220 protein-coding genes, 1 tRNA gene, 3 pseudogenes and 2 riboswitches (2 of these 226 only partly in view) are annotated in these 230,686 nt (G+C 42.0%); of the genes and pseudogenes, 96 read left to right on the top strand and 128 right to left on the bottom strand.

Features of this window, described 5'->3' with window-relative positions; translation table 11 throughout:
• The 5 genes from L4C54_RS02335 to L4C54_RS02315 all read left to right on the top strand — a co-directional run.
• Positions 1 to 477, top strand: partial view of a vWA domain-containing protein gene (locus tag L4C54_RS02335; protein WP_428806942.1) — the end only. Its footprint begins 507 nt before the window's first position; only the last 477 of its 984 coding nucleotides appear in the window; the start codon falls outside the window, past its left edge; it ends in the stop codon at positions 475 to 477.
• A 4-nt stretch (positions 478 to 481) separates the two neighbouring features.
• Positions 482 to 1,171, top strand: a complete 690-nt coding sequence (locus tag L4C54_RS02330; protein WP_428806941.1) for a hypothetical protein — start codon at positions 482 to 484, stop codon at positions 1,169 to 1,171.
• A gap of 84 nt (positions 1,172 to 1,255) precedes the next feature.
• The gene (locus L4C54_RS02325; RefSeq protein ID WP_428806940.1) at positions 1,256 to 2,269 is read left to right on the top strand and encodes an AAA family ATPase; all 1,014 of its coding nucleotides are present in this window, start codon (positions 1,256 to 1,258) and stop codon (positions 2,267 to 2,269) included.
• A gap of 14 nt (positions 2,270 to 2,283) precedes the next feature.
• On the top strand, positions 2,284 to 3,219 hold the full coding sequence (locus L4C54_RS02320) for a DUF58 domain-containing protein (protein WP_428806939.1): 936 nt from the start codon (positions 2,284 to 2,286) through the stop codon (positions 3,217 to 3,219).
• 91 nt (positions 3,220 to 3,310) lie between these two features.
• Positions 3,311 to 4,186: a LysR family transcriptional regulator gene (locus L4C54_RS02315; RefSeq protein WP_428806938.1), complete on the top strand. Its 876-nt coding sequence runs from the start codon at positions 3,311 to 3,313 to the stop codon at positions 4,184 to 4,186.
• Between the two features lie 7 nt (positions 4,187 to 4,193).
• Here L4C54_RS02315 and L4C54_RS02310 read toward each other — a convergent pair whose 3' ends face one another.
• Positions 4,194 to 5,639 (bottom strand): cytochrome ubiquinol oxidase subunit I, encoded by a 1,446-nt coding sequence (locus L4C54_RS02310; protein ID WP_428806937.1) that lies wholly within the window; start codon positions 5,637 to 5,639, stop codon positions 4,194 to 4,196.
• A 316-nt stretch (positions 5,640 to 5,955) separates the two neighbouring features.
• Here L4C54_RS02310 and L4C54_RS02305 point away from each other — a divergent pair, with 316 nt between their 5' ends.
• The 3 genes from L4C54_RS02305 (at position 5,956) to L4C54_RS02295 (ending at position 10,279) form a co-directional block, all read left to right on the top strand.
• Complete coding sequence (locus L4C54_RS02305; protein WP_428806936.1) at positions 5,956 to 7,386, top strand: sulfatase-like hydrolase/transferase; 1,431 nt, start codon at positions 5,956 to 5,958, stop codon at positions 7,384 to 7,386.
• 80 nt (positions 7,387 to 7,466) lie between these two features.
• Positions 7,467 to 9,551 (top strand): multiheme c-type cytochrome, encoded by a 2,085-nt coding sequence (locus tag L4C54_RS02300; RefSeq protein ID WP_428806935.1) that lies wholly within the window; start codon positions 7,467 to 7,469, stop codon positions 9,549 to 9,551.
• Positions 9,552 to 10,087: 536 nt separating this feature from the next.
• A complete protein-coding gene (locus tag L4C54_RS02295; RefSeq protein ID WP_428801702.1) occupies positions 10,088 to 10,279 on the top strand; it encodes a hypothetical protein in 192 nt (63 codons plus the stop codon).
• A gap of 131 nt (positions 10,280 to 10,410) precedes the next feature.
• Here the strand turns inward: L4C54_RS02295 and L4C54_RS02290 are convergent, their stop codons facing one another.
• The 35 genes and pseudogenes from L4C54_RS02290 to L4C54_RS02120 all read right to left on the bottom strand — a co-directional run bounded on the left by L4C54_RS02290 (position 10,411) and on the right by L4C54_RS02120 (position 33,367).
• On the bottom strand, positions 10,411 to 10,572 hold the full coding sequence (locus tag L4C54_RS02290; protein WP_428801703.1) for a hypothetical protein: 162 nt from the start codon (positions 10,570 to 10,572) through the stop codon (positions 10,411 to 10,413).
• A 58-nt stretch (positions 10,573 to 10,630) separates the two neighbouring features.
• Complete coding sequence (locus L4C54_RS02285) at positions 10,631 to 11,143, bottom strand: GNAT family N-acetyltransferase (RefSeq protein ID WP_428806934.1); 513 nt, start codon at positions 11,141 to 11,143, stop codon at positions 10,631 to 10,633.
• A gap of 73 nt (positions 11,144 to 11,216) precedes the next feature.
• Positions 11,217 to 11,624, bottom strand: a complete 408-nt coding sequence (locus L4C54_RS02280) for a GNAT family N-acetyltransferase (protein ID WP_428806933.1) — start codon at positions 11,622 to 11,624, stop codon at positions 11,217 to 11,219.
• An 8-nt stretch (positions 11,625 to 11,632) separates the two neighbouring features.
• Positions 11,633 to 11,983 carry a VOC family protein gene (locus L4C54_RS02275; RefSeq protein WP_428801706.1) on the bottom strand — a complete coding sequence of 117 codons (351 nt, stop codon included), beginning with the start codon at positions 11,981 to 11,983 and terminating at the stop codon, positions 11,633 to 11,635.
• Between the two features lie 54 nt (positions 11,984 to 12,037).
• Entirely contained in the window at positions 12,038 to 12,655 is a 618-nt protein-coding gene (locus L4C54_RS02270; protein ID WP_428801707.1) for a LysE family translocator, read from the bottom strand.
• Positions 12,656 to 12,816: 161 nt separating this feature from the next.
• Positions 12,817 to 13,101: an Rdx family protein gene (locus tag L4C54_RS02265; RefSeq protein ID WP_428801708.1), complete on the bottom strand. Its 285-nt coding sequence runs from the start codon at positions 13,099 to 13,101 to the stop codon at positions 12,817 to 12,819.
• Between the two features lie 193 nt (positions 13,102 to 13,294).
• On the bottom strand, positions 13,295 to 13,810 hold the full coding sequence (locus L4C54_RS02260; RefSeq protein ID WP_428801709.1) for a P-loop NTPase family protein: 516 nt from the start codon (positions 13,808 to 13,810) through the stop codon (positions 13,295 to 13,297).
• 443 nt (positions 13,811 to 14,253) lie between these two features.
• Positions 14,254 to 14,499 (bottom strand): Rho-binding antiterminator, encoded by a 246-nt coding sequence (locus L4C54_RS02255; protein ID WP_428806932.1) that lies wholly within the window; start codon positions 14,497 to 14,499, stop codon positions 14,254 to 14,256.
• Positions 14,500 to 14,567: 68 nt separating this feature from the next.
• The gene (locus L4C54_RS02250) at positions 14,568 to 14,690 is read right to left on the bottom strand and encodes a hypothetical protein (RefSeq protein WP_428806931.1); all 123 of its coding nucleotides are present in this window, start codon (positions 14,688 to 14,690) and stop codon (positions 14,568 to 14,570) included.
• 141 nt (positions 14,691 to 14,831) lie between these two features.
• Positions 14,832 to 15,460, bottom strand: a pseudogene (locus L4C54_RS02245) (GNAT family N-acetyltransferase).
• A 160-nt stretch (positions 15,461 to 15,620) separates the two neighbouring features.
• Positions 15,621 to 16,097 (bottom strand): DM13 domain-containing protein, encoded by a 477-nt coding sequence (locus tag L4C54_RS02240; protein ID WP_428806930.1) that lies wholly within the window; start codon positions 16,095 to 16,097, stop codon positions 15,621 to 15,623.
• A 300-nt stretch (positions 16,098 to 16,397) separates the two neighbouring features.
• Positions 16,398 to 17,207, bottom strand: coding sequence for a PhzF family phenazine biosynthesis protein (locus L4C54_RS02235; RefSeq protein ID WP_428806929.1), 810 nt, complete (start codon positions 17,205 to 17,207; stop codon positions 16,398 to 16,400).
• Positions 17,208 to 17,332: 125 nt separating this feature from the next.
• Entirely contained in the window at positions 17,333 to 17,803 is a 471-nt protein-coding gene (locus L4C54_RS02230) for a cupin domain-containing protein (RefSeq protein WP_428806928.1), read from the bottom strand.
• A 199-nt stretch (positions 17,804 to 18,002) separates the two neighbouring features.
• Complete coding sequence (locus tag L4C54_RS02225; protein ID WP_428806927.1) at positions 18,003 to 18,377, bottom strand: hypothetical protein; 375 nt, start codon at positions 18,375 to 18,377, stop codon at positions 18,003 to 18,005.
• Positions 18,378 to 18,476: 99 nt separating this feature from the next.
• The gene (locus tag L4C54_RS02220; RefSeq protein ID WP_428806926.1) at positions 18,477 to 18,908 is read right to left on the bottom strand and encodes a GNAT family N-acetyltransferase; all 432 of its coding nucleotides are present in this window, start codon (positions 18,906 to 18,908) and stop codon (positions 18,477 to 18,479) included.
• Positions 18,909 to 18,970: 62 nt separating this feature from the next.
• Positions 18,971 to 19,645, bottom strand: a complete 675-nt coding sequence (locus tag L4C54_RS02215; protein ID WP_428806925.1) for a peptidoglycan DD-metalloendopeptidase family protein — start codon at positions 19,643 to 19,645, stop codon at positions 18,971 to 18,973.
• Between the two features lie 134 nt (positions 19,646 to 19,779).
• Positions 19,780 to 20,145 carry a VOC family protein gene (locus L4C54_RS02210; RefSeq protein WP_428806924.1) on the bottom strand — a complete coding sequence of 122 codons (366 nt, stop codon included), beginning with the start codon at positions 20,143 to 20,145 and terminating at the stop codon, positions 19,780 to 19,782.
• 87 nt (positions 20,146 to 20,232) lie between these two features.
• Positions 20,233 to 20,748, bottom strand: coding sequence for a GNAT family N-acetyltransferase (locus L4C54_RS02205; RefSeq protein WP_428806923.1), 516 nt, complete (start codon positions 20,746 to 20,748; stop codon positions 20,233 to 20,235).
• Positions 20,749 to 20,891: 143 nt separating this feature from the next.
• Positions 20,892 to 21,509, bottom strand: a complete 618-nt coding sequence (locus tag L4C54_RS02200) for a LysE family translocator (RefSeq protein ID WP_428806922.1) — start codon at positions 21,507 to 21,509, stop codon at positions 20,892 to 20,894.
• A gap of 99 nt (positions 21,510 to 21,608) precedes the next feature.
• On the bottom strand, positions 21,609 to 21,983 hold the full coding sequence (locus tag L4C54_RS02195; RefSeq protein ID WP_428806921.1) for a DUF6713 family protein: 375 nt from the start codon (positions 21,981 to 21,983) through the stop codon (positions 21,609 to 21,611).
• Positions 21,984 to 22,031: 48 nt separating this feature from the next.
• The gene (locus L4C54_RS02190) at positions 22,032 to 22,715 is read right to left on the bottom strand and encodes an SDR family oxidoreductase (protein WP_428806920.1); all 684 of its coding nucleotides are present in this window, start codon (positions 22,713 to 22,715) and stop codon (positions 22,032 to 22,034) included.
• A gap of 148 nt (positions 22,716 to 22,863) precedes the next feature.
• Positions 22,864 to 23,280 (bottom strand): GFA family protein, encoded by a 417-nt coding sequence (locus L4C54_RS02185; RefSeq protein WP_428806919.1) that lies wholly within the window; start codon positions 23,278 to 23,280, stop codon positions 22,864 to 22,866.
• Positions 23,281 to 23,406: 126 nt separating this feature from the next.
• Positions 23,407 to 24,054 (bottom strand): GIY-YIG nuclease family protein, encoded by a 648-nt coding sequence (locus tag L4C54_RS02180; protein WP_428806918.1) that lies wholly within the window; start codon positions 24,052 to 24,054, stop codon positions 23,407 to 23,409.
• Positions 24,055 to 24,233: 179 nt separating this feature from the next.
• The gene (locus L4C54_RS02175) at positions 24,234 to 24,659 is read right to left on the bottom strand and encodes a GFA family protein (RefSeq protein WP_428806917.1); all 426 of its coding nucleotides are present in this window, start codon (positions 24,657 to 24,659) and stop codon (positions 24,234 to 24,236) included.
• A gap of 69 nt (positions 24,660 to 24,728) precedes the next feature.
• Entirely contained in the window at positions 24,729 to 25,229 is a 501-nt protein-coding gene (locus L4C54_RS02170) for a GNAT family N-acetyltransferase (protein ID WP_428806916.1), read from the bottom strand.
• A gap of 135 nt (positions 25,230 to 25,364) precedes the next feature.
• Positions 25,365 to 26,012: a glutathione S-transferase family protein gene (locus L4C54_RS02165; protein ID WP_428806915.1), complete on the bottom strand. Its 648-nt coding sequence runs from the start codon at positions 26,010 to 26,012 to the stop codon at positions 25,365 to 25,367.
• Between the two features lie 189 nt (positions 26,013 to 26,201).
• Complete coding sequence (locus L4C54_RS02160) at positions 26,202 to 26,528, bottom strand: hypothetical protein (RefSeq protein WP_428806914.1); 327 nt, start codon at positions 26,526 to 26,528, stop codon at positions 26,202 to 26,204.
• Positions 26,529 to 26,654: 126 nt separating this feature from the next.
• Positions 26,655 to 27,188 carry an NUDIX hydrolase gene (locus L4C54_RS02155; RefSeq protein WP_428806913.1) on the bottom strand — a complete coding sequence of 178 codons (534 nt, stop codon included), beginning with the start codon at positions 27,186 to 27,188 and terminating at the stop codon, positions 26,655 to 26,657.
• A gap of 753 nt (positions 27,189 to 27,941) precedes the next feature.
• Complete coding sequence (locus tag L4C54_RS02150) at positions 27,942 to 28,292, bottom strand: hypothetical protein (protein ID WP_428806912.1); 351 nt, start codon at positions 28,290 to 28,292, stop codon at positions 27,942 to 27,944.
• Between the two features lie 143 nt (positions 28,293 to 28,435).
• Positions 28,436 to 28,924, bottom strand: coding sequence for a GNAT family N-acetyltransferase (locus L4C54_RS02145; protein ID WP_428806911.1), 489 nt, complete (start codon positions 28,922 to 28,924; stop codon positions 28,436 to 28,438).
• Positions 28,925 to 29,033: 109 nt separating this feature from the next.
• Positions 29,034 to 29,495, bottom strand: coding sequence for a RidA family protein (locus tag L4C54_RS02140; RefSeq protein ID WP_428806910.1), 462 nt, complete (start codon positions 29,493 to 29,495; stop codon positions 29,034 to 29,036).
• 113 nt (positions 29,496 to 29,608) lie between these two features.
• Entirely contained in the window at positions 29,609 to 30,049 is a 441-nt protein-coding gene (locus L4C54_RS02135; protein WP_428806909.1) for a GNAT family N-acetyltransferase, read from the bottom strand.
• A gap of 143 nt (positions 30,050 to 30,192) precedes the next feature.
• Entirely contained in the window at positions 30,193 to 30,600 is a 408-nt protein-coding gene (locus L4C54_RS02130; protein WP_428806908.1) for a DUF1330 domain-containing protein, read from the bottom strand.
• A 131-nt stretch (positions 30,601 to 30,731) separates the two neighbouring features.
• Complete coding sequence (locus L4C54_RS02125; protein WP_428806907.1) at positions 30,732 to 31,457, bottom strand: hypothetical protein; 726 nt, start codon at positions 31,455 to 31,457, stop codon at positions 30,732 to 30,734.
• A 119-nt stretch (positions 31,458 to 31,576) separates the two neighbouring features.
• Entirely contained in the window at positions 31,577 to 33,367 is a 1,791-nt protein-coding gene (locus tag L4C54_RS02120; protein WP_428806906.1) for an ATP-dependent nuclease, read from the bottom strand.
• 458 nt (positions 33,368 to 33,825) lie between these two features.
• Here L4C54_RS02120 and L4C54_RS02115 point away from each other — a divergent pair, with 458 nt between their 5' ends.
• On the top strand, positions 33,826 to 34,854 hold the full coding sequence (locus L4C54_RS02115; protein ID WP_428806905.1) for an IS110 family RNA-guided transposase: 1,029 nt from the start codon (positions 33,826 to 33,828) through the stop codon (positions 34,852 to 34,854).
• 565 nt (positions 34,855 to 35,419) lie between these two features.
• Here the strand turns inward: L4C54_RS02115 and gnd are convergent.
• The 7 genes from gnd to L4C54_RS02080 form a co-directional block, all read right to left on the bottom strand.
• The gene (gene gnd / locus L4C54_RS02110; protein WP_428806904.1) at positions 35,420 to 36,868 is read right to left on the bottom strand and encodes a decarboxylating NADP(+)-dependent phosphogluconate dehydrogenase; all 1,449 of its coding nucleotides are present in this window, start codon (positions 36,866 to 36,868) and stop codon (positions 35,420 to 35,422) included.
• Positions 36,869 to 36,894: 26 nt separating this feature from the next.
• A complete protein-coding gene (gene pgl, locus L4C54_RS02105; protein ID WP_428806903.1) occupies positions 36,895 to 37,611 on the bottom strand; it encodes a 6-phosphogluconolactonase in 717 nt (238 codons plus the stop codon).
• Positions 37,608 to 39,110, bottom strand: coding sequence for a glucose-6-phosphate dehydrogenase (zwf, locus tag L4C54_RS02100; protein WP_428807386.1), 1,503 nt, complete (start codon positions 39,108 to 39,110; stop codon positions 37,608 to 37,610). Before zwf ends, pgl begins: the two co-directional genes overlap by 4 nt.
• A gap of 432 nt (positions 39,111 to 39,542) precedes the next feature.
• Positions 39,543 to 40,916, bottom strand: coding sequence for a sensor domain-containing diguanylate cyclase (locus tag L4C54_RS02095; protein ID WP_428806902.1), 1,374 nt, complete (start codon positions 40,914 to 40,916; stop codon positions 39,543 to 39,545).
• Positions 40,917 to 41,017: 101 nt separating this feature from the next.
• Positions 41,018 to 42,292, bottom strand: a complete 1,275-nt coding sequence (locus tag L4C54_RS02090; RefSeq protein ID WP_428806901.1) for an ABC transporter substrate-binding protein — start codon at positions 42,290 to 42,292, stop codon at positions 41,018 to 41,020.
• 14 nt (positions 42,293 to 42,306) lie between these two features.
• Positions 42,307 to 43,752, bottom strand: a complete 1,446-nt coding sequence (locus tag L4C54_RS02085; RefSeq protein ID WP_428806900.1) for an ATP-binding protein — start codon at positions 43,750 to 43,752, stop codon at positions 42,307 to 42,309.
• Complete coding sequence (locus L4C54_RS02080; protein WP_428806899.1) at positions 43,742 to 44,449, bottom strand: response regulator transcription factor; 708 nt, start codon at positions 44,447 to 44,449, stop codon at positions 43,742 to 43,744. Before L4C54_RS02080 ends, L4C54_RS02085 begins: the two co-directional genes overlap by 11 nt.
• 305 nt (positions 44,450 to 44,754) lie before the next feature.
• Between L4C54_RS02080 and ptsG the strand changes: the two genes are divergently transcribed.
• Together ptsG and L4C54_RS02070 are read left to right on the top strand one after the other, a co-directional pair.
• Positions 44,755 to 46,197, top strand: a complete 1,443-nt coding sequence (ptsG, locus tag L4C54_RS02075; protein WP_428806898.1) for a glucose-specific PTS transporter subunit IIBC — start codon at positions 44,755 to 44,757, stop codon at positions 46,195 to 46,197.
• Positions 46,198 to 46,564: 367 nt separating this feature from the next.
• Entirely contained in the window at positions 46,565 to 47,899 is a 1,335-nt protein-coding gene (locus tag L4C54_RS02070) for a glycerophosphodiester phosphodiesterase family protein (protein ID WP_428806897.1), read from the top strand.
• 100 nt (positions 47,900 to 47,999) lie between these two features.
• On the opposite strand, the gene L4C54_RS02065 is transcribed toward L4C54_RS02070, so the two are convergent.
• Complete coding sequence (locus tag L4C54_RS02065) at positions 48,000 to 48,473, bottom strand: hypothetical protein (RefSeq protein WP_428806896.1); 474 nt, start codon at positions 48,471 to 48,473, stop codon at positions 48,000 to 48,002.
• Between the two features lie 155 nt (positions 48,474 to 48,628).
• The gene (locus L4C54_RS02060; protein ID WP_428806895.1) at positions 48,629 to 49,588 is read right to left on the bottom strand and encodes a nitrilase family protein; all 960 of its coding nucleotides are present in this window, start codon (positions 49,586 to 49,588) and stop codon (positions 48,629 to 48,631) included.
• A 105-nt stretch (positions 49,589 to 49,693) separates the two neighbouring features.
• On the opposite strand from L4C54_RS02060, the gene L4C54_RS02055 reads away from it, so the two are divergent.
• From L4C54_RS02055 to L4C54_RS02045, 3 genes are all read left to right on the top strand, one after another.
• Positions 49,694 to 50,581: a LysR family transcriptional regulator gene (locus L4C54_RS02055; protein WP_428806894.1), complete on the top strand. Its 888-nt coding sequence runs from the start codon at positions 49,694 to 49,696 to the stop codon at positions 50,579 to 50,581.
• Between the two features lie 162 nt (positions 50,582 to 50,743).
• Entirely contained in the window at positions 50,744 to 51,919 is a 1,176-nt protein-coding gene (locus tag L4C54_RS02050) for a sensor histidine kinase (protein WP_428806893.1), read from the top strand.
• Between the two features lie 111 nt (positions 51,920 to 52,030).
• Positions 52,031 to 52,480 (top strand): hypothetical protein, encoded by a 450-nt coding sequence (locus tag L4C54_RS02045; protein WP_428806892.1) that lies wholly within the window; start codon positions 52,031 to 52,033, stop codon positions 52,478 to 52,480.
• Positions 52,481 to 52,583: 103 nt separating this feature from the next.
• Here L4C54_RS02045 and L4C54_RS02040 read toward each other — a convergent pair whose 3' ends face one another.
• Positions 52,584 to 54,032 carry a vanadium-dependent haloperoxidase gene (locus L4C54_RS02040; RefSeq protein ID WP_428806891.1) on the bottom strand — a complete coding sequence of 483 codons (1,449 nt, stop codon included), beginning with the start codon at positions 54,030 to 54,032 and terminating at the stop codon, positions 52,584 to 52,586.
• 323 nt (positions 54,033 to 54,355) lie between these two features.
• On the opposite strand from L4C54_RS02040, the gene L4C54_RS02035 reads away from it, so the two are divergent.
• Together L4C54_RS02035 and L4C54_RS02030 are read left to right on the top strand one after the other, a co-directional pair.
• Entirely contained in the window at positions 54,356 to 54,871 is a 516-nt protein-coding gene (locus L4C54_RS02035) for a GNAT family N-acetyltransferase (RefSeq protein ID WP_428806890.1), read from the top strand.
• A 33-nt stretch (positions 54,872 to 54,904) separates the two neighbouring features.
• Complete coding sequence (locus L4C54_RS02030) at positions 54,905 to 55,660, top strand: helix-turn-helix transcriptional regulator (RefSeq protein ID WP_428806889.1); 756 nt, start codon at positions 54,905 to 54,907, stop codon at positions 55,658 to 55,660.
• Between the two features lie 62 nt (positions 55,661 to 55,722).
• On the opposite strand, the gene L4C54_RS02025 is transcribed toward L4C54_RS02030, so the two are convergent.
• On the bottom strand, positions 55,723 to 56,460 hold the full coding sequence (locus L4C54_RS02025; protein ID WP_428806888.1) for a FadR/GntR family transcriptional regulator: 738 nt from the start codon (positions 56,458 to 56,460) through the stop codon (positions 55,723 to 55,725).
• A gap of 219 nt (positions 56,461 to 56,679) precedes the next feature.
• Between L4C54_RS02025 and L4C54_RS02020 the strand changes: the two genes are divergently transcribed.
• The 6 genes from L4C54_RS02020 (at position 56,680) to L4C54_RS01995 (ending at position 63,774) form a co-directional block, all read left to right on the top strand.
• The gene (locus tag L4C54_RS02020; RefSeq protein WP_428806887.1) at positions 56,680 to 57,927 is read left to right on the top strand and encodes a M20 family metallo-hydrolase; all 1,248 of its coding nucleotides are present in this window, start codon (positions 56,680 to 56,682) and stop codon (positions 57,925 to 57,927) included.
• Positions 57,928 to 58,068: 141 nt separating this feature from the next.
• On the top strand, positions 58,069 to 59,460 hold the full coding sequence (locus L4C54_RS02015) for a YfcC family protein (protein ID WP_428806886.1): 1,392 nt from the start codon (positions 58,069 to 58,071) through the stop codon (positions 59,458 to 59,460).
• Positions 59,461 to 59,479: 19 nt separating this feature from the next.
• Positions 59,480 to 60,181, top strand: a complete 702-nt coding sequence (locus L4C54_RS02010) for a DUF1028 domain-containing protein (protein WP_428806885.1) — start codon at positions 59,480 to 59,482, stop codon at positions 60,179 to 60,181.
• A 203-nt stretch (positions 60,182 to 60,384) separates the two neighbouring features.
• Positions 60,385 to 61,128, top strand: coding sequence for a transglutaminase-like domain-containing protein (locus L4C54_RS02005; RefSeq protein ID WP_428806884.1), 744 nt, complete (start codon positions 60,385 to 60,387; stop codon positions 61,126 to 61,128).
• A 228-nt stretch (positions 61,129 to 61,356) separates the two neighbouring features.
• Complete coding sequence (locus L4C54_RS02000) at positions 61,357 to 63,153, top strand: glycerophosphodiester phosphodiesterase (protein ID WP_428806883.1); 1,797 nt, start codon at positions 61,357 to 61,359, stop codon at positions 63,151 to 63,153.
• A gap of 192 nt (positions 63,154 to 63,345) precedes the next feature.
• A complete protein-coding gene (locus L4C54_RS01995) occupies positions 63,346 to 63,774 on the top strand; it encodes a DUF3319 domain-containing protein (protein WP_428801781.1) in 429 nt (142 codons plus the stop codon).
• An 83-nt stretch (positions 63,775 to 63,857) separates the two neighbouring features.
• On the opposite strand, the gene L4C54_RS01990 is transcribed toward L4C54_RS01995, so the two are convergent.
• Together L4C54_RS01990 and L4C54_RS01985 are read right to left on the bottom strand one after the other, a co-directional pair.
• The gene (locus L4C54_RS01990; protein ID WP_428806882.1) at positions 63,858 to 64,604 is read right to left on the bottom strand and encodes a substrate-binding periplasmic protein; all 747 of its coding nucleotides are present in this window, start codon (positions 64,602 to 64,604) and stop codon (positions 63,858 to 63,860) included.
• A gap of 227 nt (positions 64,605 to 64,831) precedes the next feature.
• On the bottom strand, positions 64,832 to 65,137 hold the full coding sequence (locus L4C54_RS01985) for an isoamylase early set domain-containing protein (RefSeq protein ID WP_428806881.1): 306 nt from the start codon (positions 65,135 to 65,137) through the stop codon (positions 64,832 to 64,834).
• A 423-nt stretch (positions 65,138 to 65,560) separates the two neighbouring features.
• Between L4C54_RS01985 and L4C54_RS01980 the strand changes: the two genes are divergently transcribed.
• Entirely contained in the window at positions 65,561 to 78,328 is a 12,768-nt protein-coding gene (locus tag L4C54_RS01980; RefSeq protein ID WP_428806880.1) for a retention module-containing protein, read from the top strand.
• Between the two features lie 233 nt (positions 78,329 to 78,561).
• The gene (locus tag L4C54_RS01975; protein WP_428801801.1) at positions 78,562 to 78,774 is read left to right on the top strand and encodes a hypothetical protein; all 213 of its coding nucleotides are present in this window, start codon (positions 78,562 to 78,564) and stop codon (positions 78,772 to 78,774) included.
• Positions 78,775 to 78,821: 47 nt separating this feature from the next.
• Here the strand turns inward: L4C54_RS01975 and L4C54_RS01970 are convergent, their stop codons facing one another.
• Both L4C54_RS01970 and L4C54_RS01965 read right to left on the bottom strand, forming a co-directional pair.
• Positions 78,822 to 79,478, bottom strand: coding sequence for an alpha-ketoglutarate-dependent dioxygenase AlkB family protein (locus tag L4C54_RS01970; protein WP_428806879.1), 657 nt, complete (start codon positions 79,476 to 79,478; stop codon positions 78,822 to 78,824).
• Positions 79,441 to 80,106, bottom strand: coding sequence for an SDR family NAD(P)-dependent oxidoreductase (locus tag L4C54_RS01965; RefSeq protein WP_428806878.1), 666 nt, complete (start codon positions 80,104 to 80,106; stop codon positions 79,441 to 79,443). Before L4C54_RS01965 ends, L4C54_RS01970 begins: the two co-directional genes overlap by 38 nt.
• Before the next feature lie 255 nt (positions 80,107 to 80,361).
• Here L4C54_RS01965 and L4C54_RS01960 point away from each other — a divergent pair, with 255 nt between their 5' ends.
• Positions 80,362 to 81,120: a RecX family transcriptional regulator gene (locus tag L4C54_RS01960; protein WP_428806877.1), complete on the top strand. Its 759-nt coding sequence runs from the start codon at positions 80,362 to 80,364 to the stop codon at positions 81,118 to 81,120.
• A gap of 25 nt (positions 81,121 to 81,145) precedes the next feature.
• On the opposite strand, the gene L4C54_RS01955 is transcribed toward L4C54_RS01960, so the two are convergent.
• The gene (locus tag L4C54_RS01955; protein WP_428806876.1) at positions 81,146 to 82,054 is read right to left on the bottom strand and encodes a helix-turn-helix domain-containing protein; all 909 of its coding nucleotides are present in this window, start codon (positions 82,052 to 82,054) and stop codon (positions 81,146 to 81,148) included.
• Between the two features lie 167 nt (positions 82,055 to 82,221).
• Between L4C54_RS01955 and L4C54_RS01950 the strand changes: the two genes are divergently transcribed.
• On the top strand, positions 82,222 to 83,130 hold the full coding sequence (locus tag L4C54_RS01950; protein ID WP_428806875.1) for a DMT family transporter: 909 nt from the start codon (positions 82,222 to 82,224) through the stop codon (positions 83,128 to 83,130).
• A 23-nt stretch (positions 83,131 to 83,153) separates the two neighbouring features.
• Here L4C54_RS01950 and L4C54_RS01945 read toward each other — a convergent pair whose 3' ends face one another.
• On the bottom strand, positions 83,154 to 83,465 hold the full coding sequence (locus tag L4C54_RS01945; RefSeq protein ID WP_428806874.1) for a hypothetical protein: 312 nt from the start codon (positions 83,463 to 83,465) through the stop codon (positions 83,154 to 83,156).
• 250 nt (positions 83,466 to 83,715) lie between these two features.
• On the opposite strand from L4C54_RS01945, the gene L4C54_RS01940 reads away from it, so the two are divergent.
• The 4 genes from L4C54_RS01940 to L4C54_RS01925 all read left to right on the top strand — a co-directional run bounded on the left by L4C54_RS01940 (position 83,716) and on the right by L4C54_RS01925 (position 85,309).
• Complete coding sequence (locus L4C54_RS01940; RefSeq protein ID WP_428806873.1) at positions 83,716 to 83,901, top strand: hypothetical protein; 186 nt, start codon at positions 83,716 to 83,718, stop codon at positions 83,899 to 83,901.
• Positions 83,902 to 83,976: 75 nt separating this feature from the next.
• Complete coding sequence (locus L4C54_RS01935; protein ID WP_428806872.1) at positions 83,977 to 84,228, top strand: PnuC protein; 252 nt, start codon at positions 83,977 to 83,979, stop codon at positions 84,226 to 84,228.
• Positions 84,229 to 84,388: 160 nt separating this feature from the next.
• The gene (locus L4C54_RS01930; RefSeq protein ID WP_428806871.1) at positions 84,389 to 84,613 is read left to right on the top strand and encodes a hypothetical protein; all 225 of its coding nucleotides are present in this window, start codon (positions 84,389 to 84,391) and stop codon (positions 84,611 to 84,613) included.
• Positions 84,614 to 84,697: 84 nt separating this feature from the next.
• Positions 84,698 to 85,309 carry a LysE family translocator gene (locus L4C54_RS01925; protein ID WP_428806870.1) on the top strand — a complete coding sequence of 204 codons (612 nt, stop codon included), beginning with the start codon at positions 84,698 to 84,700 and terminating at the stop codon, positions 85,307 to 85,309.
• Between the two features lie 80 nt (positions 85,310 to 85,389).
• Here the strand turns inward: L4C54_RS01925 and L4C54_RS01920 are convergent, their stop codons facing one another.
• The 3 genes from L4C54_RS01920 to L4C54_RS01910 form a co-directional block, all read right to left on the bottom strand.
• A complete protein-coding gene (locus tag L4C54_RS01920) occupies positions 85,390 to 86,874 on the bottom strand; it encodes a carboxypeptidase M32 (RefSeq protein WP_428806869.1) in 1,485 nt (494 codons plus the stop codon).
• A 78-nt stretch (positions 86,875 to 86,952) separates the two neighbouring features.
• Positions 86,953 to 87,390, bottom strand: coding sequence for a hypothetical protein (locus L4C54_RS01915; RefSeq protein ID WP_428806868.1), 438 nt, complete (start codon positions 87,388 to 87,390; stop codon positions 86,953 to 86,955).
• Positions 87,391 to 87,545: 155 nt separating this feature from the next.
• A complete protein-coding gene (locus tag L4C54_RS01910; protein ID WP_428801820.1) occupies positions 87,546 to 87,971 on the bottom strand; it encodes a glycine zipper family protein in 426 nt (141 codons plus the stop codon).
• A gap of 181 nt (positions 87,972 to 88,152) precedes the next feature.
• On the opposite strand from L4C54_RS01910, the gene L4C54_RS01905 reads away from it, so the two are divergent.
• Positions 88,153 to 88,797, top strand: a complete 645-nt coding sequence (locus L4C54_RS01905; RefSeq protein WP_428806867.1) for a LysE family translocator — start codon at positions 88,153 to 88,155, stop codon at positions 88,795 to 88,797.
• Between the two features lie 88 nt (positions 88,798 to 88,885).
• Here L4C54_RS01905 and L4C54_RS01900 read toward each other — a convergent pair whose 3' ends face one another.
• From L4C54_RS01900 to L4C54_RS01890, 3 genes are all read right to left on the bottom strand, one after another.
• Positions 88,886 to 90,409, bottom strand: coding sequence for an HD domain-containing phosphohydrolase (locus tag L4C54_RS01900; RefSeq protein ID WP_428801822.1), 1,524 nt, complete (start codon positions 90,407 to 90,409; stop codon positions 88,886 to 88,888).
• A 117-nt stretch (positions 90,410 to 90,526) separates the two neighbouring features.
• The gene (locus L4C54_RS01895; RefSeq protein WP_428806866.1) at positions 90,527 to 93,394 is read right to left on the bottom strand and encodes an ATP-binding protein; all 2,868 of its coding nucleotides are present in this window, start codon (positions 93,392 to 93,394) and stop codon (positions 90,527 to 90,529) included.
• Positions 93,395 to 93,743: 349 nt separating this feature from the next.
• Positions 93,744 to 95,132, bottom strand: coding sequence for an alanine/glycine:cation symporter family protein (locus L4C54_RS01890; protein ID WP_428806865.1), 1,389 nt, complete (start codon positions 95,130 to 95,132; stop codon positions 93,744 to 93,746).
• Positions 95,133 to 95,316: 184 nt separating this feature from the next.
• A riboswitch (glycine riboswitch) is annotated at positions 95,317 to 95,430 on the bottom strand.
• A gap of 20 nt (positions 95,431 to 95,450) precedes the next feature.
• Positions 95,451 to 95,553: riboswitch (glycine riboswitch) on the bottom strand.
• 251 nt (positions 95,554 to 95,804) lie between these two features.
• On the opposite strand from L4C54_RS01890, the gene L4C54_RS01885 reads away from it, so the two are divergent.
• From L4C54_RS01885 to L4C54_RS01875, 3 genes are all read left to right on the top strand, one after another.
• Entirely contained in the window at positions 95,805 to 95,963 is a 159-nt protein-coding gene (locus L4C54_RS01885) for a hypothetical protein (RefSeq protein ID WP_428801827.1), read from the top strand.
• A 174-nt stretch (positions 95,964 to 96,137) separates the two neighbouring features.
• The gene (locus tag L4C54_RS01880) at positions 96,138 to 96,878 is read left to right on the top strand and encodes a chromosome partitioning protein ParA (RefSeq protein WP_428806864.1); all 741 of its coding nucleotides are present in this window, start codon (positions 96,138 to 96,140) and stop codon (positions 96,876 to 96,878) included.
• Positions 96,879 to 97,143: 265 nt separating this feature from the next.
• The gene (locus L4C54_RS01875) at positions 97,144 to 98,910 is read left to right on the top strand and encodes a putative bifunctional diguanylate cyclase/phosphodiesterase (RefSeq protein WP_428806863.1); all 1,767 of its coding nucleotides are present in this window, start codon (positions 97,144 to 97,146) and stop codon (positions 98,908 to 98,910) included.
• 4 nt (positions 98,911 to 98,914) lie between these two features.
• On the opposite strand, the gene L4C54_RS01870 is transcribed toward L4C54_RS01875, so the two are convergent.
• On the bottom strand, positions 98,915 to 100,885 hold the full coding sequence (locus tag L4C54_RS01870; protein ID WP_428806862.1) for an ATP-binding protein: 1,971 nt from the start codon (positions 100,883 to 100,885) through the stop codon (positions 98,915 to 98,917).
• Positions 100,886 to 101,012: 127 nt separating this feature from the next.
• Between L4C54_RS01870 and L4C54_RS01865 the strand changes: the two genes are divergently transcribed.
• A complete protein-coding gene (locus tag L4C54_RS01865) occupies positions 101,013 to 101,768 on the top strand; it encodes a substrate-binding periplasmic protein (protein WP_428806861.1) in 756 nt (251 codons plus the stop codon).
• Between the two features lie 123 nt (positions 101,769 to 101,891).
• Here the strand turns inward: L4C54_RS01865 and ribA are convergent, their stop codons facing one another.
• Both ribA and L4C54_RS01855 read right to left on the bottom strand, forming a co-directional pair.
• Positions 101,892 to 102,944, bottom strand: a complete 1,053-nt coding sequence (gene ribA / locus L4C54_RS01860) for a GTP cyclohydrolase II (RefSeq protein WP_428806860.1) — start codon at positions 102,942 to 102,944, stop codon at positions 101,892 to 101,894.
• Positions 102,945 to 103,234: 290 nt separating this feature from the next.
• Positions 103,235 to 104,341, bottom strand: coding sequence for a M20/M25/M40 family metallo-hydrolase (locus tag L4C54_RS01855; RefSeq protein ID WP_428806859.1), 1,107 nt, complete (start codon positions 104,339 to 104,341; stop codon positions 103,235 to 103,237).
• A 469-nt stretch (positions 104,342 to 104,810) separates the two neighbouring features.
• Between L4C54_RS01855 and hppD the strand changes: the two genes are divergently transcribed.
• From hppD to trpS, 6 genes are all read left to right on the top strand, one after another.
• Positions 104,811 to 105,896 (top strand): 4-hydroxyphenylpyruvate dioxygenase, encoded by a 1,086-nt coding sequence (gene hppD, locus L4C54_RS01850; RefSeq protein ID WP_428806858.1) that lies wholly within the window; start codon positions 104,811 to 104,813, stop codon positions 105,894 to 105,896.
• Positions 105,897 to 105,906: 10 nt separating this feature from the next.
• The gene (locus L4C54_RS01845) at positions 105,907 to 107,043 is read left to right on the top strand and encodes a homogentisate 1,2-dioxygenase (RefSeq protein ID WP_428806857.1); all 1,137 of its coding nucleotides are present in this window, start codon (positions 105,907 to 105,909) and stop codon (positions 107,041 to 107,043) included.
• Between the two features lie 38 nt (positions 107,044 to 107,081).
• Positions 107,082 to 108,143, top strand: coding sequence for a fumarylacetoacetate hydrolase family protein (locus L4C54_RS01840; protein WP_428806856.1), 1,062 nt, complete (start codon positions 107,082 to 107,084; stop codon positions 108,141 to 108,143).
• 1 nt (position 108,144) lies between these two features.
• Complete coding sequence (gene maiA / locus L4C54_RS01835; protein ID WP_428806855.1) at positions 108,145 to 108,798, top strand: maleylacetoacetate isomerase; 654 nt, start codon at positions 108,145 to 108,147, stop codon at positions 108,796 to 108,798.
• Positions 108,799 to 109,004: 206 nt separating this feature from the next.
• Complete coding sequence (locus L4C54_RS01830) at positions 109,005 to 110,003, top strand: DUF1254 domain-containing protein (protein WP_428806854.1); 999 nt, start codon at positions 109,005 to 109,007, stop codon at positions 110,001 to 110,003.
• A 610-nt stretch (positions 110,004 to 110,613) separates the two neighbouring features.
• A complete protein-coding gene (gene trpS / locus L4C54_RS01825; protein ID WP_428806853.1) occupies positions 110,614 to 111,636 on the top strand; it encodes a tryptophan--tRNA ligase in 1,023 nt (340 codons plus the stop codon).
• A 315-nt stretch (positions 111,637 to 111,951) separates the two neighbouring features.
• On the opposite strand, the gene L4C54_RS01820 is transcribed toward trpS, so the two are convergent.
• A complete protein-coding gene (locus L4C54_RS01820; RefSeq protein ID WP_428806852.1) occupies positions 111,952 to 112,698 on the bottom strand; it encodes a DeoR/GlpR family DNA-binding transcription regulator in 747 nt (248 codons plus the stop codon).
• Positions 112,699 to 112,723: 25 nt separating this feature from the next.
• The gene (locus L4C54_RS01815; protein WP_428806851.1) at positions 112,724 to 113,428 is read right to left on the bottom strand and encodes a glycerophosphodiester phosphodiesterase family protein; all 705 of its coding nucleotides are present in this window, start codon (positions 113,426 to 113,428) and stop codon (positions 112,724 to 112,726) included.
• A gap of 298 nt (positions 113,429 to 113,726) precedes the next feature.
• Between L4C54_RS01815 and L4C54_RS01810 the strand changes: the two genes are divergently transcribed.
• The 6 genes from L4C54_RS01810 to L4C54_RS01785 all read left to right on the top strand — a co-directional run bounded on the left by L4C54_RS01810 (position 113,727) and on the right by L4C54_RS01785 (position 119,805).
• Positions 113,727 to 114,743 carry a C4-dicarboxylate TRAP transporter substrate-binding protein gene (locus L4C54_RS01810; RefSeq protein ID WP_428806850.1) on the top strand — a complete coding sequence of 339 codons (1,017 nt, stop codon included), beginning with the start codon at positions 113,727 to 113,729 and terminating at the stop codon, positions 114,741 to 114,743.
• Positions 114,744 to 114,850: 107 nt separating this feature from the next.
• Complete coding sequence (locus L4C54_RS01805; protein WP_428801843.1) at positions 114,851 to 115,315, top strand: TRAP transporter small permease; 465 nt, start codon at positions 114,851 to 114,853, stop codon at positions 115,313 to 115,315.
• A gap of 9 nt (positions 115,316 to 115,324) precedes the next feature.
• Complete coding sequence (locus L4C54_RS01800) at positions 115,325 to 116,608, top strand: TRAP transporter large permease (RefSeq protein WP_428801844.1); 1,284 nt, start codon at positions 115,325 to 115,327, stop codon at positions 116,606 to 116,608.
• A 27-nt stretch (positions 116,609 to 116,635) separates the two neighbouring features.
• The gene (locus tag L4C54_RS01795; protein ID WP_428806849.1) at positions 116,636 to 117,421 is read left to right on the top strand and encodes an HAD-IIB family hydrolase; all 786 of its coding nucleotides are present in this window, start codon (positions 116,636 to 116,638) and stop codon (positions 117,419 to 117,421) included.
• Positions 117,422 to 117,765: 344 nt separating this feature from the next.
• Positions 117,766 to 118,653, top strand: a complete 888-nt coding sequence (locus tag L4C54_RS01790) for a DMT family transporter (RefSeq protein ID WP_428807385.1) — start codon at positions 117,766 to 117,768, stop codon at positions 118,651 to 118,653.
• 198 nt (positions 118,654 to 118,851) lie between these two features.
• Positions 118,852 to 119,805, top strand: coding sequence for a lactate/malate family dehydrogenase (locus L4C54_RS01785; protein WP_428806848.1), 954 nt, complete (start codon positions 118,852 to 118,854; stop codon positions 119,803 to 119,805).
• 63 nt (positions 119,806 to 119,868) lie between these two features.
• Here L4C54_RS01785 and L4C54_RS01780 read toward each other — a convergent pair whose 3' ends face one another.
• Positions 119,869 to 121,275 (bottom strand): serine hydrolase domain-containing protein, encoded by a 1,407-nt coding sequence (locus L4C54_RS01780; protein ID WP_428806847.1) that lies wholly within the window; start codon positions 121,273 to 121,275, stop codon positions 119,869 to 119,871.
• A 259-nt stretch (positions 121,276 to 121,534) separates the two neighbouring features.
• Between L4C54_RS01780 and L4C54_RS01775 the strand changes: the two genes are divergently transcribed.
• From L4C54_RS01775 to L4C54_RS01765, 3 genes are all read left to right on the top strand, one after another.
• A complete protein-coding gene (locus L4C54_RS01775) occupies positions 121,535 to 122,302 on the top strand; it encodes an MBL fold metallo-hydrolase (RefSeq protein WP_428806846.1) in 768 nt (255 codons plus the stop codon).
• Between the two features lie 92 nt (positions 122,303 to 122,394).
• Positions 122,395 to 122,763 (top strand): hypothetical protein, encoded by a 369-nt coding sequence (locus tag L4C54_RS01770; protein WP_428806845.1) that lies wholly within the window; start codon positions 122,395 to 122,397, stop codon positions 122,761 to 122,763.
• A gap of 57 nt (positions 122,764 to 122,820) precedes the next feature.
• Positions 122,821 to 123,279 carry a hypothetical protein gene (locus L4C54_RS01765; RefSeq protein ID WP_428801850.1) on the top strand — a complete coding sequence of 153 codons (459 nt, stop codon included), beginning with the start codon at positions 122,821 to 122,823 and terminating at the stop codon, positions 123,277 to 123,279.
• 119 nt (positions 123,280 to 123,398) lie between these two features.
• Here L4C54_RS01765 and L4C54_RS01760 read toward each other — a convergent pair whose 3' ends face one another.
• The 7 genes from L4C54_RS01760 to L4C54_RS01730 form a co-directional block, all read right to left on the bottom strand.
• A complete protein-coding gene (locus L4C54_RS01760) occupies positions 123,399 to 124,028 on the bottom strand; it encodes an SGNH/GDSL hydrolase family protein (RefSeq protein ID WP_428806844.1) in 630 nt (209 codons plus the stop codon).
• A 217-nt stretch (positions 124,029 to 124,245) separates the two neighbouring features.
• The gene (locus L4C54_RS01755) at positions 124,246 to 125,487 is read right to left on the bottom strand and encodes a cysteine desulfurase-like protein (RefSeq protein ID WP_428806843.1); all 1,242 of its coding nucleotides are present in this window, start codon (positions 125,485 to 125,487) and stop codon (positions 124,246 to 124,248) included.
• On the bottom strand, positions 125,465 to 126,103 hold the full coding sequence (locus L4C54_RS01750) for a 2OG-Fe dioxygenase family protein (RefSeq protein WP_428806842.1): 639 nt from the start codon (positions 126,101 to 126,103) through the stop codon (positions 125,465 to 125,467). Before L4C54_RS01750 ends, L4C54_RS01755 begins: the two co-directional genes overlap by 23 nt.
• A 331-nt stretch (positions 126,104 to 126,434) precedes the next feature.
• Positions 126,435 to 127,766: a hypothetical protein gene (locus L4C54_RS01745; RefSeq protein WP_428806841.1), complete on the bottom strand. Its 1,332-nt coding sequence runs from the start codon at positions 127,764 to 127,766 to the stop codon at positions 126,435 to 126,437.
• Positions 127,763 to 128,059, bottom strand: a complete 297-nt coding sequence (locus L4C54_RS01740) for a DUF2249 domain-containing protein (protein ID WP_428806840.1) — start codon at positions 128,057 to 128,059, stop codon at positions 127,763 to 127,765. Before L4C54_RS01740 ends, L4C54_RS01745 begins: the two co-directional genes overlap by 4 nt.
• An 81-nt stretch (positions 128,060 to 128,140) precedes the next feature.
• Positions 128,141 to 128,572 carry a hemerythrin domain-containing protein gene (locus tag L4C54_RS01735; protein ID WP_428806839.1) on the bottom strand — a complete coding sequence of 144 codons (432 nt, stop codon included), beginning with the start codon at positions 128,570 to 128,572 and terminating at the stop codon, positions 128,141 to 128,143.
• 486 nt (positions 128,573 to 129,058) lie between these two features.
• Complete coding sequence (locus L4C54_RS01730) at positions 129,059 to 129,586, bottom strand: lipocalin family protein (protein ID WP_428806838.1); 528 nt, start codon at positions 129,584 to 129,586, stop codon at positions 129,059 to 129,061.
• Positions 129,587 to 129,971: 385 nt separating this feature from the next.
• On the opposite strand from L4C54_RS01730, the gene nirB reads away from it, so the two are divergent.
• From nirB to cobA, 4 genes are all read left to right on the top strand, one after another.
• Positions 129,972 to 132,545 carry a nitrite reductase large subunit NirB gene (gene nirB, locus L4C54_RS01725; RefSeq protein WP_428806837.1) on the top strand — a complete coding sequence of 858 codons (2,574 nt, stop codon included), beginning with the start codon at positions 129,972 to 129,974 and terminating at the stop codon, positions 132,543 to 132,545.
• A gap of 2 nt (positions 132,546 to 132,547) precedes the next feature.
• The gene (nirD, locus tag L4C54_RS01720; RefSeq protein WP_428806836.1) at positions 132,548 to 132,886 is read left to right on the top strand and encodes a nitrite reductase small subunit NirD; all 339 of its coding nucleotides are present in this window, start codon (positions 132,548 to 132,550) and stop codon (positions 132,884 to 132,886) included.
• 148 nt (positions 132,887 to 133,034) lie between these two features.
• Positions 133,035 to 133,886 (top strand): formate/nitrite transporter family protein, encoded by an 852-nt coding sequence (locus L4C54_RS01715; protein ID WP_428801863.1) that lies wholly within the window; start codon positions 133,035 to 133,037, stop codon positions 133,884 to 133,886.
• Positions 133,887 to 134,180: 294 nt separating this feature from the next.
• Positions 134,181 to 134,948 carry a uroporphyrinogen-III C-methyltransferase gene (gene cobA, locus L4C54_RS01710; protein ID WP_428801864.1) on the top strand — a complete coding sequence of 256 codons (768 nt, stop codon included), beginning with the start codon at positions 134,181 to 134,183 and terminating at the stop codon, positions 134,946 to 134,948.
• A 62-nt stretch (positions 134,949 to 135,010) separates the two neighbouring features.
• On the opposite strand, the gene L4C54_RS01705 is transcribed toward cobA, so the two are convergent.
• The 7 genes from L4C54_RS01705 to L4C54_RS01675 all read right to left on the bottom strand — a co-directional run bounded on the left by L4C54_RS01705 (position 135,011) and on the right by L4C54_RS01675 (position 138,561).
• Positions 135,011 to 135,544 carry an AAA family ATPase gene (locus L4C54_RS01705; RefSeq protein ID WP_428806835.1) on the bottom strand — a complete coding sequence of 178 codons (534 nt, stop codon included), beginning with the start codon at positions 135,542 to 135,544 and terminating at the stop codon, positions 135,011 to 135,013.
• Between the two features lie 96 nt (positions 135,545 to 135,640).
• Positions 135,641 to 135,976: a GNAT family N-acetyltransferase gene (locus L4C54_RS01700; protein ID WP_428806834.1), complete on the bottom strand. Its 336-nt coding sequence runs from the start codon at positions 135,974 to 135,976 to the stop codon at positions 135,641 to 135,643.
• Entirely contained in the window at positions 135,871 to 136,104 is a 234-nt protein-coding gene (locus L4C54_RS01695; RefSeq protein WP_428807408.1) for a hypothetical protein, read from the bottom strand. Before L4C54_RS01695 ends, L4C54_RS01700 begins: the two co-directional genes overlap by 106 nt.
• 50 nt (positions 136,105 to 136,154) lie before the next feature.
• Entirely contained in the window at positions 136,155 to 136,703 is a 549-nt protein-coding gene (locus tag L4C54_RS01690) for a hypothetical protein (protein ID WP_428806833.1), read from the bottom strand.
• Positions 136,704 to 136,739: 36 nt separating this feature from the next.
• On the bottom strand, positions 136,740 to 137,492 hold the full coding sequence (locus tag L4C54_RS01685; protein ID WP_428806832.1) for an SDR family oxidoreductase: 753 nt from the start codon (positions 137,490 to 137,492) through the stop codon (positions 136,740 to 136,742).
• Entirely contained in the window at positions 137,489 to 138,049 is a 561-nt protein-coding gene (locus tag L4C54_RS01680; protein WP_428806831.1) for a GNAT family N-acetyltransferase, read from the bottom strand. Before L4C54_RS01680 ends, L4C54_RS01685 begins: the two co-directional genes overlap by 4 nt.
• A 26-nt stretch (positions 138,050 to 138,075) precedes the next feature.
• A complete protein-coding gene (locus L4C54_RS01675; protein WP_428806830.1) occupies positions 138,076 to 138,561 on the bottom strand; it encodes a GNAT family N-acetyltransferase in 486 nt (161 codons plus the stop codon).
• A 285-nt stretch (positions 138,562 to 138,846) separates the two neighbouring features.
• Here L4C54_RS01675 and L4C54_RS01670 point away from each other — a divergent pair, with 285 nt between their 5' ends.
• Positions 138,847 to 139,641 (top strand): substrate-binding periplasmic protein, encoded by a 795-nt coding sequence (locus L4C54_RS01670; RefSeq protein WP_428806829.1) that lies wholly within the window; start codon positions 138,847 to 138,849, stop codon positions 139,639 to 139,641.
• Positions 139,642 to 139,705: 64 nt separating this feature from the next.
• Here L4C54_RS01670 and L4C54_RS01665 read toward each other — a convergent pair whose 3' ends face one another.
• From L4C54_RS01665 to L4C54_RS01595, 15 genes are all read right to left on the bottom strand, one after another.
• On the bottom strand, positions 139,706 to 140,332 hold the full coding sequence (locus tag L4C54_RS01665) for a LysE family translocator (protein ID WP_428801872.1): 627 nt from the start codon (positions 140,330 to 140,332) through the stop codon (positions 139,706 to 139,708).
• A gap of 97 nt (positions 140,333 to 140,429) precedes the next feature.
• Positions 140,430 to 140,882 (bottom strand): NUDIX hydrolase, encoded by a 453-nt coding sequence (locus L4C54_RS01660; RefSeq protein ID WP_428806828.1) that lies wholly within the window; start codon positions 140,880 to 140,882, stop codon positions 140,430 to 140,432.
• A gap of 9 nt (positions 140,883 to 140,891) precedes the next feature.
• Entirely contained in the window at positions 140,892 to 141,431 is a 540-nt protein-coding gene (locus tag L4C54_RS01655; RefSeq protein ID WP_428806827.1) for a hydrolase, read from the bottom strand.
• A gap of 11 nt (positions 141,432 to 141,442) precedes the next feature.
• Positions 141,443 to 141,856 (bottom strand): GFA family protein, encoded by a 414-nt coding sequence (locus tag L4C54_RS01650; RefSeq protein WP_428806826.1) that lies wholly within the window; start codon positions 141,854 to 141,856, stop codon positions 141,443 to 141,445.
• Between the two features lie 65 nt (positions 141,857 to 141,921).
• Positions 141,922 to 142,395 carry a GNAT family N-acetyltransferase gene (locus L4C54_RS01645; RefSeq protein WP_428806825.1) on the bottom strand — a complete coding sequence of 158 codons (474 nt, stop codon included), beginning with the start codon at positions 142,393 to 142,395 and terminating at the stop codon, positions 141,922 to 141,924.
• 162 nt (positions 142,396 to 142,557) lie between these two features.
• Positions 142,558 to 143,247 (bottom strand): polyphosphate polymerase domain-containing protein, encoded by a 690-nt coding sequence (locus L4C54_RS01640; RefSeq protein WP_428806824.1) that lies wholly within the window; start codon positions 143,245 to 143,247, stop codon positions 142,558 to 142,560.
• Positions 143,244 to 145,880 carry a CotH family protein gene (locus L4C54_RS01635; RefSeq protein WP_428806823.1) on the bottom strand — a complete coding sequence of 879 codons (2,637 nt, stop codon included), beginning with the start codon at positions 145,878 to 145,880 and terminating at the stop codon, positions 143,244 to 143,246. Before L4C54_RS01635 ends, L4C54_RS01640 begins: the two co-directional genes overlap by 4 nt.
• A gap of 3 nt (positions 145,881 to 145,883) precedes the next feature.
• On the bottom strand, positions 145,884 to 146,612 hold the full coding sequence (locus L4C54_RS01630; protein ID WP_428806822.1) for a DUF4956 domain-containing protein: 729 nt from the start codon (positions 146,610 to 146,612) through the stop codon (positions 145,884 to 145,886).
• A gap of 262 nt (positions 146,613 to 146,874) precedes the next feature.
• Entirely contained in the window at positions 146,875 to 147,213 is a 339-nt protein-coding gene (locus L4C54_RS01625) for a hypothetical protein (protein WP_428806821.1), read from the bottom strand.
• 29 nt (positions 147,214 to 147,242) lie between these two features.
• Complete coding sequence (locus tag L4C54_RS01620; RefSeq protein WP_428806820.1) at positions 147,243 to 147,443, bottom strand: CPXCG motif-containing cysteine-rich protein; 201 nt, start codon at positions 147,441 to 147,443, stop codon at positions 147,243 to 147,245.
• Between the two features lie 38 nt (positions 147,444 to 147,481).
• Complete coding sequence (locus L4C54_RS01615) at positions 147,482 to 147,841, bottom strand: nuclear transport factor 2 family protein (RefSeq protein ID WP_428806819.1); 360 nt, start codon at positions 147,839 to 147,841, stop codon at positions 147,482 to 147,484.
• Positions 147,842 to 147,942: 101 nt separating this feature from the next.
• A complete protein-coding gene (locus L4C54_RS01610) occupies positions 147,943 to 148,248 on the bottom strand; it encodes a DUF1330 domain-containing protein (protein WP_428806818.1) in 306 nt (101 codons plus the stop codon).
• Positions 148,249 to 148,274: 26 nt separating this feature from the next.
• A complete protein-coding gene (locus L4C54_RS01605; RefSeq protein ID WP_428801884.1) occupies positions 148,275 to 148,607 on the bottom strand; it encodes a YnfA family protein in 333 nt (110 codons plus the stop codon).
• A gap of 26 nt (positions 148,608 to 148,633) precedes the next feature.
• Positions 148,634 to 148,906 carry a hypothetical protein gene (locus tag L4C54_RS01600; RefSeq protein WP_428806817.1) on the bottom strand — a complete coding sequence of 91 codons (273 nt, stop codon included), beginning with the start codon at positions 148,904 to 148,906 and terminating at the stop codon, positions 148,634 to 148,636.
• Between the two features lie 138 nt (positions 148,907 to 149,044).
• Positions 149,045 to 149,467, bottom strand: a complete 423-nt coding sequence (locus L4C54_RS01595; RefSeq protein WP_428806816.1) for a GFA family protein — start codon at positions 149,465 to 149,467, stop codon at positions 149,045 to 149,047.
• A 325-nt stretch (positions 149,468 to 149,792) separates the two neighbouring features.
• On the opposite strand from L4C54_RS01595, the gene L4C54_RS01590 reads away from it, so the two are divergent.
• Positions 149,793 to 151,397, top strand: a complete 1,605-nt coding sequence (locus L4C54_RS01590; RefSeq protein ID WP_428806815.1) for an ABC-F family ATPase — start codon at positions 149,793 to 149,795, stop codon at positions 151,395 to 151,397.
• A gap of 137 nt (positions 151,398 to 151,534) precedes the next feature.
• Here the strand turns inward: L4C54_RS01590 and L4C54_RS01585 are convergent, their stop codons facing one another.
• Complete coding sequence (locus L4C54_RS01585) at positions 151,535 to 152,335, bottom strand: acyl-CoA thioesterase (protein WP_428806814.1); 801 nt, start codon at positions 152,333 to 152,335, stop codon at positions 151,535 to 151,537.
• A 253-nt stretch (positions 152,336 to 152,588) separates the two neighbouring features.
• Here L4C54_RS01585 and trhO point away from each other — a divergent pair, with 253 nt between their 5' ends.
• From trhO to L4C54_RS01495, 18 genes are all read left to right on the top strand, one after another.
• On the top strand, positions 152,589 to 153,578 hold the full coding sequence (gene trhO / locus L4C54_RS01580; RefSeq protein WP_428806813.1) for an oxygen-dependent tRNA uridine(34) hydroxylase TrhO: 990 nt from the start codon (positions 152,589 to 152,591) through the stop codon (positions 153,576 to 153,578).
• Between the two features lie 422 nt (positions 153,579 to 154,000).
• The gene (locus tag L4C54_RS01575) at positions 154,001 to 155,617 is read left to right on the top strand and encodes a BCCT family transporter (protein ID WP_428806812.1); all 1,617 of its coding nucleotides are present in this window, start codon (positions 154,001 to 154,003) and stop codon (positions 155,615 to 155,617) included.
• Positions 155,618 to 156,010: 393 nt separating this feature from the next.
• Entirely contained in the window at positions 156,011 to 157,945 is a 1,935-nt protein-coding gene (locus tag L4C54_RS01570) for a TonB-dependent receptor domain-containing protein (RefSeq protein ID WP_428806811.1), read from the top strand.
• Positions 157,946 to 157,958: 13 nt separating this feature from the next.
• A complete protein-coding gene (gene cobN, locus L4C54_RS01565; RefSeq protein ID WP_428806810.1) occupies positions 157,959 to 161,858 on the top strand; it encodes a cobaltochelatase subunit CobN in 3,900 nt (1,299 codons plus the stop codon).
• Positions 161,859 to 161,860: 2 nt separating this feature from the next.
• A complete protein-coding gene (locus L4C54_RS01560; protein WP_428806809.1) occupies positions 161,861 to 162,409 on the top strand; it encodes a MotA/TolQ/ExbB proton channel family protein in 549 nt (182 codons plus the stop codon).
• Positions 162,409 to 162,708, top strand: coding sequence for a DUF2149 domain-containing protein (locus L4C54_RS01555; RefSeq protein ID WP_428801894.1), 300 nt, complete (start codon positions 162,409 to 162,411; stop codon positions 162,706 to 162,708). Before L4C54_RS01560 ends, L4C54_RS01555 begins: the two co-directional genes overlap by 1 nt.
• Positions 162,709 to 162,924: 216 nt before the next feature.
• The gene (locus L4C54_RS01550; protein WP_428806808.1) at positions 162,925 to 163,821 is read left to right on the top strand and encodes an AraC family transcriptional regulator; all 897 of its coding nucleotides are present in this window, start codon (positions 162,925 to 162,927) and stop codon (positions 163,819 to 163,821) included.
• Positions 163,822 to 163,985: 164 nt separating this feature from the next.
• Positions 163,986 to 166,154 (top strand): TonB-dependent siderophore receptor, encoded by a 2,169-nt coding sequence (locus tag L4C54_RS01545; protein ID WP_428806807.1) that lies wholly within the window; start codon positions 163,986 to 163,988, stop codon positions 166,152 to 166,154.
• A 103-nt stretch (positions 166,155 to 166,257) separates the two neighbouring features.
• Complete coding sequence (locus L4C54_RS01540) at positions 166,258 to 166,980, top strand: siderophore ferric iron reductase (protein WP_428806806.1); 723 nt, start codon at positions 166,258 to 166,260, stop codon at positions 166,978 to 166,980.
• Positions 166,973 to 167,740 carry an ABC transporter ATP-binding protein gene (locus L4C54_RS01535; protein ID WP_428806805.1) on the top strand — a complete coding sequence of 256 codons (768 nt, stop codon included), beginning with the start codon at positions 166,973 to 166,975 and terminating at the stop codon, positions 167,738 to 167,740. The genes L4C54_RS01540 and L4C54_RS01535 overlap by 8 nt, the downstream gene beginning before the upstream one ends.
• A gap of 32 nt (positions 167,741 to 167,772) precedes the next feature.
• Entirely contained in the window at positions 167,773 to 168,732 is a 960-nt protein-coding gene (locus L4C54_RS01530) for an iron-siderophore ABC transporter substrate-binding protein (RefSeq protein WP_428806804.1), read from the top strand.
• Between the two features lie 12 nt (positions 168,733 to 168,744).
• Positions 168,745 to 170,742, top strand: coding sequence for a Fe(3+)-hydroxamate ABC transporter permease FhuB (gene fhuB / locus L4C54_RS01525; RefSeq protein WP_428806803.1), 1,998 nt, complete (start codon positions 168,745 to 168,747; stop codon positions 170,740 to 170,742).
• Between the two features lie 88 nt (positions 170,743 to 170,830).
• The gene (locus L4C54_RS01520; protein ID WP_428807384.1) at positions 170,831 to 171,634 is read left to right on the top strand and encodes a DUF3450 domain-containing protein; all 804 of its coding nucleotides are present in this window, start codon (positions 170,831 to 170,833) and stop codon (positions 171,632 to 171,634) included.
• Between the two features lie 27 nt (positions 171,635 to 171,661).
• On the top strand, positions 171,662 to 173,071 hold the full coding sequence (locus L4C54_RS01515) for a MotA/TolQ/ExbB proton channel family protein (protein WP_428807383.1): 1,410 nt from the start codon (positions 171,662 to 171,664) through the stop codon (positions 173,069 to 173,071).
• On the top strand, positions 173,071 to 173,604 hold the full coding sequence (locus tag L4C54_RS01510) for a MotA/TolQ/ExbB proton channel family protein (RefSeq protein ID WP_428806802.1): 534 nt from the start codon (positions 173,071 to 173,073) through the stop codon (positions 173,602 to 173,604). The genes L4C54_RS01515 and L4C54_RS01510 overlap by 1 nt, the downstream gene beginning before the upstream one ends.
• Positions 173,601 to 174,005: an ExbD/TolR family protein gene (locus L4C54_RS01505; RefSeq protein WP_428806801.1), complete on the top strand. Its 405-nt coding sequence runs from the start codon at positions 173,601 to 173,603 to the stop codon at positions 174,003 to 174,005. The genes L4C54_RS01510 and L4C54_RS01505 overlap by 4 nt, the downstream gene beginning before the upstream one ends.
• Complete coding sequence (locus L4C54_RS01500) at positions 174,005 to 174,628, top strand: energy transducer TonB (protein WP_428806800.1); 624 nt, start codon at positions 174,005 to 174,007, stop codon at positions 174,626 to 174,628. The genes L4C54_RS01505 and L4C54_RS01500 overlap by 1 nt, the downstream gene beginning before the upstream one ends.
• Positions 174,625 to 175,806, top strand: coding sequence for a tetratricopeptide repeat protein (locus L4C54_RS01495; protein WP_428806799.1), 1,182 nt, complete (start codon positions 174,625 to 174,627; stop codon positions 175,804 to 175,806). Before L4C54_RS01500 ends, L4C54_RS01495 begins: the two co-directional genes overlap by 4 nt.
• A 223-nt stretch (positions 175,807 to 176,029) precedes the next feature.
• Here the strand turns inward: L4C54_RS01495 and L4C54_RS01490 are convergent, their stop codons facing one another.
• From L4C54_RS01490 to L4C54_RS01480, 3 genes are all read right to left on the bottom strand, one after another.
• Positions 176,030 to 176,467, bottom strand: a complete 438-nt coding sequence (locus L4C54_RS01490) for a hypothetical protein (protein ID WP_428801906.1) — start codon at positions 176,465 to 176,467, stop codon at positions 176,030 to 176,032.
• Positions 176,468 to 176,634: 167 nt separating this feature from the next.
• Complete coding sequence (locus L4C54_RS01485) at positions 176,635 to 176,781, bottom strand: hypothetical protein (RefSeq protein ID WP_428806798.1); 147 nt, start codon at positions 176,779 to 176,781, stop codon at positions 176,635 to 176,637.
• A gap of 1 nt (position 176,782) precedes the next feature.
• On the bottom strand, positions 176,783 to 177,781 hold the full coding sequence (locus tag L4C54_RS01480; RefSeq protein ID WP_428806797.1) for a DUF1254 domain-containing protein: 999 nt from the start codon (positions 177,779 to 177,781) through the stop codon (positions 176,783 to 176,785).
• Positions 177,782 to 178,133: 352 nt separating this feature from the next.
• Here L4C54_RS01480 and L4C54_RS01475 point away from each other — a divergent pair, with 352 nt between their 5' ends.
• Positions 178,134 to 178,316 (top strand): hypothetical protein, encoded by a 183-nt coding sequence (locus L4C54_RS01475; protein ID WP_428806796.1) that lies wholly within the window; start codon positions 178,134 to 178,136, stop codon positions 178,314 to 178,316.
• A 50-nt stretch (positions 178,317 to 178,366) separates the two neighbouring features.
• Here the strand turns inward: L4C54_RS01475 and L4C54_RS01470 are convergent, their stop codons facing one another.
• The gene (locus tag L4C54_RS01470) at positions 178,367 to 179,776 is read right to left on the bottom strand and encodes an aminotransferase-like domain-containing protein (protein WP_489686478.1); all 1,410 of its coding nucleotides are present in this window, start codon (positions 179,774 to 179,776) and stop codon (positions 178,367 to 178,369) included.
• A gap of 148 nt (positions 179,777 to 179,924) precedes the next feature.
• Here L4C54_RS01470 and L4C54_RS01465 point away from each other — a divergent pair, with 148 nt between their 5' ends.
• Positions 179,925 to 180,125, top strand: coding sequence for a hypothetical protein (locus L4C54_RS01465; RefSeq protein WP_428801911.1), 201 nt, complete (start codon positions 179,925 to 179,927; stop codon positions 180,123 to 180,125).
• 103 nt (positions 180,126 to 180,228) lie between these two features.
• Here L4C54_RS01465 and L4C54_RS01460 read toward each other — a convergent pair whose 3' ends face one another.
• The 4 genes from L4C54_RS01460 to L4C54_RS01445 form a co-directional block, all read right to left on the bottom strand.
• Positions 180,229 to 181,830, bottom strand: coding sequence for a cation:proton antiporter domain-containing protein (locus tag L4C54_RS01460; protein WP_428806794.1), 1,602 nt, complete (start codon positions 181,828 to 181,830; stop codon positions 180,229 to 180,231).
• Positions 181,831 to 182,248: 418 nt separating this feature from the next.
• Positions 182,249 to 183,133, bottom strand: coding sequence for a radical SAM protein (locus L4C54_RS01455; RefSeq protein ID WP_428806793.1), 885 nt, complete (start codon positions 183,131 to 183,133; stop codon positions 182,249 to 182,251).
• A 171-nt stretch (positions 183,134 to 183,304) separates the two neighbouring features.
• Positions 183,305 to 183,556 carry a DUF2999 family protein gene (locus tag L4C54_RS01450; RefSeq protein ID WP_428801914.1) on the bottom strand — a complete coding sequence of 84 codons (252 nt, stop codon included), beginning with the start codon at positions 183,554 to 183,556 and terminating at the stop codon, positions 183,305 to 183,307.
• 135 nt (positions 183,557 to 183,691) lie between these two features.
• Entirely contained in the window at positions 183,692 to 184,585 is an 894-nt protein-coding gene (locus L4C54_RS01445) for a LysR family transcriptional regulator (protein WP_428806792.1), read from the bottom strand.
• A 135-nt stretch (positions 184,586 to 184,720) separates the two neighbouring features.
• Between L4C54_RS01445 and L4C54_RS01440 the strand changes: the two genes are divergently transcribed.
• Positions 184,721 to 185,611: a DMT family transporter gene (locus tag L4C54_RS01440; RefSeq protein WP_428806791.1), complete on the top strand. Its 891-nt coding sequence runs from the start codon at positions 184,721 to 184,723 to the stop codon at positions 185,609 to 185,611.
• Here L4C54_RS01440 and L4C54_RS01435 read toward each other — a convergent pair.
• Positions 185,608 to 186,069 (bottom strand): Lrp/AsnC family transcriptional regulator, encoded by a 462-nt coding sequence (locus L4C54_RS01435; protein WP_428806790.1) that lies wholly within the window; start codon positions 186,067 to 186,069, stop codon positions 185,608 to 185,610. The genes L4C54_RS01440 and L4C54_RS01435 overlap by 4 nt on opposite strands.
• A gap of 141 nt (positions 186,070 to 186,210) precedes the next feature.
• Between L4C54_RS01435 and L4C54_RS01430 the strand changes: the two genes are divergently transcribed.
• The gene (locus L4C54_RS01430) at positions 186,211 to 187,161 is read left to right on the top strand and encodes a hypothetical protein (protein WP_428806789.1); all 951 of its coding nucleotides are present in this window, start codon (positions 186,211 to 186,213) and stop codon (positions 187,159 to 187,161) included.
• A gap of 87 nt (positions 187,162 to 187,248) precedes the next feature.
• Here the strand turns inward: L4C54_RS01430 and L4C54_RS01425 are convergent, their stop codons facing one another.
• The 4 genes from L4C54_RS01425 to L4C54_RS01410 all read right to left on the bottom strand — a co-directional run bounded on the left by L4C54_RS01425 (position 187,249) and on the right by L4C54_RS01410 (position 193,442).
• Complete coding sequence (locus L4C54_RS01425) at positions 187,249 to 187,854, bottom strand: DUF899 family protein (RefSeq protein WP_428806788.1); 606 nt, start codon at positions 187,852 to 187,854, stop codon at positions 187,249 to 187,251.
• A 189-nt stretch (positions 187,855 to 188,043) separates the two neighbouring features.
• Positions 188,044 to 191,691, bottom strand: coding sequence for a response regulator (locus L4C54_RS01420; protein WP_428806787.1), 3,648 nt, complete (start codon positions 191,689 to 191,691; stop codon positions 188,044 to 188,046).
• A 99-nt stretch (positions 191,692 to 191,790) separates the two neighbouring features.
• A complete protein-coding gene (locus L4C54_RS01415) occupies positions 191,791 to 192,849 on the bottom strand; it encodes an HD domain-containing phosphohydrolase (RefSeq protein WP_428806786.1) in 1,059 nt (352 codons plus the stop codon).
• A 368-nt stretch (positions 192,850 to 193,217) separates the two neighbouring features.
• Positions 193,218 to 193,442, bottom strand: a complete 225-nt coding sequence (locus tag L4C54_RS01410) for a hypothetical protein (RefSeq protein ID WP_428801922.1) — start codon at positions 193,440 to 193,442, stop codon at positions 193,218 to 193,220.
• Between the two features lie 413 nt (positions 193,443 to 193,855).
• Here L4C54_RS01410 and L4C54_RS01405 point away from each other — a divergent pair, with 413 nt between their 5' ends.
• From L4C54_RS01405 to L4C54_RS01390, 4 genes are all read left to right on the top strand, one after another.
• Entirely contained in the window at positions 193,856 to 195,472 is a 1,617-nt protein-coding gene (locus L4C54_RS01405) for an ATP-binding protein (RefSeq protein WP_428806785.1), read from the top strand.
• Positions 195,469 to 196,155, top strand: coding sequence for a response regulator (locus tag L4C54_RS01400; RefSeq protein WP_428801924.1), 687 nt, complete (start codon positions 195,469 to 195,471; stop codon positions 196,153 to 196,155). The genes L4C54_RS01405 and L4C54_RS01400 overlap by 4 nt, the downstream gene beginning before the upstream one ends.
• Positions 196,156 to 196,328: 173 nt before the next feature.
• Positions 196,329 to 197,093 (top strand): substrate-binding periplasmic protein, encoded by a 765-nt coding sequence (locus L4C54_RS01395; RefSeq protein WP_428806784.1) that lies wholly within the window; start codon positions 196,329 to 196,331, stop codon positions 197,091 to 197,093.
• A gap of 27 nt (positions 197,094 to 197,120) precedes the next feature.
• Positions 197,121 to 198,095, top strand: a complete 975-nt coding sequence (locus L4C54_RS01390) for a chemotaxis protein (RefSeq protein ID WP_428801926.1) — start codon at positions 197,121 to 197,123, stop codon at positions 198,093 to 198,095.
• 127 nt (positions 198,096 to 198,222) lie between these two features.
• Here the strand turns inward: L4C54_RS01390 and L4C54_RS01385 are convergent, their stop codons facing one another.
• Complete coding sequence (locus L4C54_RS01385) at positions 198,223 to 198,408, bottom strand: hypothetical protein (RefSeq protein WP_428801927.1); 186 nt, start codon at positions 198,406 to 198,408, stop codon at positions 198,223 to 198,225.
• A gap of 213 nt (positions 198,409 to 198,621) precedes the next feature.
• Between L4C54_RS01385 and L4C54_RS01380 the strand changes: the two genes are divergently transcribed.
• The gene (locus L4C54_RS01380) at positions 198,622 to 199,281 is read left to right on the top strand and encodes a DUF2726 domain-containing protein (RefSeq protein WP_428806783.1); all 660 of its coding nucleotides are present in this window, start codon (positions 198,622 to 198,624) and stop codon (positions 199,279 to 199,281) included.
• A gap of 20 nt (positions 199,282 to 199,301) precedes the next feature.
• Here L4C54_RS01380 and L4C54_RS01375 read toward each other — a convergent pair whose 3' ends face one another.
• Together L4C54_RS01375 and L4C54_RS01370 are read right to left on the bottom strand one after the other, a co-directional pair.
• Positions 199,302 to 200,366: a GGDEF domain-containing protein gene (locus L4C54_RS01375; RefSeq protein ID WP_428806782.1), complete on the bottom strand. Its 1,065-nt coding sequence runs from the start codon at positions 200,364 to 200,366 to the stop codon at positions 199,302 to 199,304.
• Positions 200,367 to 200,674: 308 nt separating this feature from the next.
• A complete protein-coding gene (locus L4C54_RS01370; protein WP_428806781.1) occupies positions 200,675 to 202,963 on the bottom strand; it encodes a glycoside hydrolase family 9 protein in 2,289 nt (762 codons plus the stop codon).
• Positions 202,964 to 203,243: 280 nt separating this feature from the next.
• Between L4C54_RS01370 and L4C54_RS01365 the strand changes: the two genes are divergently transcribed.
• The 3 genes from L4C54_RS01365 to L4C54_RS01355 all read left to right on the top strand — a co-directional run bounded on the left by L4C54_RS01365 (position 203,244) and on the right by L4C54_RS01355 (position 205,554).
• Positions 203,244 to 204,263 (top strand): AbrB family transcriptional regulator, encoded by a 1,020-nt coding sequence (locus L4C54_RS01365; RefSeq protein WP_428806780.1) that lies wholly within the window; start codon positions 203,244 to 203,246, stop codon positions 204,261 to 204,263.
• Between the two features lie 248 nt (positions 204,264 to 204,511).
• A tRNA-Val gene (locus L4C54_RS01360) sits at positions 204,512 to 204,588 on the top strand.
• Positions 204,589 to 204,741: 153 nt separating this feature from the next.
• Positions 204,742 to 205,554 carry a crotonase/enoyl-CoA hydratase family protein gene (locus L4C54_RS01355; protein ID WP_428806779.1) on the top strand — a complete coding sequence of 271 codons (813 nt, stop codon included), beginning with the start codon at positions 204,742 to 204,744 and terminating at the stop codon, positions 205,552 to 205,554.
• 106 nt (positions 205,555 to 205,660) lie between these two features.
• Here the strand turns inward: L4C54_RS01355 and L4C54_RS01350 are convergent.
• Positions 205,661 to 206,323 (bottom strand): annotated as a pseudogene (locus tag L4C54_RS01350) (glutathione S-transferase).
• Positions 206,324 to 206,361: 38 nt separating this feature from the next.
• On the bottom strand, positions 206,362 to 207,321 hold the full coding sequence (locus tag L4C54_RS01345) for an ABC transporter substrate-binding protein (RefSeq protein WP_428806778.1): 960 nt from the start codon (positions 207,319 to 207,321) through the stop codon (positions 206,362 to 206,364).
• Between the two features lie 280 nt (positions 207,322 to 207,601).
• On the opposite strand from L4C54_RS01345, the gene lpdA reads away from it, so the two are divergent.
• The 3 genes from lpdA (at position 207,602) to L4C54_RS01330 (ending at position 211,890) form a co-directional block, all read left to right on the top strand.
• Positions 207,602 to 209,008 carry a dihydrolipoyl dehydrogenase gene (lpdA, locus tag L4C54_RS01340; RefSeq protein ID WP_428806777.1) on the top strand — a complete coding sequence of 469 codons (1,407 nt, stop codon included), beginning with the start codon at positions 207,602 to 207,604 and terminating at the stop codon, positions 209,006 to 209,008.
• A gap of 318 nt (positions 209,009 to 209,326) precedes the next feature.
• Positions 209,327 to 210,802 (top strand): putative basic amino acid antiporter YfcC, encoded by a 1,476-nt coding sequence (gene yfcC / locus L4C54_RS01335; protein WP_428807382.1) that lies wholly within the window; start codon positions 209,327 to 209,329, stop codon positions 210,800 to 210,802.
• Between the two features lie 80 nt (positions 210,803 to 210,882).
• Positions 210,883 to 211,890, top strand: a complete 1,008-nt coding sequence (locus tag L4C54_RS01330; protein ID WP_428806776.1) for a succinylglutamate desuccinylase/aspartoacylase family protein — start codon at positions 210,883 to 210,885, stop codon at positions 211,888 to 211,890.
• 71 nt (positions 211,891 to 211,961) lie between these two features.
• On the opposite strand, the gene L4C54_RS01325 is transcribed toward L4C54_RS01330, so the two are convergent.
• Positions 211,962 to 212,735, bottom strand: a complete 774-nt coding sequence (locus L4C54_RS01325; RefSeq protein ID WP_428806775.1) for a hypothetical protein — start codon at positions 212,733 to 212,735, stop codon at positions 211,962 to 211,964.
• A 201-nt stretch (positions 212,736 to 212,936) separates the two neighbouring features.
• Here L4C54_RS01325 and L4C54_RS01320 point away from each other — a divergent pair, with 201 nt between their 5' ends.
• Positions 212,937 to 214,094, top strand: coding sequence for a winged helix-turn-helix domain-containing protein (locus tag L4C54_RS01320; RefSeq protein WP_428806774.1), 1,158 nt, complete (start codon positions 212,937 to 212,939; stop codon positions 214,092 to 214,094).
• A gap of 63 nt (positions 214,095 to 214,157) precedes the next feature.
• On the opposite strand, the gene L4C54_RS01315 is transcribed toward L4C54_RS01320, so the two are convergent.
• The 5 genes and pseudogenes from L4C54_RS01315 to L4C54_RS01300 form a co-directional block, all read right to left on the bottom strand.
• Positions 214,158 to 215,822 carry a putative bifunctional diguanylate cyclase/phosphodiesterase gene (locus tag L4C54_RS01315; protein WP_428806773.1) on the bottom strand — a complete coding sequence of 555 codons (1,665 nt, stop codon included), beginning with the start codon at positions 215,820 to 215,822 and terminating at the stop codon, positions 214,158 to 214,160.
• Positions 215,823 to 215,916: 94 nt separating this feature from the next.
• Positions 215,917 to 216,822, bottom strand: coding sequence for an ATP-binding protein (locus L4C54_RS01310; protein ID WP_428806772.1), 906 nt, complete (start codon positions 216,820 to 216,822; stop codon positions 215,917 to 215,919).
• Complete coding sequence (locus L4C54_RS01305) at positions 216,822 to 217,250, bottom strand: STAS domain-containing protein (RefSeq protein WP_428806771.1); 429 nt, start codon at positions 217,248 to 217,250, stop codon at positions 216,822 to 216,824. Before L4C54_RS01305 ends, L4C54_RS01310 begins: the two co-directional genes overlap by 1 nt.
• Before the next feature lie 577 nt (positions 217,251 to 217,827).
• A complete protein-coding gene (locus L4C54_RS24140) occupies positions 217,828 to 218,097 on the bottom strand; it encodes a sunset domain-containing protein (protein WP_489686477.1) in 270 nt (89 codons plus the stop codon).
• A pseudogene (locus L4C54_RS01300) lies at positions 218,074 to 218,772 on the bottom strand (endonuclease); the annotation flags it as partial. The pseudogene L4C54_RS01300 and the gene L4C54_RS24140, both read right to left, overlap by 24 nt.
• Positions 218,773 to 219,102: 330 nt before the next feature.
• Here L4C54_RS01300 and L4C54_RS01295 point away from each other — a divergent pair.
• Positions 219,103 to 220,395, top strand: a complete 1,293-nt coding sequence (locus L4C54_RS01295) for an alpha/beta fold hydrolase (RefSeq protein WP_428806770.1) — start codon at positions 219,103 to 219,105, stop codon at positions 220,393 to 220,395.
• Positions 220,396 to 220,487: 92 nt separating this feature from the next.
• Positions 220,488 to 220,745, top strand: coding sequence for an HP1242/YdcH family protein (locus L4C54_RS01290; RefSeq protein ID WP_428801943.1), 258 nt, complete (start codon positions 220,488 to 220,490; stop codon positions 220,743 to 220,745).
• A 93-nt stretch (positions 220,746 to 220,838) separates the two neighbouring features.
• Here L4C54_RS01290 and L4C54_RS01285 read toward each other — a convergent pair whose 3' ends face one another.
• The 3 genes from L4C54_RS01285 to L4C54_RS01275 form a co-directional block, all read right to left on the bottom strand.
• Positions 220,839 to 221,738 (bottom strand): hypothetical protein, encoded by a 900-nt coding sequence (locus L4C54_RS01285; protein ID WP_428806769.1) that lies wholly within the window; start codon positions 221,736 to 221,738, stop codon positions 220,839 to 220,841.
• Positions 221,739 to 222,055: 317 nt separating this feature from the next.
• On the bottom strand, positions 222,056 to 222,484 hold the full coding sequence (locus tag L4C54_RS01280; RefSeq protein ID WP_428806768.1) for a VOC family protein: 429 nt from the start codon (positions 222,482 to 222,484) through the stop codon (positions 222,056 to 222,058).
• 239 nt (positions 222,485 to 222,723) lie between these two features.
• Positions 222,724 to 222,966, bottom strand: a complete 243-nt coding sequence (locus L4C54_RS01275) for an HP1242/YdcH family protein (protein ID WP_428806767.1) — start codon at positions 222,964 to 222,966, stop codon at positions 222,724 to 222,726.
• 225 nt (positions 222,967 to 223,191) lie between these two features.
• Here L4C54_RS01275 and L4C54_RS01270 point away from each other — a divergent pair, with 225 nt between their 5' ends.
• On the top strand, positions 223,192 to 223,851 hold the full coding sequence (locus tag L4C54_RS01270) for an NAD(P)H-dependent oxidoreductase (protein ID WP_428806766.1): 660 nt from the start codon (positions 223,192 to 223,194) through the stop codon (positions 223,849 to 223,851).
• Positions 223,852 to 223,972: 121 nt separating this feature from the next.
• Here the strand turns inward: L4C54_RS01270 and L4C54_RS01265 are convergent, their stop codons facing one another.
• Positions 223,973 to 224,902: a LysR family transcriptional regulator gene (locus tag L4C54_RS01265; RefSeq protein WP_428806765.1), complete on the bottom strand. Its 930-nt coding sequence runs from the start codon at positions 224,900 to 224,902 to the stop codon at positions 223,973 to 223,975.
• A gap of 425 nt (positions 224,903 to 225,327) precedes the next feature.
• Between L4C54_RS01265 and L4C54_RS01260 the strand changes: the two genes are divergently transcribed.
• Both L4C54_RS01260 and L4C54_RS01255 read left to right on the top strand, forming a co-directional pair.
• A complete protein-coding gene (locus L4C54_RS01260; protein WP_428801949.1) occupies positions 225,328 to 225,624 on the top strand; it encodes a c-type cytochrome in 297 nt (98 codons plus the stop codon).
• 202 nt (positions 225,625 to 225,826) lie between these two features.
• Positions 225,827 to 226,291 (top strand): GNAT family N-acetyltransferase, encoded by a 465-nt coding sequence (locus L4C54_RS01255; protein WP_428806764.1) that lies wholly within the window; start codon positions 225,827 to 225,829, stop codon positions 226,289 to 226,291.
• Positions 226,292 to 226,424: 133 nt separating this feature from the next.
• Here L4C54_RS01255 and L4C54_RS01250 read toward each other — a convergent pair whose 3' ends face one another.
• Positions 226,425 to 227,198 carry a siderophore-interacting protein gene (locus L4C54_RS01250; protein ID WP_428806763.1) on the bottom strand — a complete coding sequence of 258 codons (774 nt, stop codon included), beginning with the start codon at positions 227,196 to 227,198 and terminating at the stop codon, positions 226,425 to 226,427.
• Between the two features lie 240 nt (positions 227,199 to 227,438).
• On the bottom strand, positions 227,439 to 228,842 hold the full coding sequence (locus L4C54_RS01245) for a methyl-accepting chemotaxis protein (RefSeq protein ID WP_428806762.1): 1,404 nt from the start codon (positions 228,840 to 228,842) through the stop codon (positions 227,439 to 227,441).
• A gap of 104 nt (positions 228,843 to 228,946) precedes the next feature.
• Here L4C54_RS01245 and yccX point away from each other — a divergent pair, with 104 nt between their 5' ends.
• Entirely contained in the window at positions 228,947 to 229,219 is a 273-nt protein-coding gene (gene yccX, locus L4C54_RS01240) for an acylphosphatase (protein ID WP_428806761.1), read from the top strand.
• Between the two features lie 21 nt (positions 229,220 to 229,240).
• Here the strand turns inward: yccX and L4C54_RS01235 are convergent, their stop codons facing one another.
• The 3 genes from L4C54_RS01235 to L4C54_RS01225 form a co-directional block, all read right to left on the bottom strand.
• Entirely contained in the window at positions 229,241 to 229,570 is a 330-nt protein-coding gene (locus tag L4C54_RS01235; RefSeq protein ID WP_428806760.1) for a TusE/DsrC/DsvC family sulfur relay protein, read from the bottom strand.
• Positions 229,571 to 229,779: 209 nt separating this feature from the next.
• On the bottom strand, positions 229,780 to 230,442 hold the full coding sequence (locus L4C54_RS01230) for a Bax inhibitor-1/YccA family protein (protein WP_428806759.1): 663 nt from the start codon (positions 230,440 to 230,442) through the stop codon (positions 229,780 to 229,782).
• A 240-nt stretch (positions 230,443 to 230,682) separates the two neighbouring features.
• Positions 230,683 to 230,686 carry the end of an amino acid ABC transporter ATP-binding protein gene (locus tag L4C54_RS01225; protein ID WP_428801956.1) on the bottom strand. It continues 755 nt past the right edge of the window, so the window shows 4 of its 759 coding nt (coding positions 756-759); its start codon lies off the right edge, out of view — the gene reads right to left on this strand; its stop codon occupies positions 230,683 to 230,685.

Here is a 230,686-nt window from a genome sequence, read left to right as displayed (position 1 = left end):
AAAATGGCAACCCACTTTTTGGGCGCTTTAGACGCTAGCAGCATCGCCAATCCGGAAAAAAACCAAGCCGCAGTGCTTGAAAAAGTAGAGCGTGTTGTGGCGCATTCTACAAGCCCGACAACTTTGGTTCTACTGACTGACGATACGGACAATGAAAGCATAAAGCGGTATGAAGCGATCTCAAAAATGCACTCGCTGAAGCTCATCGTTTGGTCAATGAACGATGTTAAAATGATGGCCAATGAAGCAGCCAACAAGCGTTTAACATTGATGGCAGAAGCTTCGAAAGGCGATGTCGTCACTTACACCAAAAGTCACGATGACGTGGACCAAGTGCTTGAGCTTATTGAAACAAACATGGTGCTAACTGGTGATTCTGATATGCCGTGGCAAGATTCAGGGTACAACTTACTGATTGTATTAGCGCTGCTTCACCTGTTGTGGTTTAGAAAAGGCTGGACGATTCGATGGGAGTAATCTTATGCAAATGATGATGAACCAAATCAGTACAGTGACTCCCATTTGGCGCGCGCCCAAGATATCAGCGAAGTGGAAAAAGAGAGCGGTGATTTTGTTTTTTTTGATCAATATTATCGTGGCCGTTGCTGTACCAAGAGCCTATTTTTCGCTGTGGTTGACGAATGATCAGTATGCCGCAGTGATGTTTACCCAGTCTCGCTTTAACGAAGCAGCAGACTCGTTTGAAAACCCTCAATGGCGAGCGTTAAGCCTTTACGCTGCCCAAGATTTCAAGCAAGCGGCGCAAACATGGCGGGGCATTGAAGGGGAGTCAGCATTGTTTCATCAAGCGAACGCGCTAGCTCATTCCAATTATTACCATGGAGCGTTCCAGTTATATCAACAGATTTTACGTCGCAACCAGACTCATGTTGGAGCCAAAACCAATATCGCGATTGTTGAACCACTCATACGAACCGCTGCAAGTTCTGGTGATTCGAAGGGCTCAACCATGATTGAAAAAGAGAACAAGTCTCAGCAAGACGAGCTACTTGGTAACCAATACCAAGACGGAGAAATTACCGATAAAGAGTGGCTTGAAGAGGTGGTAAGTGATCCGAGCGTGTTCTTAAAAAAGAAATTTTTTATTGAGCAGTACGAAGAGGCAAAACGCAAAGCTCAAGCCAAAGAAAAATCCAAGGTAAAAACCTGAGTTAACAAGTAAACAGATATTTCGCTCTAAGAAGACAAAGTAAGCACAACAACCAATGTCATTCATTCAAATTTGGATACTTCTATGATGAACAATACTTCCCTAAAACAAATAATGGAATTAAAGCAACGCGTTATGGAGTCAGTCATCGACCAAGAAGAGATGGTCAACACCCTTATCATTGCTCTTCTTACCAACGGTAACGTACTGTTAGAAGGCTTGCCGGGTACAGCGAAAACGCGCTCAATTAAAGCGTTGTCTAAAGCACTGTCGGTTGATTTAGGCCGTGTACAGTTTACCCCTGATCTGCTTCCTTCCGATGTGACGGGAACAGAGGTGTATCAAGAGGTTGATGGCAAACCGACACTAGAATTTCAGCAAGGGCCAATTTTCAACAACCTATTACTGGCCGATGAGATCAATCGCTCTCCCGCAAAAGTTCAAGCAGCCCTTTTAGAAGCGATGGAAGAGAGACAAGTAACCGTCGCAGGGCGCACTTATCCCTTACCTGAATTGTTTATGGTATTGGCGACTCAAAACCCAGTAGAGCAAGAAGGGACATATCCTCTGCCTGAAGCTCAAATGGACCGATTCATCATGAAGATCAATTTGGACTACCCAAACGATGATACGGAAGCTCAGATCATCCGTATGGTACAAAAAGAAGATCAGCAAGCGTCAATGACTAAAAATGAAAATAACTCAAATAATGAAGGTAATTCAGAGAACATTGCCTTAGATCCAGAGGTGGTATTTGCTGCAAGAGATGGCGTTAAAGAAGTCCACAGTAGCGATGCGATTATCGAGTACATTGTTGGAATTATTATGGCTACACGTAAGCCCGAACGCTTTGCTGATTCGTCACTGTCACAATGGATTGCAACGGGTTCAAGCCCGCGTGCGAGTATTGCGCTTGATAAATGCGCTCGTTCAATGGCATGGTTAAATGGTCGAAATTATGTCGAGCCACAAGACGTTCGTCAGGTTGCACATGCAGTGCTGCGTCATCGCTTGATTTTAAGTTATGACGCACTGGCTGATGGCATTACAACGGATCAAGTGATTGATGAGATTTTAAATCAGGTCGCAGCCGCTTAAGGGGGAGGTACGTTATGGAACATTCAGATGATTCTGCTAGCCACCCTTATATCTACACCAGTTTGAAAGCATTGCAAAAGCTGAAGTATAGAACTCAAGGTATTAACCTACAGGCCAATCAACCGATCAACAGCGTTCTTAATGGTAGTCATGCCTCAAAGCTTCGAGGACGAGGGCTTAACTTTGAGGAGATGCGTCAGTACCACAAAGGCGACGATATTCGTACCATGGACTGGCGAGCAACCATTAGAACAGGTCGACCTCACGTTAGAGTGTATAACGAAGAGAAAGAGCGCAACGTTTACCTGTTGGTGGATCAGCGTCAGTCGATGTTCTTTGGCAGCCAGTATAAGCTGAAATCGGTGATAGCTGCTGAGGTAGCGTCACTGATTGCTTGGGGAGCGATCGCTTCCAGTGACAAAGTTGGCGCTATCGTGTTTAACGATCATCAGGTGAAAGTACTCAAGCCCAAGTGCAGTGAGCTCCAGATTATTCAAATCTTGAAAGAAATAACGGCTCAGAATAATGCGTTATCGGCTGGTGGAATAGGGTCGTGTTTTGAAGCGTCCATTAACCAAGTATTTGAAAGCCTTGCTCGATTAGCAGGGCATGATTCACTTGTAATTCTAATTAGCGACGGGAGAGGGTGGAATGATAAAACCACCGAGTATATTAAAGGGTTAAGGCAACATAATGAGTTCATGTTCTGTCAGGTACTCGACCCATTAGAACGAGAAATTCCTAATATTTCTCATACCGTGATTAGCGATGGTCAATGGCAGTTGGAAGTTAATCTACAAGAGTTAGCGACGAAATATCAACATAAGGTTGAAGAACGTTTGGGCTACCTTAATAGCGTTGCAAAAAAGTATCGGCTCCCCGTTCTTTCAGTGGATACATTGTCTCAGCCAGAACGGCAATTACGTACGTTGTTAGGGCGTCTAGGTTGACGTTTTGTATTAAACCTATAACGTGACTAATTACTTGTGGAAGAACGTTGTTTATAAAAGAAAGCTCTTTATCAAAAGAAAGGTGTGGTGCGTGGAAAGAAAACTCTCCGATCTCAATCAGATAAACCTACTAATAGACTTAGCCCACACTAAGAATATGAGCCGAACCGCTAGGCGACTAGGAAAGACGACCAGCGCAATCTCTAAATCGCTACAAAAGATTCGTGAAGAGTTAGACGATGAGCTGTTTGTTCGACAATCTTCAGGCCTTAAGCTTACGCCTTATACGGTCGATCTTGTGGCAAAGTTGGGCGTGATACAAAAGCAGATTGATCATGCCTTTGAACCCGAGGTCTTTAACCCGAGCAGTTACAAAGGAAAAATCACCATTGCTTCAAACTCAGCGTTACTAAAGCTTTACCAGCCAACGCTTTTCCTCGCAATATCGAAACAAGCGCCGCTCGCTCAAATTGAAATAGTCCAATGGCAAGAGGGGAGTTATCAAGGAATAGTAGATGGTGAAATCGACCTTGGCCTTCACTTTGAAAACCTCTCATGCTCACAATCTATAACGCAGCGAGTCTTGAGCCGATATCGCGTCTCATTGCTTGCAACTACGCACCATCAGGCAACTAGTTTAGATCAAGCCCTTAAATCTCCGTTAGCGATATTAAAAGTGAATGGATGGAATTCGGATTCAATCAATTTTGCTCAGTACCTAACAAGGCAAGGCGCTGAGTTTCATGTTGCCCATCAAAGTGAAGATCTACCCAGTTTGCTCAACTGTATTGCGGTTAGCGATATGGTGTCGCCATTGCCAGAGTTTCTACTTCGAGACGATTTAAAAAGTATCGAGATAGAGCAAGAAGGCAATGAACTGACCTCGGTGGTTTGCATTCCTACCACACACAGAAACGAACCATTTTATCAGTGGCTCGTCTCTGTCGTGAAATCAGTGAACGTTTAAATAGTCGCTATGTCGTACGTTGTTCCTTAATGATGGCATACCAGCGAAGTGCAGCCAATGGGATAGCAATGGCGTATATGGAAAGCAGTTCAATACTGGAAAAACCATGCGTGGTACCACTAACAAAATCACCCGCACCAATGAAGGTAGGTAATACTTCATAAATGACCCAAGGCTGACGACCCACTTCAGAAACAATCCAACCAGATAAGTAGCTTACGATGGCGACGGGATAAGCAACGATTGCTAACTTGGTGATAAGAACTGGAAGCGTTGTGTTGTTTAGTAATCGGTAGGCCCCAAATCCGTACAAACCGAGTAGGAAGATCCCGCCTCCGACCATGGCTCTAAATGCCCAAAATAGCAGTGGTACGTTATTCACAGTATCTTGAGCCGCAGCTTTAATATCGGTATTGGTCGCTTCTTCCAAACTGTCGGCATGTTTTAATACTAATCGTGCAAACGCTTTGTCTTCATTTCTTGCGTTGGCCTCTAGACCTTGTTTAATTCTAAGCTCTGCTTGGTGACGTAACTCTTTTATACCTAGAATGGGTTTATCTTCAGTGCCGTTTAGCATCCAGCCTAAAATTTTAGGTATGGCTATTTCGAAGTCATTCGATTCGGTTGTCATGTTAGGCAGTGCGGCGATCACTAAGTGGGCACTTGATTCTTGAGTTTCCCATAGCGCTTCAATTTGAGCCAATTTCATTGGTTGTGTTTGATGAACCGTGCGTCCGTGAATATCGCCACTGACTGCAGAAGATAACGCAAGTAAGAAGCCTGTAATGCTGGCGACCTGTAACCATTTTGAGGCGAAATTTCTCTTTTTCTTGAGGATATAGAATGCAGATAAGCTGGCTAATACGCTCGTTCCAACCAGTAACGCACCATTAAAGAAGTGAAACAGACGTTGGGTCGCCATGGGGTTGGTTAGGTATTCTAGGGCAGACGTCAGAGTAACGGTTAGAGAGTCGTTCACCACGCTACCGACTGGATTTTGCATCCAACCATTGACCATGATGGCAGGAGCTTCGCCGATAGTACAGGCGAAAGGCACGATCCATAGTGCGACAAGCATTACCTTGTCGTTGAACCAACGCCACCCCCATAGCGCTATCGCCGATGTACTAATAGTGATCAGGGCACAAGCTCCAAGCATGGTTTTTGATTGTTCATCCAGCATAGCGTGTGAGACTTTTTCAAATACTGCCCAATCTTCACCGATGGGGGGCGTCGCAATTCCGGTGATCATTAATAGAAAAAACACTGGCGACATCAGTTTAACCAGCAGCCGAGTACCTTTGCGGTAATCTTCATCCCCTTTCTTTAAATATAAGGTGTGCAGAATCGCTGCCATCAACATACAGCCAATGAAAGTGGGAACAAATAGCTGGTGGACAGACATGCTTAATGCGAATTCAAGCCTAGCGGTATCAATGAGATTGATATTCATAGTTTCAAGCCTTTACATAGTGGAATATACCCATACTAATTAAATGGTCTTTCCTGAAGGTTAATTCTGATTTTCCATTAGGTTGATTTGTGTTTGTTAGTTTGTGGGATAGCGACTCTGAGGTCAGTTCTTGGATATCGGTTATTGGCACGTTAAGTGATAGATAACGATAGTCTAAACAGTGTGTTGACCTACAAATAACGAATTGAAAGTGGTGAGATTATGAGATTGAGTGTATACCTAAATAAGGACGAACAACCCCAAAGAATGATTAAGCAAACTTTTGATTTAAATGGACTTAAATGGAGAGGTGAAGATGTTTAAACGAATACTGCTTACCAGTGCAATGACGGTGTCTTGTAACGTGATGGCGGCTGAGAAACCTAATATCGTTTATTTGTTGGTGGATAACTGGGGCTGGGGCGATCTTAGTATTCAAGGCAGCACAATACAGACGCCTAATATTGATGACTTTGCTCAGGAAGGGCTCAGGCTCACGAACTTCAACGTACAAAACCAATGTACTCCAACCCGCTCTGCGCTGCATACAGGCCGCTTACCAATAAGAACAGGCAACCAAAAAGTCCCCGCACCGGGAGAGCCTGATGGGTTAGCAAAATGGGAATATACTTTGCCAGAGCTTTTATCAGATGCAGGGTACAGTACGGCGCTGTTTGGAAAATGGCATGTTGGGGCCAGTATTGAAAAGTTACCGAACTATCAGGGATATGATTATTTCTGGGGAACTAACGAGGGCACCAATGCAGCATCCTATACGTCAACGCCTCAGTGGGATCCGAGTGTGGCTGAAACCCCTTATATTTGGGAGGGTGTGAAAGGCAAGCCTGCCGAGAAAGTAAAACTGTTTGATATTCCTGCCAAGGTCACTCTAGATAGAGAGATCACCGAGCGCACAATTGCTCATATTCAAGAACAAGCGAAGTCAGATAAACCGTTTTTCACCTATGTTGGATTCACTCACTTTCATCCACCCTTTACGGTTCATGATGACTTTAAGAACAAGTCAAAGTCGGGTATCTACGCCGATACGCAAATGGAAGTGGACTACAACATAGGACTCATATTAGAAGCGATTAAAAAAGCCGGCATCGAAGAGAATACTCTAGTGATTCTAAGCGGTGATAATGGTGCGGGTAACTTCCCTCAAGGCTCGGCACTCGCTGCAGGTGAGATCGGTGGTGGCGGTAACAATGGCCCATGGCGTGGCGGTTTGAGTACGGCTTATGAAGGTGGTTTGCGAACCCCTGCAATGATTCGTTTCCCAGGACAAATCGAAGCAGGCCGAGTGTCAGATGAAATCGTGGGTGATATTGATATGTACACCACCATCGCAAGTTTTGCAGGTGCCGAAAAGCTCGTGCCAAGTGATCGTCCTATTGATGGCGTTGATCAAAAAGCGTTCTTCCTTGGTAAAGAACAATCTAACCGTGACCACTTTATTGTATTCGTGGGCGATGAGCTCTTTGCGGTGAAGTGGCGTAATTTTAAAATGCACTTCATGGCGACAGAATCGACTCACTCTCCCGTGGCAACGAAATTCACCTTCCCTCAAGTGTTCGATATTAAGAACGATCCAAAAGAGGCGTATGAGCTGCTAGGTAACGAAGGCTACTCTCACACTTGGGTCTTTGACCCCATTATGAAGAAAATTGGCGACCTCAAAGGCAGCATGCATAAGTACCGTAACATTCAGCCCGGGGAAGAATTTAAGGGCTACGACAAGTAGGCTTTAGTTTTCATTCTAAGTAAGGGGAGCCTGTCTCCCTTTTTGTTATTTCGTTAAAGAGTGATGGCTTGAGAAAGTGAATGAATAGAGTTTGGTTGTTATTGATAGGTATTGGCATTGCTCTTTTCGTAGCAATGTCTGGTTTTGCCTATGCATCGTCAAAAAATATGAACGACTGTGTTTCGTGCCATGAAGCAGAGACAGACGCTTGGAAACAATCGGATCACGCCAAAGCGATGCTAGAACCATCTTCAACCTCAATCGTTGCTGATCTATCTCAATCTTATTCAGATCAATACGGTAATCAATTCTCCATTGAACAAAAGGAGGGCGATTTCTATGCCCTTGTGAAAGAGGGGAAGGAAAAACAGAGATATAAAATTGAGAAGACATTCGGACATTTCCCACTTCAACAATACCTAGTAGCAACTGAAGGAGGGCGCTTACAAGTTCTTCCTTACTCTTGGGACGCTAGAGCTGAATCTGAAGGTGGTCAGAAATGGTTTCATGTTTACGAGGACATTCTCGATACCATTGACATAAGCAGTCGCTATCATTGGAAACAGCCGCTACAAAACTGGAATGGGATGTGCGCAGATTGCCACTCTAGTGAGTTAAAGCGCGAGTTTAATACTGAAGCGAATCAATTTGATACTAGCTGGAGTGAAATCAATGTTGGCTGCTTGTCGTGTCACTCTGTCCATGACGAGAACATGAAGAGCGCAGTTAAACTAACAGGTTCATGGCAGCGCCTGCCTGAAGACAAAGTTGCAAAGTGGGTTGGTGATAAGCGAGACGAAGGTACAATCGAGACTTGCTTCTCTTGCCATAGTTTACGAGAGCCGCTAACTGATGGATTCTCAGCTCAAGGTGAATTTTTAGATAAACACTCACCCAACTTACTGGAACAACCCTTTTATTACCCAGACGGGCAGATAAAAGATGAAGTGTATGTTTACGGATCTTTTATGCAAAGCAAAATGGCGCAGGCAGACGTTACTTGTCTAGACTGCCATGATAGTCATACGATGAAGGTTAAAGTTGAAGGTGACGCTTTGTGCTTGTCTTGTCACTCTCCAGATGAGTATTTCAGCAAAGATCACAACAAACACAGTGGCGGATCTGATTCAACTCAATGTGTGGATTGCCACATGCCGGAAACTACTTATATGGGTGTTGATGCCCGTCGAGACCACAGTTTCTCTATCCCGAATCCGCCGTTGTCTCATTTGTATCAAAGCCCTGATACCTGCTTATCATGCCATAGTGACCAAGATACAAATTGGTCTATGCAACGCTTTACCGATCTCTATGGGGAGGTCCCACCACGTTCTGACAGTGATCATACATTTTCGCTTGCACGAAGTGGGCAGTTAGAGCAGCGCAATAAAATATGGAGCGTTGTTAACGACAAGCACTTCCCAGTGATTAAGCGTGCCTCTGCGTTAACACTACTGCCGAGTTATTACTCTCAGTTGTCTGGCGTACAATTAGCGGAGTATTTTGAATCCGAACATGATCTTATTCGTTTGGCTGCCGCTAAGGTTTCAATTCTGATAGAGGGAACGGAAAAGGAGCGATATGTAGCGCCGTTACTTAGTGACAAGAGAAAAGCGATACGCGTTGAAGCAGCGAAGCAATTACTCGGCATCCAACTTTCACCTCAGTGGAGTAGTGCTTTCTCAAGTGCTTATGAAGAATTATATTCAGTTAATCAACTATCCACATGGCGTGCTGAGGGGCTTTTGAACTTGGCCGAATTGACGCTAATGAATAGTGACGTGAAAAAGGCGGAGCAGCTCTATTTATTTGCAATAGAGCGAGCCCCATATTTTGATGCTTCATACATCAACTTGGCAGAGCTTTACCGTGCCCTTAGTAACCTAAAGCAAGAAAGAGACACATATGATCAAGCGATAAAAAATGGAGTATCGACGCATAATTTCCACTTCTCACTTGGCTTATATTACGTTAGACAAGGTGAGCTAGAAGAAAGCGTAGTAATGCTAGACAAAGCAATGAAAGGAGACAAAAACAATAGCCAATATGCATTTGTCCGTCTGCTAGCGCTTAAAAAACTGGGTAATGAAAATGAATTCCAGCGCTCATTAAGTGAAGCGAAAAAAAGGTTTCCCTCCAACCAATCAATCAGATCTTTGAGATAGCAAGATCTGTAGAGTCTTAGGGGATAAGTGAATCTAGTTATACTAGTGGGCTTAACCCATTAAGTCGAATAACAAGGTTGGATAAAAGAAAAGCGTAACCAAGTAAAATCATACTTGCAGGTAGGTAGCTCATAATAGACCTCACTTCGCTATTCGTTGCATATATATTATCAGAATGGAATTATGAACTTAAATGCATTCAGGGTGTTTTGTGAACTAAGATTATGGGGAAAAGTTTAGAGCCTCGACTTAGGTTGAGGCTTTGTTGTATTAAGCAAAAGAGTGCAATTGGATTTACTTGAGACTTCACCTCGTGGTCGCTCAAAAAAATGGCTAACTAATTTGTTCACATGAACGCACAGTATAACTTCCTAACTCGCTAGCAATCTATTCAGTCTTTAAGGTGAAGGAATTGAGTGCTCTATAGCATGTCACTGAGATCACGGAATCATATCTTTTGATAACGATTTAGCTTAATTTTTAATCAAAAATGAGATGATACCTGTGTTGAAGTTAGACGTCATTTAGGAGGAGTTATGAACACTAAACTCGGTCATGTAATGTCATCAAGTCGGCTTGTTTGCTTTGTCGCTTTTCTCGCAGCAACGTTCGCATGGATACTTACCATGCCAGCACTGTTCTTTGTCTCTGTATTGTTCCTCGCGGTCAGTGCCCTTATCTATGTAGTAGATTTATGGAAGAACAGTGAAAGGAAGAAAGAGGCTTAATCTAGGCATCAGCTCTTGCCTAATTAGGTAAAGGTACAAAAAAGGATGCGAAATAGCATCCTTTGAGTATCGCTGTAAGAGGTTAAACAGAGAGTTCCGTTTTTTACCTTGTTACATCTGTAATATAAAACCTATTCGTCATCACCACACTTGGAGCATGGTTCATAGGTACGTTCACCTTCACTGATCACCACATAGCCACTTACGCAATTGTCACACAGTACTAACTTAGGGTAGGCGAGCTTACTTTTTTTAGATGATATATCGCCTTCAGTCACGTATTTCTTTCTCATTTATAAACCTTAGTTAATACTTAATCCTATTCGTGCAGGGGTTAGAGTATACGGCTTTTCAACTCGTTACGCTGAATTCATAGACATTATTTAAAGTGTTGTATAAGTCCATTGTTCCGTTAAAAGTAAACCCAATATTTTTTAATAGTTTATTGGATTTAACATTATCGGGTAATGTGACGGCCAAAACTTGAACAAGAGAATGATCGTTCATTTCAGTTTTGAGAATGGAATCAGCGGCTTCGTTGGCATACCCTTTGCCACAAAATTCCGATAGAAAAGCGTAACCTAAGTCAGGGAATTCCAATTCGTCTCTTTTCAGTAAGCCGCACATACCAATGCGAGCACCGGTTTCCTTTAGTTGGACCAAACTTAAGCCAAACCCGTGAATTTGATAACAGGTCATCGGTCCATCCTCGAGATACTTGATGGCTTCATCAATGGTTTTAACATTCTTATCCGCGATATAGCGAATGAAAGACTCTTCGTTCAATAATTGAAGAATAAATTCTGCATCATTGAGATTGAACCGCCTAATAACCAGCCTTTCTGTTTCACACACTATTGGCATTAAAGTTTCTCTTGAATGTTCATAGATGAATTCCTTGGCACTCTACATTAATGTTGTATCAAGTTAGGGTAGTCTAGCTCCACTGGACCGCCATTTTATAGTATGAGATACCCGACTTGTTGAACTCACTACCCTCTACCGTCATCCCAAATTTCTGGTAAAAGCTCAGTGCAGTCGTGCGAGCATCGCACCAGAAGGATTTAATATTCTGTCGCTTCAAGTTGCTAATAGCGTGCTCAATGACTTTTGAACCAATTCCTTTCCCCTGAAACTCATGCAGTGTTGCAAACTTCCTAAGCCTTGCTTCGTCACCACTAATATAGATAGAAGCAACACAAACTAGCTGATTATTGATGAATGCTCCATAGTGAGTTGCGGATTCATCACCTGGTACTTTGCAAAATATTATAGGTTTGTTTGGCCATAAAACATGATGCCTCACTGGCAAAGCGTCTTCCCACGTTACCTGCTGTATATTCATGAAATTTATTATATTAGCCCTCTTAGCCCAATAAGGTTTCCAAAAGGGTCTTCGACTTGGCACATTGATAAACCATCTTCGATGTTCAGCGGGCCGCGATACAAGGTTGCGCCAAGTGACGTTAAATGATGTAGAGAGTCAGTCAGGCTATCAACTGACCAGTATAAAACTGTACCATTTTTACCCGCTCCTACTTTTTCATCAGCTTGAACTAATTCAAGTGAGAAACCGTTAATTTTTAGTACGGTAAATTCAAATTCAGGTAGATACGTTGCTACAGCCTCTGGAAAAGCGCTTTGATACCACTTCAACCCTAGAGTGACATCTGGAACGTAAATGAGTGCGGCTACTGGATACAAAGACTTCTCCCTGATAAACGACGCTTTATTAACGGCTTCTAAGCTGATTGTTTATTAACTTCTACTCGCTAAGGCTATTCCACATGTTGCTAATGCGCCACCAGATATTTTGTTCAAGAGCCGCTTAGACTTAGGGCTAGCAAACAAATAACGGGCTTTAGATGCCGAAAAAACATAGATGCTTAACACGCCACCTACTGATAATGTGGATATGAACATAATTAGAAGAACATCCTGAGTAGAAATCGAACCTAGATTTACAAACGCAGGAAAGAAGCCCATGTAAAACAGCACTGCCTTAGGGTTAGCTAAAGTCATAAGTAAACCTGCCATGAGGCTAGACTGACTTTTGTTTTTATTGATGGGTGTTGAGTCTTGTGAGCCTGTACTCTTTGAATGCCACGTTGAATAGGCAAGCCAAAATAGATATACAATACCAACGTATTTAATAACACTGGCAAACTCGCCCATTTGGCTCGCGACAGTTGCCAACCCAGTAATAGCTAGGCATATAAATATGTAGTCAGCAATTAAAACACCGGCTACGACTAATAGCCCTTGTAAAGCGCCTGATGATAGCGTGCGTGAAACCACAGCTAATACACTAGGGCCTGGAATTACTGCTGATAAAAGCATTGCAATGAACAGGGCAATGCTAGATGAAATAGACATGGTTTCTCCTTAAACCTAACGCCTGACCAATATGTGAAAACCAGCATGTCATATTGTGCAGAGTTGCGAACACGTATTTTAGGGTGTTGTAGACCCAATTGTTATACAGCTTTACTTATAATTTACCCAGCACAGGCAGTAATGCTTACTGCATGATGAAGTCACTCTTTTCTGCTTTTACGATCTATACAGCCCAAATCTTTTTCGGGCGCAATAGCATCTCTAACCGATTGCTTAAGTTCAGTGACTTCAGGAAATCGTCCCATATCTTTGCGTGACCATATAACGTTACCATTCGCTATCACTTCAAAAATACCACCAGTCCCTGGTAGCAGTGATAATTCTCCGACTTCTTCTTCAAATGTTGTTAGGATTTCTTGTGCCATCCAGGTTGAACGTAATAGCCAGCGGCATTTTGAGCAATATTTAATTTCAATTTTATTCACGATATATACCTTAGTAATGAGATTCTCTAACGACCGATTAGCGGGTAAATATTTAGGAAACCACCTGTCGGCAGGGTGATTTACGCCATCATTTGTAGTTACACTACTTACATCAAAGGGGTTTAAACTTTAATTCCGATTTAGTCTGGAAGTTACAAGCGTTTAACCCCTGATAAGTCTATGAAATATGGTTCTATTTCACATACGCTGAAACAAAGTTATTCAGCTCAGTCACTGTTTGGATGATGTAGACGGTTTTACCATTATAATTTTCGGATAATTTGGACGTGAAGTCCTCATTCCAGAACTTAGGGCACAACTTGAGTGTTTTATAACTATTAAGTGTTCCTTTGAAAACAGAACTCCCGTCAGGCCAACCTTCGGGCTTCACAAACAGCCCTTTGAGAAAGCGCTTAGTCACAAACCAATAGCTCACTGAATAGGGTAGATCGATGTAGACTAGAACATCTGCAGCTTCCAAACGCTCGTAAAAGGCACTGATAGGCCCTAAACCATCCACAACCCAATGTTCAGAGCGCATGATATTGTCATGAGCTATGTCAAACTCTTCTCTAGCAACAAATTCACCGTTAGGCTTATAAACAAGCGAATCTAGTTGGTGAAGTGGGGAATCAGTCGCTAACGCTAGTGCTTTGCTTACTGTCGATTTTCCACTGCCTGGCTTTCCAAAAACGGCTACCTTTTTCATGCAAACTCCTCCAAGAGTCAATTTCCCAAAAGGTAGAAAAAGAAAACCCACCTTTTTAGGGTGGGGTCGATTATCTAAAGCATGCCAAATCCCACCATTCCTAAGGAATGATGATAATTCGCTTGTTAAGTTGCTTTAGATTGAATTTCATACAATCACTTTCGTGTAACGTGGGTTAATTGTCAATTAGATTTTCTCAATAACCAAAACGGCCAAGTTTGAAGTGTAGCATTTAGTGACTCTTTAACTGCGGATCTCCACCTAACTGCATTAGATAGTTTTTCATGTAGATATTTTTCTTTGACAGCTAATGCCTAACCATTTGATGAGTAAGTGATGGTCTTGACACGGGACATTAATATTTTAATCACTAAAGCGAATCGAACTAAAAATGCTAAGCGTTTTGGGTTATAACTGGACAGGTTGTCATGTGGTTTTATGAATTAGCCAAAATTAACCACTTGAAAGTGTGGATTTTGAACGCAGGCTTCCATTCTTAAAAGATCATCCAGAGCCACCAAGCTTTCAATACCTTTAACCTTTACTTTCATACACTCTTCACGATCCTCGTTTCTTTGAGTGTCAAGAGCCATACATTCGATCATAGAACCAGACTTGAATGTTAACTTAACCGTATAGTTGTACATACATGCTATTTCTATATAGTCATGCAGGTCACAGCTCATCATAATACTCACCTCTACGTAAAATTTGGATCATTATCGACCTCATATTCTGCCGCAATTAGATAGTGCACCTAGTCTTTAATAGATAGTTCATCTAGTCTTTTATTAGCCCGGATTCCAAGCACCATTCCAGCTACGCCAACCCCAAGACCCGAGACTCCAACCACAAAAGAAATAATCGTAAATGTATCCATGTTTTTTACTCCCTTAATAACTGAATGATTTTAATCTATAAACCGATATCAACAATAAGAAACCGACAACTAAACATAGACTGGCATTAAAACAACTCAAAATAGAATGCCAAGCGTTGAGAACCTGTCTTAAACGCTCTGTTATGCTTTGTCCCATTCGGTTTGGAGGACTGCCAAAACCACGGTATCCCACCACTGTTCTTTGAAAAAACGATGTTCTCTAAAATGTGCTTCTTGCCGCATACCCAAAGACTTACAGAGCTTAATGGCAGGTAGGTTCTTACTAATTGTCTCAGCATAGATACGGTGAACACCTAACGCCGAAAAACCAAAATCTGCCAGAGCCATTGCAGCTTCATGGCAGGTAGGTTCTTACTAATTGTCTCAGCATAGATACGGTGAACACCTAACGCCGAAAAACCAAAATCTGCCAGAGCCATTGCAGCTTCATGGCTTAACTTATGGCCTTGATATGCTCTTGAAAACGCGCACCCCATTGAAGCTTGCTGATTGTCTTCTAGGCGTAAGCAAACAGTCCCAATGAAGTGTCCTGAGTCCTTACATTCAACAGCGAGTTGATATGATTTCCTTGGCTCTTCAAAAGCCTGAGCAATAAACAATTTTGTTAGCTCTTTATATTTATTAGGATCACAATCACTTTCATCATAGAAACGCTGATATTTAGAATCCTGAGACATGGCTACAAAGGCGCTTTCGTCGTTCGAAGTCATATCCCTAATGATCAAACGCTCAGTTTCAATTTTAAACATCGAAAGTTCCCTTTATGGTGAGACTTAATCCCAGCTAAAGTAGTGAGTAACGCAACACTGAAACCAAAGTAAAAACGTACTCACGCAAACAAAATTAGCATCAAAGCCGCTGAGCGTTAGGAGTTACTCTTAAATTGTTGGTTCGGTTCGGTTTGGTTCATTATTGGTATTTAGCTGACGTGATAAATTCACCAAACGTCTCACACCATACTATGACTGTATTATAGTTAGATACATTGACATCTTGCGGTATTTTGACCGCAAAGTTTTCAAAAGTCTTAACATTACCAATGTGGGTCATGTTGTCTTTTAAACGATTAAAATCAGATTCTGTTTCAACAAACTCGGTTGACAGGTATAGCTTGTAATCAGGGCCAGGAGCAAGGCTTCCTGTTAATGTGACGTACTCTGGTCCAATTGATACTTGACCTTCTCCCCAGTGAAAGGAATCACTATCCTTAAGGTCTTTTTGGAACGTCGCAGAAAACTGTGCTTGAGAAGATAATTGAGAGACTTCAGAGTCCGTTGGTGATGTTGGAGCAATAAGAATCGGCAGCATATAAATGCCTAAACCAACCCCGAATGCCCCCACAGACAAATGAGTGATTAAAAGTAATATAATTGTCTTAATTTTCATAGCAGCACGTTCCTTAGTAACAGCTTATCTTACCAACAAAAAAGATACTTGAAATAACAATAGTGTTCTAACGGTAAATGATGTCTTTTCTCTTGAGCCGCTTTCATTAAAATGCCACTTGAGAAGATGCTTCCAGACCACTCCTAATACCGCTTTAAATGCCTTATTGTTCGACATTTCTGCGCTATAGCTCTGCCTTGAAGTGGCTTTAGTGCCTTGATCCAGCACTCAAAATATGGACCATTTATCTAATGTCGTAATAACGCTAAGCTAAGGTGTGAACAACGCTTAAATTTCTTGCTATACGACAGGCACTTGCATAACTCCTTTAATTACTGTTACCGCAGAACCTACTAACTTCGTGCGCCCATTAGATAAAAGCTCAGTAACAACATACCCGCCACGTTCGGATGCTTGATAACCTTTAAGTTGTGACTTACCCAGTTTTTCTGACCAATAGACGGTCAAAGCACAATGTGCTGAACCTGTTACAGGGTCTTCATTTACGCCGACCCAAGGTGCAAAGTATCTAGAAACAAAGTCTAATTCGTTATTATTTGATCGTGTCGTAACCAGTACACCACGCCCATTAGTCTGTCTCATTGCCTCAAAGTTTGGCTTTATATTTAACAGTGTTTCTTCATTACTGACTTCAATAAAGACCTTGGTATCAAAGCTACCAAAGGAGACAATCTTGCTATTTTCTATGCCCAAATTGTCCAACAAACCTTGGGGTTGAGAAACGTCGAATTCAATTATTGGTGATGGAAAATCCAATTCAACTGTAGATTCGTTTATTAGTGCCGTTAAGGTTCCTGATAAAGTTTGAAAGTTAACGCTATCACCTGACTTGAGTTGTCCTCTTTCCTTAAGAACATGAGCAACGGCAAGTGTGCCATGACCGCAAAGTTTCACCTCAGACTTAGGTGTGAACCACCTTAACGTCATATCAGAAAGTGATAAAAATGCTGTCTCAGAAACGGCCATTTCTTCAGCTATTGAAAGCATTAAACTTTCAGTTAAGCCATTTTCGGTTATGCAAACTCCTGCTGGGTTACCTCTGAATGCTTCAGTTGTAAATGAATCAACCTGATAAATCTCTAAATCCATTCAGTTCTCCAAATTTAGTAAAGTCGTATGACGCTATGATAAGCGGTGAGTGAATGCCATGTTTGAGCGATAGCGAGTTCGGCACGCGTTTACGAATCAGACTTAAGCAATTTGTTAGGTGTATTTCAATATTTTTTCCCAAGTTTATCAGCAGCAACTCGCTCTCCTGATTCAGTTTCTAACCACTGTAAGTTGTCGTCTGGGTAAAAAACTTCGTCATCTGAAACTCTTGAACCTATAACGATAAATGATGCAGGTAACGTTGATTCATTTATTAAGTGATGCCCATCGTCAATGCCAGCTTTAAAACCAACACACATACCTTGAAGTAACTTTTGCTTACCTCGATTTGTGACTAGCTGTAATTCACCCGATAACACGTAAACAAATTCCTCTGAGTTTGAATGCCAATGGCGCAAAGCAGATTGCCCATTAGGTTCTATTACTTCAAGATTTACACCAAATAGAGTTAAACCAAACTCATCCGACAAACCTCTCCATGCTGAACTTCCCATCTGAGAAGCAAATGGTTCAGGAAATCCACTTTCTGTTTCCGCGGGAATATCCGTACTCACGATTGCTTTTTTATGTGTCATTACTTTCAATAAATCCTTTTGTGCATAACAGCTTGTTAATTATTGAAAAAACGATTGTCACCAAACTGAAAGTTGCTAAGAGTTTTGGAAACTTTTTAAGGACTTGTTCTGTTGTAACTCACGGTGCTTTTGTTTCTATGCTTAACTGACCAGACAACATAATCCGCAACGTGTTGTCATTGCAGCCATAGTCTCTTTGTTATGTGTATGTCCCCACCAGAACCATAATGGCGGTTGCACCAAATAGTATCCAAGATAAGTGCTTTCCTTTTGACCCGAAAAGAGCCGCCAAAAAGTGTATACCGAAAGTGGCGGCTATTATCTGACCAACGAGATGTTTACTAATTTCTGGCTGCGCTAGAGCTATAACAATGCCAGCAAGCCCTAACCAAGCGACTGACGTTAAATGCCATGCAAATCTCAAAGTGCGTTTCGTAAAGTCATCACTTCCTAATATCTTTGGCAAATTGTCACGCTTAAACAGCCTAGAAAGAATAAAGCGCTCTCCAAGGTAAGAGTGAGCAAAAGACACAACAACTAGCAAAATAGCTGCGAGATATAAAATACCAGCCATTTTATCCTCCATGCACATAACGTTATTCTAAGTGGCCAACAATAGGGCACTTAACCATAAAAATAAAATCACCCAATGTTTGTCCGATTGATCGCCATGTTATAAAGCGGATTGATAAATATTGGGCTTATAGATTTCCATAAACGTGTCGGGCTTACTTAACAAAGAAAAACCAAACTTACGGTACAAATCATGTGCGTTTGATGTAGCGAGAGTAAAGCGTCTCACGTTTCTAGTACTTTCGTGATTTAAAACGGCTTCCAGAAGTAATCTTGAGACTCCTCGTCCACGGAACTCTGGCCAAACTATAACGTCCACTAAATTAGCAAAAGTAGCGTGATCGGTAATGATGCGGCTGAAACCCACTTGAGTATTATTTAGATAAGCGCCAATACATATAGAGTTTTCAATTGATTTCACCACAACATCGAAGCTTACTCCTTTAGCCCACAAACTTTCTTTCGAAAGGAAGTCATAGATTTTTTTGATATCTAGGTTAGATTTATCATCATTTATTACTATCGTATGCACATCTCATCCTTGAGCTTTATAACGCCAAGCGTTGTCGTGTCGGGTTTAGCGCCTTGTTAGGCTTAAAACTCAATGGAGTATTCGCTACTTGGTACTCCATTGTTGACCAAGATTTTGGTACTTTTATCTACAATATTATATTGAGTAAAAGAACAAGGTAACCCATTTGCTCTCCTGAGGTTGGCATTATCCATTAATTGAAAATGCAAATGTGGAGCCGTGGAGTTTCCTGAATGCCCAAGGCTTCCTATAATCTGACCAACTGTAACCGTGTCTCCGACTTGTACCTTTATTGAGTCGTATTTTAGGTGGGCTAGCCAAGCGCAGCATTGCTTGCCTTCTATAACCAGATAATTCCCACCTACATTTGATATTGGATCTTTTTCAAATGAGAAGAATAACCCATTGTATATAGCTAACCCTAAGTCTGATATTAAATGTAACCTTTTCCTTTCGGGTATATTATTAACAACTTCCGTAACTATACCTTCGATAGGGGAGTAGATTGGTTCTCCCCAACCAAAACAGTGGGTTAACTTAACTCTACCGAGCAAATAGGCAAAAGAAGTACTATTATGAAACTCTGAAATTGATGAGCCCCTTGTTTTTAGTTTTACAAAATCATAAGCATAGGTTTGAGCAAACTCATGAGTCCCATGACTTGGCACTCGATCTCCCGGAGTATTTATTGCTTTCCACACTCCTCTAAGAGGTGGGCTAACTACTATTGGTCCCATATCATCCTATTAAGCCTGACGCTTTGTTAGCCTGTGACAAAACGCCCACAGAACTCAATATTACTATCTTAAACACTGGTGCCGATTTACCCAAAGTGGAAAGCGTTGCGAATCTGCTTGAATTGATTGTTAAGCTATTTGTTCTCGGCTATGCGCCACAAAACGCCTGAAGGGTCAGTGATACAAAACTCTAGCATTCCCCACGGCTGCTCTACTAACTCTGTAACCATAGAACCATACTCTTCATTTAAATTGAGTTTCAGCACATGCTCATACCAACTTTGAGCATCTTCGACTAAAAGGTGCATCATGAAATTGTCACTATGAACTGGTTCATAAAAGTCTTGGAGTAAAAACGGACAAGAGCCAGATTTGAAGTAAGCGATACCATCAAATTCAGAGGCGAGTTCAAAGCCAATGCACTGATAGAAGCGCTTTGAAAGCTCAAAGTCTTTAGCGGGCACAAATGATTTTATTTCTACTGTATTCAGGTTTTCCATTTCTAGCACCTATTCCTTCTAACTGCTTGTGGGCTTGAGACCGGCCTAAGTAGTTTGTTATGCTTATTTTACTACGACGTTTTCTGATTAAGTCTCAACCCAGTAATACTGAACTAGTCCTTCCTGTCCAGAAACCTTCTTTTCTGCCTCAAGCACACCTCCGTTTGACTGAATAGCTTTAACGGAACCCAAGTTTGCTTTGTTTACCGTGAGCAAAGCTTTAGTAATTCCATTACTATTGGCCCTAGGTAAAGTTAGCTTTAGAATAAGCTTTGCATACCCTTTCTTACGCTCTGACGGTTTGATTCCATAGCCAATATGCCCACCTAAAACTAATAGTTCATCGTTCAAATCGTGCCTTAGATTAGAGCACCCAACTACTTTTTCATTTGTATTTATTAACCAATAAGAACTGTTGGCGACAAAAACAGTTGCTAACTGCTCCCCCCGAGAGTAACTAGCCAATCTATCTATCATTGCGGGGAAGTCACTGTAGTTTTCAGACAATACGAAAGGAATGAACACCTCTCCTTGTTCGGAAAACTCACGAACCATTTGAATATAAGATTCTTCATACTCAATGCTTGGAACTACTAACTTCACCCTAAATACTCCTAATATGCATATCGCCCTGCTAATGGTAAACAAACATAACCACTTAACTATAAATTACCGCTTGAAACACAAAAGCTGATTTAATCCAAAAATAACAAACGTTGTTAATCCTTTTGAGCAGTTTGTTAGTTTTATTGCTGCCGACTAAGCAACAGGTTAGCGCTAGATAAAGCTAAAAAGGTAGCACATGCTCTATTGAAACATTTTGCCATTTTCGGTTTTGTGAACCATTTTCTCAAATATATTCCAAATATGGCATATATGGATATTGCGGCCATTTCCAAGACCAAGAACGTTAATCCCAAGACAAAAAATTGTTCATTTACATTTGCTGAAACATCAACGAATTGTGGAAGAAACGCAGTGAAAATTAGGATGGCTTTGGGGTTGCCTGAAGCCAATACAAACTCTTGCTTTGCTAACCCCAAGCGGCTCCGAGTGTTTTTGATTTCTGAAACAGGGCTAGCTTCTGAGCGCCAAAGATTAAAGGCAATCCACAGTAAGTAAGCAGCCCCTACGACTTTGATCATGAGGAATAAAGTCTCGGATGCGTATAAAACAATAGCCAAGCCTGAAGCCGCCAGTGCGATCATTAAAGAAAATGCTGCTATTCGACCAAGACCAGCGATAATAGCGGACTTGAAACCGTAACAACGAGCATTGTTCATTGACAATAGATTATTTGGACCAGGAGTCATATTGAGCGCAAAACACACAGGTATAAAGAACAATAACTTCCAGATTTCCACAATATTTCCTCCATGAAACTAACGCTCACATTAAGCTGGCTATAATGTGGAGCGAAGCGGAACCGAGTCAACTGTTTTAGTTCTGTTTACATTGACTTGTTAGGCTTGCGATAGTTGCCCACGATACTTTATGGTTTGTTTAATTTGAAGTAGTGAAGATATTAAACATAGGAATATGATTAGTAACGAAGCTGGCAAGTGAAACTCAGGGCTACCAGCAAACATAAACCCAGCATGAATGATGAATGTTAAACATCCTAAACCCGCACAGAGCATGGAGTACCTAACGGAATTTTCACCACTTATAATAATACTTTTATAACCTATTAGTAGAATAGGTAAAATAAGTAAATTGAAGAATAAAAAGCCCTGTATGCCACCGGGTAAATAAAACATTTCCCACTCTTTCCAATACGCGGCATCAATTTGATGGAGTATTAATAGTGACATTGTTGCTAAATAACTTCGTTCCATGAGTTCTCAAATCCTTAGTATTCCAGTTGAACAATTTGTTATACGAATTTACCAAACGTGCTCGTCACCTTGCCATGTTAAGAACTTACCACTTTGCTCTTGTGTTAGGCTTTTTATAAGACTAACAATACCTGAAACACTTTCTGTAACGGTAATGTCAGCTTCTTCACCGCCCATATCCGTTCTAACCCAACCAGGATGAATAGGGCATACGATAATACCCTTGGGCTTTAATTCTAAAGCTAAAACTTGCATTACTTTGTTAACCGCTGCCTTTGAGCTACGGTAAGCGTACATACCATAGCTTTCTCGATTCAAAGCACCCATTTGGCTCGAAATGGTAATAATACGTGGGTTTGAACTAGCTTCGATTAAGCCTAAAAGAGAGCGGGTTACCGTTAGTGGTGCAATAGTGTTTACAGCGAAAGTAGTAAGCCACTCTTGAGAGTCGATTAATTCCATTGACTGCTCGTTAGCCCCGATAACACCAGCATTGTTTATGAGAATATCAATTTGTGTATTTACGAGCTTAGAAACTAAGTTATTTATAGAGTTTTGGTCGGTAACTTCAAGTTCAAATACAGACAAAGAGTTGTTTGAACACAAGCTCTCTAACTGTTGCGAGGGTTGCCCGCGATAAGTCGATATAACATTGTAGCCAAGATCTAAGAACTGGCGAGTAAGTTCAAAGCCAATACCTCTAGATGCTCCTGTGATAAATACAGTTTCCATTTGATGAATATCCTTATTCGTATAACGCCCTGATAATAGGTTAGCAAACACAACCACTTAGCTTAAAGTTACCACCGTAAACACTAAAGCTGATTAAACTAAAAATGCTAAGCGTTTTGGAATCCAGTTGAACAATTTGTTATGAGTATTACTCGAATTCAAGGTGTACTGGAATAATACTATTTAATGAATACCAACTCGCTTTCTGCGAAACCCAAATATGACTGATCTCTTTAGATTTGGGATCATCATCTAATGACCCCAAACGTAAAACTATATGTTTAGTGCCGTCTTTCTTTGCGTAGATTTGGGTTGCACAATTTGGGCAAAAATATCTGTTTTTTCCAGGGGATGATTCATAACAACCTAATCTCACGTCACCCAACAATTTAAAGTCTGAGTCACTGACACCGGCAACACTTGAAAACGCAGAGCCATGAGCTTTACGACAAGTTTGACAGTGACAATGGACTATATCGCCAATTTTACCTGATATTTCATATTTAACATTACCGCACAAACAGCTTCCATTTACCATTGAGACCTCAATATAGGGATTACTCATAACGTCTGCATAACAACTTTGCTACCATACAGACTTAGTTGAAATTTAATGCCTTAATCACTGAAACTAAAAGTCAACTGACAACGCCGAGTGTAGCAAATCGTGTTGATGCATTTGTTATAACGATTAGCTAATGAGTCTAACCTCACTATAATCAGTTGTTGTATATGTCGTCTTTCCTTTTGCACAAAAAGAAATATGAACAATGTCACCAGGTGAAAATCCATTTCTCTTATCATGAGAAATGCTAACTCTTACCCCGTCCTCAATACACTCAAAACTTATGTGAGATTTACCTACTTTTCTTATTGCACGACATTTAATCGTTTTTCGTTCCCGATCTGTAAATCTTTCTTGAGTACGGTATCTATTTATTGTTTTACCTTCTAAGGTAATCTCTCGCCCGCCATCAGATAATTTACAAAAATCATAATCATTTTTCGTATAACTACTTGGACCAACGTGAGAATTAAGTGATGGCTTATAAAAATGAATAGCTGAAGATTCTAGGTTATTAGCCGATTCTTGGTCATCTGCAACACCAATAACAAAGTGAGTCCAATACTTATTTTTTCTCAATGCTGTTTTAAATATTTGATTGGTTTCTGGATGTGAAGGACTATTAGCTATTTGTTGATGTTCATCCCATCGATTTACCATGCACGTACTTTGACCTATATAAAGCTCACCTTTAGTATTTAAATGAGCATAAATGACGTGCTTTGCAGTTCTTACTTTAAAAGCCTTAATATTTAGCGTAATAGTTACATTCATATATTTCCCCAACCAAATATATGAATTATTAATTATTTAAACTCGATTTTTGTCATACCATCGTAAATTCACTCGTTATAACGCCTTGTTAACGGGTAAAACTAGTGTGCCATATTCGGTAACGAAGCGAAAAATGGCATAAGTTTTTTGTCTCTGTTAAGCAATTTATTATGCGTGTACTACCGACATAGTAGCGACCACTCTTCGTCACTAGGCATTTGATCATACTTAGCGACGGTATCATTTAGAAAGCCAGTGTCCCAATTTGCGTGTGAATCCACGTAAACATGAGCAGCTACTTGTGTATTAATAGGCTCAGACAGTAAACCCGCAGGTACCCAGTAGGTTTGACCATCAGAACTTATATTTGGCACCGGGCTGCCACAGTTACTACAGAATTCAGATTTGAAGCCAGAAGGGGATGCGAATGATTTTATTTGACCTTTGCCTGAGCGCCATTTGAAATTTGTATTTTCAACAACTAGTGCTGAGTTAGACGAGGAACCAGATACTTTTCGACAAAGTGAGCAGTGACACTGATAAATTGGCGGTAATTCACCGAGTAATTGAAATGTAACTGTACCGCACAGGCAACTTCCTTTCACTAAAAGTTCTCCGATTTGTGAATGAGCATAACGCCGGCGTTTCGAATCTATCTTAAACACTTGTTAGGCTTAAATCCGCTTGGCCATTAGTAGATCGATAATAACTGAACCTTCAAATTCCTCAGTCATAAAACCGTCTGCGAACTCAAAGCCATGTTTAGAGTAAAACTGAATTGCTGCTTCATTATTGTCGAGCACATACAGCTTAATAGTTTTTGTCCCTAGAGCTTGGGACTCATGCTCTAAATTAGCTAGAAACTTGCTACCCAGCCTTTGACCATAAACACTAGGACATAGGTAGAGTTTGCTTAGTTCTATACTTTCTGCATTTTCAGGATGAACAGAGTAAGACATAAATCCAACAACCTTGCTTCCTCGTACGGCTACAACTACTGACTCGGTGTTGTTTTTAATTGTTCTTTGCCATTCTTCCACACGGGATGAGACGGTAAAGCCATTAATATAGTCTTTTGGCATAAGCCCTTCGAATGCAGATTTCCACGAGCTCACATGAATTTGTGCGATTTCCTGAACATCCGTTTGGACTGCTGCTCTTAGATTAATTTCCACTGATTCTTCCTTGAAGCCTAACGCCTTGTTAACTAGTGATAAAACAATGCCACCAAACCTAATTTGACCACATTAACCACAACAACTAACCGATACAAAATTGCCAAGCGTTTTGGAATCCAGTTGAACAATTTGTTATGAGTATGACTCAAATTCTGTGATATCTATTCCTTCTAAGTCACAGACAAATTGAATCGTCGAGTTTTTACAAAGTCGCTTTAAGTACATTGCTAAATGGTTATAAGCCAGAGGTGACTTTTTAACGGGTAGTGACCAACCAGCAAGCATAAAAAGAAAGTAATCGCATGCTGTGAGCGTGTCACCAACTAAGTAATCATTGTGTTTTAGTTGGTCGTTGATAATTGATAGTGCATCTGCGATTCTGTCGTCTTGTGCCGCTATAATATTTGGAATGTTCGTTTCATCATTAGTGTGGCGATGAGGATAATATCGAACCATGAGCTCTGCCTGTAACGTGTTATTTAGAAACGCTAACCATTGAAAAAATAAAGGACGCAGCGGGTTACCTATCGATGGCATTAAATCCGATTTGGGATGCAATTCGCAAATATATGTACAGATAGCAGGACTTTCAAAAATTGGTTGTTCGTTTATTACTAGGGTAGGTATTCGACCTGTTGGATTGAGTCTAAGGTAATCCGCTGATTTCTGAGAGTTTGATTTTCTATCCACTAACAATAGCTCATAGTCTGCTTTTAAGTGGTGAAGCAAAAAATGTGGAGCTAGACTTGCGTTGTTTGGAGAATAATAAAGCTTAAACAAAATTGACTCCTTGCCTCTAAAGTTGCGAAAACTCATAACACTAAGCTAATTGGCAGAAAAACACGTCCACTTAGCTAAAAATTACCACAGTAAACACCGCTACTAAACCGAACCAAAATTGCCAAGCGTTGGTAGTCCACCTGGAGCAGTTTGTTATGTTCGTTGTCTGCTATTAGCACTCGACTACAGTCAAAATGAAATTTGGGGCATATTTGCTCGAAAACCTACCTGGATTTCGCTACAACATAAGCCAAACTCCCAGACATCTCCATCCTTGTGGTGCGAGTCAAATCTGATTATGTCCCACGGCAAGCTAAAATCTGAAATGCTACCTTCTATACCGCAGTCTGCTTCAATGTAACTAATTTCAAGTTCACTAAAAACTGCCACAGCCTCATTATCAAGGTCGTCCCAAGGAGCGACAACAAGCTTTAGACCACTTCCGGACAACGAAAACTCTTTAAGGGCATGTGTACCCAACGAACGAAACAATAATTCAGAAATCTTACTATTCATTCTAAAACTCCTAGAGCATAACGCCAAGTTAAGTGGTGAACGAAGCGTGCTAAAATTGAGCAAAGCGAAATCAGCACGCGTTAGCGAATCCATCTTAAACTTTATGTTATGTGCTTTTCCAAGCAATTAAATCAGTCCTTTTAGCTTCGCCAAACCATAAGCTGCGATCGTACATGCATCAAGTATTTGCCCGCTAATGATTTTCTCTTCGAAATCATCCAAAGTGAGTTTAAGGGAAACTAAATCCTCTTCTTCTGCGTCTAAATTTTTACCGACAAACTCTAAATCCGTAGCGAAAAACATATGGCAACCTTGAGTCGTGCAGCCATTATCTACATGGTGAAAGCCAATCTTCTCAATTGTGTTTGCTTTGTAACCAGTTTCCTCTTGTAATTCACCAATTGCTAATTGAAGTGGTTCTGCGTCAGGTTTGTCAGACCATGCGCCCATAGGAATTTCTAGGCTGCGCTGCTTAATAGGATACCTATACTGCTCAACTAAATGGATACACCCTTTTTCAATTGCTAAAATTGCAGCGAAATCATTTTTTTCAACAACTCCATATAACCCTTCAGCACCACTAGGTCTTTCGATTACATCTTCTTTCACTGTAATCCATTTATTTCTATATTTCTCTGTCGATGAAATTGTTTTAATCACTAAAGCTCCTTTCTACATGATGTAAGCTCACTTGAGCACATAACGCCAAACTAACCTGCACAGCACCTTGGCTTATACTTTTGCGAAGCAAAATGCCAAGCGTGAAGTGTCTGGTTTAGCGACTTGTTATAGCGCTGTGGTTGTTTAGTTTTCTTGCAATTTTTTGCAAGTAGGGCAAACGACTTTACCCGTCGGGATGACATTATTACACTCAAGACAATCTCGCTTCTTATATTTTGTGTCAAAGTAAGTCTTACTTGATTTAAGGGCATATTGACTATCTTGATGTGCATGGTCTTTTTCAAGACTGGCACTGCAATGTTTGCAGCGTATTGCTTCCGACTTAATTACTTCGGCACAATAAGGACATTTTCGGTGATTTTCTGAATCAAGAAGGCGACCTTCACTTTTATCAGATGAAATTAACGCAATGATAAAGCCTATTAATGGCGAGAGTATGACAGCCAATAAAAAGAACAAAATGCCAGATTGGCCTTTACTGCTAGCATATTTCCCGACGAGGATAGCGAACAACAGCCATAAAAAAAGTACATAATTATACCTCAACGGTTTAGTGGAAATATAAATCTAGAAACTAGATTGTAAAGTATACAGTGCATAGGTGAAATTGCGCTGTAACGCCTTGTTAACTAGTGACAAAACAATGCCAACAAACTCAATATGGCCACCGTAACCACAAAAGCCGACCATTACAAAAGTGTCGAGCGTTTTGGAATTCAGTTGAACAATTTGTTATGCATTTCTTTGCAAAATAGCCAATAAGTCAGGGGGGAGATTTGGTTCGTTACCATGTAAGTTTGATAACAATGATTTACCAGCTTCATGGCTATCTAGGTTTTCCTTTAACGTCTCAATCAATATTTCATACGCCCAAAACGATTCAGGCTTACTATATAACTCAATAATGTTGTATTTCTTTAATGTATCAAGACTAAAATTATTACCTGAATATCCATGTCCCCATCCTTGGCTAGAAATAAAAGGTACATCCGATTCAGAAGAGTCATACTCAAGAATTAAAGGATATTCACCATTATTTCCGCCGTCCCAATCTCCTGTAATTGCAACCAATAACTTCCTCATTACTTCACCCATGACCTAAATACATAACGCCGCATTAAGTGGTGAGCAACACAGACCACTGAACCTAAAGCATTGTGCCGTAAAGACTAAAGTTGAAGCAAACCAAAAATGCCGAGCGTTGGGAATCCGTCTTAAATGCTTTGTTATGTGTGGGCTGACTGATACACGTTATTTTCTATTGAAGCCCCTGCAAACTTAAACGTTAGAAGCCCTATTCGACTTAACCCCAGATGCTCATAAAATCCATTGGATTCATTTTCAACCCAAGTGTAAAGCCAGTATTTATTACCCAACTGATTTTCGACTTCATTCAAGAGCTTTCGACCTAACCCTTTCCCTTTGAAAGTGTTATCGACATAAAGTTTTTCGACTTCAAAGCCATTACTAGGCGTTTGATAATGCGATTCAAGATTAACCATTACATAGCCTTGAATAACTTCCTGCTCTTCAATTACAAACACACGATATTTAATCGTATCCAATATTTCTAAGAAGTAGGTTACAGTGAAAGTAGACAATACATACTCAGCGTATTCAGTTTTGATACCTTCTCTAGCATATGTGTCTAGCCAGACTTTAATGGACAATGCCGCTAATTTTACGCAATCGTCTTTTGTCGCTTCCCTAACCATTTCCCCTCCAAACACATAACGCTAAGCTAACCCGCGCGAAACCTTGGCATATACTTTTGCGAAGCAAAATTGCCAAGCGTGAAGTGTCGGGTTTAGTGCCTTGTTATGTTCAGTTCTCAATCTCGAAGATTGAATCAATTATAATTGGCAAGTTACCTCTCACCGAAGCAGCTCCGAAAACGGAACGAGCATGAATGCCTTTATTACCAAAAACATGTGCCATTAGGTCGGAACAACCGTCTAACACTTTTGGGTGCTGTTCAAATTCTTCCGTTGCGTTTATAAAGCCTTGCAACTTTACGACACGACTTACTTTATCGAGTGAACCCAATTCCAACTTTAATGCAGCGAGGATATCGAGACCAGTCGCTTTTGCAAACTCATAGCCTTGCTCTGTTGTATATTCACGTCCCAATTTACCTTTTGGTATCACTTCTAATCCGGCAACAGGACCTTTGCCTGAAACATAAAGTAAGTTTCCTGTCCTAACACAGTTACAGTAGCTTCCTTGAGGATCGCTCGCTGTAGGTAGTAGCAAGCCAAGCTCTTCTAATCTGTTTTCTATATGCATTATTCCTCCATGAATGTTAATGAACATAACGCTAAACTACCCCGCACGAAACCTTGGTGAATAATTTTGCGAAGCAAAGTCGCCAAGCGTGAAGTGTCGGGTTGAGTGCCTTGTTATAAGGCTGTAGTCCAAACCATTGAAACGAAATGCTCTTCACGATTCTTGATTTGGTAACCTAACTTTGAATAAAATTCTAATGCTTTTTCATTTCGTATGAAGCTCGATAAGGTAACGCTACGACGTTGTTCATTTATTGCTTGATGATGGATTAAGTTCATAGCTTGCTGACCATAGCCTTGTCTTTGATACTCAGGAAAGACAATTAGAAAATGAACATGAAAAGAGTCTTCATACCGCTTATAGCAAATTAAACCAATACGTTGATTAGAGTAGTATAGCCAATGAAACCAATTGGATTCGTAGCTTGTTTGGAGACGCTCGATTTGGTAATTGTCATCCCAGCCCCAAATAGCATCGACATGTTCGAAGATCGCTCGTTTGACGACAATAAATATCGACTCGAACTCATTATCTGTAATTGGCTGTAAGTTCATATTCGAATGCCTTATAACGCCTTGTTAACTAGTGACAAAACAATGCCACCAACCCCAATATGAACACCTTAATCACAAAAGTTGACCATTACAAAATTGCCAAGCGTTTTGGAATCCAGTTGAACAATTTGTTATGTTGCGATTCAAGGTGCTTTCGTCTCGATGTTTAACTGACCTGACAAACCTGCTTCACGATGAACGCTTAAAGCTTTGAACTCTTCGGAAGATGTCATTTCAATGAGAGCTTGGCGGGATGGATACTTAACTATGACAAATGAGTCCCAAAGGTCTTCTACTTGCCCAAGAATTAAACCAGTAACTTCTGAATAGAAAACGACTTCGGCACCATGTTTTTTTAGTACGTTAAGCATTGGATGACCATATAAGTCATATGCTTCTCTGCCCGTTAAATCAGTTTTTCGTCCATCGGCATATTCAGCCTTTTCTCTGAACTTGAAAAGGTTTAATAGGTGAATTTCCCCTGATTCTGGTGAATGTTTCAATCTAGCCATCTGACTATCTGATGGATAGAGCTGATTAAGAACTTCCATATCATCTCCTGCAACATAACGCCTTGCTAAGGTGCGGCTAACAACTACGAACCCCAAGCAAAGCCACCGTAAACACTAAAGCCAACCAAACCAAAAATGCCAAAGGTTAGCTGTTACTCTTGAGCAATTTGTTATGTTTTTTGCATTCGAATAGTATCTACTAATATCGGGAATTCTTTACTATCTTCGACTCTCCCGCGAGAAATAACGATTAGATTATCGTCATGCGATATAAATGGTTTCCATTCGCTTGGGGTTTCTTTGACATCAGTTTTTATATATAGAATATAGCCATATAAGTAAAAACGATGGTAATTCACATCGAACCATGACTCAGGGTGTGGATCCATTAAAGTTCTTGATACACCATCACTAACGTCATCAAATTTAGCCAATACAAATGAAAAATCATCCAACTCACCTGATTTTCCGTCCCATATTAGTTTTTGTGCTTTATCTTCTAAGGAACCTAATTTAACTTTAGAATAAAACTGTTGTTCTGAAATTGAAGCTCGCCAAAGAATACTGATAAAGAATAATTTTAATTTTGAAACGTCTACTTTATTTATCCGGTAACCAACCAACTGTGCTTCATCGTACTGTGGAGTTTGTTTATCTTCCTCGCCTATCAATACTCGATAACCGTAATCATCAATCTGTTGAAACTTATCTTCACATTGTCGACACAGGATATTTTGATCATACACACCAATCGGAGACTTCTTTGGGTATACACCAGATGTATTAGTAATAAGTCGAAGTGGCTTGCTACTACTTTTCATACTTACGAAGAAAGACTCTGGGATTACATGAGCTTTTATTAGCTTTTTACTTTCTCCACATCCCTTACATTTCATATTTCCACCTGAAAAACATAACGCCACATTAAGGTGTGACGCACGCTTGGCTATACTTGAGCGAAGCGAAAATGCCAAGCGTGCGGAATCACTCTTAAATGCTTTGTTAGTTTTTTAAGTTATACCGTAATACCCATTAGCCCTTCATATATTCTTCGCCATGCTTCCGGTATATCAGTATAGTTTTCACCCCAAGTTTGAGTGTGGCAATAAGCTTTATATGGCTTTTCTGAAGAAGGCTCTGGGTAATCGATAATTGTTTCCATACAACGCTCTAAAACAAACAAGTTGTCATCATTATTTAGAGCAACTCTAATTGGCTCATTGTGAACGACAGCACCTGCAACACCTGTATCTGAGTCATGCATTACTATCGGCTCAATACCAACACTTTTTAGATAGTTAACAACTGATTTTAATACAGGTTTCCCCCTACCTTTAATAACTTCGCAATTTCCCATTACATAATTACGCTGTTCTGTAGGCAATCGCTTCGTTGTCTCTCTGATAACAATATCTTCAGTATCACCTTCAACTAAAATAGTCCTATTGCTAAAGAAAGCTCTTGCTACATAATCATCAATTTTCAGAACCATTTTAACATATGATTTATCGTCATCCTGCAATGCTTCGAATGCTTCCGTGACGCTAAAATTCACCGTTTCACTACCAGAATCCGTTTTGATAAATCGAGTTAAATTCTGTTTAGGTTTACGCGAAAGGTCGATCATATACGGGGAATGTGTAGATGCAATAATCTGTGATTCGTTAGATACTAATTCGTATATCGTATCTCGCATTTGATTTGCAGCCGAAGGATGCAAAAATATTTCTGGCTCTTCAAAACAAATGATCAAACCTCGTTCATTTCTAGCCTCTCGTTGTTCTTCCCATATTTTTCTAAAGCGTAACAGGCTAAAAACAGCAGAGCGAATCATACCCGTACCTTGGTTCTCAATAGGGGTTCTGATGTTACTTTCCATTTCAATTTCGAATTGAGGAACTAGTACATCATCTGGGTTACTTAAGTTTGCATTCACATGGACTGATGACTCTGGAAAAACATTGGACATGACATCATTTAACTGAGATATCATTTGCCCGAAATCGGAGGTCGCATCTGTGGGATCGAGTTCTTCGGCAAGGCTATTAAGAAAGACTTGCGCTTCTCTATAATTAGGTGAAGTGTCGCGAACTTCTTTAAACAGTTCTTTCAATGTCTTTTGAAGCGTTCCGCTAGTTTTAGATAATTCGTACTCTCCTGCTTCAGCAGGGATTAACAAGTATCTAGGTAAGCGACTTAATACATTTCCGGGGATACCGCCCGGATTTTTGAAGAAAGTTTCAACCGTCGTGATATCCCATAATTCGTCAATATAATCGAGTTTGTCAGCGTTGGTTTTGGTGATATTACCTGATGTTTTGTCAAAAGCTTCTTGAAGAAGCGCTTCATCGATACCTAACGGGATAAAGTCTTCGATTTTTTTTACGCTCGCAAACTCATCTTTAATGTTCCGCTCATACGCCTTTAAGTATTGGATAGGCGCTTTACCCGGAACCCACTCTTTTTTGTAGATAATGCTTTTACCTGACTCACTATCATCAGAGTCATATTCGAATGTTCGTCCGCGAAAGCCTCTCCAGCTTTCAGCGTCCTCACTAACGTTCCTGAATTCTGCTGTCATAATTATTTCTTCTACAGCGATTTCACTTTCGTTAGTTTCTGAATTCATATGTGAATGAAAGTCTTTAAGTGGAATTTGCTTATTAGTAAGTAAATAGTCAATAGCTTTTATGAGTGAGCTTTTACCACTGTTATTCTGTCCAATAAGAAATGTTGCACTATTAAACTCTACTTCAATATCTATGAGCCTTTTAAAGCCTTGAACTCTTAATTTATGTAAGTACATACCTAACTAACCTTGTTATTATCAACCTAAGTCAAATTAAAAAACTAACGCTTTATTAAGTGGCTGTTACGACTAACTTTACCAAGCCTGCTGAACTCCAAGCCGGGAGTGCCCAGCGTTTGACAGTCCACTTGAGTAATTTGTTAGAAGCCGCCTTTGCCATTGAGCACTGACTATTGGCACAAGCCTTCAAAATAGAAATCAATACTCGAAATTTGTAGTACTTACTTATGTTGAAACTCGACCATTGGCACGACCAAACGAGGTGGAACAAGTGAAGCTGTAAACAGGTACTTACCTGAACCGAGTATCACTAAACAGAGAGGGTAGGGTGAGTGATAACATAACCCCAAACCTTTCAATGCAACAGGCGTTCTAACGAATGATATGGACTCCCTCTACCCGAGCCGCAGCGTGCCATAGTTAACTATGAATACGCTTAGAAACTGGAGGTTACTATGTCCACCATTCAAACCATTGGCGTTGATCTTGCCAAGAATGTATTCAGTATTCATGGCGTAGATGCATATGGCAAGTGCGTCTTACGCAAAACAGTTAAAAGAAACAAACTCTTAGACACATTTTCCAATCTTCCACCTTGTACTATTGGGATGGAGGCATGCTCTGGGGCGCATCATTGGTCTCGAGAACTTAAAAATCTGGGTCACACACCTAAAATCATGGCTTCAAAATTTGTCATTCCATACCGGCAAAATGAGAAGAACGATGCGAACGACGCCGAAGCGATCTGCGAGGCGGTTTCAAGACCAAAAACTCGTTTTGTTTCGGTAAAAAGTGAAGAGCAACAAGCTGTTCTTTGTTTGCATCGAATCCGACAAAGCTTAGTAAAAAACCGTACTGCTACCATTAATCAATTACGAGGGTTACTTTCCGAGTTTGGCGTTATCGTTCCTCAAGGTCGCTACCCACTTCAAAAAATGGCGCCCGATATTCTAGAAGATGCTGAAAATGGTATTCCATTTCTTGCTCGGGAATTACTGAGTGATTTAATGAACAACATCCGTCACCTTAACGAAGAGATTCTTCGCTATGACAGAAAAGTTTATCGTTTGAGTAAGGAAATGAAGCAAGCGGCTAAATTACTTGCTGTGCCTGGAGTCGGTGAACACACAGCAACGGCCATTGTCGCGACAGTCAGTGACGGAAAACAGTTTGGAACAAGTCGCCAATTCGCAGCGTGGATTGGTCTAGTCCCAAGGCAACATTCAACGGGTGGTCATGTACATCTTGGTCGCATCAGTAAAAGAGGCGAAAAACACATTCGTACTCTGCTTATTCATGGTGCGAGAGCTGTCATTGCTCGCTGTAAAGAGAAAACGGATAGAAACAGTTTATGGCTACAACAGCTTGTTGAAAGACGAGGATATAAACGAGCGGCTGTTGCCCTAGCAGCGAAGAACGCTCGAATAATATGGGCATTACTAACGACAGAAAACGAGTACAAAGCTAACTATATAAGCGGCTAGCCCTTACCGAGTCAAAGCAATAGCAATTGATGACAATACGGTCAGACCGAGATGCTAAAACCTGGCTATAAAGCAAGTAGACAATACTGCCTAACGAATTAGGTCAGCATCAAGCGAATATCATCAGGGTGACGGATAGATTCCGACGAAACACCGTATGTAGAGCTGCTGTCCGATCCACTGTTGTCAGCGGTAGCTATTGTTGACAAAAGAGGGAGTCCATGTAGCTTTATAGACGGACTAATTCCGTATAGTAATCCACGCTACCGCCTTCTAATTTTCTAGAATCTAACCATAGTAAATCATTTACATATGCAAATCAGTGTATTGGATGCTGGTAAGTTTTACGTTGTTCACAAAAGGCGGAATTATTCCGTATAACAGAATTAATTTTTAAGAAAAGTTTTTATGTATGAATGAACAGTGGGGTAGGAGTAGTTAATGAAGAGTTACTGTTAGTAGGTTGTTTGAGTTACTTGTTCGTTTATTTGCGAATGTTCCACATAAACAAAAGGATGCCATTTTGGCATCCTTGATCGTTCGAAGAACTGAATCTAACTAACGATTATACGTCGTAAGTTGTCGAAGCAGTATCGCCGCCTGTACCAGTCCAGTTTGTGTGGAAGAATTCACCACGTGGACGGTCAGTACGCTCATAAGTGTGAGCACCGAAGTAGTCACGTTGAGCTTGTAGAAGGTTAGCTGGCAGGCGAGCTGTCGTGTAACCGTCTAGGAACGAAAGTGCTGAAATCGTACAAGGCATTGGAATACCAGATTCTAGTGATTTCGCAGAAACCTTACGCCACGCTGTTAGGCTGCTTTGTAGGATATTTTTGAAGTAGTCATCAGAACCAAGGAATGCGATATCAGGGTTCGCTTCGTATGCATCACGAATGTTGCCTAGGAAAGCAGAACGGATGATACAACCACCGCGCCACATTAGAGCAACGTTACCGTAGTTAAGATCCCAACCATTTTCGTTCGATGCTTCACGCATTAGCATGAAACCTTGAGCGTAAGAGATGATCTTAGAAGCTAGTAGAGCTTGACGCAATGCATCAACCCATTCTTGCTTGTCGCCTTCAACTGGTGTGATTGTCTTTTCGAATAGCGCTTCAGCTTCAACACGTTGGTCTTTTAGTGCAGACAGGCAACGAGAGAATACAGACTCAGAGATAAGCGTTAGTGGAATACCTAGGTCTAATGCGTTAATACCTGTCCACTTACCAGTACCTTTTTGGCCTGCAGTGTCTAGGATCTTCTCAACTAGTGCTTCACCGTCTTCATCTTTGTAGCCAAGAATGTCAGCGGTGATTTCAACAAGGTAGCTGTCTAGCTCAGTCTTGTTCCAATCAGCAAATACCGCTTGCATCTCATCAGCAGACATACCCAAACCATCTTTCATGAATTGGTATGCTTCAGTGATTAGCTGCATGTCACCGTATTCGATGCCGTTGTGTACCATTTTAACGAAGTGTCCAGCACCGTCGTTACCAACCCAGTCACAACAAGGTTCGCCAGCATCAGTTTTTGCTGAGATGCCTTGGAAGATTGGCTTAACTGCTTCCCATGCTTCAGGAGAACCGCCTGGCATGATTGAAGGACCGAAACGAGCACCTTCTTCACCACCAGAAACACCAGTACCGATGAAGTGGATGCCTTTTTCACGACAAGCAACAACACGACGGTTAGTGTCTGGGTAGTTAGTGTTACCACCATCAATGATGATGTCGCCTTTGTCTAGTAGCGGTGTTAGAGCTTCGATGAACTTGTCTACAACGTCACCGGCACGAACCATTAGCATCACTTTACGTGGCGCTTCTAGCTTCTCAACTAACTCTTCTAAAGAGTATGCACCAACAATGTTAGTACCTTTTGCTGGGCCTTCTAGAAACTCGTCTACTTTTGCAGCAGTACGGTTGTGAGCCACAACTTTGAAGCCGTGGTCGTTCATGTTTAGGATAAGGTTCTGGCCCATTACTGCTAAGCCAATTACACCGATATCACCTTTCATTTTTATCTCCTTACGGCTAGTCGCAATTAAGCGATAGCACTTGCTGCATTTGAATCTAGGAACCACTCTGTTTCGCCAGTCTTAGACTGGATCTTCGCTGCTGGGTAAGGCAGGTCGGAAGCAGGGGTAGTATGAATTTCTTTAACGATCTCAACTTTACCTGCGCCAAGCACTAGGTAGCTGATTCGCTTAGCGGCTTCTAAAACTTTTGCTGTTTTAGAAACACGGATTTGACCAGACTCAGGGTGAGAAGCCAGTACAGACAGGTTCTCATCTTGGTAGTCAGTCACATTTGGGAAAAGTGAAGCTGTGTGGCCATCAGCGCCAACACCCAATAAGATCCAATCGAAAACAGGCGTGCCATTTTCCGTTGGGATCACATCGCTCATCTCTTTAGCGAAACGCTCAGCTTCAACCTTAGGCTCATTTTCACCGCGAATACGGTGAATGTTCTCTGCCGGTAAGTTTACTTGGCTGAAAAGAAGAGTATTAGCTTCGCCATAGTTACTTTCTGCATCATCAGGTGCAACACAACGCTCGTCGCCCCACCAGAAATGAAGGTTATTCCATTGAATGCCTTCTGCATAAGGTGCTTGAGCCAGTAGTTTGAACAGCATCTTAGGCGTACTACCACCAGAAAGAGAAATATGAATAGGCGTGCCTTGTTCGCTATACGCTTTCATTTCATTGGCTAGGTTTTCTACAACTAGCTCAGGTGTTGCAAAGATCTTATGGTTGATCATAATTCGCAATAATCCGTGTCAGTTAAGTTTTTACATGGGAAGCGCCAAGAGCGATTATCTCTTTGCAGAAGATCATGCGCTTCTTGAGGGCCCCAAGTTCCACAAGCGTAACCAAACAGTGCTTGAGGATCTTGTTTGAAGTCTAAGATTGGCTGAACGTATTTCCAGCACGCTTCTACGGCATCAGTACGTGCGAACAGTGTCGCATCGCCATTTAACGCATCAAGAAGAAGACGTTCGTAAGCCGTCAGCATTTGAGTCTCAGGCAAATCAGAATAAGAGAAGTTCATCTTCACTTCTTTGGCATTAAAACCAGCGCCTGGTTCTTTTAGTCCAAAGCTCATCTGAATACCTTCATCCGGTTGAATGCGGATGATCAGTTTATTCTCAGGCGCGTTTTGACCAAAAACAGGGTGAGGCGTGTTCTTATAGTGGATCACAATTTCGGTTACACGTGTTGGTAATCGTTTGCCTGTGCGAACATAAAAAGGAACGCCATTCCAACGCCAGTTATTGATGAATGCTTTCAAGCCGATGTAAGTTTCGGTACGAGAGTCATCGGCAACGCCTTGCTCTTCACGGTAACCGACAAGGTGTGAACCACGTACATCGGAAGCGGTGTATTGGCCTAATACAAGGTTATTACGTAAGTCACCTTCTTCAAGTGGTTTTAAACACTGGAGTACCTTCACAACTTCGTCACGAATAGAGTCAGCATTGATCTGTGCTGGTGGCTCCATACCAACCATTGCTAGTACTTGCAGCAGGTGGTTTTGGAACATATCGCGCACAGCGCCTGAGCCATCGTAATAACCGCCACGCTCTTCAACACCTAAGAACTCAGAACCTGTGATTTCAACGTAATCAATAAAGTTACGGTTCCACAGTGGTTCGAACATAGCGTTAGAGAAGCGAAGAACTAATAAGTTTTGTACCGTCTCTTTACCTAAGTAATGGTCAATACGGTAAATCTGGTGTTCTTGGAAGTGATGGTGGATCTCTGTATCCAGCTTTTGAGCGGATTCAAGATCATAACCAAACGGCTTTTCAATAATAAGGCGACGCCAGCCATTTGATTCGTCGTTCAGACCATGCGCTGCTAGGTTTGCAGGAATAATCCCGTAAAGGCTAGGCGGCGTAGCTAAATAGAATAAAGTATTGTGATTTTCGAACTGATACTTTTGTTCAATTTGCTCAAGACGATTAGCAAGACGTGCATAGTCATCGACATCTGAAGTATTGATTGCTTGATAGTGTAAATGTTCAATAAAAGCATTCAGAACTTCTGGTTCAGTTTTTTCCATTTCCTGAAGTGATTGCTTTAATTTAGAGCGGTAAGACTCATCGCTATAATCAGTTCTGCTTACACCTAGAATCGCAAATGATTCAGGAAGCTGATTGTTCGCATAAAGGTGGTATAAAGCAGGGATTAACTTACGATAGGTAAGATCTCCCGAAGCACCAAAGATTACGATGCTGCTATTTTCAGGTATTACCATCATCTTTCCTTTAAAAACGAGTTACTTAGTATGCGCTAACGGTAACAGCTGCATCCTAAAATATATATTAGGTCCTGCCTATTATCATAATAGGTAAAACCAATGATGTTTGATTGGTAATGAAGGTGAAAAAACTCACCCTGATACGGGCGCATATTGTGTATTACAAATTGACTTACATCAAGTCAGGCAGCGTCAAGAAGCACATATTTATCGCTGATCGGGTGTTTTATCGACAATAAATCCAATTGGAAATTTTGCGATCGTAGAGTGCCTAACAAAAGCTGAATACTGAACCAAATAGGAAAGGTGGTAATACCATGCGATAGTCTTCGTTTTTGCTGAGAGTTTTCTATTTCTTGCAGGGGCGATAAAGAACGGCGGTATCTAAAGGTGCAAAACTAGACGGGTAGAAAAATGAGGGCTTCGATTTTAGGGTTCTGTAGGTTCAGAGTTGGGGCGATATAGTGTCACTCTATTTCGTCCACTTTCTTTGGCTTGATAGAGCGCAATGTCTGCTTGTTCAATAAGAGAGTCAAAACTACTGTTATTATCAATAACGGCAACACCTATACTCACCGTCATTTTAATTTCGTTGGGGTGTATACCCATTGGGTTGTCTACTAATAAAGTTCTAATACGATTCGTCACCGCGAGTGCTTTCTCGGAGTTTGTATTGGGTAAAATAATAGCGAACTCTTCACCGCCTACGCGTCCGAATATGTCGGTACCTCTAAGCCCTTGTTTACATATTTGGGTAAAATGCACTAATGCTTTATCTCCAACCCTGTGCCCATGTTGATCATTGATCTGTTTAAAGTGGTCTATATCTAGAATGACAACGCTAAATGAGCTACTTTCATTGCGATACAGTGCAAACTCTTTCCGCCCAATATCCCAAAAATACCGCCGGTTGATTATCTTAGTGAGTGAGTCTTGTGTCGCTTCAAGGAACAACTTCTCTTCGTAAGCCGCTCTATTTGTTTGCTCTCTCATTAGTATTAACCGAGTGACGAAAATGGTAATCAGGCTGAAGGTGATAACGACCAAAGTGACATAGGGGATTATCTCTTTACTTGGAAGATAAGGCTTCCACGTGAATGTGCCAATTTTTTCCCCATTTGGCGCAATAATAGCGGTACCGTATTGTTGCTGCTCTGTATCAAGAATCAGTTTTAAATCAAATATCTGGTGGTTTTTGGCAAACACCGTTAACTCTGATCTATCCATAAGGGTCCCAAGAGCCAAGTAAGTACCGTCCCTAGTTATCCCTGTATCTTCTTCAATAAGTGGCCCACCGACAACCACATATAAACTGTCGCCTAATAGAAAATAGCCACTGGTGGTTTTAGTTCTAGTATTTAGTGTTTTGGACTGTTCCATCATCTGTATCAGCCCTTGTTTCATAATATCGTCAAAGCTCGGCGCCTTTATTTCATCACTGCTAACGAGGTAAGCATTTTGAGTCCCTTGCGTAATAGCCACACTAAAATCAAAACCTTTACTGTCGAGAAGGTACCCGCCTGTGTTCTCTTCAATCCAAAGGGTATCCTGATCAATAATGGCCATATTATAGGTCTCGTCCCAGTAGGTGTATTCTTCAAGTAGGGACGCTCTGTGCTGATTCTCTAGTTTAAGGGCTAAGTCCATTCGCTGATTTAGTTCAAGAGTCGCTAAGTTGTCTAAAGAGCTTAAAAAATAAATAAGGAAACCCACTACGGCGATCGCCATGGCGGAAAATAGCCAAGAGATAATGGTAATAACAGACTTGGCTGAGATAAATTGTTGTGAAATGAACTTCGTCATAATTGATGAGTTTTTAGTAAGAAGCTGCTGATTTGTTAGGTATTCAGCTTATTAGTAATAGGACCATCCTATAACGCTAATTGTAGACGATTAATTACGTTCTAATTACTTTCTGCGATAGAAATGATGCGTTTTATGATTTCGTCCTCACTCACGGTGTTATCTCGGTAATATCTGAATATTTCTGAATTAATAGCTTGCTGTGCCATTGGGTTTACCGCCATGGAATCAGTCATACTCGGTGCAGCAAGACCGTGCTCCATAGCGTAGTTAAAGTCGTGATAGGACTTTACTTGGCATGGGTTGAACGTTGCCAAATCAATATCTGACCGTACAGGAATTGAACCTTTTAATTTGTTGAATCGCATTTGAAAGTCTTTGTCAGCAAGAATGTTCGCAAGGTTTACCGCGTCATCTTGATTGAAATCTTTACGCGTCATGAAGATAAAACTGTCCATATTATAAAGAAAAATATTGTGCGATTGTGGCGCAGGGTAGCAGCCGATATGAGTAGGAACATCGATATCCGCAGCAAGCAAATCGCCAAGAATCCAGTCACCTCCAAGTTGAAACAGTGCTTTATCATTGGCAAGTGCAGCAGTTGCAGTGTCCCACTTTTGATTTATTAGCAGCTCACTGGTCTCTTCTGCATCTGAAGTGTCGAGCAGTTCACTTAGTCGTCTAAACTGTTTTAGCGCATGGCGCATTTGTGCAGAGTCGATATTGTTACGATTAAGCTCGACCAGAGCGGTTTTATAGAAATCCACACCGCCTGATGCAATGACCAAACTTTCAAATAGCTGGGCTATCTGCCAAGGTTGCTCACCAATGGCTAATGGCATTAAGCCTTGTTGCTTCGCTCTATCCATCGCATCAAACATATCGGGCCACGTCTTAGGTGTGTCGAGCTTCAGTTGCGCTAATAATCGATGATTAACCCATAGCCAATTTAAACGATGCAGTGTCAGTGGCAGCGCAACATAACCGTTGTCGGTCTTATTGATATCAATAGTCAGCGGGTAAAGAACCTCGTCCCAATCATGCTGCTTGGCAACTTCATCCAAGCTGTGCAAAATTCCGATGGCATCCCACGACTTAATACTTGGTCCCTCTATTTGAGCAAAGCTAGGTGTATTTCCCGCTAATGCTCTTGCTTGTAATACCGTCATGGCACTGTCGCCACCTCCGCCCAAAACGGATGAGGTAGATATACTAAGCGGAGAGGATGCTAAGTGATCCTCGAGAATATTCAGTGCTTTTTGTTCGCCATTGGATGTCCACCAATGTAAGAACTCTACATCTGCACTGGCACTGAAACTCAGCAATGCCAGCAGCGTAGTAAAGTGAATCTTGTTACCGTGTAACTTGATGGTCATAATATTTCTCTAAATCAATCTATCGGGAAAATTAACGCTGCGCGTAGGCCGCCGCGATGAGTCACGGAAAGCTCAAGAGTACCGCCATGGGCTTTCACAATGCTTTGCGAAATTGTGAGGCCAAGTCCGCTGCCTTCCGTTGATGAATTGGTATTCGCACGGAAGTAGGGTTCACACAGTTTCTCAATCAATGTGTTATCCACTTCATGACCATGATCTTCAATAACAATAGTGATCTGCTCTTCGCTATCATTGATTTGAATATCGGCTTGGTCACCATATTTAATGGCATTATCGACTAAGTTTTGTATGCAACGTTTTATTGCTAGAGGCTTGCCAGCTAGTGGAGTATGGGATTCTCCCTGCACTGTGATTTTTCTAGGATCTTGAGAGACAAAAGAGGCGATATGCTGAACAAGCTGTTCGATATCGATAAGCTCAATCTCCTCATGAATGTCGGTCTCTTTAATACATTGCAATGCACCTTTGACCATGAGGTCTAAGTCATTGGTAATACGGGTAAATCGTTCTCGTTCGTTTGGGTCGTCAAGCATTTCGGAACGTAACTTTAAGCAGGCGATTGGCGTTTTTAAATCGTGGGAAATCGCGCTAAAAAGCATTTCTCGATCTTTAATGTGGCTATCAATACGGCGATTCATTTTATTAAATGCTCGTACTGCTGCTCGAAGTTCGGCGCTGCCTTCTTCTTTCACTTCGGGTACTTTTAGCTTACTCGACATAAGCGTTGCAGCCTTGGCAAGCTGACGAATAGGGCGGATCTCACGGCGGACAACAAACCAAGTACATATTAAAAGCAATACAGCAGAAAGCAGCAAGGTGAACCATTCGCGAAGATCAAAATAACTGGTTTCTAGTGCGACATACGGCGCAGGCAACACGGCGGCCAAATAGAACCACTCTTCAGGCGCAACTTCGATTTGCATAACCAAAATAGGCGGATTGAGATCGCCATAGGATAACGAGTAGTGCGCCCATAGAAGGGGAAGGCCATCAATCGATAACTCCTTATTAAATACGCGTAAATCATCACGTAGTGTAAATTCGACCTTAATATTAGGAGTACCCTCTAGTTCATTGTTAAGAACCGTTTTTACTTCATTAATAACCAGTGTTTTACGCTCACTTTGAGGCAGTGGTTTAACCGATATTTCGTGATCATTGAGAGAGACAAAGAACCGAGTTCCCCCCATGCTGCGAAGCTGATTAAGAACTAGGTGACGGTATTCAGAAGGTAGGGTTTGAAAAAAAGAGATCGTTGATGATGCACTTCGAGCCAAGCTGTTAACGGTTGTTGTTAGCCCTTGTTTGTCTCGCTCACTAGCATGTTGATACCAGATGGTTCCAGCCAATACTTGTGCCAAAATAATTACCAGCAAAAGGAATATACTAGTACGAACGGCCAGCGAGTTAGACCACCGCTTAGACGTTTTAACCTTCATAACTTGCACCGGTCGTGAGCATGTAGCCTTTATTGCGAACGGTGATGATTAATGAGCGATCTTTGTCTTCTAAGTGGTGCCTTAATCGGCTGATCTGCACATCTATGCCGCGTTCTAATGGGTCGGCATCTCTGCCCCAGATTTCCCTAGCAATATCATCGCGAGACAAAATAGACTCGGCATTACCAACAAATAGTGACAATAACGTTAGGTCTGCGCCACTAAGCTGTTTGACGGCGTTTGTTGGCGTATGAATGAGTTGTCGAGTAACAGTATCGAGTTGCCAGTCGGCGAAGTGAACTTTACGGGCAAGTTGAGAGTGACTGGACAAATGGCTACGTCTTAATATGGTTTTGATACGAGCGAGAAGCTCCCGCGGACTAAACGATTTAGTGATGTAATCATCTGCGCCCATCTCTAATCCTGCAACGCGATCGGCCTCTTCGGTAACGGCGGTGAGCATGATTATCGGGATATCCGATAAGCGGCGCAGTTTTTGACAAAGGGTAAAACCGTCATCACCGGGCATCATAATGTCGAGAATAATGAGGTCGGGTTGGTGATCATCTAGCAGACGCCACATCACCTCTCCATTCTCAGCGCCAATAACATCGAACCCTGCGCGGCCAAGGTAGTCTGACAGCGCGTCACGTAATTCCAAATTATCATCAACAACCAAAATTTGCTTGTTATCCATCGTATCCATTCCTTTGATCTCTCTTCTGCTCTATATCGCTTCGGCTCTTTATAGAACAGCTTCATCAATATCATGCATCGACACATTCGTTAACTCAATTTTAGTTGATGTAATTTGCTACTTACAAAGCACTATTTTTGTAAGAGTTCACTTACAAATCCCTATCCATTTGTAACCTTCAGCATTTTTATCCTCGATATGATGATTAGGCTTCATAAACAAATTTAAAAACCAATGAATTTAGAAACCGATGAACTTAAAAACCAATCGTGGAATGAATAACAATCTCCAACTAGGAGGGAAGAATGTTAGGTAATATCTTTGGACAACTACAAAAAATAGGGCGCTCATTAATGCTGCCCGTTGCGGTACTTCCTGTAGCCGGTTTAATGCTCGGAATAGGTAATGCTGGGTTTGCGTTTATTCCTGATGCGCTGAGTAAAATTATGCTGGCAGCAGGTGATGGCGTATTTGGAAACATGCAACTGATGTTTGCTGTCGGCGTTGCTCTCGGCTTATCGAAAGGCAACGATGGTGCGGCAGCACTGGCGGGTTTAGTGGGGCTTATCATCATGAACGCTTCATTAGGTATCGTTACTGGTCTTCGAGGCTTAGAAACCGATGCGACAATTATGGGCGTTTCAACGCTGCAAACGGGGGTGTTCGGCGGGATTATTATCGGTGCCTTTGCCGCCATGATGTATAACCGCTTCTATAATATTCGATTACCCGAATACCTTGGTTTCTTTGCCGGAAAACGTTTTGTACCCATTATCACAGGCATAACCGCGATATTAGTTGGTGCAGTGTTAGCGTTCTTATGGCCACCAGTCGGTCAGATGCTTGATACATTTTCTAATTGGGCTGCGTATCAAAATCCTGTATTGGCTTGGGCCATTTATGGAGCTGGCGAACGTTCTTTACTTCCTGTTGGGTTACATCACATTTGGAATGCTCCGTTCTTCTTTGAAGTAGGCAGTTATATTGACCCTGAAACAGGTAAAGAGATCACTGGTGAACTATCTCGCTTCTTCGCAGGTGATAAAACAGCGGGCTATCTGTCGGGAGGCTTCATGTACTCTATGTGGGCATTGCCTGCAGCAGCATTGGCTATCTATCATTGTGCAACGCCAGAGCGTAAGAAAGTTGTTGGTGGCTTAATGTTAACAGCGGCGCTTACTTCTTGGTTAACGGGTATCACAGAGCCGATTGAATTTACGTTCTTGTTCGTTGCGCCAGTATTGTATGTTATTCATATCTTCTTGACGGGTATAGCGTTTGCGTTAACGGCATTCTTGGAAATCAAGCACAGTACGGACTTTGCGCACGGTGCTATCCAATTCTTCTTGTACTACCCAATGTCGAGCAATGCTTGGATGTTCTTCATCATTGGTCCTATCTGGGCATGCCTATACTACGGATTGTTCCGTCTGCTTATCACTAAATTAGACCTTAAAACACCAGGTCGTGAAACGGATATCGCAGAAGTAGCAATTGCCGGTCAACCCGATGAGGTAGCGGTTGATATTGTTGCAGCGCTGGGCGGTAAGCCGAATATTAAGTCGGTTGATGCTTGTATTACACGTTTAAGAGTTAGCGTGAAAGACATTGCGAACGTTGACAGAGAAAAGCTGAAACAGCTCGGTGCACGTGAAGTACTGGTGATTGGTGACAGTTTACAAGCCATCTTTGGCACGCAATCAGACACGATTAAAACTGAGATACACGGTGTACTAGGGATAGCTTAATGAAGTTTTCCTAAATAAATATGTCTCCTGATCTTACCACCCCCCTATGTGCTGTACTGCATTAGTGTGTAACAGCATTCGGTAAGATTTCCAGCCAACCCTTTGAGTTATTTACTCTTATGGGTTGGCTTTTTCGTTGTTCCATTGATACTTGTTTAATTTCTATATCAACTCTAAGTTAAGTGCGTAAGTCATTAATATTACAGGGAGAATGAAACAGATCTTCATTCAATAAGCGCTATGTAACTGGAGTAAATGTCGTTCATTCCCAAAAATGAAACAGTGATGATTTAGCCTCGTTGAGATTGAGTTGGAAGTTCCAACTTAATGAATTAAATACAAAATAATTATAATTCACGAGGGTTAAATGAAAAAACTAGCATTATTAATTGCCGCAGCAACGTTTGGGGCACAGGCAATGTCACCGGAAGAAATTTTAAGAGACACATCAGCAAATGCCGAAGTTATGGTGGTGGCTCACCGAGCAGATTGGCGAGTGGCTCCTGAGAACTCAATTCCTGCGATTCATTCAGCTATAGAGCAAGGTGTGCTTGTGGTTGAGCTTGATTTTAAACGGACGCTTGATGGTCATATTGTTGTTGCTCATGATCAAACGATTGACCGTACTACAAATGGCTCAGGTCGAATTGATCAAATGACATTAGCTCAGGTTAAGCAGTATTACTTGAGAGGAAAGCAGGGCGGTGAGATGCCAATTACCGAGCATAAAATCCCAACTTTGGAAGAAGTGATTGACGCTGTTGGTGGCCGAGCACTGATTAATCTTGACCACGCTTGGGGATTAAGAGACGACATCTACCGAATTTTAGAAGAGAACAATGCCATTAATATTGGTTTGTTTAAAAGTAATGACGACCCAAGAGTAGTGCAAGAGTTTCTAGATCAAGATAGTAATGTGCTGTATATGCATATTGTCCGTGAATCGAACGCTGATCATATTGAGCAGTTTGACCGTCATACACCAACAGCTTATGAAATGGTATTTAGCCATCACTCAGAGTCTCATGTTCAACCTGAACTATTAGAGAGCTTAAGTAAAGACAGCCGAATTTGGGTGAACTCATTGTGGTATGGACTGGGAGCGGGTTATACCGATGAAGCGAGCCACCTTAATCCAGACCAAGGCTGGGGCGTGCTGCTTAACGATATGTACACCAGCATGATTCAAACCGACAACATTGAAGAAATTACCCACTATATCGAGCACGGTTCGGCAATCAGTAAAAAGAAAGAAGAAACCGTAGTCGTCATGGCTGACGCTTTTGGTACTAAAGGGCCTGGAGTTTCTTATTACGATACAACGCCAGACAATAAAGGCAGTGTTTCTAGAGCGTACGACAGTGTCGATATTTGTGATACCAATGGTGCGGTGCATTTGTGTTGGATTCGTAATGGTGAATGGATCAATTACACGGTGGATGTCCCTAAGACGGGTAGCTACACAGTGAGTACAAGAGTGTCAGCTCGACAGCAAGAAGCAGGTGCTTTCTTTTTAGAGTTTGAAGGGCAAGAGACACTTCACCATGAAGTAGAGAACACCAGCAGTCACTCTCTTTTCTTTATTCAGGAAGTGGGCGAGATCTTTTTAAAGAAGGGTGAGCACAGCATGACGTTCAGAGTGGATGATTCAACCAACAATACCAACTTTAACGTCAACTACTTTAAGCTTGAGAGAAAATAGTTACGCATAACGCCTTTTTTCAGTCAATAGGCGTTGATTACGTAAGTCAGCAATTTAGGTTGCTGGCTTTTTTTCTCATAGGTATTAAGAAAAGGGAGAGTTAGGCGCTTTTTTGAAGTCTTTTCATTGCGCATTTACACAAGCCTAATTGCAATGCAGGGCAGCTTTTGCAAGGAGGAGACTTTAATGGAACATCGGCGGTTGGAATGATCGATGACGAGTGTATTGTATTAGAGGCCTTAACCAAACCATGACTGCGCCACAATTTTTCTTTACGACGCTTTGATTCTGAATAAGCGTGTGTCTCTTTTAATTCATCTTCGCGTCGAGGCTCATCGTTACCATCAACCCAAGAAATTGTGGGGGTAAAAGAATCGGTAATTTCATTAATCGCGTTAAGAATGGCTTGATTTGCTGCCTTGCGAAGTTCGCTTGGCATTGACGAAGGGAGCTCTAATTGAACAATGGTTTTATCCGATTTTCTCGCGAGCTTTTTTAGTTTTTTTAACGATTTACGCTTAGCTTTCGCTATATCGTCTTCTTTGAGCTTTTTGTCTTTGTTTCTGTCGCCCATTTTCTTCGTCTTCTATTGGTCTGTTATAGCGGCTCTTCTTAACTAATAATGATGCTAATGAAAATTACTCGCATTTACAATGGGTAAATGTAACTACGAGTAAATTAAGTGGAACGATATGTTGTAACTATCTGAACGGCTGAGTATTACAGGTGTTATTTTTTTGCGTAACGAGCTTGATGCGCATTCAGTTCGTCGCCTTGTGGAATGGAAAGGTCTTGGTATAAATTTGGCCTGCGACCACGTATCCAGCGACGACCTGTACACATCTCTAACTCTTTCGCCTGAAGTGTTGCGACAACCATATCGTTATCAAAACTGTTTGTTTCTGCGATGGTTTCTCCATAAGGGGATAAGATCATTGAATGACCCGTTCTTACTTCGTCTTCATCCACACCCACGCCATTACTAAATACAAGGAACATACCGTTGTCATGAGCACGTGATGGTAACCAGCGCATCAACCATTCGCGGCCTTTCTTACCCTGCATTTCGTTCTTAATAGCTTCAGGGTTGCTCGCTCTGTCGTGCCATAGTTGAGGATCAATCAGTCCCATCGCATTAGGGCTTCGAGAGTCACAGCCACCTGTTTGATGAGGCGCGAGTAAAATATCAGCCCCTTTCAGAGCGGTCATGCGGGCATTTTCAACAAGGTTGTTGTCCCAGCAGGTTAGGATCCCAACACGGCAACCATGTGGGGTATCGACAACCGTGTATTGATCACCGCTATCCATATGTTGGCTAATAAACGTATGGAGTTTACGGTGTTTGGCTATTTTCCCATCCGGCATAGCCAGTACAAATGTATTGTAGAGCTTGCCGTCATCACCTTGCTCAATCAGCCCTGCGCCAATAGTCATCTGTTCTGACTCTGCCAATCGAAGTAATTTCTGAGTAGATAAGCCTTGAGGAACAGGTTCTGCGATAGCTTGAATCTCGTCTCGGCTTAGGTTTGATACGTGCATGTATCCGGTAATACACATCTCTGGAAAAAGGATGAGTTCGACTTGTTCAATGCGGGCTTGTAAGACGTAACTCTCAATGATCGAGAAGTTGTAAGCTTTGTCATTTGCGCGATGGTTAAACTGGACTGATGCAACACGTATATCTTTCATAACTGATTTCCTGCTTATTAGTTGCTGATGACTGATGAGACAAGTTTATTAAATTCCATTCATTCCATATAATGAAAGATATTCAATTTTTGATGAGGATATGGAATGGATATCGATCAGTTACATGCTTTTTGCCAACTTGCAGAGGACGGAAACTATCGTGTAGCTTCTGAGCGGTTGTGTATAACCCAATCCGCATTGACGAAGAAGATCCAACGGCTAGAAGAGTCAATTGAATCACCGCTATTTGAGCGAGGTCGACAAGGAGCAAAACTTACGTTGGCAGGAGAAACATTACTTTCTGATGCCCAGAGGTTAGTCGCCCATTTCAATAGCTTTAAGAGCCTGTCTCATCTTGTTGCGGAAGGGACGGTAGGACATTTGAATATTGGCTTTGGAATATCCACTTATCATCTCGCTCCTAAGTATATCGCTTCATTCAAACAACAGTATCCTAAGGTGAAAATTACTCTAAATGATATTCCGTCGGCGATACAGAGTAGTCAGCTCCACAGTGGTGAGTTGCACTTAAGCTTTAATCGATTATCTGTGAGTGAACTATTGGTGAGTTTGCCACTTTTTACGGACCAGCTAGTACTGGCGATTCATGAAGATGAAGTGATTGATGACGGTCGATTATGGCAATCGCTCTCCGAACTGAACTATTTAAAACTCAACCCAGAAAGGGGACCTGGCCTTACTCAGCAGATTGACACGTATCTTCTACATCAGAATAGACCGTTAGTAGCTGAGCAAGAATCGGATGATATCTTAACCTTGCTTGCACTTGTATCGGCCCGCATTGGCTACACTATCGTGCCTGCAAGTGTTCATCAAATCTGTCCACCCAATGTCCGTTTGATTCCGCTAGAAGGAAAAGGGAGCAGTTGGGAAGTTGGCCTGATATGGAAACAGCGAAAGGTGAACCCCTTAGTTGACCGATTTGTCGAGTTTATAGAGTCTGCAATATTGCGGAATGATATTGTCGGTTAATGTGATTTGGAGAAATAAACGAGTAGCAGAGTATTGTTGGTAAACCATTAGGGGGTCGAGGAATCGGGTATCAGAGTCATTAAGCATTATGAAACTCGGCAGTGATCGACAGTCAGGTATATGCTTAACCAAGGTCCAATAAGCTTTGGCTAAGGTGCTGAAATGGGTGAAGGTTCATTTTTTAATATCGATTCGTTTATGCCTCATGGAATGTGCTACGCGTGGAGGCCCGATATTTTATGGACCTCCGTTATATCTGATGTCGTGACGGCTCTTGCTTACTTCTCTATTACTATTGCAGTCGTCGTTTTTGTTCGTAAACGTAAAGATTTGCCTTATCCATGGTTCTTTATCTTAGCGGGTTCCATCATATTCCTCGCTTGTGGGCTCTCTCACTTAGTTGGTGCAATCGTCATTTGGAAGCCCATATACGGCGTGTCAGCGGTTGTTAAAGCAATAACCGCCGTTACTTCATTAGCAACGGGTGTTTGGATCTGGTTTTTATTGCCGTTCTTTTTATCGATACCAAGCCCCTCAATGCTTGAAGCAAAGAACAAAGCCCTTAAAAACTCATTGGATAAACTCAGTACTGCCCAGCAAGACATCATTGAATCCCAGAAATTGGCATCACTTGGCCATTTAATGAGTGGTATGGCTCATGAACTTAACACCCCGTTAGGTGCGAGTATAACGGCCGTTTCTTATATGGAAGAAGTGGTTAAAAACTCAAAAGGTAAGGAAGCCTCTGAAGAGACTAAAGATATAATTAAAAGCCTTGAAGAAGCAATAAATATTGCTTCAGTCAACCTGACTAGAAGCGCAAGTTTAGTGAAGATCTTTAAGCAAGTGGCGGCGGAAGGAGGCACGCTTGACGATCGTCCGTTTGACGTTAAAGAGTTCCTTAGTGATATTATTAACTCATTGGTTTACAAACATGAAATCACTTCTGAACAAGTCTCTCTTAACTGCCCTGATGACCTCAGGATCAATGCTAATCATAATCGATTTATTGTAATTTTAACGCACCTATTTAGTAACTCAGTCGAACATAGCTTCCCCGATATGTCAGAGGGGAAAATTGATGTCAAAGTCTCCTTAGAAGGGACAAGTAAGCTCGTTATTCTTTTTCAAGATAACGGTGTGGGGATGAACGGAGAACAAGTCGCTAAGATATTTGAACCCTTCTATACAACACGTCGAGGCGGCGGAGGAACTGGCCTAGGAATGACCATTGTTTACAACACCATCTCAAATATGAAGGGTGAAATTCGCTGTCAAAGCTCGTTAGGTGAGGGCACCTTGTATGAAATTATCGTTCCGGTAGAGGTGGTTAGCTAGTCATGAACGACCTCTTTATTAGCTTTGGATATGCATAGTCTAGGTACAGTAATGGTTGTCGTGGTTCACAAGTCGAAATCATTGTTTAATGCGTCGTAAATGGAGTTTAGTATGAATAAAACAGTATTAGCTGTCGCTATAGCATCAGTAACCATTTGGGTTGTAACGCCGAGTAATGCGGCCAAACCTGAGTGGGCGGGCAAAGATAAACCAGATTTGGCAGAGGTGAAAAGCGTTGATCAAGCTCAAGAGATAGAGAGCCAAATTGAAGAGCGTCAGATGGAAATTGATGCCCAAATAGAAGAGAAGAAAAAAAAGGGAAAGAAAAGTAAAAACAAGAAAGATAAACAGAAGCTAGATGAAGAGTTAGAATCTCTTGAAGATGAGAGGGAAGCTCTTGAAGAGAGCCAAGAAGAGCTGAAAGAGAAAAAATCAGGCCTTGAGAAGCAAAAAGAGAAGAAAGCGGATCAAGAGCGTAATGAGTTAGGAAAAGGCTCGGAAAAAGGCCAGCAGCAACGAGAAGAACACAGTAAAAAATGGTGGAAGTTCTGGGAAGAGTAAAATAGGTATCTGTTAACACCTCAATATACATTCCATAATGACCAATAAAGGTGAGCTTATTGCTCACCTTTATTATGTCTAGTGCTAAAAACTCAGTCGCACTTTATTCTGCGGCTGGGTTAATCTGGTTCATTACAAACTCGTAAGCGATTTGACCGATCTCTCGACCGATATCCTGTCCAGCAGGAACGGATGCAGGAAAATGAACCCCCGCCCAGACTCTACTTTGTCCACATTTGTCTTCTAAATCACTCCAAGTTTCAAATACAAGTTCAATGGGTTGAGAAGGTGTGATACCGGGCTCTACCATAGAAGAACCTTGTTCGACAGGAACAACATAACCAAGATCATCGGAGCCTAGATATAATCGACTGGTTTGAGCATGAGCAGAGCAAAAGCTGGCAGAAGCGGATGGATACTCTGGGTGATCGGCCACATTCAGGTAGCTTGTCCACTGTGATGCAGGTAAGTCACTGACAGTGCCGACTCCTACGCCACCCCAAGCGGTCACAGGGTTATCTCGATAGATAAAACCAATAGCGGAAAACGGTCTCACCGCATCGTGCTTGTACTTCTCCTTCCAAATCGCGATTGAGGTATCGAACGCCGCGACATTGGTGAGAAAATCGTAGTGGATAAACTCAAGTAAACTGAGGTTATTGACCTGTGAAGCGTACAGAGCTGAGAATCCTAGACTAAAAATTTTATTATCGAATAGCTCTGCATACATTTTCTTGTGATCATCTAAGTTAGCGGACTCTGCGAGTACTTGGTCTGCTTGCTCTACATAGTCAGCCCAATTGTAAACCTTACTCGCCTTAGGACGTGGTGAGCGGAAGGCATGAACATTGTCATAGGTGTAGGGAAGAGTTTTACGATGCTGGGGGGTAACAAACTGCTGAACACGGTACAAACCATGACCAGTACTGAGGATAGCCGGTTGCCAAGCAGAAGGGTTGATCAGTCGATAAGCGGTATTTTTGGGTTTGTACCCTAGATAGTCTTGGTAAGCGACTTGGTTATAGACTTTATCGCCCTCATCACCGAGCTGGTTCATACCATCGTGCTCTCGTATTTCGACAATCGCTTGCCCTGCGATATTTCCGATACCAATCGGACTGGTAATATCCGTAGACGTGTTGGTTGGATCTAAATCAAGATTGGTTAGCATAGCTTCCCACTCAGATGAGCGATGCGGATAAAGACTTTTCAATATATGTTGTGAAGCATAAAGCAGGGCAATATTAATGTTGCGATTGTCGTTACTTTCGCTTTCTGGGCGTCGTTCAATAGTAGAGTAAACGCCAACAGCCGTAGGGTGGTAGGGGGCGGATGCGTCAAACCAAGCATTGGTAAGCAGTGTAGTGGCTCGTAGAACTAGAGTTGCATCCCCACCACTTGGTGATGCTTCGAATATTGCGCCTATAGCGTTGGGTATAACAACTTCGGCTGCGGCATTTCCATTTGTTAAGTCGGTTGAAAAACCGTTGATACTAAAAAATATGGACAGCAAAACCATCAATCGAGTTGGAATCAATTTAGTAACAAACATATCACTCTTCCTTGAGTTATTAATAGTGAGATATAAACAAGCTAAATATAGCTAAGCTCCGGAGCATTTCTTTTTAATAATATTATTTGGAAGTAGCCTCTACTCTTGGGGGGTAACTACATCTGTGAGAGCAGTGTTATTTGGAACGAAAGCGTGATTAAAACAATCGATTTGAAACGCATTCCTCTTTCTTTGAAACGAACTTTTCTGCAGAAAATAGAGGGGGCTTTTGATAAGTTTCCGTGAACCTCTAGTCAGTGATATATTCATAGAGAGAGAACGTTATTAATGTGAAATATAAACAGATAGTTAGGTGATATGAGATGATTTACCAGTACATCGAAGACCATAAGGTAACCGAAGAGTTGGATCAAAAGTTACGATCACTATTGAGCGCGTCGTTTGTAAACGGGCAAGATTCAGAAGTTTTCAGCCGTCAGCGCTTTTATAATGAACCACCACAACATCGTTATATGATTTGGAATGAAGAAGAGCTTGTCGCTCACGTTGCCGTCCATGATAAGCAGGTGTTAATTAATGACGAGGCACATTCGATCTGTGGAATTGCCGAGGTTTGTGTTCACTCTGATTATCGAAAGCAGGGCTTGGTGAAAAGATTGCTAGATAACATTCACCAAGATAGAACAGAACGCGGCGATGCCTTCTCTGTACTGTTTGGCGATGTCGAAGTCTATGGCTCAAGCGGTTATGAATGTAAAAGCAATATAACGGTGTTCAACCCTGAGAAAGAGTGGGTAGCTGCTGGCAAAGTCATGGCGTATGCCCTGAATCAGTCTTGGCCTGAAGGTGAAGTAAAATTGATCGGTATCCCTTTTTAATAAGATGGTGCGATTGAAAAGAGGCGCAAAGGAATGAAGCCAAATGTTTGGATTAAAGCAGGGCTAGTCATCATTTACGGGGAGTCGATTGATGCAGCTTCCCATAAACACCATGCCATTCAGCTTGCGTGGCCGAGAAAAGAACGTACTTGTCGGTTTGGTGAGCAGCAAGTCACGACGCCTTTAATTATCGATTCAAATGTCGAACATCAATTACAAATGGAGGAGGGTTGGATTCTGTTGGTTGAACCAACCAGTGAACTTGGCGTCGCGTTATCAGCCCGATTAAACGACAAGCCATTTTATGTATTAGAAGCGTTCAGTGCGTATCAGGGAAGTGATCAGATTGACGACATCGTGGTACTGCTTTCTTCTCTATTTGAAACGCTAGCGTTGCCAGTTCAATCAATCAGCTTTAATGAAAGCCAAATTACAGATGAACGGATCAGAAAACTTATACTGAATTTGCATGATTGTTTGGGCGGCGACTGCATCAAACCAACCAATTGGCGAGCATCAGAAGTGGCCGAGTCTATGGCGTTATCTGAAAGCCGCTTTCTCCACCTTTTTAGTGAAGAGTTAGGGATCCCTTGGCGGCCTTATCTGTTGTGGTGTCGAATGATTTGCGCAGTGAAATCGATCTTAAATGGTGAGTCGGCCACTCATGCTGCGTATCAAGCCGGTTTTTCTGATAGCGCCCATTTAAGCCGTACCTTCAAGAGCACATTTGGCATTACCATCCGGCAGGCAAATGGCATATTTCAGTTGAAACAGCGTAATCAGACGTAGGCTTATTTAAGCGTCTTAAGTTAAGAATATTAGGATAAGTGCCTCAAGCTGCCATTAAGCATCTATAAAAATCGGTTAGCGACGGTGACTTCTTGCTGCTTCATGAGCTGATGTGCAGAAAGCATATGTTGCTGCATAACTTGCTTCGCTTTTACCGCATCACCTTGTCTTAGTGCTTCAACCAACGTGCTTTGGCTTTGAATACCCGTTTGCCAAAGCTTATGGTTACCTGGCTCATAAAGCTTATTATAGATGGTTAGATTGGTAAGTAGTTGAGAAGTAAAACGAATAATGAATTTAAGTAATTCATTATTCGAGTACTGAGCAAGCATGCTATGAAATTCAATTGAAGCAATATGATGATCGCGCTCTTGATAAATATCAGCAGGCGGGGTGCGGTATTTATCTATTTGTTGCTCAAGTGCTTGAAGCTGATCTTCATTAAGCGTTCCAGCTAATGAGGCCGCAATATCTGGCTCTAACGACAGTCGAATTTGATAGATGTCAGAGATGGAAATATCTTTGAAAAACAGGTAATTACTCAGTAGTGATTGCGCTTTACTTTCACTCATCTCATTAACAAAAATCCCGCCTTTAGGCCCTGTTTTCGTTCTCAAGATCCCTTGAGCCTCAAGGATGCGCATACTTTCTCGAACCGTGCTTTTAGAAGCGTCGAATGTTTCCATTACCTGTAACTCATTGGGCAAACGATCGCCTGGTCGCAAAGATTGTTCAACGATCCAAGTCTTAATAGACTCAGCAAGTTGTTGTGTACGTCTACCTTTTACGTTTCCTGCCACGTTTTCCTCAATACTAGATGCTTGTCTTTTAACAGTTTGATTGTGACGTGATTTTGTCAAAAGTCACCCATTATTTGTGTCAACCAATGTTATGAAACTGTCTGGTTATGATCTAATCAAAGCTCACAGTTCAAGTCTATTTATCATGATAAATAGGTTTAATTTTTAATTTATCATGATAAATTGCCTGCAATTGGAATAAGTTTTAAGCAAATAATCATGAATAAATTCGTAGAAACTGCCAGCTTAGCCTGGGAATGGTTAGAAGAAATCGCTAACTGTTCAGAAACCGATAACCCAGAGGCACAAGGGGTCACAAGGTTATGTGCAACGAGAGAGCATGCAAAAGCGAACGAATTAGTGCGACGCTGGATGGAAGAGTCTGGCATGGCGCCGCGTCTCGATAATGCTGCAAACTTGATTGGTCGCTACGCGAGTAAAACTGATTCGGCTAAAACGCTTATCTTTGGATCGCATCAAGATACCGTTCCTAACGGCGGAAAGTACGATGGAATATTGGGTGTCCTTTTACCGATTGCTTTGATTCATCATTTCCACACAAACAACATAGAGTTTCCGTTTCATATCGACGTCGTGTCGTTTAGCGATGAAGAGGGCACGCGTTTTCAGTCAACACTGCTTGGTTCGAAAGCGATTTCCGGAATCTTCGATCCACAGATGCTAGAAGCGCGAGACAGAGATGGCATGTCACTGCGAGAAGCTTTGATGATGTTTGACTGTCAGCCTGACCGCATTGCAGAAGATGCTTACAAGAAAGAAGAGACATTGGGTTTCGTTGAGCTGCACATTGAGCAAGGCCCTCAGTTAGAGCAAGCAAACTTGCCTGTTGGTGTTGTCTCGGCCATTACTGGAATCGAGCGTCATACGCTGTCGATCTTTGGTAAAGCCGGACACGCAGGAACCGTTCCAATGGGAATGCGTCAAGATGCGTTAGTCGGTGCGGCTCAAATCATTGATATGTTCGATAAGCTTTGCAAGCGCGAAGATGACCTCGTTGGTGTGGTGGGCAAGATCGCAAACTTCCCTGATGGCGTAAATGTCATTCCAGCACAAACGGATATTACGATTGAGCTTCGTTCGCCAAATGATGCGTCAAGATTGGCTGCAAGAACAGAGATGCTTGAGAAGATTCAGAGCTTAATGACGCAGTACAACCTAACTTATCGCCATGAGCAAGTGTATGAGCAGCAAGCAGTCATTTGTTCTCAATCACTGACAGATCGCTTAGCTAAAGCGGTGGTCGATTCTGAAATTGAAGAGAAACGACTGTTTAGTGGCGCGGGTCATGATGGTCTTGCTGTGTCGAGCTTAACTGAAATAGCGATGTTGTTTTTACGCTGTAAAGGAGGCGTAAGCCATCACCCTGACGAAGCCATTCTACAAAATGATCTCATTTCAGCACTTAATGTCCTGAACCATTTTTGTCTATCAATGCAGTCTGAATAAATGATAAATCGTCTGGATTGGGTCATAAGGATGACCAAATAACAATCCAGAGTTCTTTAAATGACCTTTGGTCACGCTTGTTACGGGTTGTCTGTTCGCGATAGTGGGCATTCAAGCTGTATAATATGGAGAGTACTTTCTATGGATATAACAGAGAAGATGGAAACACAGCAAAAAACGCCTTGGTATAAAAATATGCCAGATCCAATGGTGCTGATTTTCATGATCCTTGTGGCAACGTTTCTATTGACGTTTGTCGTGCCAGCAGGTGAGTTTGAACGTGTTGTCATTAATGGCCAAACGTCAGTGATAGCAGACTCATTCACTTATCTTAAAGATGCTCCCTCAGTGCATGTTTTCGATATTTTTGTTTCAATCCCTCAAGGGTTGATTAGTGCTGCGCCGTACTTATTTATCGTATTTATTGCGGGTGGTTTATTCCATATTCTGCAAAAGACGGGGGCGTTAGAGAATGCGATTGGCGTTGCTGTTCATAAAGTAGGTGTGAAGAATCGTAACCTGATCATCGTTATCGGTACGTTTATTTACGGCTTCTTTGGTGTGGCTGTAGGTTTTGAAAATAACATCGCCCTCGTGCCTGTAGCTGTACTTATTTCCGCTGCGGTTGGTTATTCAAGTCTCGTGGGAACGGCAATGGCAGTAGGTGGTATTGGCATTGGTTTCGCGCTATCTCCAATTAACCCATACACAGTCGGTGTTGCTCAAAGTATTGCTGAATTACCAACGTTTTCTGGTGCGTGGCTTCGTACTGTGATGGTTTTAGCCTCACTAGGTCTATTGGCTTACTACATCTGCGCTAAAGTAACTAAGATGGATTTCAAAGAGCCAGAAGGCAGTGAAGGTCTGTCAAAAGACTTGGCGGATTATCATTTAGGTAAGCAAGATAAGTTAACACTAGGGGTATTCTTGTCTGGCCTTGGCATCATGCTGTACGGCGTTTTTGCAAACGGCTGGTATATCAATGAAATTGCTGGCTTGTTCCTGATGATGGCGATCGCTATTGGTATGGTGAACAAACTCAGTGCGAATGACATTGTTAAGCAGATGATGGAAGGCGCTTCCGGCGTAACAGCTGGTGCACTAGTGATTGGTGTTGCTGCGTCGATTCAAGTGATTCTCGACCAAGCTCAGATCATTGATACCATCGTATATGCGCTAAGCTCTTTGATTCAAGATATGCCGATCGCTATCTCTGCAATCGTTGCTAGTTTGGTACAGGGTCTGATTAACCTGTTCGTTCCTTCTGGTTCAGGTCAAGCGATGGTTACTATGCCAATTTTGATACCAGTGGCTGACTTGGTTGGTATGAGCCGTCAGCTGATGATCACGGCATTCCAAGTGGGTGATGGCCTAACGAACCTGATAGTTCCTACTTCAGGCGGAACGTTAGCGATGCTAGCGCTAGGTAAGGTGTCGTACGAGCAGTGGCTTCGTGCAATTCTTCCTTTCATGCTGTTTGTTTACTTACTGTGTTTTGTAGCGTTGTTCATCGGACAGCTTGTTGGCTATTAAGGGTTGAAGTAAAAAGATAATGACGATCTCTCTAGTTCACTTTAATCCAGAAACAGGTCTTTCTGCTTCCCTATCTGCAACTGGCGGTGTTTCCGTTGGTGGGTATGTGAATCACAGTTGGCGCGGCCTTGGTGGTTGCGCGACACAGGGGTTATATACTAATCCTTGGTATGCGGAATACGCCAAGTCACATTTGGCGAATGAATTGTCTTGCGATGAGGTGATCGAACTTCTCAAACAGCAAGATAGTGAGTTCCATAAACGTCAATGTATGGTGATGGATAGACTTGGAAACAGCGCGTTTATTCATGGTGATAGCAATATTGCTTATTCGGGGTCTGTCGCTTTTCCTCATATTGCCGTCGCAGGAAATATGCTAGAAAGTGAGACTGTACTAACGGCCTTTATCACGACGTTTACTAAGCTTGTTACGGTTAACAGTGAAGATGTTCGCCGCGGAGAACCCCCTATCTATAAGAAGGGCTATGAACGTTCGTTACCTGAAATGTTGATCACCTCATTAGAGAGTGCGCTTCTTGCTGGTGGTGATAAGCGAGGAACGTATTCAGCCTCACTGAGAGTTGAAAGTATGACGCAAGCGCCCGTTGATATTCGCGTGGATTGGTCAGATGATTCGCTAATTTCAGATATGAGAGGGATTTTACGTCGCGTAAGAGCTGAACCTTTTGACTCGTTCTTAAGCAGTCTCCCAACGAAGTAAACTCACCGTCCAAACTTAATCAAAGCAGCCTTAATCTATACAAGATGAATCAATCTATAAAGCTCACTAGCGTATGTTGGTGAGCTTTTATTTTTATAGCGCCGTTTTTCATACATAGCCAGTTTATTCAATTTTTACTAAGCCACTCTCGTTATTCTTTCACCATACCCAATGAGAAGAAAGTCCAATAAGAGGAATACCCCATGAGCGAATTACGTATGAATGAACTAACGAAAGAATATCTACAAATCACTCCAATGTTGGATTTCAATCACCCAGAAATCGAAAACCTAGTCAAACAAAGACAGTGGCGAGCATTGTCTCAATACGATGCCATCGGTGCTATCTATCACTTTGTTCGTGATGAGATACAGTTTGGCTACAACAGTGATGATCGTCTACCGGCAAGCCAAGTGTTAAAAGATGGTTATGGTCAGTGCAATACCAAGGGCACGTTACTAATGGCACTGCTTCGAGCTGTGGGCATTTCAACGCGTTTCCATGGTTTCACTATTTATAATGAACTACAGCGTGGGGCTATTCCGAACTATCTATTTGTTGTTGCCCCTCCTCGTATTATTCACAGCTGGGTGGAAGTGTATCAAGATGGAAAATGGGTGAATCTAGAAGGTTATATTTTAGATAAAGAGTATCTAAAACAGATTCAAACGCGCTTTGCGGATCAAAATGAATCTTTCTCGGGTTACGCTATTTCTACAAAGTGTTTGTCTAATCCGGATGTGGATTGGAACGGGCGAGATACCTATATTCAAAGTGAAGGTATTGCTGATGATTATGGGACATACGCCCAACCGGACGACTTCTACGAAAACTACGGAAGTAATCTCTCTGGTATCAAGAAAGTTATGTTCCGTTTTGTACTGCGCCACTTAATGAATCGCAATGTCGACAAGATCCGCCAATACGGGATCCCTAGTCTGGCTTAACTAAGTATTGATAGCTTTTCCTGTAAATAGATAAGTGTGAATAGATAAATGTTGATGAGTAAGCAGTGGTAACGGGTTTAAATAACCGTTACTTCGCTTCTTTACTCCAAACTGATCTTCCCATCACTTCCAGTGTTATAATTGAGGTCTGAAAGATTAAGACAAATTAGGCGAAACAAACTTTTGATAAGTGCATTTTTTCATCGCAGTCGGCATATTTTGTATTTTATGTTGCATCGACTCAAAGCCAGTGGTTTGCAGATGCTGGCTTGTTTTATTCTAGTACGAAGTGCTCTTATTACTTTATTCGTCCCATTCGATTTATGGCTCAGCTCAAAGTTGATGGGCTTTTATGGCGTGAATGCTATTGCTAATCAGGAGCTACTTGCTTTCCTTCTTTCACCAGTAGGTTTTCTATTGACCTTATGGTTTGTGACCCAGCTGAGTTTCGCTTTTTTTATCGAGCAATCAACGATCAGTATTTTGCTTGCTCAACACGATCTAGGGAAACGGTCGATCCTTGATACGTTTGGACTGATTATTCAACGCAGTTGGCGCGTGATTAAAGTGGTACTTGCTCAATCTATAGGGGTGAGTTTACTTTTTGCCACTTTACTTTGGTGCGGACGCTGGGTTTATGGGCTGATGCTCAATGACTGGGATATCAACTACTACATTACTAATCAACTGAGTTCCTTATGGGCGGCCGTTGGCTTGCTGATACTCATCACTTTACCAAGTGTTTTACTGGTTCTTCGTTACTGGGCGAATTGGTGGTTAGCATTGCCACTCAGCCTTTTTCAAAATTGCTCACAATGGCAGTTATTCAAACAAGCTAGACGCTTAAGCCAAGACATTTATCCGCATATTTTCGTTGGTCATGTCGCGTGGTTATTTGTTCGTGTCGCTATTACCGCTATTTTTGCCGGAAGCATTTTATTTACACTTGGGCCCATACTGCAGTGGGCCACCTCTGATCCAGAGCGTTACCCGTGGCTCATGCTGGTTAGTTTACTGCTGTTTGGATTGACTTTACTTCTCAGTTTTGTCGATCGGTTTATCTATGCGAGCTGTCAATACTATGTGCTTCGCTTGCAAACCAAACGCCTGAAACTAGTTAATGATCAAGAGCGATTCGTCGGGCTGAAACAAAGTACACAACGTAGAGCTTCACTCAGTAGTGTGATGTTATTGCTGATTGCGTTTGCAGCGTTTAATGGCTACTCAGACGTTCGTAATTTCGTTAAACATTTACAAACGGGCACATCGGGTTATATCACCGCACACAGGGGAGGGGGATTCAACCAACCTGAAAATAGTGAAGCGGGCATACAGTACTCTATCTCACTGGGGATTCGGAGTACTGAAATTGATGTGCAGGTCACCAAAGATGGACAAGTGGTGGTGTATCACGATAAAGATTTAGGTCGCTTGCTTGGCTCCTCTTTAGTGGTTGAAGAATCTAACTATGCGGAAATTGTCGCAGCTTATCGGAAGCAAGACCGAATTCCACCGCCGTTGCTGACGCAGCTGTTGGACGACTATGCTCAAGACATTGAATTCAATATTGAGTTAAAGCGCTACAACCAAGGCTTTAAGCTTGCTATCGCGATGGCAAAGCTACTTCCTGATTATCAACAAGCAATGATTGTTTCGAGTCTGGATGTTGAATTATTAACTCGAACAATGAGCGAATTAGAAGAAAGTAGACCGCAACAACTTCGTTATGCGCTCATTTATGCCGCCAGTGTTGGTGAAGCTGAGATAGAACGAGAGGTCGATATGTTGATGGTGAGTGATCAATGGCTCAATACGTGGCGAATCTTAGAAATACAGCAGCGAGAACAAGAGGTTCTCGTATGGACTATCAACAACTCAGCAGCTATGCAGCGACTGTTCTTATTGGGTGTTGATGGCATTATTACCGATGAGCCAAAACTCGCATTAGATACTCAATCTGTCATTGATGAAATGGATTTTTCAGAGCGTGCATTACTAACCTTGCGTTATTGGTTATCTCTATAAGCGGTAGGAATAACTGACAAGCTAACAGTCGTCGAAAACTCTAGATTTGCCTCGAAGAATTTTCTGCCCACATCAATGTTTTCACATATTTAGTATGTTTTGATTCCCAAATATTGAGTTAGAAACAAAAGTGACATTTATAACCTGATATATTGAACTAATATCACACTATGTCGGTGGTGAGGGGAAGTCATGAGCATAATGTCAACAGCATTACGAGCATTGTTTGGACCAAAGGATTCTTCGTCTAAAAAACAAAACATGGTGAGAACCGAGTTTTATAGAGGTCACTTGCTTAAACGAAACCCCGCGCACCCAGATTACTGGAGCGCGACTATTACTGACTGTTCTATGGTAGGTAAGTTGGAATACTTGAAGATGTCAGTAGACCAATGGTGTGATCATAAGGTCATTGTTGCTCCTGAACATTTTGAGAAAAGCCAGCAGCAACTTTCCGAGCAGCTTACGTTTGATCATAAAGAGTTCAAACTTAAAAATGACCATGGAGGCGATAACGAATGGTATATCACTTATCGCGGCAGGCTGATGAAAGGATCTAAGGGGAAGATTATTGAAGCTCTCGATCTATTAGAACAGAAGCGGTCGAAGGTTGATGATTAACGCTCTCCCATTCTATTTACATTATCCCGATCGAAATACTCCATGAATTACGGCTGATGGGCCATTAATTATGGATGAGTTGTTTATGGCTTATTAATCTGACAGTTTTGTTCTGGGGGAGGTAAATTATGTTTGGAAAATATTTTGGCTACCTCTCCTGAAAGTCTCATCTCCAATATCTCAATACCAAAGTCTGAGTAATAGCGGCTCTTATCCGATTGTTTTGGCATACTTATATACCGTGAGTTGTGAAATTTTTCTTTATAGTCTAACTCAGCGAGACCTTCTTGAGCCTTAAATATCTCTACGCCATGGTCTGAGGATGTTATAGCTATATCGATACGATTATTCAACAGCATACTTATCAACTGCTCATTATCGTCAACTGCGTGTAAACCAGAATACTGTCTCTTACTTATTGAGTTTGAGTAGAAACTACCTCGGATAACCCCAACTCTATAACTAGACAAAGAGTTTGAATCTTCAATTTTAATATCACTTCCAAGTTTCACGATAAAACTAACGTGTCTTACTTGGCAACCATACGAAACGGCATGGAGAAACTTTCGTCGTTCAGCTGAAATAGAGTGGCGGGGGATAATATCAACCATGCCTGATTTTGCGGTATTAATTGTCCTAGCCCAAGGCACGTTGACCCACTTAACCTCATGCCCAATTCGTAAGACAGCTAACTCGATCATCTCGGCAACGGGGCCACCGCAGCCATCTTGTGTTATCTGTAACTCAGGAGGTCTGTCTCGACAGTGTGCAATCAAAACCTCTGAAAATGCACACTGAGAAAACAATAATAATCCAACAATGAACTTCATCACTATTCCCTACAATCGACCCACATTATTAGCATACTTCAATATTCTTTATGTGTGAGCTAATTAAAGGTCAGTAGCATTAAAATGTTTGTTGGGTGAAACGGGGTAGACAAATAGGGAGCTTGTAAATAAGCATTAACCATTTGATAAATTCAAAATTTTGTCGAAGCTACAGAGGCGGTTAAGCCCAAACATTGCGATTGGGCTTAATTAGTATATAGGTAGTGTTACGCTGAGACGTGTGTCGAAAGCAGGCAGTTGTCGCTCCCATATGAGTTACTTACGTAACCGTCAGCTGCAGGGTCGTTTTCCCATTGAGTGTCGTTAACGAGGTAACGAAATTCAAATTTGCTCTCTTTTGGGAGGCGAATTTTAGTCGTGAACACTTTTTGGCGGTTGAGTTTCATCGGCGTGGATTGCCATTGATTGAAATCACCACATACAGCGACGCTCTTTGTTTCCACATCTTCTTTTGGCCACTGGAAAGTAATTTCTACTTCGTTTTTTGTCTTAAAATATTTTTTTGTAAACATATCTATTCCCTTTGAATTTAACTGTTTGAATTAAAGCAAGTAAAGTGCCAATTAAAAAAGCATGCTTATCCTTCGTTTCAACTGTCATTACCCTACAATGAGCACAGCTTTGGTGCAAGCTGTTGCTTATTGATGCAAAGGTCAAAATAGGTTTGAGATGCATTCAAGACAGTATGGTGAAGATACATTTTAGATTTTGCTTCATTTGTAATATCGCTCTACCTCCGTCGTTTTATAGGATTGATAATCACGCTTTCAATTCTGTAAGCTAATGTTGACACATTAGAAATATTCATTTGTTTCTAGCGTCATTTTGACGCTGCCATAAACATGACGTCCCTCGCAATTATTGATATCCTTACTGATATAAGAAATATCTTGTTACATTTGTTTTGATGCCATTTTGGCGCGCTTGGGGTTTTTATGGATGTCGATGTAATTCGTCACAATGTAGTCGTAAAAGAAGTGTCGGGTGACGTTGTTGTTGTCTGGGTTGATGGAAGCGCGAAAAAGGCGGAAGTCGGCGAGATCATTACTAAAGACCATATTGTAATCACTGGGTATAACTCAACGATTACAATGATTGATGCTGACTCACAGCTTAACTTGAATGCTAACTGTATAGCGTGTGGGGACGCTGACGGTGGTTGGGGTGTGGCGCCTGTAGCGGGTGAAGTGAACTTCAATCTAGAGCAACTTGAGAATACGGATATTAGTGAAGAAGATCTCGCAGCCATTCAAGAAGCTATTCTAGCAGGCGCCGATCCAACGGAATTATTAGAAGCAACCGCTGCGGGTGGTGTTGGTGGTTCAGCTAACGCAGGCTTTGTGACCATTGAATATAACGGCGCTCAAGTCCTTGCGAGTACGTTCTTTGAAACCTCTGCGATTGTTCGTGATGAAATAGCGACGGCTGATGATGAAAGAAGAACGACTGCTCTTCCAACTGGTGGTGAAAGCATTAGTCAATCAGTCCAAGAAGGGTCTTTATCACTTAATTCTTACCCTCAATCGACTACAACCTCAATAACTGTTGAATCTAGTGATCTTGCTTTAGACCCCGGTTCATTTTCACCTTCAGCCGTATCACTAGAGTTACTACTTACGGAACTTAACTCAGATATCACCTCATCCGGTGAAGCCGTCGAATTTGTTTATGATGAAGCTGAAAATGCGATTGTCGGAACAAACGGTGAAGGCGAAGTCCTTCGAATAGACATTGACGCTGTTTTATTAGGAAGCAATGTCACGCTTGAACTTACGACGACGATAACTCAACCTATCGACCATGTGTCATCTGTTGGCGGCGGACAGGTTTCAATAGTTGATGATCAAATTACGATCTCATTTGAGATACAAGGCGCTGATTCCGCGGGTAATGCTCTGATTGTTCCAATCGACGCAGCGATTACGATTGATGACGGCAACAATCCTGTGATTACTGATGTCTCTTCAATCAATCTTGATGAGTCAGGGGTTACTGGTGGCTCTAACGAAGGGGCAGCAATAGTTTCAGGAAATGGTCAAATCTCAGTTGATGCAGGCAGCGACACTATCGATCACTTTGAATTAGAACCTACCGAATTTAACAGCGACAGTGCTCTGTTATCGCAAGGGCAACCCGTTCAGCTTGAATTGGTCAGCAACGAAAATGGCATTCGCACTTATGAAGGTTACGCCCAAATAAACGGTGCTCGTGTTACGGTTTTTGAAGTGAAAATCGACTCCCCGGCTTTAGGGGGCTATGAATTCACCTTACTTGAGCAGCTTGATCATCTTGGTGCTGAGGATGCGTCTACGATCATTAACCTGCCGGTTTATGCTGTTGATGCCGATGGTGACCGTTCTAGCCTTTCTCAAGGAGAGGCTGACGCTCAAGCGGCAATGATACAAGTGAATGTTCAAGATGATGTTCTTGAACTGGTGGACAATAGCTTCACCGTTACTGAGCCAACGTTAGACGGCGAAACGTCGGTATCTCATAGTTTGTTCAACGTTGAGGGGGCTGATACTGCAACGATTCAATCTTTTACTTACTCTGATGAGACGTATGAATTAGATCAAAGTGCTGCTGATGGCGCATTGCAAATTTTTACCTTTGCAGAAGGGACGCTCTCTGTCTCGCTAAATGGTGAATTTGAGTTCGTTGTGGTTCGTGATATTGACCACTCTAGTAATGAAACTATTGCTAAGCAGTTTGTGTTTACGGCAAAAGATGCGGATGGTGACGAGGACATTGCAACCGTCGATCTTAAAATTACCGACGGTAAAAACCCTGAGATCAATGTTGTACCAAGTGTCAGCCTATCTGAAATCAATCTTGAAGATGGCTCATCACCAAATAACGCTAGCCTAAGCAATACACAATCAATTACTTACTCTGAAGGTAGCGACGACGTCAGCTACTTTAGAATTGCCAGTGACGAGTTTAATACTGACGGATCGCTAACCTCAAATGGTTTGACCGTCGAGTTAAAAGAAGAGCCTAGCGATTCGGGTCAATACGTTGGTTTTACCAAGAATGCATTAGGGCAAGAGACCCAAGTTTTCACTATTGTTTTCAATAACTACGTAAATATTAACAGTAGTGACAAAGGCAATTACACCTTTACCCTAATTGAAGCGATTGATCACCCTGATGGACTCCAAAATAACGAACTAGAATTTGAACTGCCCGTTTACGTGGTGGACACAGACGGTGATGATTCAGAAGTGAAACAGCTGTCAGTCAGCATTACTGATGATGTTCAAGGTATGCAAGACGGCGGTCTTACCATCACTGAGCCAAGCTTGGATGATGTTAACAGTGGCACGCCAAGCACTGAGACTATTAACCTAATGCCAACGCAAAGCGCAGACGGTGCAACCATCACGCAATTTACTTTTGATGGCAGTGACCCATTCACGCTTGATCAATCGGTAGTGGGAGAGCAAGCGTTTGACGTTAATGAAGGTACGTTATACCTGACCTTAGATGGTGAAATGCGTTTCGAACCAAACCGAGACTTAGACCATTCCAAAGGCAATATTGTTAAGTCTATCGTTGTCACTTCCAGTGATGGCGATGAAGATGTGGTTACCTCGACAATTACACTGACTATCGAAGATGGTGAAAACCCAGAAATTAACCTCGTACCGAGCGTTAATTTATCAGAAGCAAGTCTTGGTGACGGTTCATTACCCAATAACGCCAGCCTAAGCAGCACACAATCGATCAGTTACACACAGGGTAGTGACGATGTTAGTCACTTTAGAATTGCTAGTGATGAGTTCAATTCGAATGGTGCACTAACCTCCAATGGCTCAGCTGTAGAGTTAAGAGAAGAGCCCAAAGATTTCGGCCAATACCTTGGTTTTACAATAGATTCACAAGGGAAAGAGACTCCAATTTTCACTATTGTTTTCAATAACCATACGAATGTTAACAGTAGTGACAAAGGCAACTACACCTTCACTTTGATCGAGGCACTCGATCATGCAGATGGATTACAAAATAACAATGTAGCTTTTGAACTGCCTGTCTATGCGGTTGACACTGACGGTGATGATTCAGAGGTAGAGCAGCTGTTGGTCAACATCAAAGATGATGTACAAGTGATGCAAGATGGTAGTTTTACGATTACCGAGCCTAGTGAATCAGACTTAAACAATGGCACGCCAACAACAGATATGGTCACCGTACTGCCGACTCAAAGTGCTGACGGTGCGACAATCACCCAGTTCACCTTTGATGGTGGTGCTCCAATCACGGTTGACCAAACAATACTAGGTGAACAATCGTTTGATTTTGATGAGGGCACACTTTACGTCACATTAAACGGTGAGATGCGTTTTGAGCCTAATCGAGACTTAAATCATTCGAATGGTGATATCGTCAAATCCATCGTTGTTACCTCAACTGATGGTGATAAAGATGTGGCGACTTCAACAGTGACGCTAACCATTGAAGACGGTGAAAATCCTGCGATTAATATCCTTCCGAGCGTTGAGCTATCAGAAGCAAGTCTTATTGATGGCTCTTCACCTAATGTTTCTAGTGTTAGTACTACAGCGTCCATTGCCTATACGCAAGGTAGTGATGATGTAAGCGTTTTTAGAATTGATAGTGAAGCGTTCAATGCGAGCACTTCACTTACTTCAAATGGATTAACGATTAAGCTAATCGAAGAGCCTAGTGATTCTGGGCAATATGTCGGCTTTACCACCGATGCTCAAGGGCAGAAAACTCAAGTATTCACCATCGTTTTCAATAACTACGCTGACGCTAATAGCAGTGATAAAGGCAACTATACCTTTACATTAATCGAAGCGATCGATCACCCCAATGGCCTCGACAATAACCAGCTCGCCTTTGACCTACCGGTTTACGCGGTGGATACCGATGGTGATGATTCAGTTGTGAAACCGCTGACGGTCAGAATCACCGATGATGTACAAGTGATGCAAGATGGCAGTTTAACGGTCACAGAACCAAGTGCATTAGATCTAAGCAGCGGAACGCCAACGACTGACACGATAAATATACTGCCTACACAAAGTGCAGATAGCGCGACAATCACTCAATTCACCGTTGATGGTGGAGATGTCATTACGCTTGACCAATCGATAGCAGGTGAGCAAGCGTTTGATTTCCCTGAAGGAACACTTTACGTAACTCTAGCTGGTGAGGTGCGCTTTGAGCCTAATCGAGATCTCGACCACTCGAAAGGTGACATTGCTAAGTCTATAGTCTTAACCTCTAGAGATAGCGACAAAGATGTTGTGACGTCTAAGGTGACGTTGACCATAAAAGATGGCGATAACCCTGAAATCAATGCAATACCAAGCGTTGAGCTGTCAGAAGCAAATCTTGATGATGGCTCTTCACCAAACGTGGCAGGCGCGAGCGTGACAGCGTCTATTACTTACACCCAAGGCAGTGATGATGTTAGCCACTTGAGAATATCTAGTGAGGAGTTTAATGCTGACAGGTCGTTAACCTCAAACGGTTTGGTCGTTGAGTTAAAAGAAGAGCCTGCCGACTCTGGTCAATATGTTGGTTTCACTAAGGATGCACAAGGGCAAGAGGCTCAGGTCTTCACCATTGCGTTTAATAATTACGCAGATGCCAACAGCAACGATAAAGGTAATTACACATTTACCCTAATTGAAGCGATTGATCATCCTGAAGGTTTACAAAATAACGAATTAGCATTCGAACTGCCCGTTTATGCGGTGGACACAGACGGTGATGATTCAGCTATGAAGTCGTTAACCGTTACCGTTACTGATGATATTCCAACCATTGATGATACGACAAACACAAGTACAATCAGTGTTGATGAAGATGCGCTGTCTGGTAGCAATCCTCAAGTCACTGGCTCATTTGTTACCACAGAAGGGGCGGATAGCGTAGTTTCTTATGAGTTACAAAACTTAGCTGATACAGCGAGTGGGTTGTTCTCGTGTGGTGAAAGCATCACCATCGAAAAAGTGACAGGCGATGCCAACAGCACCAGTTATCAAGGCATGGCTAATGGTGTCACTGTCTTTACCTTAGTGTTAACTGACAATGGCTCTTATACATTTACTCTGCTTGAGGCCATTGATCACTTAGGCGATGTGGATACACTTTCCATTCCTTTTGATGTTGTCGCTATCGATGCCGATGGTGATGCTTCTAAAGGTTTCTCTCTGCCAATAGAAGTCATTGATGATAAGCCTTTTATTTCTAACACAACTGGGGAAAACCTAGTTGATGAGGATGATCTTACTGGTGTTGGTTCTGACCAAAGCAATGACACACAGGTGTCGGGGCTGTTTGTCATCGAGGAAGGAGCAGATGGAGTTGTAGAATACGAACTCGTTGATGCAAATTCTACATTATTGGGGCTTACCAGTGGCGGTGAATCTCTTGAGTGGGGGGCGCTCATTGAAAGCACATCTGCATCAGGCCATAGCTTTACCTATACCGCACAAACTGAATCAGGCACACCTGTTTTCACTATCACATTTGATACGAGTAACAACAGTTACCAATTTGAGCTGTTGGGCTCTTTAGATCACGGTGTTGTAGATAGCGAAGATACCCTACAACTAGATTTTACTATTGTGGCCACAGACTTTGATGGTGATGTCTCTAATCAAATCAATCTACCAATTACGATAGTCGATGATGTGCCGTTTTTAACTGAGCATTCAATCACTCGCATTGAAGGGCAAGGCTATAGAAACAGCAAGATTGATATGTTTGAGAATGTCACTGATGAAGGGGCAGACAGCGCGAAGTTAACTCAAATTGAAGGGACTACGGAAAGTGGAGCAACCATTGTTTTTGGTGGTCCAAGAGGAACTTATCTAGATTCTGTTGATCTGAATGATGGGCGACAAAATGTTCGCGTTTATGAGCAAACTGATGATGGCGCTGGTGGAACTGAGACCAGACAACTCGGCATACTAAGAGTTAACTCAAATGGAGAAATTGAGTTTCGTGCCAACGGTAATCTTGAGCATGATGGTGATGAGATTAACTTCTCGATTGATGTGACCGCAACAGACGGAGATTTAGACACCTCAACAGCGCCACTTGAAATCACCATTAGTGATAAAGAGTCTCGTCCAATATCCCTCAAAGTCACCACGTTTGAAGATTCAGGGCGAGATGCCAGCATTAACTACGCTTCAGGCGATGAGCCGGATGCTGAAAATATTCAAGATAACCAAATAGGTTTGTCGGATACGCCTGCTCAAATATCATTACAAGTAAACCTCTTTGACGCTGATAATAACGAGTCAATTGGCGCTTTGACGATCAAAGGCGGCAATCATCGAGGCGACTTCTACTATCTAGAAAATGGTGAGTTCCATAAGTTAGACGCAGATCCAGTGACTGGCAATATCATTTTTAATGATTCAGTGTTGCAGCAGAGCTTTAGCCAAAGTGGTAACAACACCATCGCAACCATCGATAATCTTTACTTCGTACCCGATGAAAACTACTCAACGGGTAATGGCGGCGTAAAAATTAACTATCAGCTCGAGATTAATAACAACGGAGTTGCGGACCATACAATTGATTCGAATTTTAGAATCGAAATTGAGAGTGTTGCCGATATTGCGGATTGGAATGATAACCGAAGTACCTACCACTATGAGTTAGGTGAAGATGACAGTAATGTTCGGTTAGAGCTTCGAGCGGAATCGCAAGACACAAGTCGACCAGAAACCATCACCTATGAGCTAAAAGTGACTCAAGGAGAAGGGCAGTTTGAGCTACTTGATCGCAATGGCGATGTTCTGACGCCAGTGAATGGTGTTTACATTATTGCGGCGAGTGACATCAATCGTATTGAAGTGAATCCAATCGATAACTTCTCTGGGCAAATTCGATTTGAAGCGACTGCCATTACCGAAGAGCGCTCAAACGCGTATAACGATGGAACGGTAGACAAATCTACAGCACGTTCAGAATCGCAAGAGTTGGTTATTGATGTAACACCAAGTGCTGATTCTGGCAGCTTTAGCGTTAGCAGAATTCAGATAAATGAAGACAATATCACCAATCCAGATTATTACGGTAGTGATGAAAATTATGACCCGTTTACGCTAGATGAAGCGATCACCATGAACCCTTCAGTTGACAGTGATGGTTCAGAGGTGCTGTTCGTTCGTATCTCAGACGTGACTGAAAACGCTGAATTTGTATGGATTGGTAGTGGCGATAGCCAAATTACAACCGTTGAAATTGACGGAGTAACCTATTTCGAAATCCCATACGATCAGCTAGCTAACGTTGATGTTGTGCCTGAAAAACACAGTAACGAAGACTTCTCTTTTAAAGTCACTGGTGTAGTCAAAGATAGCGCATCTTTATCTGATGGGGCTGTGCATGTATCTGAGCAGGAGCTAGGAACTAAAGTGGTGAATGTTGAAGTCTCTGGCGTTGCTGATGTAGCGGTAGCACAGACGATCGGCTCACACTGGAGTAGTTTTACTGAAGGTGGCGTTCAAGGTGTCGAGACAACCATAGAAGAGAGCCAAAGTGGTGATCACTATGCTGTTTTTGATTTCTCGGTCATATCGGGTGAGCGAGGTGATAAACCACTTGATGACTCTGAATCCATAACTGTTCTTCTATCTAATATCCCAGAAGGTGTCGTTATTGAGGACAGCGATGGGACTCAGATTGATCTTAACTTTGTCGGATACGATGGCAATGGTCAGCCTATCTACGAAGCGAACGTTACGGGGTTTAATACCACCTCAGGAATCATAATTCGACCAATAGACTCATCGACAGAGAATATTCATATTACCGCTAACATTATTGTTACGGAAAATGATGGTCATGTTCATACCTTTGAACAAGAAGTTCGGGTCAATGTCGCACCTGTTATTGATGCTTCAACTAACTACACAAACAGCTCTATTGGAAATGAAGATCAGTGGATCAATATCGATTGGCATCCAGAAGGGTCAGATTACATTGATAGCGATGAACACTTCACATCGATAACGCTTGAAGGTATTCCTTTAGGCGCTCAGGTTATTGTTAATAATGCTTTAGTTAGTGCCGTCGTTAGCTTAGACGGTCTATCTCAGGTTGTTGTTATTGAACCTAATGGTTTGTCGCCAGATGCATTTACTCAAGCGGCCCTTAAAGCTGATTTCATTCAAATCTTACCGCCAGTCGATTCAAGCAAAGACTTCACATTAAGCTCAACGGTTGAGATTGAAGAGCGCGACCACGAATACACCAGTGACGACATTGTTGGTGAGGGTGGTCGTGTTACCGCAACGATAACTGGCACCATTGATGTGACAGTGCGAGCTATTGTCGAAGACCAAGATGCAGACAATAAGCTCGTTGTGACCAATGAAACGGGAGCTATAGATTATACCGACAATGCTGCCGGAGCTATTACAGCAGATGACAAAGGTATAATTCGCTTTACCACTAACAGTGACAATCTTTCGTTGGATAGTGAATACGTTATCCAGTACAAGGAAACGGATTCTTCATCGGTTGAAGTGGTAGAAGACGTTATCGTTGAATTGACCCACCTCGATGGTAGTGAACTTAGTTTAGATATTATCAGCCAACTCGTTGTTAACGGCGCAGCTTATGAAGGTAACGGTCGTTGGATAATTATCGATGAGGATGCCTTTAGTATCAGTGCGCCACAAGGGCTTGATCTAACACGTGGCATTACAGGTGATTCAAACAGTTATAACTCAATAAAACTCAATATAGAAACACTCGTAATTGATGAAGGGGAGGATACCAATGAGCACTCCCCAGAACAGCAACGAACGGGTTCGGTAACGCTATCATTCCCTGAATCGATTGACGGAGGAGATGAAGTTGCTGCGGAGATAACTGTTGCCCAAGATAGCATTATTCATGCAACCGAAGATCAATCTGTTGATTTAGGTGCTCAACTCAACAGCATTATCAGTTTTACCAATACAGATACTTCAGCCGATGAAGTGACGATTGTTATAGACGATTATGTGATGATTGATGGTAAAAGCTATCCAATATCTATCTCTGGCGCAGAAGTAGATTTCGTTAATGGACAGTTTGTTTTCCAAACGACAATTTCTGATGCTGGCGTAGTCGAGTCTTTTGATGGACTCACATTGAAGCTTCCAAACGACTACTCTGGTGACTTTAGATTACCAATTACCGTTATCACTAAAGACATAACTTCAGGAAATGAAAACTCTGAGGAGAGCTCGGTCGTGGTTCGAGTAGATCCTATTGCTGACGTAGGCGGTGATGAACCAGCCATTTCTATTAAAGTGATAGGTTCGCTAGATGACAGCATGACCCCAATGGATCTCGATGGAAGTGGTCAAGCGGACAGCATCGGCTACGAAGACAGTTATATTCAGCTTAGCCTAGGTCATGAATTGGCGGATAAAGTCTCAGGTATTGAAGGGGGGCAAGAAGTTCTTTCTTCGGTCACACTGACGTTGGCCAACCCTGATATCGGTGCATTTTATGATACTGACGGTAAAAACTTAGGTACAGAGCTTACCTTTGATGCCAGCCAAATTAGCGCAGGTGCACTCGACAATATTCTATTTAGGGCGAAAGAGAACTATCCAGGTGACGATGATCAAAATGAAGTGACAATCAACGTATCAGGAACGGTGACCGATACCGCGACATTTGATGAGTTTACACCTAATCAAACGGTTGAGCATTCCGATAACTTCTCTACCAGTGTCAGTTTTGAAGTAACACCAGTTTTAGATGGCGTTACCGTAACGGGTACGATTGATGACCCTAACGATACCAATTCTTCAGACGGCACCGACCAAATCGTAGAGATCACCACTAACGAAGATGAATCAGTATCGCTAGGCATAGCGGGCTCGGTGAGCCTTTCATTGATTGACTTAGATGGATCCGAGCAGTTTGTATCGTTTAAGTTTGTGGATGTTCCAGACGGCTTCTTGCTAACAGCTGATTCTGGCTACACGGTTAAAAATAATGGAGATGGCGTATGGAGTGTTCAAATCCCATCTGATGCTGGCTCTACGGTTGATTTGAGTGCAATCTCTATTTTACCACCGAAGAACTACAGCGGAACGGCTGAGTTTGGCGTTACGGTATTTACTCAAGAGTCATTATTAGGTGTTCCAACAGAAGTTGCTGACTTGCCTAAGTTTATCCTTAATGTGACGCCGGTCGGTGACAGTATCGACATTGATGCCACTGATGCAATCTCGGGCTTAGAAGGCCAGAATATCGACATTGATATTAAAGCTTCTGTTATCGATAAATCAGTAACGGTTTCAGGCAACGGTGTTTACTTTGAAAACAGCGCAGAAGTGTTAAGAGTCGAAGTCACTAACGTTCCTGATGATGCCACGATCTTCTACCCGGACGGTGTAACACCAGCAACTTACGATTCAGAAACGGGTACTTGGACGCTTAATATCTCAGCTCAACAGCTCGACAAAATCATATTCAACTCTGGAGAGCACAACAGCGACTCGGGTAACGCTATTGGTATCGATAAGCCATTGACGATTAAGGTTCGATCGGTTGATAAAGACTCTGATGGTAACGAGCACCTAGGGCCACAAATTGTATTCAACGTAGATTTAGTGATAGATCCGGTTAATGACCAACCTACGTTTGTGAATGTGTCTGACTTGGAGACGCAAGAAGACATCAGCATCGCCATTGACTCATTCAGCATCGCGGATATTGATGCTACCTATGATGATCCAGACGCGATTTACACTCTAACGCTGAGCGTTGATCAAGGCGATCTAGAATTTTCCGCATTCCCTGATGTGACGTTCTCATTGGATGCTCAAGGTAAACTCACGATGACGGGCAGTGTTGGCGATATTAATGCTGCATTGAACGCAGGTAAGGTCACGTTTAAACCTGATGCTGAAAGTAACAACATTAATTCAGGAAGTGCAGTGACCGTTACAGCTGTCGTTGATGACGGTGGAAATAACGGCGTGATTGATCCAAATGACAGTACGACGTCATCAACCAATCAAGCGACTTTTGAGATAAATGTCACGGAAGTGAATGATCAGCCTCAAGCTAATAATCTCGACTTCGGAACGATTTTAGAAGAAGGGCAGATGATCATCTACGCAAAAGACTTGATTGATGCGACAGATGATATGGAAGGAGACACTATTCGTGTTGTCGACCTAACGCTTGAAGAAGGACAAGGTCAATTAGAGAAAAGCGCAGATGGCACTTACTGGACGTTTACTGCTGCCGATGAATTCAATGGTAGTGTAAAACTTGGTTATGTCGTCGAAGATGATGGACAAACCAATGGCTTGAATGACTTTTTACAAGATAGCGCAAAGGTTAGTTTCATTGTTGAAGGGGTAAACGATGAGCCTGTGATTGATGGTACAGGTGTGACTCACGTGGTGAGTGAAGACACGGCTCAATTAATTAGTGGTATTAACATCAGTGACCCAGATTACGTTGATGGATACGCTGACGATCTAATGACTGTAACGCTAAGCATTAATGCTGGGACATTGTCGGTTGCACTGCCTGTTGGCTCGGGTGTTGTGGTAGCGGGTGATGGTAGCGGTACCGTTGTTCTCACCGGAACTTTGGCAGATCTGAATGCACTTATCGATACACCAACCGCACCTCACGGCCTCTTTTTAGATGCTAGTGATGTTTCAATCAGCAATATTGACCTTCAAGTGGTTGCGAAAGACAGCGGGAACCCATCGGGTATTGTGATAGAAACTGATCCTGTGCATTACGATATAGCAGTGATACCAGTGGCAGATACGCCAACGTTAACGGTTGATCCAGCGGTTAATTACATTCGAAATATTACCACTAGCCAAGCGGCAAGTAACAACGGCATCGCGATAGTAGGGCTTATTGCCGCGCTAACGGACAGCCGAGAAATATTGACGTTAGAAGTCTCGGGATTGCCAGATAACGCTAGCTTAAGCAGCAATGCAGGAAGCGCCACTTTCATGTCCGGTGTATGGGTGGTTTCTGCAGATGCAATTGATTCACTTCAAGTGAACAACGCGCCTATTGGCGAGCACACTTTGAGCGTTCTTGCCGTTTCGACAGAATCAAATAACGATGAAGCTTTCTCTCAATCTATCGATATTCAGCTCAATGTCGTATCAGATGCGTCTGTTATCGATATGTCTACTGAAACAGACGATCAACAGATATTGGCGGACGGTGAAAACAGTACACTGACTGGAGGAAGTGGTGACGACCGCTTAGAAGGAGGGTCGGGTAACGATACTCTCGAAGGTGGCGCAGGTAATGACACACTATTGGGCGGTGAAGGTGATGATATATTAGTTGGTGGGCTAGGTTACGATGTTCTCACTGGCGGTACAGGAATGGATACCTTTGTTTGGCATGAGATCGATGATGGCGTCACTGACACAATTACTGACTTCCATTTAGACGAAGGAGACCAGATCGATTTGAGAGACGTTCTGCCTGAGTTACGCATGGACAATGTCAATATGGATACCCTGCTTGAACATCTTGATGCAAACATCAACGGAGATGACATAACGCTTACCATTCACCCTCACGGTGTTGGTGCTGAAGAGCAAACGATCTTAGTTGAAGACTTAGCTCCTCAGTTATCTCTCAGTGGGTTTGAGTCGACTGATATTGTCACTGCAATGATTGAGCAACAAGTGATTATGCACGAACTGTAAGAGCCGTTATTTTTCTCTTCCTAGGGAAACTCGCGCTTTAGCTAATACCTAAAGCGCTGGTTCTTTCCCTCAAATCTAAGTTAATCCTCCGATCGATATAAACGCCTTCGAGTGACCTAATGTTGGTCGCCTTTCTAAACCGATAACGTGTTACCATTTGCCAGATAATTTAAACGCAAACTGAACTCCTTCTCGGTACGAGAGGATGTATGTTATTGATTGGATGAAAATAGATGAATTACATTAGCCTACTGTTAGATGCAGAAGCACATAGCATTGTTGCTGACCTAGTGGATGAACTGGAAAGTGACCAAGACGGTTGGATAAAGATGAATGCTCGACTGGCCTCAATGGTTGATGCTCAGTTAATCGAAAGTCAATACGTAGGCAAAGTTCTGTGGTTCAGTGAGTCTGACTTTATTGAACAAGAGATCCAATACTCTTAAAAACAGATGTTCCTAATCAGTCGAGAGCGAGTGTTATGTGTTCAACCCTAGGTAAAAAGGGATGAGTCTGAAATAAGGCGATAGGTTAGGTTAATCCTTTCAGTTTTTGGCTTCTTGGTTTTTGGAACGGTATGAAGCCAATACTTCTGCATTTCACCCGCCATAATTAGCAAACTTCCCGAGTTAAGATCGAACGTATATTTCTGTTTAGTTTGTTTGTGCTTTAGGTGGAACGTTCGAGTTTCGCCCAAACTAATAGAAGCGATAACTGGCTGCGATCCAAGTTCAGGCTCATTATCGCTGTGCCAACCATTTGAATCACTGCCGTCACGGTATAGATTCGCTAATACAGAATTGAATCGAGCATTGGCGACTTGTTCACCGTTAGTTACGTTTTCACACTGAGACTTTAGATCTAACAGTATCGGCAGCCAAGGATCGGGTTCCATGGTGAGATTGGAATAGCGATAACTGGCATCGCCATACCATGCTTGTAAGCGAGGTATTGGCATGGTCTTGCCAAATAGCGTTATTTCATCACTACGCCACCGGACCTGATCACGTAGAGCACCAAACAAAGCTTCTGCCTGATCATTATCGATAAAGTTCGGGTCCCAATACAACAAGCCATTAGGTACCGAGTGCCATGTTTTTAGTTGAATAGGGCTAGCCACGGGCAATTGTGATATCCGATATGTAACCATGTTCTGTATTTACTAACGCTTGTTTAAGCATGGAAGCCGCTTCGGTCGCGGTCATAAAGCTTGAAGTGTCTCTCTCTTTGTCGCCTAAATCCCAGAAATTGGTCGCCATTCCACCTGGATATACGGCGATGATCTTCATTGGGCTATCTTTCAACTCAAGACGAAGTGATTCGATAAATCCACGCACTGCCCACTTTGCCGCGCAGTAAGTCGATTCGCTCGCTTTCCCCGCTTGAGCTGCGGTCGACATGACGACCACTATTTTTACTTTTTGGTCGCGGTAGCGTTTGATTAACTCACGCAAAAATAGAATGGTTGAGGTAACGTTGTTATCGAGCAGTTTTTTGATTTCGATAGGTTCTTGCTGCTCAATATTGCCAAAATAGCCACTACCCGCACAATGGATTACTGTGGAAGGTGTTTCTGTTATTGAATCAAATAACTCGGTCACGCTTTGTGGATCACAGAGGTCAGATACTTGTGTTTTGACCTTGTCAGACAGTGGCGCTTGCACTTGGTCTAATCGTTGTTGATTACGTCCAGTCAGTGTTAACGATGCACCTTCATGACCATATAAGTTAGCCAATGCTGCGCCTAATCCGCTACTTGCTCCAGTAATTAAAATCATAGTTATCTCAGACTGTTTAAACTGCCCCCAATGTAGCGTTTTCACTAAAAAATATCTTCTTGGCTTTAATGTGAAAGCTCACAGTTTCTTAATCTTATATAAGGTTTGGCTTTGACTGGAGGGTGTGGAAAAATGGGTGGATACAAGCTTAACAATGCTGGTCTCAGTCGTTAACGCTAAATCGAATCAATTAGAGGTAGCCCTTTGTCTCCTGAACAAAATCGAATTAAAAAAGCCACGCGTATAGAAAGCGTTATGAATTCTGCAATGTGGCACTTGGGGCAAAGGGATCTTACCGAAAGTGAGTTGATCTCTAAGCTGCGTGTGAAAACCGACAATGAAGAGTGGATAGCCGATACGATGGAGAAACTTCGTGGGTTTGGTTATCTAAAATCAGATAATGAATTTGCCGAAAAATTCGCAGAACGTGCATTTGCTAGTGAATATGGTTCAGGGTACATTCTAGAAAAACTCAAAAAGAAAGGGATCAAAGATACCTTGATTCGAGAAGCGATAGCGAAGGTTACTGAAGCACTGCAAATCGATGAGCAAACAATATTAATCGATCGAGTAAACAATACTTATCAAGAGTTTACGATAAGCAAAGAAAAACTCGTCTCAACGCTTCAAAAAAGAGGCTTTAGTTACGCGCAAGTGAATGAAGCGATTAGACAGCATATCTGTTTTGACCAGCTTCAAACTAACCTTGAAATCAAAGCTGAAAAAGCAGATTTGGAAAAAGAAATTCTAAAGTACGCTCGTAAAGGGAAGGGCTTGACGGTTATTCGCCAAGAGCTACGTCAGCGCAAAATCGACATTACTGAGCTTGAGACCACTGTAGAACGTTTAATGAACGCTGAAGAGATTGATTTTTACTCCTCTTGTTTGGAGCAGCTTGAAAAAAAATCGTATGATCTTAAGACCCACAAAGAGCGCAGTAAAGCGTATGCGATGTTAAGCCGAAAAGGGTTCTCATCAGATGAAATTAAGTTTGCTATGGAAGAGCTTAGCTAGTCTATTGGCTAAGATATTGGACAGATCATTTACTGGTAGCTTTGCTCAGTTCACGTCGATATACAGCGGGTGTAGCGCCGACTCGTAGTTTGAATTGCTGAGACATATGTTGCTGTGATGAAAAACCACATAGCTGAGCAATATCCGCTAGCGTGGACGTATTATTGGTAAGCAGTTGCTTAGCGAGTTCAATACGGCGAGACAGAACGTATTGGTGAGGTGTGCAGTTAAAGCTTGTTTTAAACATTCTAGCGAAGTGAAAATCACTCAAGTTAGCCAAAGTCGCCAGATCACTTAGTGAAAAAGAGCGAGATAGATTTGCCTCGATAAATTCAGTGACACTTCGTTGGTTTGTTATAGATAGCCCGCCAGTACTTATTGCTTTGGTCATTGAGTAATTACAATAACGGCGTAGAAGGTGTATGAGTAGCATTTGCTGAGCGTGCGAAACTATCAACTTATCAGTTGAATCCTCCCAGTTTTGATTCAGCATTGTTTCTCTAATTAGCTGGCTTACAAAAGGGTCATCAACGAAAGTGAGTTCACTTAGCTCAATGTGTCTGCCTTCTTTATCAAATACTTGTTCTGTAAAACTTTGTAGATGTGCTTGTTCAAAATAGAGGTGGAAGAAAGAAAATGGCGCTGAAAAAGCCCAATCTGAACGATGATCTTTTGGCATTAAACATAACTTATCTATTCCACCATTCAGGTTCCCGGAGTTCATGATCCGCTGCGTATTGTGACCACCTTGTAAGTAGTAGCTTAAGGTATGATGCCCGGGTTTATCGTAACTAGCACTTCCATTACTATTGCTCCACACAGCAGAACCCATGCCATTATCTAGCCATAGCTCCTTATGCAGTGTTGCAGTGTTGTTAGACAATACACTGTAGACACGCTTGTGCTTATCCCTAAACGGGGAACGCTCATCCAATACAAACTCCCTATATTTCTTAATTCAATATACTTACTTTCAATACTTGTGAACACTAAAGGCGAAAGAAAAGCGCAAGAATCTGTAAAAACAGCAGGAATACGGACGAAGTACATGACTGAACTAAGTAGCCTTATCAAATAGTTTAAATAAGGAAGAAAAGTGCAATGAATGCAATTTTATACACAGTTACCGTATTAATTTGGGGCTCAACATGGCTGGCGATAGCATATCAACTCGCTGATACACCGGTTGTCGTGTCTGTTGGTTGGCGGTTTGCCGTAGCGTCCATTGCGCTGTTCGTTATTTTGATTGTTCGAAATGCATTACCTAGGCTGTCTATTGAAAACCATAAAATGGCAGCGCTTCTTGCCTTATGCCTGTTTTCAAATAACTTTCTACTCTTTTACGCTGCAACCGAATACTTACCCAGTGGTTTGAATGCTGTTGTATTTTCACTCGCTCCCATACTGAATTCGTTTAATCTCTGGATACTTGAAAAACGCAGACCATCTACTGCATTTTTGCAGGGGGCCATAACGGGATTTACAGGGGTTGTTCTTTTGTTTGCTTCACAATTTGTCAGTGCAGATATGGATCTAACCATTTTTCTTGGCTTAACGCTTAGCTTCTTAGGTACGTGCTTCTTCTCGATGGGGAATATGGTGTCAGCACGAGCGCAGAAAAAAGAGATGCCACTATTGCCAACTACCGCATGGGCAATGGGGTATGGGGCGCTATATCTATTGATCATTGCGTTGATCTTGGATTTACCACTAAGCATACCCGACACATCGACCTATGTATCTGCTCTAATGTATCTTGCCATTGTTGGTTCCGTGATTGGTTTCAACACGTATCTGGCACTGGTTGGTAGGATTGGAGCGGCAAAAGCAGCTTACTGTACTGTGTTGTTTCCGCTAGTCGCTCTGTCGTTATCTACAATATTTGAAGGATATGAATGGACATGGCTATCAGCTATAGGTGTTGTTCTGGTATTAGCGGGCAACCTTCGTGTGTTTGGCTTTCATGAACCTGTTATACGTTGGTATCGTACCTATAGCAGCCAACCGTAATGCCTAATGATGAATAAACTTTATTAAGGCCAAGCGCGTTTTTTTACGCTGCTGCCGTTGACTTTAATCAGCTCTATGGCCTTTTTAGACTTGTCTTCGATGGACTTCAAGCTTTGTGTTACCTTGTCTTGAAACTCATTGTTTTTTCCAGAGAGATTTGTTTGTGAGCTTGAAGGGGACTTTAATTGATGCATCAATTGTTCAAGCTTTTTGTTTTGCCCCTCAAGTGCGCTAACTTTTGCCGTTAGCTCTCGAATCATTCCATTTTGTTCTTGGAGCTTAGATTCAATACTGTTAAAAGCCTGAAGTATTTGTCCAACGTTTTGATCTGCCATATAAATATCCAATTAAGCCTTTCTGACATAATATAAAGTATAGGCAATGCATTTTGATTTACTTTAATAAATGTATTGAAGTTACGCATCTATCGCACTGACTTCATTTACGTTGGTAGCACCATAGTACAAGTTAGGTACACATATAAGGCTGATATCATAAGCTTTTGTATTTGTTAACTATCTCAAAGAATGGAAGAAAAACAAGAGCTACCATGGTGATAATTCGATTTCATCAGGACCAGTTATTATGAAGAGCACATCAAAAAGTAAGCCGATTGTTGCTATTTCCAGTGTATTTTTCTTATTGGGTTTTCTATTTCTCAATGTTTCATCACAAGCGTTACTGTCTATTATCGTTATTCATATTTCGTTCTCGATGATAGTTCTGAATGCAGACTTAATTCGCTCAAACCCAGAAAGTGATAAAGAATAAATAGCGAACATAAATTTTTGATTTATGTTCGCTATTTAGTTGAATACTCGACTAATCTGGCGGTAAGGACTTCTAATGGATTATTTACAATACTACGGCGTTGATTGGGTCGCGATGGTCTTTACTTTCCTCGCAATTTGGCAGATTGGTAATAAGAATAAAGCAGGCTTCATTTTAATGATGTGCGGTAACTCAAGTTGGATTGTTGTTGGTTGCCTAACGGGCAGTATTGCCATGATCATTGCCAATATTATATTCTTTGCCATGAATCTCAGAGCGATAGTTCAATGGTCTAAGCCCGAGAATAGAGTGGCGCATGAAGCTTAATGCAACACTTTAGAAAATAGACAGATCATAAAGTGTATATTTTTGTAGGAAAAGCCAAACGTATATATGCACATTATTGTTTATGTGTTCTGCGTCAAAATTGGTACCATAAAAAGGTTGTATTTTGGATACGTTTCCCCACTCATAATAAGGATGTTTTATGAAAACGTTGAAGATCGAAACCTTCACTCTTGGCGAAAAAGAAGACACAATTAAAGTACCATTGGCTTTAGCTAAACTGGCTGTTAGCCCATTTTTAAAGCGGCTAAATAGTGATCAAGCAGAGATCGTGACAACAGCTATGAAATCCAATGATTTTCTAGGCGTAATCTTAGAAGTAGAAGAGCATCAATCGAATGAAAAAATCATATTTTCGATTGTTTAGGATATAGTCAGGTTTAATTCAACTCTACTAATAGGGACTGAAGATAGCGTTATGCGTTTACCTTAATTTCCATATGAGGAAGTAATGGACTACTTATACTCACTGGTTTTATTTGCAATTGTTTCATCTGCGACCCCAGGACCAAACAATATCTTACTTATGACATCTGGGTTGAACTTTGGTATTAAAAGAAGTTTACCAGTTATGTCTGGCATCTGTTTTGGCTTTGCGTTTATGCTTTTTCTTGTTGGAATAGGTTTTGGGCAGGTGTTTGAGCTTTATCCAAGTTTGCACCAAATTATTAAGGTTATAGGCGTTTCATATTTGCTTTACCTTGCTTGGTTAATTTCAGGGTCAAGCGGTCGCTTATCAACGAAAGAACAGAAAAAACCACTAACATTTCTCAATGGAGCACTATTTCAATGGGTAAACGTGAAGGCGTGGGTTGTAGCGACAGGCGCTTGTGCTGCTTTTACTATACAAGGGGCAGAACTGTTTAATCAAACGCTTACTTTGTCGGGAACATTTTTGATCGTATCGTTTCCTAGCGTTGGTATTTGGTTATTTTTTGGTTCTTGGCTGAAGCGGTATTTAAACAATGAAGCCAATCGCAAATGGTTTAACTGGACAATGTCAGGCTTGTTGGTCGTATCTGTTTTACCAATGGCGCTGGAGTTAGTTGAACAGTATACCTAGTTAGAGTATTTGAGTATGAATGAAAAGTGCCAGTGAATAACACTAGCACTTATTTCTAGTCAGGTTCTGGATTGAGCAGATTAACCTAAGTAGCGTTCCACTAGATGGCTTTTGAAGAAGTCAGCATTTAGTGTTTCTCCCGTCGCTTGTTTAACAAGTTCGTCAGTTGTAAGTAAGCTGCCTTTACTCCAAATGTTCTCACCCAGCCAATTGAAGATAGGCGTTAAATCGCCAGAATGAATGGCACTATCCACATCAACCGTTTGTTTCATTGAAGCCATAAATTGAGCCGCATACATAGCGCCTAAAGTGTATGAAGGGAAATATCCAAATGCCCCGTCTGTCCAGTGAATGTCTTGCATGCAGCCATTTTTAAAGTTCCCTTCAGTTTTTAAACCGAGGTATTGCTGCATTTTTTGATTCCATAGCTCTGGCACATCAGTATGTTTGATTTTCCCATTGATCAGATCACGCTCAATTTCATAACGCAGAATAACGTGGGCAGGGTAGGTTAGCTCGTCCGCATCAACACGAATGAAGTCTTTCTTAACTCGTGTATAGAGCTTTTGGAAGTTATCAAAACCAAACAATGCAGGATCATGTGTCGTGAATTGTTTACCAGCGAGGCTAGACAGATGTTGAATAAACGAATCACTACGGCCTACTTGCATCTCGAAAAATAGTGACTGAGATTCGTGAATACCCATTGAACGAGCTTCTCCAGCAGGTAATCCACCTAGCACTTTAGGTAGACCTTGTTCATAGCGTGCATGGCCTGTTTCGTGCACAATGCCCATCAGTGATTGAACGAATTCAGACTCATCGTACCTTGTGGTAATTCGCACATCTGAAGGCACGCCGCCGCAGAATGGGTGCACACTTTCATCCAATCGGCCGTGTTCAAAATCAAACTGTAAAAGCTTCATTACGTCTAAACCAAGAGCTTTCTGTTGGGTAGTGTCAAACTGTCCGACTGGCGTTATAAAAGCTTCAGATTTTTGTTTCTCAATAACATCATCAATAAGAGATGGAAGCCAAGTTTTTACATCGGCAAACAGTACATCTAGTGATGCTGATGTGGTACCCGGTTCGTAAATGTCGAGCATGGAATCATAAGGAGACAGTCCCGTTGCTTCCGCACGAATTTGCGCTTCTTCTTGAGAAAGCTTAACGACTTCAGCCCAGTTCGTTTCAAACCCTTTCCAGTCATTATCACCACGTTGAGAGCGCCAAGCGTGTTCACACTTAGAACCAGCAAGGGACTTGGCCTGAACTAGAGACTCAGGCAACACGTTCGCCTGCATCCACTGGCGTTTTAACTCACGCAGTGAAGCATTGTCTTGTGCAGAAAGTGTTTCAGCTTCAGCTTGGGCAAACCAATCAGAGAGTTGAGGTTGAGTCAGAAGCCCATGAATGTGAACTGAGAGTTGTGCCATCGCTTCTGAACGCGCTTGGTTACCACCAGATGGCATCATAGACGCTTGATCCCAACCACAAATAGCAGCTAAGTGATTAAAGTGTGAGATTGTTTTTGAGTGTTCGACTAATTTATTGAATGCAGTCATTACGAAGCCATCCATGACGGAAGAAAGATGCTTTCAGTGTATCAATCTTTAGTTGATTCTCAAGTAATTAGACGAGAATTAAGGTTCTGACAGTTCATCTGAAAGTACCCAATCTGAAGAGTAGTGATTAAATAAGCGTTGGCAAAATTGAAGTTTTTCAGCTTCCGTTAAACCCAGCATAAACTGATAGGTTGCGTTCTCACCGAGCAATAAGTATTCATTATCGATATGTGGTGCAACTTGTTGGTATTTAGGTGGTAAATGTACTCGTGTAGCGAATATTTGAAATAGAGAGTTGTCGACGTGTTTAAACGATTCACCGGACAGTAAAGAGAGGCCGCAAGCAGTGAAGTTTCCTCGGTAGTATGAAAATGCTTGTTCATGAGTGAGTTCATTTTGAGCCGCTTCTTGGAAATATCGATCGGCAGTCGTGTTTGCTCTACTAAAACTTGCGATCAGTAAAAGAAGACAGGCAGCAACTATGATTGGAAACAACATTCTGTAGAGGTTACTCATAGACACTCGTTTAGCGATAAGGATTATAATGGATATCCGGTGTTATTGATGGAGGTTTAATCACTCGTAGAGCGGGGGAGGTCTACGAATGATTAGCGCTTCAGTTTTCGTTTTTTATAGTCAATTTGAAGTTGTGCAGACTTGGTAAGCGTTAATTAGTTTAAGGCAACGAAGTGTTTGTCTGTCATGCAGTTACGTAACACAGTTTGGTAAGCTTGTTGGTTTTGTTGTTGTGACGCATCGGCTGCGCGATTACCTTTTATTCGTCCGCTAACTAAACCAATGGCTGCACCTGTTTTAGCAGCATCAGAGCCTGAATTTCCACTGATCGCCCCAACGGCTGCACCAGCCGCCGCCCCTTTTGCTGCACCTGATACGGCAGAACCTTTGTTTGTGGCTTCGGCTTTTTGAGTCGTATTGGCAATATCTTGGCATTCGTCAAGCTGATCAACGGCTTCTTCTTGTGAAATATTATCGTAGTCGAAGATTAAATTAGTCGAAACATCCGTCACGACGCCACCATCAGCGAAAGCGGTGTTAGACATTAATAGCAAGGTAGCAATGATGTAGTGTTTTTTCATAATGGCTTCTCAATCGTTAGGACGAAATCATTAAACCAAACCCATGGATTACATTCTGATACTCACGAATGTTAAATTTGAGACTGAACTTTATCCATCAACTTCATTTTCCAGTAGCAATTATTGATAGAACTGGTTATTTTGAATCTAATCTCTTTCAACAAGCCGTTGCTATCAGCCCATGCTAATTTTAAATATCGAAGCGTTTATTCTCGCCATTACCATTCTAACGTTGACGCCAGGCTTGGATACAGCAATGGTGATTAGGAATACTTCAAGAGGTGGTTTAACCGATGGCGTAGTAACCAGTTTTGGTATTTGCAGTGGTCTCTATGTACACGCTTTGTTTTCTGCAATTGGTATTTCAGCGGTATTGGCTCAATCAGCCGAACTTTTTCAAGCTGTAAAACTAGTCGGTGCGGGCTATTTGATTTGGCTTGGCATTAATAGCTTGTTAGCGATGAAAAATAGCCACTCGTCGCTAGGTGTGAATAATGTAACGGTGAGCGAAGTTAACTCTTTACGTTCGCTAAGAGAAGGATTCTTATCGAATGTTTTGAATCCCAAAACCGCAGTGTTTTATCTAGCGTTCCTGCCACAGTTTATTGATCCACAAGGTTCTGCATTGATACAATCTCTGTTTATGGCGACCATCCACTTTGTGATTGCTATGCTTTGGCAGTGTGGTTTGTCTAGTGTGTTGTCCCGAGCTAAATCACTGTTAACAAACGAGCGATTTTTGAAATGGATGGAAGGGACAACAGGTGCAGTGCTGGTCTTTTTAGGTATTAAACTGTTGTTAGAAAAGTCGGTAGTTGAACCTTAGTCTCAAGAGATACCAAGAAGATTATAGGATTTTAAGTGACAATAATTGTTACATTGTCACCTCTCTCTAGGCCAGCTAAGGAAAGACCTTAATCGTTGCTATATTTTTTGTTGATCTCTAGTGCGACTTCTAGGTTATCAAGTAAGGTTTCGACAACGTGCTCATCGAGATGTGTCCCTTTTGATTCATTGAGTACCTTCACAACATCCTCAATCGGCCATGCAGGTTTGTAACATCGTTCATGAGTTAATGCGTCAAACACATCGACGACGGCTATAATTCTAGCTTCAATGGATATGTCGTTACCTTTTAGTCCTTGAGGGTAACCAGTACCATCTATTTTCTCATGGTGTTCATGGGCGATCATTGCAGCTGTTTGTAAGATCTTTCGCTTTGAGCCCGCTAAAATCTTGTATCCGATCTCAGCATGTTGTTTCATTATCTCCCATTCTTCAGCATCCAGCTTACCCGGTTTAAGTAGTACAGCGTCTGGAGTGGCGATTTTACCAACATCATGCATCGGGGCGGCTTGTTTCAGTAGCTGAGCCTTTTCTTCAGAGTGGCCGAGCAGCAAACAAAGCTCATAGCTTAGTTCAGACATGCGTCGAACGTGGTTACCCGCTTCATGGGATCGAGACTCGACGACATCACCAAGCCGATAGATAAGTTCACCTTGGGTATCAATAATCTCTTGGCTGAGGAAGAGGTTTTCAAAAGCCAAGCTAACACTATAAGAAAAAATGGTGAGTAATTGGCTCTCTAGCTCGGTAATCTTGCGTGCCCCTTTCAAGTAGAGCAAACTCACTGCACCGGAACTTGTGGCAAAGTACCCGACGAAAATATCCCCATCAATAACACTTTTTTCTTCTTTTAACGCTCTTTCTAGGTAACTCAATACATGCGTATCAGTGACTTCTTGTTCTTCGTCTCCGATTTGTGCCAATACTCGAAAGTTCTCTTGCCCTTCCATAATGGTTGTTAGACCACGAACACTGACAAGCATGCTTTGTTCGTTCATTCGCAAAAGCGACAGAACTTGCTGAAGTATTCCATTGGAAAACGTATTGAGTGTATTTTGCTGAAAAATCACAGCTGTTGATTGAATGACACGCTCTAGGCCATGACGATAATTGACTTCAAGTTGCCGCGCGCGATCAATTTCTACGATATCTCGATAGGATCGAATAGCGGTAAACACGGTAGTGAACAGTTTCTGACTTGTAAGTTCGGTCTTCTCTTTATAATCATTAATATCATATTCAGACACGACAGAGTGTTCAGGTGCTTGACCCGGCTGACCAGTACGAAGCACTATTCGGGTTTTATGGTTCCCTAAGTCTTGCCTTGTCCAGCGAGCGACTTCAAGACCTGCTTCTTCTGTTTCCATGACGACATCAAGGAAGATAAGTGCGATGTCTTCAATTGTCGACAATTTCTCTTTGGCTTCAATCCCTGAGTGTGCATGGTGAAACTCAAGAGGGCGTTCGTCTAATTTGAACCTTTTTAAAACTAACGTTGTGACCTGATGGATATCGGGGTCATCATCAACAATGAGCACCTTCCACGGCGGTAGGTCTTTCTCTTCAAGCTCTCGGAGTAGTTTTAATGGCATTGCAAATACTCCCTGCAATTTAAGTGTCTTATATGGGTATAGGCAAAGACTAAGCGAATTACAAGCCATCTACTTCCAGTAAAAAACAGATACGGAAAGTGTTTAATCCAAGTGCTTTTACTTAGTGACATGCTTTGGAATTTCCATTGAAAATTTGAGTCCCTGTCCCGGAGCTGTATCAATATGAACTTTGCCACCCAGTTTTCTCGTTATTAACGTATGGATTAAATGCGTACCAAGTCCGCTACCACCTTGGTTACGTTTAGTGGTAAAAAATGGGTCGAACAGACGCTTGGTCGATTCTTCGTCTAACCCCATTCCGTTATCGCTATAGACGAGTAAAAAATGAGCATCGTGATCGGTGGCGATGAGCGTAATCTCGCCAATTTGGTCAGGTTCAAAAGCGTGAATCAGACTGTTCATGATTAGGTTAGTGACCACTTGAGACAGAGCCCCTGCATAGGAAGAGCAATAAATCTCTTTTGGGCATACGACTTCAAGTTTATGAGGTGATTTTTTAAGCTGCGGTCGAAGGGAGAGTAAAATTTCATCGATGTACTCATGAAGGTTAAACTCTCTTAATTCATCGCTAGATTGGTCAACCGCTATTTGTTTGAAGCTGCGGATCAACTCAGAGGCGCGTTCATTATTTTTATGAATGATGACTGCGGACTCGTTACACAAGTCGAAAAACTCTAATAGGTCAGACTCACTTAAAGTTTCGTCGTTATACGATTTAGTTAAGTGTTTTACCTCTTCTTGTAGATTAGAAGAGGCGGTAACACAAATACCAATAGGGGTGTTAATCTCGTGCGCCACACCTGCGACAAGCATACCAAGTGACGCTTGCTTCTCTTTTTCAACCAGTTGAGATTGCGTCTCTTGCAGCTGCGTCATTGCTTGTTGCAGTTCAGACGTTCGTTCTTCAACCTGAGACTTGAGTTGCTCGTTGTATTGCGTAGCGAGGTTCTCTTTCTCTTTGGCGTAATTCAGTTGCTTACGTAGCTGGTTTGGGCTGATCTTTAATTGACCAAGTAACTGGCTATAAGTTTGTTCTAATTGCTGTTTCTCGTGTTGATTAAAGAGAGAGGACTCTTGAATGATGATGTGCGCCATTGCTGAGCCTGTTGCACCACTTAATTGACGTTCAGCCGCTTTTTCTAAATTGGCTAGCTCAAGAGTCGTTACCGTCGATTTATCTTTTAAATGAGTAGTGTCGAGTACTTTGTCTGTTCTACTCAGCGCATCGGCGATAGAGAAATATTGCCCAAAAATTTGCACTAATATTTCCAGTTTAGGCTGAAGTGGAATATCAGAAGGGAGATCAAACTCCTCTTGCTCATCTTCTGTTTGCTCGTTAATCATGTTCTCAATAAATTCAGCGTTATATCGAACTTCTTCTCTGCTTTCTCGAAAGAAAATACTACCAAAAACGATACCTGAGATATTGGCAACCATAGACCAAAATGCGCCGTGACTAACTTTGTTCATCACTGAACCAAATAAGTATTCAGGGTGAAGCCATTCGATACCCCACGGGCCAGATTCAAGAATAGAAGCATCAATCCAACCACTTTTCATTAACGCTGGAATAAATAAGCAATATGCCCAGACAAGAAAGCCTGCTGAGATACCAATAATCGCACCTTTTGAATTTACATCTTTCCAAAAAAGGCCAGTAATCACCAAAGGCAGAAACTGCAATACGGCACAAAATGAGATCATGCCCATGTTGACGAGCATGTAGGATTCGCCAAGGAATAAATAGAAGGCTTGTCCAGCACTAAAGACTAGGAAAACCGCAAACCAACGAATTTGTAGAAGGTAACTACCGAAGTTTCGATTCGGTGCAAGCTTTCTAAGAGTTGGTAAGGCCAAATGGTTACTAAACATGGTGGATAACGTCATACCTGACACCATCAACATCGCCATAGAGGCAGAAAACCCACCAATGAAGACTAAAATGGTTAAAGCATGTTGGCTCTGGCTAAGTGGGAGAGTCAACATATAGGTGTCAGGATTTTGTGGACCAAGCAACAATAGACCCGCAGCGGCAATGGGCATTGCAAACATCGTCATTAGAAATAGATAGACGGGTAGTAGCCATTGGGTTTTTTTGATGAAATCTAAGCGGGCATTTTCAACAACCATGACATGAAATTGCCTTGGTAGCATGAAGAAAGCGGAAGCGGCCAAAATAGTGTAGCTTGCCCATGTCATGAAAGAGGGCGTTGTCGCCATTTTATTGGCTGATTCAGGCTGTGTTGTCATTAACCTTGTAAATATCTCTTGTGGGCTATCAAACAGAATAAAACAGACAAAGAAACCAACAGCAAGCATTGCGATTAGCTTGATCACGCCTTCCACAGCAAGCGCTAGCATCATCCCGGGGTGGCGTTCGGTTGGATCAATATGTCGAATACCAAAGATGATAGTGAATATTCCGACCCCTAGCCAAATTAGCCAGGTAATGCTGCCTGAACCGGATGCTCCGATATTTACAGTATCAACCGCTGTTGTCAGGCTATTAGTAGGTGTATCGCCAAGTAGTACGTAAATAGATTTGTTGATCGCTTTTAGCTGTAGTGCAAGGTAAGGAATGATCCCTATCATGGCCACAATAGAGCATAATCCGGCGAGAAATAGACTGCGATTAAAACGAGCAGACAGAAAATCGGCAATGTTATTAATGTGATAAGTCTGTTTTATTCGAAGAATACGTTTCAATATTGGATACAGAACCAACATAAGCAATGTCGGGCCAAGATAAATCGTATAAACGATAATACCGCTGCGAGATGCTAAACCAACACTGCCGTAAAAGGTCCAACTGGTGCAGTAAACGGCCAGAGAGAGAATGTAAACATAGACACTAGAAGAGAAAACCTTAGCCTTTTTACTTTCAGACTCTGCCCAGTTTGCTATGAAGAACAGCACACCCACATAGGTGAGAATAATTAGTACTAAATAACTGGTACTGATCATGTTCTTACCTAGTTAGCCATTTCAACGTTAGAATAACAACGAGCCAGCTGACCAGCAATGAGAGCGTGAGAGTAGCAACTGAAAAGCCAATATCAGCCACTATTGGCCAAGAAATAAGAATAAAGGAAAGAAATAACAATAAGATTCTTAATGCCGTATTACTGTGTAGAGTTGCTAGCATGCCAAGTACCTCTCTCGGTCTAACGCTATTCTTCTATAGTCTTTAGCATAGGACATAATCAGCTGATGTTGCGCCAGATTTAATTTAGCGCAAGGATAAAAAAGGCAAGCGATTGAATGCGCTTGCCTTTTGAATCTTCATATAATGCAGATGTAATCGGTAATTTTACTAACTCGTTGTATTTTGCTGGCTGTTCATTGGGATTTCTGAAGATGTAATATTTGAGAAATATCGCTTAGTCTCTTCAATGACAACATGGCGAAGCGCAATTAAGCCAATTAAATTTGGGATTGCCATTAAACCGTTAACGATATCTGCAATGATCCATATAAGGTCGAGGTGTAAGAAAGCACCTGATGCAACAAGACAAATGAATATGATCTTGTACGGTAGTACCGCTTTTGTTCCTAGCAAGAACACAACGCAGCGTTCACCGTAATAATTCCAACCTAAAATGGTCGTAAATGCGAAGAACATTAAACCAATAGATACAAGCATTGGACCTAACGTGTCCGAGCTCAAACCTTCAGCAAAGGCATGTGTCGTCATCGCTGCGCCAGCGTAACCACTTTGCCATGCTCCCGTTAAAATAAGTGCAAGGCCTGTCATGGTACAGATGATGATGGTGTCAAAGAAGGTGCCTGTCATCGAAATTAGCCCTTGCTTTACACACGAGTCTGTTTTCGCTGCGGCTGCTGCCATCGGCGCACTACCAAGCCCTGATTCATTAGAGAATACACCACGAGCGATTCCCGATTGGATTGCTAGCATGATGCTTGCCCCAAGAAAGCCGCCGCTCGCCGCTGTCGAGGTAAACGCTGAAACCAGCACAAGTTCAACCGCATCATAAAGCTTGTCAGCGTTAAGAATAATAACGCTAGCACAGGTAACAACGTAAAACACGGCCATAACAGGCACGACTTTACCGGCCACTTTAGCAATGGATTGAATCCCGCCTAACGTTACACACGCCACCAAAAAGGTAAGAATAGGGGCTGATATTTCGCGAGTAACACCAAAGGAAATTTCGCTAGCGTCAATAATAGCGTTTACCTGAGGGAATGTACCAATGCCAAAACAGGCGACACCCAGTGCAGAAATAGCGAACATAATCGCAAGCGCTTTTGAGCCAACACCATACTGTAGGTAGTACATTGGGCCACCAATCATCTGCCCTTTGTCGTCTACTTTACGGTACTTAACCGCCAGTAAGCATTCTGCGTATTTTGTTGCCATCCCAAATACAGCCGCTATCCACATCCAAAATAGAGCCCCAGGGCCACCCAATTTTATTGCAGTGGCAACACCTACAATGTTACCTGTACCAATGGTGGCAGAAAGAGCCGTACAAAGAGCAGCAAAGCTTGAGACGTCGCCTTTACTCGATGCGTTTTTGTCTTTAGTAAAAACAAGTTTTAGAGCGGTGGGTAAGTGTCTAAATTGAAGAAAACCTAAGCTAAACGTAAAGTAGACGCCAGTACCAACGAGTAAGATCAGTAGTGGTGGTCCCCAGACAAAGCTGTTGATGGTTTGTAATACAGATTGAATATTGTTCATGATTTCCCCTTAAAAAAAACAAAATATAAGGAGAAGAGGGAAAAGGTGTGAGGGTCGAATGAATCATCACACAAGCCGCTATCCAGATTATCTGGTTAGTTGCCATATACATTGAGGCAGTATCCGCTGAGTTATTACGAATTTAGACGCGTAAATAACCGAACATTAAAACTGTTTAGTGTCTTTCCACTCCTCTGTCCTTTTGCCTGAGAGTTTGACTCTGCTTTTACACAGAGCTTGCTCCTTCGGCGACCGCTTTCTACAACAAGGTAGTACGGTTCTCTCCAGAGGTTCCTCCAACTACAGTCCACGCTTTTCTAATTTTCATTAGTACAAAGCACCTGAAAGATTTACTTCTTCGGTGGGTAATGCTAACCAAGTGTTAAAATTTGGTTAAATACCGCTCTCCTACAGTCTTCATCGGAACAATCACCTTTTAAAAGGTGATTTGCGCTGCAGATATTACTGAATTAGAAATGTGATGTCACTAGCGAAAAGTTTAAATGCACAATTATTCTTCAGTTGAGTGTGAGAACACCTATTCTTATCTTATTCATAAAGAGTAATTAGTATAAAATAGAGTGACATGCTTGATGACTGGATAGCTTTCTTGCCATGTCTATTGGCAAAGAGCAGATAATGCAACGAATGGACGTTGAAGAGGATTAGGGAATGACAAAGTTAATAGCGATTGTTTTTGTTTCTGCGCTGGCGTTTGTTTTGATTCGTTACCGAACCAATGAAAAGATACAAAAAGGCATTGTCGTGACATTAGTGGCTAGCTTTTTACTTTATACTGCGTCAATTATGATTACTGAACTATCAAGATAACTGGCGTTAAGAAATAGCTGAGTTTTACAAGCTGGTTTACGAAATCTAATAGACTAGGTTTATGACCAAGCTCTATTGATGACCAAGTTCAGTTGATGAAAAAGTTAAGTTGATGCAAAAGCCGAATTTACACGATGACTGTATACACAAGAGTACGGTTTCTAGGAGAGACATTTGAACAAGCAAAGTGAAACCGAACAATTTGATGATGACGATGTTGTCGTGGTCGAAGAACGTGATAAACGTACGTATATCTACATTATAATTGCTTGTTTACTCGGGTTAGCTTTAGGTGGGTTGATCGGTTCAGCGACGACCGCGAAGAAGTGGGAAGAAACGTATCACAAACTTGAAGCGCAATATCAACAGCTCTTAAAAGATAAGAAGCAGTTGGTGGTTCGAGTCGAAGAAAAAGTCGCTAAGGTTGATGAGCAGCTTGCAGAGCAGATGGAACTAGAGTTGTCCAATCAACAAGAGCAGCACAAAAATGACATTAAAAAGCTTGAAGAGTTAGTCGCAGAGCTTGAGAAAGTGAATCTATCACTTGAGTCACAAGTGGCAAATCAGGTGGAACAGATTGCAGATGTGGACTCTAAGAATAATCGTTTAAATAGACAAGCTGACATGCAAGCCACCATGTTTGAACGATCGAGAGAGTTGTTCCAAAAAGAGCTGCGAATTCAACAAGAAGTAGAAAGCTTAGAAAAAGAGCGTGAAGAGTTACTACCGATTATAGAGTCACTTAAAACACAATGTGACGTTTATCTGGAAGGAACCTCGTGGGATGCAAAATCTGACTCTTGTGACAGGCAAGATGAAGCAAACTCCCGCTTAAGCCAAGTTAACCAAATGCTGCAAGTTCATCGACTGGATCTTAAACAGATTGAAGCACTGTCTGATGAACTAGGTCTTTGATTTTAATATCACCTGTGAATCGAGACCTTACATAAGTAAGGTCTTTTTGTATCTTTCTCCACACGATTTCTCATTAATTGGTTACTCATATCAACAAAATTGTGTATTGCATCTAAGTTTCTCATTTTATTATTTATTGTACTAATCGTTAGCCAATTTTTATCTATACTTTAGCTATTCGTGTTTTGAATTATTGGTAAGCAACGCTTTGTGTTAGCGCAACTATAATAAAGCTAAATCAATAGTGATGGTGAGAGGTAGTCATTTGTCGAATTTTGTCCAGATTCGTTCGCATATTTTCAATATCAAGCGACTAGTACAACTCGCGTTTATACTGTCCATAGCTATCATTACTCATACTCTACTCGTCGAACATGCTGTTGCTCGGTGGATTTACTTCCTGTTTCCCGTACTTATGCTCAGTGCTTATTTTTCTAACGCTAAAAAGACAAAAGTTGCCACTGCTATTGGTTCAATGTTGCTAATATTAATTGGTGGAATTGTAGAGCCGCTTGAGCTAGATGCAATTGAAGAGAGCTTCATTCTTCTACCCTTGTGTTACATCGTTATATTCCCTGGTTCGTTATGGCCTATAGCAACGGCAGTGTTGTTAATCATCAGCTATCTTATTAACCTTCCACCTGAAGATTTTGATGAATTTCTAGAAGACGCAATTGAGGTCTTGTTGATCACTTCTTTTGCAACCGTCATGACCTATTATCAAGTAAAACTTCGTAATCAGATGCTGCGTTATAAACGGGATAGCATGGCGGATATGTTGACGGGGTTACCAAATCGTAAGGCTTTTTTTAATGATCTACTCGAGATTAAAGAAAAGACCGGTCATGACTATGCTCTCTTCCATATTGACCTTGATGGTTTTAAGGCCGTAAACGATAGCTTAGGACACAGCCAAGGTGACAAGCTACTTAAGGCATTTGCTGAAAGAGTGTCTGGCTTGTTGTTTGACTACAATAAATTCTATCGGTTAGGTGGTGATGAGTTTGCCATTATAGTTAAAGGGACACAGGATCTTGGGGACCGTATTAGTCACACGGAACATCAGTTAAAGCATGGTTATCAACCTAGATTTAGAATAGAAAATATCCCATATAAATTAGGCTACAGTATCGGTGTTGCTCTATTAGAGGATGCCATGAGAGATACCGATTTATGGTGCAAAAATGCCGATATTGCTGTGAATAAAGCCAAATTACGAGGTAAGAACTACATACAGTGGTATGACTCTGAAATGCTCGACGAGACGATTCGAGAGCATCAGATAGAAAAAGAAATGAGCAGGGCGCTTGATGATCAGCAGTTTTGTTTAGCTTACCAGCCTAAGGTTAATTGTAATGATAATGAAATATTGGGTGCAGAGGCTCTTATTCGTTGGATTCACCCTGAACTCGGCATTATTCCTCCCGTCAGTTTTATTGGGATCGCAGAAAGAAGCACCCAAATAATACCCATAGGGCGCTGGGTTATAGAGCAAGCGTGTGCTCAAGCGAAAGAGTGGCTAGAAGGCGGTAACCGATTATGTGTATCGGTGAACGTTTCAACGGTGCAATTTGTGCATGACGATATCTATAAGTTCGTGTCATCTACATTGGAAATAACGAATCTACCGCCAGAATTACTGGAGATTGAAATCACCGAAACCGCTCTAATGACTCAATCTGAGCATGTAATAGGAACATGTGAAAAACTTAGAAAGCTAGGCGTTAAAGTAGCCATTGATGATTTTGGTGTTGCTTATTCTTCTCTTAATTACTTAAAGCAGCTTCCTATTGATACCTTGAAAATTGATAAGTCGTTCATTGATGAGTGCGTGTCGCTACATACCGACCACATGTTAGTTCGTACTATTATTCAAATGGGGCACAATCTAGGGAAAGTCGTCGTTGCAGAGGGCGTAGAGACGTCAGAGCAGCTGAATTTATTAAATGATGAGCAATGTAATATATACCAAGGGTACCTATACTCAAAACCCCTGTATGTTGAGGACTTTAATAGAGAGTTTCTATCTTAGTTAATCATTTACCGTCAATGTTTTTTAAGTCGTTAGATGAAGAGGGTTCTTCTTTTGTCAGTTCAGGTAGGTACTTAGATAGCACTTGGAAAAGGTGGGCTGGAGTTACTGGCTTTGAAATAAAGTCATTCATGCCTGCCGCATAACAGCGTTTTTTATCTTCACTAACAACATTTGCGGTAAGAGCAACAATGGCGACATCTTGAACCCAGCCAAGTTGCGAACGGATTTTTTCGGTTGCTTCATAACCGTCCATTTCGGGCATGTGGCAATCCATTAGAATCAAATCGTATTGCTCCTGGTGGCATTTTTGTAGTGCTTCTACACCGTTATTTGCAATATCCACACTCAGACCAATATTCATCAGCATGATCTTCACGACCTGTTGATTGACGATGGTATCTTCTACAAACAGTACATGGCCATTGTTCTTGGATGTTTGTAGTGGAGGAGTAATTGAAATAGTGTCGTTTGCTGGTGTCACCGGGAAGTCGCAAATATTGGGTGAGGTTGTCACTTTGTTTGCCAAAGACTGAGTAGAGACAGTCAGTGGTAGCTCGAAGAAAAAATTACTACCAAGGTCGAGTTCGCTGATGACGTTGAGTTCACCTTTCATTAACTGAATAATATTTTTACTGATCGCTAAACCAAGACCTGTCCCGCCGAATTTCCGAGTTGTACTGCCATCGGCCTGCTGAAATTTTTCAAAGATATCACCGAGCTTATCTTTAGCGATCCCAATTCCAGTGTCTTTTATTGAAAAGCTTATGTTTGCTTGGCTAGGACTATGTCCGATCAGTTTGACTTCCAATTGAATGGAGCCTTTCTGTGTGAATTTAATAGCATTGCCTAACAAATTATTGATGACCTGAGTTAAACGTACGGGATCACCTTCTAATACCTCAGGAATCTCTTCATCAATGTGACATTCGAACATTAGTCCCGCTTGTTTCGCCTTGAGGCTGTATACGTCTGCCTGCTGTTTAATTAAAAGATTGAGGTCAAAGGGGGCCTGTTCCAGTTGTAAATGACCAGCTTCGATTTTAGAAAAATCCAGGATGTCATTAATAATATTTAAAAGGTTTCTAGAGGACGTATCAAGAACATTGAGGTACTCAAGTTGCTTTGGAGAGTTTGATAAATCTTGTAAGAGTGCTGATATACCAATAATCCCGTTCATTGGGGTTCGTATTTCATGGCTCATATTGGCCAAAAATTCACTTTTCTTCTGATTGGCTATTTCTGCCTTTTTCTTCGCATCCACCATTTTGTGGTAATTGAGGTCAAGGTGGTCAATACACGCATTGTAGTTGGTAGAGAGTTCTCCAATCTCATCTTGAAAGAGACGTTCTTGTAGTGTCATTCTGCTAGGTAGAGGCCCATTGTTGAAGTCAGCCATGGCTCGGCTAATTTTTTCAATAGGTCTAACAACGAGTCTTAGGGCGATAACTAATATACAGGTAATAATGAGCAAAGACTCAATGGCCTTCATGGCAAGAAGCAATAGAAAGCTACTTGTTAACTGTTCGTACAACGGTGCGAGTGATGTCTGCACATGCAGCTCACCTAAATGAAAAGTTTTTGAACCGAGCTTGTGGTTTAAGTCCCACTTGGTGTCTATATAGTCCCCCGTAACGATTTCACCAAGCGCCAGGATTGTCTCATGTGGGCTGTCTGCGCTGGCTTGTGAGTCAGATGCACCATCAATAATGTTAATGTAATTGACGCTCGGGTTACGCATTAACCCTTCTGCCAATATCGTCAGCTGCTCTCTGTCTTCAACCCACAGGCTCGCACTGAAACTCGAAAGGTTAGTCTCTTCGAGCAGTCTAATTTCATCATGAAGCTCTGTCAGCTCACTTTTATAGCTGAGGTAGGAGTGGATAGAGGTATTTATTAGAGCCAAAACAACGCTCACCAAAATGGTGTACATAACTAGTTGTTTATCAATACCTAACTGACGTTTACTCTTCAAAGCCCACCTCTTGTTAAATAGCTTGCATAAGAAAGTTGTTTGTATGCGAAAGGGTGCTAGTTTTAAAGATAGCCCTTATCGGTGAATAGTAAATAGATTAGTCGATGAGTTTTATAAAGGAGGTGTTATGAAATCCCTATTTAGTTTGTTGTTTGTTTCGAGCTTACTGTTGAGCCATGTAGTCATGGCAAAGCCTGTAAATTATTATGTTATTTCTGAGCAGGCACAACCATTCCAGATTGAAGAAAAGTCAGAGAATCATTCCGGCATTGTGACTGATATTGTACGAGCGATATTTGAACAATCAGAGCATGAGATTACTTACCATACCTACCCATTTAATCGAATGATCTCGGTGCTTGAATCGGGTGGGGAAGAAAACTGGATCACGTATGGAAGCCCCAACTGGGGAAGTGTTCAAGCAGATAACCTGTCTGATATTCCCATTTATACGGTTAAACATAGCATCGTGATGAGTAGTCAGGATCCTATTAAGTTTGTAGGGATGCACTCGGTTACAAATAAAGGGATTGTACTATTACGAGGCTTTGACTACATCGAATTACAACCGTACTTGGATGATGGCTCTATTGAAGAGGTTCGTGTAAAGGACTATCAAGCCGCATTTAGAGTTGTAAAACGAACACCTGGTGAAATGGCTTTCGTTGAGATGGAATCTCGAGTTAGGTACAACTTAAGTAAATTATCGCTTGATCCTACTAAGTTCAGTATTCAACCATTTAGCGACGTGATTGCCGATTATCCAATCTATTTGGCGTTTTCTTCATCCATGGACCCTGAGCTTCAAGCGTTTATTAATCAACGTTTGAGCTCAATGAAAGAGGCTGGTGAACTTGAACTGATCATCAGTAAATACATTTAGTTGAAGGTGAAACGGTAGTAGTGCGTCGAAGCGGAGATTAACCTTCTTTCAGAGTGTTTTGTACTGAAAGAAGGTCTTTGTCATGCCGGTTAAAAAGTCGCTTATGTATCTACTTGGTAAGCATCACTTAATAAATGTCGCATCAAACATGTGCCCGAGCTTTTCGGCTTTGGTTTTTAAGTAGTGGTGGTTATGCGGGTTGTTCCCTTCTTGAATAGCCACACGCTCTACAACCGATATATTGGCCCCTTCAAGTGCGTTTACTTTTCGTGGGTTGTTGGTCATTAATCGCACAGAGGTGATGCCAAAATAGCCTAGCATTCCTTGGCAGAAAGCATAATCTCGCATGTCAGCAGCAAACCCAAGACGTTCATTTGCTTGAACTGTATCTGCGCCTTCATCTTGTAGATGGTATGCACGGACTTTATTCGATAATCCAATGCCACGTCCTTCCTGTCTTAAGTACAGAAGCACTCCGGCACCTTCATCAACAATATTTTTTAAGGCTCGTGATAGCTGAAATCCGCAATCACATCGAGCACTGAATAAAGCATCTCCAGTTAGACATTCTGAGTGTAACCGAATCAATGGCGCGCTGACTTTGTTAATGTCGCCATACACTAATGCAATGTGCTCTTTTTGAGTACTGTGCTCGACAAAAGCATGCATTTTGAATTCACCCCATCGAGTCGGCAGCTTAGCAGCATCGATAAAACTAACGAGATTGAAAGGTGTTTGAGTTTTTAGTGAGCTGCGAATTTCCATGAGAATCTGGCCGAGCACATTACTGCCGTGGCCATCACCGCCATCGCCCCAAAAATCATCCTTGTGTGAGTGCTCTTTTAAATCTATGTCGCCAGTATTGACTAAGTGAAAGGCCAATTGAGTATGTTGGGTGAATTTTTCATTCACGATGAATTTCATCACCTCGACTCTAGTGTCCATCCAATCTTCACGAACCTGATCTTGGTACTGCCTACTTAGTTGGAATGCGACATCTGGAGATTCAGCTTGTCGTATTTTCTCTTGAAGCTCTTGAGAATTAAACTTTTGAGCTTGATAATAATGTTCGCTGGAGGGCCAGTTTACTCCTGATATGTCGATAATAACGGGGTAAAAGTTGGAGAGAAAACCATTTGAGTCAAACGGTTCATAGAACAGAATCGATGTAGCCATAACAATGTGCTCCTAAGCCTTTTTTTAACCTTATTTCTAAAATTAAATGCCAAGCCATGTGTCTAACGTTCAGTGTGATGATACTCATACAACCTAGTTGAGTATGCATTGACTATAGTAAGGCTAGTTAGGGGTTAGGAGTTCGTCAATCCCATGTGGGTCAGGTACTTAGAGTTATATGAAACGTTGTTGATAATAATGTCAAAAAATCCGACAGATAACTGCCGGATTTTTAATGAGTTACCTTCGTTCCGTTTATTGAAGTTTAGGGTAATATTTTTATCAATAATTTATGCGGTGAGATAGTGTTTCATGAACTGAGTGATTTTTACTAAATCATCAACCGTAATGAACTCTTCTGTCGTATGAACTTTCGCCATTCCAGTCGAAAGGTTCACAGTCGTTAGGCCTTTCTCATTGAAGTTATTTGCATCACTACCACCACCAGTTGGTTTAGCTTGTGGATCTACGCCGATAGCTTTAAATGACTGCATGATAGAGGCAATGTGAGGGTGATCTTCAGCTATAACATAAGCGTTGTACGCACGTTTTGAGTCAAGTTCCATTTCCGCGCCATGCTTGTCAACGGCAGCTTGGAACGTCTCAACCATGTGATTAACTTGCACTGCAAGCTTTTCGTCGTTGAGGGAACGTGCTTCAGCTACAACGCGAAGCTCTGGCATAACGATATTGGTTGCATTACCACCTTCGACAATACCGATATTTGCTGTTGTTTCTTCATCAATACGAAGAAGGTTCATTTTTGTGATTGCTTCAGCAGCGACACCAATGGCACTAATGCCTTCTTCTGGCGCTAATCCTGCGTGGGCAGGGCGGCCTTTAATGGTAAACGCCATTGATTGCTGACCAGGTGCGCGATTGATAATCGTACCAATAGGGCCGCCTGAATCTAGAACGACAGCTTTGTCTGACTTAATGTAAGACATGTCGAAGTTTTTTGACCCTTGAAGGCCACCTTCTTCATGAACAGTAAATGCAATTTCAATGGTTTTATGATCGATGTTTTCAGCTTGAATACAACGAACCGCTTCCATAATAGCGGCGATGCCTGATTTGTCGTCGCCACCTAAAATAGTGTCGCCTTTTGAGCGGATTACACCATCTTCAATAATTGGTTCGATGCTATTACCTGGGGCAACCGTGTCCATATGACAGCTTAAAACAACACTGTCATCTAATTTGCCTTCTAGGCGAGCATAAATATTGAAACCATTTGAGATCTCTTCTGCTACAGGCAGTTTATGTACAGTGAAGCCAAGCTCACCTAGTTGTTCTGCCAGTGCCATAGAAATTTCGAGTTCGAAGCGTGATTCGCTGTCGATTTTGATCAGTTGGCAAAAGTGTTCAACCAGTCTTTCTTGGTTAATTTGAGTCATTATTATATCTCGCAGGGAACAGGAGGTTGTTACCTTAGCCTTGAAGCACGTCAAAAAACACTGAGTTAAATCAATAAAACGTTCTACTGTTTAGTTAGTAAGCATCTTTTCGTTAATCGTGCCTTCCACTACGGTTGTAAATGGCCTAAATGTAAATATTATGTTGCGTTGTAATTTCTGGGTTACCAAATTTTCATCAACAGAGTGAGGAGGTTGACAGTGATAAATTCCCGTTAATAAAGTATAAGCTTTTGATATAACGTATTTATTAGTCGGCACGATTTGTATTTTTATCAATACATGATGCATGAAAGCTTCTGTGTAACAATTTGATTACATCTGTTTTGTTGTTGATAGGCCATAAAGTATTTATGTAAGAAAGTTCTAATTTGTACCCACTTCATCTTAAGTTATTAAAAGGACCACGGTTTTTTGTAATGAAGATAATGCGCTATCGAAGGAGTGAAGCATGATTGATCAAAATAACCCATTGGGTACAGATGGGTTCGAATTTGTTGAATACACAGCAGCAACTGAGAAAGGAATTAACGATCTAAAACAGTTATTCAACTCATTGGGTTTTGCGGAAGTCGCTAAGCATCGCTCTAAAGAGGCGTGGCTGTATCGACAAGGTGATATCAGTTTCATCGTTAATGCAGAGCCTCACAGTCAGGCTGAAGAGTTTGCAAAAGTTCATGGGCCGTCCGTATGTGGCATGGCTTTTCGTGTTCATGATGCAGGCCATGCCATGAAGCATGTGCTTAACAATGGAGGTGAAGAGTATAAAACTGAAATTGGCCCAATGGAGCTAAGCATCCCAGCGATTTATGGCATCGGTAATAGCTTACTTTATTTTGTCGATCGCTACGGAGGCCAGAGTATTTACGACGTGGATTTTCTATTTTATTCAGATGCAGCCCAACGACTAAAAGAGAAAGATGTCGGCTTATATGAAATAGACCATTTAACCCATAATGTTATGCAGGGGAAAATGGATGTCTGGGCTGGTTTTTATGAACGAATTGCTAACTTTAAAGAGATTCGATATTTCGATATTGAAGGAAAACTGACAGGGTTAACGAGCCGCGCTATGACTGCGCCATGTGGGAAAATCCGAATCCCAATTAACCAGTCGTCAGATGATAAATCACAGATTGAAGAGTACCTTCGTGAGTATAAAGGCGAGGGGATTCAGCATATAGCCCTAACCACCGACGATATTTACCAGACAGTGAAAACTCTACGTGAACAAGGTATGGATTTCATGCCAACCCCTGACACCTATTATGACAAGGTGAATCAGCGAGTTGTCGGTCATGGAGAAGACCTTAATCAATTACGGGACTTGAGAGTGTTGATTGACGGCGCACCAAAGAAAGATGGCATATTACTGCAAATTTTCACTCAAACAGTTATTGGCCCAGTCTTCTTTGAAATTATCCAACGTAAAGGAAATGAGGGGTTTGGAGAAGGTAACTTTAAAGCGCTGTTTGAATCTATTGAGGAAGATCAGATCAGACGTGGCGTGTTAGATGCAGAAAACGTGAAGTCATAGGCGGTTATTGATGAACAAATGGATATCGTTTCCACATAAGGAAGGCATCAGCTCAAAACAAGCTCATGCCGACTTTCCAGAGCAAGGAATCTATGAGCGTGAAGCGGGTCGAAGCGGTTTTTTCGGCCCTGCTGCACATTTTCATCACCAGCATGCTCCAACGGGTTGGCAAGAGTGGCAGGGAGATTTAAAACCACGAGCGTTTAACCTCAACAATATCGAAGAGTCAAAACAAGAAAGCCCATGGTCCGTTCCTGCTGTTCTTCACAATGCTCAGTGTAAAATACGCGTTTGGCAACTAGAAGAATCAATGACCGACTTAGTTCGAAATGCAGATGGTGATGAATTGCTGTTTGTGCACGCAGGTACTGCAAAGTTGTTTTGCGACTATGGGCACCTTGATATTAGTGAAGGTGACTACGTAATGATTCCACGTTCCACCATGTGGCGGATTGAAACGGATGAACCATTGTTTCTACTGATGATTGAAAACAGCGATGGGGCGTATTCATTGCCGGAAAAAGGCATTGTTGGTAATCATGCATTGTTTGATCCTGCTGTCCTTGAAGTGCCTTCGATAGATGATGAATTTAAGGCGCAATATTCTGAAGAGACAACAAAGGTTCAAGTGAAAAGGCACGACAGCTTAAGCGTTATCACTTATCCATTTAACCCGCTTGATGCAATTGGTTGGCATGGTGATCTTGCTGTCGTAAAACTCAATTGGCGTGATATTCGACCTTTGATGTCGCATCGTTACCATCTTCCACCTTCTGCACACACGACGTTTGTTGGCTGTGGATTTGTCGTGTGTACCTTTGTACCAAGACCCATCGAGAGCGATCCTGGTGCGTTAAAAGTCCCGTTTTATCATAATAATGATGACTACGACGAAGTGTTGTTCTATCACCAGGGTGACTTCTTTAGTCGAGATAATATTGAAGCGGGGATGATGACGTTTCATCCTGCGGGGTTCACTCATGGACCACACCCTAAAGCCTTTCAAGCAGGGCGAGAGTATAAAAAGAAATTCACCGATGAGGTAGCCGTCATGATTGATACTCGCCATGCACTACACTTTACTCAAGAGGCTGAAAACGTGGAAAATAAAGACTACGTATACAGTTGGCGTACGTCTGAGAAGTAACTCGATAACAGACCCTAGAATAAGGATGAGGAGATACAATGAAGTTAGCCACATTAAAAGATGGAACGAGAGATGGCACTCTTGTGGTTGTGAATAGAGAATTAACTCAATGTATCGCGGTACCCGATATTGCGCAGACATTACAGGCAGCCCTAGATAATTGGCAGAGTGTTGTTTCTTCGCTTCAAAGTGTTTATGAATCATTGAATCAAGGGGATTATGCAGGGGCGATTTCGTTTTATAGTCATGAATGTGAATCTCCATTGCCCCGTGCTTATCATTGGGCAGACGGCTCTGCGTATGTAAACCATGTTGAACTCGTTCGACGCGCAAGAGGCGCTGAGATCCCTGAGAGTTTTTGGAACGATCCTTTGATGTATCAAGGGGGCTCTGATGCGTTTATCGGCCCAACCGATGATATCCCTGTTGAAAGTGAAGACTGGGGAATCGATTTCGAAGCAGAAGTCGCGATTATCACGGGCGATGTGCCAATGGGAGCTAAAGCAGATGACGCCTCTGATTCGATTTGTCTGTTGATGCTTGTTAATGATGTCTCTTTACGAGGCTTGATTCCCGCAGAACTTGGTAAAGGCTTTGGCTTCTATCAATCGAAACCTTCTTCCGCTTTTTCTCCTGTGGCGGTGACCCCTGATGAATTAGAGGATGCATGGAGCGAAGGGAAATTGCATTTACCGTTGATATCAAACTACAACAATGAACCGTTCGGTTGCCCAAATGCAGGGGTAGACATGACGTTTAGTTTTCCTCAACTTATTGCTCATGCAGCGAAAACGCGCCCGTTGTCCGCAGGAACAATTATTGGGTCTGGTACCGTGTCAAATAAGCAAGGTACAGATCATGGTAGTGCGATATCTGAAGGAGGCGTCGGCTACTCATGTATTGCCGAGGTAAGAATGATAGAAACCATCCGAGATGGAAAACCAAGTACTTCATTTATGCGTTATCACGACACGATAAACATAGAGATGAGGGATGAGGGTGGTAACACTATTTTTGGCGCCATTAACCAGAAGATCGTGCCTTACGGGCCAATATTAGATCAATGGTTTGATGAATTAGGCAGCGAGAAAGGAGCGTAGAATGGCAGAAAGGACGCTATATGGGTATTGGCGCTCTTCCGCCGCTTATCGTGTCAGGATTGCGCTTAATTTAAAAAAACTCGATTATCAGCAGCTCTCCGTTAACTTGATTAAAAATGGCGGGGAGCAGCATCACGCTAACTTTAGCGCGCTTAACCCTAGCGAGCTTGTGCCTGTTTTGATTGATGGGAATTTAAAGTTAACTCAATCGTTGGCAATCATTGAGTACCTTGATGAGCAATATCCTCAGTTTCCTTTGATTCCAAGTGAAACCGAAGCAAAATATCGGGTGAAAGCCTTAGCTCAAGACATCGCTATTGATATTCACCCCGTTAACAATTTACGTATATTGCAATATTTAGCTGGAGAGTTAGCTGTGACGGACGATCAAAAATCCCAATGGTATCGTCATTGGATTTCGGTCGGCTTTCACTCATTAGAGAAGAAGCTTTCCCAAACCGCAGGCTTATATTGTGAGGGGAATCAGTTGTCGTTGATTGACGTTTGTCTTGCTCCTCAAGTTTATAACGCAAACCGTTTTAAACTTGATATGAGCCCATTTCCTATTATCAGTGAAATACATAAAAACTTATCCGCACATCCCGCATTTATTGATGCGTTACCTGAAAATCAACCGGATGCCGTTCAAGTCTGAATGAACTTGTTGTGTGCTGACCGTCCGACCAATAGCTTTATATTACTCACCAGGTGTCATATCGATCACAAACTGGCAACAAAATCAGTGGCTTATTTAATCGATGTCATATATTGATGTTGTTGAGGCTCAGATTTGAGCGAATAAATAGATTAATATTGATACTAAATCAAAGACAGTTCATAAAGCCAGTTGGGAGTTCCACTATGAAAAAGCTCATTTTAGCCGCTATGTTAACGTCAACCACATTCTCAGTGTTTGCAAGCCAATCTATCGAAGTCACACGTGATAATTATGCTCAAGCAGAATCGCAAAAGATGATGTTAATGCAAGAGAAGCGAGGGGAAGGCGTGAACCAGTGGTTTAAATATCCTGGAGTTCCAACGCTTGAGCAACACGCGCAAATAGTACGCTCAAATAACGATACCGTGTATTCCACCGCCGTTATTGACACTTCAGAAGGCGCAACGGTGACTCTACCGGAAACCGATGGACGTTATATTAGTTTGCTACAAGTTGACGGTAATCACTTCACCAAGCCAATGAATTATGGCAGCGGAAAATATAAAGTGGAAGGAACGACCGACCATGTTTTTGTGATTGTTCGAATAGGGACGATTGATGGAAGCCCTGAAGATATTGCAGAGATTAACCGTCTTCAAAAGCAGTTAAAGATCGAAGCAAATAGCTCTAAAGCTGTACCCAAAAAAGCATTTGATGCACATACCCATGAAGTGGTTCATAAAGAGCTTCAAAAGGAGTTTGCTCAAATGGGCGGTTCATACGCTGGAATGTTTGGAACAGAAAAAAGTGTTGATATGAAGCTTCATCCGTTAGGTGCAGCAACGGGTTGGGGCGGTGCAATGGAACAAGACGCCGTCTATCAGATGTCTAAGAATTTCAATAGTATGGAGTGTCATGCTGTCACGTTTGAAGATCCTAAGGATAAATACTTCTGGTCAATCACCGTATACAACAAAGACATCTACGTATTTAGTGATAACGCACATGTAAGCAGCACAAATGCTGAACAAAATGATGACGGTACTTACACGGTTCGTTTTGGCTGTGATGGTCAGGCAAACAATATTACGATTGATAACCCAACGGGCGAGTGGTCACCATTGATGCGTCATTATGGGCCAAGTAAAGCGGTGTTAGATAAAGAGTTTCAGCCTTTACTGGATATCAAGCCGGTAAAGTAATTTAAGAGCAATCAAAAAATCGTACCTCTTTTGAGTATAAATTCAAAAGTAGGTGCGATTTTTCTTTTAAAAGAAAGAATAAAATAGACAGATTAAAGTAGGTAGAAAACCAGTTCGAATATTCGTAAAGAAGATCGAAATTATTCTTCAACTGGTGTCGGAGGATAATAGAGTTTGCCAGTTATAATAAAGCCTGATCGGCTCTTGGCTAGTTCAAGTAGACAGGGTGGTTAACTGGTTCCGTGATCAACTAAATCACTTTTGCCCCAAGGTGCTCTATGAATTATCCAGTAACCTATCAGACTCAATTCATACCGAAATTAAAAATATGAAAGATGTACTGTCGGATAGTGAATAATTTCAATTCTGAGGGTATTCACTTGTTCAAAATAACGGGGAATGAATGAATTTTAGAGGGTTGCGTTTCAACCTATTTGTTGCTAGATTGTCAAAATGAAATACATTCCCATGACTACCTCATTCTTTTTCTGGTGGCGCTCTAATTAGAGCGGCGCGGAATTCTTACATTCTAAAGCTGCTGGAAGGTAGCCTAAGACTGTAACCTCTTTTGTATCTCCAGTAGCGATCTATTTTACTAGGAGATACATCTATGAACACAAAACAAGATACCAACAAATCAGAAATCATCTTAACCGGTGATAGAGCTACAGGCCCTTTGCATCTAGGTCATTATGTCGGCTCATTAAAGCAGCGCGTAGAATTACAGACAATTCATGACCAAACGATTCTTGTTGCTGATATGCAGGGCCTTACTGATAACGCTCACAACCCTAAGAAAGTATCATCTAATATTCTTAATGTTGTAGCAGACTATCTGGCTGTCGGTATCGACCCTTCTAAATCGACGATTTGTCTTCAATCGCAAATCCCCGCTCTTGCAGAGCTGACAATGTATTACAGTAATGTTGTAACGATCAGTCGGTTAGAACGAAACCCAACGGTAAAAAGTGAAATTCAGAGTAAAGGGTTTGAGCGGTCGCTTCCTGCTGGTTTTCTAACATATCCGATTTCTCAAGCGGCTGATATTTCGGCATTTAACGCAACATTAGTTCCTGTTGGGGATGATCAATTACCAATGCTTGAACAAACTAATGAGATAGTGAGAAAGATTAACTCTTTAGCAGGAAAAGCAGTATTGACTGAATGTAAGCCCTTATTAAGCAATTCACCTCGTTTGCCTAGTACGGATGGGAAAAATAAGATGTCGAAGTCGATGGGTAACGCCATCAACCTAGGGGCTACTGAAAAAGAGATTTCAGCTGCCGTTAAATCGATGTATACAGACCCAAATCATCTGAGAGTTGAAGACCCAGGTGCGATTGAAGGGAATGTTGTTTTTACCTATCTCGATGCTTTTCATCCAGATTCGGATTATATCAGTCAGCTAAAAGAACATTATCAGCGAGGTGGCCTCGGGGACGGTACGACGAAGAAAATTCTAGAAGAGTGCTTGCAGGACATGCTTCGACCAGTAAGAGAAAGAAGAGCAGATTTTTTGAACGACAAAGCTCAACTCATTGATATTTTGGTGAAAGGAAGCCAACTCTCTAGAGAGAAAACAGAAAAAGTACTTTTTGATGTTAAAGATGTTTTTGGGCTTAATATTTTCTAAACAGGTCACCTATGCAATCTGATTCGAAACGTTTGTTATTTGAACGATAAACTTAACTATGCTCATCATACATTGCATGATGTTCTATTTATTTCAGGCGTTAGTGGGATTGAACTTACTAACGCCTTTTCGTTTAGCTGATTTTTGTAAAGCACACTCAACGGGGAAAAGCATTAATTCTTCCTATCCAACTTCCTATACCTGAGGTAATCTTTAGCAAGGTTGCAATCACGTTCCTGTCCAAATAACTAGTTACAAAGACGCTTTTGCGCGTGTTATCGCCGAGCGATTCTATCGTATCTTCACCAGCAAACTCTATTGTTTGCTGATAATAGGCTGAATGTTGATATCTTCTGGAAGCTGCATCTTATTGGTATAGATTCTTTCAAATGCAGAGAGAGACGATACTTTAATAGCAGCAAAGCGATCCCATTTACTGGCATCTGCTACCAGCCAACTCTGACGACTATTACCAATAATAGATTGAGAAAGATCGGATTCGAGCTGTTCGTGCTCCATTGAAAAGTGACTGTCGGTGACAGAAGCGCAACCACAAATACCAATGTCTGCTTCGAAACCTGAGAAAAAATCTATAACGCTGCTACCGACTAAATCTTGGTGCTCTCGACGTAACAGTCCACCTGCCATGTAGACTTCAATTTGTTCATTGGCTTCTAAAATTTTGGATACTTGGAGGTTATTGGTGATTATCCGCAATGATGACTTAGTTAATAAGTACTGAGCAATACGTGTTACCGTTGTGCCAATCCCCATCATGACCGTCGAACCATCTGGGATGTCATTGGCAACGGCCATCGCAATTCTGTCTTTAATTTCAGATTCAACTTCTGAGCGAAAACGGTAACTGGTGTTGGTTAACGTAGTAGGAAGGCTAACGCCGCCATGTACTCGGCGTGCTAATCCTTGCTCGCATAGGTGATTAACATCGCGACGAATGGTTTGGGTCGTTACTGAAAATAGCTCGGACAAGTGATCAATCTGTACGTCTTCATTGCTTTTTAGCGTAGACAGAATCTGTTTTTGACGGTCATTCAATTCCATTGCTTACTCACTAAGTGCTTACTTGTTAGAATTTATCGGGCATGTCAGTGATGATGTTATCGACACCGAGTTGGTAGTAAGTCTCTGCTTTTTCTGGCTCATTGAGCGTCCAGATCTTAAGAACTACGCCTGACTCTTTAATTTGTTTTGCGGTTGATTTATCGAGAATCTGATGGTCAACGTGTACGCTATAAAGTTCCAAAGACTTCAATGAATCAATGCTAGCACTGTTCCACACTTCGCAAATAAACCCTCTTCTCACTTTAGGTGCTAGCGTTTGGCATAAAACCAACGCGTCCTTACTAAAGCTTGAAAATAGCAATTTATCGATAGGGTAATCTCGGCGGTTGACGACGTCGATAACCTGTTCGACCAACGCGTGAATGGTTTTATCGTCGTAAGTTTTTAGTTCGAGGTTGAGAGTTAGGTTGAGTTCAACACATTTGTCCAAAGCTTCTTCCAGAGTCGGAATGGTTACTCCAGAGAACTCTTCTCCGAACCAACTGCCTGCATCCAGTGATTTAAGAGTGGCAAGGTCTAACTCAGATATCTTGCCTTTACCGTTGGTGCAGCGATTCACCGTCTTATCATGAAAAACAACCGGAACGTTATCCGCACTAAGCTGAGTATCAATTTCAACCCAGTGAGCGCCTGCTTTAGCGGCTTGCTCAATACTTACTAACGTGTTTTCTGGTGCAAGTGACGCTGCACCGCGATGTCCTGTGATCATAATATGCTCTTAATGTTCATTTGAAAATAAAAGTGACAATATATTGGGTTTATTACAGATTTATGATTATTTGATTCATGTATTTGAATTGAGACGATAGATCAATCAATGCTTTTTGCTAATGATATTAATTCAATAGTGGGAGCCAATTCTCACTCTCAATCTTACAAGTCGCCTAATGTTCATATTTGTAGTGAAAATGTTCATATGAATGTAATAATTACTTCGCATACTCTACGAAACTTAATAACCCCCATTATTATTTGAGCTAAAAATAGCCATTACAAGGTGACGAGAAATGAAAAAGCTACTTATAGGTACGGTCATTGCTGTATCGGCGCTACTGGTCGGTTGCGGTGAATCAGAGCAAACGGACACGGCGGCAAAGGTTGAACCCATTAATATCAATATGAGTTTAGTGTTCTCACAAAATGAACTACTTACTCAAGAACTTATCAAGGTTTCAGATAAAATTCGTGAACGCACTGATGGCTCGGTCAACATTAAAGTTTTCCCTGGCGGTCAACTTCCTGTTTATAAAGATAACCTAGAGCAAGTTGTGAACGGAGCAAACTGGATTGCTGTTGAAGATTTAACGTACCTAGGCGACTACGTGCCAGACTTTGCTGCACTTGCTGGCCCAATGCTATACAACACTTACGACGAATATCTGGCAATGATGCGCACTGACTTTGTGGCTGGTCTTAAAAAACAAGCCGAAGAAAAAGGCGTTAAGGTTTTAAATGCTGACTATATGTTTGGCTATCGTCATATGATCACCAATAAAGAAATTGTTAACTCTGAAGACATGAAAGGGATGCGTGTTCGAGTACCTCAAAGTCAGCTGTTCATTAGTACTCTAACAGCGATGGGTGCAGCACCCGCTTCTCTACCATTCCCTGAAACCTATGCAGGCGTTCAGCAAGGTGTTGTTGACGGGCTAGAAGGTTCTATTCTGACTATGTACTCTACCAAGCTATATGAAGTGGCTAAGAACATGTCATTAACTAAGCACTTCCTTGGCACGGTAGGTATCTACATCTCGCCACAATTGTGGGACAAATTTACACCAGAGCAACAAGCTATCATCAATGAAGAGCTTGACGCAGGCGCTACGTCTAACACCGCTGAACTTGTTAAGTTGGACGTAGAATATACAGAGAAGCTTGAAGAGCTTGGGGTAACGTTCAACGAAGTGAACTCTGAAGAGTTCAACGAATTGACGGCGAATGTATATAACCAGTTCCCTGCGTGGAGCGAAGGTGTACACGCAACTATTATGGATGAGCTTGAAAAAATTCGCGCTGCCCAATAGCCGATCATAACAGTCTCATTTACTAAAAAGGATGCGATCTGGATGAAACCGGATCGCATTGTTCCTATTTTATCCCCCTGTTCCAAGACTTTTGATGGAGAAGGTTGTTGTTTTTTTTAAGAAATATTGAAGAAATACTCGCCTCAATTGCTATTTCAATCACCATTTTAGTGGTGATAGTGAACGTGATACTGCGCTATGGGTTTGGTTTTGTTGTCCCTTGGAGTGAAGAGTTATCGGTCATCTGTTTTATATGGTCGGTGTATCTAGGCATCAGTTCTTGCTACAAACATAAACTCCACATGGGCGTTGATGTGATTGTCGCCATGTTGCCAAGCAAAGTTAAGATACCTTTTAAGTTGTGCGTCTCTTTCTTTTTACTCGCACTGAATATTTTAATGGTCGTTCTGAGTTACCAGTACCTCATGCTTTCTAACAAAGTGACACCGGTGATGGGTATGTCTTACTTTTCCATTAATGGTGTATTAGTACTTTGTTTTTCTCTAATGGCTATCCACACAGTGAGATTCATTGTGGAAGATATCGCTTTACTCAAACGTTTACATAAATAGGTTCTGTCGATGGAAATCTATCTGCCGATAATCATTCTTTTTGTTTTGTTTCTTCTAAATATTCCTATTGCGTTTTCGTTGATTGCGTCATCAATGGTGTATTTCCTGTTCATCAACGAATCCATCCCTGTTAGCTTGGTTATGCAGCGTTTTATCAGCTCTGCTGAGTCTTTCCCGCTATTAGCTATTCCGTTTTTTATTATGGTTGGCTCGGTGATGAACTACGCGGGTATAAGCCGAAGCTTGCTTGCGTTCGCAGACTCTATGATTGGCCATAAAACAGGGGGCTTGGCGCAGGTTAATGTAGCGTTGAGTACCTTGATGGGCGGTATTTCTGGTTCAGCCAATGCTGATGCGGCGATGCAGTCCAAGATCCTTGCGCCTGAGATGACAAAGCGCGGTTACGATTTACCGTTTACCGCAGCTGTTACGGCCGCTTCTTCAAGTATTAGTCCGGTGATACCGCCGGGTATTAACCTGATTATTTTTGCCTTATTGGCAAACGTATCTGTGCATCAAATGTTCATTGCAGGTTATGTCCCTGCGTTTTTGATGGCGCTGTCGCTAATGGTGACGATTGCGTTTATATCTCGTAAACGTAAATACAAGCCTTCACGCTCTGAAGCTGCGCCAGCAAAGGAGCGTATTCACTACTTCCTAAAAGCAATACCAGCGTTGTTGATCCCGTTTGGCATCATTTTGGGTATGCGATTTGGGTTGTTCACACCAACAGAAGCAGGCGCCATTGCCGTTCTACTTTGTATCATTATTGGTGTTTTCGTTTATCGAGAACTGGGTATTCGACATATTCCCAAGATAATGCGAGAAACGGTTCAGGGAACCAGTAGCGTCATGTTCATCATTATTGGTGCGATGGTGTTCGGTTATTACATGACCCTAGAACAAATTCCTCATAACGTTGCGGCTGCTCTGATTGAATTGACAGACAACAAGCTAGTGCTGCTGTTACTCATCAACGTTTTATTGCTCGTTGTTGGCATGTTTATAGAAGGGGGCGCAGCCATGATCATTCTGACACCGTTGCTGCTTCCTGCCGTATTGAACTTGGGTGTTAACCCTGTTCATTTCGGCATTATTGTCATCGTGAATATAATGATAGGGGGCGTAACCCCACCATTTGGTTCGATGATGTTCACCGTATGCTCGATACTAAAAGTGCGTATGGTTGATTTCGTAAAAGAGGTTGTGCCTTTATTGCTGGCACTGCTGGCGGTGTTGATGTTGCTGACTTTCTCTGAAAGTTTAGTGATGTTTTTGCCGAATTTACTTTAACACTATGTATAAATTTGAGGTGTAGTAATGAATTCGGTACCGAATGAATTAAGCCAAGATTGGAAAGAGATAGACTGGGTAATGACCGATGTGGACGATACCCTGACATGGGAAGGCCGCTTGCATCCTGAAACACTGATTGCACTGCAAAAGCTAAGAGATGCAGGTAAAAAGGTGGTTGCTGTTACTGGTGCTTGTGCGGGGTGGTGCGACCATATTGCTCAACTTTGGCCGGTAGATGCGGTATTGGGTGAAAATGGTGCGTTTATCATGGAGAAGAAAGAAGGCTATTTAACGCTGCGTTCAGACGTTCCTTTAGACCATATTCGAACAAAGCAAGACAAACTGAAGTCGCAAGTATTGGAAATCTTGAGTGAATATCCAGAGCTTGAGCTCACTTTGGATCAATCTTACCGATTGTGCGAAGTAGCGATTGATATTGGCCAGAACCGTCCTAAAGTTGACGACCAAGTTATTGAAGAGGTCGTGGCTAAAATTCACGCGTTGGGTGCACATGCAACGGCGAGCTCTATTCATATTAATGCTTGGTATGGTGAGCATTCTAAGCGAGCGACGACGATGGCTTTTTTAAAAGAGAAAGGATTGTCAGATCATGAGATCTTACATCGTGCGTGTTATGTCGGCGATTCGATGAATGATCAGTTTATGTTTGAAGCGATGCCGTACAGCGTAGGCGTTGCCAATATCAAACACTATTGGGATCGCTTAGATCATCATCCATCTGTTGTGATGCAACAACCTGGCGGGTTAGGTTTTTCAGAGTTCGCAGAAAAATTACTGGCGTTAAAGTAGTAAGCCCTAAGTGTAGAGAAGCAACAATATTGGTAAGCTCAATCTGAGGCGATGAAAGCTATTTTTATCGCCTTTTTGAACATTTGAGTTGTACATATTTCTATGTGCAATGGTTTGGTGCTCTAGTGATTGGTCAAGTCTATTTAATAACGTAGGCAATATAAAATACTTCTAATCTAGACAAAAAGTTAGTCGAATCTACTAAGTAACTTTGGCATCATAGCGAGGTCTAAAATCTCTTATTAATAGACGTAAATATTGCTCCATATTTTGGGCCCATGCCTTTGACCCATACCTTTAACCTTAGCTACCCATTATGGTTAGCGCTCACTTTTCGAGAGTGCATATTGAACACAGAATATAAATCCTCACTGATCCTCGTAATGACCACGATTCTAGCCGCGTTCGGTTGGATTTTTTCCAAAGAGGCTATTCAAGGGTTACCTCCGTTTGGGTTTATTGGGCTGAGATTTATCCTCGCCTCACTGTGTCTGCTTCCGCTTTGCTATAAATCAATGGTTAAAGCTCGATTGAAAGATATCACTTCGGCGGCAATGGTAGGGTGCCTGCTTGCGGGTGCGATTATGAATTGGATCTACGCTATTTCTATTAGCGATACGCTCGGCGAAGGTGCGTTTATTGTTAGCTTGTCGATGCTTATAGTTCCGCTTGTTGGTTGGCTATTGTTCAAAGAACGTCCACAGCGCGCGTTCTGGTTGTCGCTACCTGTTGCAATGATCGGATTAGCCTTTCTCTCTTTATCGGGGAGTTGGCAGCAATCGAGTAGCCAGTTCTTTTTTATCGGCTGTGCCACCATGCTTGCGCTACATTTTAATGTGAACCGAAAATACGCACAAAAGCTGCCAGTGCTTTTGCTTACCACGATTCAACTGTTCACCGTTGGGTGTTTAGTTTCGCTGTTTTCACTTATTACTGAAGATTTCCCTGCCGTGATTGAACCTTCAATCTGGGTTTGGTTTGCGCTAAGTGTTGTTTTAGCAACCAGCCTTCGCTATGTAATGCAGACGCTAGGACAAAAGGGAGCAGCTGCGGGAACTGCCGCACTTATCATGATTTTGGAGCCTGTTTGGACTGTGATTTTAAGTATCCTTTGGTATGGCGAACAGCTCTCTACGGGAAAGCTGATTGGTTGTGGTTTTATCTTGTTAGCTTTGGTTTTATATCGAACTCAAGGCCGACTGTTTAAAGGCTTCACCCTTCGCCATCGCTAGAACTATGGTACTTTCATTAAATAAAGAGTTACTTGTAACTAGATGATCTGACTGCTGTTGATTGAAATATTTCAATTAAAATCTTAAATGCAGTAGATAATTCTTTATTTGATTCGAACACTGAAATAAAGTTAGCGTTGATGATAAGGCTGTTAGTAGACTAAATTTAGTTGTAACACTCTTTATCAAGGAACGAACATGAAAATCGGTGTGATTGGCGCAGGCTCTGTTGGCGTTGGCATTTGTAATTATTTACTAACGCTAGGAAGTGTTAGTGAATTAGTCGTATTGGATCAAAACCTAGAGCGAGCTGAAGGGGAGGTTCTAGATTTTCGTCACACAGCTGCGTTAACTTTTTCAAAAAACACTCATATTATGGCGAGCGATGATTACTTATCATTGATCGGCGCTGATATTGTAGTTATCACAGCTGGTGCGCAAATCAAGCAAGGCCAAACCCGAATGGATTTAGCAGAAATTAATGCCAAAATTGGTGTTGATATTGCGCTTAAAGTGGGCCGAGTAGCACCTAATGCCACGTTAATCGTTGTTAGTAATCCATGTGACATCGTCACTCATTTCATTGTTAAAAATACCTATTTCTCTGCGAATAAAGTCATTAGTAGCGGCTGCGTTATTGATACAGCAAGGCTCATGTCTATTGTTGCGAGTCGAGTAAATCTTGACCCCAAAAATGTGTTTGGCTATGTACTTGGTGAACACGGAAGCAACTGCTTTACTCCGAAAAGCTTGATTAGTATTGCAGGGCAACCAGCAGACTATTATTGCGATACCAATCATCTTTCACGTATTGATGCGGATGAATTACTGGAGTCAGTAAAACATGCAGGTTATGAGATCTTTAAACGGAAACAAAATACCACTCATGGTATTGCCGCGAGTGTATTTAGAATAATCCAAGCGATTAAGATTGATGAACGATCAGTGTTACCAATAGCGACGATGATTGATGGTGAATACGGGCTTAATGATGTAGTGATGAGCCTACCGACCATTGTCGGTAAAAATGGTCGAGAATCGGTGTTGATTCACCCTTTTACTGAAGAAGAACTTACGGTGTTAGGGAGTATATCCGACCATATCAAGAATGATGTAGCCGAGGTAGCCAAGGCTACGGGATTAAGGGCTTAGAGATTATATTAAGGGGCACTTTCGCCCCTTTCGAATTTCGCCCTTTATGAATAGGTTTAGGCGCTATTTCCGGTAAAACTCAAGCTCCCAGTCTCTCTGATATAGGGTAGCTTGGCGGTAATTAATGTTGCCAGATGGGGAGGTAACAAACTTCAATAATATGCCATTCTCACGACTTTCAAACTCAGTGTTGCTTAGCGGTTGAAAGGCGATTGCGTCTTGTCCTGTCCACCTTCCCATGAGTTGATCATTTTCTAAAAACAATTCTGCTTCAAGTGGCATCGAGAAAGTTTTGTAGTGACCTAAATACTTGTTGAGTTCTTCTGCTGCGATTGACGTGAATGGACGGTTGTAGTTTGGAAGGGTTACGTCTTGATTGAAATACAGCCCGATTACAGTATTCATAATGTTTTTTTGGCTTTCATTGAGACCATTAGCTGTAATGGCAAAAGCAACGTCTTCCTTATCAAAATAGATTAACTGAGATTGAAACCCCTCTATTAACCCGTTGTGACCCCACCCCATTTTGCCGTAATAGGGCATGTACCATAGCCCTTTACCTACACCGGTGTTCATCGCTTTCATCTTATTTACGGTCTTAAGCGAGACTAACTTACCTTTAAATAGGGCATCAATAAAAATACCAAGATCGCTAGGGGTAGAGATAATCCCACCGGCACCGGCACTGACTGAAGGGTCCCAAACTGATTGTTCAAACCAATCACTAGCCCAATAAGTGTATGATTGAGTATCAAAGTTACAACTGCTGTAGTCACGACACAAAGACGTATTGCGTAACTTTAACTTATCAGTAATGTGTGTTTTTAGATTATCTTCATAGCTGTCACCTGTCACATCTTCAATGATTAAGCCAAGGAGGTAATAGCCGGTATTTGAGTATTGCCTACTGGTTCCTGGCTCGAATTTTTGACGGTAAGAGTAAAACCGGTCTAGCATTTGTTGGTTGGTTTGGCGTTGAGAGAAGTAACTAGCAAACTCTGGCGAGTCCGTATAATTGAATAGCCCACTTTGATGCGCGAGTAGGTGAGCGATAGTGATTGATTTTGATTTTTCAAAGTTTGGATAAAACTCGCTGAGTTCTGTCTTTAGTGATAACTCACCTTGTTCAATTAACTGAAAAATCATTGTTGCTGTAAATGTCTTGGTGATGGAGGCAATCGTATAACGTGTCTGCTTGTCGGCTAGGTTATGTTTAGCGTTATTTTGTCCAATAAAGGCATGCCCAATTTGATTCTGATAGAGCACTTCACCGTTCTCAACGATAGCTAAACTAAACATCGCTTTATTGTTAGCATCGATAAGCTCAATATATTCATCAATGCTCTCTAAGTTTGATTCACTCGCTACAGAGTAAAATGAGCAAGTAACGAATAATAGGGAAGCAATGGTTGACCAAATTGACCATTTAAGTGGTACCATCAAGTAGGTTGGTAACGCTCTAGTTTTCATGGGTTTACCTTGTATATTTAAGGGTGGTATTCATAATATCCCAACTGATTGCTAATAATTGAAATAATCATAACGTTTGTGAATCATTTGGTTGCATATGAGCGGTTCGTCGAAATTATCCTGCTGTTGATGACGTGTCACAGAGTTTTTTCTTCATTTTGTGGAGTGATAGAAAGAGTGCTAACTTATAACTGGTCTGACAAGGTTGTGTCATTCTTGTAGGGAAATAATTGCGATAGAAAAACAACAAGGATTCGTTGTGAAAGTACATACCATTCAAGGCTACATACAGACCATCTATTTGGTGGAGTATCCTGACAAGCTGATGCTTCTAGATGGAGCGAGCAGGGCAGATATTCCACGTATAAAGGCGTTTATAGAGAACTGCCTATGCCGAACGTTTAATGATTTAACAACTGTCGTGGTCACGCACATGCATCCTGATCATGCCGGTGGAGCGCACCTGTTGAGGAAGCAAACGGGTTGCAAGTTAGTCTCTGCCAATAAAGAACAAGATTGGTATGCTGGCTTTGAAGGTATTGTTATGCACTTAACAGATTTGGCTCTGGCAAAGTGGATGGCAAAACGCATGGGAGCAAAAAGAGCGGCACTTTGGTATCCAAGAAGGCTTAAACCAGATTATAAGCTCTCACATGGAGAAGCTATTCCTCAATTCGAAGATTGGCAAGTATTAGAGACTCCCGGTCATACGGATCGCGATTTATCTGTGTATCATTTAAAGCAAAAGGTCGTCTATGTTGGCGATCTAATGGTAAGGGTTAAAAAGAAACTCATTGCCCCTTTTCCTATTTTCCATCCCAATAAATATCGTCAGTCAGTCAAATTGATTTATGATCTTGAGTGCGACTCAATCTTAGCGGCGCACGGTGGTGAGGTTATGTTCAATTCCGAGGCGTATGGTCATTTAATCGATACAGCGCCGAGACGCCCAATCACTCATTGGCGTGTCACTAAGATTAAGTTGAAGGGCTTGTTTCGATCCGTTTGTTCTTTGAAGCAAAACTAGCAAGGAAAGCCTTTCGAATTAAAACGATCACTCGCAATATCCCAGAGCGTTATGTGTAAGAGTGACTCAATGCAGCGTTTCTGGAGAGTACAATGAAACAAGGAAGTATTCATTTTGAGGGAAATCAACTCTATTCTGTTAGGGGAGTCGATCCTATTGACCTCAAGCATATCGAGTATATGTATGTGAAATATTATGACAAACAAGCCAAAATTAAGCGCTCAGGGCTTATTAGTGGAATTGCATCTGCCGTGCTATTTATGCTTCATCCTATAGTAGGCTTCGTCATCTTTCCTGTGATTTTTACGCCGCTTTACCTAAAATCCCCCAGCTACGAACTACGTGTCTTTATCTCAAATAACTCAGGCTTTGGCTCAAAAGAGATCAGTTTTCATCGTTCGAATTTCCGAGATGAATATGATGAGATCATTGAGAAGGTGAAAACGAGAAAACAAAATTAGTTGAATTTGTGCTACTTTACAAAGTGTTATAGAGCATTCAAACTACTGGCGATTATTATGAAGTATTCTTGGTTCTGTCTACCCCTCTTTATTTTAGGGTGCAACGATGGTGCATACTCTCCAACGGAAATTGATATTGCACCACATGTATCGAGTGCCACTGAGGAAAGTGAACCTGATTATGATGTCGCATACGTTGATCTAAATGGTGATCAGCTAGATGACGCAGTCGTCTTAATGAAAGGAATAAACTGGTGCGGCTCTGGCGGATGTACGATGTTTATCTTTAAAAATCGAGGGGATGATTTCCAGTTAATCTCGAAAAGTACTGTAACTAGAAAACCAATCAGTGTCGCCAATACGGAAACTCTTGGGTGGAAAGACTTAACCGTTTGGTCTCGTGGAAAAGGGTTGGTTCTTATGAGCTTTGATGGACAGAAATACCCAAGAAATCCATCTCTGGCGCCACTTGTTGACGATCAAGAAAGCTTCCAACAGCAGTTGCTCCTTGAATAAGCGATACACGACGCAATATTTAATTCCGCTAGAAGAAACGCCCAAGAGAATTGATCTTGGGCATTTAGGTTTACCGCCAATTCTCATCGTGAACAGGGTAAACCTTCAAAGGGAAATAGCTAACAGCTTGGTAAAATTGTAGGGATGATATCTGCCAATGCATCGGCAAATTTTGCATGCTCTTCTCTTTGCCAGTGGACACCCTCTGTCTTACTGGTTTGAATATAGTCGGCTGCGTTAAGAAAATGACAGCCTAACTCTTGTGCACGTAGTTCATAGAAATAAGCTAGCTCCCTAGATTTCTCTTCAGCTCCAACAAAACTATCTATGAATGGGCCTACTTCTAATACCGGTGGTGGAGACACTAATAGCACTTCAGGTGGCTTTTCCATGAATGCGTGTTGAAACTGTTGAGCTATTTGTACTAAACGCGCAGCACCTTTTGATATATCGCTGGCAGTTGCATTAAACCGAGTTTGTAAATCATTTGTTCCAAGTACGATGATAACAAGATCAGGGTGGTGACTCTCTAAGCACGGGTGAAGATAATCAAGTCCACGTTTTCCTTGCTCGAATGGGTCTTCAAATACAGTGGTGCGGCTGTTCTGTCCTTCTTCTATGATTCGATAGTTTGACGAGATTTGAGTTTGCAGTCGCATGGTCCAGCGTTCATCGGTACTGAATCGACGAGGTTGGTCTGGATCGTAACCCCAAGTATTGGAGTCACCAAAACATAGAACAGTTTTCATAAGCTTCTTAGTGAGTCGTTGTTTTATTTCGATATTTCATTATGACGCACGGAATAGGGTTTTGTAATAATTAGCGACGTATTGGGTGACGATTATCAAATTTGGTAGGTAAGCTCGTATATATGAACGTATTTCGTCGGTGATATAGAGTAAGAAAAGCCACCATAGGTAGCTTTTCAGACTCTATCAAGTAAAAATTAGACAGTCGACGGAGCGATTAAATGACACTGTGTAAGGCTGTGAAAAATCGATCTATTTCGTCCTTAGTGTTGTAGTGCATTAATCCAACTCGAAGTATTCCACCTTTATGGGTCACACCAAGTGCGTCTGTTAGTCGGTCAGCATATAAGTGACCACTCCAAGTGTAGATCTCTTGCTCGCCTAAATGAGCAGCAACTTCAGCAGGATCGGTGTTACCGAAACGAAGAGCAAACGTCGCGGTTCGATTATTAGCCGTTGGCTCGCCAAACAGCTGGACCGATGGGAACTCTTTCAAACGTAATAAGAAGTAAGTAGCCAGTGACTCTTCATATTGATGGATATTGCTATACGCTGATTCTAACTTAGTTCTTAAATCACGCCCTTCACCTAATGATGCAAGATAATCAATCGCCATAGAAAACGCGGATAATGCTTCGAAATTTAGTGTCCCTGTTTCCCAACAGTTAGGCGCGAAGGTTGGTGCTGGCTCAACTTTGTAAGGTTTGTATTTTTCCAGCATCTCTTTACGCCCAAACAACACACCCAAGTGAGGGCCAAAGAACTTGTATGCAGACCCTGCAACAAAGTCGGCGCCCAATTTCTGTACGTTGAGAATCTGGTGCGGCAATAGGTGAACGGCATCGATGAATACGACACTACCGTTTGCCTTAGCTAGTTTAGTCACCTTGTTAATATCTACGATAGTTCCAGACAGGTTACTTGCGGCAGTAATGGCAACGAGACGTGTTCTATCATTGAGCAGAGACTGAAATTTTTCTAGGTCTAAATTACAGCTTGAATCGATTACCGGAACGTAGTGAACTTTTACACCTTTATCTTGTGCGGCCATTGCCCAAGAAGATCGATTTGCTCCGTGGTCTGCGTCACTGAGAATGATCTCATCACCAGCTTGCCACTCTTGGCTGATAGCGCGGCTAAAGTGAAATGCCATGGTTGTCATATTTGCGCCAAAGACCATTTCATCTTTAGATGAGGCGCCAAATAGAGCGGCTGCTTTCTCTCTACAAAGATCTACCAAGCTAACGGTATTCTTACTCACTGAGAACCGCCCACCGAGGTTGGAATTACCGTTATGTAGATAAGAACCAAAGCCTTCAATGACTGACTGTGGTAATTGTGTTCCGCCAGGGCCGTCGAAATAAACAGGTGATAGGCCATTGTTAAGTGATTCTAACGCTGGAAACTGTGCACGTAAGCTTGAAACATTCGTTTGATTAAGCGGTAAATACGAAGACATCACGTACTCCTTTTTCGCCAGCTTCACTAGAAAGAGTTTCGGAAATATGATGGAAAAAACGAGAATCATTGAGGATAACGAATTGGTTCTCTTCCAATACACAGTTTAAATGCGGGTGCTGTTCTACAGGCGAAGAAAAAATCTGGGTAAATCCGCCCGTGATATTTTTTCGTTGCACACAGAAGATTCCTACATAACGATAGCCGTCTTGATGTATGCCTTCTGGAGCCGGCGCACTTGTAGCGTCAGAGTTACAAGTGACACGAATTTGGTGAACATCGACCACTGAATTGTCTTTATCTGTTCCGGTTCGTTGCATAAAGGATCTAAGTAAGTGTTGGAAGTCTGGCGTTTTAACCATCTGATTGTTCATTTCGGCGAAATCTCGCTCTACATCTCCAACGACGCGGTTAAATTCTGACGATTGAGTAAAGGTGCTGTGAGGCAGTCTTGTTAGCTCTGTGTCTTCGGCTTGGAACCGAGCATAAGTTCGATAACGGTGATCACTGTCGACATATTTATCCGCAGGTAAATCTTCGAAGTATGAAGAAAGCTGAGGTGCAATATTGCTCGGTGTTTGAAAAGCTTCAATCAGAAATTTATTTTCCATTTCCATGACCTGTCCTTGTATGGCTTTTGTGTTTTTACTTAACAATAAATTAACAACAAGCGTATTATCTCGTTATTTTAAAACTTATCAATACATAAGGCCAAGAACGCGCGTATATTCCAGAATTTAAATCCACCAAGCCTGGTTTTTGGTTGTATTGGCTGAATTTCTAGCAGAAACCAGATGAAAGCACTGACTTAATAAGATTTATCCCTATTATTGTGGCGTCCAGTGCGATTGGATATGGTTTAGTGAGTAGGTTACTTTATAAATTGAGATCATTGATCTGATGTGAACATATTTAGAATACAAGTGTTAGCTTTGCCGTATGACCCATTTATATGGACATCTTCGGAGCGTTAAGCAACTTGTCTCGGTACTCGGGATATTGAACAACAGCACCATAAATGTTGTACGCGATAACTAGCCAGTTAATAGCAAAGGTAATTGCCATTAAGGGGGTTGCCGCTGGTAGCAGTAAAGCAACCCACAGCGTTATAAGCAGTATTAGATAAGAGTATAACTGTCGCTTCATGCGAACCCTGCTGATCAGCTGATAGTGATCGGGAAGTGGGATCATGGCCATTGGATTTTGCATCATGAGGCGTTGTAAGTGTAGTGAAATTAGAAAGGGGACTATTTTAAGTAGCATGCCTTGAATGATGGCTAATACAAAGCCAAAACTGAACAGGAAGCCTAGTAATACCTCTAGCTTGGTTTGCCACATAATGGCCCATTCAGGTTTTGCAATTGGTAGAATTAACCACAGTAATAATAAGCAGGCGAGCACTAAGTTAACTAAGCCAAGCTGCCAATAATTGATCACAACGTCGGGTAATTTACGCTTGCGCTTGGTTAAACGCTCTAGGGTGATCACGCAGTAAAGTAGCGTTGCTGCAATGCATAGTAGCCACCCGAACGAAAGCCATTCCACCGAAAAAGAGCCGCCAAACACTTCAACACTTGCTACACCAAACCCTGAAACGAGTAGAGTGATGAGAGAGTAACGCCACTTTTTGCTAAAGCTTGGTGTTACGTGAAACATTGGAATGACTTGAAAGCTCACTGCCATTATTAGCAGCATGACCCAACCAAAACTACCAATGCCCGCATGTAAATTAGTTAGAGCTTTGCCAGCGCCCGGCATATAGCCCCACAGGTAACCACTGAGTAAAACCAGCCCAATAAGCAGCAAGGCGGCCAGTGCTGAGACAGAAAATAAGATAGGTAAACGCGTTTGTTCCCCATTTGCTTTCATTAATAGCAGCCAGATAAGCGAGAAGCAGAAGTAGCCAAGACTTAGGCCAAGTAAAACAAATGGTAATAGAAAGCTCAGCCAGCCCAGAAATGCTGCGGCTAATGTTAAAACACCGGTCACTAGAGCGGCATGAAACATGTGTAAGCGCATGCCCGTTATTGGTATAGCAGCACCACAAAGTACAGGCATGACTTGAAATAGAGAGCCAATCATCACCATTGCCATCACTCCTAACGCGATTAAGTGCGTAATTGCGAGGGTTACAGGCATCCAACGACTGATCCATAGAGTTTCCCCATGCAGTGCGATTAATATGGCTGCTAACAGTGCAAAAACAGGTGCGGTAAGGTAGAAGCGGATAGGGGATGAAATAGCCGGAATGGTATCAAAGTTCAGGCCTGACATTCTCATAGTGGGTGTTTCTTGTAGAGAGATTTATTTACTAACAGTTGCTCAGCCAAACTCTTAGCGTCGTTATCTTTAACTCGCCAAAAATAGAGCTGAAAATGTGATGGAGTAACTTCATCGCAAAGATACTCGAAGCGTGCTGCTATCATTTCAAATAGTGGTACGGGTTTACGCCTATGCTTTACCGCAAGTACTTCACCAGCATTTAGCTTTTGCAGAGCTGCGGTGATCTGGTGCATTGGCTGCGGTGGTTCAAGCTCACTCACATCTAATTGCGTTACTTGGCGTAAATCCATCCCGTCCCCACTACTTCTTATTACTTGTTAATTCTATTACTTAATAACGATATTACTTAATAATTCAATTGATCGGTTGCGCTATTGAGCACTCATTTGCTCAACGATCTCTGAACTATTGCTAAGGTGCTTATCTGTCATTGGGTAAAGAATTTGTTCTTCTTTCATATTGTGCTGTTGAATGAAGATCATAATGCTTTCACTGCTGCCCATTGCGCGCTCGATGTCTTGTTGTTCAATCGCTAACGCCATCTGTTCAAACATAGACTTAATCTGTGCATGCTCTTGACGCATCACCATCGTTGGCCCTGCTGTCATGCCAGTTTGCTTTTCAAAGGCAGGAAAAAGGATCTGCTCTTCTAGATTAAAGTGGTGTAGGGTCTCTTTTTCAAACTCTCCCCATAGCGCTGCAAAGCCGCTCCAGTCTTTATTGGCTAATACGGCTTCCGCTTCAACGAGAAGGTTGTCACAGGTTTTGTGATGTTCGGTCATAAATTCTTGAATTGACGCCATTATCGGTTCCTTATTGATTTTGTTTTTCTCAATTTTAGAGATGATATCTGGCGTAATTAGTGAAAGCTATGCTAACGAAGTGGTAGTTCTACGTTGGTTTGATTTGAATCATTATTTACAGTTTAAATAATTGCTTGGTGGCATCGGCCAATAAGTTTAAGCATGGGGTGAATACTCAAAGGCAATCAGCTTTTGAATTGCTCTGTTGATCTCAATAATTTCATCCACCTTAGTAACATTTTCCACCGCGTCGAGTAATAGTTCTTTACTGCAAGGGGGGATCCTATCAATGTTAATTATTTTGCCGCGAGTAGTATTTTTCAGAAGACTGAAAGTCGATTCGTTCATTTGGAAAGCCTAGTTGATGTTATTTAATTATTTATAGTATTTTTGGCAGAACTATATACAACTATGTGCGAAGAGCAAGGAATATAAGACATTCCTATATGTCACTTTGCTCTATTGAAATTGATCATGCTTTGTAAGCTATTTAACGTACTCAAATGGAAAGACAAGTTGCTCTGTTCTAAACCCTGCTTGCTCGGCAATTCGTAGGTATTTATTCATTTTATGTTCGGGTAGGGCGTTGGTTCGAGACAAAAGCCAGAATTGATTTGCGCCACTTGTGACCATGGCGGTGGAGTAGTCATCCTCTAAATAAAAGACAACGTAACTTCCATAGAATGGACCTGAAAACGAAACATGAAGGTGGCCAACATTCTCGCCTGTGGCAAGCTTGCCTCTGCCGATGGCTTCTTTCCATTGATGGCTCTCTTCGCTCCAGCCACTATTCACCACCTTGATACTTCCATCGCTATCGACTGAATATTGAGTTCGTGTGTGGGTTAAGCCTCGCTCAAAACTATGATCTAACCGAGCTACTTCGTACCAAGTTCCCATATATGCGGCAAGATCAAACTCTTCTACAGGCAACAGAAATCGAGATATCCCACTGCAGCCAGTAGAAAAAATGATGGTTAAACAAATGATTAATAAATTGGTTGCGCGTTTCATAATTCAGTTCCTTTGCCGCCCAGTGGAAGGGTATGGAAACTAATGCATTTATAACGCCATGTTTGTATGTTTATTAAGCAGGTGAGGTCGGGGAACTTAAATTGATTGCATCATTTGGTAATTTAATAACATATTCGTAAACTGACCATATCGATATGAGCATAGTTTTATTTGAAGAGTAACGAAATGCCTATGTGTAACCTCAATTTGATTACCTATTAGGCTAATGAGCTAACCCTAAAGAGGTGTTTAATTCTGTAATTGATTTACATCATGTATTAATTTTCTTTCACAATTAACAATAAGCCCAGTTAAGCAGCATTTTTCTAAAACGCTCTTTGTACAGGGAAGAAGCTGCTAAGAAAATTAACCGTCAGGAATTCTTATGAGCAAGTTGAAACTAGTCGTAATTGGTAATGGCATGGTCGGCCATCGCTTTATTGAAGATTTAGTCGAAAAGACCGATGTATCTAATATGGATATTACGGTCTTTTGTGAAGAGCCCCGCGTTGCTTATGATCGCGTTCATCTTTCTTCATATTTTTCACACCACACTGCCGATGAGCTTTCACTCGTTAAAGAGGGTTTCTACGAAAAGCACGGCATCAATATCTTAATTGGTGAACGTGCGATTAATATCAATCGTGAAAAACAGAACGTTTATTCAAGTACTGGTCGTGAGATTCATTACGACAAGTTGGTCTTAGCGACCGGCTCATTCCCATTTGTTCCACCAATTAAAGGTAACGAAAGCAAAGACTGTTTTGTTTACCGTACTATTGAAGATCTGAAATCAATTGAAGCGACGGCTAAAAACAGTAAAAGCGGTGTTGTAATTGGTGGTGGCTTACTTGGTCTTGAAGCAGCAGGTGCACTTAAAGCCTTAGGCGTAACAACACACGTTGTTGAGTTTGCACCAAAGCTTATGGCTGAGCAGCTTGATCAAGCGGGTGGTGATCAACTTCGCCAAAAAATTGAGCGTATGGGCGTTCAAGTTCATACCAGCAAAAATACGCTAGAAATCGTTGCCGAAGGGACCGATGCTCGTAATGTCATGCGTTTTGCTGATGGGACTGAGCTTGAAACTGACTTTATCGTTTTCTCTGCGGGTATTCGCCCACAAGACAAACTGGCTCGCCAAATGGGTCTTGGTATCGCACCTCGCGGTGGTATCGAAATTGATAATCACTGTCGTACAACCGATGAAAACATCTACGCAATTGGCGAATGTGCTTCTTGGAACCGTACCTTCTATGGTTTGGTTGCACCAGGCTACAAAATGGCAACCGTTGCTGTTGACCACGTACTAGGCAACGAGAGTTCGTTTGAAGGCGCAGACATGAGCGCAAAGCTTAAACTGCTTGGCGTGAAAGTAGGCTCTATCGGTGATGCAAACGGTCGTACTCCAGGCTGTAAGAGCTACGTTTACCAAAACGAAGAACAAGAAGTGTATAAGCGTATTATCGTTTCTGAAGACGGCAAGAAATTGCTAGGCGCAGTAATGGTGGGAGACACCTCTGACTACGGTGACCTGCTTCAATTAAAACTCAATGATATTGAGCTTCCAAAGCACCCTGATACTCTGATTCTTCCTGCTCATGCGGGCGCAGAAAAGCCGTCTTTAGGCGCTGACTCACTACCTGAAACTGCGGTTATCTGTTCTTGTTTTGACGTAACTAAAGGCAAAATCGCTCAAGCGGTCGCTGATGGTCACCATACTATGGCAGACATCAAAGCAGTCACTGGCGCAGGTACAGGTTGCGGTGGTTGTATTCCACTAGTGACATCAGTACTTAATGCAGAGCTTGCTAAATCTGGTGTTGAAGTGAAAAACGATGTGTGTGAGCACTTTGCTTATTCTCGCCAAGAGCTGTTCCACCTTATTCGCATTGAAGAGATCAAAACCTTTGATGAGCTGCTAGAAAAATACGGTAAAGGTTACGGCTGTGAAGTCTGTAAACCATTAGCGGGTTCAATCTTAGCGTCTTGCTGGGGTGAGCACATTCTGAAGCCAGAGCTGGTTAAGCTGCACGACACCAATGATAACTTCCTTGGCAACATGCAAAAAGACGGCACTTACTCGGTAATTCCACGTATGGCTGGCGGTGAAGTAACGCCTCAAGCTCTAAGTGTTCTTGCTGACGTAGCCGCTGAATATAACCTATATACCAAAATTACTGGCGCTCAACGTATCGGCCTATTTGGTGCGCAAAAAGATGATTTGCCAGCTATCTGGAAAAAGCTTGTAGCAGCCGGTTATGAAACAGGTCAAGCGTACGCAAAAGCACTTCGCATGGCAAAAACGTGTGTTGGTTCTACTTGGTGTCGTTTCGGTGTTCAAGACTCAGTGGGCCTAGGCGTAATGATCGAGAACCGTTACAAAGGCATTCGTACGCCACATAAAATGAAGTTCGGTGTGTCGGGTTGTACTCGTGAATGTGCTGAAGCGCAGGGTAAAGACTTAGGTATCATCGCGACAGACGCAGGTTGGAACATGTACGTATGTGGTAACGGTGGTATGAAGCCACGTCACGCAGACCTACTTGCTTCAGACTTAGACCAAGAGACGTTAATCAAATACATCGACCGATTCATGATGTTCTACATTCGCACGGCTGCGCCACTACAGCGTACCTCGGTTTGGATGGAGAACTTAGAAGGCGGCGTTGATTACCTACGTGAAGTGATTGTTGATAACAAGCTTGGTATCAATGACCAACTAGAAACAGATGTAGCAAATCTCGTTGAAAACTTTAGCTGTGAATGGACAGATACGATTAATGATGAAGCTCAGCTTAAGCGCTTTGCTCACTTTGTTAACTCTGATTTACGTGACGACAATGTTGTATTTGTTCAAGAGCGTGCTCAGCACCGTCCTGCGACCTTTACTGAGAAACACCCAGAAGCGAAAGGCGATATCCTACACGTAACGTTAACTGATACAGCAGGGGAGAAATAAGCATGGCTAACAATAAAGCGACCTTTCAAAAAGTGTGTGACATCGCTGACATCATTCCAGGTACAGGTGTATGTGCACTGTTAAATGGTGAGCAAGTTGCGATATTTCGCCCAACAGATGCTGAAGATGTTTTCGCGATTAGTAATCAAGACCCGTTTGCTCAGTCAAATGTGCTCTCTCGCGGATTGATTTGCCAACATCAAGATCAGCTTTGGGTGGCAAGCCCACTTAAAAAGCAGCGCTTCAATTTAACGACTGGCGTGTGCATGGAAGATGAACGTTTCAGCGTTAAAGCATACAAGACCCGTGTAGATAACGGTTCAGTTGAGTTATCGGCGTAAGCCGTTTGTTAATGCTCAAATCGTAAAAGAGATTCGATAGTTCAAGGGCTTCTGGCTTCACGAGAGAACGTAATGTTCAGGAGCCTTTTCCTATCCAATTTTAATTTTTAACTTTTAATCCTATTTATATATGGGAAAGGACACAAATATGAATGATCTAAAACCTGCTGAATTCGTACAAACCATGATTGATGTGGGTGAAGCGAAAGTAAAAACGAGCACGCGTGACCTGATTTTACGTGGCATCATGGCTGGTATTATCCTTTCATTAGCAGTTGTTGTTGCTATTACAACCATTACCCAAACGGGTATTGGCATTGTCGGTGCGCTTGTTTTCCCTGTTGGTTTTTGTATTTTAAGTTTAATGGGTTACGACCTTGTAACAGGTGTATTTGGTTTAGCACCGTTAGCAAAATTTGAAGGTCGCCCGGGTATTACGTGGGGTCGAGTTCTACGTTGTTGGGGCCTTGTTGGCTTTGGTAACTTAATCGGTTCTTTGATTGTTGCTTTCCTTATTGCACTATCATTCACTATGAACTTCAGCGTTGAACCGGGTGCTGTAGGTCAAACTTTCATTAAAGCAGCAACAGCTCGTACCGTTGGTTTTGAAGACGCAGGTGTGAACGGTTGGATTACCGTATTTGTACGCGGTATTCTTTGTAACTTAATGGTTTGTCTAGGTGTTATCGGCAACATGACGGCACGCACAGTCGCAGGTAAGATTGTGGCAATGTGGCTTCCTATCTTCATCTTCTTTGCACTAGTGTTTGAGCACGCTGTAGTAAACATGTTCCTATTCCCACTAGGTATGATGCTAGGTGCTGATTTTGGTATCGCGACTTGGTTGAACTTCAACCTAATCCCTACCATTCTTGGTAACCTTGTTGGTGGTCTACTGTTCACATGTGTGCCTCTATATTTAACGCACGCTAAAACAGCGCCGGCTCTAAAAAACGAAGATGCAGAAGTAAGCATGACGCCTTCGTTCGACGCGAAATAATTGAACGTCCCTTTAAGGTCGTTTAGTTAAGTCAGCGAAAAAGAATATAAAATGCTATAGACCACAAAGCCTCAAGTGTAATCGCTTGAGGCTTTTTCTATAGAGGTTCGAGGCTTACATAGATTGTTTTGTTATAAATATTTCCATCTTTGTTTTAATTAATGGTGATGTTTTTTAACGACAACTGATAATCTTAGTTTCATAAGTTGTAGGGGCTTTATGGAAATAAGCCTCATAATAAGAATTAGGTTCATACTAGATTTACATTAGTAGAACCATTGCTCGGAGCACAGCATGTCAGATGTATCTCATACTATTCAGCCATCAGGGTTTGTTTCACTAGTCGGTTCAGGGCCGGGCGATCCCGATTTATTGACGGTTAAAGGGCATCGAGTTATCTCACAAGCCCAAGTGGTCGTTTATGACCGTTTGGTTTCCCCTGAAATTCTCGCTATCGCTAAAGACGATGCTGAGATGATTTATGTGGGTAAAAAGGTCGATTTTCACTTTGTTCCTCAAGATCAAATTAACCAACTTCTAGTTGATAAAGCACTAGAGGGCAAGCAAGTGGTACGCTTGAAAGGCGGTGATCCGTTTATTTTTGGCCGTGGTGGGGAAGAGCTAGAAACGCTCGCCGAAAATGGGGTTAAATTTGAAGTTGTACCGGGTATTACCGCAGCTGCAGGCGCAACAGCCTACGCAGGTATTCCACTTACACACCGAGATCACGCCCAAAGTGTTCAGTTTATCACTGGCCACATTCAAAAAGATGGGCAAGAAATTCACTGGCCAACGTTAGCACGCAGTAACAACACGTTAGTGTTTTACATGGGTTTAAAACAGTGCCCAACGATCACTCAAAATCTTATTGATAACGGACTTTCAGCTGATACACCTTGCGCTATTATTGAAAATGGTACGCGTAAAAAGCAAAAAGTCTTTACAGGAAAGCTAGATGAACTTGCTGATTTGTCTAAACAGGCGGTTAGCCCTGCGTTGATTGTCGTTGGTAGTGTGACTGGGCTTCATGAGAAACTTAAGTGGTTTCAAGAAAGTCAGTAGAGCGTGATTGTTCCCCAAAAATGCAGTGTCTGATGATGCTGCATTTTTTGTTGATAGGGCAGTTATCTATCTAGCTTGGTGATAAATTTACTTGCCTCTTTGGGGCTTGTTACCCTCACAAACTCTATATGGCGATACTTGGGGTCTTTCAGTAATTTGGTGTAGCGAAAACGATTTTTCTTATATGTTTTCAGTGTCCAAAGAATAACCGAGTCTTTGCTAAGAAATGATTTTCTAAACGATTCTACATTACCCGTTTTCGACCAGAGTTCTTGTTTCGTGAGTGATCTAATGAGGGCTCTTTTCATCGCTTGATAGACTGTTCGTGAAAAAGAATAATCAACCCAAATGATGGTATCCACTTTAGACCATTTTATTTCTGCTGTTCGATTATAATTCCCGTCTAAAACCCAGTAATCTCCATCCAAGCTTTCGGAGAGCTTTGTGAAAAACTCATCATCTGATGACTCTTGCCAATTCGGTTTCCAGAACATTGCGTCCATCTCCAAATGGGGATAGTTCAGTTCACGGGCGAGACTGCGGCTAAAAGTACTTTTACCACTTCCACTAGTGCCTATTACATTAATTCTTTTCATCGCATAGCCTGATTATTTGTTCTAACACAATGTTTACCTAGCAGGCGATACGCACCTGACCTAAACCATGCTTAGGTTGTCCTATTGAAGCGTTAGTTATGTGCAGATTTGATACAAGTGACCAGACTCAAATTCATTCTCAGATGCGCACTTTCTTTGCCAACCTAATTTGTGTGCCACTTTTTGGCTGCCTACATTGTCAGATGCGATAAATACTTTAACTTCGGTTAAATCGATTGTTTGAGTTAACTTACGTATTGCCGCTTTACACATAAGGATTGCTAGCCCTTGCCCCCAATACTTTCTGCGTATGAAATAACCAAAGTCTAACTCGCCATCAAGTAGTGTAACTCCGCAAAAACCAACAATTTCATTGCTTTCAACAGAGCGAAAGGCAAACCTACTTTCTGCTTGTTGCTCATTAGCAACCAAGCATCAGATTCTTCATCTGTTAAAGGCCTTCGAGGGCCTAGAAATCGCATGGTTTGCTCATCTTGAAGCAAATCACACACAGAACTTCGGTCGCCATCAACTAATGGTGAAATAAAGATTTTGTCCACGTTTCCCTCCTAGGACATAGCGCCTTGCTGGTGAATAAGTTGGGACATGATTACAAATAGTTCCCTGCCTTTTTGTAAGCCTCTAGTTCAATAGGTGACTCGGCGTAGCCAAAGATACTTAACTGTAACAAATACGTTTTTGTAAATGCTTCAAGACCCATCTCTTCAACTTGCTTTACATGGATTAACTCATGAGAAAGTAATAGTTTGTCACCTTTTGCTCGATTAGCTATCCAAATGCCGTAGCCGAATGTTGTGCCTGTAAAATGTGGGGAATCAAGCCCTAAACGTTGCATCTGAAATAGCAGCGATTCGTTTTCCGGTAAAGGAAGTGAATCTGCATAATACACTCGCACTTTTTCAGGGTGTTTTATACCAATCTTATTCGCGATTTCAAGATATTGCTCTCGCAAGGGTTCACCCTGAGACAGTGCTATTTCCTCATTTTTTTTCACATATTTTATAGATAGGGGGAAATATGCGTTTATCTGTTCGACCAGATAACTGGGAGGGTTTGCATAGACTTCCGTTTTATCTTCACAACCCGAAATTACGACGATTGAAAGTATCAGTGTAATGACACTAAATCCAATTTTCATATTATGTGAACCCCTTTCACTTAACGCCCAATTAAGTTACAAACCACCGGCCAAATCTAGATAGTTTCCAGTCGAGAAAGATGACTTATCGGAAGCCAACCAATAGATAGCCTCAGCCACTTCTGATGGCTCGCCACCTCTTTGAAGGGGAATTATACTTTCTAGCCTAGAAACTCTATCTGGCTCTCCGCCATCAGCATGCATTTCGGTATGAATTAATCCCGGTCGAACACAGTTAACGCGAATACCTTCTGCTGCGACTTCTAACGACAATCCTTTGGTCAGTGTATCTATTGCACCTTTTGACGCCGCATAATCAATATATTCATTAGGAGAACCTGAACGTGCCGCTCCAGAGGAAACATTAACAATGACACCTCCATTCCCACCATGACGAGTAGACATACGCTTGACTGACTCTCGGCAACAGAGAAAGTAACTTGTGACATTATTTATTAAAATGGCGTTGATTCTTTCAGCAGTCATATCTTCTAGGCGCGATTGCTGCTTTAGAACACCAGCGTTATTGACCAATACATTCAAGCAACCTAGTTCTTGGTCAATCGTGCTAAACAATCGTAATACATCAGGCTCAAGAGAAACGTCCGCTTGAACAGTAATACATTTTCCACCATTTGAAGTTATTTCAAAAGCGAGCCTATTCGCAGCTTCAGCATTTGACTTATAGTTGATACAAACAGCATAACCTTGCTTTGCAAAGAGCCTAGCCGTTGCGGCACCTATGCCTCTTCCTGCGCCTGTAATTAACACTACTTTTTTATTATTCATGTCTGTCCTTGTATGCCCAGTTGTTTGCCTTGCAATGTATCTATATTTTCGATGCTATAGATATTATCCGCATACACCTTACCGCCAATGTCATAGGCATCAGGAATAACCTCTTTTAAACTAAAACCACATTTCAGCAGCACACGTTCAGAGCTAAAGTTGCCTTCAGTGACCACAGCATTATAGGCAAAGATTCCATGAGTATTGGAAGCCCAGTTAAGCACAGCCATTAGAGATTCCGTTGCGAAACCAAAGCCGTAAAACTGAGGCAATAATAGATAACCGACTTCGGCTACTCCGTTATTGAATTTGAGACCAGTGATACCAACTTGCTCACCGGTTTCTCTAAGCGCAATCGTCAAACACAACCAATGACTAGACTTAGTGCTCCAATGAGGCAAGCGGGAGCGAAACCTTTCCGAAAGTTCTTCTGTTGAAGGTTCGTCAAAGCATAGGGAAATAACCGCAGGGTCGGTATGCAGCGAACGGAACAGTTCCCAATCGTCTTCAGTGATTGATGTCATGTCCAAACGTTGCGAACTGATTTTGATGCTCATAACTGTCCTTGTTACGTAATGCGTTGTTATGTTCGCAGCCATTTGTACATGATGTAGCTATCAACAAGGCCCAACTGACGATGATTATATGCCTTCGGTATTGTTCCAATAATGGAAAAACCGAGCTTTTTCCAAAGCATAATTGCTACTTTATTAGTCGATACCACACTATTAAATTGCATCGCATCAAAGCCAAGTTCAAGGGCTGTCTTTTGTGAGTGCGCACACATAAGGCGAGCAATGCCTTTACCTCTAGCTTCACTTGATACCATATAACCGCAATTACAAATATGGCCACTCGGGCCCATTGCATTTGGCTTAATGTAATAAGAGCCAAGAACAACGTCATTTTCAACGAATACATACGTTTTTAATGGCATGTCACACCATAAAAGATATGCTTCTTGCTGTGTCATATCAGGATCAAAAGCATAGGTCTCTTGATCCTGAATCACTGTGGAAAACGTCGACCAAAATGACTCAAAATCTAATTTTGTGATTTCTCTAATCATGAAATTCTTTCCGTGAATATAGCGTTAACCTAACGGGCGATGGTCCACCCGTATTCTCCATCGGTCTATGTTGCACTCGAAGTGTCAAAAACTCAATCTACATCATATTGTTATGTGAATATGGTGTGCCAGTCGCCAATGGGTTATGGTAATAAACTGCATAAAACATCAGGGCTATTCGGCTAAGCTGAATTGTGGCGAAAATCAATATAGACCAGCTTTACGTTTCTTGCGTTTTTACTTTGGCAGACGATACTTTATGAGTGCAAATTTCTTGGAGCGATGATGAAAGAAAGCAAATGGTTCAGTTTTGATGGGAGTAAGCGTTATCTAATCTTATTCATTATCTTGTTTGTTCCCATTACTTCACAAGCCGAACCCTATACCGTTGGCAGCTATTATATCCCGGGTTTAGTGATGGAAGACGGTAGCGGTTTATTTCTTGATTTACATGAAGAGATCGTGCTGCGAGCAGAGTTAGAGGTGGAGACAAAGATCCATTCAACCAAACGAATCCAAAAATTATTTAAAAACGATGTGTTGCTGGCTTACTTTCCTGAGCTTTGGGAGAACGTACCTAAAAATAGAGAAGATGTGATTGTCTCTGATCCCATATGGTTAAAGAGAATCGTTTTATACTCGCTAGAAGATACGATGAATATGGCAGTCAGCGATTTGGAATACATGAGTGTAGGCGCCGTAGAAGGATACAGCTATGGCGAGGAAATAGTAGGCAATGAAGCAATAAAAATTGAATACGCAGATAACGATGATATTAATGTAGACAAGCTGTTGAAGGGACGCATCGACGTTATTATTGGAGATGACACGTCCACGATGAATGCCATTAAGGCACACCCTAGAGGGCACTTGATTAAATATAATGTTAATCACCCAATATCAGTGTTAGACGTATTCTATGTTTGTCAAAACACCTCAAGAGGTTTAGCGCTTTGCAGTGGGATATCGAGTGCCATTCAAAGTGTCATGCAGGACGCAATCTTACGGCTTGATGAGCAAACCGGTGAGAGTGTTATCGATGTAAGTAATCCGAATTGGCGTAGTAACACTTCCAATTAAATAGCGCTGTATTTAGGTCGTTGTCTATTTCTTAGTAATGCGAGTTTCTCAGTAATGACGAAAGCTAACGTTGCTTCATAAAAGCGACCGCTAATCCCGATGATATAAACGTGACTCCCGCACCAATATTCATACCAGAGACTAGTCTTGGCTTGTTGGTTAGCCATGTTGAAATTTTCGATGAGAAAACACCCATTAAGCTGAACCCAATTGCAGTGAGTATTGCAAACCACACCCCGTATCCAATCATTTGTACGGTGACCGAACCTAAATTCTGATCAACAAACTGAGGAATGAAGGCAAGCACGAACATGCCGGGTTTTGGATTTAACGCCGCAGACAAAAAGCCTGTTGAGAAGATGGTTTTGAGTGATTGTTTTTTGGCTGGCTCTAGTGAGAACAAATTTCTAGAGCGTAGCACCTTGATACCAAGCCAAAGCAGGTAAAGCGCGCCGATTGATTTAACAACATAAAAGGCCAATTCTGAGGTTTGGATTAAAAGCGTTAACCCAAACGTTGCGGCGAATACATGAAACAGGATTCCTGTACCTGATGCGACACCGGATGCTACGGCAGCGAGCTTTCCTTGGCTCAACCCGCGCCCAATTGCCAGCAGGTTATCGGGACCTGGGGAAATAACCAACAGAAGACAAGCCAACGTATACGCGATAAATACTTCTAATGGAAACATCTTACCTCCTTGTTATTACGCCATTTTTGTAAATAACGCCTGTTTAAGTTGTATTGCCTTGGTAAGGCTGAGTACAAATTTTAAATTGCCACATCAATCAACCGAGTTCTATTTTTAATCGCTCGTTTGGCTCATTGTCTACAAAGTAAGACCATACGTGCTGATAAACATCGTGTTGACCCGGGTAGGGGGTATGCTCAATGGCTTCCTCCAGTGAGCACCACTTATATTCGGTGTGCTCTTCGTTCAATTCAACTATTTGGTTATCAGGGCAGTAAACCGCGAAGACTGGAATCAATTGCATCACGTTTACGTGCGGTTCGTAAAATCGGTCGATGAAGTGCCCGTTGTACAAGCACTGTACGTCGATATTGGTCTCTTCTTTGAACTCTCGAATGATGGCTTCCCATCCATTTTCTTCACCTTCGATCGACCCCGCAACATGGCACCAATAGCCCCCTTTGGTGCGCTTCATTAAAAGGATCTTAGTGACGCCGTCAATGTTCGAAATAGCGACACCAGAAACAATGGATGTACTGAGTGGGATCATGAGAAACCTCTATTTGATGAGCTTAAGTATCTGCTTAAACTCATTGGCTCGGCTGTCTTTTACCAATTCATATAAGCACATCTCTAGCCCCGTCGATTGTACGCCTAAACCATTCAATTTATTGATTGCTAGCGCTTTGTTTTCTGGAATTCGAGAAGAGACACAATCGATCACTACTTCGACATCAAAGCCCATCTCTTTCAGCATTGCGGCGGTTTGGTAAACGCAAATGTGCGCTTCGATGCCGCAGATTAGAAACGAATCGACACCAGCGCTTTTTATCGCATCTAAGAACCTAGGCTCATCACACGCACTGAACGTGAATTTGTCGATGGGGTGGTGGTCGGGCAGTAGCGAACGAATTTCTTCAACGGTTGCGCCGAGCTTCTCTGGAATTTGTTCCGCCCAGATAATAGGAAGCTTCAGAGCTAGTGCGCCTTTAACGAGAGTTGCACAGTTGGCAATCAGTGCATCGCTCCCATGAACGGAGTGAGCAAGCTTGCCTTGTACATCGATGATGATAAGTCCGGTACTGTTTTTGTCTAGCATGCTCGTCTCCGTTATTTTGGGTTTGGAAAGCCATCGACTGTTACGGCTTGTAAACCAACCTTGTGCCAGTGGGTTTTCTCGGCACAAAATATTTGAGCGTCCAGTTGTTTAGACGGTTCTTCATTTAAACTTCCGGCAGGAACAATGAGGAACTTTCCTGTTTTAGAGATATACGGAAGACCTGAGCCACACTCGGTACAAAAGACTTTAGCGAATGAGCGCTCTGAGTGTTCGTATCGTTTGGTTTTATCGTTGCCTTTGACCCAAGTGATATTGTCTGGGGAAGTAAACAGGTTAGAAGCGTGAGCGGATCCTGTGAGCTTTCGACACTGCTGACAGTGGCAAAAAAAGAATAGCTTAAAATCATCTTCTAAAGTGTATTCAACACTGCCACAACAGCAGCTACCTGTTAGCAATTTAGTCATGTTTACTTCCTTGTATGAGTTGAAAAATTGATTGAAATATTTGTTGGTCGACTACCTTGTACAACTTAAGGTTTGAGTCGACCGCACATGATGGTTTGAGGGCCAGCGGCACCGCCAAGGTATTGTTTTTCTGTGTCTTCGAAACCACCTTTTAGGTAACACGCTTTTGCGTTCGGGTTTTTACAATTTACCGTTAAGTAAATGGAGTCAAACGAAGCGTAGTGGTTTTTCAAGTATGGGAATAGAGCAGTCACCGCTTTGGTGCCGATTCCTTTTCCTTGTTGTTTATTATCAATAACAAAAGCTCTTAAACCTAGTCCACTGTCAGGGCAAAAGTCGTAGGTAGAGGAGTAGGCAGTATCCAATTTAAAAAAGCCAACAATAGCATCCTGATCTTTGATGATATGGAGGTGGGTAGTATCACTCCCTTGTGTTAAGAAATCATCGGCCGTACCAGCAAACTTGATTTGATCGTCGGCAAGCGTAATAGTTCGTACGGTATCAAAATGCGATTCATGCAGTTTTTCGATTGTGATCATAGCTTCCGTTATTCCTTAAACGTCGACATCATGTTGCGCTTTCTACTCGCTATAGTACACAAATTTGTTACGCTATTGTTAGAAGAATTCATATCGACTTTCGAGCATTAAGCGTTGCTAAGGGAAGGTGCAGGTAAGCGCAAAGTAGGGTGTTTATCTTCACTACAACCAAGTTAGGTTACGGATACTATTTACGTATTTAGAGTGACGTGAAGGCCTTAATGGGCAGGTTGAGATTAACTGACTCAGTGCTTGTTCATTACATGCGTCGGTTTTCAGCTCCAGTAAAACATAATCACCGAGTGAGACAGGGCGAATCAAATTGACACGGTGGTGATAACGTTGATCGTAGGCCGTCATATTATAATCGATGGTGGCACGTATCTTATTGCAACGAGAGATGTAGTATTTACGTGTATAACGGCAAATGATGATGGGAGTATGTTCGGCGCCCCAGAGGATTTGTCCATCCATTGGCAGGCGTTGGTGGCTTTTCAAAAGTTGCTGGGCCCAGCTAAAATTGGGATCTAGAAGAGAAAGAGAAGTATCATAAAGTATCTTATACCCTTTGCTTCCTCGTCGATGTTTGAACTCTAACTTAGCGTTAATTGCGTCAGTTAAGTCGCCGTACCAGCGAATTCTTACTTTTTTACGATTACTGATACCACTCAGGTTCTCTTCATAGCGAGCGAGTAATGGCGTGTCGAGATAGAGACTATTCACATCTCTTTCGTCGTGATGCTTGCGAAAAGACATTGCATTGTTTATCAACCAAGTTTGTACTCTCTGCAAGCGGTTCAGAGGGATTGGGATTTTAACTTCAAAGCGGTACTCTTGCTCTTCTGTATTCATCTTGGCTTGTCCGATTTCATTACGGTGTTATACATCTTTTTTACGTCCAGTTTCTGTTGTTGAATCTCAATGCCATTCACAACCAGCTGGCTTCCCAGTTCCGCCACATTTTTTTCGTCACACCCAGTGTCAGAACATTGATAGTGACTCACGTTGAGTGATGCTGAACCAAAAATCCTTTTTTTGGAGTAACTCATTAGCGCTTTGTATTGAACGTTTGACGCCGTAACATTTTTTGCTTCGACGGAAGAGGCATCTTTAGCAACGATGCCAAAATTCACATCGTTAAATGCCGCATTTTTAATGGTTAACTGACTACGTTCACCTGCAGAAATAGCTTTGTCGCGCACTTTTTCAAACGTGACATCAGCGAGTGCGAGTGTTGAACCGCTTACGTCTAAACCGTCTCCACCCGATCGAAAACCAATGTTATAAAATCGGCTGTTGGTTAACTCTCCTGTGCAGAAATCACAATCAAAGGCATCAGAAAGTGCATTTTTAATATTGAGGCCTCGAATAAGGACATGGGCGTTGACGATATTTAAGCCGTCTTCTGATTGGTTGTCTGTAATATCAACCGATTGCATTTGAACGAAACCATTAACAAAATAGATAGCCCCACGAGGTTGCCAAAGGCCAAGTTTAGGGCTGCTAGCAAAGCTAATTTTCAGGTGAGAGATGGAATGTGTTGTCTCTTTGTTTTTGGATAAAACCGCTAATCCAGACCATTTAGTCGCACTCTCAGTTTTGGTCATTATCACAGGATGTTCATTAGTCCCATTCACATCTAAAGACCCAAAGACCATTAACCCTGCTTTTTTACTGAAGTTCAGCTCAGTACCGGCGGGTATAATAACTTTGGTATTTTCTGGTGTGACGAGATACGTATTAATACTCCATTTTCCAGGTTTAAATTGCCATTGTCCTTTGGCTCGATCGATAAATTGATCATAAGGAAATGCACTGGTTGTTGATGGGCTTGGCCTAGGGACGAAAGTCAGTAGCTTAATATTATTAACGAACTGAAATTTGGCGACTTTTTTTCCTTCTAACGCGGCAAAGACATTGATGGATTCCATGCTGCTAGGCAAGGTGAAAGCGGTTTGTTGATTCGGCATTATTTTTATTGGGAGTTCATCATTTAGCTCATCCAGTGGGTTGATTTCATCGTATCGAGTGATGCCCTCAATCCCTTTTATTAAAAGGGGCTGTTGGTCATTATTGATGACAGTCCAAACTTTTTTACCACCATGACTGCTTAGTCGGCTGATTAAATCCCAGTTCGGTATTGCTGTGAATGAATCCATCTGTCTATGAAGATTCGGGTCCATATGCGAAATAGATTGGCATTCTGCGGTTTGGTATTCCATATGCCAGCAATCTGCTTGACGCTCCATGATGGAGTAGTCGAAAGCGGTGAGTAATGGGCTATCAGAGTGGAGCTGTTGATTGAAGTTAGCTTCAAACGTTTTAAGGTTAGGAATTAATGTCGAATGTAATTTAGACATTAGCGTTTCTTTCGCCTCTTCGTAATGTGCCCTCACTTGCGGGTCACTTAACATGGTGTTACTAAGCTCAAACGTATGGCTAGGAGGGCGCATCAACCAGATATGCGACGCAGGGGTGACGGCCACATCACTTTGGATTGGTTCTAGTTTGGCGGTATGCGGATTGTAGTACCAACGCCAATTGTTCCATGTAAGCGCATGCCAAGCGCCCCATAAGTCGACAGTAGCAAGGTATTGCCCGAGTCGTTTGGCGTCAAACACGTCGCTAGCAGCACGGCGGCCATCCAAAAACTCATTAAGAAGTGCCAGAGACAATTGTCTTTGATTGGAAAGCGAGTGATTACCCAGAACGGTTTTACGTTGCAGAACGCGTGGTTTTAAGACACGGTGGATTTGCCCGCGTTCATTGGTGGTTTCAGCGTGCATATCAAGCCGGATAATTAAACCTTCTGTGCGGTTGTTGACGGCTAACAAATCTTGACTGAATCCTTGCTCAAATAACATGACTCCCCAGTCCTCACCGTTTAATACCACCTTAACGGGAATATGTTTGGGCGATATAATGTCGAAGTCAGCCAGTCTCATACTTTGAGCAAACAGGCTCGAACCTTGGTTGAGACGAACACTAGGAGCAACTAGGGCAAATCGTCGCGATTCAAATATCGCCTGTTTCTTACCCAGCGTCACTTTCAAGGACCATCGATTGGCTTTGTTGATGTGATCGAGCATATCGCCCTGCAAGCGAACCTTCGCTGATATTTTGTTTGCACCATGGTAAATAACGGCGGAAACTTCGTTTCTAACGTCAGGAATAAAACCGTGGTTCATCGCGGTTTGGCGATCATCTTTTAGCTTTAGCCATGCTTGATATTTAATATCGACTTTTATAATCGGCAGATCTTTATTTGATAAATACCAATGCGTTGGAGCCAAAGCAATGCTCTTTGCCAATTGTAAGGCTTTATCTTGGGTCTCGGTGTGGTGTGACATGAAGCCTTTGTCGATTAAGTAGTTTTTCACCGCGTGCCCTGTCGGAAAAATCAGTATCAGCAATAGTAAGAGGCACAGCGCGTAGATGTGCTTCTCACGCAACGTTGATGATGTGTTTCGGCTATACAGCTGCATGGTTTATACCCCTGCAATATTATGCTGTTCTAGCAATGAGATGTTGATACCTGGATATTCGCGTTTCAATGCATTAATAAACTGATCGATTTGTAGCTCATCACTGATTGAAATGAAAAAGGTGGCATCAAACTGAGTGTCAGATATGTCGATTCTACGTAATTCAATACGATCAACGTGCTGCTGTAATGTAACCTTAAGCGCCGAGATGAGAAGGGTCTCTTCGTAACCATCATCGCAGTGGTGATTAAGCGAAAGAAACAAACCATTTTCAGTTTGATGATGCTTATCTCGCTTTTTAACTAAGGTCACGAGCAAAAGCGTGACCGTACAAGCTAAGATGGCCGCAAGCGTTTGACCAGCTCCAAGCGCGACGGCAATAACAATGTTTAAGAATAGGTAGAGCAACTCTTCCGGCTCTTTGATTGGTGTGCGAAATCGAACAATGGAAAGGGCCCCAACCAGCCCTAAAGCGAGAGCTAATGATGCTTTAACCACGGTTATGATCAATATGACGCTTAACATGAGTAGAGGAAATAATCGGGAGAAGTCTTGGCGATTACAAAAGGCACTGGCGTATTTCCGAAAGTGGTAACCGATAATACTCGCCATGATAAAGCCGATGATTAAATTCAATAACAAGGCGGCGAGTTGAACACTGGCGTAGGGAAAAAACATTGATCGAATGTCTTTGGGTAAGAATGCAATTAAGAGTGGGTCGACGGCTTCCATAGTGACTCCTAGTTCTACAATTGAATAACTTGGCTATTACGCTTATTAAAAGAGACGCATAAATCGATCCAATATTGATATTTTCGAAATTAACAAGGGCTGGCTTATGATTGTTTTAATTTTCAATTGGTTACTTGGTTTGTTCGTGTTGTGGCGTATTGGGTGTTTAGCGTTTTAAGTAACTAGTAAAGTCAGAGCGGTAGTGAGATTCAGTTTGGTTTTCAAATTGAGAATTATGGAAGAGGGCACCGCTAGAAAGGCGCTACCAGTTGATTTCCTGACCATTCTCGACAATCAGGCCAGACTCAATGAGCGTAGTCATTACTAATACTTGGTGAGTTTCAATCGAAAGTGTTTCTGTTAACGCCTTTGCTAGGCCTAATTGAACTTTGGATATGGATGTTTGGGGCCACTGTGACGGTAAAGATAGCTCTGCAATAACAAAATATGCATTGCCGTGTTGACGTTCAGTTTGAATAAAGTTGACGGTCATTAAAGAGGCGTCTTGCTCTGAATAGTTTGCCCACTGATCAATGATGCTCGATGACTGACTGATCTGTAGGTCTAGACTTGGCGCATAGAAACAGTTCGCGATAGGCATAGTGTGACTCCGTTTATTTGTCGTTCAACTTAAAACACGTCGTCTTCACAGTAAACGCGGACAACAAACGCTTCATTTTCCCCTTCAGTAATGACAAAGGTAATCGGGCGGCAGCACACTTGGCAATCTTCAATATAACCTTGGTCTAGGTCGCTTGAATCAACCAGTACGTCTATCGTTTCGTTACAATATGGACACGAAATAGAGTGTTCAGTCAGCGTGTTTAGCAAAATGTTCGTTCCTTTTGCTTGGGGTGACTATGTTTTGATCAAAAAGCGTTCGCCCATTGGTTCGTGTCGATAAACCACCGTTCTTCAAATATCTTATCGTCTACGAATTTGAACAGTACTGTTAGCTGAGAAGCGGTTATTTTGTCAGATTTCCACTCAACAATTGAGACGACTTCATTACCTCCTTGTAGGTGACGCAATCCGGTAATTTCAAAGCCGGGTGGTAGTATCTCACCTAAACTATTTAGCGCAGAACGAAAATCTGCTCGTCCCTCTAAAATATCTGTTTGTCCGGGCATGACAAAAGTCATCTCGTCAACATAATCCGCAACTAACTCATCGAAGTTTCCGGCTCCCACTGATTCCCAGCCACTTTGTACTATTCCAATTAAGCTCATTATTTTTCTCCTATAGCCTATGCATTTATAACTATAGAACGAGTTTTCTTATTGTGGAGGCTTGGACACATTTCAATTGAGTGCGCTAGAGTCGTATAGAGCTAGTTAGGCGTTTTTTCATAACTAGCAATGATGGTCGTATTTTGTACTGATTGGTTGAAGTAGCGCTCTTTAACTTGAAGATATTCACTATTGGAAAAGAACGCATCTGCCTTAGTTTGGTTTGGAAAGTTGATGGTAAAGACACGATTGATTGGAACATCAACTTGAGACAGTAGCACTTCAGAAACAACGAAGTCGTAGCCAAAAGAACCGCCATGAAAGCTTAAGAACGGTTTCATGGCCTCTCTATATTGGGTGTAGACAGCATTATCAGTGACTTCAAGTCCAACTAAAATTTCATACATAGGTTATACCTTAATTATTAATGCAATTAACCATTTCTTGGTGCGAACATGATGATGGCCATTCCGAGCATCGCGACAGATGCGCCCACAAAATCCCAAACGGTAGGGCGGATACCATCAATCATCCAAAGCCAGAGTATCGCAGCGAATATATATACGCCTCCATAAGCGGCATAGACTCGCCCGGCAGCGGTAGGGTGCAGTGATAATAACCAAGCAAATAGTGCTAAACAGAGTGCCGCTGGAACGAGTAGCCAAATACTTTTACCCTCTCGTAACCAGAGGTAGGGAAGGTAGCAACCGATGATCTCGGCTATGGCAGTGATAAAGAAAAGGCCGATGGTTTTTATATCTAACAAAGGAGGCTCTCGTTTTAATGGTTAATCTAAAAATCTAGGGTTATGTTCTGTCGAATGAATGCGGGTACATCCAGTAATTCACCGGTATCTGCGTTGGTGAGTTCATTAATATGTTGTTTTAACTGATTGTCAATTACGTGTTGCAAAGACTCATAGCTTATTCCAAAGAATCGAGCACTTGTCATTAAGCCATTAATGAAGTGACGCTTTTCATTTTTTTCTTCTGTTTTTGTATCAACAATTTGGCGGTATTGATGAAGTTCATCAGCGAGATAGCTTAAAAATTTTGAATGTTCCATATAAAGAGTCTCCTATCTGTTTTCTGTGAGTACAGTGAATAAAGCCTTGTCCATGTACTTAGTTCTTAGTCTCTAGATCTATATTATCTGTGAAGTGATGTTTAACAACGAACGTAGCAATAATAGAGACCCATTTTTCTATGTTCGTCCTTCTTCGAAGGTCGTTAAATTCTCATCCAGAGCACTCCAGGCAGCCTTATAAGACGTGTAAATCTGCGCATCAATAGTGACGGGGATATCATCGTCGAGTGTAGAGATGGCAAGTTCTAATTCCTCAATCGGTGCACCTTTCACTCTAAAACCTAAGCTAGAGCCGCATTCCATGCAGAAGGTGCGGGTTGTTCCATTGGGCGCGACGAACTCTTTAAGTAGGTGTTCGCCTGAAAGCCAAGTGAGGCCTCTAATGCCCACTAATGTCCCAAAAGCGGAACCATGGAATTTTCGGCACATTGAACAGTGACAATTGGCGGCTTTATTATCAAAACCACTGACGGAAAACTGGATGCCGCTACACAGGCAAGATCCCTTGTATACCTTTGAGTCGTTACTCTTATTGCTCATCCTGAACTCCATTCTGATGTTATCGCCCATTAGCGGGCATTAATGGTTACGTTATGGTGAAAATACAAAGATTCACGTTTCAAGGTAACACTACCTTAGTCAGAGGTTTTGGTCACCGTATTACACGTCGCTGTAGAGTTTGAGTTAAAAAGAGAGATATTTCGTTCTATAGAGCACCAAATACTGTCTGTGACTTAGCTCTCACATCTATCATTTGTTCAATAAATCTGTATAATTCGCCGCCTATAAATTCGTTCTTTAATTTCAGTCGAATTGGCCTCTCCGATAATGTAGATAGCCAATCGTAACATCTAGGAATACTTCATTGATTTCAACTGCTAACATCACCATGCAATTTGGCGCCGAGCCTTTATTTGAAAACATTTCAGCTAAGTTTGGTAACGGTAACCGTTACGGCTTAATTGGCGCGAATGGATGTGGTAAATCAACGTTCATGAAGATTCTTAGTGGTGAGCTTGCTGCTAGTTCAGGTAACGTATCAATTACTCCTGGTGAGAAACTGGGTGTATTGAGTCAGGATCAGTTCGCATTTGAACAATACAACGTGATTGATGTTGTGATTATGGGTGACCGTAAACTTTGGGAAATCAAACAAGAGCGTGACCGCATCTATTCACTGCCTGAAATGAGCGAAGAGGACGGCATGAAAGTAGCCGATCTTGAAAGTGAATTTGCAGAGATGGATGGCTACACAGCAGAAGCTCGTGCAGGCGATATCTTGATTCAAGCAGGTATTGAAGAAGAGTTCCATTTCGGTTTGATGCAGCAAGTTGCTCCCGGTTGGAAGCTGCGTGTGTTACTAGCACAAGCCCTTTTCGCTAACCCAGATATCTTGCTACTTGATGAACCAACCAACAACTTGGACATCAACACCATTAACTGGCTTGGTGAAGAGCTTAATCAGCGTAAATGTACAATGATTATCATCTCGCACGATCGCCACTTCTTGAATTCTGTATGTACTCATATGGCAGATATCGATTACGGTGAGCTTCGTATTTACCCTGGTAACTATGAGTACTTCCTTGAAGCGTCTGGTCTTATTCGCGAACAGCTACTTTCAAGCAATGCTAAAAAAGCGGCTGAAATTAGCGAACTGCAAGACTTTGTTAACCGATTTGGTGCGAATGCATCTAAAGCGAAACAAGCAAGTTCTCGTGCGAAGAAGATGGATAAAATCAAACTAGACGAAGTTAAATCGACTAGCCGTATCAGCCCATCCATTGATTTTGGTGAAGGTAAGAAGCTGCACCGTTTAGCGTTAGAGTTAAAAGATGTAGGCCATGGCTTCGAAGAAGGCATGCTGTTTGAAAAAGGCAACTTACTATTAGAAGCTGGGACTCGTTTAGCGGTTATCGGTGAAAACGGTGTCGGCAAAACAACACTATTACGCTGCCTAGTTAATGAGTTAGAGCAAAATGAAGGTGTCGTTAAATGGTCTGAAAATGCCTCTTTTGGTTATTGCCCACAAGACAGTACTGCTGACTTTGACAACGATTTAAGCATCTTTGATTGGATCTCTCAATGGCGCACCACTAAACATGATGACTTGATGGTTCGTGGTATTTTGGGTCGTCTGTTGTTTACTGCTGATGATGCGAATAAGAAAGCGAAAAACTGTTCGGGTGGTGAAAAGAACCGTCTATTGTTTGGCAAGTTAATGATGCAAGATGTTAACGTCCTTATTATGGATGAGCCAACAAACCACATGGATATGGAAGCCATTGAAGCGCTAAATAATGCGTTGAAAGAGTACCAAGGTACGCTAATTTTCGTTAGCCATGACCGTGAGTTTGTGTCATCTCTTGCAACCTCTATTATTGACGTTAAAGATAAGCAACTAATTAACTTCCAAGGTACGTACAACGAGTACCTAGCACACCAGAAGAAGTTACTCGCTACGTCATAGCCTGTTGATGCTATAGGCATTCGACGTCACTGTTGTTGCCTATTGAAATAAAAGCCGCCGAGATCGTCTAACGATCTCGGCGGCTTTGTTTGTACGTTATCCCAATTACAAACGCTGATAGTGCATTGCTTATTTATCTAGCTGAAAAGCGCAACACTTTGGCGGCTAATCGCAATCAAATCTCCGGCACTGTTCCAGATGTCTGCTTCTAAGTGTGCATAGCCATTTGCGGCTTGCCTTGTGACTGCTTTATACGCGAACCAATCAGTCGGTTCGACGGGCTTATGTGGATGAATAAATTCTAAGTTCCACATCATAGTGCTGGCCGGTGCTGGCTGTTGCATCATTTGCAATACAGCAGGGGGCCATGAATCAATCAGACAAATTAAATGGGCATCTGTAATTATCAGTGGTTCACTCTTAAACCGCATCCATCCTTTCAAATGTGACAGTGTCGCACCACTGTACGGCATTGCACCTTCATCAATGGCCAAGTCAATATTACTAATGAAGTTTGGTGTGACGGAGGGGATCACTGGAACAAGCGGAAGCGAGTCGGGCGTACGCAATTTATGCTCACTAGTGTTGCTGACTTCAACCTCAGAAAATCGTTCGATACCAAAGCTTGCTTGCTGAATGACGGCCACTTCTTCATTTTGAATAATTCTTCCGGTGAGCTGTGAGGCATTTTTACCTTCTCGTAGGATCTCTATTTCAAATGAAAAAGGGGTATTGGCTAAGAGCGGTCCAACAAAGTTGGTGGTCAGTGATCGCAGAGGTCTATTATCGGCCACTTTGGTTTTCATTGCGGTATATAAAAGTGCCGCTGAAATGCCACCGAACGCGGTTCTTCCTTGTGTCCAATTATCAGGGAAGGTCATTGTTGAGTTGTTGGTTGCGCATTCTTGAACTTGTTGAAGTAGATTATCAATGTGCATAGAGAGACTCTGTTACTGAAGTGTATAATTAATGTTAACTGGTCTAATCAGTCAAATCAATTCTTCAAGTCACCGATAGTGATCTTGGGTTATATATTGATTAACATTACTAGACCTTGTTAGTTGTAATGTTAAATACCCCTGTTTTTGGTTGGTTTTTGTGGAGTCTCTGCTTCGTTATACTTCGCGTGATTTTAAACCGTCTACAAAGACACGCACTGGATTTACGTTCCAGCTCGCAGAAGGAAAAACCATGTCTCAATATGTTGTATGTGCGCTATATAAATTTGTAACGCTCAATGATTACCAAGAAATTCGCCAACCATTAACTGATCTCCTTGAAGCTAATAATATCCGCGGTACTTTGCTTTTAGCGAGCGAAGGCATTAACGGTACGGTTGCAGGAAAGCGAGAATCAATCGATGCACTGCTGAAATGGTTCAAACAAGATACACGCCTAGCCGACGTTGTTTATAAAGAATCGTTCAACGAAGAGCAGCCTTTCAATCGAACTAAAGTGAAATTGAAAAAAGAAATCGTGACCATGGGTGTCGAAGGTATCGATCCTCTCAACGTAGTCGGAACGTATGTGAAGCCAAGCGATTGGAATGATCTAATTTCGGATCCAGAAGTGCTACTAGTTGATACTCGAAACGATTACGAAGTGGATATAGGCACATTTAAGAATGCCGTTAACCCAAACACGGAAACGTTCCGCGAATTTCCTCAATACGTTGCAGACAATTTAGACCCAGCCAAGCATAAGAAAGTCGCTATGTTTTGTACTGGCGGTATTCGCTGTGAAAAATCAACCGCCTACATGAAAGAGCAGGGTTTTGACGAGGTATATCACCTTGAAGGCGGCATTCTTAAGTACTTAGAAGAAGTGCCAGAAGAAGAGACAATGTGGGAAGGCGATTGTTATGTATTTGACGGTCGTGTGGCTGTCAATCACCAACTTGAAAAGAGCGGCTATGACGTTTGTAACGCATGTCGTTTACCAATCACAGCGCAAGATCAAGAATCTGAGTATTTTGAAAAAGGTGTGAGCTGCCCTAAGTGTGTCGATAAACACAGCGAGGAGCAAAAGGCGCGATTCCGTGAACGTGAAAAACAAGCTCAGCTATCAAACGCACGTGGCGAAACACACGTAGGTGGCGAAGCGGGCCTCCTAATTGAACAACGTAAACAGCAAAAGCTCGCGTTGAAAGAGCAGCAACGCTCAGGCAAGAGAGTAAAATAAGGCGCGTTCAGTACGCACTTTAATTTCTCAAAAAATAGTGACAGTGGCCTAGATATTTGTCTAGGCCATTTTTGTGTGTCTTTATTAGGTGTTCATTTTAGAAAGATCACTATACGGATGATCTGGTCTATTACTTATCAGCACTGATCTGGAAGAACTTATTCCCGATATTGTTGCTGTTTTATCGTGTGATAATTCATTATAAATCGTGTCATGCTTTGGCGATTGCATTCGGTGTGATTATGGAAATGACGGCGTTTTACACCTGTTCGAGGGAAAATAAAGCAAGCTTTAATTGATATTACCCCCCGTTATTGCTAGTCTCCGCACGATATTTACATCTGTTACAAATTTTTTGTGACAGGTATTTCGTTTTTACTTTTCGATCAAAAAGTATTTCAGAGTAATCATAAACAATAGTTATGAGTAGTACGCTAATTAAACCCAATCCCATAGATTCATGTTATTCAACCAATAAATACAGTATCGGAACCACCGATTACAAAGTTGGTCAGGATAATATCCAAAAGTGGGGAGTAGACATACATAACCCCGTATTTGGTATTAGTGCCACCCTGATTATCATTCTTTTATCTGCACTTTTACTCGTTGAACCCGCCACTGCAAACGCAACACTAACCAGTGTTCGTAACGGCATTATGGCTCAATTTGACGTGTTCATTATGTGGTCAACAAACTTCTTTGTTCTTTTTACTTTTCTGTTGATTATATCGCCATTTGGTAAAATCCGAATTGGTGGCAAGCAAGCACAAACTGAACACTCGACCTTATCGTGGGTAACAATGTTGTTCGCAGCAGGAATGGGTATTGGCCTCTTGTTTTGGGGAGTTGCTGAACCAACAGCTTACTTTACGAACTGGTGGGGAACACCGCTAAATGTAGAGCCATTTACCGAAGAAGCAAAATCATTAGCATTGGCTGCTACGGTATATAACTGGGGGCTCCACGGTTGGGCTGTTTACGGCGTTGTAGGACTGGCTCTGGCTTTCTTTTCTTATAACAAAGGTTTGCCGTTATCCATGCGGTCGGTTTTTTATCCATTAATTGGTAATAGAACATGGGGTTGGCCTGGTCACATCATTGATATCATGGCGGTTCTGGCGACGTTATTCTCGCTCGCAACGTCTCTCGGACTTGGTGCTCAGCAAGCGGCTGGCGGTATTAATCATGTATTTGGTATCGAAAGTGGAATTGGCTTACAGCTGATGGTTATTGTACTCGTGACATTAATTGCCATTGTCTCTGTTATTCGCGGAATTAACGGCGGTGTAAAAGTATTGAGTAATATCAATATGATACTTGCCTTCTCATTACTGGCATTCATGCTGATTGTTAGTTTTGATGTAATTTCAGTGTCGATTCCTGAAACCTTTGTCGCTTACGCGGAAAACTTTGTTGCTCTGAGTAATCCACACGACCGTGGCGATGTGGCGTGGATGCAAGGTTGGACAATATTTTACTTTGCTTGGTGGATTTCGTTAGGTCCATTCGTTGGTATGTTCATTGCGCGTATCTCTAAAGGTCGTACGGTCCGTGAATTCTTATGTGCTGTGATCTTTATTCCTACGCTCGTGACTTTGGTATGGATGGCGACGTTTGGTGGCATTGCTATCGATCAAGTTATTAATCAAGTCGGTGAGTTAGGTACGAATGGCTTGACTGACATATCTCTATCTTTATTCCACGTATTTGATGCGATGGCGTATGGCGATGTGTTATCTGTGCTGTCGATTGTACTAGTATTGATCTTCTTTATTACGTGTTCGGACTCAGCTTCTCTCGTCGTCGACAGTATCACGGCGGGTGGTAAGATTGATGCACCAGTGCCACAGCGAATTTTCTGGGCAGTAGTTCAAGGTGTTATTGCTGCTGTTATGCTTTGGCTTGGCGGTACTGAATCGCTGCAAGCCTTGCAAGCGGGTGTTGTGACGACTGGGTTACCATTTACCTTAGTCATCTTAATAATGTGCGTTGGCCTGCTAAAAGGTTTGAACTCGGAACGTGCTTTATATAAATAGTACTTATTGCTAAAAGCTAAGATCTAAAGCTCAATATGATCAGCCCTAACGGTCTCAAATGCATGTTTGAGGCCGTTTTTACGTTTACATTAATCTCACCCTACGTAGTAAATGGAATAATTTCTTCCAAATAGCTTTCGCTTCTACTGAACTCTCTGTGAGATAAATCTATTTCACAGTGTTCAACCGTCACTCCAATACGACTGGTATTGATACCCATCGACGAAAAATCTTAATAAAGATAATCCAATTGGTAAGTACATACCGCGCCTCGTTTTCGTATTAATAATAATAATTATAAAATTTTAGTTGAAATAATATTGTTATGTTATAACATTCTTCGAATCTAATTGTTACATTATAACATAACCTATAGAGCCTAGCGTGGTTTATATGCTCATTAAGACTAAGAACAACTTATCCTATGTATCTCTTGGTACATTTCTTCTAACGGTCAGCCAAGCGTACGCTGCTGAGACTCACGATGAACACATGGTTGTCACCGCCACCTCTTATCAAAAATCTGTTTCAGAGGTGCCAGCCAGTGTGTCAGTAATCACACAAGAAGATTTAGCATTAATGCCATACAACAATTTGAGCGATGCTCTTGTCGCGACTTCAGGTGTGTATATTGCCGATCTTGGACAAGGGAAAAAGGGCATCGAGATCCGAGGCATGGATTCTTCTCAAAGCTTAATTTTGATTAACGGCCGACGCACTACCGGCGCTTCAAATATGATGGGGCATTCCAATGTAGAACTTGAAAATATTCCCGTGTCCGACATTGAGCGTATCGAAGTCATTAAAGGCCCAATGTCTGCGCTTTATGGCTCAGATGCGTTGGGCGGGGTGGTCAATGTAATCACAAAACCTGTTGGCAATGATTGGCGAGGCAGTGTTCGTGCTGGTGGCTCGACGTTGATTGATGAACACGGGAATACCAGCAATTTAGAAGCGTCGACGTCAGGTGCTATTATTGACGACAAGTTGTATCTCAAATTAACCGCAGGTCAGTCTTATCAAGGTCTTGTTAAGAATCGTAATGATGAGAATGAAACTGACATCTCGGGCAACCGTAATAAGTTCATAGATGCAGAGCTTAAAAGCGTGTTATCTGATAGCCAAGAGCTTGATTTAAACTTGAGAGTGGGCGAAAGCGAGACATGGTATGACTACGGGGCTGGTCGGAATAAAGATATCTATACCCGCAGCACAAATGTTTACGAAACGCTCGACTATGGTTTGACCCATTCAGGTTTTTGGAATTTTGGTGACTCCCAGCTTCGCGTTTATGGATCTCGCGTTACTCAAACAAACAGTAAAAATATCGGCACGCCAAATACCGCTAACAATGTCGATGAAGACATTGTTGATGGATATTTACAATTCTTTGCTGGTGACAACCATCATATGACGGTTGGCGGCCAATGGAGTGAACAGCGTTTAACGAGCAAAGACCTCTCTTCCGGAAAAGGTTCAGCCGATCAAAGTGCTCTATTCCTACAAGATGATGTACACCTGTCTGACGATCTCTCTTTGTTACTCGGTATGCGTTACGACAAGCACTCTGAATTTGGTAGTCATACATCACCGCGAGCGTACTTGGTGTATACACCGGGTGAGAATTGGGTGTTAAAGGGGGGCTATGGTGAAGGATTCAAAGCGCCGACGATAAAACAGCTGTCCCCAGAGTATTTTAGTATTGGTAATGGCCGCCCATTTGATATTCGTGGTAACGAAGATCTAAAACCAGAAGTAAACCGCTCTTATGAAGTGTCTGCAGAATACAATGCCGATCAATGGAGCAGTATGGTGACACTGTTCCACAATGATGTAGAGAACTTGATTGAAACGAGTTGCGTTGAAGGCTGCCGAGGAGCGCCATCTTCAGGATCGACTGTGTATGAATATTCGAATATTTCTCAGGCAGAGCTGAAAGGTTTAGAGTGGTCTGGAAGCGTGACCTTGTCACAAGATTTCTATGTGAATATGAATTTAACGATCCTTGATGCTACCGATAAAGAGAGCGGTAAAACCATTGATAGTAAGCCTGAGTCGCAAGCCTACGCTGCTCTTAATTGGCAAACAACAGAGAGTTTAACGACGCAAGTTAGTGTAAACCATACGGGTGCACAAACGTATGAAGATAACGACTTACCTTCTTACCAAGTTTATAACGTAGCCGCTAACTATAAATTAAACAGTGTAGATTTCTCTATGGGTGTTTCAAACGTGTTTGATACCTATTTAGACGATAAGTCAGAGCACTTTACTTACGCTGTTCAACCCCGTCAGGTGTACCTAAACGGCACATACAGATTTAAGTAATAGGAACCATATAATGCGCTTAGATCTAATTAAAGCACTGTTTACTCAGTGCTTTGTTTCTCTGCTCGTGATTACATCGACTTTTGCGGCATCTATAACCTTTTCGAATGTGGTTTTTGCTGAAACGACTACAGTCGCGGTAGTGCATACCGACTTCGTCCCTCAAAGTAAAATTGAGCGATTAAAAGAGTACGCACTCGAACAACAAGTCGAGCTTATTAGCTTCACGCCAAGAACTTATAACGTCAGCAAAATTCGCGAGGCGGATTTTACGATCATTGATACGCCTCGTATGCCTGATCGCCAGCGACTCGCAGAGGTAATGGAAACCTTCCCTGCGGATATGAACTGGGTGATGTTTGGTGGCGGTCCACCGAGTGCATCAAGCCAGATGAGCCGAGAGTTTTCTCACCAGTTAACGAGATATTATTTAAACGGTACATCGAATAATTATGGTTACTTATTTTCGGCGATTCGTTTGAACCATTTAGGAGAGCCTTTAGCCAACTTACCTGAAGCGGAAATTGTTCCTACTTACGGTATTTACCACGACGAAGGTGTGGTGCCGGATCTGAATAGTTATCTAACCGCAACGGGTTGGCAAGAAGGGACACCCATTGCGGGCTTCATCATTAGCCGCAATCAGATCATAAACCAAGAGTTTGAACCGCTTGAGGATTTGATTGAAAAAACCAAACAAGCGGGTATCGAGCCTGTCATGTTCTGGGTGGAAGGTGACAATGGGTTAGATTGGCTTTGGGATACGTCCAAATTGCGTCTCTCTCCGACTGTGTTGGTGAACCTAACTCACTTACAGCAAGGTGAACAGCGCAAAGCTGAAATGAATAAGCTTGGCGTACCCGTTATTCAAACCATTCACTTTCGTGATGGCGATCTAGATGACTGGCGAGAAAGTGATGTTGGGATAGAGCCCCGTAACGCCTCGGTCATGCTTTCAACAACCGAAACATGGGGCTTAACAGATCCATTAGTGATATCAGCTGACCAAGCGGGAGAGAAAACGTATATCACCGAGCAGCTGGATCTGTTGTTTGGTCGAGTTCATGCCTATCAGCGATTAAAGACCAAATCTAACACTGAGAAAAGTGTGGCGGTTATGTTCTGGAATGCGCCAGCTGGAGCAGAAAATATCTCGGCATCGAACCTTAACGTACCTTTAAGCCTTGTTAGCATCGCAGAAGGGTTGAACAAGGAAGGCTATGATGTTCCGCCGATCGATGAGCAACAGATGATTGAGGACGGTAAAATCTTGTTGTCGGGTTATTACAATTCGAGTGACATCGAGAGCTTGCTTGAAGCCGAATACGCGGCAGTATTGCCGCTTCGCAGTTATCTACGCTGGTTCCGAAGCCTACCAATCGAGCAAAGGCACTTCGTTAACCGCAATTGGGGACACCCGATGACGTATAAGGGGATTAAACAGATTAATGGCGAGCCCTCGTTTGTTTTTCCTATCTTAAAGAAGGGTAATCTTTGGTTAATGCCCCAACCACCACGTTCTGGAGAAGTTGGTCATGCCATCCACTCAACAACTGAGCCACCGAGTCACCTCTATTTAGCGGTCTATTTTTGGCTTCAACAACAACACAATCAAGGGCAATTGGATGCGCTTGTTCACCTTGGAACACATGGTTCACAAGAGTGGACACCCGGTAAGGCGCGTGGATTGTCTCAGGATGATTTTCCTTATTTAACGCTTGGTGATCTGCCCGTTTTCTACCCGTACATTCAAGATAATATCGCAGAAGCAATTCAGGCGAAAAGACGAGGAAGGGCAACGATCATTAGCCACCAAACCCCAACGTTTGGACCTGCGGGTTTATATGGAGACTATGTAGAGCTCAACGGCTTGCTCGGCGACTACGAAAATGCGTTACCAGGCTCGGTAAAAGATGAGCTAAAAATTGCATTAATTGCCAAGATTGAATCGCTCAATGTATTAGTGGATATGGGGCTAGACCCAAATTCAATCGAAGAGGACCTTGATTCCGTTCTGGAGCAACTTGAAGAGCATATTGATCGTTTAGCAGCCTCATCGGTACCGCTTGGTTTGCATGCGTTCGGTCAATCTAAGCCAGATAGTGAGATTCATTACACGATTTTGCAACAAATGGGTGATGATCTATTACGCCATTTTGTCGATGAACCCTCTGAGTTTTGGAAGCAATTTGAAGGAGACTTTGAAGCACTAGATGACAGTGAGCCTATCCAATGGATTCGGAGTGCTATTGAAGGTACAAATGCGATTGAAAACGTAAGTTCTGAAAGTACGCCAGTACAAGGCGGCGAAGAAGCCAAGTTAGCAATGAAAGCACTAGCAGAAACCGCTAAATCTTCGTTTAACAGGCTTGTGAACAACGGCGAAATTGAAAGCCTACTTAATGGTTTGTCAGCAGGATTTATTCCAGCAGGGCCAGGTGGCGATCCATTGCGTAATCCTTCCACATCAAGTGGGACCAATTTGTATGGCTTTGATCCAGCGAAAGTGCCAAGTTCTCCTGCTTATAATGCCGCAGAGCGAGAGCTTCAGAATTTACTTGATGCTCATATTGAAAAAAATGGAGAGACGCCAAGTAAAGTTGCCTTCTCCCTGTGGGCGGGGGAAACACAACGACACTTCGGTATGCTAGAAGCTCAAGTGCTTCGTGCTATTGGTGCCGAGCCCATTTGGGATAGAGGCGGTAATCTGATTGAACTGCGTGTTATCCCTAACGATGAGTTAACAAGACCGCGCATTGATGTCGTGATTCAAGCAACGTCTGTCTATCGAGATCAATTCGATGGCTTTATGTTAAAGCTGAGCAAAGCAATTGAAGAAATCACCGCATTGGAAGATGGCAATGTCATTGCTGAAAACAGTCAAAGTTTAAGTGAATCACTAAGGGAACTGGGTTACGACTCAGAAAGAGCGTCGATGTTGTCTGCGCTGCGAATCTTCAGTAACGAACCGGGTGATTACGGCAGTGGAGTGAATGATCTCGCCATTCAATCTCAAGATTGGGAAAGCGATGATGCGTTGGGTGAACAATTTACGACTCGCCTTCAGTATGCGTATGGCAGTGAAGTTTGGGGGGAGAAATTGGGCGATACCAATTTGTTCGAATCACACCTATCTTCTGTTGATGCCGCCGTCATGACAAGAACCAGTCGCTTACATGGGCTGTTATCAACGGATCACCCATTTGAGTACTTAGGCGGGCTGGCGGCTGCAGTACGGAAAGCGTCAGGAAAAGATCCCGACTTGTACATCAATGACTTGCGTGAATCGAACAGTCGTACTGTCTCTGCAGGTACATTTTTGGCGGAAGAGCTGAATGCACGCTATCTAAACCCAGTTTGGATCACTTCAATGCAAAAAGAAGGGTATGCAGGCGCGCTGAATATGTTGGACATCACCAATAACCTATTTGGTTGGCAAGTAACGGCACCCGAAACCGTGAACGATCATCAATGGGAAGCATTGAGTGAAGTCTACATAGACGACAAACACGATCTTGGCATTAACGAATGGTTCGAACAGCATCAACCCGCAGCGCAAATGCAGATCATTGAGCGAATGCTTGAAGCGGTTAGAAAAGGCCACTGGGATGCAGACGAAGAGCGCTTAAAACAGCTTATTGAGCGTCATGAAGAGCTAGAGCCGTTAGTGGAGTATCACCAACCTCACGAAGTGACCAAAACATTTATCGAGCAAACAGCAGCAGGGTTTGGTCTTGGGGCTATTGGTGCGATTGCGAGTAACCCTATTATCTCAGGGCAAGTGATGCAAGAAATGGAATCGTTCGAGCAACCGACATTAACGGACTACCAAATGTTTTTCCTTATCACCTTTATTTTTGGTTGTATCGCGACAGGTGCGATTCGACAACACCGTATAACAAGAGAAGCTTAACCATGAACCAACTTGAAACGTTAATTTATCAGTTTGCCACTTTATTTATGCAGCCCGTTATGGTGCTCGTGGTTGTTATCGTCGTTTACTCTTTGTATGTCTTAGGCCGATTCGGCGTTGAGTTCGTGCAACGCTTCGATAAGAACTATGTGTCGGTATTACAGCGTTACGCTCAATCAAATGATTCAGGTGACAGTGACCAGCTTGAGCTTTGGATTGTGAAAGAGCTAGAGCCTTTACGGTTGATCAGCCGAGCGGGACCTATGCTAGGTCTTGTTACCACGATGATCGCTATCGGACCTGCGTTAGTGGCTATGGGGGAAGGTGAAGTTGATAAGGTCGCACAAGAGATGATCGTTGCGTTTTCAGCGTCAATATTATCGTTAATAGCCGCGAGTTTAACCTTCAGCATTATGACAGTTCGCCGTCGTTGGTTATTGGAAGATATGTGCAAAATTGAACAAAGTATGAAAACGATGACGCATTCACATTCAATAGCCGAAGCGGTACACCCGGTAGAAACGAACACGTTAGCAGAAGGAAAGCTGTAATGAGATTTCTGGAGTCTGATGAGCTGGATGATCCGGTACTTTCCATTGTAAACATGGTGGATCTGTTTGCTGTTGTGATGGCATTTTTAATGATACTCAACGTCACCGGAGCCCAACTGCCGGAAAACTCGATGCTGATAGAGAACCCTGGTGAAGAGAATATGCGCATCACAATTAAGGATGCAGAGACCATGACTCGTTACGAAACCTCTGATGAAATAGGGGAAGGAACAGGGCAGATAGCAGGGCAGACCTATATGTTAGATGACGGTAGGTTAATCTATGTTCCAGCTGATTAGAAATAAGTCAGATTATTAGAATAACGTATCGAGCAGGTTGATAATTAGACGGTAAGAAATTGACATAACAAGGATTGACCAAAGAAATAGATAAGAGTAAATTGCAAACGTGTTTCTAAATGAGTGTAATTATCATTTAGATTTAATGTTATGCATCTGTTATATAGATGCCAATATTTTTGTTGAACTCTCGTTTGTCATCAAGGTCTTTTCGTTATGAACTCAGCCTGTTGCTATGCCCTTAATCGGATTGAAGCTGTTATTGAACACATTGATTCTCATTTAGATGAAACCTTAAGTGTGTCGGATCTATCGGTAGTCAGCTGTTGGTCTCGTTGGCAATTACAGCGTGTATTTCAAACCTATACGGGAATGAGTGTTGCCCAATATGTGCGAGAACAGAAGCTCTCCAAAGCCGCAGAGCAAGTATTGAGGCGAGACAAAAAGATGGTCGATATCGCTTATCAATATGGCTTTGGTTCTGAGGTGGCGTTTAGTCGAGCATTCAGTGCTTTCTTTGGTATTAGCCCTAAGCGCTATCAACAAAGGGGCACACGAGATGGGATTAAAGGGCCATGCGAGCGGCCTATTTCAGACTTTCCTAATTGCGAGGCTCTAACGCAAGGGTTCTTTCAAGTAAGAATAGAACATGCAAGTGAACAGCGTATTTATGGGGTTAAGCAACGTGTTCGAGGGCTATTGTCTAGTGAGCCAGATTTCGATGTCTCTGTTCCGTGTGCATGGAATGAGTTTAAAGATCAATGTAGCCGCTCTTTTAGTTCCCAAACACGTTGGGTAGGCGTGATTGATGCTCAAAATAATGCGGATGAAGGTGAGCTTACCTATTTAGCAGGCACCGATAACTTGAGTGACGTAAGCCACAAGAATGGTGAGTTTGAAAGTGTTGTTGTGGAAGAAAACGATTTTGCTGTATTGCCATTTAGTGGTCAAATCAAACAGTTTGCTCAAGCGGTTGAGTGGCTTGTTCTGCACTGGCTTCCTAGTTCTGGCTACACCGCAGTGGAAGCGCCTGAGTTGGAAATATACAGCGGACAAAGTGATTCGCAGTCGATGAATATTGAGTATTGGCTGCCAATTCAAAAAGTTTCATAAGCGCCTAAGTGCTTATTTTTATCGAGTTTATAGGTAACTTATCGACATGATGCACCAAATTGTAATGTTTTTTCTATCTAAGCTAATAAAATGCAAACGATAATAATTCGCAATTAGATTAACTTACGTTGATCGCACAGATTGAAAAGAAAAAGCAGGGAATCATGGCCACAACACTATTTTCAAAATCATCTTTAAGCGTAGCAATTGCTAGCGTACTAGTGCTCTCATTTGGAGCCAATGCAAATACCGAAAGCTCGAATGCGGCGGACACAACACAATCAGAAATCGAGACAATATCGGTTCTAGGTCAAACCTATCGCAATACTGCGACTAAGACCTCGTTAGAACCAGAAGAAACGCCTCAAGCTATCAGTGTTATTGAGAGCGAAGATCTTGAAGCAAGAGGCGTGAAGTCTCTAAACCAAGCACTGCGTTATGCGCCAGGTGTCGTGACTGAAACCAAGGGCGGCTCTGTGACAATGTACGACACGTTTATGATCCGTGGTTTTGCAGTCAACCAAAGCTACTACGATGGTTTGGCCCTTCAGTTCTTAAATGGTTGGAACTTGCAGCCTCAAATCGACCCGATTGCGATTCAGCAAGTGGAAATATTTAAAGGGCCGACATCGGTGCTGTACGGTTCAATGCCACCGGGTGGCATGGTTAACATGATTGCTAAGACGCCACAAAAGGAGTCGAGCACTGAGCTTGGGCTAGCGACGGGTTCTCGTAATCTGGTTGAGGCTTCTATTGATACTACAGGTCAAATTGGTGATAGCGATTTTTCATATCGCATTATTGGCTTAGCGCGTACTCGTGATGGGCAAGTCAACCATACCGAAGAAGAACGTTACGTGTTTGCTCCGTCGTTAAACTGGGAAGTGTCGGATAAAACGCTCATCAATTTCAATATGTACTATCAAAACGATCCAGCAATGGGTATGAACTCGGCAATGCCAGCAGCTGGTTCATTAACAGATAATCCGAATGGATCGACTACGCCAAATACGTTCGTGGGTGATAAGAACTGGAGTACGTTTGAGCGTGAAGTGTTGATGTTGGGCTATAAAGTTGATCATCAATTTACTAATGAGTGGGGTTTCTTGCAGAACTTCCGCTATACCGACGCGTCTCTGTATCAAGAAAACACATATCACAGTGATTACTATAACCACTGGGATCCTGCTACTGGCAATTTAGATAGAAATATCTACAGCACGGATGAAGAATCTAAGGGTTACACGATTGATAATCAGCTTTCTGGCTTTGTTGTTACGGGGAATGTTGAACATAACCTGTTATTTGGTCTTGATTACCAACAATTAAAAGGCTCATCGAATTACGCAGAATACGGTAGTACGAGTCAATTTGGCGACTTTAATATCTTTAACCCTAATAATGACATGATTAATAGGGACTCGTTGACTAAAGATTCGGAAGTTAAAGATGACGTTAAGATAAAACAGTTAGGTCTGTATTTCCAAGATCAAATGAGAATTGATCGCTTGGTTGTTATAGCTGGTGGTCGTTTTGACCAATATAAAACGACAAGCGATAGCGAGTGGGGTTATGAAGAAGCGGATGACAGTGCATTCTCATACCGTATTGGTGCGCTCTACGAATTAGATAATGGCGTATCGCCGTTTGCTAACTATGCAACAAGCTTTGAGCCTGTTACGGGTGTTAGCAGCTTTGGTGAAGCCTACAAGCCTGAAACCGGTCAGCAGATTGAAGTCGGTTTGAAATACCAATCTTCTGATTACAGTAAGAGTGCGACGGCATCGTTATTTAGAATTGAGAAAAATGATGTGTTAGTAACGGACCCATCATCAGCCGATTATCAAGACCAGTTGCAAGTTGGTCAGATTCGCTCTCAAGGTCTTGAGCTTGAAAGCCGTATACAGGTGACCTCTGGTTTAGACATCGCAGCGAACTACACCTACACCGACATGGAAATTATAAAAGATAGCGACAATGGTCTGCAAGGTACCACGCCAATCTACGTACCTGAGCATGCCGCTAACTTATGGGCGAATTACTTCATCTTCGACGGAGTGCTAAGTGGTACACGCGCAAGTGCAGGTGCTCGTTATGTAGGTGAAATGCAAATGGATGCGACCAATACGCAAGGTAAAGTGCCGTCCTACACCTTGGTAGATTTATCACTTGGTTACGACTTAGGTTCAGTTAAAGAGTCTTTGTCGGGCGCGACTGTGAATTTACTTGCGACGAACTTGTTTAATGAAGAGTACTTCACTTGTTATGACCAAACCAACTGTTGGTATGGCGAAGAGCGTACAGTAGAACTGAATGTTAATTATAAGTTCTAGTTTCTATACCGTGCTGTAAAACAGAGCAGCCTGCTGAAGAGTAGGCTGCTTTAGTGCATTTTCGCACGACACTTATTGTGTTAGACAATTAGCAAAAATAGCAGTGAATAAGAAGAGAGTGACGTTGACTGAAATAGAACAATTGATGCATGCAGCAAAGCAAGTGACACCTTATTTAGACGGAAAAGTTGCTCCTGCTGAAAACGGAATGCTAATGGGTGACGGTGATAATCGTCAGTTGTTAACCATCATGTATCAAGAGATTCAATCATTGCACCCAGAAGCGAAGCACAGTTACTGGTTAACGCGAACCTTTAGCCTACTTAGTTGGCAGCCGATCTACCTAGCGTTTATTGGTATCTATGGTCTAAAAGTGGCGCCAGATTTTTCAACCATGAGTCAGCACTATCGTAATGGGTTGATTTCGGGTTTTCATTTTGATTCGGGGCAGTGCGTGAACGCAAATAAAGAAGCATTAATTATCGATGTTGGCCAACAGCTTGGTGGGATGGTGTCTCGTTGGCAAGCTGAGCTGGATGAACTTTATCGTTGCCGCCCAGGTTTTAGCCGTCAACTGCTTGCTGATTTCTTACTGATGTCCTTGATAAAAGTGCACGATCATTTTGAGGCGTTTACTCAGGATGATGTTCACTCTGATGCAAAGCTATGGCTCGATGCATTTCAACTTCCTCACCGTTCATTAACGGGGTTTTCGTCAGGGGAATTGCTGACTTATACAAGGAAAAGCTGTTGTCTTGTGACTCAAACAAAAGAGGGCAGACTTTGCGATGATTGCCCAAAGAACAAAAAGAGACGTCATGTATAAATTGACCGATGTCGAGGTGGTTCGAGACCAACGAACTATCTTGTCAATTCCCGATCTAACCATTGAAGATAACCAGTTTACCGTTGTACTTGGACATAACGGCTCGGGTAAATCGACGCTGGTGAACTTGCTCTCGAATCAGTTCTCACCAGAACAAGGACAAGTGTTACTCAATGAAAAACGGGTGGGTGAATACAATCCAAAGCAGCTTGCAAAAAGTGTTGCTTATTTGCCCCAAAAATTGCCCGAAGTCGCGGGGCTAAATGTGACTGAACTTGTGCGTTTAGGGCGTTTCCCTTGGCGTGGCCTATTTGGGCGTTGGAATGACCAAGATGCTCAAATAATCGAAAAATCAATGCAAATGACGGGCGTTTCACAGTATGCCAATACCATTGCAGAGCAGTTGTCGGGTGGTGAAAGACAGCGTGCTTGGGTAGCGATGTTACTCGCTCAGCAGTCAGACATTCTGATTCTAGATGAACCGACTTCCGCGTTAGATATTCAGCACCAGTATCAGTTGATGGGGCTTTTAAAGGAACTCAATGAGCAAACGGGGAAAGGGATTGTTGTGATTATTCATGACCTTAACTTAGCACTTAAATATGCCAGCCGCGTTGTTGCATTAAAAGGTGGAAAGGTGGCTTTTCAAGGAGAAACAGAGCTTCTGCATGATGAAGCCTTGTTGTCCGATTTATACGCAACACCCGTTAAATTAATGCCTCACCCAACACAGAATCATAAGGTCGCGGTGGTATGTTAAAAAGTGCAGATAGAGTAGAAAGTAATAGGAAAATGAAACGCCAAATACAAACGATGAAATGGCCGATGCGAGCAACATTGAAGTCTATTCTCGTACTATCGGCAATGTTAGTTTCTGGTTTGAGCAACGCTGATGTAACCGTAACAGACAGCCGAGGTGAACACACGTTAAAGGCAACACCAACACGTGTAGCAGCGCTTAATTGGGATATAGCCGAGCAAGTTATTGAACTGGGTGTCACACCGATAGCCATGCCAGATATTGCTGGGTACCAAGAATGGGTAGTAAAGCCTGCTATTGATGCATCGGTAGAAGATATTGGGACGCGAGTTGAGCCGAACTTTGAGAGACTGGCCCAACTAAAGCCTGACGTTATTATTATTGCCTCTCCTCAGCTTGATTTACTTGATCGCCTGGAGCTCATTGCTCCGGTTCTTTATTACCAAACTTACAGTGCTGACCACGATAACGCTCAAGCGAGTATTGATAATTCTCGGCTACTTTCGAAGGCGCTTGGTAAGCAGCAGGTAGCCGAGGGAAAACTGTTAGAAATGGATGCTCGTTTTACACAAATGACAACGCAGTTGAGTGACGCTTTTCCTGAAGGAAAACCTAAAGTCAGTGCATTTCGCTTTGCAAGTACCACCGCGGTTTATCTCTACGGAGAGAACTCGACGACACAGTACGTCTTACAACGATTGGGCTTTGAACCCGCCATTGAGAAACCTTCCACTCAGTGGGGCGTCACGCAAGTGCGTGTTAATGATTTAAAGCACGTTAATGACGGAGTAGCCCTTTATTTCAAACCGTTTGACCAAGAGCCGCAGCTAAACCGTTCAGTGCTTTGGCAAGCGATGCCGTTTGTTCGAGCAAACCGATTGAACAGCATTGAGCCTGTTTGGAACTATGGAGGGGCTATGTCGCTGCTTTATACCGCTGAAGCGATTACGGATAGCTTACTCGACATTGCTGCCAACCAAGTGAAGCGATAGGGCTCTAATCACGTGCTGAAATCACAGACATTAGGTTTGCTGTTACTCCTTAGCTTACTTGCCTTAACCATTGGGCAATTAGGCTGGAGTACTGACCTTTCTTTCGCTAACCAGATTCAACTCATCGGTTCACTGTCGTTCAATTTTGACGATTACGAAGATTTTGATGCGATTCTGTTCACCCAATCATCGCTACCTCGTTATGTCATGGGGTTGATGGTTGGCGCTGTATTAGGGTTGGTTGGCAGCGTACTACAGCAGCTCACGCAAAACACGCTTGTTAGCCCGTTAACGCTGGGCACCTCTTCTGGTGCATGGCTTGCAATGGTAATAGGCAGTGTTTGGTTCCCTTTAGTCATGGCGGACTATTCGTTATTTGTCGCTCTATTTGGGGCTATGGCCACATTCGGTTTGGTGATCACGATAGTCGGGTTGAATAATCTATCAGGCTTACCTGTTGTTCTTGCAGGGATGGCGACCAATATTTTATTGGGCGCTATTGCGACGGCGGTTGTTTTGCTTCATGACCAATACGCTAAAAACCTGTTTATTTGGGGAGCGGGTGATCTGGCTCAAAATGGTTGGGATAATGTTCTATGGTTAATGCCTAAACTGCTCCCTGCTATCTTTCTTGTACTGTTTGCTCCTCGTGTGTTTGCGTTACTACGTATAGGACAAAGTGGTGCTCAAGCACGAGGTTTGAGTATCGTTCCTGCATTTTTTGCCATCTTATTGTTAAGCCTTTGGTTAGTTTCAGCGTCTATCAGTACGGTTGGTGTGATCAGTTTTATTGGTCTGTTATCGCCTAATATTGCACGGGCATTAGGCGCAAGAACCCCTAAAAGTGAATTGGTGACAAGTTCCATTTTAGGTGCAATGCTGCTTATTACCACGGATTGGATCGCCATGTTCATTGGCAGTTACACCTTGGATATTGTTCCAAGTGGCACGGCTGCGGCGTTGATTGGCGCGCCTGCTTTGATCTTTTTTACAAGGCGTAAACTGAAGGCTCAAGACCAACTCTCGATAACCCTTCCTAAGACAAAAGCACTATTGACTCGTTTTCAATACGTTAAGTTAATGGTATTGTTTATCATTATCATCTTGGTGGCGTTTTTTGTCACAAGAAATAATGTAGATGGTGCGCTGGAGTGGATTGTTCGTTGGCCTGATGATTTTGCATTGAGTTTACTTTGGCCGCGCATATTAACGGCAATCTGCGTAGGCGCAGGGCTTGCGATAGCAGGTGTGTTACTACAACGACTTATATACAATCCATTGGCAAGTCCTGATATTCTTGGCTTGTCAGCGGGGGCGACATTTGCCTTAGTGGCTGCCAGTATTTTTGTTGGCATTAATATTTTTGAATCAGCTCCTTTGCTTGCATTTATAGGCAGTATATCGGTCTTGATTCTACTGCTAATCTTAGGGCGGAAGAATCATTATGCGCCTTCAATGCTGATACTTACGGGTATTTCGTTAACCGCATTAATTGATGCCTTGGTGCAGTTTACCCTTGCAAAGGGCAATGAAGACAGCTTTGCCATATTAGCTTGGTTAGCAGGTTCAACATACCGAGTGACACCAGTGATGGCTGTTGGTCTACTGATCGCGATGGTTCTTCTTTCAAGTATCGCGTTATTGACGAACCGATGGTTAACCCTGCTGTCAGCTGGGCGACTGTTTGCGAAAGCGAGAGGAGTGAACGTTCCTGTCGCGTTTACCTGTCTGTTTGTGTTAGTTGCCCTTATTTGTGCAGTCACGACGGCAGTGATGGGGCCTGTAGGATTTTTAGGGCTATTAGCACCTCATATGGCAATTATGCTTGGTGCAAAGAAAGCGAAAGAGCAGTTAATTGTTTCAATGCTGCTTGGCGCTGTATTGCTTTTAGCCGCGAATTGGTTAGGACAGAACCTTCGTTATCCTGCTGAAATTGCGGCTGGAACGATTGTTTCTGTTATTGGTGGTAGCTATTTTCTACTGCTGTTATTAAAAGGTCGAAAATCGTAGTCTTCAGCTTACTTTACTAAGCAATATAGACCTATTTCGAACCACTTACTTATTTATAACGTAATGATTTTTAAAGTGAATGCCTGTGATGAAATTATTTAAAGCGTGCAGTTTAGCTGCAGTAGTGACGATGTCGTACTCGACTGTGGCATCGTCATTGTCTGATGCGACAGCGATACAAAAAGATACCCATAAGAGTGCAGCTAACAGCCAGAAGGTGATCGATAAGAGTTTCGATTCCTCGCAACAATTAAGAGCGGAAATTGAGCAACTAGAACAAGAGTTGGCGAATCTTGAAGTGTATCGCGATCACCTTGAATCGATGGTGAATAACCAGAACCAAGAAGCGTTAAGTATTGAGTCACAAATCGATCAAATTCAGGATACGAGGCAGGGTGTTGTGCCGTTGATGTATCAAATGCTGGATGGATTAACGCAGATTGTTAAACACGATAGCCCTATTCGTCAGCAAGCAAGATTAGAACGTGTTGAAAGGCTACAAGCAATGATGAGTCAATCTGATGTGAGTGACGCAGAGAAGTACCGTCGCATCTTAGAGGCGTATCAGATTGAAGTTGATTACGGTACTAAGCTTGGTGTTTATGAAGCTCAAATAGCATTGGCTGGTGGTGAGACTTTTGAAGCTGAGATCTTCTATTTAGGTCGAATCTCTCTGATTGCGCGAAATCGTTCAGGCTCTCAATATTGGTCGTGGAATCGAGCGAGTAACGAATGGGAATCGGTTAACTCTACGATCTTTAGTCAACTCGACAGTGCTTTTCGCATTGCGAATAATCAGGCAGCCCCAAGCTTGCTAACCGTACCTCTATCGTTTGAAACCCCATCATCTGATTACTCTTTGAATACCACCAATGTAACGGAGGGGCAATAAATGAAAGCTTTAGCACTCACTACATTGATGTTGGCTGGCGTATTAGGTTCAGTCTACACCGAGTCAGCGCATGCGACTCAAGACGCTACGCAGAATAACCTTAAGAAAGTTGCTCAGTCTGATAACGCCAAGCAGAAAAAAGAGAACGCTCAAAGGCAGTTAACTTTTATCGAGACGGAAGCGAAGCTCAAAAAGAGAAAAGCGGAGCTAAAAGCTAAGCGAAACTTTGTACAGAACCAAACTGACGAGTTAGCGAAAACCTTTAGCAGCAATGAAGATAAACTGGCTCGTTTAGAAGAAAATCTTCGCCTTGAAACGGGTAGCTTGGGTGAGCTGTTTGGTGTTGTAAGACAGGTTGCGAAAGAGCTAGAACCTCAGGTTGAAGAGTCAGTAACAGCGATTGATGCCAACGCACACTCTGCTTATGTAGACTCGATCATTGAAGCGCGTACATTGCCATCAATGGATGAGCTGACTGGTTTGTGGCGTAGCTTAAATGAACAGATTAAAGCCAGCGCACAATTATCCCCAGTAGATGTCTCCATCGTGAATTCAGATGGTAAAGCAACGTCGCAAAGTGCGTTTCGTATCGGCTCATTTGCGCTTGTGGGTGACCAAGGTTATTTAAAGTGGAACAGCGCTCGTGATCAAGCGGTGTACTATGCGAACCAGCCTAATCAAGTCCCTGACATATCGAGCTTGAAACTCTATTCTAACGCCTCTGAACAACAACCCACTGATAATGCAAAGTCATGGCAGGTTGATCCTTCTCGTGGCGTTATCTTAAGCCAAAGAGAGCTAGACCCAACACTGAAAGATCGCTTAGAAGCGGCGGGCGTAGTAGGTAAAGTGATTCTAGGGCTGTTAGCGATTGGTTTAATCATTGCCTTGTACCGCGGTATTACGCTTTCAATAGCACAGGTGAAAATTCGCAAGCAGTTGAAGAACCCTCAACAAATAGGCAACAATCCATTGGGCCGTATTCTTTCTGTTTACAACAAAGAGAATACTCGTACGGTTGAAGCGTTAGAGCTTCGCTTGCTTGAAGCGGTCGTCGATGAGCAAACGCACCTTGAAAAAGGTTTGTCGATGCTTAAATTGTTTGCTGCACTTGCACCGATGCTTGGTCTGCTAGGTACGGTGACGGGCATGATCGAAACTTTCCAAGTTATTACCCACTTTGGTAATGGCGATCCTAAAGTCATGGCGGGCGGTATTTCTATGGCATTGATGACGACTGTACTTGGTTTAGTTGCTGCAATGCCTCTTCTGCTTGCTCACAACTTGTTGAGTACGCAAGCAGAGAATATTCGAAACATTTTAGAGAAGCAGGGTATTGGTCTCGTCGCACAGCAAGCCGAGCGTGACGATACAATTGACGTTTTCTCGAAGCAATCTGTTACTCAAGACAATGTACTGACTGAGAGCCCAGCGTAATGACAAATATGCTAGCAAGTATTCAATTAAATGCTGTGGTTGATTTTATGAATCAAGGTGGGCAGATTTTATGGTGGCTAGCGGCGGTTGTAGCGGTAACTTGGCTTTTTGTTGTTGAGCGAGTGATCTATCTGGCTTGGTCTTTCCCAAAAGAAAAAAAGCAGTGGATAGAGGCTTGGCAGCAACGTCGAGATCATGCCTCATGGCATGCTTTAGCCATACGAGATGGTTGGGTATCAGAAGCCAAGCAAGCGCTTTATCAGCATCTCAATTTCATCAAAGTGCTTGTTGCCATCTGCCCAATGCTTGGGCTACTTGGCACAGTGACAGGCATGATTTCCGTGTTTGATGTGATGGCAAACCAAGGCAGTAGCGACCCTAAGTTAATGGCTTCAGGTATCTCTCTAGCAACGCTACCAACAATGGCTGGAATGGTTGCAGCGTTGGCTGGCGTATTTGCTCATTCGCGCTTGACCAAAGCGTGCCAGCGAACCCAATTAAAATTAGAACAATCTTTAAGGAGCCAACGATGAGGTTAGGCAGACGTCAATCTAAACAAGAAGACGCACAAATCGATATGACATCGATGTTGGACATCGTCTTCATTATGCTGATCTTCTTCATTGTCACCAGCTCATTTGTTCGCGAATCGGGTGTGGAAGTCAATCGTCCTCAAGCATCAAATGTGGTTAGCCAAAAAGACGCAGGCATTTTCGTTGCGATCACCTCGGCTAACGATATCTTTATCGACAAACGTTTAGTAGATGCTGAGCGAGTTCAGGCAACACTAGAGCTTATGCTGCTTGATAAACCTGATGCTTCTCTCGTAATACAAGCTGATGAACGTGCATACAATGGTACGGTTGTGAAAGTGATGGATGCCGCGAAAGGGGCAGGTGTAGTGAATATTGCCTTGGCAGCGGAGAAGTCTTAATGCCTCGTGTCATTATTGCTATACCCATTGCCTTAATTGTGGCACTGGGTCTGTTTAGTTTTATGGCTTGGATGGTGCAACCCAAGTACGCAGAGAAAGCTGAACAGACTGAACCATTGCGTTTCGACATAATGATGGTAGAAGAAGAGTCGCTGACTGAAAGAAGAAGGCGAGCGATTCCTGAGCCACCAGAGCCTCTTGAGCCACCACCTCAAGCGCCAACCTCTAGACAGCAAGTTCAGTCTCAAGATATGTCTCATATGGCACTTGAAATGCCCACGCTGGAAATGGCCACGTCGGTGCAAGGGTTGCAGATTTCACTGCCGTCGATCGGAGATGTCAGCATGGATCAAAATGCCATGCCGCTTCATAGAGTTGAGCCAACTTATCCTGCAAGGGCATTGCGTCGTGGGGTTGAAGGATACGTGATTATGACATTCTCTATTGATGAACTGGGTCGCCCTACCGATATTGAAGTGGTTGAAGCAAACCCACCGAGGCAGTTTGAACGTGAAGCGATACGCGCGCTCAAACGTTGGAAATATCAGCCTAAAGTGGTGAATGACAAAGCCGTGGTACAGCAAGGACAATCCGTGAAACTAGAGTTCAAGTTGCAAAAATGATGAATATTTCGAAGAAACTGCTCGTTAGCTCAATCATTGCATTGGCTAGTTTGATTCCGATTCAATCCGCGTTGGCGAATGAACTGAGCCAATCAACGGCACAGCGTGTACAAAGAGCACACACTCAATCATTAGATGGAGAACTGATAAAAGCCATCGAGCTTTTGGAGAGCGTGTCCACCAGTCGAGCTTACGATAAAGCGTTTGTCGCACGTATGTTAGGTGTTTTTTATTGGCAAAATGAACAAATCGAAGCGGCCATCGATCAATTGAAATATGCCGTTGATAGTGGCTTATTGGCCGATGAACAGTCTGTCGATACGATTCGTATGCTTGCAGATCTCTACTTATCGAACGTTCAATACAAAGAGGCACTTAGCTATTATCTTCGATTAGTTGAAGAGGGGCATGGAAATGCACTGGTTTGGCTTCGTGTTACTCAAACCAATTACCAACTTGCACGTTGGCCCGATGTACTTGAGTCAGTAAAACAATATCAAACGTTTGAACCAACGCTTGATGTTGCAATGCTTTCACTGCGATTGGGCGGTGAATTCCAATTAAAGAAGTGGCCGGATGCTGCAAAAACGTTAGGTCAATTAATCGAATTTGAGCCTGATAACGCACGTTGGTGGCAACAATTAGTGAGTATTGAAATTCGTAGAGAACGCTCTAACCAAGCGTTGAACGTGTTGACTCTAGCAAAGCTGCAAGGTATTCCATTGAGCCAACAAGAAATACGAATGCTGGCTCAGCTTTACGGGAACCAAGGCATTCCATCGAAATCAGCACAAACACTTTCATTGCTGGATGAGGCTAAAACTGACCTTGATATGATTGTTCGTCAGGCTCAGTTATGGCAACAATCAAAGCAGTGGGATACCGCGATTGAGTATTGGCAATTAGCCGCAAAGAAAGACCGTAAGTATCATTGGCAAGCCTCGCAGCTGTATTTAAGCCAGCGCGACTATCAACATGCTCTAGAGGAACTTAATAAGATCCCAGAGAGTAAACTCACTTCTTCGATGCTGTTCGCCAAAGTTCAATCGGCCTATAGAACCCAACAGCTTAACTTGGCGCTACAATATGCCAAGCAAGCGAACAAGGTAGAAGAAACGTCAGAAAGTGAGCGTTGGATTACGTATTTGAATAAGCAGTTAGAGAGTAACGACGACTAATTACACTGCTTGATACTGTTAAGCGCTATATTAAATGAGGTTAAATCGGATCAATCACATTTAGGTTCTCTTTAGGTTGTAGGTACAAAAAGAAAACGTATGTTCTGCACAGTTTTTTCAAATTATCACGAACGATGAACCGATATTAGAGTTATAAAATATTGAACCCACTAGATCGTGCAATCGGAAGAGATATTGCACGATCTAGTGGGTTCATTGATGCTTAGAATTGGTGGTTAAACTCTAAACGTACATCGATGTCTGAGCTGTTCTCTTGATCCCAGTTAGCGAACAATCGAATATTCTGACGAGGATTAAATTGATAAGAAGCGGCAACTTCGTGAGTAAGGGTGCTTATATCTTTATACGAGAATAAGCCTAATTCAGGTATTGTTGTATTGTCTTTACCGCCTAACCCGTGCGTGTACATTGGATTGTAGTTGAACCAGATGTTGTCGGTGACAGATATGCGGGAGTAGATACCTACCGTCGTCGTCACCGCGGGCATGACGTAACCTGCATATTCATCTCTTACGGTCATTAAACCCAGTGATGCGATAGGGAACAAGGTAATTGGGCCAATAGTGGGTAAGGCTTGAACCAGCCCAATGTTAGTACTACCAATTTGCTTATCAAAGTCCCAATTCAGATCAAATTGCATTCCACGACCAGATTCCAATTCGACGGTGAACTGACGGAAACGAATGTGACTGATACTGTCGTTAGCATCGTCTTCTAAACCAAGTAGTTCACCCCCAAAGTTCTGAATTTCAATGAGACGTAAACCTAACGTGTCATCTGAACCAGTGTCGAATGTACGGCCTGACTTTAGATGAAATCCGTTATTCGATATGCCAACCCCCCCCCCCCGGAGTTGTAGACTGCCATTGGATCTGACATATCTTGAACTGTTGTATCATCAGCGATAGCGAACCCTGATACTAATAACGCCGAAGCCAAAATAGTTTTATTCATGTTATAGAATCTCAGGCATCACGTAACTGTTTTCTAGTTGTTCCGGCGTAGCACGGTATACACGTTTTATTAGGTTCCAGTTTTCCGTTGTTGGTATGTTGTTTTCGACGTTGCCACACTCGTTACCGAAGTGAATGGTGTACGTATCGCCACCTTTTTTAAGTACTAGGTTATCACTGTTCAGAGAGGCCTTATTGTGTGCGAAGTAGCCGTCACCGTTGTATAGAGTTACAGAGTAAAAGCCTCTATCTGGATTAATATCAGGTACATCAAAAGTGACGGGAGTACATGACTGAACATCGTTACCTTCAGCAATGCCATAGAAAGCGTGGTGAGCAGGAGCAGTAAGGAAGCCACCGTAAGCAGCAGTAGCGTGCGCACGAACTTCAGATGAACCAGGAGTTCCATCTCCCATAAACTCTAAGGGAGTATAATCAAACTGAGTTGTACGAAGGTCAGCAACAGTCGCTTGATAAGAATCCATATCCCAGTTTTTAAGCTTCAATGGCTCATTTGAACCTGCAGTCCATGTGATTTTAGATTGCCATTCTGCCGCTTTAGCGATATCAGAAGGGTCAGATTCATCCGCTTGGATACGTACTACCACTACAACGTAGTCAGTATCAGAAACGATTTCATGTGTCCCTGACTCGTAAGTAAAAAGAGGAACCCAGTGGTTTTGGTCGTGGACTTGGATAGAAGCATAACGCCCATCCATTTCTGGAAGAGTAATCGTTGCACCCTCGCTAACATTCATCACCATCCCTGAGTAGATAGTATCTTGATTCATACGAATGATCGGTTGGAAATCTAGCTGAGCCATACGAGGAATAAACATCATTTGATTGATTCCATATTCCTCTTGAAGGCGAACCATCTCCATATTGGTATGCGCTACAGCCATATTATCAACCGTAACTTCGATTTGTTTAGACCCTGATGCAATAGCGTGGTTTGAAACCAATACAATGGAGGCAGCAGCTAATAGTGTATTTTTCATAGGAGACCCTAATTAGAGGTTTATTGTTGAATCGACAAGGCAATACATTTGAATTGCAGAGACATAATAAGTTTTCTCAATTTCATAAATAGGGTTTTCAGAAATTCATATATGGAGCAAATTGACTTATAGCAAACGATTATTGTGTGGAAGTATATCCATCACTTCAAAGCGAAGGATCCAATTCCTAAATAAACTGAATTAAAAATACAATTACAGTCATAAATATTGCCAATGACTGTTTTCATATTTATTTTGAATGATTATGATTCATTCTTCATATAATGATGTGTACGGTGTTGATTGAATGATAAGTCAGAAAGAGAACAGTTATTGTAAGCGGTGTGAGGATATGACGTCTCATGTCGTTGTTTTAGTAAGGGATGAGCCTAAAGAAAATAAGCTGACTGACTTTTTAACTGGGCTGTTTAAGAGCGCGGCAGTTGGAGCGTTTGAAGCCTCGATGGATGACTTTTCTCGGCATAGTATTTGTGAACAGTGCGGTACGAAAACGGTTAATGATAACCTAACCTAGCTCTGGGTAAATAAGGCAGCTTTAGTCGCTGCCTTGTTGTCTATAAAGGCTTACGCTAACTTTCTTATCAACGTCCCTAATCGTTTAATTGCAGCTTCCACTTTGTCCGTAATTTCGAGCGATGCATTGAGCCTAAAACAGTGATTAAACTGCTGCTTGGTTGCAAACATCTCTCCCGGTGCAATGCTAATGTTCTCATCAAGAGCCAATCGATAAAGATCGGTCGCATCCATATGTTCTGGAAGAACAACCCATATAAAATACCCGCCAGTCGTATAGTAGGCGTTGACTTCATTCGGAAGGTTATTACGCAGCAATTGCCACGTCTTAAATTTTCTCTGTTCTAGTGTTCGTCTAAGCTGCTTAAGGTGGTTTTCATAGTGTCGAGTGGATAGATAATTAGCGAGCGTAAGTTGAACTGGGGCACTGGTCGATAACGTGCTCATCAACTGAAGTTTTTGGATTTGTAACGCTCGGTTTCCGGCGGCCACCCAACCGATACGAAAACCAGCAACGAGTGATTTTGAAAAAGAAGAGCAGTGTAGTGTCATACCCTTGGTATCAAACGCCTTGGCTGGTAATGGTTTGGTATTTCCATAGTACAGCTCGTTATACACATCGTCTTCAATTAAGTGAACGCTGTGGTCGGTAAGAAGCCTGACAAGGCGTTGTTTCTTTTCGTCTGAAAGTGTAAAACCTAATGGATTCTGGAAGTTCGTCATCAACCAACACGCTTTAACTGGGTGTGTTTGAAGTGCCAACTCTAATGCGTCGAGGTCGATGCCATCTTTTGGGTGAGTATTAACAAAAAGAGCCCGTAAGTTGAGACGCTCTAACGCTTGCAGAGCTCCATAAAATGCAGGCGATTCAACTACAACCCAGTCCCCAGGTTTAGTCACCGATTGTAAACTCAGGTTCAATGCTTCAAGTGCACCAGCAGTGATTACAATTTCATCTGGATTAACGATAATGCCTTGAGAGGCATATCGCTTGGCAATGATCTTTCTTAGGGTTTCATTACCAGGCGGTAGGTTATCTAACGCATGAGAGGTGGGCATCTCTCTCGCTGTCTTCATTAACGATTTGTTTACCCTGTTTTGCGGGTAAAGAGTGGCATCAGGGTAAGCAAAGCCAAAGTTGGTGACGTTTTTCTTACGACTCGTCTGCAAGATATCAAATACAAAATCATTAATATCGATAGATTCAGAAATCTGAAGTGTGTTTTGGTGAGTAGAGACAGGGATATCCTGAATTTTGGGGGCAACCACATAGCCCGAACGAGAGTGCGATACAACCCAGCCCTGGCTTTCCAGTAGCTGATAAGCATTCATTACGGTCATCAAACTAAAGCCAGACAATTCTGTTTGCTTTCTTAAAGAGGGAAGCTTACAGCCTGTTTCCCAAACGTTGCTTTTAATTTGGTTTTTAATTTGTTCTGCAAGCTCTACATACTTAGCCAATGGAAATCGCTCATCGTTATATTTGTTCAGACAATAGGGTATGGGGTTGATCATCTGTTATACATAACAATCATAAATCTGTATCTATTATAGGTAAAGTGCTAAAGCGTATAATTGCATGACTTAAACACTTATCTGGAGTCCTGTAATGAATAGAGTAAAGAGTGAGCTGTATCTATGTGCAATAGCTACCGTTCTGGTCTTGATGAATGTAATCGCTCACCTGTTAGGGGCAAAAATGTTTGTTGATTTACCGCTTGCGGAAATAACCGTTGGATTGACACCAGTCGTTATGATGGCTTTAGGTGTGGTTGGTTTTAAGGTAGCAGGAAAAGAGCAGGGCGCGTAGGTATGGCGCTAGCGTTCGATCGTATTGTTTCTTGCGTTAGTGTTATTGGACTTAAGGTTTGAGCTTTCCTTAGCCGTTGTGAGAAATAATAGAATCTTTCCAGTTATTTCCCAACGAATTTTTGTAACTGACTCGCGAATCCAAGACCCGCTATGGTGGCAATGTTGAGTGTGAGATCGACGCCTATTGCCTTTAGCTCTTCCTCTTCATCATGGTATTTGGCTGTAGCAGCGATACGTCCACGGTAACCCATATTTTTCATTCGCAATACGGAGTTTATGTTGGCTTTATGAGTCGGTAAGGTCAGTAAAACCCACTCTAGATCTTGGTGTAGGTCTGGCGCTCTTAGCCAAAAATCGGGGTTAGTGACATCTCCGGCAACGACATTTCGCCCCAAACCTGTAAGCCTTGAGACTTCTTCCATATCGACTTCCACCCCGGCAATACTGCCCGAATAATTTCTTTCTAGAGCATTGTATGCTGCGACGCCCATGGTACCCATACCGAACACAACGGCTTTGATGTGTGCTAGGTCGAGATCCTCTTCGCCTGAAAGGCGTTTTTTTCGCTCAAACCTGACGAGTGTTGGCCTCCATTTGTCATAGAGACGGTCTCCCGTATTTATCATTAGTGATGATATTACAAACGAGAAAGACAAGACGACTGAAAGCACAACTAACCACTCTTTCGATAACCAACCCGAAGAGACGGCAATGGCTCCGACAATGAGTCCAAATTCGCTGTAGTTAGCAAGGTTTATTGAAGCACGCCATGCGGAATTACACCTTAAATTAAACAGGCTGAACAAACCAAAGTAAGCCGCAACTTTGATGGGAAGAAATAGAATAAGCAACAAAGCGAGCAAAACGTCTGTTTCGCCAGGTGTGGCTGTCATACCAACACTTAAAAAGAACCCGATTAAAAATAGCTCCTTAAATCCAAGCAGCTGTTTAGCTAGCTCATTGGATTTGGGGTGATTGGCAAGGAGCATTCCAAACACCAGTGCGCCAACATCCTCTTTAATTCCCACCAATTCAAACAAATCGGCACCCACCAGCGCCATGGTAATGCCAAAAAGAATGAGAAGTTCATTATGCCCAACACTGTCGAGTAACTTATACAATATCAGCCTAAACGGAATGAGCACGATGAGTGCAAGTGCCCAGTTAGAGGGTAATTTCCCCATAGATACCGCTATGAAAATGACCGCTGCCACATCTTGTACAATAAGCACTCCAATGGCGATTTTTCCGTGCAACGCATTGATCACCCCACGGTCGTCAAGCACTTTAACAGCGAAGACGGTACTGGAAAAAGACAAAATGAACCCTATAACTAGTGCACTTTCAATTTCTAAACCAGAAATGAGTGGGATGGCTGTATAGGAGAGAAGTATCACCAATAGTGCGAAAAGTACGGTGACGATTGCCATATGCAAGGTTGCGCTGCCCCAGACTTCAGGCCGTATTAGGGACTTAAATTTAAGTTTCAACCCGATGGAAAACAATAAAAGAGTGATCCCCAGATCTGCCAGCACAGCGAGGAACCCACCTCCTTCAGCTCCGAGCGCATTAAGTATAAAACCGGCAATAAGAAAACCGATTAGTGGGGGGAGCCCAATGGATTTAATTATCAAGCCACAAAGAAAGGCAATGGATATCCAAATTGGGTCGCTGTAGTGTATTGAAAGTAGCTGCGGGTCCATGTTTATCCTAGCGGTTATCTAACACAAAAATAGCTCAACTGGTTAATCACATGGGACAGAAAGTGGATAACATCCCTTTGTTTTATTTGCTCAGATAACGTCCATTCTTCTTTTAAAGATAGAAGACTTTTTACTCTTACTTGTAAGATTTTGTAGTTAGCTTCTGAAAATTAGTTTCCGATACCGTGTAGTGAGTCGCTTATCTATGTTGATGGCTGCACGTGGGGTATGAAAATATCCTATGAAGGCATTACTTGTGATGGATATTGAAGGTTTTGATGCACGATATGGGCATGCTGACAGATAAAAAATGTAGTGGAGTTTAAATCAGAAACTTCCGCCAAATGATCCCACAGAAAGTTTGAGGCAGAAATGAATTATCTCACGTCTGCCAAATGAGTTTTATCGTTGAACGACGTTATAAGCCTCGCTGCCACTCTTGTCGTAGCGTAATCGTATTCGGCTTATTGATCGCGAGGTCAACGGTATCCAACAGTTTCTGTTTGTCTTTACCAAGGACCCCTTTTAAAACGAGATAGTTAGATGCGTGGTCTGATCGGAAGATGGTTTTTTCTAGTTTTAAGTTTTCCAGTAACCAGCGAACTTCCTGAAACAGCTCGGGTTGAGTTAGCTGCCGAAACTCACCGTTGAAACCTGCAGCAAAACGCTCTTCACCCAAAGGGAATGAGACTACAAGGGTTGAAAGGTAATCGGGCTGAGCTGCATTCATTAGCTTTGCAGAATTAATTGCATGCTGATGGCTGAGTTTAGGCCCACCAAGACCATTTAAAATCATCACTGAGCTTTTCATTCCGGCTGCTTTAATCTTATTTAGCGCTACCAGTGAAGAGTCAAAGGTTTCGCCTTTCTCTACTTTATTCAGCACTTCATCATCACCGCTTTCACAGCCTATGTACATCAGGCTAAGCCCTAGTTCTCTGAGTTCGGTCAGCTGTTCGGCCGTTTTGTTGGTGAGATTTCGCGGTAGGCAGTAACTTGATACTCGCTGAACACGAGGCAGGTATTTATTAATCAATTCGCAGATCTCTTTCAAACGGCGAAAGGGCAGGGTCATTGCATCTCCGTCTGCGAGAAATACTCGATGAACTTTCGCACCAGAACTTGCGATAATTTGAAGCTCTTGCTCAATCTCCTCTACCTTTTTTGGGCGGAATTTCTTCTGAGGCTGAGTGTACATATCGCAAAATGTGCAACGATTATGGCTACAGCCGTTAGTCACTTGCAGTATCAACGATTTCCACTCTGAGGGCGGGCGAAATACAGGTTCAATGTAATCGAGCATTGTGGTGTTCTCTTTTATTATTTCACTAAATGCTATCTCACTTTACCAATGGAAAACAAACATTAGTGACGCTAACGCTGCTCTGTTTTGTCTACGCGATCAAAAAAGGGCCGTTAAGTTCAGACAATGTCTTACTTCAAACGACCCTTTAAGGTTTCTTTGTAGATAGAACTACTTTTGAAGTTGCTCTTTAGCCGCTTCAACTTTTGAGAAATCTAACCCTAACTCGTCTACCGCTTCTTTAATCAATGCTGGGTTTTGCATTACTTGTCCCATTAAAGCCTGAAGCTTCTCTTGAGGCAAACCCAGTTGGCTGATCGTTGCCATTGCTGCAAGAGGGTTTTGTGTCAACGTTTGGAAAATCTCGCTGATCTGTTGGTCACTAATATCATTCTCTTTTAACATTGCAATAATAGGGTTCATCACTTTACCTTTCTAACGACTAAATAAAATAGAGGAGAAGTCTATCATCTGGCTTTGTCTGATTGTAGTGGTTAACTAAGATGAATTCATGAACTTAAGTTTTATGTCGGGTTGGTAATTACAAAGACACAAACGCTAGCTCTGAAACCATTCTACCAGTCGGGTCGATACCACTCTGGCTGCAGCGTTTGGTGATTCCGATTCACGAAGTAGTGCCGACCAGCCAAGATCGAGTTTGGTTTTTCCCAATGGTACGGCGGTGACACTTCCATTGTTTATAGCCGACTGCACGGCCCATTTTGAAAGTATGCTTACTCCGAATCCTGCAGCAATTAATTCGATAATCGCATCGGTGACTTCTACTACGGTAACTAGATATGGAACTACACCAGACGGGCGGATAAACCGTTCATACTCAAAACCGGGTTGCGCTGATTTGCTGTAGGTTAAGTAATCTTCACCTTCAAGGTCTGTCGCTTCGATATAGGGTTTTGTTGCTAACGTATGTTTAGAGTGGGTTATCAAAACCAGTTCATCTTGAAATACAGAAATTGAATCGATACCCGGAATGGCTAAGTGCCCCGGAGCTAACACAACATCGACGGTTCCTTCTTGAAGATTTTGAAGGGGGTTTTGCGTTGCAGAGGCGACCAACTCTAATTGAATGTCGGGCTCCTTTTTTGCCATGACTTGTAGAAATGAGGGTAACCAGTGGTAGCAACTGTACGCTGCTACACCAAAACGAACCACTGTTGTTTTGTTTTCCGCCATTTGCTGAAAATCGTATTCCGCTCGTTGTAAGGCTGGAATGATTTGATTGGCGGTTTGTATCATGGCGCGGCCAGCAGGGGTTTGACGCAGGCTTCGTCCTTCTCGTTGAAATAACAATCCACCCAAACGCCGCTCAGCTTCTGCAAGGCGGTGGCTCAGCGCAGATTGCGTTATGCCTAATACATACGCGGCCTGACTTAAAGTCCCTGAGTCGTTGATGGCTTTGAGCATTTCCCAATGTTTTATATCGAGCCTCATTACTTTTCCCTAAGTCGATGTCGTCAGTCAATTGTTTATACATGCACAATATTAATCTATATGAAGGATTATTCATTATTTATTTCATGAGTGGAGAGCTATGGTTATAGCTATATTCAATCAAGTGAAGTTAATGTGAACTCGAAATCAACGATTAACGGGCAGTATTTAGTGCTACTTTCTGCCTTCTTTTATGGGTTAAACCCTTTGTTTGCGCAGCTTCTATTTCAGGAGGGTTTGGGCGCGGAAATGGTTAGCTTGTATCGATTTATTCTACCCGCTATCGGATTTGCATTTTTTCTACGAACGCCACAAGAGCATTGGGCTGAAGCATGTCGAAGCTTATTGCTTGGTATTGTCAGTGGGGTTTCGATCTTTGGTTATTTTCATGCGCTGGAAACACTTCCGGCGGCGACCGCTATTTTGATTTATTACACGTACCCATGTTTTAGTGTATTGATCGGTTGGGCTATATTTCGAAGGGTTCCAACACAGAATGCGTTTATATCGGCAGTGTTGGTGGCGATTGCTGCGTCATTAACAGTAAGGCCAGAAGCGCTTCCAAATAACGCGTTGCTTCCGATTGCCGCCTGCTTTTTGGCACCGCTAGTGGTCGCGACTCAGGTGCAGTATTTGACGAACCCACGACAGAGTATTCCAACAAGTAATCGAATGGCATGGATTACCTTTGGGCATATTTTGGTTCTTCTGCCGTTAGTTTTGTTGGTAGCGCCTGCTCAGGTGTTACCAACGTCAACCATGGGCATTATGTCTGTATTTGGCATAGCGTTACTGGCGGCTGCTTTACCACAACTGTTATTTATGGTGGGAGCACCAAGGTCGTGCGCTGATAAGAATGCGTTAACGGGCTCGTTAGAGTTGGTGGTTGCGTTGCTATCAGGTGCTGTTTTGTTGGGTGAGCATTTAGACCGGTTAGAATTCACTGCAATTGTGCTAATGATACTTGCGCTATTCATTAAGCAAGTGGAAAGCCAATCTGCAACAGAACCAAGTTTAGAAAGCTAGCGTATATCAACCTGGGTATCGTATTTCGCTCGGTTCATGGAGATCAACGTTTTGAATGAACGTAAATTGTCATTGCTGTAGAGCAGTTCGTTACAAAGCCCCTCGTAGGTAGGCATATCGGGTACGGTAATGATCAGCACAAAATCGACTTCTCCAGTCACTTGGTAGCACTCTTTAACCTGTGGTGCCTTTTGAACGTTACGAATAAACTCAGCATTAAGATCCTTTCTATCACGCTCCATCATGACCTCAACGACTAAGTGTAAGCAAGGCTCGAATTTAGCGTTGTTGATAATAGCGACGCGTCGGTCGATGACTTCTTCTTTAAGCAGTCGTTGTACTCGCTTGTGGCACGCAGGTGGAGAAAGAGCCACTTTTTCAGCTAATTGAACATTAGTAAGAGAACAATCTTGCTGAAGTTCTCTCAAAATGGCTTTGTCAGTTCGATCGAGAAACATAATTAACTAAACCTGTTTTAATTTGGAATATATTAAAAGTACAAGGCTCAATTTATGGAATTATTAACATTAAGTCGAGGTATATTAACAAACAGTAAAACGAGTAACCAAATAAACAAGCAGTTAAGGGATTAGATTTCAATGTGGAATAACGTAAAGCCTCAGGTTTTGTCTGTAGTTAATGAGATAGGTAGGGTGTATTGGGCATTGTTGCGCATTCTTGTTCCCGCCACCATTGTCGTGAAGTTGCTAGAAGAGATTGGCGCGACGACTTGGCTTGCCAGCGCTATTAGCCCTGTAATGGGTTTTGTTGGTCTCAGTGACGGAATGGGGCTTGTATGGGCTGTCGCTATTCTTACCAATATCTACACAGCAATGGTCGTATTTTATAATTTGGCCTTAACCGACACAGTAACAGTGGCACAAGCGACAATTTTGGGTTCAATGATTCTTATTGCTCATGGGATCCCTGTTGAAGGGGCGGTAGCAAAAGCCATCGGTTTTGGTTGGCGTTTGACGTTACTGGTGAGGGTAGGTGGCGCAATATTTTATGGCTTCGTACTTCATCAAATTTATACACTGACAGGTGCCGGCAGTGAAGCGATAAACCTAGTTTGGCAACCGGAAATCAGCGCATCTCCAAGCTTGTTAGAGTGGGGGATACTTCAGGTCACACTATTTCTATCAATATTAGGCATTATCTCTGCGCTGATTATTTTGCTTCGTTTATTGAGATGGATTGGCGTTGAAGCGTTGATGCATCGACTACTTAGTCCATTGCTTAGAACTCTGACAATTGGAAAAGAGGCCGCAAATATCACCATTGTAGGTATGACGTTGGGGCTAACCTTTGGTGCCGGTCTGCTCATCGATGAAGTGAAAAAGGGACACATCAATAAACGTGACACTATCTTAGTCGTTGGATTTCTTAGTCTTTGCCACAGTATTATTGAAGATACGTTTCTCATTTTACTTCTTGGTGCAGACCTTTGGGGAATACTCTGGGGGAGAGCTTTATTTGCGATTATTGTGATTGCGGTTTGGGGACGTTTGACGAAAAGTAACTCGAATTTAGTCGCTGAAAGCAGGTGAATACTAACGAGCTATCGATAGCCGTCGATGGCTCGTTATTTTCTCGTTTATATGAGTCCAAATAGAAAGCTCACAAAAGAAGAACGATTAATCTTTGAGGTTTTCTCCACCGTCGTCCAACTGTTGTGGACGCTTCCAGTAGGAGTATTGCGGTGTCCAATCTGAAGCACTTAGCCCAGCTAGCCCGAGCAGGCTCCACATTGAACAATAGAGATCGCCGGGGCCGAATATACAAGCGCTTTGCCTAAATATCTTGTCTCCTTTCCTTTCGTACACGACTGCCCCTGGTACGTTACTTTGTCCTTCCTGGACTGACTGTTCTTGAATATATTGCCCACCAGAGTGAGAGGCTAAACTGAACACCCAACCTCGTGAGTTTGCAAACCGGCGTTGTACTTCGGGAGCATCTTTGGAGACTAAAACGAGTGACATTGCGGACTCTAAATGTGGCACAAAACCGTTGAAACCGTCGGCCCATAGCGTGCAGTATCGGCAACCTTGTCCCATATTGTGTATTACTAGTAGTTTGTCGTTTTCAGCAAAGAGCTCAAGTAACGACGTGTCGCCATTAAGGGTTTGAAAAGTGTAGTTGGGGACTTCTATATTGAAACGGTTAGTTTTTCTAAGTTCCACGAGCTTCATGTTTAACTCAAAGATCTGTTGTTCTAGTGCTTGGATTTCAGAATTAGCCATAGTGGCGTCCTCTCGGCCCGTTTTGATAATCATCATTGTGAAGTTAAGCGTAGCGTAAATTGAATGAGAGTTAGTAGGGCGGTAAGAATAAAGCACTAAGGTATTAGTAATAATAATGGGGTGAAGCTATCGGAGGTGATTAACATGAAGTGTATTTGAACGGCCCTAACTGTCCTAGGGCCATCCCTTTTAGGCGACTTTACTGCTATTTAATGTCTCTTGAGCCGTATCAAAATCAAACTCTTCTAATGCTCGGCGTATTTGCAGTAGCTGACTGTTTGAGATCCCAACAGTTTCGCCATTCTCTATATCATCCGCCAAACTCAACGCATCAGTATCATTATCGTCAATAGCTTGCTTTAAGGCAGTAAAAACGGATTGGTCAAATAGACCTTCTGCCGCTTCGTTCGCTATAGAACTATCACTTTCGTCTTCACCGTTTTCAAATATCTGACTATCCAAAATGTTGCTTATAGTGATGTTGAGTTGAGCAAGCATCTGCTCAGTTTTTGCTTCGCTGGTAACTTCATTTTCTAACGACGCACTCGTTGTGTGTAGCGATTGAGCACCAATATTCCCAGCAACCCCTTTTAGGCTATGAATATAGCGTCTAACCTCTTCCTCATCGGTAGAGGCTAGGGCTGCTTTTACGATATCTCTATCTTGATAATGCTCGATAAAACGTTTGAGCAGTTTTTTATACAGTTTAGGATCATTATTGGCTCTGACTAGTCCTGCTTGCGTATTAATTCCGTCAATAGTAGGGATTGATTCAGTGCTAGGTTTTTCAGTGACCTTTTGATCTCCTGAAGTGTCGTCCATCGTTAAAGTAAGAGGGGTTTTAGGTGTTACCCATTCCGCCAAGGTACTGAACATTGCGCCTACGTCGATTGGCTTAGCAATAATATCGTTCATGCCACATGCTTTGGCTTTTTCTTTATCTCTCTCCATGACATTTGCCGTCATAGCAATAATTGGAATTTTGTTGTCATTGAGCTCTTCTCTAATCCAAGCTGTCGCTTCATATCCATCCATGATTGGCATTTGGCAATCCATTAAAATACCATCGAATTGAAATTGCTGATGCATATCTATGGCTTCTTTGCCGTTTTCAGCCACGGTGACGGTAATCTGTTGTCCTTCAAGTAGCTCTACCGCAAGCTCTTGGTTAATTTCATTATCTTCAACGAGTAACAATTTAGCGCCCGCAAGGTGCTGAGCATTGGCCAGTTGTGTTTGCTCTTGAACATCACTTCGGCTTACTCGATTAGAGTCAATACCATAAAGCCCTATGACTGCATCGTACAAATGTGACGAGGTAATGGGTTTATCCAATATATTAAGAGCGGGGAGGCTGCGTTTCTTAAGAGCGTCAGCAAGTTCTTCTCTCCCGTACGATGTGAGCATCAGAATCTTCGGTTCTTTCTCAAGTGTTAGTGTATTGGTGATGGCATCAACGAGATCAACACCATCTTTTCTTGGCATTTGCCAATCTGAAATAATCAGGTCATATGGAGTAGAGGCTGTTTTTATCTGTTCAATCGCTTCGTCCACACTTGATACCGAAAAAGACTCAAATTGAAGAGAATCAAGGATATCACTAACGATAATTCTGGCACTGGCATTATCATCTACGACTAACACATTAAGGTTGTCCAGTACCGGTGGAATAGTAATGGTGTCTTGTGTCAGGCTTTGGCTTACGGACATTTTGGTAGAAAAAGTAAAGGTTGAACCTTTGTTTACTTCAGTCTCTACGGAAATTGTGCCCCCCATCAATTGAGTTAGTTCTTTACTGATGGCTAGGCCAAGCCCCGTGCCCCCATATTTACGAGTGGTTGAGCTGTCTGCTTGTGTAAACTTGTTAAACAGTTTGTTAGCTTGCTCTGGTGTCATGCCAATACCACTGTCAGAAACGTCGAATTGAAGTCGAATAGTGTTATCACCGGTGTTCTGTTCAATAACTTTAATGGCGATTTTTACTTCGCCTTTTTCAGTGAATTTCACCGCATTATTCGCCAAATTAATCAGGATTTGACTCAGTCTTAATGGATCGCCAATGAGCGTGGTCGGTACATCTCGATCGATATGAATCAGTAGCTCTAATCCACGCTCTGAGGCTCGTAAGCCAACAAGGTTGGAAATATTGTCGAGTACATTTTCAAGGTGAAAATCGACGTTCTCGATATCGAGTTTTCCAGCTTCAATTTTAGAGAAATCTAAGATGTCGTTGATCAGACCAAGAAGAGAATCAGAAGATAGCTTGACCTTTTGAATGTAGTTACGCTGTGCTTTCGTCAGATCTGTTTTGAGTGCTAAGTAACTCATTCCAATGATCGCATTCATTGGTGTCCTAATTTCGTGGCTCATATTGGCTAGGAAATCAGATTTGGCTTGGTTGGCTGAATCTGCCTCATCACGTGCAATCGCAAGACTTGCCGCAGAACGTTCAATGGCAGAGTGAGATTTATTGGCTAACAGACCTAGTAACAATAGCGTGATTAAAAATACGGCTCCACCAATTGCAAGGTAGGTCGTGATGTTCCCTGATTTGGAGACAATTATGAATTGCTGTTCAAAAGAAGGTGATAAATACGTTTCAAACTGAGTGTGCAAACCATTGAGCGTTGATACTAGCCCGACCGCTGACTCCTTTTTATCGACAAGCTGACGAAAGAGTGCGAGATACTCTTGCGTGTGCGAGAGAATTTGTTCTGCACTTGCGTAATGGAGCGATTCATTCGATTGTGAACCGATTGTTGTTAAGAGCGATATCGTGGACATCAACTCATCGATGACTTGGTTTGAAAGTGTATCTTTAGCTTGAACCGATTTTGCCATTGAAAAATCACGGTCGTGTTGTTGCGCCCGGTTAAGTATGGCTTGTAGATACAGAATATTGGTGCCAACAGCGAGGTTTTTACTGATGGTCTCTTGAGTTTTGTTGACGTCGGAATGGCTTAACGACAGCTGTTTCTCTATGTCGGTTCTTGCTGTGTTCGCTGACTGAATAAGTGCCAGTGCTGAACGATCGAGTTGAGTGATGATACTTTTTTTAAGCACGCTCTGGTTGTTAGAGACTCCTCTAAGTTGAAAAAAGTAGGTCACGTATTGATTCTTGTCTTTCTCGACTTTTAAAAGCAGCTCGTCATTTTGAAAAAGTGATTGCGGCCCTTGTCGAGATAGAGCAACTAAGGTTTGCTCTAATAATTGGATTTGATTTTGAAAATTGGCAAAATCATGAGGATGTTGACTGATTAGGTAACGTTTTTCGGCACTTTGCGCAGACGCAATCAGGCTCAATGTTCGATGGGTGAGAAGGGCGATCTCTGAAATCTCTTCCGCATCGGCTCGTTGTTGGTCTAACAGGTTAAGTGAGTTTTGTAATTGACTGTCATATTGATCAAGAGTCTGACTTATGAGTAGTGATGCGTGCTGAGCTTCATTATTCATGATTTGGCGAAGATTAGACACTTCTTCGGTAGCGCCAATATATTGCTCAAATTGGCTTAGGTAATTAGGCAGTAATTGTAAAAGCTGTGTTTGTAATACGGTATTGTCAGTTCGTTCGATGAGCTGTTGAGCATTGCCTAGTTCTTTGAATAAGCTTTCTGCAGTTTGCTGTTCTGGGCTGTGTATATAATTTTGTTCAAGCACTTTAATATGATCGAATGAAGCGTTGATCTGAGCAGAGTTCGCGTATTGGTCAACGGTATCAAATCGGGTTGTGAGGCTATACCACCCGAGGGTTCCTGCAATGACCAATAAGCAAGAAGCTAAAATAAACCCAAAAAGAATACGACGTGAATCCAGTGTGAAATTACTAACTGATAGCATTAATTTTGCTTCCCTTCACTGTGTTTAAAAACAGATGATGTATCAATCCATTGACTACTAACGGCGGTGTATGAGTACTATTGAAAGCGCACCATTTGGCTACTCATTCTCATCATCATTCGTTTCATTATCCGAAAATGAATCTTTGATTTTTAGGACTTGATCGAGCTGCCCAAGAAAAACGGTCACCAAATTGGGGTCAAAGTGACGTCCTGCTTCTTCCTGAATTAGGGCTGTTGTTTTTTCAATTGACCATGCCTTTTTATAAGGACGTTCACTGGTTAGCGCATCAAATACGTCGGCAATAGCGACAATTCGAGCACTTAAAGGTATATCTTCCCCCTTTGCGCCGTGGGGGTAACCACTACCATCCCATTTCTCATGGTGATAGAGCGCGATCTCTCTTGCCATTTGCAGTAGTAACGAATCACTATCTCCAATAATGGCACCACCAATCTCGACGTGTTTCTGCATGATGTCCCACTCGTCTGCGTCTAGCTTTCCTGGTTTACCTAAAACGTAATCGGGGATACCAATTTTTCCTATGTCATGCATTGGTGAGGCTTGGAAGACAAGCTCTTTCCAACGTTGGTTTACATCAAGTTGTTCTGCAATGATTCGTGAGTAATGGCTCATACGGATAACGTGCATGCCGGTTTCGTTGTCTTTATATTCTGCTGCGCGACCTAGACGTTGGATAATCTCCAGCCTTGTTTGTTCTAGTTGTTCTGTACGTTGTTTGACTTTCACTGCCAATTCTAAGTTTTGGTTATGCAGAGCAATATGCGTTTGTACCCTTGCTTTGACAATAGGAGGGCTAATTGGTTTAGTGATGTAATCAACTGCACCCATTTCAAACCCTTTCTGCTCATCAACAATCTCAGCTTTTGCTGTGACAAAAATAATAGGGATATCGGCCGTGATTGGGTTTGATTTTAGTTTACGACAAACCTCGTACCCATCCATTTCTGGCATCATAATGTCCAGCAAAATCAGGTGTGGTTTTGGACTGGTATTGGCTATTTGAATCGCCTTTTTACCACTTGTCGCAGCTTTGATCTTAAATTCATCAGAAAGAATACCTGACAAGGTGTGAATATTATCGGGAATATCGTCGACAACAAGAATGACGGGTTTTTGAACACTTTCGCTTTGCATGCGTGTTAAATCCTTTTAACTTCATAATTTTATATGCATTTAATTGTTTGAGCCTAATGACTCTCTGCTTGTAGTTAAGAGTAATAGTTATTGTTAATGTAAGTGCGAACTAATATTGATATTTATATTGAATTGTAGGATCGATCTCATTATTGGGTAATCATTTCAATGAGGCTGCTGAAATTAAAGGTAATCATGATGGGCAGTGGACCACAGTGGTGAATAGAACCTAATATGAAAAACGTTCGTCGAATTTCAGAGTGCCAAGGGGTAAAATGAGAAGCACCCCCAACAAAGGTGTTGAGGGCGAGCTATCGATGAAGGTTGAGTAGCGACAAATCAAATGTATTGATTGAGTTATCTTTTTACTACTTCATTACATGGCAGCTAAATTCAGCCCGCCATAAGAGTTCGTTTGACTCTCTCATAGTGCTGAGTAGTTCTTTACCTGAAAGTTGAGGGTAAGCTTGCATAACTTTCACGTCACTATTTCGTTCAAGTGATTGGTATGCCCTAACATGGGTAAAGGTAGTATTTAAGTTATTTGACAGCATGGATTTGGACAGGCAAATCCCAAAAACGTCCTTTTTCATCGTTCTTTCCTCTGAACTTATCCTAGCCGGATAGCGTTGTGTAGTATCAAAAGCAGAGTAAGAATTATTGTGAGCTTCTGATGTATAGGCCCATGCTGAGAGCCTAGATCTGATATTAGTATTACCAATAGTTAATATCAGACCTCAGGTAAGTATACTCATATAGTGGTAAATTGCATAAAAAACAACCTAAAATCGGTGTGATTTTATTCAAACATTTGAATGCATTTAGTTTTATATATTTTTACATATTTGTAAAAAAGAAGCATAAAGAATAACCTGCTGAGACTCTTTGATTTTTCAATTCATAAAACTGTCATATTTCTACGACTCTTGCTCACAGATATGAAGGGCTTATATCTTCTTTTTGTTAATTAAGTGTTAGTTTTATCAGCGACGAAAGGAGTCACACTATGAAATGGAGCCAAATTAGTTTTCGAAAACGAATGCTAATTATCATGACACTATCAGGGTTACTGGAACTGCTGATTTTAGTTGCAGCGGGATTTGTCTATGTTAAACACGCTCAAGAAGAAGAAATGGGTCAAAAGGCCCTTGGTGTGGCGTCATTTCTAGCAAAGTCCCCTTATGTTCAGCGAGTGATTTCTCATAACGATACTCAACACCAAGACCGGTTCCGTGATTTAACGACCATGATTGGCGCAGCCTTTATCGTGATTGGGGATAAAAACGGTATTCGTTTAATTCACCCGATTGACGAGCGTGTCGGTTTACCGATGAAAGGTGGCGACAATATTCGAGCTTTAACGCATGGCGAAGCCTATATTTCTTTTGCACAAGGATCATTAGGCTACTCGGTTCGCGGTAAGACCGCTGTTTTTGACGAGCAAGGTAATATCATCGGCGTCGTCTCTGTTGGGTATTTAGTTGACCGACTTGAAGATCGAGTGGAACCTTTCCTTGCGTTCTTATTGTTCATGGCCCTTTTAGTGGTCGTCGCTAATGCCATTATCTCAAACTATGTATCTCGCCGTTTCCAACGAGCCATCTTAGGATTTGAACCAGAAGAAATTGGTCGATTGTATGTCGAGTTAGACGTCACTATGAGTACGCTTAAAGAGGGGATTTTGGGTATTGATGCGAAAGGAAACCTAAGATCTATTAATAAAAGTGCCTGTGACATACTTGGCGTCGAAAAAGAAAAATCACTCAATAAGCCGTTATCAGATGTACTACCGCACAGTGACTTGTCAGCCGTTCTGGAAACAGGGGCGAGTGACCATGATATTGATATATTCCTAAATAATCAGCGGCTGATTGCGAATAGAAGCCCAATTATTGTTGATGGTGTGGTTGTCGGTGCGGTATCTAGTTTCCGTTTGCGTGATGAGATTAACGAGCTTAGCGAACAGTTGTCGCAAACAAAAGCGTACGCAGAAATGCTCCGTTCTCAGACTCATGAGCACCGTAATAAACTCAATACGATAAGCGGCATGGTTCAAATGGGCGAGCTAGATTCGGTGCAAAAATTGATTGGCCAAGAAACAGCGCACTACCAAACCTTAATTGAATTTTTAAGAGAGACAATTCGAGATCCGCTTATAGCTGGTATGTTGCTAGGTAAAACAGAGCGTGCGCGCGAACTGGGTCTAGAGCTTATAGTTGAAGAGGGCTCTAGACTTGAAATGCTACCTGAGCGAGTTAACTCCAGTGACGTTGTCACTATTTTGGGTAATTTAATCGATAACGCCTTTGATGCCACAATGTCTGCTATTGCTGAATCGGAACTGATCACTCAAGAGCGTCGTGTAATTGAAGTATCAGTCAGTGATTATGGAAGTGAAATCATATTAGAAGTGACGGACCAAGGTATTGGCTTACCAAGTAATGTTTCTTGTGATGAATTAATCAAGAAAGGCATATCTACCAAGGCGAGTCAAAATAGAGGTGTTGGACTTCACTTAGTGAATCAACTGACATTGAAATATTTTGGCCAATTAGAAATGAGTGAAAACAAGGATTTTGGAACAAGAATGACAGTCTATCTACCTAAGGAAGAGCAGAGATGATTGAGCAAACACGAGTGATGATCATTGAAGATGACATGGCAATTGCTGAACTTCATCATCGCTATCTAAGCCAAATGGGCGGGTTTGAAGTGATTGGTATCGCGACATCTCAAGCAGAAGCTGAAATGCAGTTAGATATTTTAAAACCCGACCTCGTTTTACTCGATGTTTATCTACCCGATGGGACGGGTCTGGATATCTTACAAAAGGTGCGAGGTAGCAATCAGGGCTGTGACGTTATTTTAATTACTGCAGCACGAGATGTAGACACGCTGCAACAAGCCATGCGCGGTGGTGTCGTCGATTATTTATTAAAGCCAGTGATGTTTCCTAGATTAGAAGCCTCGTTGAAAAAATACCATGATCAAAAAAACCAGCTCGATAATGCCGATGATTTGAATCAAAACTTAGTCGATAAAATGCTGCAATCTAAAACCTCTAGTGAAGCGACAACCCAACGACTGCCAAAAGGGATAGATAGCGTTACTTTAGATAAGATACGTAATCTGTTTCTGGAGCCCGCGAGCTTAACGGCTGATGAAGCTGGAGAGAGTATTGGTGCAAGCCGAACCACTGCAAGACGTTATTTAGAGTATTTGATTAGCTCAGGTGAATTAGAGGCCGATCTAAACTATGGAACAGTAGGCAGACCAGAACGGTGTTATAAAAAACTAGAACGATAGCAATGGGTTAACTTGATTCTTTCTGTAGATTGTTGCTATGAGTTGAGTTTGCCTGCAATTAAGTATCAGCAACGATATTTTCAAACAGATTAAATGAAAAATAAGCACTAGACGTTATGTTTATCCCTACCTACCTTTAATGATAGATATATAAATAACATAAAGGGATAACCATGTGTGCTTTCCAGCGTATTTTGTGTTTGATATCGATATTTGTTTGTTCAGTTGTTGGTGCAGCCGAGTTAAATAAATTGTCATTTTTGACGGAAGAGTACCCTCCATATAACTATACCAATGGTGATGAGGTTAAAGGTATTGCCGTTGATTTGCTTATAGAGGCTTCCACTATTGTTGATAGCCAAATCCAAATTAGTCAAATTAACGTACAGCCATGGGCTAGAGCTTATCGTTCGACTTTAATTACTGATGATACTGTTTTGTTTTCCACCACAAGAACTCAACTAAGAGAGCATCTATTCCAGTGGGTTGGCCCGGTGAGTAAGACGCGAATCGTCGTTTTGGGAAGAAAAGACAGTCATATTGAAATAGAGGAAGCGACTGATTTAATTGAATATCGAATCGGCGTTATTCGAGATGATGTAGGGGAGCAGTTACTGGTTGAGTTAGGTGTACCTCGAGATTCTATGCAAGAGAGTTCTTACGCTAAGACAATTGCTGAGCAGTTGCATAAAGGCCGTATTGACTTGTGGGCATACGAAGAAAATGTTGCAAACTGGTGGATTGCTCAAGCAGGCTATGACGCAAATGAGTTCGAAACGTTATTTGTACTGCAAGAAGGCGAGCTATATTACGCTTTTAACAAAGATGTCGACAATATTCTCATAGATAAGTTGCAACAAGCCATTGATAAGGTTAAAACTAACATAAATGACGATGGTATAACGCAATATAATGCCATAATTAAAAAGTATCGATAATTATAATTTAAATACAGATGTGACGACATGAGCCAAAGCAGTAGTACAATTTTAACCGAAAGCGGCACGAACGAGCTTGAGATTATTGAATTTCACTTAGAAAAACAGTTGCCTGATGGTAGTACAAAAACATGTTACTACGGGATCAACGTTGCTAAAGTCCGTGAAGTAATTCAAGTTCCTGATACCACTGATTATCCGAATGCACAGCCGCACATGGTTGGTGTATTTTCATCCCGTGATATTTTGACTCCATTAGTTGACTTGGCGGGTTGGTTAGGTGTTCCAACCAAGGCTGATTTAGATAAAAAGTTTGTTATCGTTACCGACTTTAATCGGATGACCAACGGCTTTTTAATAGACAGCATAAGCCGTATCCATCGTATTTCTTGGAATGATGTTGAATCTCCAAGCCAATTCTTGGAAGCGGGTGAACAAGATTGCGTTGTTGCTGTTGTGCGAAAAGATAAAAATTTGATTATGATTTTAGATTTTGAAAAAATTATAGCGGATATTAATCCTGAGTTAAGCATGGAAAAATACGACGTAAAAGTTGATCGTTCCGTTGATCTTGACCAACAAAGTGTCACCAAGCGAAACGGAAAAACCATCATGGTGGTTGACGACTCAGCTTTTATTCGTAGCTTGATTCAAGACACTCTTAGCTCTGCAGGCTACAACATTATTGCGTGTAAAGATGGTGGTGAAGCTCATGAAAAACTCATGGAGATTGAGCAAGTCGCTTCAACCGAGAATATGTCAGTAGACGAGTTGATTAACGCTGTCGTGACCGATGTTGAGATGCCAAGAATGGATGGCATGCACTTGCTAAAAAGGTTAAGAGATACACCCGTTTATCAAAATACACCTATCGTTATGTTCTCGTCATTAATGAGTGAAGACAACCGTTCCAAAGCTCTGGCTCTTGGCGCGAATGACACCATCACTAAGCCAGAAATCGGTAAGATGGTTGCGATGATGGATAAGTATATTTTCGTATAAGTATTTAGAGTTTGAAGATGTTCGTTTAACTGTAACGTTTGATGAGTACCTCTATCTGTATATAAAACAAAGCCCTATACTATTACTTTGGCATAGGGCTTTGCTCTTTTTACTCGGTTAAATGACTTTACTTTGAAATATCTCTTAGCAATTCAATTAACTCAGTTTCAGTCTTAGGCTCTTTCGATAAGGTCAGTTCTGGAGAACTACCACCTTTTAAAACATAAGCTCGAGTACTGCAGTGGTCATAGTGGTACCAGTACCCATCGACACAGACATCAGTATAACAACGAGGATCTTGCTTCAATTCCATATGTATTTCTCCTTTACACTTGTGCAACACTTACGACAATAGTTGATTACAATGTGAGTGAAAATGATCTAAATCAATAAATATAAACTTTGTAATATTTGTAAAAAAACGATAAGTGATGTTTATCTCTCATTCTAAGCAACTCAAATGGCACTTGAAGATAACTTCGTTTATTAATTAATAGGTTAACTGTTCTTGAGAGTTTGATTAGCAATGGAAAATATCTTCATAATTGTTGTATTACTTGTCTTGTTTTTTGTTTTTGTACAAAAGCGCTTGGTTAAAGACGAGAGCATTAAGGACAGCGCTTACAAGCGTAAAGGGCCATTACTTAACTCTCAGGAAACTGCGGTTTATAATGCACTTACTTCCGCTGTTGGCGAGCATGGTGTAGTGATGGCAAAAGTAAATTTGTCGAATGTTTTGTCTCCGGTGGCAACGGACAAAAAAGGCTGGTTTGTTGCGAACAACCGTATCTCGAAGAGTTATTTTGATTTTGTAATTTGCGATCCACGTTCGTTAGAAGTACGCGTGGCTATTGAGCTTGATAATGGTCGTGAACTTGATAAAGGTAAGATTGATCGTCAGAAATTGCTGATGCATGTTTGTAAGTCTGCGAATATTCCACTTATAGGCACTTCAATAAAACATAGTTATCAAGTGGGGCGCTTAAGACGTCTATTAGCGACACATATCGATCTTATTGAACCTGATAAGGAAGTAAGATTTTGTAAGAAGTGTGGAAGTCCAATGGTGATTAAAGTCGCTAATCAAGGAGACTTTAAGGGGAGGCGTTTCTTCACTTGTAGTCGCCAACCTCAATGTACTTATACTGAAAACTATAACGTAGTTTTTGAAGATAGTGAAAGCTAGTTAGATTTAGTCCTACCGTTCTAAATGGATGTTACGTTAGATTTCGGAGTAGATGACAGAGCGTGTTGTTTTTGCTCCGAACAAACCATAACTTGGTTACGACCATTCTTTTTCGCACGATAAAGCTCAGCATCCGCTTTAATAAGAACATCTTCAAGTTTGATGATAGGACTACATTCACACACTCCAATGCTTACGGTTAGCCTAATAGGCTCTGCTGCAAGGTTGAAACTGTGTGAGGCAATGAGCTCTCGAATCACCTCGGCCAACTTCTCTGCCTGTATCACATCAGTATGAGGGAGAGTTAAACAAAACTCTTCCCCACCAATTCTAAACACCTGTGATTCTCCTATCGCTTTTTTTAGCAGTTTCGCCGTTTCAACCAGTACCTTGTCCCCAATTGAGTGCCCAAACTGATCATTTACTTGTTTAAAGAAATCAATATCTAGAATCAGCAAGCTAAATGGTGCGTTTTCAAATCGCTGAAAAATAGGAAACTGATGAGTTAAGGCTAACCGATTGTAGGTGTTAGTTAGGACATCTTTTGACGCAAGAACCGATAAGCTTAACTCTGATTTCTTCCTATTTGACTCAAATATATGCGCGGTCAACCAAACAAAAAGATAGCAAGTCGTCATATTCAAAATGAGCATGTTGTTTAATTGACTAGGATAAAAGTTGAGCTTTATAACGATAATACTAATTTGAACAATGAAAAATAGACAGGTATGGATAAACCCATGCTTTTGCCCAAGCAACAGGTAGTAGAAAATAGGAAAGAATATTCCCCAAATAAAAGTGCCATTTTCAATAGGTAAAAGGTAAGTAGCTAAACATACGATCAATGCCAACATGGACGTGAAGACTATTATCGAGCGATATGAGTGACGAAGCTGTTTGGATAAATAGGACAGGTAAAAAGAGTAGGCAGAGAAGACGGCGTGGCAAAACGCCAATAAAAACTCATTCAGCACTAACATGTTATAAGCGGAAAATACGACAGAGACAGTCGCCAGCACTAGACAGAGCCAGGTAAGAACGTTGGCACGAAGCTTATGTGAGTTACTTAGAACATCCACGTCCATGGAGATTTCCTGACTTATATCAAATTAACCTGTAAACAAACGTGAATGATAGGCATTTTTGCTATAGATGCAATCGAATAGTGGAATGAGTATCACATAATTGTGATCTTGATAAGAGGCTAGTTGATTATCCCTGGCGCTATGGTTGAGTGTAATGTATCGGGTGTAATAAGAGGGTCTATTGATATTCCTTTGGTAGGCAAAGTCCACTACTTTTGTGCTTACTAAAGATAAACCCCAAGGTGGACTTGGGGTTAGTGGTCTCTATCTTTGTAATTTAGAGTAAAGATTTGGTACTAATATTTATCCTATATATCTAGACGGCCTTCATCTAGTGCGGTGGTTAACCAAACTAACGGGGCATTCCAGTTAATGGTAATTTCGTTCATTGTCCAAGCGCCAATCTTGTCAACAAAACAGGTTTGCCCAGTACAGGATCCTTGCATACCGGACGCGATAGGATCACTAAAACTCGTTGAATTTGGACCGCCAATCAACGCGCCTGGCGCAGGTTTAGGGAAGCTATCACTGGCTACATTGGCCCAAAATCTATGATGTGGTTGTTCTACGGCGTACTGACCGTAACCAGTAACGTATGAAATATTCATTGGGTTTCCACCAAGTATGTAATCCATTCCGCTCGCTGCTGCTTTTACCAGAGATACGTCTTTGCTGTAGTCATAACCATACACTAAGAAAATCCCCCGATTAGCTAGGTTCGAATTTGAACCCCAAGGGTATTGTGTAACTGAGTATGGTATGGCATAACCTTCTTCGGCTATTTGTGTCTGATAGGCTTTTGCCGTGGTAATGATATTTGCGCGGGCTTTCTCAATATGATTTTTCTCTAATTCATTAGGCACTAAAGCAAGGCTAAGTGTTGCTAATGGAGATGTGTATTGCCAGAAAATATCACCTGTGGTTTCGATATCACCTTTAGGTGTATCCAAAAACAGTGGTGAGGCTGTGACTTCATCTCGGTAGTTTTCCTTACCCGTTGTAATAAAGAGCTCAGAAGCAGCCCAATAGAACTCATCAGAAAGTTCTAAATCATCGTAAGGCCCTGAACCGATGAAATTGTCATAGGCATAAATCTCAGGGTTAGCTTTTGCCGCCTTCCACGCATTTTCTGCAGCATTCAAACACTTCTGAGAAAATTTCTCGTCGATTGATTTCCAAATACGAGCACATTGAGCACCAATGGCTGCAACATTCAGAGTAGCAGCGGTGCTAGGTTGGCCGACATGACGCTTTTCTTTGTCTTGATGCGGAGCTAATGGAATGCCAGTCCACGACTCATCAGCTATTTTATGGAAGACAAGGCTTGAGCCATCAATCTCTGATAACGTTAGTTTTTTACCATCTGATTGATTTCCAATAGGGGCTACAACACGGTGACCCGCAGGAATTTGCATTGAAAGCATAAACTCGATATTCCAACGAGCCTCGTCAAGCAAGTCGTTTACGCCATTAGTATTTTCAGGAATTTGTACTGTTCCATCAGGAAAGGGGATTTCGACGTGATCAAGCCAAACACCGCGCTCATAGAGATTAAGCAGCGTCCATGTAGTGATACCGCTATTAACAGTGTATTTCCCGTGATCACCCGCATCGTACCAACCACCAGTTACATCAACCTTGAAATCACAACCTGGCCATTGATTTCCCCATGCATCGACTTTATCAAAGCATGAAACGATATCGTTTACATGCCCAGCGGGTCTCGCTAGGTTATCTCTTTGAACATATTTGCTATCTATTTCGATTCCGCTACGGTTTTGGTAGAAGTAAGAAAGCGCATCATGCTTCATCTCAGAGTAAATCGAAGAGCTGATATCAAATGAGAAAGACTCAATATCGTCAACCTTGAGTTTAAGGCCCTGTTGTTCGGTCGTTATGTAGCTGAGGTCAATTTGGTGAACCATTTCACCTGATGCTTTATTAAGGCCAAAGGGAACTGTGCGTCCTATATCTATATTGATGCCTTTCGAGTCAAATAGCTTCCAACGAAGTGGGTCGGTTGAATCTGAAACAAAAAACGCCTTCTTGTCAGCCATCGGAAGAAAGCCTGTCTGATTGACTCGAAGGGGAGAGACGCTTTTATCCTCAACGTAAGGTACACCATTAATAGAGATATTTCGAACGCAAACAATCGCCTCTTTTTGTGCGCCCATTTGAAACTGAAACTCTGCACCAGCATCGCTTGGTAGCTCTTGATTAAATTGATAAGAGTAGGAATCCCAAGACGGTGTTAATTCAGTATGAGTAACAAAGTAGTGTGTATATGGAGGCCCTTCATGTTGGATGAGTGTTTTTACCTTAGTTTCGACATTCGCTTTTGCATCGAATGTGATTTTATAGTCATTGCCTTCAGCAAGCCCGATGTTAGCGTGCCCTAATATAACATCCCAAGGGTTACTGCCGGGGCTAGAAATCGTCGCGCAGGCTTCTGCATTTTCGACACTTACAGATGTTCCAGCGACCCACCAATGTGCTAGCTCTTTTTCAAAGTTTCCATTAGTCAGCATTTCTTGATTGGCAAAACTATGTCCGCTTACGCCGATTAAAATAGGCAGCGTGTATAGATATGGTTTCATTAAATATCTCCTCGTTACATTCCTTATATGAGTTCCTAGTAGCATGGAAAATGAACGATTTAACAACAATGTATAGCTGCCTAATTCGTGAACTATTTATGAACTAAATTGTAGAATCGTGATTGATAGATAAAGACGTGCATAGCAGGTGAATGTGTTTCATGAGAACAAAAGAAGCGAGTTATTTTAATGACTTAATGTCATTTCTTTTGTATGTGATAAAAGTAAAAGAGAAAAATCCTATACAATACGGTCTACAAAAAGCAGTTAAGGATATGGAATGTTTGCAGCGTTGAGTATTGCGTTAATAGGGTCGGTGGTAGGGTACTGTTTAAGTATTCCTATGGGGGAGCTATTTGGTGCAGTTATTGCAATCTTACTTGCGAGTAGGTATAGCAAGTTTTCATTGTCGTTACCAAAACACACCATCATCTTTATTCAAACAGTGCTTGGCATGAGTGTTGGAACGGTTGTTTCTTTTGGCGTTATAACTGATCAGTTTAGTCCAATACTGCTCATTGCTTTGATTTGTTGCTTGGCGATACAAACAATGAGTGCTTTCTTATGGCTTAAGAAACGCGAAGGGTGGAGCGATGTTGATAGCTTTTTAGGGGCAATTCCCGGTGCTTTGGCTGCAATTCTCTCAATGGGAGATAAATATGCGAGCGCCTCTCCAAAAGTGATTTTTGCTCATTCCGTTCGTTTGATTATATTGGTTTCAACTGCCGCGACGATTTCTTACTTTACTCCTTCCAATGTGGAAACAACGTCAAGTAGCCCACAATGGTTTGTTGGGATTAGCCCGACGTTACTGATGGTTGCTGCAATCAGCCTTATCTCTGGGTGGCTTGCTTCTAAAATTGGTGTACCCGCACCGTATATGGTGATGGCGTTAATTTGTTCGGTGGTTGTAAAAGAATCAATCCATGAGGTTACGCTCGTTATCCCTGCTGCTTTGTTGTGGTTATCGACGATGGCATTGGGCGCCTTTATTGGTTTGCGATTATCAGAAGTTTCGGTTGACCATGTGGTGAGTTATGTTCGTGCTGGGGTATTAGTTACCGCCATTAGTTTGTCTGTTACGATATTATTCTCTTTCGTTATGAGTTTAATAACCGGGGTAGAGTGGCTTGTATTGCTCTTGTCATGGGTTCCCGGGAATGTGGAAGCAATGACAGCGGTTGCACTTATGCTTGGTCTAGAGCCCGCATTCGTCATGATTAACCATGTGGTGAGGCTAGGTATCTTGCACGCGCTGCCTTTATTTTTTCGTCAGTTCCTTTTGCAACAAAAACAATAGAGTGAATATATATTTCGTTTGAGACAAGCTGATTCTATAAAGGTACGCATTTAAATGGCAAATGAGTGACGGCTTGTTAATCAACTTGTCGAGTTAGTGAGCAAACGCACTCAATAGCACGAAAAAATGCAATATCGCAGTTGACGACCGCGTAATGAATAGTTAATATCTATCTCGTTCTCAAGGCAAAGCAACTTCTAAGTAACACGTTGATTGTTAACGGTTTAGATTGAAGCCTTTGTAACATTGCCCGCTTAGCTCAGTTGGTTAGAGTACTTGCATGACATGCAAGGTGTCACTGGTTCGAGTCCAGTAGCGGGCACCAAATTCGTTCTTTATGAACAAGTAAAAAAGCCCACCTAGTGTGGGCTTTTTTACGTCTGAAATTTGCTCTGCTCTCTCATTCTAAACAACTCTGTCTTTAAACTTGTTAATTTTTTGTTTACGGTAGTGGTGTGACCACTATTCGGAAGCCAATATGCCAACACAGCCTCGCATTACGTGTGAAATCGATAAAAACAAAATCGCCATTGTTACCTTAAATCGTCCCGATAAGCTTAATGCTATTGATATGGAAATGTTTCGCCAAGTGAACGCACTTACTAAAAAACTTAAGCGAGATAGATTGGTTAGGGCCGTGATTGTACAAGGTGCCGGTAGTGATTTTTGCTCAGGCTTAGATGTGAAGTCATTGCTGACGAGTAAAATTGATGCAGTAAAATTATTGTTCAAATGGTGGCCGACACGACCAAATGATGCTCAACGTTTTTCTCTGGCTTGGCGTGAAATCCCTTGTCCGGTCATTTTTTCTATCCATGGTCGTTGTTGGGGGGGAGGCTTGCAGTTAGCGAGTGGAGGGGATTTTCGTATAGCATCTCAGGATGCGAATTTTTCAATCATGGAAGCAAAATGGGGTCTGATCCCTGATATGGGGGGCGCTATTGCATTTAGAGAAGTGATGCGGCAAGACCATACACTTGAGCTAGCCATGACCGCCAAAGTGATTAATAGTGACGAGGCACATAAAATAGGCTTGGTAACGAAAGTTGTAGATGAGCCCTTTAGTGCAGCTTACGAGTTGGCATTGGCGTGTATTGAGCGCTCGCCCGATGTGTTGGCGGCAAATAAAAAATTGTATAACCAGACGTGGTGGTCAAGTGCTGGTAAGGCTCTTTTTCTTGAAACTTGGTATCAAATTAAAGTGGGTTTAGGGAAAAACCGTGCTGTTGCGATCAGCAGAGAAAGAAAACCGCATGCTAAGCGTAGCTATTTACCTCGTCAGTTTAAGTGATTGATTCGTTGTTCTTTAGTTTCTACTTTCGAGCTATCTGACAAGGCTAGCTAAATTTTTTGCTTAGGTGGGTTTCCAATTATTAGTCCCCGCCAGCCATTAATCGTCAACCAAAGTAAATATCCTGTCGATGATCTATCCATAACTCATGCTTAGCCATTACCTTACTAAACATTGGGCTTTGCAAGTAGCCATCTAACCATTGACGTAACTTTGGATAGGGGCTTTGTAAATACCAGTGCCGCTCAATGCGAGCGAATTTTCTAATGAAAGGGAATAGAGCAATATCTAGTAAGCTTTCTTTCTCAGAGAATAAAAATCGATGCTTACTTAGATTTACTTCTAGCTTCTGAAGTTGCATTTCACAAGATTGGCGATGAGTGAGTATATCGTCGTCATGGTAGCGTTTAGCGCAGCTGTAAGCCTCCATATTGGGTATAAATGTATTTTCAAAATCTGCAATCAAAGTAACCATCTCTGGTATAGCATTTGGCTGATTACTTACAAGCAGATCATACGGATCATTTTCAGCCAGGGCCCAAAGCATGATTTCTAGACTCTCCTCAATCGTACAGTTCTCATTAATACATAAAACCGGTACGCTTCCTTTGGGAGAGGAGATAAGCATTTCTTCAGGTTTATTGTTGAGCTTGATGGCTCGTATGAAAACCTGCTGTTTCGCTTTATAAAGAGCAACTCAAGCACGCATTGCATAAGGGCAATGTTGTAAAGAATAGAGTATTGGAGGGTTTGCTTTAGCGACAGACATATGAACCTAAGTATTTATGTTATTGCGATAAAATACACTCAATCTCTAAAATTAGCTCGCTTTAATAGCTCGGGTGGGGCCTGTATATTCCAACGTTTCAACTCAGTTTGGCTAAATACAATGTTGCCTTTTTTTGGTGTCGTGATCATTGGCATAATACCAGAGTCTATATATTGCTTAACTTGTTGGGCTGCGGTTATACCTTGTTGTAGTGCGCTGACGGTGACTCCGGCGATTGCTTTGCCAGTCCCTATTTCATAATTCCAAAAAGAATAAAGTGGGATAGGGGTATGTGAGCTTGTCCAACTGATCACGTCATCCATTAGAAAGTGTTGCCCCGACTTGTCTTTTAGCGATGCAAAACTCGTCATTATCAATGCATCATAACCCTCTGATTTGGCACTTTTAGTATTCTCGAACCAGCTCTCTGTCGAGTCAATAAAGTAGGTGTTGACCTCTACGCCATGGATCAATAGTTTAGTCTTATTTGAAAATGAAGTTTCTAAAATGGCATGTGATGTCGCCCCACTGTCCATGATAATCTTGATTCTTTTCAAGCTGGGCTGCAATTTTTTGATCATGTGAACGGTATTTTCAAGCAAGTGTCGCTCTAATACACCTGTAATTGTGTCGGTGATACTTACATACAAACGAGGGTTCGCATTGATACCAAGGAAAAAGGTAGGAATTCGGTTCTTTGTTAAGCGTGGACCCAAATATTTCAGAGCATTATCGTCAGAGATGACAACGACATCGGGTTTGTTTTGTTCAATAAATGTCCATGCTTTATCCGCTATCTCTTCAAATTCTTCAGCAGGTCTCCGTTTTGTATCCATCTGAAAATGATGAATATTAAATCCGTCGATCTCTGACTCAAACCCTTGTCTATACTCTTTAACCCACGGATATTCGAAGTGATAACTATGAACAAACACCATCTCTTGTGAGTAAGCAAAAGGGCTAATAAAGAACAGTAGTAATAGGTAAATAGGCTTCATACCACCTCCTAACACGGCATAAAGCTAAGTGTAGTTATTAAATCGGATAAAAACATTACTCGGGTAACTTCAAAGCAATGTTGGATAAAGGTTTGGGTGATTTATTGATCTGAGATGCATATTGTTCGTTCTCCTTCTATTAAAGGTGAGCTAGCGTCAGATATTTCCATTAATGGGTATATTTGAGTCTTTTAATAGGGTAAATCTGTAGTCTTATGGCGCGTTGTGCTGCCTTTGTTCGTATGTTGAGAGTTTAATAGCTTAAGAAGGGGCTTTGAGGATGGGATCGATCAGTGTTGATGTAGTTGTACTAGGTGGTGGGCCGGGAGGCTACACAGCGGCTTTTAGAGCTGCAGATCTTGGGCTGTCGGTATGTATTGTGGAAAAACGAGATACGTTAGGTGGTGTGTGCGTCAACGTAGGTTGCATTCCATCAAAAACGTTACTTCATGCCGCTTCGTTGATTGAGCATAGTAAGCATGGCTCTAAAATGGGTATTTCTTTTTTGGACCCAGAAATTGATATCGATGCATTACGAGGCCATAAAGAAGAAACGATTTCAGAGTTAACAAAAGGAATTGCGAATCTTGCAACAGCGAGAAAAGTGATTCGACTACAAGGTGAAGGCCAATTTACTGGTGAAAATACACTGTCGGTTCTGGCTGATGAAGAACAACTAATCGAATTTAAGCATGCCATTATTGCGACGGGTTCTCACTCGGTTAAATTACCAATTGCTCCCAATGATCCACGTGTTTGGGACTCAACTGACGCGTTATCTTTACAAAGTATCCCTGAAAAGCTGCTGATTGTCGGCGGAGGTATTATTGGACTGGAGATGGCTCAGGTCTATTCGGCACTGGGCTCCGAGATAACGATTGTTGAAGCGCAAGCTCAAATTATTCCAGCCGCAGATAAAGACGTTGTTCAACCTCTTGTCAAAGCAATCAAAAAAACATACCAAATGCTAACCAAAACCAAAGTGACCGCTATGGAAGCTACACCTGAGGGTCTTGTCGTTTCCTTTGAAGGTAAAAAGGCGCCAGAAAACGCAACGTTTGATGCTGTGTTGGTTGCGGTAGGTCGAAGACCTAACACATCGGGCATAGGTTTAAAAAATGTCGGTGTTTTGGTAAATGATCAAGGGCTGGTCGAGGTGAATGAAAGTATGCAGACATCTTTACCTCATATCTACGCTATTGGAGACATAGTTAAAGGTCCAATGTTAGCTCATAAGGCGAGCCATGAGGGTAAAGTCGCCGCTGAAGTTATCTCAGGTTTAGATTCAACTTTCCATCCAACTGCAATTCCATCTGTTGCTTATACGAGCCCTGAGCTTGCTTGGGTTGGTTTAACCGAGCAGGAAGCGAAGCAACAAGGGCTTGATTACGATATAGGTAAAGTACCTTGGCTTGTAAGCGGACGTGCGCAAAGTGTTGGGGCAACCAACGGTGTAACGAAAGCATTGTTTGATAAAAAATCGGGTGCTCTGTTAGGGGCTGGTATATGTGGTGAAAATGCCGGTGAGCTTATCCATGAAGCTGCTGCGGTTCTTGAGTTAGGTGGTAGAGCGAAAGATATTGCCCATACTGTTCATGCACACCCAACGTTGGCTGAGACCTTCGCTTTTGCCGCGGAATTAGTTGAGGGGTCAATGACCGACATGTTGCCAAGCCGACGTCGCTAGTTGTCATTTCTAATCAATATCCTTGTTAACGAGCTAGGCTAATACTTAGTTCGTTATTCTGCTTCTAATTCTATAACGTTATTATCCAATTAAGATCTAAGTCTCAATCCATTCCAGTTTAATAATTCACTCTTTTCAGTGATTAATGCTTCAATATCAATGAATGTGTAGTTTGTTCTTTCATTGATTGGTATTTATATTGATTTTATATGCTAAATAAATGATATTTTACGCCCTGTTCTACTAAATAAAATTTATTATATGTCTCAAGCTGAAATGGACGTGCAGCCACAAGTGCAACAAACCAAGTCATGGCAAATGCCAGATACATTGGTTCTTATCTTTATTGTCGGAATCTTAGCCAGTATTTTGACCTACCTTATTCCTGCCGGCCACTTTGATAGTCAAGAAGTGACTTACATTGCTGAAGGGATCGAAAAATCTCGTACTGTGATAGATCCTCATTCATTCACGTATACGACCGATGAAGCAGGTGATCTGGTTTATAATAAAATTGGATTCTTTGCGGCTGGCGGTGGTATTGGCCTAATGAACTTTCCATTTGAAGGACTAGTGTCTGGTTCTAAATGGGGAAGCGCTATTGGCGTTATTATGTTCATGCTTGTCATTGGTGGTGCGTTTGGTGTCGTTATGCGCACCGGCACCATTGATAACGGTATTTTACGCCTTATCGATAAAACGAAAGGCAGTGAAGCGCTATTTATTCCTGTTCTATTTTTGCTATTTTCACTCGGCGGTGCCGTTTTTGGCATGGGGGAAGAAGCCGTAGCGTTTGCCATTATCATAGCGCCCTTGATGGTTCGTCTTGGCTATGACGGTATTACAACGGTTATGGTGACATACGTTGCAACGCAAATCGGTTTTGCAACTTCGTGGATGAACCCATTTTCAGTGGCGATCGCACAAGGTATAGCGGGTGTACCTGTATTATCGGGTATGCAGATGAGAATGACGATGTGGGCGGTATTCACGCTGATCGGCATAGCATTTACTATGATGTACGCATCAAGAATTAAGGCTGACCCTAAGTTATCTTATAGCCGAGTGAGTGATGAATATTTCCGCAATCAAGACGCTGGAGATCAAAGCTCACGTTGGAATTTGGGTGATACGCTTGTTATTTCGACGGTTATCGCAACGACTGTATGGGTTGTATGGGGTGTTGTTGCTCACGCTTGGTACATTCCTGAAATCGCATCGCAATTTTTCACTATGGGCTTTATCGCCGGCATTATCGGTGTTGTTTTCCGTCTTAACGGCATGACAGTAAACGATATAGCCGCTTCGTTTAAAGAAGGTGCAAGCATCATGTTAGCACCCGCATTATTAGTAGGTTGTGCTAAAGGTGTATTATTGATTTTGGGTGGTGGCTCTACTGATGAATCGAGTGTTCTAAACTCGATTTTAAATGGTGCAGGCATGGCGATCAGTGGATTGCCTGATGTTGTCGCTGCGTGGTTGATGTATGTATTCCAGTCTGTGTTTAACTTCTTTGTTACTTCAGGTTCAGGTCAAGCTGCGTTAACGATGCCACTACTAGCACCACTTGCAGATATTGTTGGCGTTACAAGGCAGGTGGCTGTTTTGGCGTTCCAATTAGGGGATGGTTTTACCAATATTATTGTTCCAACATCAGCATCGTTAATGGCGACGCTTGGTGTTTGTCGCATTGATTGGGGAGACTGGGCTCGATTCTGTTGGCGCTTTATCTTGATGCTATTTGTGCTATCAAGTTTCGTGGTTGTCGGTGCTCATGTAATGGGCTTTTCGTAATGCTGTCGTTTTCATAAGTATTACCAATAAACTTTAAATCTAAGGCGAGGTGACTCGCCTTTTTTAATTGGGAGTTTGGTTTGTCTAATTCAAGTTTTAAGGGCGATGTTATTCAAGGTCGTTCAATTATTTCATCACTAGATGTGGCGAGCTTGGCCGCTGGTGAACATCAATTTTGGTTTAAAGTAGCAAGTACGGCGATTGGCCAGTATCAATATCTTCCTGTTATCGTATTGAAAGGTGAACAGGAAGGGCCACGAGTAATGGTAACCGCTGGTGTACATGGTGATGAACTTAACGGCGTGTTAGCGGCTCAACAACTTGGGCGTCAATTAAAAGGCAAGATTGTTTCAGGTACAGTCACTATTGTTCCGACAATCAATTTATCAGGAATGCTAAATCATAGCCGTGACTATTCCTCTTCTGACCCTGACGCATCACCGTGTAACCTCAATCGCTTTTTCCCGGGTAACCCACAAGGTGATGCAGCGAATCGTTATGTAGATTCATTGTGGCAGAACTTATTGAAATCAAATGCAGATTTTGCCATTGATCTTCATACTCAAACCTCGGGTGCAACGTATCCTCTATACATCTTCGCCGATTTTAGAATTGAAGCGTCTTTAAACATGGCGCGCCAAGCTCAACCTGATGTGATTCTAAATGACCCTGGGGATACAGGTGTACTTGAGACTGTTTGGAATCAAGCCAATATTCCTAGCATTACTATTGAAGTAGGGACTGCGAAAGTTATTCAACAACCTTTGATTGATCGCACGGTAGAAGGCATTGAAGAGATCTTACGTCATCAGTCGGTTATTGAAGGCGAAGTAAAGCCCGAATATAGATCGGCTTTTGAAGGTAATAATATTGTTTCCATTCGAGCAAACGAAGGCGGCTTTGTATTACCGCAAGTAGGATTACTGCAATCCGTTGTGGAAGGTGAGTTACTTGCTATTAGTTACAATGCTTTTGGTGAAGAAACAGAGCGTTACGTTGCGCCAAATAACGGAACCGTGCTGAGCCACAACATTGACTCTATGCGTGAACCTGGCGCATTGATAGTTAGGCTAATATCCAAGCTGTGATGTCTTAATTGTGAATTCCTAGGTGTATATATTGCTATGAAGGCCGAGCCATACTCGGCCTTCATAAAGGATTAAGAATTATCCAATCTATGCTTAGCCAATAGTTTTTCTACTGTCTCTCTATAGGCGTTGCTCGCACCGGAGTGAATGGGTTCACCATGTGCAGGGACTATGCGTTCAAATTGCCAATCTAAAAACTCATATAAATCTGAAAGATCGGGTTTATTTGCTTGTAGCCACCCCGGGCCGATTGCCGCTCTTTTTATGAATCCCATCTTCTTCATCATAAATTTAGCGGTCAGGTTAAAGTTCTTATCAGCTTGATGCCAGTTTTGTAGACTGTCGCCAGAGATGGCAACTCCGTCTTCACGATTTAGGTGTAAAAGTCCTTCATTGAGCAACCCTGAACTGATCTCGAAGTATTTCAAATCAGGAATAGGAGGAAGACTCTTTGGTGAAAGGATTTTGTCGGCCGTAAAATAGTGAGCGTCTGTTTTGCTAGGGTCAACACCATGAAAATAAGGCGCGTTTACAGACCACATTGTTGCGTTGTATCGGTTTTTATAAAATGGGTCATCCATGCCGTGAAAGGCAGCAAGTCTTACCACATGCTTCACTTTGCCTAACCTATCTAATTCAGAGAGTGCTTGGTCATTTAATCGTACTGAATTAACTAAGGTCAGCTCATTATCTTGCTTGATGATGACCATATTTCGACTAAATTTCAGTGTCATAGGGCCAAATCTAGGATGTGGTGCCTTTAGATGAACACTACCTCGAACCCAATAAACATTGTCGATTACGGGCTCAATGAGACCATGTTTGAGAGCGGGTGGAAAATTCATTTCATACCTTCCGTTTCTTACGACCTGTCATGAGCATAGGGGCTCCAGTGGATAAAGTAAAAAAATGCATATAAGTCAACTGCCTTTAACGGTTCATCGTTTTGTGCTTGATGATGATATTATGAACAATATATAGGTTGTGATAATGTCGTATGATGTCACCGAATTGGCATTTTGAGCTTCTTATCTAGATGGATGAACATGACCTCACTTTCGATTACTCAAGCAAGAAAACTAGCGCTTCTTTCGCAAGGCTTGCCGGCTAAATCTGTATCGGGCAATGGATACTCTAAAAGTCTTGGGGTATTTGAACGATTAGGTTACGTGCAGATTGATACGATTTCCGTTGTTCAAAGGGCACATCACCATACACTTTGGAACCGAAATCCAAGTTATCAACCGGAACATCTCGATCAGTTGGTGGCAGATAAGAAGGTGTTTGAGTATTGGTCACACGCCGCCGCTTATCTGCCAATGAGTGATTACCGATTCAGTTTGCCACGCAAAGAAGCCATTCGTTCAAATGAACAGAGTCATTGGTATACCAAAGATCACCAACTGATGACGGAGGTTCTTAAGCGAATCAAAGATGATGGGCCATTAATGGCAAAGGATTTTGATTCAAAGAGCACGAAAACCAATGGTTGGGGTAGTAAGCCAACCAAGCGAGCATTAGAAACGCTGTATATGCAGGGCGATCTGATGATTCCTGAGCGTAAAAACTTCCACAAAGTTTATGACCTGACCGAAAGAGTTCTACCCAATGGGTTGGACGTTTCTTTTCCATCAGAGCAGGAACACGGTAAGTTTTTGGTTCTGCGTTATTTAAGGGCGCATGGTTTTGGCAAACTGTCCGAGATCACCTACTTACTGAAAGGACTCAAGACTCAGGTCAGCCAAACGATCAATGAATTGTGTGAAAGCGGGGAGATTGAGAAGGTCGTGATATGTGGGAATGAGTACTTTGCTTGTTGTGATGTATTTTCTCTGCTGAATAAACGCTTAAGTAAGACGAAGGCTAAGATACTCTCTCCGTTTGATAACTTACTGATTCAACGTAAACGCGCTAGCTCGATTTTTGACTTTGATTATCTCATTGAATGTTATGTCCCAGAGCAGAAGCGGATATTTGGTTATTTTTGCCTACCTATTCTTTGGGGAGGCGAGTTAGTTGCAAGGGCGGATTGCAAGGTAGATAAAAAAACGTCAACACTCAATGTCATACACTTGGCCGTTGAGCCATCAGTGAGAAATCAAGAGATGTTTCTATCTGCGCTGGAAGAAGAGCTAAATGCATTTTCGAAATTTAATCAATGCGAGCAGTTCAACATAGAAAAGATAACGATACGTCAGTCATAACACTGATTTGAAGTTGATTCGCTGTAGAGTAACGCTTCACCTCTACATAATGGACGTCTTTTCTTAGATCACAGCTAGATACGCAGGGCTGTAGATCTCTTCGAGTGGTTGTGGTTTATGGATATGGTAACCTTGAACATAATCGATGCCAATCTGGGCTAACTTCGTCAATATCTCTTCATTTTCAACAAATTCAGCGATTGTTTTTAATCCCATGGTGTGTCCCACTTCATTGATTGATTTCACCATGGCATACGAAACAGGATCGGTAGCGATATCCTTTACAAAATCACCGTCTATTTTTAAGTAATTAACAGGCAGCTTTTTAAGGTAAAGGAACGAAGAAAGGCCAGAACCAAAGTCATCTAGAGAAAATCGAAACCCCTTTGTTTTTAGTTCATTGATGAGCTTAACAGACCTATTTATATCTTGAATTGCTGCTGTTTCTGTAATCTCAAAACAAACTTGCTCAGGGTCTACTGGGTAATGGGTTAATAACGTGTCGATATAGTAGATGAGACTACTATCTGAAAGGGTTTGCCCTGAAAGGTTGATTGAATAGTTTCGATGCGGAAGCATTTGACTGAAGGCTTCTTTAAGAACCCATCGATCAATGCTAGGCATCAGATCGTATCGTTCTGCAGGAGGGATAAACACACCAGGTGAGATAATCTCACCTTGATCCGTACGAAGCCTAATTAAAATCTCAACATGGTCTTGCTCAATTTTATCATTTAATGGACGTATTTTCTGAGCGTAGAGAACGAAACTGTTGGAGGCTAGGGCATCATTTAGTTTCGCTAGCCATTCAACCTCGCGGATATGCTCATCGAGTTCAGCTTTATTAAAATCAACAACATGGACTCTATTTCTGCCACTGTTTTTTGCAATTTGGCAGGCGTTATCAGCAGCATTGATCACCGAACTAACGGTATCACACTGTAGGTTGACTAAAGAGACGCCCGCAGAAATACCAATCTTGAATGTCTTTTCGCCATACATAAAAACGTAGGATTCGATCTCTTTTCTCAAGTTTTCAGCAATTTGAACGGCTTTATCAAGCGAACAAATTTCTAAAAGGATGGCAAATTCATCACCCCCTAATCGCGCTAGTGTATCTCTCTCTCGAATGTGCTCTTTCATGATAGAGGTGATGCGTTTGAGTAATTCATCACCAGCGGCGTGGCCAGCAGAGTCGTTAATGGGTTTAAAGCGGTCGACATCAACAAAAATAACAACGCCAGATAAATTATGTTTTTTAGACTTCTCGATAAAGCGGTCGAGTCTTTCCTCAAACTGTTGTCGATTGACTAGTTTGGTTAGGCCGTCGTGAGTTGCTTGGTGAATAAGCTGTTCTTCAAGAAGCGTTTGTTCAGTTACGTTTGAGATGATGACGAGTGTACCGTGTAGCATGGCTCTGCATTTGATATTGAGGGTGAAGGCGTTCGCTTTAACCTTTGATATATCGAGGGTTCTACGCTTTTTCTTGATGATTGATTCTTCAAAGCACTCTTTTAATTCTGGAATGTTAATAAACGCTTCAGAGTAGGGGATATCGACCATTTCTGTGATTTTTGATGATGGTAAACCTAATAGTCGAATAGCATCAGCATTGATGATACTTACCTCCATCTCGTTAGAAATGGTTAAAACGCCAAATGGTGCATTACCAATAATTCCGGTAAGGTATTGCCTAAGTGCTATTGTCTGCTGAACGGATTCGGTCATGATTCTATCCTTGGATTACTATCACACTTAACGGCTGTTGATTACATGGGTAATCATCAAAAAGTGTCATTGCGATAGATTGGGATGAATAAGCCTACTGAGTTAGCGAAGACAGACCTTTATGGGTGATTTTTTGCGATTGTATGACGAAGCAAAAGGACTTTGGTCGCTTAATCGTCGTAGTATTTCTGTTGTTGAATACAGTGTCTTCGTTTAAGTGAGAAGACTTTAAAGTATTGAACTCTTGATTAGGGTAATCAAAAATATCGATTAATCCGAGAGTGGAATATTCAATCGTATTGGGTGTGAGTCTGAACAGAGATATTTTTATGTCATGTAAGTTCGTTGCATTCGAAAAGAACTCTATCGTTAAGTCCATGAGCCTATCGAGTGGAAGGTGAAGATTAGATTTAATCAGGCTGTTTCGTTCACGAACTTGTATCGGGTCTTCGCCTAGATCATTAAATCGATATTCAAAAAATGCTAGGAGTACTTTGTCGCCGTTGTATTTAAACACATGGTGTTTATCACCATTAGCCAAATAGGGCGAAGAGATAGAGGAGATAACGGAAATATCGATATAATCCTCAGGAACGGGTAAATACTTTTTGAGTGTGATCGAGGTGCCTGTTGAGTCATGTTTATTGAATTTCAGTTCATCAACGGAGCGCTGCGATGCTCCAAGACCCATTCCCATGCTTCCATAGCTGCTGAAGCCGTCGCTCATCGCTTCTTTTATATTTTCAATGCCAGGGCCTTTGTCTTCTATTGTTACTTCAACGCCTTTTTTGTTGCCCGTTAATTTGATACTCACAACACCGCACTTTGCATGGCGAATGACATTCATGGCAACTTCTGACACAGCGATCGACATTAGCCCGCTGTCAAAAGAAGAGAATCCTATCTGGGTTGAGATTGATTTACTGATAGAAGCGATATGATAAACATCATCTTCACCCAGAATATCACCATGATATACCGCCTGATTGGGAGGCGACATTACTTGCATACTTTAACCAGTTCTAACCCTGATTTTTCAAAATACAGAGCAAGCGCAGATTTTAGGTCTCGAACGACATTAACATCACCAATAGAAACACCGGTGGTGACCATTGTTTTTGCCAGCATCGTATTGATACCGCAAAAGATGGTATCAACACCCACGAGCTTTAATATTCGTGATAGATGAATCAGTTGCCCTGCGATGGCCGAATCAATCGCATCGACATTACCCAAGTCGATGATGACTGATTGAACACCACGACTCTCACAGGTAGACATCAATTTATCAATGATGGCCGTCATTCTTGCGGAATCAAGGGAGCCAAAAAGCCCAGAATAGAGGCAACCATCAATGACCTCTGTCGCTACCATCGGTATTTCACCGCTGATCTGTTTTTTACTGACTGCTACTTTGTCAAAATCCATGTGATTTGTTGTCCATAATGTTTGTTGCGTAAAGAATGAAATCGACGATGACTGTAGAACCACGAATTATCGTCGGATCGATAAACGTGACGCCTCTTGATAGGCGTCAAATAATGAAATGATTCGTCAGGAATAGGCGAGATCTATTGAGGCGAAGGTGTGTATTTTATTACAAACGGAAGCTGTTTCGAGTAATTCGATTACTCTAGGATCGAATGATAAGCCTTTTGGAGTTGTACGTTTGAATATCGAAGCATTCATAACGGTGTCGCCCACTTAGTTAGAGTACCTCAAGTTGAGTTCTCTCTATGTGAAACAATATGCACCAAACCCAGTTAAAGCAAACATTGATTTGTATTGATGTTCGTTAAATCTAAGTGAGTGGCAGTATTGTATTGAAATAAAAGGGATTTTATAAATATATGATAGTAATGCTATTAGTTAACTATTTAAGTTACTTGAGTTGGAATGTAAGTAACGCAGTTGTTTATACAAAAAAGTAAAGCCCGTAGTTCACGGGCTTTGATTGAATTTTGAAGACGTATTTTCGGTTTAAACTTAGTGACGTTCAGCGTGTCTAACGGCAGTTTCCTGCTTTTCGAAAGCCTTTGTTCTGAGCTTCTTGTTCTGTAGAAAAAAGGACTTTGTTTTTATCGCTCATACTGTTGTAACTCGGGCAACCCGTAGGAAGGTGGTAAACCTTACTGCGCTTATTTCCATGTATTACCCCCGAGCTTGCCTCTGGAGTGCTACTGGAATCGTTCAAACTGGGTAAATTAGCGCTATTGGCTTTAAAGCCTTCTCTCCAGTATTTATCTCGCGTCACAAAAGCGTTGTCGTGCCCCATTACTTTAGCAATTCGGTTATTGCGTTCTAATTCCCACGTTGAGACGGGGAATTGGCTATCCCAACTCATTAGTAATCTTTCTTGTTGCTTTGAAATTGGAAATTGATAACGGTCGTGCATGTAGAAATAGGTTCGAGCAATGAAGCCTTTTACTTCATCTCTAGGTTCTACCGTTCTATTTTTAAAGTCGACTTTAATGTCGCATTGACCGTGCTGTTTCTTCCCCTGGACCATGCCAAAGTTGTAATTTGAACGATCTCCATTTACCTCACCAACGGAAGGCGTTAGGTTAAATAGATCTGCTTCCATTTGTGAAAATACAGGATCGTTTTTAGTGCAGTTTTTGCGTCCACCTTCCTGCCAGCATTGACGAGCTCGCCCAAAGTTTGAAGCAGGGACAATATGTTCCCATTCAATACGTTGAGCTCGCGTTTCATTCTTTCTAACTTCGTAACTGCAAGAGTCGAGATCAACAACCCCGCCACTTCTGCCTTTGAAGGTAAATGAGCAGCCACAGTAAAAGGTGCCAAACTGTGTTCTATCAAAATAGACATCATTCTTAGCCATGACTTTTGCTTGATTAAAGTTATTAGGCGAAGCAAAAACATGGGCTGTGGTAATGAGAGAGAGAAACAGAATAATACGGATTAAGACTGATGTAATGCGATAGGGCATAAAAGAATTCGTCGCTATAGTGATAGATGAGTAGTTTATTGATTATATTGTGTAAGTTAACGATAAGCACTGTTTTGCGTGAAATTACGAACAACAAAACTACAAGGTGTAGTTATGGATAACGACTCAATGATTGGTGAAATTAAAGATGTAGGTTTTAACCAAAGAACGGTAGGACAATCATGCAGTTTGTAGTGAAAAACAATGGTAGTATTTCTTGGACTGAGAAGGCACTCGTCCTTCACGCACTTTGTTTAACAAGGTATGAGCTTATTAACGTAATAGTTTAACAACGCAATAGTTTAATAATATAAAAATAAGGATAAACACGTGCAAAAGAGCTTTATTGATGGATCTACGTTGTATCGTCAGCACAACTTCCAACTGCCACTTAACTATCAAGATGATGATGGTGAACAAATTCAAGTTTTTGCCCGTGAGGTTGTTGACCTAGCGAAAGACAATTTGGAACTGCCTTGGTTAGTGTATTTCCAGGGTGGGCCTGGGTTTCCGTCTCCGAGAGCAAGTGGAGACTCTGGTTGGCTAAAGCGAGCTCTTCAAGATTACCGAGTTCTTTTGTTAGATCAGCGTGGAACGGGTAATAGCTCTGTGATCAACCAAGAGTCGTTGGCACATCTGACGCCAAAGCAGCAAGCCGAATATCTAGCTCATTTTCGAGGGGACAATATTGTACGTGACGCAGAAGCGATTCGTGAACAGTTCGGTATTGAAAAGTGGGCAACGCTGGGCCAGAGCTTTGGTGGGTTTTGTACATTGTCTTACTTATCGTTATTCCCTCAAAGTTTACTGCGTTGCTACGTTACAGGCGGAATCCCTTCAATTTCTCGTCATGCTGATGATGTATATCAAGCCACTTATAAACGTGTTATCGATAAGAACAACGCCTTCTTTGCACAATTTCCTCAAGCTCAAGATATGTGTAGCGACATTGCCCAGTACCTATTAGATAACGACGTTACTTTGCCTAATGGACAGTTGTTTACTGTCGAACAGTTTCAGTTAATCGGTATAAACTTGGGGCGTGGCGGGGCAAACATGCCACTGTATTACATGTTAGAAAGTGCCTTCATCGAGGTTGGTGGACGCAAGCAATTAAGCTACAGCTTCTTGAATCAAATGCAGCAAGAGCAGGGTTACCTTACTAATCCTATTTACGCCATTTTACACGAGCCTATTTACTGCCAAGGCTTTGCATCAAACTGGTCAGCACATCGAGTGCGCGAGCAGTATCCCCAATTTAATTACCAAGCGGGAAGTGAATTTTGGTTTACTGGCGAGATGGTTTACCCATGGATGTTTGACCAACTTGAAACATTAAAATCGTTGCGTGAAGCGGCAAATGTTTTAGCTGAGAAACAAGATTGGGTAGATGTATACAATGCTGAAGTGTTAAGCCAAAACAGTGTGCCATTGGCATGTGCTGCTTATGCCGATGATATGTATGTAGAGCTTGATTACACACGAGAAACGCTAGCGAATATTCCGATGTCTAAGGCATGGATTACCAATGAATATGAGCATAACGGAATTGGTGTTGATGGCGAGAAAATACTCGATCGCTTAATGACAATGGCAGATGCGCTAGACAACTTACCAAAGTAGTTTACCGACTTTACCGCTTTGTGTTTTAAAGCGCATTTCTTATAGTGGATTGCTCCTATACTGAGGGCAATCCACTAAAAAAGGAAATGCCGATGCTAAATGAAAACCATGCTTTTATTCTAGATTTTCCTGAACTTAAATTAGACATTGTCCAGTTAAACCACGACGATCCAACATTCAAAGCGAAGCTTCAGAAGTATCATGAGCTCGACTACGATATCCGACAACTCGAGATATCAGGCAGTCCGATTAATGATGAAAGTATGCATGATCTCAAACTTCAGCGTATGGAACTCAAAGACACGCTATATGTGCAATTAACTAAGCATCATGAGCTAGTAAATAGTTAGAAACTTCTCGGGCTATATGAGCGGTAAACTATTAGTGTGAGTGCCTCTAACATTGAGTTTGAGGCACTTAATATATTTGCACTAGCCACTTACCTAGGTGAATGAAAGAATGACCTTGTGGAATGCAGACTTTAAAATCAATAGAAATGAAATCGGTAAGATGATTGATTTTAATAAAAAAAGCGCGATTAAGTTCATGAAATCCATGATGTAATTATTGAATAGTTCGGGTAAGTTTAAAATCTGGTCTTGTTTGTTAACGAGAGACTGAGACAACCCTTCGAATGCCCCTTTTGTTTTACTCCAAAAACCTTCTTTCTCTGTAGAGTCCTTATCCCCATTGCTAGAACCATCTTCCAAAGAGATAGTTTCAATACTGCTGGTTAACTCATTCGATCTCTGAACCGATTCATTAATTTGTGGGTCTATAAACGCTTGATCAATAAGTGCATTAGCGCCCAATGACAAGGCTAAGGAAAACCTGACAAAAACGATAAATATAAACAGTGACTTTGCTCTGGATTCATAGCGAGAGAAACGGCTGAACCAAAAAGAGATCAGGTAAAGGCAGCCGAACGTTATTAATATGCTATTACCCAGCGACGAAGAGAATATGACAAGAAGCATTTTTTGTAAGCCAAGTGAGGCTAGGGCCGTCATTATTATGTGACTGGTATAAACGAGAGTTTCATTGACGGGCTCTAATAGCTCTCCCAATCTTGTCGTGACTAAGCCAACGGAAAACTCAACGCCTTTTGCAGCGGAAATTCCGGTGCTTAATGTCTTAACCGAAGCATAAGCTACAGTGCCGTGAATGATGGATTGGTTAACTTTCTCGTGAGTATAGTTATCTAGAAACTTAAAAGTACCAATGGTACAAAGCAATACTACGATGACACTTTTTATCCATTTACTTAAAGCTGGTGAATGATGAGAAACTGAGCCACTAGTCGCTGGTTTGTTGTGGCTTGCCTCAATGGTACTATTTTCCATAATGTGCCTGTCTAGTTTGATATGCTTTGCTTTTTGTGCAAACGCCACAGTTTTTTAGAGCTGAAGCCTTCAAGTTTTAATGATCAGTCTAAAGAGATTCGACTGAATGTTCATCACCAATTCGTTATTGATGGGGTTAGTGTTTTGCAATTTTCACGAACAAACGAATAGCCCAAACAGAAAAACACCGCTGCTTTCCAACAGTGGCGTAGTATCTAGAGAACAGAATTGCAGACGGTCTGTTTTTCACCTTACTTATATAGTCGACGATTTATCTTATTAGATTAAGGAGAACGTCGAAAAATCCCTTATGGAGTCTAAGCAGTGTAATCATTCTTCTCTGCAGGTAGCTCTGACAGATACTCAATAAACTCAAACTGGATATTGTGGTCTTCCATATAGTAAGCATTGATGCGGTGAGGGTGAGCCGCTCCTCTATGGTCTAATTCGTAGCCAGCTTGTGTAAGCCTTGCTTCAAGTTCGGCGATGTTAGGTACTACAATACCGATATGCTTAACCCCAGTGAATTGGGCAGTCCAATCTTCAGCATCGCCTTTGCCATTCGAACCTAAAGCTATATAGGATTGATCGTCCCCAACGTGGCACCATTCTATCTGCTTGCCAGTTGCGTCTTCATATTTACCTCCACCTCTAATCTCCCAGCTAGGAATTGCAGCGGTTAGGAATGCGATGGTTTTTTTAGGTTCAACGACCGAGATATTCGCGTGTTCTACATAACTTTTCATAGTTTTAGTCCTTTAAATTATTGGTTATTTGAAATCGTACTTATACGTACCGATAGAGTCATCTTAAAACCTCAAGTTAAGTTCAGGTAAAGCTTTTTCTTTACTTATTTTTAACGGGAATAGAAAGATGAAAAGAGTAAGGCTGATTTTGAAAGGTGCAGAGCGCATAAAACGAAGAAAGCCCGTAAAGACGAGCTTTTATAGGGAGCCTGTTCTAGGGTGAAATTGTCAGGGGCAGTTTAACTGGTTGAAATAAGCTGTTGGTACAAGTCGTCTTTTAGTTCCGCACGGTCATGCTTTAGTTGATGCATCTCTTCATCACCGATAGGAGAGTCTTTAAGCTCAAGTTTTCTGATCTCTTTATCTAAGTCATCGTATTTGTTCATTTCAGCTTTAAAAGCGTCATCATTTTTTGAACGGGCTAAAATGGTGTCTTTTAATTCTGGGAAGTCCTTTAGAAGCGAATGGCTCTCACCTAACATAGTTACTCCTTGTATTCAGTAGCGTATGAATGGGGCTATTATTAGCCTAGTAAACTAATAATAGATGAAAGGTCTCACTTTGGTTACTTAGGAAGTATTAGAAGAACTATTATGGACTTTTAATTCCATAATGATTGGGTATTATTGCTCTTTTTCATCTCGAGTCATGTGTCTAATATAGCGCCAACAGCAAAGCTTAATTAGAAAGCGCAATAGGAAAGCATCATGTCACACCAAATCATTAAAGATCTCAACAATCGTTATACTGCAAAAAAATATGACGCGACTAAAAAAATCTCATCAGAAGATATGGAAGTGATTAAAGAAGCAATCCGCTTATCCGCTTCTTCGATTAACTCTCAGCCTTGGAAATTCATCGTAATCGAGAGCGACGCAGCGAAACAGCGTTTTCATGACACATTTGCTAACGTTCATCAATTTAACCAACCGCATGCAATAGAAGCATCACATACCATCTTGTTTGCTAATAACCCTCGTTTTACTAAAGAGCAATACAAGAAAGTCATTGATGTAGAAGTGACGTCTGGTCATTTGCCTGCGGACATGTTTGATGCACAACTAAATGGTGGATTTTCATTTGCAGAGCTAAATACCGACGATGCGGGATTTAATGGCAACTGGACTAAGGCTCAAACCTACATAGCACTGGGTAATACACTCCATGTTCTAGCTCGTTTAGGCATTGCTTCTACGCCTATGGAAGGTGTTGATTCGGAACTCATTGGTGAGATATTTAAAGATGAGTTAGAAGGTTATACGTGTGATTTTGCTTTAGCGATGGGTTACCACAAAGATGGTGAAGACTATAATCACGGATTACCAAAAGCCCGTTTAGCGATGGACGATGTAATCACTGTGCTTTAATGCCTAACTAGAAATACAAGACGTTAATCCAAGCCTGAATGTTTACCATTCAGGCTTTTTGTTGAGAGAGGAATAGAAATAACCCGAGTTCCAATTACCACAATGAAAGTAGATATATCGCTTACTTATTGAGGTAACTGTGCCAGAGAGGAGGGGTCCCGATATACTCTACGACCGCTTTGATAAATTCTTGGGCAAGTTTTGTGTGCTTTCTATGGGGGTAAACTGCATAGATAGCGGTGTCTCGAGTCGAAATATGGTGTTCGGACAGTAGTATCTTCAAGCCGAGTTCTTCAAGAGGCTTATTGAGGTTAGATAAATCAATGAGTGCATACCCTAGACCGTCTATAACGGCATTGACCATAGTTCTCACGTCGCTTACTTGGTAGTTACCCTTCATTTTGAAATTAGTGTAGACCTTACTCTCTGGTGCATCATTTATGCTTAATTCTTCAATAGTAAGATCATAGTTCCCGTAAATAATGGCAGGAAGGTGAATGAGGTCACTGGGTGTAGAAGGCTCACCATGCTTTTCGATAAAACTGTTGGAAGCAACCAGTACAAAATGGGTATTCGCTACCTTTTTCGCAATCAAGTTTGATTCAGTGAGCTTACCAAGACGGAAGGCTATATCAAATTGGTCAGCAATGATGTCAGCTTTTTTATCGTCTAATGAATGAAGAACCTTAACATCAGGGTAGGTGGTCATAAATTGTGTGATGACGGGTTGCAGGTACTCTTGACCAAAGTAAATAGGGGAAGTGATTCTTAGAACACCCTTTGGCTTAGCTTGATAAGAATCCGCGATCAGCTGGATGTGACCGAGTGTATCTCGCAGCATTTGGCTTTGCTCTAAGATCTCTTCTCCAGCCGAGGTTAAAGAAAACGAGCGAGTAGAGCGGTTGAGTAACTGTACGTCTAAGCTTTGCTCTAGTTTCTTTATCTGTTTTGAAAGTGAAGAGTTGTCCATGCCATGCAGGCTTGCAGCTTTAGTGAATGAACCTTGTTGGACTACATCCAAAAAAAGTAGCAGCTGATTGGATATCGACATGTAATCTCCTTGACCTATATGGAACGAGCGCTTCTTTATTGGTTAAAGTAGAGGATAAGCATTAACAATACTCATCATATTCGTTCCGAGCCCTCAACGCACTTAACTTTTACTGTTAGGTAGCCGACTAACTATTACATTATTGCCTAGTGCAAATTACGTAACTAGTGTGATATGTGAAATATGTGTTACTTTTCTAGGGTGCAATGAGGTATATTCAATTAATCATATGTTAACAGGCTGATATTGATTGAGTTAAGGCATGACTGATCGACATACAGGTTGTGTTGCCAATACGTTTGTTAGCTTGGTCATTTAATAAATTAAGAAACTGTTTAATAAGCTGAACGTCCATCACGTCAATTGAAACTGATGCTTTGTGTAGGCATCTTGGTTAACGAATAAGGAGATACGCATTGCGGCTGATGACTTCGATTTCTTTTATCGTACTGATAACTGGCTGTGATAGGGACCTTCATGACCATCCTGAGTTAACAACGGGTCAACAGCTATTTGAACATCATTGTTCTAGCTGTCATCAAAAAACTGGACAAGGTCGTTTTCTAAAAGGGATTCCTGCCAATAGGGCAACCGCTTTAACAGAAGATCAAATATCGCATAAAATCACATCGCTTAGTGTGTCAGGAGCAAAGATGCCGAGTTTTCCTAATATGCCCAAAGAGGAGAGCGACAAAATATCTGCGTACGTAAAATCTCTTTAAATCACGCATTTTTTGTTCAGTTTGGTTAGCTGTTACCCCCTTAGCTACTAGAAAAGCCTCATACGGTCAGGAATGACGTATTTGTATTGGAAAAGTACTCCCCAAAGTTAGTTTTAGACAGTTTAGATGAAGTTATTTTCATGCTGTATAAACTCATTTGAATGTACAAAAAATTAAAAAAAACTAAGGAATTAAGCTGAGTATGGATATTAAAATCGATAATTTGGAAGACGGAAGCGTTATTCGTCTTCTTGAGGAACATCTCGCTGATATGTATGCGACATCGCCGCCAGAGAGTGTTCATGCCCTTGATGTTGAGGCCCTAAAATCGTCTGATATTACGTTCTTTAGTGCTTGGAATGATGGAATGCTAAAGGGGTGTGTTGCGATAAAGGCGTTAGATAATGAACATGTTGAATTAAAATCAATGCGTACCCCTGCTCATGCAAGAAACAAGGGCGTTGCGACTCAATTGTTGCGTCATGCAATTAAGGCGTCTGTTGAACATGGTTATAAACAGATGAGTTTAGAGACGGGTTCTGATGATTACTTCTTGCCAGCACGTAGCCTGTATGAAAAATTTGGCTTTCGGTACTGCGAACCATTTTCAGATTATGAACTTGATCCACACAGTCGTTTTTTGACCTATGACCTGAATGTTGTCTAAGATACACTGGTTCAAAGTTCAAGTTGACTATCAGCTGTCAAAGCAAAATTGGCAAGAGTACTTAATTGAAAGTCACCTTGCCATCAGGTCTTAACTGAAAGAAAGTAAAGATTAATCTATAATTGTTTGTTCTTCAATTTGGTTGTTCATCGGCATCTTTACGCTTGATAGCTTTGTGACCATCTTCTGAAATACCTTGCTTCCAATAACTACTGATATAAATATTTTCGCGTTCCACTTCTTTCTCATTACGGAAGTACTGACGTAATTCGCGCATCGAGTCAAACTCACAAGCTGTCCAAACAGACGCTGTACCTTCTAACCAAGGAAGTGCCTTAACATTAGATGCCAGTGATTCCTCTCCAGTTATCCAAACGACTTGAAAATTGTCAGGGGCATTTAAAGGTTGAATATCACCTTTCTCGGTTATTTTAATCACCGCGTAGCCCTTTGCATCACGTGGGAGTTTTTTAATTTTCGCTGAGAGAGCAGGCAATGCGGTCATATCGGCGACCATGAAGAACCAATCTACATCGATATTCATATCTTGAATGTTACCGGGACCAACGACATTGATTGTTTGCCCAACCGTGGCGTTCATTGCCCAGCGTGCAGCAAAGCCGCACTGAAGGTCTTGTGTAATATGAGTGACAAAGTCGACTTCAATCGTACGCAGAGCAGGGGAGTAGCGTCGAATGGTATAGGTTCGCATAATAGGGCGCTCACCATCAGATATACTACTTAAATCCGTATGACCCTCTGAATTGAATAATAATTTGATGTAGCTTCCCTCGCAGTCGTCAGGCAGGTGCGCTAAAGCATTGTCGTGGAGAGTTATGCGTCTCATATTAGGTGAAATTTTTTCTGAGTGGATAACGGTCAATTCAGTCGGGTAAGGTTTTTTCATTGATTGATCTCGATAAGTATTCTCATTTGCATTCAGCTTAACAATTGCGTGGCATGATGAATAGCCTATTTAATAATATTTACAAATGTAACTTTTGATATGAAATAAAGTACATTCGCACATTACCCTGTGGTTTATGTATATAGGAATTAGAAAAACGAAAGGCGAACCAATGTGAGTTTCAATGAAAGCTCGGGGTTCGCCTTTATAGTTTAGTTAGCCTAAATTTTCAGGTAAGCGTTACGCTCTAATACCGGTCAACAACGATTCCATATTGTTACTTTGCTGCCTAAGCTGTTCTATGTTCCCATTCGTTGCACTTATTAACTGACACACGCTATCGGCTTGAATGCGAACTTCTTCGACACTTGATGCAATACTGTCTGCGACGACGCCTTGTTGCTCTGCGGCGGTAGCAATCTGAATACTTGCATCCGAGATAGACTGGTTCTTATCGGCCAGCTCACCAATCTCTTGGTTTACTTCCGACATTAGGTTTTGTCCTTCATCGGCGTTGTTTACCGTTACATCCATCAACTTAGTGAGAGATTGGCTGTTACGCTGCAATGCTTCAATCATCGATTGAATCTCTACTGTCGCTTGTTGTGTTCGACCTGCTAGAGCTCTAACTTCATCAGCTACTACAGCAAATCCACGACCTTGCTCTCCGGCGCGTGCAGCTTCAATCGCAGCGTTCAGAGCAAGTAAGTTAGTTTGCTCAGATATGCCATTGATAGTCGTTACAACGTCATCAATCTGCGCGGCATTTGAATCAAGCTCTTCGACAGCTTCAGACGCCGAACGTACTTCGTTTGATAGGTTCGAGATAGAGCTAAGTGTATTTGAAACTTTACCTTGTCCTTGCTGTGCGACGCTTTTCGCATCTTCCGTTTGGTTACTAGAATCATGAGCCAAACTTGCTACTTCACGAATCGTTGAGGCCATCTCTTCCGTTGCACTTGCTAGTGAATTTAGATGCTCTTGTTGAGTGTTAGAGATGTCGGAGCTTTGTTGGGTCGATTGATTTAGGTCCGAGCTGATTTGTTGCATAAGGGCGATGGACTCTTGAATGGAAACGACCATTTTTTGTTCGCGATCGGCAACTTTATCGATGGTGATTGCAATGGTGCTAAACTCATCTCTAACGGGGAAGAAATTCATTCGTTGAGTGAGGTCACCGTCGGCAAGCGTTGCTAATGCTTTATTCATGGTGAACATAGCGCCGCCAATGAAGGTCATTATGTAATAAACGCCAAGTGTAATGACTAAGAGTGTTGTGGAGATTAGAGCTATTTGTGTGGTGCTTAGAGAGTGCCAAATATCAATGTCATGAGAAGCTACGATTGAATACGTGCCGTTCAACACCGACACGGATCCTTCACCTGAGCCTAGTGAAATACTTTCGGAGTTAGCGAGAATGCTACTTACTTGTTGTCTTGATAAGTCACCAGCCTCAATGAGGTTCTTCATTAGAAGAAGCTCATCTTGATAAAGATGATCCAGCATTGTGTCTGATGCGTTATCCAAAACGATGGTTAGCATGCCGAGCGCAAGAAGGGGAAGAAGTAGAAGTAAATAGAATTTTTCTTGAATTTTTAAGTGGATGAGATATTTATCGATCCATCGAAAAGCTGTTTCTTTCATAATAATTAGTATCCAAATAAAACAAACCAAATTGCCACTATTGATAATTGGCACAAATAGACGATGCTAAATATATCACTAATAAAAACGTGGGGTTACAGGTAATGTTTCAAAAATGCTGCAAGTTCACAGTATCAGGTACTGTACAGGGCGTCGGTTTTAGGTACTTTACAGCGATGAAAGCAAATGAGCTGAATTTGCACGGATATGTGAGAAATTTGAACAACGGAGACGTTGAGGTTTTAGCGAGCGGTACAACAAGTGAAATGGAAGAACTGGAAGGTTGGTTGGAACAAGGACCAAGATTGGCAAAGGTTGAACAAATTTTAAAGGAAGAGGCGACGGCCACTTCCCGTACTGATTTTCAAATTACCTAGGGCTACGCCACTATTAGAAATTTATAGGCACTTGGCTGGCTTTGGTAGCCCAGCAAGCTTAGTTGCTTGTTTAGCCGGACCTTTCTTGAACAGTTTGAAAAGGTACTTACTGTTACCTTTTTCAGGGCCGTGTGCTTTTTCCATCGCTTTGACTAACATACGAACGGCAGGAGAGGTATTAAACTCCACGTAAAAGTCACGAACAAAGTGGACGACTTCAATGTGAGCATCAGTAAGTTCGATGCCTTCGTCTTGAGCGAGAGCTTCAATCATTCCTTCTTCCCAGTCAGCATGGTTAAGTAGGTAGCCTTGAGCGTCAGTCTGAATTTCTTTGTCGTTGTATTTAAACATTGGGCGTTCTTATTTAGCAGTGAGTTATTAATAGTGAAGGTTAAAGCGACGCTAGGGTACATTAGCTTAGCTGTTGAACTCAAGTTACTTGTACGTCTCAGAGAGAAAAGACTCTCGGTAATAAAGCTAAGGGGATAAAAAAACCCAAGAACAATGTCTTGGGTTTTACTTCAAATCATCAAGATTTACCGATAGGGCAATGGATGATTTTAGTCATTATTAGTGATGCCAAGAATGCTTAGCAAGCTGATAAAGATGTTGTAAATAGATACGTATAGGCTAATCGTTGCTGAGATGTAGTTTGTCTCACCACCACGAATGATGTTTTGTGTAGTTAACAAAATAACACCAGTAGAGAATAGGATAAACATAGAGCTCATCGCTAGCTGAAGCATAGGCATTTGTAGGAAGATGTTAGCTACCATTCCGACTAATAGAACAACAAAGCCAGCCATTAACATACCATTTAGGAATGATAGGTCGCGTTTAGTAGTTAGAGCGTATGCAGATGCGCCCATGAACGCTAATGCTGTACCGCCTAGAGCCGTAACAATCACATCGCCCATACCCGCGCCGATGTACATGTTAAGGATTGGACCGGTTGTGTAGCCTAAGAAACCCGTAAATAGGAATGTAAAAACAAGACCCATGCTGTTATCGCGGTTTTTCTCAGTTAAGAATAAAAGACCGTAGAAGCCTACTAGCATAATGATTAGGCCAGGGCGAGGTAGGTTCATCGCCATTGATACGCCTGCTACAACAGCAGACCATAGTAAAGTCATTGAAAGTAGGGCGTATGTGTTACGCAATACTTTGTTGGTTTGTAGAGCACTTTCTTGTGTTGAAGTGCGAGTAAACATAGGACTGTTCATAATCTTCCTCGTGAAGAATTTAGCTTATAAGTATATTTATGGGGCTATTGTTAGAAAAAATCAACCCATGACGTAACAAACGTTAACTAAAATAATAATGGAAATAGTGTGTTATGTGTTTCAAAAGATGTAACACAATATAAACAAAAAAAGAGGCGACTATTATCGCCTCTTTTTACTTACATTTGCAAATTATCGAAGGAGTGCAAATTTGGATGAAGAAATTCACACATGCCTTCTTTAG

The sequence above is a fragment of the Vibrio lamellibrachiae genome (assembly GCF_050337265.1).
GTDB classification, from domain to species: domain Bacteria; phylum Pseudomonadota; class Gammaproteobacteria; order Enterobacterales; family Vibrionaceae; genus Vibrio; species Vibrio kyushuensis.
This window is presented reverse-complemented; position numbering and strand designations above follow the sequence as displayed.

Bases quoted from the DNA above. Each gene is read 5' to 3' on its own strand.
- L4C54_RS02330 (WP_428806941.1), top strand. From the start codon at position 482: ATGCAAATGATGATGAACCAAATCAGTACAGTGACTCCCATTTGGCGC.
- L4C54_RS02325 (WP_428806940.1), top strand. From the start codon at position 1,256: ATGATGAACAATACTTCCCTAAAACAAATAATGGAATTAAAGCAACGC.
- L4C54_RS02320 (WP_428806939.1), top strand. From the start codon at position 2,284: ATGGAACATTCAGATGATTCTGCTAGCCACCCTTATATCTACACCAGT.
- L4C54_RS02310 (WP_428806937.1), bottom strand. From the start codon at position 5,639: ATGAATATCAATCTCATTGATACCGCTAGGCTTGAATTCGCATTAAGC.
- L4C54_RS02305 (WP_428806936.1), top strand. From the start codon at position 5,956: ATGTTTAAACGAATACTGCTTACCAGTGCAATGACGGTGTCTTGTAAC.
- L4C54_RS02300 (WP_428806935.1), top strand. From the start codon at position 7,467: ATGAATAGAGTTTGGTTGTTATTGATAGGTATTGGCATTGCTCTTTTC.
- L4C54_RS02295 (WP_428801702.1), top strand. From the start codon at position 10,088: ATGAACACTAAACTCGGTCATGTAATGTCATCAAGTCGGCTTGTTTGC.
- L4C54_RS02290 (WP_428801703.1), bottom strand. From the start codon at position 10,572: ATGAGAAAGAAATACGTGACTGAAGGCGATATATCATCTAAAAAAAGT.
- L4C54_RS02285 (WP_428806934.1), bottom strand. From the start codon at position 11,143: ATGCCAATAGTGTGTGAAACAGAAAGGCTGGTTATTAGGCGGTTCAAT.
- L4C54_RS02280 (WP_428806933.1), bottom strand. From the start codon at position 11,624: ATGAATATACAGCAGGTAACGTGGGAAGACGCTTTGCCAGTGAGGCAT.
- L4C54_RS02270 (WP_428801707.1), bottom strand. From the start codon at position 12,655: ATGTCTATTTCATCTAGCATTGCCCTGTTCATTGCAATGCTTTTATCA.
- L4C54_RS02260 (WP_428801709.1), bottom strand. From the start codon at position 13,810: ATGAAAAAGGTAGCCGTTTTTGGAAAGCCAGGCAGTGGAAAATCGACA.
- L4C54_RS02255 (WP_428806932.1), bottom strand. From the start codon at position 14,499: ATGATGAGCTGTGACCTGCATGACTATATAGAAATAGCATGTATGTAC.
- L4C54_RS02250 (WP_428806931.1), bottom strand. From the start codon at position 14,690: ATGGATACATTTACGATTATTTCTTTTGTGGTTGGAGTCTCGGGTCTT.
- L4C54_RS02240 (WP_428806930.1), bottom strand. From the start codon at position 16,097: ATGAAAATTAAGACAATTATATTACTTTTAATCACTCATTTGTCTGTG.
- L4C54_RS02235 (WP_428806929.1), bottom strand. From the start codon at position 17,207: ATGGATTTAGAGATTTATCAGGTTGATTCATTTACAACTGAAGCATTC.
- L4C54_RS02230 (WP_428806928.1), bottom strand. From the start codon at position 17,803: ATGACACATAAAAAAGCAATCGTGAGTACGGATATTCCCGCGGAAACA.
- L4C54_RS02225 (WP_428806927.1), bottom strand. From the start codon at position 18,377: ATGGCTGGTATTTTATATCTCGCAGCTATTTTGCTAGTTGTTGTGTCT.
- L4C54_RS02215 (WP_428806925.1), bottom strand. From the start codon at position 19,645: ATGGGACCAATAGTAGTTAGCCCACCTCTTAGAGGAGTGTGGAAAGCA.
- L4C54_RS02210 (WP_428806924.1), bottom strand. From the start codon at position 20,145: ATGGAAAACCTGAATACAGTAGAAATAAAATCATTTGTGCCCGCTAAA.
- L4C54_RS02195 (WP_428806921.1), bottom strand. From the start codon at position 21,983: ATGGAACGAAGTTATTTAGCAACAATGTCACTATTAATACTCCATCAA.
- L4C54_RS02190 (WP_428806920.1), bottom strand. From the start codon at position 22,715: ATGGAAACTGTATTTATCACAGGAGCATCTAGAGGTATTGGCTTTGAA.
- L4C54_RS02185 (WP_428806919.1), bottom strand. From the start codon at position 23,280: ATGAGTAATCCCTATATTGAGGTCTCAATGGTAAATGGAAGCTGTTTG.
- L4C54_RS02180 (WP_428806918.1), bottom strand. From the start codon at position 24,054: ATGAATGTAACTATTACGCTAAATATTAAGGCTTTTAAAGTAAGAACT.
- L4C54_RS02160 (WP_428806914.1), bottom strand. From the start codon at position 26,528: ATGAATAGTAAGATTTCTGAATTATTGTTTCGTTCGTTGGGTACACAT.
- L4C54_RS02150 (WP_428806912.1), bottom strand. From the start codon at position 28,292: ATGAGGAAGTTATTGGTTGCAATTACAGGAGATTGGGACGGCGGAAAT.
- L4C54_RS02145 (WP_428806911.1), bottom strand. From the start codon at position 28,924: ATGGTTAGGGAAGCGACAAAAGACGATTGCGTAAAATTAGCGGCATTG.
- L4C54_RS02140 (WP_428806910.1), bottom strand. From the start codon at position 29,495: ATGCATATAGAAAACAGATTAGAAGAGCTTGGCTTGCTACTACCTACA.
- L4C54_RS02135 (WP_428806909.1), bottom strand. From the start codon at position 30,049: ATGAACTTACAGCCAATTACAGATAATGAGTTCGAGTCGATATTTATT.
- L4C54_RS02130 (WP_428806908.1), bottom strand. From the start codon at position 30,600: ATGGAAGTTCTTAATCAGCTCTATCCATCAGATAGTCAGATGGCTAGA.
- L4C54_RS02125 (WP_428806907.1), bottom strand. From the start codon at position 31,457: ATGAAATGTAAGGGATGTGGAGAAAGTAAAAAGCTAATAAAAGCTCAT.
- L4C54_RS02120 (WP_428806906.1), bottom strand. From the start codon at position 33,367: ATGTACTTACATAAATTAAGAGTTCAAGGCTTTAAAAGGCTCATAGAT.
- L4C54_RS02115 (WP_428806905.1), top strand. From the start codon at position 33,826: ATGTCCACCATTCAAACCATTGGCGTTGATCTTGCCAAGAATGTATTC.
- gnd (WP_428806904.1), bottom strand. From the start codon at position 36,868: ATGAAAGGTGATATCGGTGTAATTGGCTTAGCAGTAATGGGCCAGAAC.
- pgl (WP_428806903.1), bottom strand. From the start codon at position 37,611: ATGATCAACCATAAGATCTTTGCAACACCTGAGCTAGTTGTAGAAAAC.
- zwf (WP_428807386.1), bottom strand. From the start codon at position 39,110: ATGGTAATACCTGAAAATAGCAGCATCGTAATCTTTGGTGCTTCGGGA.
- L4C54_RS02095 (WP_428806902.1), bottom strand. From the start codon at position 40,916: ATGACGAAGTTCATTTCACAACAATTTATCTCAGCCAAGTCTGTTATT.
- L4C54_RS02090 (WP_428806901.1), bottom strand. From the start codon at position 42,292: ATGACCATCAAGTTACACGGTAACAAGATTCACTTTACTACGCTGCTG.
- L4C54_RS02085 (WP_428806900.1), bottom strand. From the start codon at position 43,752: ATGAAGGTTAAAACGTCTAAGCGGTGGTCTAACTCGCTGGCCGTTCGT.
- L4C54_RS02080 (WP_428806899.1), bottom strand. From the start codon at position 44,449: ATGGATAACAAGCAAATTTTGGTTGTTGATGATAATTTGGAATTACGT.
- ptsG (WP_428806898.1), top strand. From the start codon at position 44,755: ATGTTAGGTAATATCTTTGGACAACTACAAAAAATAGGGCGCTCATTA.
- L4C54_RS02070 (WP_428806897.1), top strand. From the start codon at position 46,565: ATGAAAAAACTAGCATTATTAATTGCCGCAGCAACGTTTGGGGCACAG.
- L4C54_RS02065 (WP_428806896.1), bottom strand. From the start codon at position 48,473: ATGGGCGACAGAAACAAAGACAAAAAGCTCAAAGAAGACGATATAGCG.
- L4C54_RS02060 (WP_428806895.1), bottom strand. From the start codon at position 49,588: ATGAAAGATATACGTGTTGCATCAGTCCAGTTTAACCATCGCGCAAAT.
- L4C54_RS02055 (WP_428806894.1), top strand. From the start codon at position 49,694: ATGGATATCGATCAGTTACATGCTTTTTGCCAACTTGCAGAGGACGGA.
- L4C54_RS02050 (WP_428806893.1), top strand. From the start codon at position 50,744: ATGGGTGAAGGTTCATTTTTTAATATCGATTCGTTTATGCCTCATGGA.
- L4C54_RS02045 (WP_428806892.1), top strand. From the start codon at position 52,031: ATGAATAAAACAGTATTAGCTGTCGCTATAGCATCAGTAACCATTTGG.
- L4C54_RS02040 (WP_428806891.1), bottom strand. From the start codon at position 54,032: ATGTTTGTTACTAAATTGATTCCAACTCGATTGATGGTTTTGCTGTCC.
- L4C54_RS02035 (WP_428806890.1), top strand. From the start codon at position 54,356: ATGATTTACCAGTACATCGAAGACCATAAGGTAACCGAAGAGTTGGAT.
- L4C54_RS02030 (WP_428806889.1), top strand. From the start codon at position 54,905: ATGAAGCCAAATGTTTGGATTAAAGCAGGGCTAGTCATCATTTACGGG.
- L4C54_RS02020 (WP_428806887.1), top strand. From the start codon at position 56,680: ATGAATAAATTCGTAGAAACTGCCAGCTTAGCCTGGGAATGGTTAGAA.
- L4C54_RS02015 (WP_428806886.1), top strand. From the start codon at position 58,069: ATGGATATAACAGAGAAGATGGAAACACAGCAAAAAACGCCTTGGTAT.
- L4C54_RS02010 (WP_428806885.1), top strand. From the start codon at position 59,480: ATGACGATCTCTCTAGTTCACTTTAATCCAGAAACAGGTCTTTCTGCT.
- L4C54_RS02005 (WP_428806884.1), top strand. From the start codon at position 60,385: ATGAGCGAATTACGTATGAATGAACTAACGAAAGAATATCTACAAATC.
- L4C54_RS02000 (WP_428806883.1), top strand. From the start codon at position 61,357: ATGTTGCATCGACTCAAAGCCAGTGGTTTGCAGATGCTGGCTTGTTTT.
- L4C54_RS01995 (WP_428801781.1), top strand. From the start codon at position 63,346: ATGAGCATAATGTCAACAGCATTACGAGCATTGTTTGGACCAAAGGAT.
- L4C54_RS01990 (WP_428806882.1), bottom strand. From the start codon at position 64,604: ATGAAGTTCATTGTTGGATTATTATTGTTTTCTCAGTGTGCATTTTCA.
- L4C54_RS01985 (WP_428806881.1), bottom strand. From the start codon at position 65,137: ATGTTTACAAAAAAATATTTTAAGACAAAAAACGAAGTAGAAATTACT.
- L4C54_RS01980 (WP_428806880.1), top strand. From the start codon at position 65,561: ATGGATGTCGATGTAATTCGTCACAATGTAGTCGTAAAAGAAGTGTCG.
- L4C54_RS01975 (WP_428801801.1), top strand. From the start codon at position 78,562: ATGAATTACATTAGCCTACTGTTAGATGCAGAAGCACATAGCATTGTT.
- L4C54_RS01970 (WP_428806879.1), bottom strand. From the start codon at position 79,478: ATGGTTACATATCGGATATCACAATTGCCCGTGGCTAGCCCTATTCAA.
- L4C54_RS01965 (WP_428806878.1), bottom strand. From the start codon at position 80,106: ATGATTTTAATTACTGGAGCAAGTAGCGGATTAGGCGCAGCATTGGCT.
- L4C54_RS01960 (WP_428806877.1), top strand. From the start codon at position 80,362: ATGAATTCTGCAATGTGGCACTTGGGGCAAAGGGATCTTACCGAAAGT.
- L4C54_RS01950 (WP_428806875.1), top strand. From the start codon at position 82,222: ATGAATGCAATTTTATACACAGTTACCGTATTAATTTGGGGCTCAACA.
- L4C54_RS01945 (WP_428806874.1), bottom strand. From the start codon at position 83,465: ATGGCAGATCAAAACGTTGGACAAATACTTCAGGCTTTTAACAGTATT.
- L4C54_RS01940 (WP_428806873.1), top strand. From the start codon at position 83,716: ATGAAGAGCACATCAAAAAGTAAGCCGATTGTTGCTATTTCCAGTGTA.
- L4C54_RS01935 (WP_428806872.1), top strand. From the start codon at position 83,977: ATGGATTATTTACAATACTACGGCGTTGATTGGGTCGCGATGGTCTTT.
- L4C54_RS01930 (WP_428806871.1), top strand. From the start codon at position 84,389: ATGAAAACGTTGAAGATCGAAACCTTCACTCTTGGCGAAAAAGAAGAC.
- L4C54_RS01925 (WP_428806870.1), top strand. From the start codon at position 84,698: ATGGACTACTTATACTCACTGGTTTTATTTGCAATTGTTTCATCTGCG.
- L4C54_RS01920 (WP_428806869.1), bottom strand. From the start codon at position 86,874: ATGACTGCATTCAATAAATTAGTCGAACACTCAAAAACAATCTCACAC.
- L4C54_RS01915 (WP_428806868.1), bottom strand. From the start codon at position 87,390: ATGAGTAACCTCTACAGAATGTTGTTTCCAATCATAGTTGCTGCCTGT.
- L4C54_RS01910 (WP_428801820.1), bottom strand. From the start codon at position 87,971: ATGAAAAAACACTACATCATTGCTACCTTGCTATTAATGTCTAACACC.
- L4C54_RS01905 (WP_428806867.1), top strand. From the start codon at position 88,153: ATGCTAATTTTAAATATCGAAGCGTTTATTCTCGCCATTACCATTCTA.
- L4C54_RS01900 (WP_428801822.1), bottom strand. From the start codon at position 90,409: ATGCCATTAAAACTACTCCGAGAGCTTGAAGAGAAAGACCTACCGCCG.
- L4C54_RS01895 (WP_428806866.1), bottom strand. From the start codon at position 93,394: ATGATCAGTACCAGTTATTTAGTACTAATTATTCTCACCTATGTGGGT.
- L4C54_RS01890 (WP_428806865.1), bottom strand. From the start codon at position 95,132: ATGAACAATATTCAATCTGTATTACAAACCATCAACAGCTTTGTCTGG.
- L4C54_RS01885 (WP_428801827.1), top strand. From the start codon at position 95,805: ATGACAAAGTTAATAGCGATTGTTTTTGTTTCTGCGCTGGCGTTTGTT.
- L4C54_RS01865 (WP_428806861.1), top strand. From the start codon at position 101,013: ATGAAATCCCTATTTAGTTTGTTGTTTGTTTCGAGCTTACTGTTGAGC.
- ribA (WP_428806860.1), bottom strand. From the start codon at position 102,944: ATGGCTACATCGATTCTGTTCTATGAACCGTTTGACTCAAATGGTTTT.
- L4C54_RS01855 (WP_428806859.1), bottom strand. From the start codon at position 104,341: ATGACTCAAATTAACCAAGAAAGACTGGTTGAACACTTTTGCCAACTG.
- hppD (WP_428806858.1), top strand. From the start codon at position 104,811: ATGATTGATCAAAATAACCCATTGGGTACAGATGGGTTCGAATTTGTT.
- L4C54_RS01845 (WP_428806857.1), top strand. From the start codon at position 105,907: ATGAACAAATGGATATCGTTTCCACATAAGGAAGGCATCAGCTCAAAA.
- L4C54_RS01840 (WP_428806856.1), top strand. From the start codon at position 107,082: ATGAAGTTAGCCACATTAAAAGATGGAACGAGAGATGGCACTCTTGTG.
- maiA (WP_428806855.1), top strand. From the start codon at position 108,145: ATGGCAGAAAGGACGCTATATGGGTATTGGCGCTCTTCCGCCGCTTAT.
- L4C54_RS01830 (WP_428806854.1), top strand. From the start codon at position 109,005: ATGAAAAAGCTCATTTTAGCCGCTATGTTAACGTCAACCACATTCTCA.
- trpS (WP_428806853.1), top strand. From the start codon at position 110,614: ATGAACACAAAACAAGATACCAACAAATCAGAAATCATCTTAACCGGT.
- L4C54_RS01820 (WP_428806852.1), bottom strand. From the start codon at position 112,698: ATGGAATTGAATGACCGTCAAAAACAGATTCTGTCTACGCTAAAAAGC.
- L4C54_RS01815 (WP_428806851.1), bottom strand. From the start codon at position 113,428: ATGATCACAGGACATCGCGGTGCAGCGTCACTTGCACCAGAAAACACG.
- L4C54_RS01810 (WP_428806850.1), top strand. From the start codon at position 113,727: ATGAAAAAGCTACTTATAGGTACGGTCATTGCTGTATCGGCGCTACTG.
- L4C54_RS01800 (WP_428801844.1), top strand. From the start codon at position 115,325: ATGGAAATCTATCTGCCGATAATCATTCTTTTTGTTTTGTTTCTTCTA.
- L4C54_RS01795 (WP_428806849.1), top strand. From the start codon at position 116,636: ATGAATTCGGTACCGAATGAATTAAGCCAAGATTGGAAAGAGATAGAC.
- L4C54_RS01785 (WP_428806848.1), top strand. From the start codon at position 118,852: ATGAAAATCGGTGTGATTGGCGCAGGCTCTGTTGGCGTTGGCATTTGT.
- L4C54_RS01780 (WP_428806847.1), bottom strand. From the start codon at position 121,275: ATGAAAACTAGAGCGTTACCAACCTACTTGATGGTACCACTTAAATGG.
- L4C54_RS01770 (WP_428806845.1), top strand. From the start codon at position 122,395: ATGAAACAAGGAAGTATTCATTTTGAGGGAAATCAACTCTATTCTGTT.
- L4C54_RS01765 (WP_428801850.1), top strand. From the start codon at position 122,821: ATGAAGTATTCTTGGTTCTGTCTACCCCTCTTTATTTTAGGGTGCAAC.
- L4C54_RS01760 (WP_428806844.1), bottom strand. From the start codon at position 124,028: ATGAAAACTGTTCTATGTTTTGGTGACTCCAATACTTGGGGTTACGAT.
- L4C54_RS01755 (WP_428806843.1), bottom strand. From the start codon at position 125,487: ATGTCTTCGTATTTACCGCTTAATCAAACGAATGTTTCAAGCTTACGT.
- L4C54_RS01750 (WP_428806842.1), bottom strand. From the start codon at position 126,103: ATGGAAATGGAAAATAAATTTCTGATTGAAGCTTTTCAAACACCGAGC.
- L4C54_RS01745 (WP_428806841.1), bottom strand. From the start codon at position 127,766: ATGAGAATGTCAGGCCTGAACTTTGATACCATTCCGGCTATTTCATCC.
- L4C54_RS01740 (WP_428806840.1), bottom strand. From the start codon at position 128,059: ATGGATTTACGCCAAGTAACGCAATTAGATGTGAGTGAGCTTGAACCA.
- L4C54_RS01735 (WP_428806839.1), bottom strand. From the start codon at position 128,572: ATGGCGTCAATTCAAGAATTTATGACCGAACATCACAAAACCTGTGAC.
- L4C54_RS01730 (WP_428806838.1), bottom strand. From the start codon at position 129,586: ATGAAACGCGCAACCAATTTATTAATCATTTGTTTAACCATCATTTTT.
- nirB (WP_428806837.1), top strand. From the start codon at position 129,972: ATGAGCAAGTTGAAACTAGTCGTAATTGGTAATGGCATGGTCGGCCAT.
- nirD (WP_428806836.1), top strand. From the start codon at position 132,548: ATGGCTAACAATAAAGCGACCTTTCAAAAAGTGTGTGACATCGCTGAC.
- L4C54_RS01715 (WP_428801863.1), top strand. From the start codon at position 133,035: ATGAATGATCTAAAACCTGCTGAATTCGTACAAACCATGATTGATGTG.
- cobA (WP_428801864.1), top strand. From the start codon at position 134,181: ATGTCAGATGTATCTCATACTATTCAGCCATCAGGGTTTGTTTCACTA.
- L4C54_RS01705 (WP_428806835.1), bottom strand. From the start codon at position 135,544: ATGAAAAGAATTAATGTAATAGGCACTAGTGGAAGTGGTAAAAGTACT.
- L4C54_RS01690 (WP_428806833.1), bottom strand. From the start codon at position 136,703: ATGAAAATTGGATTTAGTGTCATTACACTGATACTTTCAATCGTCGTA.
- L4C54_RS01685 (WP_428806832.1), bottom strand. From the start codon at position 137,492: ATGAATAATAAAAAAGTAGTGTTAATTACAGGCGCAGGAAGAGGCATA.
- L4C54_RS01680 (WP_428806831.1), bottom strand. From the start codon at position 138,049: ATGAGCATCAAAATCAGTTCGCAACGTTTGGACATGACATCAATCACT.
- L4C54_RS01675 (WP_428806830.1), bottom strand. From the start codon at position 138,561: ATGATTAGAGAAATCACAAAATTAGATTTTGAGTCATTTTGGTCGACG.
- L4C54_RS01670 (WP_428806829.1), top strand. From the start codon at position 138,847: ATGAAAGAAAGCAAATGGTTCAGTTTTGATGGGAGTAAGCGTTATCTA.
- L4C54_RS01665 (WP_428801872.1), bottom strand. From the start codon at position 140,332: ATGTTTCCATTAGAAGTATTTATCGCGTATACGTTGGCTTGTCTTCTG.
- L4C54_RS01660 (WP_428806828.1), bottom strand. From the start codon at position 140,882: ATGATCCCACTCAGTACATCCATTGTTTCTGGTGTCGCTATTTCGAAC.
- L4C54_RS01655 (WP_428806827.1), bottom strand. From the start codon at position 141,431: ATGCTAGACAAAAACAGTACCGGACTTATCATCATCGATGTACAAGGC.
- L4C54_RS01650 (WP_428806826.1), bottom strand. From the start codon at position 141,856: ATGACTAAATTGCTAACAGGTAGCTGCTGTTGTGGCAGTGTTGAATAC.
- L4C54_RS01645 (WP_428806825.1), bottom strand. From the start codon at position 142,395: ATGATCACAATCGAAAAACTGCATGAATCGCATTTTGATACCGTACGA.
- L4C54_RS01640 (WP_428806824.1), bottom strand. From the start codon at position 143,247: ATGAATACAGAAGAGCAAGAGTACCGCTTTGAAGTTAAAATCCCAATC.
- L4C54_RS01635 (WP_428806823.1), bottom strand. From the start codon at position 145,880: ATGCAGCTGTATAGCCGAAACACATCATCAACGTTGCGTGAGAAGCAC.
- L4C54_RS01630 (WP_428806822.1), bottom strand. From the start codon at position 146,612: ATGGAAGCCGTCGACCCACTCTTAATTGCATTCTTACCCAAAGACATT.
- L4C54_RS01625 (WP_428806821.1), bottom strand. From the start codon at position 147,213: ATGCCTATCGCGAACTGTTTCTATGCGCCAAGTCTAGACCTACAGATC.
- L4C54_RS01615 (WP_428806819.1), bottom strand. From the start codon at position 147,841: ATGAGCTTAATTGGAATAGTACAAAGTGGCTGGGAATCAGTGGGAGCC.
- L4C54_RS01610 (WP_428806818.1), bottom strand. From the start codon at position 148,248: ATGTATGAAATTTTAGTTGGACTTGAAGTCACTGATAATGCTGTCTAC.
- L4C54_RS01600 (WP_428806817.1), bottom strand. From the start codon at position 148,906: ATGGAACATTCAAAATTTTTAAGCTATCTCGCTGATGAACTTCATCAA.
- L4C54_RS01595 (WP_428806816.1), bottom strand. From the start codon at position 149,467: ATGAGCAATAAGAGTAACGACTCAAAGGTATACAAGGGATCTTGCCTG.
- L4C54_RS01585 (WP_428806814.1), bottom strand. From the start codon at position 152,335: ATGCACATTGATAATCTACTTCAACAAGTTCAAGAATGCGCAACCAAC.
- trhO (WP_428806813.1), top strand. From the start codon at position 152,589: ATGTCTCAATATGTTGTATGTGCGCTATATAAATTTGTAACGCTCAAT.
- L4C54_RS01575 (WP_428806812.1), top strand. From the start codon at position 154,001: ATGAGTAGTACGCTAATTAAACCCAATCCCATAGATTCATGTTATTCA.
- L4C54_RS01570 (WP_428806811.1), top strand. From the start codon at position 156,011: ATGCTCATTAAGACTAAGAACAACTTATCCTATGTATCTCTTGGTACA.
- cobN (WP_428806810.1), top strand. From the start codon at position 157,959: ATGCGCTTAGATCTAATTAAAGCACTGTTTACTCAGTGCTTTGTTTCT.
- L4C54_RS01560 (WP_428806809.1), top strand. From the start codon at position 161,861: ATGAACCAACTTGAAACGTTAATTTATCAGTTTGCCACTTTATTTATG.
- L4C54_RS01555 (WP_428801894.1), top strand. From the start codon at position 162,409: ATGAGATTTCTGGAGTCTGATGAGCTGGATGATCCGGTACTTTCCATT.
- L4C54_RS01550 (WP_428806808.1), top strand. From the start codon at position 162,925: ATGAACTCAGCCTGTTGCTATGCCCTTAATCGGATTGAAGCTGTTATT.
- L4C54_RS01545 (WP_428806807.1), top strand. From the start codon at position 163,986: ATGGCCACAACACTATTTTCAAAATCATCTTTAAGCGTAGCAATTGCT.
- L4C54_RS01535 (WP_428806805.1), top strand. From the start codon at position 166,973: ATGTATAAATTGACCGATGTCGAGGTGGTTCGAGACCAACGAACTATC.
- L4C54_RS01530 (WP_428806804.1), top strand. From the start codon at position 167,773: ATGAAACGCCAAATACAAACGATGAAATGGCCGATGCGAGCAACATTG.
- L4C54_RS01520 (WP_428807384.1), top strand. From the start codon at position 170,831: ATGAAATTATTTAAAGCGTGCAGTTTAGCTGCAGTAGTGACGATGTCG.
- L4C54_RS01515 (WP_428807383.1), top strand. From the start codon at position 171,662: ATGTTGGCTGGCGTATTAGGTTCAGTCTACACCGAGTCAGCGCATGCG.
- L4C54_RS01510 (WP_428806802.1), top strand. From the start codon at position 173,071: ATGACAAATATGCTAGCAAGTATTCAATTAAATGCTGTGGTTGATTTT.
- L4C54_RS01505 (WP_428806801.1), top strand. From the start codon at position 173,601: ATGAGGTTAGGCAGACGTCAATCTAAACAAGAAGACGCACAAATCGAT.
- L4C54_RS01500 (WP_428806800.1), top strand. From the start codon at position 174,005: ATGCCTCGTGTCATTATTGCTATACCCATTGCCTTAATTGTGGCACTG.
- L4C54_RS01495 (WP_428806799.1), top strand. From the start codon at position 174,625: ATGATGAATATTTCGAAGAAACTGCTCGTTAGCTCAATCATTGCATTG.
- L4C54_RS01490 (WP_428801906.1), bottom strand. From the start codon at position 176,467: ATGCAATTTGATCTGAATTGGGACTTTGATAAGCAAATTGGTAGTACT.
- L4C54_RS01485 (WP_428806798.1), bottom strand. From the start codon at position 176,781: ATGAATAAAACTATTTTGGCTTCGGCGTTATTAGTATCAGGGTTCGCT.
- L4C54_RS01480 (WP_428806797.1), bottom strand. From the start codon at position 177,781: ATGAAAAATACACTATTAGCTGCTGCCTCCATTGTATTGGTTTCAAAC.
- L4C54_RS01475 (WP_428806796.1), top strand. From the start codon at position 178,134: ATGACGTCTCATGTCGTTGTTTTAGTAAGGGATGAGCCTAAAGAAAAT.
- L4C54_RS01465 (WP_428801911.1), top strand. From the start codon at position 179,925: ATGAATAGAGTAAAGAGTGAGCTGTATCTATGTGCAATAGCTACCGTT.
- L4C54_RS01460 (WP_428806794.1), bottom strand. From the start codon at position 181,830: ATGGACCCGCAGCTACTTTCAATACACTACAGCGACCCAATTTGGATA.
- L4C54_RS01455 (WP_428806793.1), bottom strand. From the start codon at position 183,133: ATGCTCGATTACATTGAACCTGTATTTCGCCCGCCCTCAGAGTGGAAA.
- L4C54_RS01450 (WP_428801914.1), bottom strand. From the start codon at position 183,556: ATGAACCCTATTATTGCAATGTTAAAAGAGAATGATATTAGTGACCAA.
- L4C54_RS01445 (WP_428806792.1), bottom strand. From the start codon at position 184,585: ATGAGGCTCGATATAAAACATTGGGAAATGCTCAAAGCCATCAACGAC.
- L4C54_RS01435 (WP_428806790.1), bottom strand. From the start codon at position 186,069: ATGTTTCTCGATCGAACTGACAAAGCCATTTTGAGAGAACTTCAGCAA.
- L4C54_RS01430 (WP_428806789.1), top strand. From the start codon at position 186,211: ATGTGGAATAACGTAAAGCCTCAGGTTTTGTCTGTAGTTAATGAGATA.
- L4C54_RS01425 (WP_428806788.1), bottom strand. From the start codon at position 187,854: ATGGCTAATTCTGAAATCCAAGCACTAGAACAACAGATCTTTGAGTTA.
- L4C54_RS01420 (WP_428806787.1), bottom strand. From the start codon at position 191,691: ATGCTATCAGTTAGTAATTTCACACTGGATTCACGTCGTATTCTTTTT.
- L4C54_RS01415 (WP_428806786.1), bottom strand. From the start codon at position 192,849: ATGCAAAGCGAAAGTGTTCAAAAACCCGTCATTCTTGTTGTCGACGAT.
- L4C54_RS01410 (WP_428801922.1), bottom strand. From the start codon at position 193,442: ATGAAAAAGGACGTTTTTGGGATTTGCCTGTCCAAATCCATGCTGTCA.
- L4C54_RS01405 (WP_428806785.1), top strand. From the start codon at position 193,856: ATGAAATGGAGCCAAATTAGTTTTCGAAAACGAATGCTAATTATCATG.
- L4C54_RS01400 (WP_428801924.1), top strand. From the start codon at position 195,469: ATGATTGAGCAAACACGAGTGATGATCATTGAAGATGACATGGCAATT.
- L4C54_RS01395 (WP_428806784.1), top strand. From the start codon at position 196,329: ATGTGTGCTTTCCAGCGTATTTTGTGTTTGATATCGATATTTGTTTGT.
- L4C54_RS01390 (WP_428801926.1), top strand. From the start codon at position 197,121: ATGAGCCAAAGCAGTAGTACAATTTTAACCGAAAGCGGCACGAACGAG.
- L4C54_RS01385 (WP_428801927.1), bottom strand. From the start codon at position 198,408: ATGGAATTGAAGCAAGATCCTCGTTGTTATACTGATGTCTGTGTCGAT.
- L4C54_RS01380 (WP_428806783.1), top strand. From the start codon at position 198,622: ATGGAAAATATCTTCATAATTGTTGTATTACTTGTCTTGTTTTTTGTT.
- L4C54_RS01375 (WP_428806782.1), bottom strand. From the start codon at position 200,366: ATGGACGTGGATGTTCTAAGTAACTCACATAAGCTTCGTGCCAACGTT.
- L4C54_RS01370 (WP_428806781.1), bottom strand. From the start codon at position 202,963: ATGAAACCATATCTATACACGCTGCCTATTTTAATCGGCGTAAGCGGA.
- L4C54_RS01365 (WP_428806780.1), top strand. From the start codon at position 203,244: ATGTTTGCAGCGTTGAGTATTGCGTTAATAGGGTCGGTGGTAGGGTAC.
- L4C54_RS01355 (WP_428806779.1), top strand. From the start codon at position 204,742: ATGCCAACACAGCCTCGCATTACGTGTGAAATCGATAAAAACAAAATC.
- L4C54_RS01345 (WP_428806778.1), bottom strand. From the start codon at position 207,321: ATGAAGCCTATTTACCTATTACTACTGTTCTTTATTAGCCCTTTTGCT.
- lpdA (WP_428806777.1), top strand. From the start codon at position 207,602: ATGGGATCGATCAGTGTTGATGTAGTTGTACTAGGTGGTGGGCCGGGA.
- yfcC (WP_428807382.1), top strand. From the start codon at position 209,327: ATGCCAGATACATTGGTTCTTATCTTTATTGTCGGAATCTTAGCCAGT.
- L4C54_RS01325 (WP_428806775.1), bottom strand. From the start codon at position 212,735: ATGAATTTTCCACCCGCTCTCAAACATGGTCTCATTGAGCCCGTAATC.
- L4C54_RS01320 (WP_428806774.1), top strand. From the start codon at position 212,937: ATGACCTCACTTTCGATTACTCAAGCAAGAAAACTAGCGCTTCTTTCG.
- L4C54_RS01315 (WP_428806773.1), bottom strand. From the start codon at position 215,822: ATGACCGAATCCGTTCAGCAGACAATAGCACTTAGGCAATACCTTACC.
- L4C54_RS01310 (WP_428806772.1), bottom strand. From the start codon at position 216,822: ATGTCGCCTCCCAATCAGGCGGTATATCATGGTGATATTCTGGGTGAA.
- L4C54_RS01305 (WP_428806771.1), bottom strand. From the start codon at position 217,250: ATGGATTTTGACAAAGTAGCAGTCAGTAAAAAACAGATCAGCGGTGAA.
- L4C54_RS24140 (WP_489686477.1), bottom strand. From the start codon at position 218,097: ATGGGGCACGACAACGCTTTTGTGACGCGAGATAAATACTGGAGAGAA.
- L4C54_RS01290 (WP_428801943.1), top strand. From the start codon at position 220,488: ATGCTAAATGAAAACCATGCTTTTATTCTAGATTTTCCTGAACTTAAA.
- L4C54_RS01285 (WP_428806769.1), bottom strand. From the start codon at position 221,738: ATGGAAAATAGTACCATTGAGGCAAGCCACAACAAACCAGCGACTAGT.
- L4C54_RS01280 (WP_428806768.1), bottom strand. From the start codon at position 222,484: ATGAAAAGTTATGTAGAACACGCGAATATCTCGGTCGTTGAACCTAAA.
- L4C54_RS01275 (WP_428806767.1), bottom strand. From the start codon at position 222,966: ATGTTAGGTGAGAGCCATTCGCTTCTAAAGGACTTCCCAGAATTAAAA.
- L4C54_RS01270 (WP_428806766.1), top strand. From the start codon at position 223,192: ATGTCACACCAAATCATTAAAGATCTCAACAATCGTTATACTGCAAAA.
- L4C54_RS01265 (WP_428806765.1), bottom strand. From the start codon at position 224,902: ATGTCGATATCCAATCAGCTGCTACTTTTTTTGGATGTAGTCCAACAA.
- L4C54_RS01260 (WP_428801949.1), top strand. From the start codon at position 225,328: ATGACTTCGATTTCTTTTATCGTACTGATAACTGGCTGTGATAGGGAC.
- L4C54_RS01255 (WP_428806764.1), top strand. From the start codon at position 225,827: ATGGATATTAAAATCGATAATTTGGAAGACGGAAGCGTTATTCGTCTT.
- L4C54_RS01250 (WP_428806763.1), bottom strand. From the start codon at position 227,198: ATGAAAAAACCTTACCCGACTGAATTGACCGTTATCCACTCAGAAAAA.
- L4C54_RS01245 (WP_428806762.1), bottom strand. From the start codon at position 228,842: ATGAAAGAAACAGCTTTTCGATGGATCGATAAATATCTCATCCACTTA.
- yccX (WP_428806761.1), top strand. From the start codon at position 228,947: ATGTTTCAAAAATGCTGCAAGTTCACAGTATCAGGTACTGTACAGGGC.
- L4C54_RS01235 (WP_428806760.1), bottom strand. From the start codon at position 229,570: ATGTTTAAATACAACGACAAAGAAATTCAGACTGACGCTCAAGGCTAC.
- L4C54_RS01230 (WP_428806759.1), bottom strand. From the start codon at position 230,442: ATGAACAGTCCTATGTTTACTCGCACTTCAACACAAGAAAGTGCTCTA.